This is a genomic window from Salmonella sp. SSDFZ54, from assembly GCF_004010735.1.
GTDB classification, from domain to species: Bacteria; Pseudomonadota; Gammaproteobacteria; order Enterobacterales; family Enterobacteriaceae; genus Salmonella; species Salmonella enterica.
In genome coordinates this window covers 1899875-2130560 of record NZ_CP034819.1, presented here as the reverse complement: position 1 = coordinate 2130560, position 230686 = coordinate 1899875, and the positions used below count along the sequence as shown (strand labels likewise).

General features: G+C 53.0%; 204 protein-coding genes, 9 tRNA genes, 6 rRNA genes, 4 pseudogenes and 1 other annotated feature (2 of these 224 cut by a window edge). Of the genes and pseudogenes, 104 read left to right on the top strand and 119 right to left on the bottom strand.

Features of this window, described 5'->3' with window-relative positions:
• From yihT to EOS97_RS10580, 13 genes are all read left to right on the top strand, one after another.
• Positions 1–801, top strand: the 3' portion of a protein-coding gene (gene yihT / locus EOS97_RS10640) for a sulfofructosephosphate aldolase (protein ID WP_001067413.1). It extends 78 nt beyond the left edge of the window; only the last 801 of its 879 coding nucleotides appear in the window; its start codon lies beyond the left edge, outside the window; the stop codon is at positions 799–801.
• Between the two features lie 15 nt (positions 802–816).
• Positions 817–2058 carry a sulfoquinovose isomerase gene (yihS, locus tag EOS97_RS10635; protein ID WP_000870942.1) on the top strand — a complete coding sequence of 414 codons (1242 nt, stop codon included), beginning with the start codon at positions 817–819 and terminating at the stop codon, positions 2056–2058.
• Positions 2059–2061: 3 nt separating this feature from the next.
• On the top strand, positions 2062–2919 hold the full coding sequence (locus EOS97_RS10630; protein ID WP_023166960.1) for an aldose-1-epimerase: 858 nt from the start codon (positions 2062–2064) through the stop codon (positions 2917–2919).
• Between the two features lie 43 nt (positions 2920–2962).
• Complete coding sequence (locus tag EOS97_RS10625) at positions 2963–4999, top strand: alpha-glucosidase (protein WP_001087043.1); 2037 nt, start codon at positions 2963–2965, stop codon at positions 4997–4999.
• A gap of 45 nt (positions 5000–5044) precedes the next feature.
• Entirely contained in the window at positions 5045–6427 is a 1383-nt protein-coding gene (locus EOS97_RS10620; RefSeq protein WP_000084250.1) for an MFS transporter, read from the top strand.
• A 45-nt stretch (positions 6428–6472) separates the two neighbouring features.
• Positions 6473–7894, top strand: coding sequence for an MFS transporter (locus EOS97_RS10615; RefSeq protein ID WP_000064891.1), 1422 nt, complete (start codon positions 6473–6475; stop codon positions 7892–7894).
• Positions 7895–7961: 67 nt separating this feature from the next.
• Complete coding sequence (gene ompL / locus EOS97_RS10610; RefSeq protein ID WP_000838828.1) at positions 7962–8654, top strand: porin OmpL; 693 nt, start codon at positions 7962–7964, stop codon at positions 8652–8654.
• A gap of 156 nt (positions 8655–8810) precedes the next feature.
• On the top strand, positions 8811–9659 hold the full coding sequence (locus tag EOS97_RS10605; RefSeq protein WP_001042081.1) for an STM4015 family protein: 849 nt from the start codon (positions 8811–8813) through the stop codon (positions 9657–9659).
• A gap of 12 nt (positions 9660–9671) precedes the next feature.
• Positions 9672–10697: an STM4014 family protein gene (locus tag EOS97_RS10600; RefSeq protein WP_077906536.1), complete on the top strand. Its 1026-nt coding sequence runs from the start codon at positions 9672–9674 to the stop codon at positions 10695–10697.
• On the top strand, positions 10690–11565 hold the full coding sequence (locus tag EOS97_RS10595) for an STM4013/SEN3800 family hydrolase (RefSeq protein WP_000282793.1): 876 nt from the start codon (positions 10690–10692) through the stop codon (positions 11563–11565). Before EOS97_RS10600 ends, EOS97_RS10595 begins: the two co-directional genes overlap by 8 nt.
• A 1-nt stretch (position 11566) precedes the next feature.
• Positions 11567–12808 (top strand): STM4012 family radical SAM protein, encoded by a 1242-nt coding sequence (locus EOS97_RS10590; protein ID WP_127836145.1) that lies wholly within the window; start codon positions 11567–11569, stop codon positions 12806–12808.
• The gene (locus EOS97_RS10585; protein WP_001534602.1) at positions 12805–13683 is read left to right on the top strand and encodes an STM4011 family radical SAM protein; all 879 of its coding nucleotides are present in this window, start codon (positions 12805–12807) and stop codon (positions 13681–13683) included. Before EOS97_RS10590 ends, EOS97_RS10585 begins: the two co-directional genes overlap by 4 nt.
• Complete coding sequence (locus EOS97_RS10580; RefSeq protein ID WP_001270600.1) at positions 13668–14402, top strand: Cof-type HAD-IIB family hydrolase; 735 nt, start codon at positions 13668–13670, stop codon at positions 14400–14402. Before EOS97_RS10585 ends, EOS97_RS10580 begins: the two co-directional genes overlap by 16 nt.
• Before the next feature lie 54 nt (positions 14403–14456).
• Here the strand turns inward: EOS97_RS10580 and typA are convergent, their stop codons facing one another.
• A complete protein-coding gene (typA, locus tag EOS97_RS10575) occupies positions 14457–16280 on the bottom strand; it encodes a ribosome-dependent GTPase TypA (protein WP_000572060.1) in 1824 nt (607 codons plus the stop codon).
• A gap of 375 nt (positions 16281–16655) precedes the next feature.
• Here typA and glnA point away from each other — a divergent pair, with 375 nt between their 5' ends.
• The 4 genes from glnA (at position 16656) to EOS97_RS10550 (ending at position 21030) form a co-directional block, all read left to right on the top strand.
• Positions 16656–18065 (top strand): glutamate--ammonia ligase, encoded by a 1410-nt coding sequence (gene glnA / locus EOS97_RS10570; protein WP_001271699.1) that lies wholly within the window; start codon positions 16656–16658, stop codon positions 18063–18065.
• Positions 18066–18339: 274 nt separating this feature from the next.
• A complete protein-coding gene (gene glnL / locus EOS97_RS10560; protein ID WP_000146194.1) occupies positions 18340–19389 on the top strand; it encodes a nitrogen regulation protein NR(II) in 1050 nt (349 codons plus the stop codon).
• Between the two features lie 8 nt (positions 19390–19397).
• Positions 19398–20807, top strand: a complete 1410-nt coding sequence (gene glnG, locus EOS97_RS10555; protein ID WP_001805209.1) for a nitrogen regulation protein NR(I) — start codon at positions 19398–19400, stop codon at positions 20805–20807.
• Between the two features lie 112 nt (positions 20808–20919).
• Positions 20920–21030: a YshB family small membrane protein gene (locus EOS97_RS10550; RefSeq protein ID WP_001578131.1), complete on the top strand. Its 111-nt coding sequence runs from the start codon at positions 20920–20922 to the stop codon at positions 21028–21030.
• Positions 21031–21119: 89 nt separating this feature from the next.
• On the opposite strand, the gene hemN is transcribed toward EOS97_RS10550, so the two are convergent.
• The 3 genes from hemN to EOS97_RS10535 form a co-directional block, all read right to left on the bottom strand.
• Positions 21120–22493, bottom strand: a complete 1374-nt coding sequence (hemN, locus tag EOS97_RS10545) for an oxygen-independent coproporphyrinogen III oxidase (RefSeq protein WP_000003520.1) — start codon at positions 22491–22493, stop codon at positions 21120–21122.
• Between the two features lie 188 nt (positions 22494–22681).
• Positions 22682–23197, bottom strand: coding sequence for a Der GTPase-activating protein YihI (yihI, locus tag EOS97_RS10540; RefSeq protein WP_000743298.1), 516 nt, complete (start codon positions 23195–23197; stop codon positions 22682–22684).
• A 118-nt stretch (positions 23198–23315) separates the two neighbouring features.
• Positions 23316–23540: a hypothetical protein gene (locus EOS97_RS10535; RefSeq protein WP_001541209.1), complete on the bottom strand. Its 225-nt coding sequence runs from the start codon at positions 23538–23540 to the stop codon at positions 23316–23318.
• A 239-nt stretch (positions 23541–23779) separates the two neighbouring features.
• Here EOS97_RS10535 and yihA point away from each other — a divergent pair, with 239 nt between their 5' ends.
• On the top strand, positions 23780–24412 hold the full coding sequence (yihA, locus tag EOS97_RS10530) for a ribosome biogenesis GTP-binding protein YihA/YsxC (RefSeq protein WP_000183327.1): 633 nt from the start codon (positions 23780–23782) through the stop codon (positions 24410–24412).
• A gap of 334 nt (positions 24413–24746) precedes the next feature.
• Here yihA and polA read toward each other — a convergent pair whose 3' ends face one another.
• Positions 24747–27533, bottom strand: coding sequence for a DNA polymerase I (gene polA, locus EOS97_RS10525; RefSeq protein WP_000249962.1), 2787 nt, complete (start codon positions 27531–27533; stop codon positions 24747–24749).
• A gap of 387 nt (positions 27534–27920) precedes the next feature.
• Between polA and EOS97_RS10515 the strand changes: the two genes are divergently transcribed.
• Positions 27921–28829 (top strand): acyltransferase, encoded by a 909-nt coding sequence (locus EOS97_RS10515; protein WP_000196902.1) that lies wholly within the window; start codon positions 27921–27923, stop codon positions 28827–28829.
• A 12-nt stretch (positions 28830–28841) separates the two neighbouring features.
• Here the strand turns inward: EOS97_RS10515 and dsbA are convergent, their stop codons facing one another.
• From dsbA to EOS97_RS10500, 3 genes are all read right to left on the bottom strand, one after another.
• Positions 28842–29465, bottom strand: a complete 624-nt coding sequence (gene dsbA, locus EOS97_RS10510; RefSeq protein WP_000725364.1) for a thiol:disulfide interchange protein DsbA — start codon at positions 29463–29465, stop codon at positions 28842–28844.
• A gap of 16 nt (positions 29466–29481) precedes the next feature.
• Positions 29482–30468, bottom strand: a complete 987-nt coding sequence (locus tag EOS97_RS10505) for a serine/threonine protein kinase (protein WP_000999266.1) — start codon at positions 30466–30468, stop codon at positions 29482–29484.
• A gap of 76 nt (positions 30469–30544) precedes the next feature.
• Positions 30545–30814, bottom strand: coding sequence for a YihD family protein (locus EOS97_RS10500; RefSeq protein ID WP_000649858.1), 270 nt, complete (start codon positions 30812–30814; stop codon positions 30545–30547).
• 69 nt (positions 30815–30883) lie between these two features.
• Between EOS97_RS10500 and mobA the strand changes: the two genes are divergently transcribed.
• Together mobA and mobB are read left to right on the top strand one after the other, a co-directional pair.
• Positions 30884–31468, top strand: a complete 585-nt coding sequence (gene mobA / locus EOS97_RS10495; protein ID WP_001046877.1) for a molybdenum cofactor guanylyltransferase MobA — start codon at positions 30884–30886, stop codon at positions 31466–31468.
• Entirely contained in the window at positions 31465–31980 is a 516-nt protein-coding gene (gene mobB, locus EOS97_RS10490; protein ID WP_001805210.1) for a molybdopterin-guanine dinucleotide biosynthesis protein MobB, read from the top strand. Before mobA ends, mobB begins: the two co-directional genes overlap by 4 nt.
• 302 nt (positions 31981–32282) lie before the next feature.
• Here the strand turns inward: mobB and rrf (EOS97_RS10480) are convergent.
• The 9 genes from rrf (EOS97_RS10480) to pepQ all read right to left on the bottom strand — a co-directional run bounded on the left by rrf (EOS97_RS10480) (position 32283) and on the right by pepQ (position 41923).
• Positions 32283–32398: ribosomal RNA gene (rrf, locus tag EOS97_RS10480) — 5S ribosomal RNA — on the bottom strand.
• 197 nt (positions 32399–32595) lie between these two features.
• Positions 32596–35498: ribosomal RNA gene (locus tag EOS97_RS10475) — 23S ribosomal RNA — on the bottom strand.
• 182 nt (positions 35499–35680) lie between these two features.
• Positions 35681–35756, bottom strand: a tRNA-Ala gene (locus tag EOS97_RS10470).
• 109 nt (positions 35757–35865) lie between these two features.
• Positions 35866–35942: transfer RNA gene (locus tag EOS97_RS10465), tRNA-Ile, on the bottom strand.
• A gap of 69 nt (positions 35943–36011) precedes the next feature.
• Positions 36012–37553: ribosomal RNA gene (locus EOS97_RS10460) — 16S ribosomal RNA — on the bottom strand.
• The 16S, 23S and 5S rRNA genes sit together here with 2 tRNA genes alongside, the layout of an rRNA operon.
• Before the next feature lie 377 nt (positions 37554–37930).
• Positions 37931–38476 (bottom strand): menaquinone-dependent protoporphyrinogen IX dehydrogenase, encoded by a 546-nt coding sequence (hemG, locus tag EOS97_RS10455; RefSeq protein WP_000853982.1) that lies wholly within the window; start codon positions 38474–38476, stop codon positions 37931–37933.
• An 11-nt stretch (positions 38477–38487) separates the two neighbouring features.
• Positions 38488–39939: a Trk system potassium transporter TrkH gene (gene trkH, locus EOS97_RS10450; protein WP_000545688.1), complete on the bottom strand. Its 1452-nt coding sequence runs from the start codon at positions 39937–39939 to the stop codon at positions 38488–38490.
• A gap of 38 nt (positions 39940–39977) precedes the next feature.
• Complete coding sequence (locus EOS97_RS10445; RefSeq protein ID WP_000378904.1) at positions 39978–40592, bottom strand: IMPACT family protein; 615 nt, start codon at positions 40590–40592, stop codon at positions 39978–39980.
• The gene (gene pepQ / locus EOS97_RS10440; protein WP_127836144.1) at positions 40592–41923 is read right to left on the bottom strand and encodes a Xaa-Pro dipeptidase; all 1332 of its coding nucleotides are present in this window, start codon (positions 41921–41923) and stop codon (positions 40592–40594) included. The genes EOS97_RS10445 and pepQ overlap by 1 nt, the downstream gene beginning before the upstream one ends.
• 189 nt (positions 41924–42112) lie before the next feature.
• Here pepQ and fadB point away from each other — a divergent pair, with 189 nt between their 5' ends.
• Together fadB and fadA are read left to right on the top strand one after the other, a co-directional pair.
• Positions 42113–44302: a fatty acid oxidation complex subunit alpha FadB gene (gene fadB / locus EOS97_RS10435; RefSeq protein WP_127836143.1), complete on the top strand. Its 2190-nt coding sequence runs from the start codon at positions 42113–42115 to the stop codon at positions 44300–44302.
• Positions 44303–44311: 9 nt separating this feature from the next.
• A complete protein-coding gene (gene fadA, locus EOS97_RS10430; protein WP_000438778.1) occupies positions 44312–45475 on the top strand; it encodes an acetyl-CoA C-acyltransferase FadA in 1164 nt (387 codons plus the stop codon).
• Between the two features lie 196 nt (positions 45476–45671).
• On the opposite strand, the pseudogene EOS97_RS10425 reads toward fadA, so the two are convergent.
• From EOS97_RS10425 to ubiD, 3 genes and pseudogenes are all read right to left on the bottom strand, one after another.
• Positions 45672–47495, bottom strand: a pseudogene (locus EOS97_RS10425) (aryl-sulfate sulfotransferase).
• Between the two features lie 253 nt (positions 47496–47748).
• Positions 47749–48450, bottom strand: a complete 702-nt coding sequence (fre, locus tag EOS97_RS10420; RefSeq protein WP_000209832.1) for an NAD(P)H-flavin reductase — start codon at positions 48448–48450, stop codon at positions 47749–47751.
• A gap of 85 nt (positions 48451–48535) precedes the next feature.
• Positions 48536–50014, bottom strand: coding sequence for a 4-hydroxy-3-polyprenylbenzoate decarboxylase (ubiD, locus tag EOS97_RS10415; RefSeq protein WP_000339760.1), 1479 nt, complete (start codon positions 50012–50014; stop codon positions 48536–48538).
• Between the two features lie 185 nt (positions 50015–50199).
• Here ubiD and rfaH point away from each other — a divergent pair, with 185 nt between their 5' ends.
• Entirely contained in the window at positions 50200–50688 is a 489-nt protein-coding gene (rfaH, locus tag EOS97_RS10410) for a transcription/translation regulatory transformer protein RfaH (RefSeq protein ID WP_001192410.1), read from the top strand.
• A gap of 7 nt (positions 50689–50695) precedes the next feature.
• Here rfaH and tatD read toward each other — a convergent pair whose 3' ends face one another.
• The 9 genes from tatD to udp all read right to left on the bottom strand — a co-directional run bounded on the left by tatD (position 50696) and on the right by udp (position 58748).
• The gene (gene tatD / locus EOS97_RS10405) at positions 50696–51478 is read right to left on the bottom strand and encodes a 3'-5' ssDNA/RNA exonuclease TatD (protein ID WP_000459637.1); all 783 of its coding nucleotides are present in this window, start codon (positions 51476–51478) and stop codon (positions 50696–50698) included.
• A 41-nt stretch (positions 51479–51519) separates the two neighbouring features.
• Positions 51520–52299, bottom strand: coding sequence for a Sec-independent protein translocase subunit TatC (gene tatC, locus EOS97_RS10400; protein ID WP_000257554.1), 780 nt, complete (start codon positions 52297–52299; stop codon positions 51520–51522).
• A gap of 2 nt (positions 52300–52301) precedes the next feature.
• Entirely contained in the window at positions 52302–52850 is a 549-nt protein-coding gene (tatB, locus tag EOS97_RS10395; protein WP_000459612.1) for a Sec-independent protein translocase protein TatB, read from the bottom strand.
• Positions 52851–52853: 3 nt separating this feature from the next.
• Positions 52854–53108 carry a Sec-independent protein translocase subunit TatA gene (gene tatA, locus EOS97_RS10390; RefSeq protein WP_000508972.1) on the bottom strand — a complete coding sequence of 85 codons (255 nt, stop codon included), beginning with the start codon at positions 53106–53108 and terminating at the stop codon, positions 52854–52856.
• A gap of 205 nt (positions 53109–53313) precedes the next feature.
• The gene (gene ubiB, locus EOS97_RS10385) at positions 53314–54954 is read right to left on the bottom strand and encodes a ubiquinone biosynthesis regulatory protein kinase UbiB (RefSeq protein WP_000187559.1); all 1641 of its coding nucleotides are present in this window, start codon (positions 54952–54954) and stop codon (positions 53314–53316) included.
• Complete coding sequence (ubiJ, locus tag EOS97_RS10380; protein WP_001116085.1) at positions 54951–55556, bottom strand: ubiquinone biosynthesis protein UbiJ; 606 nt, start codon at positions 55554–55556, stop codon at positions 54951–54953. Before ubiJ ends, ubiB begins: the two co-directional genes overlap by 4 nt.
• Positions 55557–55565: 9 nt before the next feature.
• Positions 55566–56321, bottom strand: a complete 756-nt coding sequence (gene ubiE, locus EOS97_RS10375; protein ID WP_000229009.1) for a bifunctional demethylmenaquinone methyltransferase/2-methoxy-6-polyprenyl-1,4-benzoquinol methylase UbiE — start codon at positions 56319–56321, stop codon at positions 55566–55568.
• 95 nt (positions 56322–56416) lie between these two features.
• Positions 56417–57847 carry a DNA recombination protein RmuC gene (gene rmuC, locus EOS97_RS10370; RefSeq protein WP_000355567.1) on the bottom strand — a complete coding sequence of 477 codons (1431 nt, stop codon included), beginning with the start codon at positions 57845–57847 and terminating at the stop codon, positions 56417–56419.
• A 139-nt stretch (positions 57848–57986) separates the two neighbouring features.
• Positions 57987–58748, bottom strand: coding sequence for a uridine phosphorylase (gene udp, locus EOS97_RS10365; RefSeq protein WP_000045169.1), 762 nt, complete (start codon positions 58746–58748; stop codon positions 57987–57989).
• 258 nt (positions 58749–59006) lie between these two features.
• Here udp and EOS97_RS10360 point away from each other — a divergent pair, with 258 nt between their 5' ends.
• Positions 59007–59819: a dienelactone hydrolase family protein gene (locus tag EOS97_RS10360; RefSeq protein ID WP_000213958.1), complete on the top strand. Its 813-nt coding sequence runs from the start codon at positions 59007–59009 to the stop codon at positions 59817–59819.
• A 79-nt stretch (positions 59820–59898) separates the two neighbouring features.
• Here the strand turns inward: EOS97_RS10360 and EOS97_RS10355 are convergent, their stop codons facing one another.
• Positions 59899–61242, bottom strand: a complete 1344-nt coding sequence (locus tag EOS97_RS10355) for an anaerobic sulfatase maturase (RefSeq protein WP_000017947.1) — start codon at positions 61240–61242, stop codon at positions 59899–59901.
• Between the two features lie 334 nt (positions 61243–61576).
• Positions 61577–63841: a 5-methyltetrahydropteroyltriglutamate--homocysteine S-methyltransferase gene (gene metE, locus EOS97_RS10345; protein ID WP_000154190.1), complete on the bottom strand. Its 2265-nt coding sequence runs from the start codon at positions 63839–63841 to the stop codon at positions 61577–61579.
• A 235-nt stretch (positions 63842–64076) separates the two neighbouring features.
• Here metE and metR point away from each other — a divergent pair, with 235 nt between their 5' ends.
• The gene (gene metR / locus EOS97_RS10340; protein WP_000569786.1) at positions 64077–65030 is read left to right on the top strand and encodes an HTH-type transcriptional regulator MetR; all 954 of its coding nucleotides are present in this window, start codon (positions 64077–64079) and stop codon (positions 65028–65030) included.
• On the opposite strand, the gene EOS97_RS10335 is transcribed toward metR, so the two are convergent.
• The 3 genes from EOS97_RS10335 to pldB all read right to left on the bottom strand — a co-directional run bounded on the left by EOS97_RS10335 (position 64918) and on the right by pldB (position 67730).
• On the bottom strand, positions 64918–65817 hold the full coding sequence (locus EOS97_RS10335; protein ID WP_001196254.1) for a carboxylate/amino acid/amine transporter: 900 nt from the start codon (positions 65815–65817) through the stop codon (positions 64918–64920). The genes metR and EOS97_RS10335 overlap by 113 nt on opposite strands.
• An 80-nt stretch (positions 65818–65897) precedes the next feature.
• Complete coding sequence (yigL, locus tag EOS97_RS10330) at positions 65898–66698, bottom strand: sugar/pyridoxal phosphate phosphatase YigL (protein ID WP_000285338.1); 801 nt, start codon at positions 66696–66698, stop codon at positions 65898–65900.
• A gap of 15 nt (positions 66699–66713) precedes the next feature.
• Entirely contained in the window at positions 66714–67730 is a 1017-nt protein-coding gene (gene pldB, locus EOS97_RS10325) for a lysophospholipase L2 (protein WP_000487685.1), read from the bottom strand.
• 110 nt (positions 67731–67840) lie between these two features.
• Between pldB and rhtB the strand changes: the two genes are divergently transcribed.
• Positions 67841–68461 (top strand): homoserine/homoserine lactone efflux protein, encoded by a 621-nt coding sequence (gene rhtB / locus EOS97_RS10320; protein WP_000142524.1) that lies wholly within the window; start codon positions 67841–67843, stop codon positions 68459–68461.
• Between the two features lie 39 nt (positions 68462–68500).
• Here rhtB and rhtC read toward each other — a convergent pair whose 3' ends face one another.
• The 3 genes from rhtC to pldA form a co-directional block, all read right to left on the bottom strand.
• Positions 68501–69121 (bottom strand): threonine export protein RhtC, encoded by a 621-nt coding sequence (gene rhtC / locus EOS97_RS10315; protein ID WP_000928815.1) that lies wholly within the window; start codon positions 69119–69121, stop codon positions 68501–68503.
• 63 nt (positions 69122–69184) lie between these two features.
• Positions 69185–71014, bottom strand: a complete 1830-nt coding sequence (recQ, locus tag EOS97_RS10310; RefSeq protein WP_001533487.1) for an ATP-dependent DNA helicase RecQ — start codon at positions 71012–71014, stop codon at positions 69185–69187.
• 83 nt (positions 71015–71097) lie between these two features.
• Positions 71098–71967 carry a phospholipase A gene (gene pldA / locus EOS97_RS10305; protein WP_001201692.1) on the bottom strand — a complete coding sequence of 290 codons (870 nt, stop codon included), beginning with the start codon at positions 71965–71967 and terminating at the stop codon, positions 71098–71100.
• A 164-nt stretch (positions 71968–72131) separates the two neighbouring features.
• On the opposite strand from pldA, the gene yigI reads away from it, so the two are divergent.
• Genes yigI through EOS97_RS10285 form a run of 4 tightly spaced genes read left to right on the top strand, consistent with a single transcriptional unit; the run spans position 72132 to position 74416 of the window.
• Positions 72132–72599, top strand: coding sequence for an acyl-CoA thioesterase YigI (gene yigI, locus EOS97_RS10300; RefSeq protein ID WP_001277136.1), 468 nt, complete (start codon positions 72132–72134; stop codon positions 72597–72599).
• A 43-nt stretch (positions 72600–72642) separates the two neighbouring features.
• Complete coding sequence (rarD, locus tag EOS97_RS10295) at positions 72643–73527, top strand: EamA family transporter RarD (RefSeq protein ID WP_000339080.1); 885 nt, start codon at positions 72643–72645, stop codon at positions 73525–73527.
• 34 nt (positions 73528–73561) lie between these two features.
• On the top strand, positions 73562–74020 hold the full coding sequence (locus EOS97_RS10290; RefSeq protein ID WP_001738611.1) for a membrane protein: 459 nt from the start codon (positions 73562–73564) through the stop codon (positions 74018–74020).
• 15 nt (positions 74021–74035) lie between these two features.
• The gene (locus tag EOS97_RS10285) at positions 74036–74416 is read left to right on the top strand and encodes a DUF2628 domain-containing protein (protein ID WP_000356594.1); all 381 of its coding nucleotides are present in this window, start codon (positions 74036–74038) and stop codon (positions 74414–74416) included.
• Positions 74417–74464: 48 nt separating this feature from the next.
• On the opposite strand, the gene corA is transcribed toward EOS97_RS10285, so the two are convergent.
• The 8 genes from corA to EOS97_RS10245 all read right to left on the bottom strand — a co-directional run bounded on the left by corA (position 74465) and on the right by EOS97_RS10245 (position 81567).
• Complete coding sequence (gene corA, locus EOS97_RS10280; RefSeq protein ID WP_000947139.1) at positions 74465–75415, bottom strand: magnesium/cobalt transporter CorA; 951 nt, start codon at positions 75413–75415, stop codon at positions 74465–74467.
• A 155-nt stretch (positions 75416–75570) separates the two neighbouring features.
• Positions 75571–75627 (bottom strand): YsgD/CorL family protein, encoded by a 57-nt coding sequence (gene ysgD, locus EOS97_RS27195; RefSeq protein WP_212723238.1) that lies wholly within the window; start codon positions 75625–75627, stop codon positions 75571–75573.
• 259 nt (positions 75628–75886) lie between these two features.
• Positions 75887–78049 carry a DNA helicase II gene (gene uvrD / locus EOS97_RS10270; protein WP_000383436.1) on the bottom strand — a complete coding sequence of 721 codons (2163 nt, stop codon included), beginning with the start codon at positions 78047–78049 and terminating at the stop codon, positions 75887–75889.
• Between the two features lie 134 nt (positions 78050–78183).
• Entirely contained in the window at positions 78184–78900 is a 717-nt protein-coding gene (yigB, locus tag EOS97_RS10265) for a 5-amino-6-(5-phospho-D-ribitylamino)uracil phosphatase YigB (RefSeq protein WP_001213560.1), read from the bottom strand.
• Positions 78900–79802 carry a tyrosine recombinase XerC gene (xerC, locus tag EOS97_RS10260; RefSeq protein WP_000132877.1) on the bottom strand — a complete coding sequence of 301 codons (903 nt, stop codon included), beginning with the start codon at positions 79800–79802 and terminating at the stop codon, positions 78900–78902. The genes yigB and xerC overlap by 1 nt, the downstream gene beginning before the upstream one ends.
• A complete protein-coding gene (locus EOS97_RS10255; RefSeq protein WP_000812763.1) occupies positions 79799–80506 on the bottom strand; it encodes a DUF484 domain-containing protein in 708 nt (235 codons plus the stop codon). Before EOS97_RS10255 ends, xerC begins: the two co-directional genes overlap by 4 nt.
• Positions 80503–81327: a diaminopimelate epimerase gene (gene dapF / locus EOS97_RS10250; protein WP_001160671.1), complete on the bottom strand. Its 825-nt coding sequence runs from the start codon at positions 81325–81327 to the stop codon at positions 80503–80505. The genes EOS97_RS10255 and dapF overlap by 4 nt, the downstream gene beginning before the upstream one ends.
• Before the next feature lie 36 nt (positions 81328–81363).
• Positions 81364–81567, bottom strand: a complete 204-nt coding sequence (locus tag EOS97_RS10245) for a lipoprotein (protein ID WP_000799903.1) — start codon at positions 81565–81567, stop codon at positions 81364–81366.
• A 185-nt stretch (positions 81568–81752) separates the two neighbouring features.
• On the opposite strand from EOS97_RS10245, the gene EOS97_RS26770 reads away from it, so the two are divergent.
• The 4 genes and pseudogenes from EOS97_RS26770 to cyaY all read left to right on the top strand — a co-directional run bounded on the left by EOS97_RS26770 (position 81753) and on the right by cyaY (position 83042).
• Positions 81753–82004: a hypothetical protein gene (locus EOS97_RS26770; protein ID WP_001621231.1), complete on the top strand. Its 252-nt coding sequence runs from the start codon at positions 81753–81755 to the stop codon at positions 82002–82004.
• A pseudogene (locus EOS97_RS10240) lies at positions 81914–82275 on the top strand (hypothetical protein); the annotation flags it as partial. The gene EOS97_RS26770 and the pseudogene EOS97_RS10240, both read left to right, overlap by 91 nt.
• Positions 82263–82652, top strand: coding sequence for a DUF3021 family protein (locus EOS97_RS10235; RefSeq protein ID WP_001125562.1), 390 nt, complete (start codon positions 82263–82265; stop codon positions 82650–82652). The pseudogene EOS97_RS10240 and the gene EOS97_RS10235, both read left to right, overlap by 13 nt.
• A 69-nt stretch (positions 82653–82721) precedes the next feature.
• On the top strand, positions 82722–83042 hold the full coding sequence (cyaY, locus tag EOS97_RS10230) for an iron donor protein CyaY (protein ID WP_000999925.1): 321 nt from the start codon (positions 82722–82724) through the stop codon (positions 83040–83042).
• A gap of 70 nt (positions 83043–83112) precedes the next feature.
• Here cyaY and EOS97_RS10225 read toward each other — a convergent pair whose 3' ends face one another.
• The 4 genes from EOS97_RS10225 to cyaA all read right to left on the bottom strand — a co-directional run bounded on the left by EOS97_RS10225 (position 83113) and on the right by cyaA (position 87225).
• On the bottom strand, positions 83113–83475 hold the full coding sequence (locus EOS97_RS10225) for a hypothetical protein (protein WP_010989084.1): 363 nt from the start codon (positions 83473–83475) through the stop codon (positions 83113–83115).
• Positions 83476–83486: 11 nt separating this feature from the next.
• Complete coding sequence (locus EOS97_RS10220) at positions 83487–84029, bottom strand: STM3941 family protein (RefSeq protein WP_001747560.1); 543 nt, start codon at positions 84027–84029, stop codon at positions 83487–83489.
• Between the two features lie 185 nt (positions 84030–84214).
• A complete protein-coding gene (locus EOS97_RS10215) occupies positions 84215–84571 on the bottom strand; it encodes a hypothetical protein (protein ID WP_000752580.1) in 357 nt (118 codons plus the stop codon).
• 107 nt (positions 84572–84678) lie between these two features.
• Positions 84679–87225 (bottom strand): class I adenylate cyclase, encoded by a 2547-nt coding sequence (gene cyaA, locus EOS97_RS10210; protein ID WP_000281718.1) that lies wholly within the window; start codon positions 87223–87225, stop codon positions 84679–84681.
• Positions 87226–87601: 376 nt separating this feature from the next.
• Here cyaA and hemC point away from each other — a divergent pair, with 376 nt between their 5' ends.
• The 4 genes from hemC to hemY are packed head-to-tail and all read left to right on the top strand — an operon-like array spanning position 87602 to position 91670.
• Positions 87602–88543 carry a hydroxymethylbilane synthase gene (gene hemC / locus EOS97_RS10205; protein WP_001521319.1) on the top strand — a complete coding sequence of 314 codons (942 nt, stop codon included), beginning with the start codon at positions 87602–87604 and terminating at the stop codon, positions 88541–88543.
• On the top strand, positions 88540–89280 hold the full coding sequence (gene hemD, locus EOS97_RS10200) for a uroporphyrinogen-III synthase (RefSeq protein WP_000025494.1): 741 nt from the start codon (positions 88540–88542) through the stop codon (positions 89278–89280). Before hemC ends, hemD begins: the two co-directional genes overlap by 4 nt.
• Positions 89281–89301: 21 nt before the next feature.
• Complete coding sequence (hemX, locus tag EOS97_RS10195) at positions 89302–90471, top strand: uroporphyrinogen-III C-methyltransferase (RefSeq protein WP_000138955.1); 1170 nt, start codon at positions 89302–89304, stop codon at positions 90469–90471.
• A gap of 2 nt (positions 90472–90473) precedes the next feature.
• Positions 90474–91670 carry a protoheme IX biogenesis protein HemY gene (hemY, locus tag EOS97_RS10190; RefSeq protein ID WP_001546072.1) on the top strand — a complete coding sequence of 399 codons (1197 nt, stop codon included), beginning with the start codon at positions 90474–90476 and terminating at the stop codon, positions 91668–91670.
• Positions 91671–92251: 581 nt separating this feature from the next.
• Here hemY and EOS97_RS10185 read toward each other — a convergent pair.
• The 20 genes and pseudogenes from EOS97_RS10185 to trxA all read right to left on the bottom strand — a co-directional run bounded on the left by EOS97_RS10185 (position 92252) and on the right by trxA (position 108756).
• Positions 92252–92328 (bottom strand) — tRNA-Pro (locus tag EOS97_RS10185).
• 42 nt (positions 92329–92370) lie between these two features.
• Positions 92371–92457 (bottom strand) — tRNA-Leu (locus EOS97_RS10180).
• Positions 92458–92477: 20 nt separating this feature from the next.
• A tRNA-His gene (locus EOS97_RS10175) sits at positions 92478–92553 on the bottom strand.
• 54 nt (positions 92554–92607) lie between these two features.
• Positions 92608–92684, bottom strand: a tRNA-Arg gene (locus tag EOS97_RS10170).
• Between the two features lie 102 nt (positions 92685–92786).
• On the bottom strand, positions 92787–94172 hold the full coding sequence (locus tag EOS97_RS10165; protein WP_000818382.1) for an amino acid permease: 1386 nt from the start codon (positions 94170–94172) through the stop codon (positions 92787–92789).
• A gap of 206 nt (positions 94173–94378) precedes the next feature.
• Positions 94379–95119 (bottom strand): lipopolysaccharide N-acetylmannosaminouronosyltransferase, encoded by a 741-nt coding sequence (gene wecG / locus EOS97_RS10160; RefSeq protein WP_000183621.1) that lies wholly within the window; start codon positions 95117–95119, stop codon positions 94379–94381.
• Entirely contained in the window at positions 95116–96474 is a 1359-nt protein-coding gene (wzyE, locus tag EOS97_RS10155; protein WP_000055605.1) for an ECA oligosaccharide polymerase, read from the bottom strand. The genes wecG and wzyE overlap by 4 nt, the downstream gene beginning before the upstream one ends.
• Positions 96471–97550 carry a TDP-N-acetylfucosamine:lipid II N-acetylfucosaminyltransferase gene (locus tag EOS97_RS10150; protein ID WP_000217182.1) on the bottom strand — a complete coding sequence of 360 codons (1080 nt, stop codon included), beginning with the start codon at positions 97548–97550 and terminating at the stop codon, positions 96471–96473. The genes wzyE and EOS97_RS10150 overlap by 4 nt, the downstream gene beginning before the upstream one ends.
• Positions 97547–98797 (bottom strand): lipid III flippase WzxE, encoded by a 1251-nt coding sequence (gene wzxE / locus EOS97_RS10145; RefSeq protein WP_000050289.1) that lies wholly within the window; start codon positions 98795–98797, stop codon positions 97547–97549. The genes EOS97_RS10150 and wzxE overlap by 4 nt, the downstream gene beginning before the upstream one ends.
• 1 nt (position 98798) lies before the next feature.
• On the bottom strand, positions 98799–99929 hold the full coding sequence (gene rffA, locus EOS97_RS10140; RefSeq protein WP_000612080.1) for a dTDP-4-amino-4,6-dideoxygalactose transaminase: 1131 nt from the start codon (positions 99927–99929) through the stop codon (positions 98799–98801).
• A 4-nt stretch (positions 99930–99933) separates the two neighbouring features.
• Entirely contained in the window at positions 99934–100611 is a 678-nt protein-coding gene (rffC, locus tag EOS97_RS10135) for a dTDP-4-amino-4,6-dideoxy-D-galactose acyltransferase (RefSeq protein ID WP_001145160.1), read from the bottom strand.
• Positions 100589–100747 (bottom strand): annotated as a pseudogene (locus EOS97_RS27370) (glucose-1-phosphate thymidylyltransferase); the annotation flags it as partial. The pseudogene EOS97_RS27370 and the gene rffC, both read right to left, overlap by 23 nt.
• Positions 100748–100845: 98 nt before the next feature.
• Positions 100846–101913 (bottom strand): dTDP-glucose 4,6-dehydratase, encoded by a 1068-nt coding sequence (gene rffG / locus EOS97_RS10125; protein ID WP_000822138.1) that lies wholly within the window; start codon positions 101911–101913, stop codon positions 100846–100848.
• Positions 101913–103175 (bottom strand): UDP-N-acetyl-D-mannosamine dehydrogenase, encoded by a 1263-nt coding sequence (gene wecC / locus EOS97_RS10120; RefSeq protein WP_000011235.1) that lies wholly within the window; start codon positions 103173–103175, stop codon positions 101913–101915. Before wecC ends, rffG begins: the two co-directional genes overlap by 1 nt.
• On the bottom strand, positions 103172–104302 hold the full coding sequence (wecB, locus tag EOS97_RS10115; RefSeq protein ID WP_000866685.1) for a non-hydrolyzing UDP-N-acetylglucosamine 2-epimerase: 1131 nt from the start codon (positions 104300–104302) through the stop codon (positions 103172–103174). Before wecB ends, wecC begins: the two co-directional genes overlap by 4 nt.
• 55 nt (positions 104303–104357) lie before the next feature.
• A complete protein-coding gene (gene wzzE, locus EOS97_RS10110; RefSeq protein WP_000193413.1) occupies positions 104358–105404 on the bottom strand; it encodes an ECA polysaccharide chain length modulation protein in 1047 nt (348 codons plus the stop codon).
• Between the two features lie 11 nt (positions 105405–105415).
• The gene (gene wecA / locus EOS97_RS10105; protein WP_000771937.1) at positions 105416–106519 is read right to left on the bottom strand and encodes a UDP-N-acetylglucosamine--undecaprenyl-phosphate N-acetylglucosaminephosphotransferase; all 1104 of its coding nucleotides are present in this window, start codon (positions 106517–106519) and stop codon (positions 105416–105418) included.
• A gap of 229 nt (positions 106520–106748) precedes the next feature.
• Entirely contained in the window at positions 106749–108008 is a 1260-nt protein-coding gene (rho, locus tag EOS97_RS10100; RefSeq protein ID WP_001054532.1) for a transcription termination factor Rho, read from the bottom strand.
• A gap of 87 nt (positions 108009–108095) precedes the next feature.
• Complete coding sequence (locus tag EOS97_RS27190; protein WP_134820045.1) at positions 108096–108179, bottom strand: rho operon leader peptide; 84 nt, start codon at positions 108177–108179, stop codon at positions 108096–108098.
• A gap of 247 nt (positions 108180–108426) precedes the next feature.
• Positions 108427–108756, bottom strand: coding sequence for a thioredoxin TrxA (gene trxA, locus EOS97_RS10090; RefSeq protein ID WP_001280776.1), 330 nt, complete (start codon positions 108754–108756; stop codon positions 108427–108429).
• Positions 108757–108899: 143 nt separating this feature from the next.
• Between trxA and rhlB the strand changes: the two genes are divergently transcribed.
• Both rhlB and gppA read left to right on the top strand, forming a co-directional pair.
• Positions 108900–110165 carry an ATP-dependent RNA helicase RhlB gene (rhlB, locus tag EOS97_RS10085; RefSeq protein ID WP_000047525.1) on the top strand — a complete coding sequence of 422 codons (1266 nt, stop codon included), beginning with the start codon at positions 108900–108902 and terminating at the stop codon, positions 110163–110165.
• A 118-nt stretch (positions 110166–110283) separates the two neighbouring features.
• Positions 110284–111765, top strand: coding sequence for a guanosine-5'-triphosphate,3'-diphosphate diphosphatase (gppA, locus tag EOS97_RS10080; RefSeq protein ID WP_001089447.1), 1482 nt, complete (start codon positions 110284–110286; stop codon positions 111763–111765).
• Positions 111766–111804: 39 nt separating this feature from the next.
• Here gppA and rep read toward each other — a convergent pair whose 3' ends face one another.
• The 4 genes from rep to EOS97_RS10060 form a co-directional block, all read right to left on the bottom strand.
• Positions 111805–113829: a DNA helicase Rep gene (gene rep / locus EOS97_RS10075; protein WP_001238842.1), complete on the bottom strand. Its 2025-nt coding sequence runs from the start codon at positions 113827–113829 to the stop codon at positions 111805–111807.
• 99 nt (positions 113830–113928) lie between these two features.
• A complete protein-coding gene (pnuC, locus tag EOS97_RS10070) occupies positions 113929–114657 on the bottom strand; it encodes a nicotinamide riboside transporter PnuC (protein ID WP_001747468.1) in 729 nt (242 codons plus the stop codon).
• Positions 114657–115400, bottom strand: coding sequence for a nucleoside phosphorylase (locus tag EOS97_RS10065; RefSeq protein WP_001182428.1), 744 nt, complete (start codon positions 115398–115400; stop codon positions 114657–114659). Before EOS97_RS10065 ends, pnuC begins: the two co-directional genes overlap by 1 nt.
• A gap of 28 nt (positions 115401–115428) precedes the next feature.
• Complete coding sequence (locus tag EOS97_RS10060) at positions 115429–116130, bottom strand: Crp/Fnr family transcriptional regulator (RefSeq protein ID WP_001024340.1); 702 nt, start codon at positions 116128–116130, stop codon at positions 115429–115431.
• A gap of 193 nt (positions 116131–116323) precedes the next feature.
• Between EOS97_RS10060 and ppiC the strand changes: the two genes are divergently transcribed.
• Positions 116324–116605 (top strand): peptidylprolyl isomerase PpiC, encoded by a 282-nt coding sequence (ppiC, locus tag EOS97_RS10055; protein WP_001096806.1) that lies wholly within the window; start codon positions 116324–116326, stop codon positions 116603–116605.
• Positions 116606–116698: 93 nt separating this feature from the next.
• On the opposite strand, the gene ilvC is transcribed toward ppiC, so the two are convergent.
• On the bottom strand, positions 116699–118174 hold the full coding sequence (gene ilvC, locus EOS97_RS10050; protein ID WP_000024943.1) for a ketol-acid reductoisomerase: 1476 nt from the start codon (positions 118172–118174) through the stop codon (positions 116699–116701).
• Positions 118175–118338: 164 nt separating this feature from the next.
• Here ilvC and ilvY point away from each other — a divergent pair, with 164 nt between their 5' ends.
• A complete protein-coding gene (gene ilvY, locus EOS97_RS10045; RefSeq protein ID WP_001804655.1) occupies positions 118339–119226 on the top strand; it encodes an HTH-type transcriptional activator IlvY in 888 nt (295 codons plus the stop codon).
• A 1-nt stretch (position 119227) separates the two neighbouring features.
• On the opposite strand, the gene EOS97_RS10040 is transcribed toward ilvY, so the two are convergent.
• The 9 genes from EOS97_RS10040 to ilvL form a co-directional block, all read right to left on the bottom strand.
• Complete coding sequence (locus EOS97_RS10040; RefSeq protein WP_000560821.1) at positions 119228–119569, bottom strand: helix-turn-helix domain-containing protein; 342 nt, start codon at positions 119567–119569, stop codon at positions 119228–119230.
• Positions 119566–119883 (bottom strand): type II toxin-antitoxin system RelE/ParE family toxin, encoded by a 318-nt coding sequence (locus EOS97_RS10035; protein ID WP_162491925.1) that lies wholly within the window; start codon positions 119881–119883, stop codon positions 119566–119568. Before EOS97_RS10035 ends, EOS97_RS10040 begins: the two co-directional genes overlap by 4 nt.
• Before the next feature lie 282 nt (positions 119884–120165).
• The gene (ilvA, locus tag EOS97_RS10030) at positions 120166–121710 is read right to left on the bottom strand and encodes a threonine ammonia-lyase, biosynthetic (protein ID WP_001535023.1); all 1545 of its coding nucleotides are present in this window, start codon (positions 121708–121710) and stop codon (positions 120166–120168) included.
• A gap of 2 nt (positions 121711–121712) precedes the next feature.
• Positions 121713–123563 carry a dihydroxy-acid dehydratase gene (gene ilvD, locus EOS97_RS10025; protein ID WP_001127442.1) on the bottom strand — a complete coding sequence of 617 codons (1851 nt, stop codon included), beginning with the start codon at positions 123561–123563 and terminating at the stop codon, positions 121713–121715.
• A 159-nt stretch (positions 123564–123722) separates the two neighbouring features.
• Positions 123723–124652, bottom strand: coding sequence for a branched-chain-amino-acid transaminase (gene ilvE / locus EOS97_RS10020; RefSeq protein WP_000208532.1), 930 nt, complete (start codon positions 124650–124652; stop codon positions 123723–123725).
• A gap of 17 nt (positions 124653–124669) precedes the next feature.
• Complete coding sequence (gene ilvM / locus EOS97_RS10015; protein ID WP_000983260.1) at positions 124670–124933, bottom strand: acetolactate synthase 2 small subunit; 264 nt, start codon at positions 124931–124933, stop codon at positions 124670–124672.
• On the bottom strand, positions 124930–126576 hold the full coding sequence (gene ilvG, locus EOS97_RS10010; RefSeq protein ID WP_001012552.1) for an acetolactate synthase 2 catalytic subunit: 1647 nt from the start codon (positions 126574–126576) through the stop codon (positions 124930–124932). The genes ilvM and ilvG overlap by 4 nt, the downstream gene beginning before the upstream one ends.
• A gap of 2 nt (positions 126577–126578) precedes the next feature.
• Positions 126579–126629 carry a peptide IlvX gene (gene ilvX, locus EOS97_RS26920; RefSeq protein WP_192930503.1) on the bottom strand — a complete coding sequence of 17 codons (51 nt, stop codon included), beginning with the start codon at positions 126627–126629 and terminating at the stop codon, positions 126579–126581.
• An 86-nt stretch (positions 126630–126715) separates the two neighbouring features.
• Positions 126716–126814, bottom strand: a complete 99-nt coding sequence (gene ilvL / locus EOS97_RS10005) for an ilv operon leader peptide (protein WP_001311244.1) — start codon at positions 126812–126814, stop codon at positions 126716–126718.
• A 351-nt stretch (positions 126815–127165) separates the two neighbouring features.
• Here ilvL and EOS97_RS09995 point away from each other — a divergent pair, with 351 nt between their 5' ends.
• A complete protein-coding gene (locus EOS97_RS09995; protein WP_000050215.1) occupies positions 127166–128686 on the top strand; it encodes a YifB family Mg chelatase-like AAA ATPase in 1521 nt (506 codons plus the stop codon).
• Between the two features lie 24 nt (positions 128687–128710).
• Here the strand turns inward: EOS97_RS09995 and maoP are convergent, their stop codons facing one another.
• Positions 128711–129049, bottom strand: coding sequence for a macrodomain Ori organization protein MaoP (gene maoP / locus EOS97_RS09990; protein ID WP_000840996.1), 339 nt, complete (start codon positions 129047–129049; stop codon positions 128711–128713).
• 106 nt (positions 129050–129155) lie between these two features.
• On the opposite strand from maoP, the gene hdfR reads away from it, so the two are divergent.
• Positions 129156–130004: an HTH-type transcriptional regulator HdfR gene (hdfR, locus tag EOS97_RS09985; protein WP_001541181.1), complete on the top strand. Its 849-nt coding sequence runs from the start codon at positions 129156–129158 to the stop codon at positions 130002–130004.
• Between the two features lie 101 nt (positions 130005–130105).
• Here the strand turns inward: hdfR and EOS97_RS09980 are convergent.
• The 6 genes from EOS97_RS09980 to EOS97_RS09955 all read right to left on the bottom strand — a co-directional run bounded on the left by EOS97_RS09980 (position 130106) and on the right by EOS97_RS09955 (position 135434).
• Positions 130106–130181 (bottom strand) — tRNA-Trp (locus EOS97_RS09980).
• 8 nt (positions 130182–130189) lie between these two features.
• Positions 130190–130266 (bottom strand) — tRNA-Asp (locus EOS97_RS09975).
• Positions 130267–130320: 54 nt separating this feature from the next.
• Positions 130321–130436, bottom strand: a 5S ribosomal RNA gene (rrf, locus tag EOS97_RS09970).
• A 197-nt stretch (positions 130437–130633) separates the two neighbouring features.
• Positions 130634–133538: ribosomal RNA gene (locus EOS97_RS09965) — 23S ribosomal RNA — on the bottom strand.
• Between the two features lie 193 nt (positions 133539–133731).
• Positions 133732–133807: transfer RNA gene (locus EOS97_RS09960), tRNA-Glu, on the bottom strand.
• Between the two features lie 85 nt (positions 133808–133892).
• Positions 133893–135434: ribosomal RNA gene (locus tag EOS97_RS09955) — 16S ribosomal RNA — on the bottom strand.
• A gap of 480 nt (positions 135435–135914) precedes the next feature.
• Between EOS97_RS09955 and EOS97_RS09950 the strand changes: the two genes are divergently transcribed.
• Positions 135915–136619, top strand: coding sequence for a FadR/GntR family transcriptional regulator (locus EOS97_RS09950; RefSeq protein WP_001131145.1), 705 nt, complete (start codon positions 135915–135917; stop codon positions 136617–136619).
• 11 nt (positions 136620–136630) lie between these two features.
• Positions 136631–138058 carry a multidrug transporter subunit MdtD gene (gene mdtD, locus EOS97_RS09945; protein WP_000202071.1) on the top strand — a complete coding sequence of 476 codons (1428 nt, stop codon included), beginning with the start codon at positions 136631–136633 and terminating at the stop codon, positions 138056–138058.
• Here the strand turns inward: mdtD and rbsR are convergent.
• The 7 genes from rbsR to kup all read right to left on the bottom strand — a co-directional run bounded on the left by rbsR (position 138024) and on the right by kup (position 145991).
• Positions 138024–139022, bottom strand: a complete 999-nt coding sequence (gene rbsR, locus EOS97_RS09940; protein WP_000224487.1) for a ribose operon transcriptional repressor RbsR — start codon at positions 139020–139022, stop codon at positions 138024–138026. The two genes, mdtD and rbsR, sit on opposite strands and share 35 nt — an antisense overlap.
• A gap of 3 nt (positions 139023–139025) precedes the next feature.
• Positions 139026–139955: a ribokinase gene (rbsK, locus tag EOS97_RS09935; RefSeq protein ID WP_000844727.1), complete on the bottom strand. Its 930-nt coding sequence runs from the start codon at positions 139953–139955 to the stop codon at positions 139026–139028.
• A 132-nt stretch (positions 139956–140087) separates the two neighbouring features.
• Positions 140088–140978 (bottom strand): ribose ABC transporter substrate-binding protein RbsB, encoded by an 891-nt coding sequence (gene rbsB, locus EOS97_RS09930; protein ID WP_001056260.1) that lies wholly within the window; start codon positions 140976–140978, stop codon positions 140088–140090.
• 24 nt (positions 140979–141002) lie between these two features.
• Complete coding sequence (gene rbsC, locus EOS97_RS09925) at positions 141003–141968, bottom strand: ribose ABC transporter permease (RefSeq protein ID WP_000211345.1); 966 nt, start codon at positions 141966–141968, stop codon at positions 141003–141005.
• 5 nt (positions 141969–141973) lie between these two features.
• A complete protein-coding gene (rbsA, locus tag EOS97_RS09920; protein WP_000339372.1) occupies positions 141974–143479 on the bottom strand; it encodes a ribose ABC transporter ATP-binding protein RbsA in 1506 nt (501 codons plus the stop codon).
• Positions 143480–143486: 7 nt separating this feature from the next.
• Positions 143487–143906, bottom strand: coding sequence for a D-ribose pyranase (rbsD, locus tag EOS97_RS09915; protein WP_000715947.1), 420 nt, complete (start codon positions 143904–143906; stop codon positions 143487–143489).
• A 216-nt stretch (positions 143907–144122) separates the two neighbouring features.
• Positions 144123–145991 (bottom strand): low affinity potassium transporter Kup, encoded by a 1869-nt coding sequence (gene kup / locus EOS97_RS09910; protein ID WP_000102338.1) that lies wholly within the window; start codon positions 145989–145991, stop codon positions 144123–144125.
• 347 nt (positions 145992–146338) lie between these two features.
• On the opposite strand from kup, the gene ravA reads away from it, so the two are divergent.
• Both ravA and viaA read left to right on the top strand, forming a co-directional pair.
• Positions 146339–147835, top strand: coding sequence for an ATPase RavA (ravA, locus tag EOS97_RS09905; RefSeq protein WP_000940978.1), 1497 nt, complete (start codon positions 146339–146341; stop codon positions 147833–147835).
• Complete coding sequence (gene viaA / locus EOS97_RS09900) at positions 147829–149280, top strand: ATPase RavA stimulator ViaA (protein WP_000956585.1); 1452 nt, start codon at positions 147829–147831, stop codon at positions 149278–149280. The genes ravA and viaA overlap by 7 nt, the downstream gene beginning before the upstream one ends.
• 4 nt (positions 149281–149284) lie before the next feature.
• Here the strand turns inward: viaA and asnA are convergent, their stop codons facing one another.
• Complete coding sequence (gene asnA, locus EOS97_RS09895) at positions 149285–150277, bottom strand: aspartate--ammonia ligase (RefSeq protein WP_000845123.1); 993 nt, start codon at positions 150275–150277, stop codon at positions 149285–149287.
• Between the two features lie 150 nt (positions 150278–150427).
• Here asnA and asnC point away from each other — a divergent pair, with 150 nt between their 5' ends.
• The 16 genes from asnC to glmS all read left to right on the top strand — a co-directional run bounded on the left by asnC (position 150428) and on the right by glmS (position 166552).
• Positions 150428–150886, top strand: a complete 459-nt coding sequence (gene asnC, locus EOS97_RS09890) for a transcriptional regulator AsnC (protein ID WP_000433016.1) — start codon at positions 150428–150430, stop codon at positions 150884–150886.
• An 89-nt stretch (positions 150887–150975) separates the two neighbouring features.
• Positions 150976–151419, top strand: coding sequence for an FMN-binding protein MioC (gene mioC, locus EOS97_RS09885; protein WP_000763722.1), 444 nt, complete (start codon positions 150976–150978; stop codon positions 151417–151419).
• A gap of 378 nt (positions 151420–151797) precedes the next feature.
• Positions 151798–153687: a tRNA uridine-5-carboxymethylaminomethyl(34) synthesis enzyme MnmG gene (mnmG, locus tag EOS97_RS09875; protein WP_000499872.1), complete on the top strand. Its 1890-nt coding sequence runs from the start codon at positions 151798–151800 to the stop codon at positions 153685–153687.
• Positions 153688–153789: 102 nt separating this feature from the next.
• The gene (rsmG, locus tag EOS97_RS09870; RefSeq protein WP_001519938.1) at positions 153790–154413 is read left to right on the top strand and encodes a 16S rRNA (guanine(527)-N(7))-methyltransferase RsmG; all 624 of its coding nucleotides are present in this window, start codon (positions 153790–153792) and stop codon (positions 154411–154413) included.
• A gap of 616 nt (positions 154414–155029) precedes the next feature.
• The gene (gene atpI / locus EOS97_RS09865) at positions 155030–155410 is read left to right on the top strand and encodes a F0F1 ATP synthase subunit I (RefSeq protein ID WP_000116685.1); all 381 of its coding nucleotides are present in this window, start codon (positions 155030–155032) and stop codon (positions 155408–155410) included.
• 8 nt (positions 155411–155418) lie between these two features.
• Complete coding sequence (atpB, locus tag EOS97_RS09860; protein ID WP_000135632.1) at positions 155419–156234, top strand: F0F1 ATP synthase subunit A; 816 nt, start codon at positions 155419–155421, stop codon at positions 156232–156234.
• Positions 156235–156280: 46 nt separating this feature from the next.
• Positions 156281–156520: a F0F1 ATP synthase subunit C gene (gene atpE, locus EOS97_RS09855; RefSeq protein ID WP_000429386.1), complete on the top strand. Its 240-nt coding sequence runs from the start codon at positions 156281–156283 to the stop codon at positions 156518–156520.
• A gap of 59 nt (positions 156521–156579) precedes the next feature.
• The gene (gene atpF, locus EOS97_RS09850) at positions 156580–157050 is read left to right on the top strand and encodes a F0F1 ATP synthase subunit B (RefSeq protein ID WP_001052212.1); all 471 of its coding nucleotides are present in this window, start codon (positions 156580–156582) and stop codon (positions 157048–157050) included.
• Positions 157051–157064: 14 nt separating this feature from the next.
• A complete protein-coding gene (gene atpH / locus EOS97_RS09845) occupies positions 157065–157598 on the top strand; it encodes a F0F1 ATP synthase subunit delta (protein WP_001288957.1) in 534 nt (177 codons plus the stop codon).
• A gap of 12 nt (positions 157599–157610) precedes the next feature.
• Entirely contained in the window at positions 157611–159152 is a 1542-nt protein-coding gene (gene atpA, locus EOS97_RS09840) for a F0F1 ATP synthase subunit alpha (protein WP_001176751.1), read from the top strand.
• A 50-nt stretch (positions 159153–159202) separates the two neighbouring features.
• The gene (gene atpG / locus EOS97_RS09835) at positions 159203–160066 is read left to right on the top strand and encodes a F0F1 ATP synthase subunit gamma (RefSeq protein ID WP_000896506.1); all 864 of its coding nucleotides are present in this window, start codon (positions 159203–159205) and stop codon (positions 160064–160066) included.
• Between the two features lie 26 nt (positions 160067–160092).
• Positions 160093–161475 (top strand): F0F1 ATP synthase subunit beta, encoded by a 1383-nt coding sequence (gene atpD, locus EOS97_RS09830; protein WP_000190499.1) that lies wholly within the window; start codon positions 160093–160095, stop codon positions 161473–161475.
• Between the two features lie 20 nt (positions 161476–161495).
• Entirely contained in the window at positions 161496–161915 is a 420-nt protein-coding gene (locus EOS97_RS09825) for a F0F1 ATP synthase subunit epsilon (RefSeq protein WP_001251971.1), read from the top strand.
• A gap of 230 nt (positions 161916–162145) precedes the next feature.
• Positions 162146–162844 (top strand): Bax inhibitor-1 family protein, encoded by a 699-nt coding sequence (locus tag EOS97_RS09820; protein WP_000009904.1) that lies wholly within the window; start codon positions 162146–162148, stop codon positions 162842–162844.
• 319 nt (positions 162845–163163) lie between these two features.
• Positions 163164–164534 (top strand): bifunctional UDP-N-acetylglucosamine diphosphorylase/glucosamine-1-phosphate N-acetyltransferase GlmU, encoded by a 1371-nt coding sequence (glmU, locus tag EOS97_RS09810; protein ID WP_000934858.1) that lies wholly within the window; start codon positions 163164–163166, stop codon positions 164532–164534.
• A 188-nt stretch (positions 164535–164722) separates the two neighbouring features.
• On the top strand, positions 164723–166552 hold the full coding sequence (gene glmS, locus EOS97_RS09805) for a glutamine--fructose-6-phosphate transaminase (isomerizing) (protein ID WP_000334061.1): 1830 nt from the start codon (positions 164723–164725) through the stop codon (positions 166550–166552).
• Between the two features lie 149 nt (positions 166553–166701).
• On the opposite strand, the gene EOS97_RS09800 is transcribed toward glmS, so the two are convergent.
• The gene (locus tag EOS97_RS09800) at positions 166702–168459 is read right to left on the bottom strand and encodes an SgrR family transcriptional regulator (protein ID WP_023166008.1); all 1758 of its coding nucleotides are present in this window, start codon (positions 168457–168459) and stop codon (positions 166702–166704) included.
• A gap of 94 nt (positions 168460–168553) precedes the next feature.
• Between EOS97_RS09800 and EOS97_RS27185 the strand changes: the two genes are divergently transcribed.
• From EOS97_RS27185 to phoU, 7 genes are all read left to right on the top strand, one after another.
• Positions 168554–169372 (top strand): shikimate 5-dehydrogenase, encoded by an 819-nt coding sequence (locus EOS97_RS27185; protein ID WP_000166717.1) that lies wholly within the window; start codon positions 168554–168556, stop codon positions 169370–169372.
• A gap of 48 nt (positions 169373–169420) precedes the next feature.
• Positions 169421–170794: a fructose-specific PTS transporter subunit EIIC gene (locus EOS97_RS27180; protein ID WP_000162555.1), complete on the top strand. Its 1374-nt coding sequence runs from the start codon at positions 169421–169423 to the stop codon at positions 170792–170794.
• A gap of 166 nt (positions 170795–170960) precedes the next feature.
• A complete protein-coding gene (gene pstS, locus EOS97_RS09785; RefSeq protein ID WP_000867131.1) occupies positions 170961–172001 on the top strand; it encodes a phosphate ABC transporter substrate-binding protein PstS in 1041 nt (346 codons plus the stop codon).
• 135 nt (positions 172002–172136) lie between these two features.
• On the top strand, positions 172137–173096 hold the full coding sequence (pstC, locus tag EOS97_RS09780; RefSeq protein WP_000741630.1) for a phosphate ABC transporter permease PstC: 960 nt from the start codon (positions 172137–172139) through the stop codon (positions 173094–173096).
• Positions 173096–173986 carry a phosphate ABC transporter permease PstA gene (gene pstA / locus EOS97_RS09775; protein WP_000212197.1) on the top strand — a complete coding sequence of 297 codons (891 nt, stop codon included), beginning with the start codon at positions 173096–173098 and terminating at the stop codon, positions 173984–173986. Before pstC ends, pstA begins: the two co-directional genes overlap by 1 nt.
• A gap of 86 nt (positions 173987–174072) precedes the next feature.
• A complete protein-coding gene (pstB, locus tag EOS97_RS09770) occupies positions 174073–174846 on the top strand; it encodes a phosphate ABC transporter ATP-binding protein PstB (protein ID WP_000063118.1) in 774 nt (257 codons plus the stop codon).
• Between the two features lie 14 nt (positions 174847–174860).
• The gene (phoU, locus tag EOS97_RS09765; protein WP_000377800.1) at positions 174861–175586 is read left to right on the top strand and encodes a phosphate signaling complex protein PhoU; all 726 of its coding nucleotides are present in this window, start codon (positions 174861–174863) and stop codon (positions 175584–175586) included.
• A gap of 94 nt (positions 175587–175680) precedes the next feature.
• On the opposite strand, the gene yieH is transcribed toward phoU, so the two are convergent.
• Together yieH and EOS97_RS09755 are read right to left on the bottom strand one after the other, a co-directional pair.
• The gene (yieH, locus tag EOS97_RS09760) at positions 175681–176346 is read right to left on the bottom strand and encodes a 6-phosphogluconate phosphatase (protein WP_000061717.1); all 666 of its coding nucleotides are present in this window, start codon (positions 176344–176346) and stop codon (positions 175681–175683) included.
• A gap of 12 nt (positions 176347–176358) precedes the next feature.
• Entirely contained in the window at positions 176359–177168 is an 810-nt protein-coding gene (locus EOS97_RS09755; protein ID WP_001805485.1) for a WG repeat-containing protein, read from the bottom strand.
• A gap of 205 nt (positions 177169–177373) precedes the next feature.
• Here EOS97_RS09755 and adeP point away from each other — a divergent pair, with 205 nt between their 5' ends.
• Positions 177374–178711, top strand: a complete 1338-nt coding sequence (adeP, locus tag EOS97_RS09750; protein ID WP_164848157.1) for an adenine permease AdeP — start codon at positions 177374–177376, stop codon at positions 178709–178711.
• Positions 178712–178755: 44 nt separating this feature from the next.
• Here adeP and EOS97_RS09745 read toward each other — a convergent pair whose 3' ends face one another.
• The 12 genes and pseudogenes from EOS97_RS09745 to rpmH form a co-directional block, all read right to left on the bottom strand.
• Positions 178756–179340, bottom strand: a complete 585-nt coding sequence (locus tag EOS97_RS09745) for an NADPH-dependent FMN reductase (protein WP_001527038.1) — start codon at positions 179338–179340, stop codon at positions 178756–178758.
• A complete protein-coding gene (locus EOS97_RS09740) occupies positions 179340–180095 on the bottom strand; it encodes a 4'-phosphopantetheinyl transferase superfamily protein (RefSeq protein ID WP_000190678.1) in 756 nt (251 codons plus the stop codon). Before EOS97_RS09740 ends, EOS97_RS09745 begins: the two co-directional genes overlap by 1 nt.
• 157 nt (positions 180096–180252) lie before the next feature.
• Positions 180253–181212, bottom strand: coding sequence for an HTH-type transcriptional regulator YidZ (gene yidZ / locus EOS97_RS09735; RefSeq protein WP_000749365.1), 960 nt, complete (start codon positions 181210–181212; stop codon positions 180253–180255).
• A complete protein-coding gene (locus EOS97_RS09730; RefSeq protein WP_000819618.1) occupies positions 181181–182368 on the bottom strand; it encodes an MFS transporter in 1188 nt (395 codons plus the stop codon). Before EOS97_RS09730 ends, yidZ begins: the two co-directional genes overlap by 32 nt.
• 893 nt (positions 182369–183261) lie before the next feature.
• Positions 183262–184197: a retron St85 family RNA-directed DNA polymerase gene (locus EOS97_RS09725; RefSeq protein ID WP_000353754.1), complete on the bottom strand. Its 936-nt coding sequence runs from the start codon at positions 184195–184197 to the stop codon at positions 183262–183264.
• A complete protein-coding gene (locus tag EOS97_RS09720) occupies positions 184197–185159 on the bottom strand; it encodes a retron St85 family effector protein (RefSeq protein WP_023166007.1) in 963 nt (320 codons plus the stop codon). The genes EOS97_RS09725 and EOS97_RS09720 overlap by 1 nt, the downstream gene beginning before the upstream one ends.
• A 324-nt stretch (positions 185160–185483) precedes the next feature.
• Positions 185484–186332 (bottom strand): annotated as a pseudogene (locus EOS97_RS09715) (tyrosine-type recombinase/integrase).
• Between the two features lie 255 nt (positions 186333–186587).
• The gene (gene mnmE, locus EOS97_RS09710; protein ID WP_000019079.1) at positions 186588–187952 is read right to left on the bottom strand and encodes a tRNA uridine-5-carboxymethylaminomethyl(34) synthesis GTPase MnmE; all 1365 of its coding nucleotides are present in this window, start codon (positions 187950–187952) and stop codon (positions 186588–186590) included.
• Positions 187953–188092: 140 nt separating this feature from the next.
• Positions 188093–189739 carry a membrane protein insertase YidC gene (gene yidC / locus EOS97_RS09705; protein WP_000378278.1) on the bottom strand — a complete coding sequence of 549 codons (1647 nt, stop codon included), beginning with the start codon at positions 189737–189739 and terminating at the stop codon, positions 188093–188095.
• Between the two features lie 2 nt (positions 189740–189741).
• Positions 189742–189999: a membrane protein insertion efficiency factor YidD gene (yidD, locus tag EOS97_RS09700; RefSeq protein ID WP_001307474.1), complete on the bottom strand. Its 258-nt coding sequence runs from the start codon at positions 189997–189999 to the stop codon at positions 189742–189744.
• Entirely contained in the window at positions 189963–190322 is a 360-nt protein-coding gene (gene rnpA, locus EOS97_RS09695) for a ribonuclease P protein component (RefSeq protein WP_000239725.1), read from the bottom strand. Before rnpA ends, yidD begins: the two co-directional genes overlap by 37 nt.
• Positions 190323–190338: 16 nt before the next feature.
• Positions 190339–190479, bottom strand: coding sequence for a 50S ribosomal protein L34 (gene rpmH, locus EOS97_RS09690; protein ID WP_000831330.1), 141 nt, complete (start codon positions 190477–190479; stop codon positions 190339–190341).
• A gap of 660 nt (positions 190480–191139) precedes the next feature.
• On the opposite strand from rpmH, the gene dnaA reads away from it, so the two are divergent.
• From dnaA to gyrB, 4 genes are all read left to right on the top strand, one after another.
• Positions 191140–192540, top strand: a complete 1401-nt coding sequence (gene dnaA / locus EOS97_RS09685; RefSeq protein ID WP_000059093.1) for a chromosomal replication initiator protein DnaA — start codon at positions 191140–191142, stop codon at positions 192538–192540.
• 4 nt (positions 192541–192544) lie between these two features.
• Complete coding sequence (gene dnaN, locus EOS97_RS09680) at positions 192545–193645, top strand: DNA polymerase III subunit beta (RefSeq protein WP_000673474.1); 1101 nt, start codon at positions 192545–192547, stop codon at positions 193643–193645.
• Positions 193646–193842: 197 nt separating this feature from the next.
• A complete protein-coding gene (gene recF, locus EOS97_RS09675) occupies positions 193843–194916 on the top strand; it encodes a DNA replication/repair protein RecF (protein ID WP_000059373.1) in 1074 nt (357 codons plus the stop codon).
• Positions 194917–194944: 28 nt separating this feature from the next.
• Positions 194945–197359, top strand: a complete 2415-nt coding sequence (gyrB, locus tag EOS97_RS09670; protein ID WP_000072047.1) for a DNA topoisomerase (ATP-hydrolyzing) subunit B — start codon at positions 194945–194947, stop codon at positions 197357–197359.
• Positions 197360–197709: 350 nt separating this feature from the next.
• Here gyrB and EOS97_RS09665 read toward each other — a convergent pair whose 3' ends face one another.
• Positions 197710–198408, bottom strand: a complete 699-nt coding sequence (locus EOS97_RS09665) for a hypothetical protein (RefSeq protein WP_001805492.1) — start codon at positions 198406–198408, stop codon at positions 197710–197712.
• 440 nt (positions 198409–198848) lie between these two features.
• On the opposite strand from EOS97_RS09665, the gene yidA reads away from it, so the two are divergent.
• The 4 genes from yidA (at position 198849) to EOS97_RS09640 (ending at position 203145) form a co-directional block, all read left to right on the top strand.
• A complete protein-coding gene (gene yidA / locus EOS97_RS09655) occupies positions 198849–199661 on the top strand; it encodes a sugar-phosphatase (RefSeq protein ID WP_000985571.1) in 813 nt (270 codons plus the stop codon).
• 201 nt (positions 199662–199862) lie between these two features.
• Positions 199863–200885, top strand: a complete 1023-nt coding sequence (locus tag EOS97_RS09650) for a hypothetical protein (RefSeq protein WP_000747396.1) — start codon at positions 199863–199865, stop codon at positions 200883–200885.
• On the top strand, positions 200882–202021 hold the full coding sequence (locus EOS97_RS09645; RefSeq protein WP_001078025.1) for a BamA/TamA family outer membrane protein: 1140 nt from the start codon (positions 200882–200884) through the stop codon (positions 202019–202021). Before EOS97_RS09650 ends, EOS97_RS09645 begins: the two co-directional genes overlap by 4 nt.
• Positions 202018–203145 carry a DUF4056 domain-containing protein gene (locus EOS97_RS09640; protein ID WP_001258173.1) on the top strand — a complete coding sequence of 376 codons (1128 nt, stop codon included), beginning with the start codon at positions 202018–202020 and terminating at the stop codon, positions 203143–203145. Before EOS97_RS09645 ends, EOS97_RS09640 begins: the two co-directional genes overlap by 4 nt.
• Positions 203146–203249: 104 nt before the next feature.
• Here EOS97_RS09640 and torS read toward each other — a convergent pair whose 3' ends face one another.
• Complete coding sequence (torS, locus tag EOS97_RS09635; protein WP_000106947.1) at positions 203250–205985, bottom strand: TMAO reductase system sensor histidine kinase/response regulator TorS; 2736 nt, start codon at positions 205983–205985, stop codon at positions 203250–203252.
• A gap of 79 nt (positions 205986–206064) precedes the next feature.
• Between torS and torT the strand changes: the two genes are divergently transcribed.
• Positions 206065–207105, top strand: coding sequence for a TMAO reductase system periplasmic protein TorT (torT, locus tag EOS97_RS09630; protein ID WP_001202041.1), 1041 nt, complete (start codon positions 206065–206067; stop codon positions 207103–207105).
• On the opposite strand, the gene torR is transcribed toward torT, so the two are convergent.
• Positions 207078–207770 carry a two-component system response regulator TorR gene (torR, locus tag EOS97_RS09625; RefSeq protein ID WP_001562512.1) on the bottom strand — a complete coding sequence of 231 codons (693 nt, stop codon included), beginning with the start codon at positions 207768–207770 and terminating at the stop codon, positions 207078–207080. The genes torT and torR overlap by 28 nt on opposite strands.
• Positions 207771–207899: 129 nt before the next feature.
• Between torR and torC the strand changes: the two genes are divergently transcribed.
• From torC to EOS97_RS09560, 13 genes are all read left to right on the top strand, one after another.
• Complete coding sequence (gene torC / locus EOS97_RS09620) at positions 207900–209084, top strand: pentaheme c-type cytochrome TorC (protein ID WP_001230254.1); 1185 nt, start codon at positions 207900–207902, stop codon at positions 209082–209084.
• On the top strand, positions 209074–211626 hold the full coding sequence (gene torA, locus EOS97_RS09615) for a trimethylamine-N-oxide reductase TorA (protein ID WP_000790666.1): 2553 nt from the start codon (positions 209074–209076) through the stop codon (positions 211624–211626). The genes torC and torA overlap by 11 nt, the downstream gene beginning before the upstream one ends.
• A complete protein-coding gene (gene torD / locus EOS97_RS09610; RefSeq protein ID WP_000595415.1) occupies positions 211619–212251 on the top strand; it encodes a molecular chaperone TorD in 633 nt (210 codons plus the stop codon). Before torA ends, torD begins: the two co-directional genes overlap by 8 nt.
• A 189-nt stretch (positions 212252–212440) precedes the next feature.
• Complete coding sequence (locus EOS97_RS09605) at positions 212441–213841, top strand: cytochrome-c peroxidase (RefSeq protein ID WP_000724473.1); 1401 nt, start codon at positions 212441–212443, stop codon at positions 213839–213841.
• Positions 213842–213846: 5 nt separating this feature from the next.
• Complete coding sequence (gene ccmA, locus EOS97_RS09600; protein WP_023225949.1) at positions 213847–214464, top strand: cytochrome c biogenesis heme-transporting ATPase CcmA; 618 nt, start codon at positions 213847–213849, stop codon at positions 214462–214464.
• Positions 214461–215120 (top strand): heme exporter protein CcmB, encoded by a 660-nt coding sequence (gene ccmB, locus EOS97_RS09595; RefSeq protein ID WP_000990028.1) that lies wholly within the window; start codon positions 214461–214463, stop codon positions 215118–215120. The genes ccmA and ccmB overlap by 4 nt, the downstream gene beginning before the upstream one ends.
• A 51-nt stretch (positions 215121–215171) precedes the next feature.
• Positions 215172–215909, top strand: a complete 738-nt coding sequence (locus EOS97_RS09590) for a heme ABC transporter permease (protein ID WP_000265996.1) — start codon at positions 215172–215174, stop codon at positions 215907–215909.
• Positions 215906–216118, top strand: a complete 213-nt coding sequence (gene ccmD / locus EOS97_RS09585; protein ID WP_000074110.1) for a heme exporter protein CcmD — start codon at positions 215906–215908, stop codon at positions 216116–216118. The genes EOS97_RS09590 and ccmD overlap by 4 nt, the downstream gene beginning before the upstream one ends.
• Positions 216115–216594 (top strand): cytochrome c maturation protein CcmE, encoded by a 480-nt coding sequence (gene ccmE, locus EOS97_RS09580; RefSeq protein WP_001053618.1) that lies wholly within the window; start codon positions 216115–216117, stop codon positions 216592–216594. Before ccmD ends, ccmE begins: the two co-directional genes overlap by 4 nt.
• A complete protein-coding gene (locus EOS97_RS09575; RefSeq protein ID WP_023165928.1) occupies positions 216591–218522 on the top strand; it encodes a heme lyase CcmF/NrfE family subunit in 1932 nt (643 codons plus the stop codon). Before ccmE ends, EOS97_RS09575 begins: the two co-directional genes overlap by 4 nt.
• Positions 218519–219076 (top strand): thiol:disulfide interchange protein DsbE, encoded by a 558-nt coding sequence (dsbE, locus tag EOS97_RS09570; protein ID WP_023165929.1) that lies wholly within the window; start codon positions 218519–218521, stop codon positions 219074–219076. Before EOS97_RS09575 ends, dsbE begins: the two co-directional genes overlap by 4 nt.
• Positions 219073–220116, top strand: coding sequence for a cytochrome c-type biogenesis protein CcmH (locus tag EOS97_RS09565; RefSeq protein ID WP_039497832.1), 1044 nt, complete (start codon positions 219073–219075; stop codon positions 220114–220116). Before dsbE ends, EOS97_RS09565 begins: the two co-directional genes overlap by 4 nt.
• A 121-nt stretch (positions 220117–220237) precedes the next feature.
• Positions 220238–221464 carry a DUF3748 domain-containing protein gene (locus tag EOS97_RS09560; RefSeq protein ID WP_023165876.1) on the top strand — a complete coding sequence of 409 codons (1227 nt, stop codon included), beginning with the start codon at positions 220238–220240 and terminating at the stop codon, positions 221462–221464.
• Position 221465: 1 nt separating this feature from the next.
• On the opposite strand, the gene EOS97_RS09555 is transcribed toward EOS97_RS09560, so the two are convergent.
• Positions 221466–221798 (bottom strand): YceK/YidQ family lipoprotein, encoded by a 333-nt coding sequence (locus EOS97_RS09555; RefSeq protein ID WP_001675643.1) that lies wholly within the window; start codon positions 221796–221798, stop codon positions 221466–221468.
• Positions 221799–222040: 242 nt separating this feature from the next.
• Positions 222041–222114, top strand: a sequence feature (ROSE (Repression Of Heat Shock gene Expression) occurs in the 5'-region of heat shock genes and acts as an RNA thermometer to modulate expression.).
• On the opposite strand from EOS97_RS09555, the gene ibpA reads away from it, so the two are divergent.
• The 7 genes from ibpA to EOS97_RS09525 all read left to right on the top strand — a co-directional run bounded on the left by ibpA (position 222108) and on the right by EOS97_RS09525 (position 226579).
• Positions 222108–222521 carry a small heat shock chaperone IbpA gene (gene ibpA / locus EOS97_RS09550; RefSeq protein ID WP_001532742.1) on the top strand — a complete coding sequence of 138 codons (414 nt, stop codon included), beginning with the start codon at positions 222108–222110 and terminating at the stop codon, positions 222519–222521. It overlaps the preceding feature by 7 nt.
• A 109-nt stretch (positions 222522–222630) precedes the next feature.
• Positions 222631–223059 carry a small heat shock chaperone IbpB gene (gene ibpB / locus EOS97_RS09545; protein WP_001246919.1) on the top strand — a complete coding sequence of 143 codons (429 nt, stop codon included), beginning with the start codon at positions 222631–222633 and terminating at the stop codon, positions 223057–223059.
• A 188-nt stretch (positions 223060–223247) separates the two neighbouring features.
• A complete protein-coding gene (locus EOS97_RS09540; RefSeq protein ID WP_001279793.1) occupies positions 223248–224909 on the top strand; it encodes a putative transporter in 1662 nt (553 codons plus the stop codon).
• 6 nt (positions 224910–224915) lie between these two features.
• Entirely contained in the window at positions 224916–225233 is a 318-nt protein-coding gene (locus EOS97_RS26765; RefSeq protein ID WP_136164402.1) for a hypothetical protein, read from the top strand.
• A 119-nt stretch (positions 225234–225352) separates the two neighbouring features.
• A complete protein-coding gene (locus tag EOS97_RS09535; protein WP_000703964.1) occupies positions 225353–225700 on the top strand; it encodes a YidH family protein in 348 nt (115 codons plus the stop codon).
• Positions 225690–226052, top strand: coding sequence for a DUF202 domain-containing protein (locus EOS97_RS09530; RefSeq protein WP_001113454.1), 363 nt, complete (start codon positions 225690–225692; stop codon positions 226050–226052). The genes EOS97_RS09535 and EOS97_RS09530 overlap by 11 nt, the downstream gene beginning before the upstream one ends.
• Entirely contained in the window at positions 226049–226579 is a 531-nt protein-coding gene (locus EOS97_RS09525) for a radical SAM protein (RefSeq protein WP_000147830.1), read from the top strand. The genes EOS97_RS09530 and EOS97_RS09525 overlap by 4 nt, the downstream gene beginning before the upstream one ends.
• Positions 226580–226660: 81 nt before the next feature.
• Here the strand turns inward: EOS97_RS09525 and dsdA are convergent, their stop codons facing one another.
• On the bottom strand, positions 226661–227983 hold the full coding sequence (gene dsdA / locus EOS97_RS09520) for a D-serine ammonia-lyase (RefSeq protein ID WP_000427991.1): 1323 nt from the start codon (positions 227981–227983) through the stop codon (positions 226661–226663).
• A 17-nt stretch (positions 227984–228000) separates the two neighbouring features.
• Positions 228001–229338: a D-serine transporter DsdX gene (dsdX, locus tag EOS97_RS09515; RefSeq protein WP_000543317.1), complete on the bottom strand. Its 1338-nt coding sequence runs from the start codon at positions 229336–229338 to the stop codon at positions 228001–228003.
• Between the two features lie 225 nt (positions 229339–229563).
• Between dsdX and dsdC the strand changes: the two genes are divergently transcribed.
• A complete protein-coding gene (gene dsdC / locus EOS97_RS09510) occupies positions 229564–230487 on the top strand; it encodes a DNA-binding transcriptional regulator DsdC (RefSeq protein ID WP_127836214.1) in 924 nt (307 codons plus the stop codon).
• A gap of 63 nt (positions 230488–230550) precedes the next feature.
• Positions 230551–230686, top strand: partial view of a cellulase family glycosylhydrolase gene (locus EOS97_RS09505; protein ID WP_000238925.1) — the beginning only. Its footprint extends 950 nt past the window's final position; 136 of the gene's 1086 nt are visible here — the first part of the coding sequence; its start codon is at positions 230551–230553; its stop codon lies beyond the right edge, outside the window.

Sequence of the window (230686 nt, the reverse complement as noted above, 5' to 3'; positions counted from 1 at the left end):
ATGCGTTTAATGTTTGCTGCTGCTGGTGCGAAAACACCCGTTGCCGATAGCGTGCTGACGGATTTCAAAGTGAATGCGGCGAAAATTCTTTCCCCGTATGCCTCTGCCGTTCTGCTGGATCAGCAGTTCTGTTATCGCCAGGCCGTAGAACAAAACGCGGTCGCTAAAAGCTGCGCCATGATCGTCGCGGCGGATGATTTCATCCCGGGCAACGGTATTCCCGTTGATAACGTGGTCATTGATAAAAAAATTAATGCGCAGGCGGTAAAACGGGATGGCGCGAAAGCCTTAAAACTGTTGGTGCTGTGGCGCAGCGATGAAGACGCGCAGCAGCGTCTGGATATGGTCAAAGAATTCAATGAATTATGTCACTCCAATGGTTTGCTGAGCATTATCGAACCGGTTGTTCGTCCGCCGCGCTGCGGCGACAAGTTCGATCGCGAGCAGGCGATTATCGATGCGGCCAAAGAGCTGGGCGACAGCGGCGCCGATCTTTACAAAGTTGAAATGCCGCTCTACGGCAAAGGCGCGCGTTCCGATCTTCTTACCGCCTCACAACGCCTGAATGGGCATATCAATATGCCGTGGGTCATCCTCTCTTCCGGTGTGGACGAAAAACTGTTCCCTCGCGCGGTCAGGGTCGCCATGGAAGCTGGCGCATCCGGGTTCCTGGCGGGACGCGCGGTCTGGTCATCAGTGATTGGTTTACCGGATACCGAGCTGATGCTACGTGATGTTTCCGCGCCTAAGTTGCAACGTCTGGGCGAGATCGTCGATGAAATGATGGCGAAACGTCGTTAATACGAGGATGAAAGAATGAAATGGTTTAACACGTTGAGCCACAACCGCTGGCTGGAGCAGGAAACCGACCGCATCTTTAATTTCGGTAAAAACGCCGTGGTGCCGACAGGCTTCGGCTGGCTGGGAAATAAAGGGCAAATTAAAGAAGAGATGGGCACCCATCTTTGGATCACGGCGCGTATGTTGCACGTTTATTCCGTGGCGGCGTCGATGGGCCGACCGGGCGCTTATGATCTGGTCGATCATGGCATCAAAGCCATGAACGGCGCGCTGCGCGATAAAAAATACGGCGGCTGGTATGCCTGCGTTAACGATCAGGGCGTGGTAGATGCCTCTAAACAGGGTTATCAACACTTCTTCGCCTTGCTGGGCGCGGCCAGCGCCGTCACGACCGGGCACCCTGAAGCCAGGAAATTGCTGGATTACACCATAGAAGTGATTGAGAAATACTTCTGGAGTGAAGAAGAGCAGATGTGCCTGGAGTCCTGGGATGAAGCCTTCAGCAAAACCGAAGACTACCGTGGCGGCAACGCCAATATGCACGCCGTCGAAGCGTTCCTGATTGTTTATGACGTTACCCATGACAAAAAATGGCTGGATCGCGCGCTGCGTATCGCGTCGGTAATTATTCATGATGTGGCGCGCAACGGTGATTACCGCGTCAATGAACACTTCGATTCACAGTGGAACCCTATCCGCGACTACAACAAAGATAATCCTGCCCACCGTTTTCGCGCCTACGGCGGTACGCCAGGTCACTGGATTGAGTGGGGCCGTCTGATGCTCCATCTCCATGCTGCGCTGGAGGCCCGCTTCGAAACGCCGCCCGCCTGGCTGCTGGAAGACGCGAAAGGTCTGTTCCATGCCACTATCCGCGACGCCTGGGCGCCAGATGGCGCAGACGGCTTTGTCTACTCAGTCGACTGGGACGGTAAACCTATCGTACGTGAACGCGTGCGCTGGCCGATTGTGGAAGCGATGGGTACGGCCTACGCCCTCTACACCCTGACGGGCGATAGCCAGTATGAAGAGTGGTATCAGAAATGGTGGGACTACTGCATTAAGTACCTGATGGACTATGAAAATGGTTCCTGGTGGCAAGAGCTGGACGCCGATAACAAAGTGACCACCAAAGTGTGGGACGGTAAGCAAGATATTTACCATCTGCTGCACTGTCTGGTCATTCCTCGTCTGCCATTGGCGCCGGGCCTGGCTCCAGCGGTCGCGGCGGGTCTCCTGGATATCAACGCGAAATAGGTCATGAGGATGGCAGCCATGCACAGCGGTGGAAAAACTATTCAGCTTAATGCGGGCCATTACCAGGCGAAAATCGTCACGGTTGGCGCAGGTCTGGCGGAACTGACCCATCATGGACGCCATGTGGTCATCCCGCATAAACCGGAAGAAATACCCATGGCGCATCTGGGGAAAGTATTGATTCCCTGGCCCAATCGCGTGACAAATGGCTGCTACTCCTATAACGGCAAGGTTTTCCAGCTTGCCGTTAACGACCCGGTTTCGCAGACCGCCATTCACGGTCTGTTAGCCTGGCGAGACTGGCAGATTAATTATCAGTCGGCGACGGAAGCGTCGCTAACGATTTTTCTGCCGCCCTCTTACGGCTATCCCTTTGCGTTGATATCGGAAGTGATTTATCGGTTAGATGCCGCCAGTGGGCTGCACGTATTTATTCGTACGCAAAACATTGGCGATGAATCAGCCCCTTATGGCGCGGGCGCACATCCTTATTTGACTTGTAATCTGCAAAGCATCGATAGCTGTGTATTAACACTGCCTGCAAGCGAGGAATTGCCCGCAGGCAGGGATTTTTCCGCATCATGCCTGCTCGGCGAAACGCGCCTTGATCATGCGGTTAAGACCGAGACTACCCCGGCTGAGTGGGAGGTCAGACTTACCAGCCCAACGCAGAACATGTCTACATTTTTACGCAGCAATCAACCCTGGCTACAGATCTATACCGGCGAAAAACTCAGCCGAAAAGGTCTCGCGGTAGAGCCTATGAGCTGCCCGCCCGATGCATTTAATTCCGGGATCGCACTGATTCATCTTGCCCCAAAAGCGATCCATCAACTGCATTTTTCCATCGGCTGCGACTAGCCCAAATGGATTACCGAATTACCCTACATTCACGGAGATTACAATGAATTCTCTACCACAACGGTCAACCGATTTTGAACTGACAACATCACAGGATGGTTTTGCGCTTAGCTGGCAACAGCGCCTGATTTTACGTCACAGCACCGAAAATCCCTGTCTGTGGATTGGCGCGGGCGTTGCCGACATTGACATGTTTCGCGGCAACTTTAGCATCAAAGACAAACTTAACGAAAAGATTGCATTAACGGAGGCCACCGTCAGCGAGCTACCTGACGGCTGGCTGGTACAATTCAGCCGTGGCGCAACAATTAGCGCCACCCTTCGCATCTCCACCGATGAGGCGGGACGCCTGAAGCTGGATCTGCAAAACGACGACCTGCACCATAACCGTATCTGGTTACGCCTCGCAGCTAATCCAGATGACCATATCTACGGCTGCGGCGAACAGTTCTCTTATTTCGATTTGCGCGGCAAGCCGTTCCCGCTGTGGACCAGCGAACAGGGCGTTGGCCGTAATAAAACCAGCTATGTCACCTGGCAGGCAGACTGTAAAGAGAACGCCGGCGGCGACTATTACTGGACCTTCTTCCCGCAACCGACCTTTGTCAGCACGCAGAAGTATTACTGCCACGTCGATAATAGCTGCTATATGAATTTCGACTTCAGCGCGCCGGAGTATCACGAACTGGCGCTGTGGGAAGATAAAACTACGCTGCGTTTTGAGTGTGCCGACACCTACATCGCCCTGCTGGAAAAACTGACTGCGCTGTTAGGCCGCCAGCCGGAGCTGCCGGACTGGGTTTATGACGGCGTCACGCTAGGCATTCAGGGCGGTACGGAAGTTTGCCAGCAAAAACTGGATACCATGCGCAACGCAGGCGTAAAAGTGAACGGTATTTGGGCGCAGGACTGGTCCGGTATCCGCATGACCTCCTTTGGCAAGCGCGTGATGTGGAACTGGAAGTGGAATAGCGACAACTATCCACAGCTGGATAGCCGTATCAAACAGTGGAAAGAAGAAGGCGTCCAGTTCCTCTCTTATATCAACCCATACGTCGCCAGTGATAAAGACCTCTGCGCTGAGGCGGCGAAACACGGCTATCTGGCGAAAGACGCCACGGGCGGCGACTATCTGGTCGAGTTTGGCGAATTCTATGGCGGCGTGGTCGATCTGACCAATCCTGAAGCTTACGACTGGTTCAAAGACGTCATCAAAAAGAACATGATCGCGCTCGGCTGCAGCGGCTGGATGGCGGATTTCGGCGAATATCTGCCGACCGACACGTATCTGCACAACGGCGTCAGCGCCGAGATCATGCATAACGCCTGGCCTGCGCTGTGGGCGAAATGTAACTACGAAGCGCTACAGGAGACCGGCAAGCTCGGCGAGATCCTGTTCTTTATGCGTGCGGGTTACACCGGCAGTCAGAAATATTCCACCATGATGTGGGCAGGCGACCAGAACGTTGACTGGAGCCTTGATGATGGTCTGGCCTCTGTAGTGCCTGCGGCATTGTCGCTGGCGATGACCGGCCATGGTCTGCATCACAGCGATATCGGCGGCTACACCACCCTGTTTGACATGAAACGCAGCAAAGAGTTGCTGCTGCGCTGGTGCGATTTCAGCGCCTTTACGCCGATGATGCGCACCCATGAAGGCAACCGCCCCGGCGATAACTGGCAGTTCGACGGCGACGCGGAAACTATTGCCCACTTTGCCCGCATGACCACCGTCTTTACCACGCTGAAACCGTATCTCAAGCAGGCGGTGGCGCAAAACGCGGCTACCGGTCTGCCGGTCATGCGTCCGCTATTCCTGCACTACGAGAACGATGCCACAACCTACACCCTGAAATATCAATATCTGCTCGGTCAGGATCTGCTGGTCGCGCCGGTTCACGAGCAGGGGCGTTGCGACTGGACGCTGTACCTGCCGGAAGATCACTGGGTGAATATCTGGACCGGCGAAGCTCACCACGGCGGTGAAATTACCGTGGATGCGCCGATTGGCAAGCCGCCGGTCTTCTATCGCGCGAAGAGCGAGTGGGTTTCACTTTTTGCTTCTTTACGGAATATCTAATACGGCTCGCCCGCAGGGAAACCTGCGGGCAGATGGAGAAGAATAATGAGTCAAACATCATCGAATCCGGCAACCCTACGCTTGCCGTTTAAAGAAAAACTTGCCTATGGACTGGGGGATTTAGGTTCCAATATCCTGTTAGATATCGGGACCCTCTATTTACTCAAATTTTATACCGATGTGCTGGGTTTACCAGGGACTTACGGCGGGATCATTTTCCTGATCGCCAAATTTTTTACCGCATTTACCGATATGGGTACCGGCATTATGCTCGACTCGCGGCGTAAAATTGGTCCGAAGGGCAAATTCCGCCCGTTCGTGCTTTACGCGGCATTTCCGGTAACGCTACTGGCGATTGCTAACTTTGTCGGCACACCGTTTGAGGTGACGGGAAAAACCGTCGTCGCAACGATGCTGTTTATGCTGTACGGGCTGGTTTTCAGCATGATGAACTGCTCGTATGGCGCGATGGTGCCCGCGATTACCAAGAACCCGGATGAACGCGCCTCGCTTGCCGCCTGGCGTCAGGGCGGCGCCACTCTCGGCCTGCTGCTGTGTACCGTTGGCTTTGTGCCGGTCATGAACCTGATCGAAGGCAATGCCCAACTCAGCTATATTTTCGCCGCCACGCTATTTTCATTGTTTGGCCTGCTATTTATGTGGCTGTGCTACGCCGGCGTTAAAGAGCGCTACGTCGAAGTGAAACCTGTCGATAACGCGCAAAAGCCCGGATTATTGCAGTCGTTCCGCGCCATCGCCGGTAACCGTCCGCTGTTTATTCTGTGTATCGCCAACCTTTGTACTCTCGGCGCCTTCAACGTCAAACTGGCGATTCAGGTTTATTACACACAGTACGTTCTTAACGACCCGATCCTCCTCTCCTGGATGGGCTTCTTTAGCATGGGCTGTATTTTTATCGGCGTCTTTTTGATGCCCGGCGCAGTCAGGCGTTTTGGCAAGAAGAAAGTCTATATCGGCGGGCTGTTAATATGGGTGGCGGGCGATCTGCTCAACTACTTCTTTGGCGGCGGCTCGGTCAGTTTTGTCGCCTTCTCCTGCCTGGCGTTCTTCGGTTCCGCCTTCGTCAACAGCCTGAACTGGGCGCTGGTTTCCGACACGGTGGAGTACGGTGAATGGCGCACCGGCGTCCGCTCGGAAGGGACGGTTTACACCGGCTTCACGTTCTTCCGTAAGGTCTCCCAGGCGCTGGCAGGGTTCTTCCCCGGCTGGATGCTGACGCAAATCGGTTATATCCCGAATGTGGTGCAATCGGCAGGCACCGTCGAAGGCCTACGCCAGTTGATCTTTATTTATCCTTGCGTGCTGGCGGTCATCACCATTATTGCGATGGGCTGTTTCTACAACCTCAACGAGAAGATGTACGTGCGAATTGTGGAAGAGATTGAGGCCCGGAAACATACGGTTTAACAACAATAAAATATAACGCCCTGCGGGGCGTTTTGAGAGGCGATTATGTCTAATCATGATCCGCTAACGCTAAAGTTGAGCCTGCGGGAAAAATGCGCCTATGGCGTGGGCGATTTCGGCTCAAATCTGATGCTGTGTATCGGTACGCTGTATCTACTGAAGTTTTATACCGATGAACTCGGGATGCCTGCATATTACGGTGGAATTATCTTTCTGGTGGCGAAATTCTTCACTGCTTTTACCGATATGCTCACCGGCGTATTGCTGGATTCACGCCGTAATATTGGCGCAAAAGGAAAGTTTCGGCCTTTTATTCTGTATGCGTCATTTCCGGTGGCTCTGGTTGCTACTGCGCAATTCTTTGCCACTCACTTTACTTTACCCGTTAAAACAGCCTTCGCGACGGTGCTGTTTATGTTGTTCGGTCTGTTCTACAGCCTGATGAACTGCTCATACGGCGCGATGGTACCCGCTATTACCAAAAATCCGCATGAGCGGGCCCAGCTCGCCGCATGGCGACAAGGCGGCGCTACCATTGGCCTTCTTCTTTGTACCGTAGGTTTTATGCCCATTCAGGCGCTGTTTACCCGTTCCCCTTCGCTGGGTTATCTGATTGCAGCAGTCATTTTTTCGGTCTGCGGGCTGTTCAGCATGTGGTGGTGCTTTAGCGGGGTGAAAGAACGGTATATCGAAACCGTACCTGACACGCATAAACCCAGCATATTGAAGTCCTTCTGCGCGATTTTTCGTAATCCGCCGCTGCTGGTGCTCTGCGTTGCCAATTTGTGCACGCTGGCCGCCTTTAATATCAAGCTGGCCATTCAGGTTTATTACACTCAATACGTGCTGAACGATATTCATTTGTTGTCATGGATGGGTTTTTTCAGCATGGGCTGTATCCTGATTGGTGTTTTATTAGTACCTGCTGTGGTAAAACGCTTCGGGAAAAAACAGGTTTATCTTGGTGGTCTGATATTGTGGGCCGTTGGCGATATCCTGAATTTTATCTGGGGTGGAACGTCATTCCTGTTTGTTATTTTCTCTTGTATCGCCTTCTTCGGTACCGCTTTCGTCAACAGCCTGAACTGGGCGCTGGTTCCGGATACGGTTGACTACGGCGAATGGAAAACGGGTATTCGCGCTGAAGGCTCGGTGTATACGGGTTATACCTTTTCCCGCAAAATTTCCGCTGCGCTTGCTGGCTTTTTGCCAGGTATTATGCTGACGCAAATCGGTTATATCCCCAACATAGCTCAAAGTGACACCACGTTGCTTGGTTTGCGTCAGCTCATTTTTTTATGGCCTTGCGGTCTTGCCATTATCGCAGCACTAACGATGGGCTTTTTTTATAAGCTCAATGAACAACGTTTCGCTTTTATTATCGAGGAAATTGCCCAACGAAAGAAAACAGGTAATCAAATTGTCGCGACTAATAATAAACAAAGTATTTCTACTGTAAATAATTAAACGACGCTTGCCGCTTTATCCATCCCGATGGATGGCGGCTTCCCTATATTTGAAAAATGGATTTATTATGAAATCTCTGAATACTCTAGTGATATTAACTTCAGTAATATCCACCTCTGTTTTTGCTGGCGCTTATGTAGAAAACCGTGAGGCCTATAACCTGGCGTCTGACCAAATGGAGTTTATGCTGCGCGTCGGCTATAACTCCGATATGGGGGCCGGAATTATGTTGACCAATACCTATACGCTACAGCGTGATGATGAATTAAAGCACGGTTATAATGAGATTGAGGGCTGGTATCCGTTATTTAAACCTACAGATAAATTAACCATCCAGCCAGGCGGCTTAATAAACGACAAAAGCATTGGTTCCGGCGGCGCCGTCTATCTGGATGTTAACTATAAATTTACCCCGTGGTTTAATCTTACGGTACGTAACCGATATAATCACAATAATTATAGTTCAACCGATTTGAATGGCGAACTGGATAATAATGACAGCTATGAAATCGGTAACTATTGGAATTTTATCATTACCGATAAATTTTCTTATACCTTTGAACCACACTATTTTTATAACGTTAATGATTTTAATAGTAGTAATGGTACGAAGCATCATTGGGAAATCACTAATACCTTCCGGTATCGTATCAATGAACACTGGTTGCCCTACTTTGAATTACGCTGGTTAGATCGTAACGTGGGTCCCTACCATAGAGAGCAAAACCAGATTCGTATCGGGGCGAAGTATTTCTTCTGATATTATCGCCTCTATTTTTCGAATCTGCATCACAGCGGGTAGTTGTTCTGCCCGCTCATTCATCCTGAATCAGACTCCCGATATCCCGTCTCTAAGCGCCATGATAATATTCGCAAAGCGTTTTACCATATTCATGCTTATAGAGAAGGGAAACAAATGAATAAGCGATTTAATATTGATTGGGACAATGAATTAACCCAGGAACAGCTCATTAATTTGATTTTAACCGATGAAGATCTGCCAAAGCTTCGCTCACTGACCATTGGTAACTGGGGTGATTGTTGGGAAGACGAAACCTGCCAGCCTATTATTGATATGATTGTGGAGAACGCCCCCCGCTTTTCTCACCTGGAATCACTGTTTATCGGTGATATGGAGAGCGAAGACTGCGAGATCTCCTGGATTAAACAAGGTGACTATTCCAGGCTCTATGCGGCGTTACCCAATCTGAAAGAACTGATTATTAAAGGCGCGTCGGATCTGCGACTGGGCGCTATACATCATGAGAAACTGGAGCACCTGGAAATCATTTCCGGCGGCATCCCTTCTAACGTACTTGCCGAACTACAAAATGCGCAGCTCCCTGCATTAAAAACGCTAAAGCTCTTCCTGGGCGTAGAGGGATACGGTTTTGACGGTTCGCTGGATGACGTGATGGCGCTGGCATCAAAAGATCTTTTCCCTCAGCTCACCCATCTGGGGTTGATGAACAGCGAAGAGCAGGATGATATCGCCCGCCGGGTGCTGGAAAGTAATATCCTGCCGCAGCTTAACGTGCTGGAACTCTCATGCGGTACCTTAACGGACAACGGCGCAGAGGCGCTGCTGGAGCATAAAGACCGAATTGCGCATCTGGAAACACTCGATCTCCACCACCACTATTTGACGCCGGAGATGCAGGAAAAGCTAAAAGCCGCGCTGCCGATACCGCTGAATCTTTCAGAAGCTCTGGAGCCTGATGATTACGATGGCGATATTTATATGAATGCGATGTACACCGAGTGATTGTTTAGGGGAATGTGCACATTCCCCTACTCAACGATAAAGGGATTTATTGTGATTACGCTCATTGGCCCCCATCAGAGCAAGCGCACGCATTATTTTATGCGGGCTGCCGCCGTACTTGGGGAACCCGTCACGGCGCTGACTCATCCGCAAGCGCTGGACGCTTCGCTGACCTCTGGCATCGTTAAAATCGACCCGCCAGTACACAGTGAAACAGACATCCGCAAAATAAACGCGATCGGTCTGGACTATATCCATTTTTTGCAGAACATGGCGGCGCGTCCTGGCGTCACCTGGCTTAACCATCCGGCGGGCCTCATTCACCTGTTGGATAAAAAACGCTGCAAGCGGCGCTTACTGGAACACGGCATCCCCACGCCGCCGTTGGTAGCGGAAGACGTAAAAAGTTTTGCACAGCTCACCGCCATCATGGAGGAAAAAAGGGTCGCCAGCGTGTTCATTAAGCCCTCGCTGGGTTCTGGCGCGGCGGGCGTTATCGCTTTGCGCCGCCACCCCGATGGCATAAAGCAGGTGCTTTACAGCGCGATTGCCATATCAGGGCAACAGCTATTTAACAGCAAAAAAATCCAACAGTATCGTCAGAAAGAAGATATCCAGCTCATTATTGATGGCGTTCTTCAGCAGGAAAACCTCGTCGAACAGTGGCTGCCCAAAGCCAGCGTAAAGCATAAAACCTATGATTTACGCATCGTCTGCCTGGATGGCGAAATTATCTGGCGAGTGGTCAGAACCTCCTCGCAGCCCATTACTAACTTACATCTGCAAAACCAGGCTTACTGCTTCGAAAGTCTGGAGTTATCTGCCGCAAAAGTGACTGAGATCGATACGCTCTGTCAAAATGCCATGCGACTTTTCCCTGGCATTCGCTTAGCGGGTATTGATGTTTTACTTACCACCAGCCTGACGCCGTATATTATTGAAATTAATGGCCAGGGTGATTTGATTTATCAGGATGCGCAGCAGAATAATCTAATTTATCAGGCGCAAATCCGGGCCATGAGGAAGCAAAATGTATAATTCAATGGATGAAGTCCCCGTCTCGCTGCACGCGTCGATTGACACAGGCGATGGCGAATTCGATATGAATGCGCTAATTAGTAATAACGCTCATATTCTTTTTATTGTGCTGGACTCGTTACGCTACGACATTGCGCTTCAGGAACAAACCGCCGGAAATACGCCCAACCTTAATCATTATGGACAATGGACGAAATGCGAAGCGGCCGGTAATTTTACCTGGCCTTCGCATCACGCCATGTTTTCAGGTTTTATGCCAAAACCTATTGATGATACCGTTAATCAGACCATGCTGTTTTTCCCAAAAGATATCGGACTTGGTCGTAAAGGGCCGAAAAATGCATTTGCCTTTGATGACGCAACATGGATAAAAAGTCTGGAAAATAAAGGCTACCAGACCATCTGTATTGGCGGCGTCTCTTTCTTTAATAACCGCTCCGGCATGGGAAAAGTGTTCCCGTCGATGTTTAAAGAGAGTTACTGGCATCCACGCTTTGCCTGTACGGTTAAAGAAAGTATGGATAACCAGATCCATTATATCCAGAAAATCATGGCCGAGCGTGCTGGCAGCCAACCGGTCATGATGTATATCAATATCGACACGATTCATTACCCTAACCATTTTTACGTTGAGGGCGCGGCCCCTGGCGATACCGTTGAGACCCATGCCGCCGCGCTACGCTATATCGACGCCCGCATCGACGGATTACTGAACATTTTCCGCCAAACCGGCGGCGAAACGTTCGTTATTATCTGTTCCGATCACGGTACCTGCTATGGCGAAGACGGGAAATATTTCCATAGTTTTAATCATCCGATCGTTAATACCGTTCCCTATATGCATTTCTTGCTGAGCTGTAATCATTAATATGAATAACAATGATATTTATCGTCAGTATATGTACAGTTATCCGCATAAGACGGCTTATCGGGAGCTGGAGAACGTCAGCTTTAGCGAAGTAAAACCGCGGATTTACGAGCACGACACACATCTGTATGTTCATATGCCGTTTTGTCAAAGTCGCTGCGGGTTCTGTAATTTATTTACCTGCACTGGCGCAGAGAATACGTTCATTGATAGCTATATCGACGCGATTATTACCCAGGGCCAACAAATGGCGCTGGCGCCCGTCCACTGGGCAAGCTTTACCGTAGGCGGCGGCACACCTCTGCTATTAAACATTGCGCAATTAGAGAAGTTATTTTTTTCCGTCTTTGATGTGCTCAATGTTGACTGGAATATTTATAAAACAATTGAAACTTCCCCTACGGATACCACGGCAGAAAAAGTAGCGCTATTAAACGCCTTTTCCGTTAATCGCGTCAGTATTGGCGTACAAAGTTTTCATGATAGCGAGTTACATACGCTGCATCGCCGCCACAATGCCGCCAGCGCGCACCAGGCGCTGGAATGGCTAAAGGCGGGTCATTTTCCATCACTCAATATTGATATTATTTACGGCATTCCCGGCCAGACTCACGCAAGCCTGACGGAATCGTTACATCAGGCGCTCGTTTATCAACCGGAAGAGCTGTTTCTTTATCCGCTTTATAATATGCCTCGCCAGGAAAATATGCATAGCTACTACGTTTTAGCCCGCGATCTTTTACGCAACGCGGGCTATACCCAAACGTCCATGCGCCGTTTCGTCCTTAATCCAGCGCCATCCGCCGCGGCGGAAAGCTGCGGATTTGAAAACTCACTGGCGCTCGGCGCGGGCGGCAGAAGTTATCTTGGCAATCTGCATTACTGTTCGCCGTGGTCGTCGAACCTGCAAACATCACGAAAAATCATTCAGGCGTTTATCGACAGCCCGGATAAAACCGTCATTCATCACGGTTATCTGCTCCCCCCTGATGAAATGAAACGCCGCTTTATCATTAAAAATCTATTTTTCTGGCAGGGACTTTCTCTTAGCGATTATCAGCAATATTTTGCCATCGATGCGCTAAGGGATTTCCCCGACCTGGAACGCTTTATACAGCAAGGTTACTGTTATCAGAATGGCAGTCGCCTCCGGCTAACGGAGACCGGTATGGCATTATCCGATTGCCTTGCTCCTGTGTTCGTTTCGCCTGAGGTGATGCTACGGGAGAATCGGCAGAGATGAGCGCCCCCGCCCTGCGCGATATTCACACGCTGTTTTATCGCGGCTATCTTAAATCGTGTAATTATCATTGCGGCTATTGCCCGTTCCATAAACACGCCCGTAACGATAAAAAACGGGACGAAGCCGCGCTATGGCGCATGGTTGACCATTTGCCTCTTCTAGGTACGCCGTTGAATGTGATGATTACGCCTTATGGCGAGGCGCTACGCTTGCGTTATTACATGGCGGCGCTGGCAGAAATTAGCCGCTATCCTCATGTTCAGGCGGTCGGCATACAAACTAACGCCTCTTTTTCGTTAATGTCATTGCTGGAGTCATTTCGTGCCGGCAGCGGAGATATCTCAAAGCTTCGGTTATGGTGTTCTTTTCATCCCTCACAAATTACCGCTGAGCGCTTTCTCCAGCAGTGTTTAGCGCTCTCTGCCGCCGGAATAACCTGGTGCGCGGGGGCTGTCGCCAGTATGAAAGATATCGACCAGTTTCGTTGGCTACGCCAGCGGTTGCCTGACCAGAATTATTTTTGGTTTAACGCCAACGAGTGTGCCAATACCCGGCATACCGTTGAGGAAACCATCGCCTTCAGCGAACTCGATCCGCTGTATGTGGTTGAAACGCAGCAGTGGCCAGCGCAGCTGGATATCTGTACCGCAGGAAGAAAAAGTATTTTTATGAATGCAGAAGGCGATCTTTTTGCTTGTCATATCAGCAAAATTAAAATGGGTAATTTATATCAGCAACGGCTTAATTCTCCCGCCTGCCAGGCAAAACAATGCCACTGTTTTCTCGCTTATCAGCACCGTCTCGATATTCCATTGCTGAATCACCTGGATACCTCACGCTGTTTTAGGATCGGGCGCTCATGCGATATCGTTTAATCGCTTTTGATCTTGATGGAACGCTGCTAAACCGTAATAAACAAATTCTGCCAGAGTCGCTAACCGCCATCCGTCAGATGCAGGACATGGGCTGCCGAATAATGCTTGTCACCGGTCGCTCTCATCGTGAAGCCTATGCGTATTATCAAACGCTGGCGCTCACCGAACCGATGATCTGTTGTAACGGAAGTTATATTTATCAACCGGCTCAACAGCAGGTCCTTCACCCGCTGCCGCTGACGCACTTACAAACGGAAAAAATACTGGCGCGGGTATATCCGCTTAAACCGACAATTCGTGCTGATGATAAAATAATCTTTCAGGCTGATGAGCTAAGCAGTAGGGAGAATATTTGGCAAATCAGCGTCGTTCATCGGCACATAAAACAACTACAAAATATTGCTGAGTTTATACAGCATGAATTACAGCTAAGCTGTACCTGGTCCTGGCATCATCAACTGGATATTCTTCAGAAGGGATGTAGCAAAGGACAAAGCCTCGCCAGATATGCACAGCAACAGCATATCGCAATGCGCGAAGTGATGGCGTTTGGCGATAATGATAACGATGCGGAAATGCTACGTTTAGCCGGATTGGGCGTCGCGATGGGGAATGCCAGCGCTCGGGCAAAGATGTATGCGGATAGCGTCATTGGTCGGCATAATACGCCAGCGATTGCTGATTTTTTGACAACCTTATCCCTTTATCAATGTGAATAAAAAAACCCCGCCGAGCTTTCATTTCGGCAGGGTTTTTATCCGTAAGAACGTTAATTACTCTTCTTTCTGACCACGGTTCGCACGGCGGCGATCGTTTTCCGTCAGGTGACGTTTACGGATACGGATAGAGGTTGGGGTGACTTCTACCAGTTCGTCGTCATCAATGAACTCCAGCGCTTGCTCAAGGCTCATTTTAATTGGCGGAACCAGAATCACCGCTTCATCCGTACCAGACGCACGCATGTTGGTCAGTTTCTTACCGGTCAGGCAGTTTACCGTCAGGTCATTGGAGCGACTGTGAATACCAATAATCTGGCCTTCATAAACTTCCGCGCCGTGACCCAGGAACAGCTTACCGCGATCCTGCAAACCGAACAGCGCAAACGCCACCGCTTTACCCTGACCGTTGGAGATCAGTACGCCGTTCTGACGCTGACCCACTTCACCCGGACGAATATCGTCGTAATGGCTGAAGGTGGAGTACAGCAGACCCGTACCGGAAGTCATGGTCATGAATTCTGAACGGAAACCAATCAGCCCACGGCTTGGGATCACGTAGTCGAGACGTACGCGGCCTTTACCGTCCGGATTCATGTTTTTCAGGTCGCCTTTACGCTCGCCCAGCGCCTGCATGACAGACCCCTGGTGCTGCTCTTCGACGTCCAGCGTCACGTTTTCGTACGGCTCTTGTTTACGACCGTCGATTTCACGGAAGATAACTTTCGGACGGGAAACCGCCAGTTCGAAACCTTCACGACGCATATTTTCAATCAGCACGGACAGGTGCAGTTCGCCACGACCGGATACACGGAACGCATCCGCATCTTCGGTTTCTTCAACGCGCAGCGCCACGTTATGCACCAGCTCTTTGTTCAGACGGTCAAGAATCTGACGAGAAGTCACAAACTTACCTTCTTTACCGCAGAACGGCGAGGTGTTAACGCAGAAGAACATAGACACGGTCGGCTCATCAACGGACAGCGCCGGCAGCGCTTCAACGTTCTGCGGGTCGCAGATGGTGTCGGAAATGTTCAGCTCGCCCAGACCGGTGATCGCAATGATATCGCCCGCTTCGGCGATATCGCTGTCGATACGCTCCAGCCCCAGATGCGTCAGCACTTTACCTACTTTCGCGTTACGGGTTTTCCCTTCACTATCGATGATAGTGACCTGCTGGTTCGGCTTCACTTTGCCGCGTTTGATACGGCCGATGCCGATAACGCCAACGTAGTTGTTGTAGTCCAGCTGGGAGATCTGCATCTGCAACGGACCATCGAGGTCAACGTCCGGCGCCGGAACATGATCAATGATCGCCTGATACAGCGGGGTCATGTCTTCCGCCATATCTTCGTGGTCCAGACCCGCGATACCGTTCAGCGCCGAAGCGTAGATGATCGGGAAGTCCAGCTGTTCGTCGGTCGCGTCGAGGTTAACAAACAGGTCGAATACCTGGTCAACAACCCAGTCAGGGCGCGCGCCAGGACGGTCAACCTTGTTGATAACCACAATAGGTTTCAGGCCATGAGCAAAGGCTTTTTTGGTCACGAAGCGCGTTTGCGGCATCGGGCCGTCAAATGCGTCAACCACCAGCAGCACAGAGTCAACCATGGACATGACGCGCTCTACTTCACCACCGAAGTCAGCGTGCCCGGGAGTATCAACGATGTTGATACGGTAATCATTCCATTTAATAGCGGTGTTTTTAGCGAGGATAGTAATACCACGCTCTTTCTCCAAATCGTTGGAGTCCATCACTCGCTCTTGAGTTTCGGCACGCGCGTCGAACGTACCGGATTGCTGGAGCAGCTTATCAACCAGGGTAGTTTTACCATGGTCAACGTGCGCGATGATGGCGATGTTACGCAAATTTTCGATCACAACTTTGCCTCAGGCATTAGAAATAGCGCGTTATTGTACACGGATTAATCGCACTACAAAACAGGATCACAAACATCCTCCGCAAACAAGTATTGCAGAGTCTCTTTGTGATCGCTTTCACGGAGCGTTAAAAGGGTGGCTTGCGTTCTATTGCACCAATGTGGTGCTCAATGTTCACATTAAAGCACTATTTTGGTGCAACATAGTCACCGTGGTGCAGCCCTTTTGCACGATGGTACGCATGATAACGCCTTTTGGGGGCAATGTGAAAGTTGGCACAGATTTCGCTTTATATTTTTACGGCGACACGGCCAGCAGAATTGAAGATCTCGTTACCACGACGACCGACCATGACCAATCCGGGAGAGTACAAGTATGTCCGCTGAACACGTTTTGACGATGCTGAACGAGCACGAAGTGAAGTTTGTCGATCTGCGCTTCACCGATACCAAAGGCAAAGAACAGCACGTCACGATTCCTGCTCATCAGGTAAATGCCGAATTCTTTGAAGAAGGCAAAATGTTTGACGGCTCCTCTATCGGCGGCTGGAAAGGCATTAACGAATCCGACATGGTGCTGATGCCAGACGCATCCACCGCAGTGATTGACCCGTTCTTCGCGGACTCTACCCTGATTATCCGTTGCGACATCCTGGAGCCTGGCACTCTGCAAGGTTATGACCGTGACCCACGTTCCATCGCAAAACGTGCGGAAGACTACCTGCGCGCGACCGGTATCGCCGATACCGTCCTGTTTGGGCCGGAACCTGAATTCTTCCTGTTCGACGACATCCGCTTCGGCGCATCTATCTCCGGCTCACATGTGGCGATTGACGATATTGAAGGCGCCTGGAACTCCTCTACCAAGTACGAAGGCGGCAACAAAGGCCATCGTCCGGGCGTGAAAGGCGGTTATTTCCCGGTTCCGCCAGTTGACTCCGCGCAGGATATCCGTTCTGAAATGTGTCTGGTCATGGAGCAGATGGGCCTGGTCGTTGAAGCGCACCACCACGAAGTAGCGACCGCAGGTCAGAACGAAGTGGCGACCCGCTTTAACACCATGACCAAAAAAGCCGACGAAATTCAGATTTACAAATATGTCGTACATAACGTGGCTCACCGCTTCGGTAAGACCGCGACCTTTATGCCAAAACCGATGTTCGGCGATAACGGTTCCGGTATGCACTGCCACATGTCGCTGGCGAAGAACGGCACCAACCTGTTCTCTGGCGACAAATATGCCGGCCTGTCTGAACAAGCGCTGTACTACATCGGCGGCGTCATCAAACACGCCAAAGCCATCAACGCCCTGGCGAACCCGACCACCAACTCCTACAAGCGTCTGGTCCCGGGTTACGAAGCGCCGGTGATGCTGGCCTACTCCGCCCGTAACCGTTCCGCCTCCATCCGTATTCCGGTGGTGGCGTCTCCGAAAGCGCGCCGTATCGAAGTTCGCTTCCCGGACCCGGCGGCTAACCCGTATCTGTGCTTTGCCGCCCTGCTGATGGCCGGTCTGGACGGGATTAAGAATAAGATTCACCCGGGCGAAGCCATGGACAAAAACCTGTATGACCTGCCGCCGGAAGAAGCGAAAGAGATCCCACAGGTAGCGGGTTCTCTGGAAGAAGCGCTGAACGCGCTGGATCTGGACCGCGAGTTCCTGAAAGCAGGCGGCGTGTTCACGGATGAAGCGATCGATGCGTATATTGCGCTGCGTCGCGAAGAAGATGACCGCGTGCGTATGACCCCGCACCCGGTAGAGTTTGAGCTGTACTACAGCGTTTAATCGTATATTAAAAATCCGACAAATTTCGCGTTGCTGCAAGGCAGCAACTGAGCACATCCCCAGGAGCATAGATAGCGATGTGACTGGGGTAAGCGAAGGCAGCCAACGCAGCAGCAGCGTGAAAGGCGTCAGGAGTTTTTGAGTTGCCGTGGAAACTTTCAGCCCATCCCAGGATGGGCTTTTTTCTCCACCAACAATCTGATCTCACGCGCTTTTTAGTGGTAAAAAGCTATAATGCACTAAAATGGTGCAACCTTTTCCAGGAGACTGCTGAATGGCAAGCGGCATACAGCCCGATGCTGGGCAGATCCTCAATTCGTTAATCAACAGCGTGCTGGTGGTCGACGACGCGCTGGCAATCCATTACGCCAATCCTGCCGCGCAGCAGTTGCTCGCGCAAAGCTCACGCAAACTGTTCGGGACGCCGTTACCTGAACTGTTGAGCTATTTTTCGTTAAACATTGACCTGATGCGCGAAAGTTTAGCGGCAGGGCAAGGCTTTACCGATAACGAAGTGACGCTGGTGATTGATAGTCGCTCGCATATTCTCTCTTTGACCGCCCAACGTCTGCCCGACGATTTTATACTGCTCGAAATGGCGCCGATGGATAACCAGCGTCGTCTGAGTCAGGAGCAGTTGCAGCACGCGCAGCAAATCGCCGCCCGCGATCTGGTGCGCGGTCTGGCGCACGAAATCAAAAATCCGCTCGGCGGCCTGCGCGGCGCGGCGCAGCTACTCAGCAAGGCGCTGCCCGACCCGGCGCTAACGGAATATACCAAAGTCATCATTGAACAGGCCGACAGGCTACGCAACCTTGTCGATCGTTTGCTGGGGCCGCAGCACCCGGGAATGCACATTACCGAGAGCATACATAAAGTCGCAGAGCGCGTGGTGGCGCTGGTGTCGATGGAACTGCCGGATAATGTCCGGCTTATCCGCGATTACGACCCCAGTCTGCCAGAACTGCCGCACGATCCGGAACAAATTGAGCAAGTACTGCTGAATATTGTCCGCAATGCCTTGCAGGCGCTGGGGCCGGAAGGCGGCGAAATTACGCTGCGTACCCGTACCGCCTTCCAGTTAACGCTGCATGGCGAACGCTATCGCCTGGCGGCGCGTATAGACGTTGAAGACAATGGGCCGGGCATTCCTCCCCATTTACAGGATACGCTGTTCTACCCGATGGTCAGCGGTCGCGAAGGCGGCACCGGGCTTGGGTTATCTATCGCCCGCAATCTTATCGATCAACACGCCGGCAAAATTGAATTTACCAGTTGGCCGGGGCATACCGAGTTTTCGGTTTACCTGCCGATTCGGAAATAGAGGTGTTTATGCAACGAGGAATAGTCTGGGTCGTCGATGATGATAGTTCCATCCGTTGGGTGCTTGAGCGTGCTCTCGCCGGGGCAGGGTTGACCTGTACCACCTTTGAGAATGGTAATGAAGTACTGGCTGCGCTGGCCAGTAAAACGCCGGACGTCTTGCTGTCGGATATCCGAATGCCGGGAATGGACGGGCTGGCGCTATTAAAGCAGATTAAACAGCGTCACCCGATGCTTCCGGTCATCATTATGACCGCGCATTCCGATTTAGATGCCGCCGTGAGCGCTTATCAGCAGGGGGCGTTTGATTATCTACCTAAACCGTTTGATATTGATGAAGCCGTCGCTCTGGTCGAGCGCGCGATTAGCCACTATCAGGAGCAGCAGCAGCCGCGTAATATCGAGGTTAACGGCCCGACAACAGACATGATAGGCGAAGCGCCCGCCATGCAGGATGTGTTTCGCATTATTGGTCGGCTGTCGCGTTCTTCGATTAGCGTGCTGATTAACGGCGAATCAGGGACCGGTAAAGAACTGGTCGCCCATGCGCTTCACCGCCATAGCCCACGCGCCAAATCGCCGTTTATCGCGCTCAATATGGCGGCCATCCCGAAAGATTTGATTGAATCCGAACTGTTTGGCCATGAGAAAGGCGCTTTTACCGGGGCGAATACCATCCGGCAGGGCCGTTTCGAGCAGGCTGACGGCGGCACGCTGTTTCTGGACGAAATTGGCGATATGCCGCTGGATGTCCAGACTCGTCTGTTACGCGTGCTGGCTGACGGACAGTTCTACCGCGTGGGCGGGTACGCGCCGGTAAAAGTGGATGTGCGCATTATCGCCGCCACCCACCAGAACCTCGAACGACGCGTTCAGGAAGGGAAATTCCGCGAAGACCTGTTCCACCGCCTGAACGTGATTCGTATCCATCTTCCGCCGTTGCGCGAGCGCCGTGAGGATATTCCGCGCCTGGCGCGCCATTTTTTGCAGGTCGCCGCCCGTGAATTAGGTGTGGAAGCCAAATTATTACATCCGGAAACCGAAACGGCGTTAACGCGCCTGGCATGGCCTGGTAACGTGCGTCAGTTAGAAAATACCTGCCGCTGGCTCACCGTCATGGCCGCCGGACAGGAGGTATTGATCCAGGATTTACCGGGCGAACTGTTTGAAGCCTCGACGCCGGATAGCCCGTCCCACCTGCCGCCGGATAGCTGGGCTACATTACTGGCACAATGGGCGGACCGCGCCTTGCGATCCGGTCATCAAAACCTGCTTTCTGAAGCGCAGCCAGAACTGGAGAGAACGCTACTGACCACGGCATTACGCCATACGCAGGGTCATAAACAGGAAGCCGCCAGGCTGCTCGGTTGGGGGCGAAACACCCTAACGCGGAAGTTGAAAGAGCTGGGAATGGAGTAAACATTACCCGCGAGTGTAAAGATTAATAATTGAGCGCAAAACGCTGCTATTTTGCGCTTTACTGTTCCGATGAGTTCAGTATGATCATGCCCGGCAAACGGGGGGATTCATTATGTTAGAATCTATTATTAATCTGGTATCGAGTGGAGCGGTCGACAGCCACACGCCACAAACTGCGCTAGCCGCCGTGTTGTGTGCCGCGCTGGTAGGACTGTTCAGCTGACAATGTGCCGGATGGCGCTAATGCTTATCCGGCCTACAGGTTGTCGCAACGTGTAGGCCCGGTAAGCGCAGCGCCACCGGGCAACCCGGCTAAATGACGCGCGAGAACTGCTGCATCCGCGCTTTCTGGCGCAGATACGCGTCAAAGCACATGCAGATATTGCGGATCAGCAAACGACCTTTCGCCGTCACCTGAATTCCCTTCTCGCTAATATCCACCAGCCCATCTTTCGCCAGCGGCGACAGTAACTGCAAATCTTCGGCAAAATACTCAGCGAAATGCAAACCCCACTGCTGTTCGACAGCGTTAAAATCCAGGCGGAAGTTACAAATCAGCGCCTTGATAACATCGCGACGAATGCAATCATCACGGGTCAGCGTAATACCACGCCATAGCGCATTGCCCCGCTCATCCACTTGCTGGTAATAACGCTTCAGCTCTTTCTGGTTCTGCATGTAGCCATCGCCAATCATGCTGATAGCAGAAACCCCCATCCCCAGCAGATCGGTATCGCCCTGGGTCGTATAGCCCTGAAAATTACGGTGCAGCACGCCTTCGCGCTGCGCGACGGCCAGTTCGTCGTCCGGACGGGCAAAATGGTCCATCCCGATAAACTGATAACCGGCCTGAGTAAGCGATACGATGGTCTCCTGCAAAATATCCAGTTTCTGCTGCGCGCTGGGTAAATCGGCATCTTTAATTTTACGCTGGGCGGCAAAAAGCGTTGGCAGATGCGCATAGTTAAAGACGCTCAAACGATCGGGGTTCAGTTCCGTCACACGCTTCAGCGTGAAAGCGAAGCTTTCCGGCGTCTGTTTCGGTAGACCGTAGATCAAGTCGATATTGGTCGAGGTAAAGCCGATATCGCGGGCGTGATTAAGCAACGCAAAGATGAATTCTTCATCCTGCTCGCGGTTAACCAGGCGCTGCACCTCTTTATTAAAGTCCTGCACGCCCATACTCAGGCGGTTAAAACCTTCCGCACGTAAATGATCGAGCACATCCAGCTCAATTTCACGGGGATCGACTTCGATCGAGATTTCCGCGTCGGTATTAAAGTGGAAATTTTCACGCAACAGCGTCATTAAGCGGCTGATTTGCGCTTTATTCAGGTAAGTAGGCGTACCGCCGCCCCAGTGAAGCTGGCTGACATGACGGTCTGCAAACAGCGGCGCGCGATGGCGAATTTCCTGCTCAAGCGCGTCAAGATACTGGTCAGCTTTATGCTGTTGGCGGGTGACAATCTTGTTGCAGCCGCAGAAATAACACAACTTGTGACAAAACGGGATATGCACATACAGCGAGAGCGGACGTTCAGGATAACGCGCCACAGCCTGCAAGAATGCGGCGTCCTCGAAGTCTTCAGAAAACTCCAGCGCGGTTGGGTACGAGGTATATCGTGGCCCGGAATAGTTATATTTCTGGATCAGGGCCAGATCCCAGTCTATTTGCTGTTCAGACATGCTCACTCCTTCCGATGGCGCCTCTGGCGGGTACGGCGTACCGGCTTCACGCCATGACGGGCGGCAAGCCGGCTGCGCAGCCATTTCTGTCGCCGCGACAATCGCTGTAGTTTAACGAATAACCACACCAGATAACATATAACCGGAAGGGTTATAAGCAGGACGGGCAAGCCCACGGTGTAAACCCGTTAGTTGCCGCCTCTTAGCAGGCGCATCATATCTTCCTGCTTCTCGTCCTCTTCGTCGTCTTCTTCGTCGTCATCGTAAGACAGACCAAGCTTCTGCATCAGTTCATCAATACGATCCAGTTTGGCATCTACCCAGGCTTGATCTTCCGCACTCAGGGTTTCGCCCGCTTCCAGACGTTCTAACAGCGCATCCAGGCGCTCATCCGTTTCCAGTAAATCCAACTCCGCCTGCGGTGAAAGCATAGGTTTCTCACTTTTCGGTTTATGCTGTTGGGTCACTTTTTCAGTCACGCCCAATGGAACAGGTGTTTTACTGCCAATACGTGGATCTTTTTGTTGATTCTGATTGCCGCCGCCCGAAGCGGAATTGCCGCCCGTCGCGCGACTTCCCGGCGCATGACCGCGATGTTTTTTCAGGCGTTTACGGTCGCGCGCCTCCTGGTTTAACTCTTCACGCGTTTTACGACGCTGTTTGCCAAAGGCTTTACTGCGCGGTGCAGAGGTTGGTTTTTTCATGATGTCAGATCTTTAAGCCGTTTTATTCAGTATAGAATTGAGGCGGAATCTAGCAGAAAGCAAGCAAAGAAAAAAGGCGACAGAGTAATCTGCCGCCTTTTTTCTTGACTCACGACCCTTAACGGGTTCCACCATCCCTGTTGGCTATCAACACGCCCTGTTTTTCCCTTAGCCTGGAACATTCCATGTTGTTTCCATTTCCTTTTACTAACGTCTCCGGACGTTTGTCTTCCTGACAATCCTGTGTCTTCGCCTCCTGGCGCTCCTGACCCTCATCCTGAGTCGTTGATCCTGTTAGCGTCCTCGCTATGTGCATTACTTTACTCTTTTGGGGTAAACTCACAAGATACCGACACGGCAAATCCCTTTTTTTCAGACAATTACCTTTCTATAAATTCATGATTTAACTATATTAACTGGCTTTGAGCCTGACAACGACTCTGTCATGTCGCATAAGTGCAATGGTCAATGTCTCACAAAGCGTATGGCTTTTACTTACAGCACCGCCGCGCCGAAAAATCCGTCTTTTGCTGGCGTTCAGGTATAATCGCCACAATGCTTTGACTGACGGAGACGACCGCTTTGACTAACCTGAATTATCAACAGACGCATTTTGTGATGAGTGCGCCTGATATTCGCCATTTACCTTCCGATTGCGGAATTGAAGTGGCTTTTGCTGGCCGTTCCAATGCAGGCAAATCCAGCGCCCTGAACACGTTGACCAACCAAAAAAGCCTGGCGCGTACCTCTAAAACGCCGGGCCGTACCCAATTGATTAACCTGTTTGAAGTCGTAGATGGCAAACGGTTGGTCGACCTGCCGGGCTATGGCTACGCGGAAGTCCCGGAAGAGATGAAACGCAAGTGGCAACGCGCGCTGGGGGAATATCTGGAGAAACGTCAAAGCCTACAGGGCTTAGTCGTTTTAATGGATATCCGCCATCCGTTGAAAGACCTCGACCAACAGATGATCCAGTGGGCTGTAGAGAGCAATATCCAGGTTCTGGTTCTGCTGACCAAAGCGGACAAACTGGCCAGCGGCGCGCGCAAGGCGCAGTTGAATATGGTACGTGAAGCCGTGCTGGCTTTTAATGGCGATGTGCAGGTAGAAGCGTTTTCCTCGCTGAAAAAGCAGGGCGTGGATAAGTTACGTCAGAAACTGGATAGCTGGTTTAGTGAACTGGCACCGGTCGAAGAGATTCAGGACGGGGAATAATCACCCGCTATGCCGGATAGCGCCGCTGCGCGTCTTATCCGGCCTACGGTGTGAGCGAAACTTTTCTTGCGCACAATAAAAAACGCCCCAGTCATAAACTGACTGGGGCGGCTAAAATATTCAGCCAAATCCGATTACGTGAAGTAAAAGGTCTGAAAGATAGAACATCTTACCTCTGTACCCTACGTGAATAACTTTACTCTTTTTTGAGCAACACAGAAAGACCTTTTCGTAATTTTTTTTCATTCTTTACATAGGGAATTCTAATACCCATCACAAAACCCCCGTGCTTATGTTGCTTAATTACGAAAAAAGCGCGTTATTCCTTAAATGCTTAGTGCGCTTGATCCCAATTTTCTCCGCTACCGACTTCCACCAGCAACGGCACATCAATACGCGTGCAGTTTTCCATCAACTGATGGATACGTTTTGCTACCGCATCTAAGTCGTCTTTATGCACCTCGAACACTAATTCATCGTGTACCTGCATAATCATCCGCACACGTGGCTGCTCGGCCTGTAGCCAGGCATCGACGGCAATCATGGCGCGCTTGATGATATCGGCAGCCGTTCCTTGCATGGGAGCATTGATCGCCGCGCGTTCCGCCCCCGCGCGCCGCGCCGCGTTGCTGGATTTAATATCCGGCAGGTAAAGGCGGCGTCCCTCCAGCGTTTCCACATAGCCTTGTTCTTTTGCCTGAGCGCGGGTGCGCTCCATATATTCCAGCACGCCAGGGTAGCGTTCGAAGTAGAGATCCATATACTTCTGCGCCTCTTTACGCGGAATATTAAGCTGGCGAGAAAGACCGAAGGCGCTCATCCCGTAAATCAGGCCAAAGTTAATGGCTTTCGCACTTCGGCGCTGTTCCCCGGTCACGCTATCCAGCGGCAAGCCAAAGACTTCCGCCGCCGTTGTACGGTGAATATCTTTCCCTTCGGCGAACGCCGTGAGCAGTCCTTTATCACGGGAAAGATGCGCCATAATACGCAGCTCAATCTGTGAATAGTCCGCAGACACGATGAGATAATCCTCAGGCGCAATAAATGCCTGACGAATGCGGCGGCCTTCTTCATTGCGCACCGGAATATTTTGCAGGTTCGGATCGGTGGACGATAAACGTCCCGTCGCCGTTACCGCCTGATGATAGGACGTATGGACGCGCCCGGTTTTCGGGTTAATCATCAGCGGCAGCTTATCGGTATAGGTGGATTTTAGCTTCGCCAGACCACGATACTCCAGAATCACTTTCGGCAGCGGATAGTCCAGCGCCAGCTCTTCCAGCACCTCTTCCGACGTTGACGGCGCGCCGCCAGGCGTTTTCTTCAGCGGCTTAATACCCTGCTTTTCAAACAGGATGGTCTGCAACTGCTTCGTCGAGGACAGGTTGAACGCCTCGCCCGCAATGTCATGCGCTTTCTTTTCCAGTTCCGCCAGACGTAGTGTGATTTCTTCCGAATGTTTGTGCAGGACGGCAGGATCGATTTTTACGCCATTGCGCTCAACGCGTGACAGTACCGGCACCAGCGGCATTTCGATGTTTTCGAAAACATTCAGCGGGCCTTTGTGCTGCTGGAGCTCAGGCCACATTTTGAGATGCAACTGTAACGTGACATCCGCATCTTCTGCCGCATAGCGCCCCGCTTCCTCCAGTGCGATCTGGTTAAAGGTGAGCTGGTTTTTACCTTTACCGGCAATGTCTTCAAAGGTGATAGTTTTGTGCTTCAGCCAACGATCGGACAAACTGTCCATATCATGGCGTCCGGCGACGCTGTTCAGAATGTAAGACTCAAGCATGGTATCGAAGGCGATACCGCGCAGCTCAATACCGTAATTTTGCAAGACGCCGCGATCGTACTTGAGGTTTTGCCCCACTTTGCGCACTTTTTCATCTTCCAGCAGCGGCTTCAGCAGTTCCAGAGCACGCTGGCGGGAGATTTGATCCGGAGCGTCCAAATAATCATGCGCGACAGGTACATACGCGGCAACGCCAGGTTCGATAGCAAACGAGAGGCCCACCAGGTTGGCGGCGATATTATCCAGACTGTCGGTCTCCGTGTCGAAAGCAAAAACTGGCGCTTTTTTCAGCTTTTCAATCCAGCTTTCCAGCGTAACGTCGTCCAGAATCGTGACATAATTTTCATAAGAGAGCGCCGCTGCCGGTTCGCTGGGCGATTCATCAATAACGACCGTTTCCTGCGGTTTGGCCGCCGGTTTCGCGCCCTTTGCCTGTAGCCACTTGCCTGACTCAACGTCCGCCGTCCAGCGCTTAAACTCATATTTTTTAAACAGGCCCAGCAGTTCATCCGCAATCGGCTGCTGCACTTCAAGCTGTTCGCAGGTCAGCTCCAGTTCAACATCCGTTTTAATGGTGGCGAGTTTATAAGACAGGTACGCTACGTCTTTATTCTGCGCTAATTTAGCGGCCATCGTTTTGGCGCCGCGGAAAGTGAGACCTGCAATTTTTTCCGGCTCGGCGTACAGCGTATCCAGGCCGCCCAATCCCTGAAGCAAGGCTTGCGCCGTCTTCTCACCCACGCCTGGTACGCCTGGAATATTATCCGAGGAGTCCCCCATCAGCGCCAGAAAGTCGATAATCAGCTCAGGCGGCACACCGTACTTATTAACGACTTCATCCGGGCCGAGGATGGTGTTAGTCATGGTGTTGATCAGCGTAATATTCGGCGTCACCAACTGTGCCATATCTTTATCGCCGGTGCTGATTAATACCGGACGCCCCACCTTCTCCGCTTCTCGCGCCAGTGTACCGATAACGTCATCCGCTTCTACGCCAGAGACCGCCAGCAGAGGTAACCCCATGGCTTTAACCATGGCATGTAACGGCTCTATTTGCGCACGCAGATCATCCGGCATCGGAGGACGATGCGATTTGTAGTGTTCAAAGAGCTCGTCACGGAAGGTTTTTCCTTTGGCGTCAAACACCACCGCAGCATGCGTCGGCTGATACTGCATGATCAGGCTGCGCAACATGTTGAGGACACCATACATTGCGCCCGTAGGTTCTCCCGCGCTGTTGGTTAACGGCGGAAACGCATGATAGGCGCGATAGAGATAGGATGAGCCATCTACGAGAATAAGTGGGTTTTCTGGGATCTGAACCATAATGTCCGTGCCTGTTTAACAGATTATGGTTAAAGGATGCCACATACAGGAGGAAAACTTGAGTTTTTCGCCGCATTTGCGGAAAAGTTTTGTCGATCTTCAGGATCGCTCGCAAAACAACCTGTGGATAACTTTGTGTGTAAATTCTTACCATTACTTTAAAATCAGCGCGATAGCCTTCTCATCTTAATAATTACCCATTATTTTCAATTAGTTGTTAACATCACGTTTTTCTGATTATCTGATTCATGCCGTTATCATAATGTGGATAGTTGTTACGAGTGTTTCTATTTCACTCAGCGCCATCATTAGCATCGTTTTCTGATAGAATCAGCCTCTTGCGCCCTTTTCGCGCACCGTTTATGGCTAACTTTTGAATAATTTATTATGACGAGAATACTCGCGGCTATCACGCTCCCATTGAGTATCGTATTGACCATCCTGGTCACTATTGTTTGCTCAGTACCGATCATCGTTGCCGGTATGGTAAAGCTTCTTTTGCCTGTTCCCGGTATCTGGCGCAAGGTCTCCATTTTCTGCAATTTCATGATGTATTGCTGGTGTGCTGGTCTTGCAGCGCTGTTACGCCTTAATCCGCACTTGCAATGGGATGTAGAAGGGTTAGAAGGGCTGAGCAAGAAAAATTGGTATTTACTGATTTGTAATCATCGCAGCTGGGCCGATATCGTTGTGCTTTGCGTTCTGTTCCGCAAGCATATCCCAATGAATAAGTACTTTCTTAAACAGCAATTGGCCTGGGTGCCGTTCATCGGCCTGGCGTGCTGGGCATTAGATATGCCGTTTATGAAGCGCTACTCCCGTAGCTACCTGCTCCGACACCCCGATCGACGCGGCAAAGATGTTGAAACAACTCGTCGCTCTTGCGAAAAGTTTCGTCGGTATCCCACCACTATCGTTAACTTTGTTGAAGGCTCGCGATTTACGCATGAGAAACGTCAGCAAACGCATTCACCTTATCAACATCTGTTGCCGCCAAAAGCAGCCGGTATTGCAATGGCGATTAATGTTTTAGGCTCACAGTTCGATAAGCTGCTTAATATTACGTTGTGTTACCCAAACAACGATCGCCACCCTTTCTACGATATGCTAAGCGGTAGGCTGACGCGTATTGTTGTTCGGGTGCAACTGGAACCCATAAATGAAGAACTGCACGGCGATTACGTGAACGACAAAACATTCAAACGCCGTTTTCAACGTTGGCTTAATACGCTGTGGGATAAGAAAGATATACAGATAGAAGAGATTAAAACATCTTATAAAAACGCCGGTCAGTGACCGGCGTTCTTTTTATTTTTTATCAACCAAATATTTCACAGTATCAGCATACTGCTGAACAAAAACATCCATGCTGCTGGTATCCATGCCTTGTGGGTTAATCTGGTATTTGCCATTGACGAACATCGCCGGAACGCCCTGCAGTTGCAGGTCAGCCGCGGCTTTCTCCTGTTGCGCAACCAGTGATTTCACCACGAAGCTGTTCCATGCCGCATCGTAATCTTCGCCTTTGACGCCCGCATCAACGAACACTTTACGGATATCCGCGGCAGATTGTACTGTCTGGGTTTTCTGTACGGCTTCAAACAGCGGGACCGTGACTTTATCTTCTACACCCAACGCCATCGCCACCGCCCATGCCTGGGTGAGCTCCTTGCCCAACGGCCCCAGGAACTCAACGTGGTACTTGGTCATTTTGGTGCCTTCCGGCAGCTTTTTCTTCACATTGTCAGACACATGAAGCACTTCTTCAAACTGATAACAATGTGGGCAGTAGAAGGAGAAAAACTCCAGTACCTGGGGTTCGCCAGCGACCGGTTTATCCAGCGTGATATACTGTTTACCGTCGCTGATCTGTGCTGCCGAGGCGCTAAAAGCTAAAACCATACCAGCCAGCGCCAGCCAAATCTTTTTCATGATCAACTCTCTCCGATTAATACATTGGCGTTAATTGTAAAGGGGGTTCGTGCAAAATTTTAGTCTGCTCAATAAAAGTCGTTGTCTGTCGCTGCCAGTAATCTTCCCCTGTTAACCAGGGAAAGTTTTTTGGAAACGCAGGATCGCCCCAACGACGAATCAACCAGGCAAGATAATAAACTAAACGCATGGCGCGTAAAGGTTCAATGAGACCAATTTCAGCCGTATCGAACTCACTAACTTCTTCATAAGCTTCAATAATGGTTTCAAGCTGCATTCGCTGTTCGGCTTTGTCGCCGTTCAGCAGCATCCATAAATCCTGTATCGCCGGGCCGTTACGGGCATCATCTAAATCGACAAACAGCGGTCCATCACGCCATAGAATGTTGCCGGCATGACAATCGCCGTGCAATCGCAGCGTGGCGAAATCGGTGCGCCAGCATTCGGTAACTGCAGACAGTAGAGTATCAGTGGCTTTCAGGAAAGCCACTTTTTGCCCGGAGGGAATCAGTGCGGCATCTTCGAATACCTGGCGAGGTTCAAAAAGATACTCTGCAAGCCCAATGTCAGGCCGGAAAGTGAAAGGACGTTTTCGCCCCGTCTGATGCAATCGACCAAGATAACGCCCTACCGCCTCCATCTGATCGATATTATCTGCTTCAAACTGACGACCGCCTACGCTGGGGAAAATGGCATAATGATAGCCCTGATGCGCTAACAGTGTCTGGCCATTAAACGCGAGCGGAGCAGCAACCGGAACCTCATCCTTCACCAGTTCAAGCGCGAATTGGTGTTCTTCCCGAATTTGATCAACAGACCAGCGTTCAGGACGATAAAACTTAACGACAAAACGTCGACGGTCTTCATCCTGAAACTGATAGACGCGGTTTTCATAACTGTTTAGTGGAGTCAGCCCGGAATCCACCCTGATCCCCTGTTCAAACAGCGCATCCATGATGGTTTCCGGGTGTAGCGTCTGGAAAGTAAAAGCGTTGTCGTTCATCCCATCATCCGGAAAATACTACGAATGATTCAGGATATCATTTCGTGACGATTTCGGTGGCGCCGCTTACAAGGTTTTACTCTTTAATAACGCCGCGGGCGCGTAAAAGCGCCGTTTTAAAGTCCTCTTCATAGTCTTTTTGAATCCCTGGAATGGCGGCGTCTTTGGCGGAATCGCGCATTTTCAGATGGTAGATTAGGATATCATCAGTTAAATCTTCCAGTTTGCCGTCAAAACCTGACTCTTTCGCCAGTTTCTGCAAAAATTGCGTCAAATTAAGATCAGGCTCTTTCTGCCAGGCTGGCTGGAGGAGTTCAATGACTTCATTCAGGCGTTTACATTTCATAGCTGTGCTCCTTATTCTTGATACAGACACGGTAGCAGGGTCAATCCCACAATAAAAGAGGCGATATCGGTGAATCTGGATGAAGTAATAACCGGCGTGGTGCTGGCAGGCGGTAAAGCCCGGCGGATGGGAGGTGCGGATAAAGGTCTGCTTGAACTGGACGGGAAACCGCTCTGGCGGCACGTTGCCGATGCGCTCGCGCCGCAACTGGCTACGGTCGTCATTAGTGCTAATCGCCATCTGGATATCTACCAGGCCAGCGGCCTGAAAGTCATTCCGGATTCAATCGCTGACTTTCCCGGTCCGCTGGCGGGTATGCTTTCCGTTTTTCAGCAGGTAGCAGGCGACTGGTTTCTGTTTTGCCCCTGTGACAATCCCTGTATCCCCCACAACCTGGTCGATCGTTTAGCAGCGCAGCGTCATGGCGCACCCGTGGTTTGGGTTCATGATGGAGAACGCGATCATCCAACGATCGCGTTGATTAATCGTGCCGTTGAGCCCCAGTTGACAGCTTATTTGCAAGCAGGCGAGCGGCGGGTAATGATTTTTATTCGCCAGGTAGGCGGACACGCCGTTGATTTCAGCGATTGTAAGGAGGCATTTGTGAACGTCAACACGCCGGAGGAACTCGCGCAATGGCAAAAGAGACCATGATACCGCTACTCGCCATTGCCGCGTGGAGCGGCACGGGAAAAACAACACTGCTGAAAAAGCTGATCCCAGCACTTTGTGCGCACGGTATTCGGCCAGGGCTGATTAAGCATACCCATCATGATATGGATGTTGATAAACCGGGTAAAGATAGCTACGAATTACGTAAGGCCGGGGCGGCACAAACGCTGGTTGCCAGTCAGCAGCGCTGGGCGTTAATGACTGAAACGCCGGGGCAAGAAGAGTTGGATCTGGCATGGCTGGTGAGCCGGATGGATGCATCAAAGCTGGATATGGTGCTGGTAGAAGGGTTTAAACACGAGGCAGTTGCGAAGATCTTACTTTTTCGTCAGGGATGTGGGCACAGCGAGGAAGAATTAATTCTTGATGAGTATGTTATTGCGGTTGCCAGTGATATTCCACTTGCCGTAGCGGTACCCGTTTTGGATCTTAATGATGTATCGCAGATTTCTGTCTTCATTTTGCGGTGGTTAGAGAAAGCACATTCCTTGTAGGCCGGATAAGGCGGAGCCGCCATCCGGCGGTGCCGGTTGCCTGATGGCGCTGCGCTTATCAGGCCTACATTTTTACAGTTACCACACACGCAAAAAAGCCCATCCTGACGGATGGGCTTCTTCACTAAATTGATGCCTGGCAGTTTATGGCGGGCGTCCTGTCCGCCACCCTCCGGGCCGTTGCTGCGCAACGTTCAAATCCGCTCCCGGCGGATTTGTCCTCCTCAGGAGAGCGCTCACCGGCAAACTACAGATAAAACAAAAGGCCCAGTCTTTCGACTGAGCCTTTTGCTTAATTTGATGCCTGGCAGTTCCCTACTCTCGCATGGGGAGACCCCACACTACCATCGGCGCTACGGCGTTTCACTTCTGAGTTCGGCATGGGGTCAGGTGGGACCACCGCGCTAGTGCCGCCAGGCAAATTCTTTTGTGCTCTGTACGCAATTCTTTATCGCATCAGCGGCGTTGCCCGCGCTCGTAAAGTCAGTCACATACTTCTGTATGCTCCTTCCTTTCCTTCGCTTGCCGCCTTGCTGCTGCGCAAATTATTGCGTACTCAACTCTGAATCAGTGCTGAAAATCATCTCTCATCCGCCAAAACATCTTTGGCGTTGTAAGGTTAAGCCTCACGGTTCATTAGTACCGGTTAGCTCAACGCATCGCTGCGCTTACACACCCGGCCTATCAACGTCGTCGTCTTCAACGTTCCTTCAGGAGACTCTAAGTCTCAGGGAGAACTCATCTCGGGGCAAGTTTCGTGCTTAGATGCTTTCAGCACTTATCTCTTCCGCATTTAGCTACCGGGCAGTGCCATTGGCATGACAACCCGAACACCAGTGATGCGTCCACTCCGGTCCTCTCGTACTAGGAGCAGCCCCCCTCAGTTCTCCAGCGCCCACGGCAGATAGGGACCGAACTGTCTCACGACGTTCTAAACCCAGCTCGCGTACCACTTTAAATGGCGAACAGCCATACCCTTGGGACCTACTTCAGCCCCAGGATGTGATGAGCCGACATCGAGGTGCCAAACACCGCCGTCGATATGAACTCTTGGGCGGTATCAGCCTGTTATCCCCGGAGTACCTTTTATCCGTTGAGCGATGGCCCTTCCATTCAGAACCACCGGATCACTATGACCTGCTTTCGCACCTGCTCGCGCCGTCACGCTCGCAGTCAAGCTGGCTTATGCCATTGCACTAACCTCCTGATGTCCGACCAGGATTAGCCAACCTTCGTGCTCCTCCGTTACTCTTTAGGAGGAGACCGCCCCAGTCAAACTACCCACCAGACACTGTCCGCAACCCGGATTACGGGTCCACGTTAGAACATCAAACATTAAAGGGTGGTATTTCAAGGTCGGCTCCATGCAGACTGGCGTCCACACTTCAAAGCCTCCCACCTATCCTACACATCAAGGCTCAATGTTCAGTGTCAAGCTATAGTAAAGGTTCACGGGGTCTTTCCGTCTTGCCGCGGGTACACTGCATCTTCACAGCGAGTTCAATTTCACTGAGTCTCGGGTGGAGACAGCCTGGCCATCATTACGCCATTCGTGCAGGTCGGAACTTACCCGACAAGGAATTTCGCTACCTTAGGACCGTTATAGTTACGGCCGCCGTTTACCGGGGCTTCGATCAGGAGCTTCGCTTGCGCTGACCCCATCAATTAACCTTCCGGCACCGGGCAGGCGTCACACCGTATACGTCCACTTTCGTGTTTGCACAGTGCTGTGTTTTTAATAAACAGTTGCAGCCAGCTGGTATCTTCGACTGACTTCAGCTCCATGAGTAAATCACTTCACCTACGTGTCAGCGTGCCTTCTCCCGAAGTTACGGCACCATTTTGCCTAGTTCCTTCACCCGAGTTCTCTCAAGCGCCTTGGTATTCTCTACCTGACCACCTGTGTCGGTTTGGGGTACGATTTCGTGTTACCTGATGCTTAGAGGCTTTTCCTGGAAGCAGGGCATTTGTTGCTTCAGCACCGTAGTGCCTCGTCGTCACGCCTCAGCCTTGATTTTCCGGATTTGCCTGGAAAACCAGCCTACACGCTTAAACCGGGACAACCGTCGCCCGGCCAACATAGCCTTCTCCGTCCCCCCTTCGCAGTAACACCAAGTACGGGAATATTAACCCGTTTCCCATCGACTACGCCTTTCGGCCTCGCCTTAGGGGTCGACTCACCCTGCCCCGATTAACGTTGGACAGGAACCCTTGGTCTTCCGGCGAGCGGGCTTTTCACCCGCTTTATCGTTACTTATGTCAGCATTCGCACTTCTGATACCTCCAGCAACCCTCACAGGCCACCTTCACAGGCTTACAGAACGCTCCCCTACCCAACAACACACAGTGTCGCTGCCGCAGCTTCGGTGCATGGTTTAGCCCCGTTACATCTTCCGCGCAGGCCGACTCGACCAGTGAGCTATTACGCTTTCTTTAAATGATGGCTGCTTCTAAGCCAACATCCTGGCTGTCTGGGCCTTCCCACATCGTTTCCCACTTAACCATGACTTTGGGACCTTAGCTGGCGGTCTGGGTTGTTTCCCTCTTCACGACGGACGTTAGCACCCGCCGTGTGTCTCCCGTGATAACATTCTCCGGTATTCGCAGTTTGCATCGGGTTGGTAAGCCGGGATGGCCCCCTAGCCGAAACAGTGCTCTACCCCCGGAGATGAGTTCACGAGGCGCTACCTAAATAGCTTTCGGGGAGAACCAGCTATCTCCCGGTTTGATTGGCCTTTCACCCCCAGCCACAGATCATCCGCTAATTTTTCAACATTAGTCGGTTCGGTCCTCCAGTTAGTGTTACCCAACCTTCAACCTGCCCATGGCTAGATCACCGGGTTTCGGGTCTATACCCTGCAACTTAACGCCCGGTTAAGACTCGGTTTCCCTGCGGCTCCCCTATACGGTTAACCTTGCTACAGAATATAAGTCGCTGACCCATTATACAAAAGGTACGCAGTCACACCCCAAAGGGTGCTCCCACTGCTTGTACGTACACGGTTTCAGGTTCTTTTTCACTCCCCTCGCCGGGGTTCTTTTCGCCTTTCCCTCACGGTACTGGTTCACTATCGGTCAGTCAGGAGTATTTAGCCTTGGAGGATGGTCCCCCCATATTCAGACAGGATACCACGTGTCCCGCCCTACTCATCGAGCTCACAGCACATGCGCTTTTGTGTACGGGGCTGTCACCCTGTATCGCGCGCCTTTCCAGACGCTTCCACTAACACACATGCTGATTCAGGCTCTGGGCTCCTCCCCGTTCGCTCGCCGCTACTGGGGGAATCTCGGTTGATTTCTTTTCCTCGGGGTACTTAGATGTTTCAGTTCCCCCGGTTCGCCTCATTAACCTATGGATTCAGTTAATGATAGTGTGACGAGTCACACTGGGTTTCCCCATTCGGAAATCGCCGGTTATAACGGTTCATATCACCTTACCGGCGCTTATCGCAGATTAGCACGTCCTTCATCGCCTCTGACTGCCAGGGCATCCACCGTGTACGCTTAGTCGCTTAACCTCACAACCCGAAGATGTTTCTTACGATTCATCATCGTGTTGCGAAAATTTGAGAGACTCACGAACAACTTTCGTTGTTCTGTGTTTCAATTTTCAGCTTGATCCAGATTTTTAAAGAGCAAAACTTCGCAGTGAACCCTTTCAGGTACACTCTGAAGTATTTTTTCGTAAACACTCACGAGATGGTGGAGCTATGCGGGATCGAACCGCAGACCTCCTGCGTGCAAAGCAGGCGCTCTCCCAGCTGAGCTATAGCCCCATCGTGTAGTCAGAACCTCTTACCTTTGATTCGTTTCCGGGCGCGGCGTGGTGAAGCGAAGCATACTGAAGTATGCGAGCTTTGCCACAACAAAGCACGGGAGCGAATCTGGTAGGCCTGAGTGGACTTGAACCACCGACCTCACCCTTATCAGGGGTGCGCTCTAACCACCTGAGCTACAAGCCTGTAGAGGTTTTACTGCTCGTTTTTCATCAGACAATCTGTGTGAGCACTGCAAAGTACGCTTCTTTCAGGTAAGGAGGTGATCCAACCGCAGGTTCCCCTACGGTTACCTTGTTACGACTTCACCCCAGTCATGAATCACAAAGTGGTAAGCGCCCTCCCGAAGGTTAAGCTACCTACTTCTTTTGCAACCCACTCCCATGGTGTGACGGGCGGTGTGTACAAGGCCCGGGAACGTATTCACCGTGGCATTCTGATCCACGATTACTAGCGATTCCGACTTCATGGAGTCGAGTTGCAGACTCCAATCCGGACTACGACGCACTTTATGAGGTCCGCTTGCTCTCGCGAGGTCGCTTCTCTTTGTATGCGCCATTGTAGCACGTGTGTAGCCCTGGTCGTAAGGGCCATGATGACTTGACGTCATCCCCACCTTCCTCCAGTTTATCACTGGCAGTCTCCTTTGAGTTCCCGACCTAATCGCTGGCAACAAAGGATAAGGGTTGCGCTCGTTGCGGGACTTAACCCAACATTTCACAACACGAGCTGACGACAGCCATGCAGCACCTGTCTCACGGTTCCCGAAGGCACAAATCCATCTCTGGATTCTTCCGTGGATGTCAAGACCAGGTAAGGTTCTTCGCGTTGCATCGAATTAAACCACATGCTCCACCGCTTGTGCGGGCCCCCGTCAATTCATTTGAGTTTTAACCTTGCGGCCGTACTCCCCAGGCGGTCTACTTAACGCGTTAGCTCCGGAAGCCACGCCTCAAGGGCACAACCTCCAAGTAGACATCGTTTACGGCGTGGACTACCAGGGTATCTAATCCTGTTTGCTCCCCACGCTTTCGCACCTGAGCGTCAGTCTTTGTCCAGGGGGCCGCCTTCGCCACCGGTATTCCTCCAGATCTCTACGCATTTCACCGCTACACCTGGAATTCTACCCCCCTCTACAAGACTCAAGCCTGCCAGTTTCGAATGCAGTTCCCAGGTTGAGCCCGGGGATTTCACATCCGACTTGACAGACCGCCTGCGTGCGCTTTACGCCCAGTAATTCCGATTAACGCTTGCACCCTCCGTATTACCGCGGCTGCTGGCACGGAGTTAGCCGGTGCTTCTTCTGCGGGTAACGTCAATTGCTGCGGTTATTAACCACAACACCTTCCTCCCCGCTGAAAGTACTTTACAACCCGAAGGCCTTCTTCATACACGCGGCATGGCTGCATCAGGCTTGCGCCCATTGTGCAATATTCCCCACTGCTGCCTCCCGTAGGAGTCTGGACCGTGTCTCAGTTCCAGTGTGGCTGGTCATCCTCTCAGACCAGCTAGGGATCGTCGCCTTGGTGAGCCGTTACCTCACCAACCAGCTAATCCCATCTGGGCACATCTGATGGCAAGAGGCCCGAAGGTCCCCCTCTTTGGTCTTGCGACGTTATGCGGTATTAGCCACCGTTTCCAGTAGTTATCCCCCTCCATCAGGCAGTTTCCCAGACATTACTCACCCGTCCGCCACTCGTCAGCGAAGCAGCAAGCTGCTTCCTGTTACCGTTCGACTTGCATGTGTTAGGCCTGCCGCCAGCGTTCAATCTGAGCCATGATCAAACTCTTCAATTTAAAAGTTTGATGCTCAATGAATTAAACTTCGTAATGAATTACGTGTTCACTCTTGAGACTTGGTATTCATTTTTCGTCTTGCGACGTCAAGAATCCGTATCTTCGAGTGCCCACACAGATTGTCTGATAAATTGTTAAAGAGCAGTGCCGCTTCGCTTTTTCTCAGCGGCGCGGGGTGTGCATATTACGCTTTCCCGCTTCAGAGTCAAGCGTTTATTTTCGCTTTTCTCCGTGAGGTTCTGGTCTGAACCCCGCTGACCCGGCGGCCTGTGTGCCGTTGTTCCGTGTCAGTGGTGGCGCATTATAGGGAGTTATTTCTGCCTGACAAGAGGAAATTTAAAATAATTTTCTGAGTGCGCACTTTTTATTCTTTGCGTTTATTTTGCCGACGATTTGTTGGTTAAATGGGCTATTTCACGGGCAAAGTGCGCAACCTGCTCCCAGTCGGTGTACACCACTTCTTTACTGGTATCCGTTTCGCCGCCCGACATCTTCATAATAAGTTTGATCATCAGACGGTCATACCAGCGATAGCGGGGATAGCGAAGCGCGCCTGCAATGACGGCACAGTAGTCAGGTCGCCACGGAGAGCTCATTAAAAACTTCCGCGCGTAGCTGTTAGTCTGCGGCGTCCGTTTTTCAGCTTTACGCGCCACCAGGTTAACGGAATAAAAGGCGCTCGGCATTCCGTTCAACCGCGTGGCGTATTTCTTAACGAACTCCTGAAAGGCGCTGTGGTAATGGCCATAACGAATAGACGCGCCAATCACTACGCGATCATAGCTATCCCAGTCCGGTTCTTCTGCGCGATGCAGATTAACGACATCGGCCCAGATCCCCATCTCTTTGAGTTCAGAAGCCAGATAAGAGGCAATTTCGCGCGTTTGTCCGTCCCGGGTAGAGAAAAGAATCAATGTTTTCACGTGTTACTCCATTATTCACGCCAGAAAGTCGGGGTAAAAAGTACCAGCAAAGTGAATACTTCCAGACGACCAAATAGCATGTTGGCGATGAGTATCCATTTCGCAACCGGATTCATACTGGCGAAGTTATCAGCAACCACCCCCAGCCCCGGTCCAAGGTTATTAAGCGTAGCCACTACCGAGGCGAAAGCCGAGAAATCATCTACGCCTGTAGCGATAATGGCCAGCATACTGACGATAAATACCAGCGCGTAGGCAGAAAAGAATCCCCAGACGGCTTCCAGAATACGCTCTGGCAGCGCCCGGTTCCCCAGCTTAATACTGTAAACGGCATTCGGATGCACCAGACGTTTGAGTTCGCGGTTCCCCTGTTTAAACAACAACAGAATACGGATGACCTTTAACCCCCCGCCCGTTGACCCGGCGCAACCGCCAATAAACGCGGAACATAGCAGCAAGACGGGCAAAAACAGCGGCCAGCGCGCAATGCTGTCCGTGGTAAACCCTGCCGTTGTCGCCATCGACACAACCTGGAAGAATGCCTGATTTAGCGTTGTCAGCGCCGAGTCGTAGATATTATGGAACCACAGTACCAGCGTGCAGATCACCACCAGCGTCAACTGTACGCCGATGAACATGCGGAATTCCGGATCGCGCCAGTATACTTTCAGGCTACGCCCGCTTAATAAAGAGAAATGCAGGCCATAGTTACAACCGGAGATCAGCAGGAAAATAGCGATGATGGTATTAATAGTGGGACTATCAAAATAGCCTACGCTGGCGTCATGCGTTGAGAAGCCGCCGATAGCGATAGTGGAGAAGCTGTGTCCGATAGCGTCAAACGCGGGCATCCCTGCAAACCATAGCGCCAGCGCGCAGGCTACCGTTAGCAAGACATAGATAAGCCACAGCGTTTTCGCCGTCTCGGCAATACGCGGGCGCATTTTGTTATCTTTGAGCGGCCCCGGCATTTCCGCCCGATAGAGCTGCATCCCCCCGACGCCGAGGATAGGGAGAATCGCCACCGCCAGCACAATGATCCCCATACCGCCAAACCATTGCAGCATCTGACGATAAAAGAGAATGGCGTGCGGTAATGAATCCAGCCCCACCAGCGTAGTGGCGCCCGTGGTGGTTAACCCGGAGAACGATTCAAAAAAAGCATCGGTAATGGTGAGGTTTGGGCTTTCCGAGAAAATAAACGGCAGCGCACCCACGCTGCCCAGCACGGTCCAGAACAGCACCACGATAAGAAATCCTTCGCGGGATTTCAGCTCGCCCTTTTCCCTACGGTTTGGCCACCACAGTATGGAACCGATCGCCAGCGCGACAAAAAAAGTCTGCGTGAACGCTCTTCCTGCGCCATCACGATATATTAGCGCTACCAGTCCCGGGAGAATCATTGTCCCCGAAAATAAGATAACCAGTAGTCCAACGATTCGGGTAATGGCGCGAAAATGCATCTCTGCCGCTTCCTTTATTCTTAAAAATGAGGTGGGGATTATTCTTCAATCGCTAACAATTGCAATGAACCACGGCTAAAATCCGCCAGTTTTGTGGAAAATGCATTCACATGAGCAAAAGGAAGCGCCACCCTGAGCCGAACAGACGCCTGATAATCGCTGGAAACGATCTTCCCGGCAAACTGTCCTAATAATGCTTCGATTCCGGCCAACTGACCGTACTCACACTGCAAAGTATATTCGGTTAATGGCGTCTTGCGTTGTGTGGCAAGCTGACGTAATGCCTGATTCACACCGCCGCCATAGGCTTTTACCAGCCCGCCCGTACCCAGCAGAATACCACCATAGTAGCGCACGACGACGGCAGTAATTTCTCCGACGCCGCTGCCCATCAATTGCGCAAGCATCGGCTTGCCTGCCGTTCCCGCCGGTTCGCCGTCGTCTGAAAAGCCCAGTTGCTGTGAGTCGTCCGGCGCACCCGCCACCCACGCCACACAATAGTGGCGCGCATCAGGGTGCTCAGCTCTGACTGACTCAACAAACGCTTTCGCCGCGTCTACGCCATCGGTATGCGCCAATAGCGTAATAAAGCGGCTTTTTTTGATCTCTTCAACAACGGTGACCGGCGCTGCAGGGATTAACCAACTGTCCATTACGCCAGTTTTAAATCCCGCGTCATGTTTTCCACGCCGTTTTCGTGGATGACCACGTTATCTTCAATGCGAATACCGCCGAAAGGCTTGAGCGCTTCAATTTTCTGCCAGTTGAAGTGCTTGCTGAACGGCCCTTCGCGCCACGGCGCTAACAGCGATTCGATGAAGTAAATCCCCGGTTCGATGGTCAACACCATTCGCGGCTGTAACACACGCGTGCAGCGCAGATACGGGTATTTGGACGGCGCGGCGAGATGCGTACCGGAATCATCCTGCATAAACCCGGCCACATCGTGTACCTGCAGACCCAACGGATGACCAATACCGTGCGGCATAAACGGCCCGGTGAGATCATTTTCCACCATCGCCTCTTCACTCATGTCGGTAATGATTTGATGCTTACGCAGCAGCTTCGCGATGCGCTGATGGAACTGAATATGATAATCCACATAGCTGACGCCCGCCTTCATGGTAGCGATCAGCGCCAACTGTTCGTCGTTAACATCTTTCACCAGGTGGGCGTAGTCGTTATCGCTTTTCGCCGACCAGGTCCGCGTCAGATCCGCCGCGTAGCCGTTGTATTCCGCGCCCGCATCCAGCAGGAAACTGCGCATTTCAGACGGTGCCTGATGATCCAGTTTCGTGTAATGCAGCACGGCGGCATGTTCGTTCAGCGCCACAATGTTGCTGTATGGAACATCAGTATCGCGATGTCCCGTGGCGGTCAGGTATGCCAGGTTGATGTCGAACTCACTCATGCCGGAACGGAAGACCTCTTCCGCCGCACGATGACCGCTCACCGCCATTTTCTGCGCTTCGCGCATACAGGCCAGTTCATAATCCGTTTTATAGGCGCGGTAGTAATGCAGATAGTCGATAACACCTTTCGGGTTGATGTTGCTGGCGGCGATATCCAATTGTAGCGCGCGCTCAGGAACCGGGCCGATATAGCCGATATTGCCACGCGCGGCAGGCAGCTGGCTGCCGATGCCATCCGCTTTCGGTAAGGCGACGACCTCGACTTCTTCCGTCCAGAAGGATGTTGGCAGCGGTTCAACGTTATGCCAGTAATCGACCGGCAGATAAAACCACAATTTGGGTTTGTTGACGCCATCGACCAGCAGCCAGCAATTTGGAACCTGAGTTACCGGCACCCACGCTTTAAACTGCGGATTGACCTTAAACGGATAAGGGTGATCGTCGAGAAAGACGTTGAAAAGCTCGCCGGAATGAATAAGTAACGCATCCAGCTTAAAGCGCGCCAGAACATCGCGCGTCCGTTCTTGTAAGGTAACAATATGATTTTTATAGAGCGCGGCCAGTGATTCCATTTTTTACCCTTCTGTTTTTTTGACCTCAAGTTCCCGCATCTTAGCACATCGCCCCACGAGAGCGTGATCTCTGCCGAGCGTGATCACATCGGCATTTCTTTAATCATTTATTTGCATTTTATTAACACAAAATACACACTTCGCTTCATCTGGTACGACCAGATCACCTTGTGGATTCAGGAGACTGACATGCTTTATAAAGGCGACACCCTGTACCTCGACTGGCTGGAAGATGGCATCGCCGAACTGGTGTTCGATGCTCCAGGCTCGGTCAATAAACTCGACACCGCAACCGTCGCCAGCCTCGGCCAGGCGCTTGAGGTGCTGGAAAAGCAACACGATTTAAAAGGGCTGCTGCTGCGCTCGAATAAAGCGGCCTTTATTGTCGGCGCGGACATCACCGAATTTCTTTCACTGTTCCTCGTCCCCGAAGAGCAGTTAAGCCAATGGCTGCATTTCGCTAATAGCGTCTTTAACCGTCTGGAAGATTTACCCGTACCGACCCTTGCCGCCGTAAACGGCTATGCGCTGGGCGGCGGGTGCGAATGCGTGCTGGCCACCGATTACCGTCTGGCGACGCCAGACCTCCGTATCGGTCTGCCGGAAACTAAACTGGGCATCATGCCGGGTTTCGGCGGCTCCGTTCGTCTGCCGCGTATGCTGGGCGCAGACAGCGCGCTGGAGATCATCGCGGCAGGTAAAGATGTCGGTGCTGAGCACGCGCTGAAAATCGGCCTTGTGGACGGCGTGGTCAAACAAGAGAAGCTAATTGAAGGCGCGATAGCGGTGTTACGCCAGGCCATTACCGACGATCTCGACTGGAGAGCTAAACGCCAGCCGAAACTGGAACCGTTGAAACTCAGCAAAATTGAAGCGGCGATGAGCTTTACCATCGCTAAAGGCATGGTCGCACAAACGGCGGGTAAACATTATCCGGCGCCGATGACCGCAGTGAAAACCATTGAAGCCGCCGCGCGTTTTGGTCGTGAAGAAGCGCTGAATCTGGAAAATAAAAGCTTTGTTCCGCTGGCGCATACCAATGAGGCTCGTGCGCTGGTCGGTATCTTCCTCAACGATCAATATGTAAAAGGTAAAGCCAAAAAGCTGACCAAAGATATTGAGACGCCGAAACAGGCAGCCGTACTGGGCGCGGGCATTATGGGCGGCGGTATCGCTTACCAGTCGGCCTGGAAAGGCGTACCGGTCATCATGAAAGATATCAACGATAAATCGTTGAACCTCGGCATGACCGAAGCGGCCAAGCTGCTGAACAAACAGCTGGAGCGCGGCAAGATCGGCGGTTTGAAGCTGGCGGGCATCATTTCGACCATCCACCCGACTCTCGATTATGCCGGTTTCGATCGCGTAGATGTTGTTGTCGAAGCGGTAGTCGAAAATCCGAAAGTCAAAAAAGCGGTACTGGCGGAAACCGAGCAGAAAGTGCGCCCGGAAACCGTGCTGGCCTCAAATACCTCCACCATCCCAATTGGCGAACTGGCAAGCGCCCTGGAACGTCCGGAAAACTTTTGCGGAATGCACTTCTTCAACCCGGTACACCGGATGCCGCTGGTTGAAATCATTCGCGGCGAGAAGAGTTCAGACGAAACCATTGCCAAAGTCGTCGCCTGGGCCAGCAAAATGGGCAAGACACCGATTGTAGTCAACGACTGCCCCGGCTTCTTTGTTAACCGCGTGCTGTTCCCCTATTTCGCCGGTTTCAGTCAACTGCTGCGCGACGGCGCGGATTTCCGCAAAGTCGATAAAGTGATGGAAAAACAGTTCGGCTGGCCGATGGGCCCGGCCTATCTGCTCGACGTGGTGGGTATTGATACCGCCCACCACGCGCAGGCGGTAATGGCGGCAGGCTTCCCGCAACGGATGCAGAAAGAGTATCGCGACGCGATCGACGCATTGTTTGACGCCAGCCGTTTTGGGCAAAAAAACGGTCTGGGCTTCTGGCGCTATAAAGAAGACAGCAAGGGTAAGCCGAAGAAAGAAGAAGATGCCGCGGTGGATGACCTGCTGGCAAGCGTCAGTCAGCCGAAACGCGACTTCAGCGACGACGAGATAATCGCCCGTATGATGATCCCGATGATTAACGAAGTGGTTCGCTGTCTGGAAGAAGGCATTATCGCAAGCCCGGCGGAAGCCGATATGGCGCTGGTCTACGGCCTGGGCTTCCCTCCGTTCCACGGCGGCGCATTCCGCTGGCTGGATACACAGGGCAGCGCGAAATATCTTGATATGGCGCAGCAGTATCAACACCTCGGCCCGCTGTATGAAGTGCCGGAAGGGCTGCGTAATAAAGCGCGCCATAACGAACCGTATTATCCCCCGGTTGAACCAGCCCGTCCGGTTGGTTCTCTGAAAACGGCTTAAGGAGTCACAATGGAACAGGTTGTCATTGTCGATGCTATTCGCACCCCGATGGGCCGTTCGAAGGGCGGCGCGTTTCGCAACGTGCGGGCAGAAGATCTCTCCGCCCACTTAATGCGTAGCCTGCTGGCGCGTAATCCGTCGCTTACAGCGGCGACCCTCGATGATATTTACTGGGGCTGCGTACAACAAACGCTGGAGCAAGGCTTCAACATTGCCCGTAACGCCGCGCTGCTGGCAGAAATTCCCCATTCGGTACCGGCGGTCACCGTCAACCGTCTGTGTGGTTCCTCGATGCAGGCGTTACACGATGCAGCGCGAATGATCATGACCGGCGATGCGCAGGTTTGTCTGGTTGGCGGCGTGGAGCATATGGGGCACGTGCCGATGAGCCACGGCGTGGATTTTCACCCGGGTCTGAGTCGCAACGTCGCCAAAGCGGCAGGGATGATGGGGCTAACGGCGGAAATGCTCTCCCGCCTGCACGGCATTAGCCGGGAAATGCAGGACCAGTTCGCCGCGCGTTCTCACGCTCGCGCCTGGGCCGCCACGCAGTCTGGCGCATTCAAAACGGAGATTATCCCGACTGGCGGTCATGATGCAGACGGCGTGTTGAAGCAGTTTAACTACGATGAAGTGATCCGCCCGGAAACCACGGTCGAAGCGCTATCAACGCTGCGTCCGGCATTTGATCCGGTTAGTGGCACGGTCACGGCGGGCACCTCATCCGCGCTTTCCGATGGCGCAGCCGCCATGCTGGTAATGAGCGAAAGTCGTGCCCGTGAGCTGGGCCTGAAACCTCGCGCCCGTATTCGCTCAATGGCAGTGGTGGGTTGTGATCCGTCAATTATGGGTTACGGGCCGGTTCCGGCGTCAAAACTGGCGTTGAAAAAAGCGGGACTGTCAGCCAGCGATATCGATGTGTTTGAGATGAACGAAGCGTTTGCCGCACAGATCCTGCCATGCATTAAGGATCTGGGATTGATGGAGCAGATAGACGAGAAGATCAACCTCAACGGCGGCGCGATCGCGCTTGGTCATCCGCTCGGCTGCTCCGGAGCACGTATCAGCACCACGCTTATCAACCTGATGGAGCGCAAAGACGCGCAGTTTGGTCTGGCGACGATGTGTATTGGTCTGGGTCAGGGCATCGCCACGGTGTTTGAGCGGGTTTAATCAAAGATAATATCCCCTAAATAACTCGCATTGCAGCGCAGCGGCAACTGAGCGAATCCCCGGGCACATAGATAACTATGTGCCCGGGGTGAGCAAAGGCAGCCAACAAAGAGGCTGCGCGAATTATGACGGGAAACAGTTTAGTTGCCGTTTTTCCCGCCCGTCAGGGGCGGGTTTTTTCACCGTATGGCCCGTTCTACTCAGTAAGCGCTTTGGTCAGGCTAAATGGCATAGCCTGATATCCACGCGCACCATGTATTTGCATTTCGACCGCAGGCTCTTTTTCTCCCCATTTGAACTCTTCCAGATACGGATTAGGCAAGCTGGTAAATGCGCCTACCGACAAATCAAACGCACCACCTGCTGTTGCGGAATACACGAACACAGAATTCTTGTCAGTCTGGTACTCGGTGATAGAGGTTACCGGGCTAAACCACTCGTTCCCGCGCTCTTTACCGTATTGCCAGATCTGTTGGACTGTCTTGTTTTTCTGGTCGATTTTGTAAATCACGGAGCGGCTGTATTTCATACTCTGCATAGCAGGCTGTTCTAAGCCGCGGCCATCGCCATTGTCGAAAGCGGAAAGGTATAAGATATCGCCTTTACTCTTACTATCAATTTTAAAGGCCGTATGTTGCGTCCATGTCTAGTCGAAGTCACCCTCGCAGCCACTGTCCTGGCAGGCGATTTTTTGGCCTTTGCTATCCACAGGCGTCAGAATTGCGGCATTAAATGGCGCTTTCCAGCCAGCAGGCGTACCCAGTATCCACTTCACTTTCTTATCGCGGCCGATTTTGATAATCGCACTCTGGTGGCGGGAGCTGATGATGATGGAATCATCTTCACTGTCATAGTCGACGCTGTTGACATGCGCCCAGTTGCGGCCAGCCCCACTACCCACGATATCCCCGAATTTGTCGGAGGAGTCCAGCGCCGCCAGATCTTCTTCGCTCAACGTATGACCGGACTGGCTGGCGTCGATATTCAGGCACACAGCGCCCTGATCGAGGGTTTTCATTATCACATCACGATAAGGATCGAGGATATCAAACAGACGCCATTCATCCACTACCACGCCGTTCTGATCAACTTCGGCAATCACATCACGCACGGTACGAACATTTTTCCCATCAGGACGTTTATAGTTAGAGCTGGCTACACGCAGGAAGTAGTGACCGTTGGCCGCGTTATCCATTGAGTGTGAAAAATCGTTATAATTATCCGGCAGACGGCGGTTAAAGATTTCACGCCCCATGATATCGTATTTCACATAACGCTGACCGTAGCCCCACGATAGTGCGCCATCCTGGTTTTGTTTAAAGCCCATCATAACGCCAGCACGATAAATTGACTTTAAATCATAAATTGAACTTGGATTCATAAACCAACGAATATCACCGGAGGTGTCGATAATAGCGTTAGCTGTAGTGAAGTTCCATTCTAATGCACCCCCAGTAGGGTTGTTCCAGACAGTACGCGTTCCATTCCCAGACTTATCTTTCGTATTATTCAAAAGATACAAGCGATCTTTAAATTCTGGGGAAACCTTTTTAACATCGATAGTAAAGAGTGCTGATTGTTCTTCTTTTGTACCCGATGATTCAATATAGGCAGGCGGTGCATACATTTTATAGCTTTCTTTTATATTTTCGGTTTTACTACCCTGGATCCTTGTATATTCAACTTCAACGGTATTGACATAATCTGGGTAAAGACCAAAGACGGGGATACCGCCATACGTTAAAAGGTATTTATTATTAACTTTATACGCGATCTCCTGGCCATTTTCTTTGGGGACAATCCGTACATGCACGTCACGTAACTGGTAACCGCCATTACGAATAACGGCGGTTAGCGGCGCGATATCATAGGGGTTCATAACAACTTCGCCAATTTTTCCCTGGACCTGATAGTCCACTTTAGCGCCGCTGGCGCCGCCGATGGCGAAAGCAGTAGAAGGTACTGATGACAAAATTGCAACAGATAATGCGAGAGAAGTTAAAGCATATTTAAATTTCATAACACTCTCCATCTTATAAATAAATAACTAACTTTCCATTTTATGTTTCTTTTATAAAAATAAATGAAGCATATATAATTAACTATTTTTATTGATAGCCTCAGGACATAATATTACTTAATTTATTACACGCAATACAAAGCCTGTAGATATTCAATATCATAAGGTTTTATAGTTGACGATTAATTAATATTTAAGAGGACTTTTAGGTAGGCTAACGTAAAAAGGGACGCTACTGCGTCCCATAAAATAGTTAAATAAATGCGAACGCATCGCCAAACAGACGATCTTCCCGCGCGTTACGCTCATGACAGAACAGATCGCGGGCGATTTTCGCCATCTCAAAACGTCCGGCAATATAAATATCGTGCCCCGCCAGCGTACCATAATCCTGCAATACCGCCGTAAGTACCGTTCCTGTACGTCCACGCCAGCCTTCTTCCGGCTGCTCGACAACAGGTTCAATACGCAAATTCGGATGGTTAACAGAGAGTGCTTCCAGCTCAGAGAGATCATAGAGGTGCTTTTCTTCGCGACCACCCCAGTAAATGGTAACATCGCGGTTCGGGTTGCGCGCTAACGCCGTCAACAGGATGGAGCGCACATAAGAAAAGCCCGTACCGCCCGCGATCAGAATCAACGGACGCTCTTCATCGTCACGTAGCCAGGCGTCGCCATGCGGAATATCGACGACGATTTCCCGGTCTTTCAGAATCCGATCCATGACCGCCATCGCATACAGATTGAGCTCGGAGGCGCCAATGTGTAATTCAATAAACCCTTTCTCGTCCGGCGTTGAGGCCATCGAAAACGGGCGTTTGTCACGCTCGTCCATTACGACCATCAAATACTGACCAGCGCGGAATGAAAACGCCGCGTCCGGCACTAAACGAACCCGATATACGGTATCGGTGATAGCTTCTACCGAGGTCACTTTACAGCTTAAGGTTGTCATGCGCTCCCTCTGTCGGGTGTCGGGTCAATACCGACATTTTTCAAGCCGAGTCGCCACAGCCTGAAATGTCGATGTCCGCTTTCAGTTATTTAAAGATAGCCAGCTCATCCCAAATCGCATCAATACGCGCGGTAACTTCAGGATCTTTAACAATAGGACGACCCCACTCGCGTTGGGTTTCGCCCGGCCATTTGTTTGTGGCATCCAGCCCCATTTTTGAACCCAGCCCGGAGACCGGCGAGGCAAAATCCAGGTAGTCAATCGGCGTATTTTCAACCAGCACCGTATCCCGCGCAGGGTCCATACGGGTGGTAATCGCCCAGATCACATCATTCCAGTCGCGTGCGTTAACGTCATCATCGCAAACGATAACAAATTTCGTATACATAAACTGGCGCAAAAACGACCAGACGCCCATCATGACGCGTTTCGCATGACCAGCGTACTGCTTTTTCATCGTCACTACCGCCAGGCGGTAAGAACACCCTTCCGGCGGCAGATAAAAGTCGACGATTTCCGGAAACTGTTTTTGCAGAATAGGCACGAAGACTTCATTGAGCGCCACCCCTAATACCGCAGGCTCATCGGGCGGACGCCCGGTATAGGTGGAGTGATAGATGGCATCCTCACGCTGCGTAATATGCGTGACGGTAAAGACCGGAAAGTTATCCACTTCATTATAATAGCCCGTATGATCGCCATACGGTCCTTCCGGCGCCATCTCTCCCGGCTCAATGTAACCTTCAAGGATAATCTCGGCGCTGGCAGGCACTTCCAGATCGTTAGAAAGGCATTTAACCACTTCAGTTTTCGTGCCGCGCAGCAGGCCCGCAAAGGCATACTCCGACAGAGTATCGGGAACAGGAGTCACGGCGCCAAGTATCGTCGCCGGATCGGCGCCCAATGCGACGGAGACCGGGAAACGTTCACCCGGACGCGCGGCTAACCACTCCTGAAAATCCAGCGCGCCGCCTCGGTGAGACAGCCAGCGCATAATCAGCTTATTTTTACCTATCAACTGCTGACGATAAATGCCCAGGTTTTGCCGTTCTTTGTGCGGGCCACGCGTTACCGTCAGTCCCCAGGTAATCAGCGGCGCGGCGTCGTCCGGCCAACAGGTCATGACAGGAAGACGCGTTAAATCGACATCATCGCCAGACGCGATTTTCTGCTGGCAAGGCGCGCCGCGTAACCGTTTCGTCGGCATATTCAGCACTTGCTTAAACTGCGGCAGCTTGTCAAACAGATCGCGAAAGCCTTTCGGCGGCTCAGGTTCTTTCAGAAACGCTAATAATTTACCCACTTCCCGTAATGCGGAAACATCATCCTGCCCCATGCCCATCGCCACGCGTTTTGGCGTGCCAAAAAGGTTGCACAGCACCGGCATGGCGTAACCTTTAGGATTTTCAAACAGCAACGCCGGTCCACCCGCACGCAGCGTGCGGTCAGCGATTTCCGTGATTTCCAGATGAGGATCCACAGGTAGCGTGATGCGTTTTAGTTCCCCCTGCTGCTCAAGTAGCGTCAGGAAGTCGCGTAAATCGTGATATTTCATGGCGTCCATTGTAGCCTCTTGGTAAGCGCATCATTATACGGCGTTCATCATCGGGATGCTGTATTTTTGTTAAATTAGCGTGAACTCTGGCAACCAACGCTAATCCAGATACGGCTTAAAGGATGAAGTGTATAATTAACTTCGCGCATGGCTTTTGCTATGCTTGCGCCCCGAACAAGCGGATAAGAGTCATTATGCAATCCTGGTATTTACTGTACTGCAAACGCGGGCAACTTCAGCGTGCTCAGGAACACCTCGAAAGACAAGCGGTAAGTTGCCTGACACCGATGATCACCCTGGAAAAAATGGTACGCGGAAAACGTACCTCCGTCAGCGAACCGCTCTTTCCTAATTATCTGTTCGTTGAATTTGATCCGGAAGTGATACATACCACTACAATCAACGCCACGCGCGGCGTCAGCCATTTTGTGCGCTTTGGCGCGCATCCTGCGATCGTGCCTTCCAGCGTTATTCATCAGCTTTCTATCTACAAGCCCGAAGGCGTTGTCGATCCTGAAACCCCCTATCCCGGCGATAGCGTCATCATCACGGAAGGCGCATTTGAAGGGCTGAAAGCGATTTTTACCGAACCGGATGGCGAAACGCGTTCGATGTTACTGCTTAATTTACTCAATAAAGAAGTGAAGCAGAGCGTAAAAAACACCGGTTTTCGCAAGATTTAGCGATCGTTCAGAATACAACCTCAAATAAGGTTCTGGCGTTGGCATCTGTCATCGCCGCTAACCATTGCGGATCTTCACCACGCCATAGCGCTATGCGCTCCAGGATGTGAGGCAGATACGCGGGCTCGTTGCGTCGTGACGTTGGTTTCGGCGTAAGATCGCGGGGCAACAGATACGGCGCGTCGGTTTCTATCAGTAGCTTTTCCGCTGGAATAAACGGTAAGAGTTCACGTAGCTCAAGCCCGCGTCGTTCGTCGCAAACCCACCCGGTAATACCGATATAGAGCCCTCTGTCCACACAGGCCTGCATTTGCTGGCGTGAACCGGTAAAGCAGTGCAGTATTGCACCAGGAAGACTATCCAGCCAGGGATCAAGCAATGCCAGAAATCGCTCATGCGCGTCCCGGCAGTGCATAAAGATTGGCATCTGCAATTCGGCGGCAATTTGTAGCTGCGCCTGAAAGGCACGCTCCTGCTCCTGCGGCGTGGAAAAATTGCGATTGAAATCCAGCCCGCACTCACCGATAGCGACGACTTCCGGCTGGTTCGCCAGCGCAATAATGGCGTCTTCAGACGCGGGTGACCACTGACTGCTGTCATGGGGATGGACGCCAGCCGTCGACCAACAATGGGGGTAGCGCCGCGCCAGTTTTAACGCCTGCTGACTTTCATGGATGTTCGTTCCGGTCAGTAGCATACCTTTTACTCCCGCCGCAAACGCACGGGCGACCACATCATCACGATCTTTTGCAAACTGGCTACTGGTTAAATTAACGCCAATATCAAACATGCTTGCCCCCATATGACAACCGCCCTGGCGGGCGGTTGTGTTTAGTCTTCAGTGTGCTCGGCCTTTTCGGTTTCGGCCTCGTTATCTTCGTCGCGCGTCCGTCGCTTACCGACATAAAAGCGTGAGCAGAAAACGCCAATTTCAAACAGGCAGTACATCGGTATCGCCAGCAACGTTTGCGAGAAAACATCTGGCGGCGTAAGCAGCATTCCCACAATGAATGCCCCGACCAGGATATAAGGCCGTTTTTTACGCAAATCTTCTGGCGTGGTGATGCCCATCCAGCACAGCAACACAATCGCCACCGGCACTTCAAAGGCTACGCCAAAGGCCATAAAAAGCGCCATGACAAAGCTAAGATAGCTGGCGATATCTGTCGAAACCTGTACCCCTTCCGGCGCCGTATGTGTCAGAAAACCAAAGGCCAAAGGGAATACGACAAAATAGGCGAAGGCCATACCAATGTAGAAAAGCAGCGAGCTGGATACCAGCAACGGTACGACCAGACGACGCTCATGCTTATACAGCGCCGGGGCGATAAAGGCCCAAACCTGGTACAAAATGACAGGCGCGGATAAGATCAAAGACACCATGAAGGTGAGTTTGATAGGCGTAAAAAACGGCGACGCCACATCCGTCGCAATCATTGTCGCCCCTTGCGGCATCTGTTTAATCAGCGGTGCGGCGACTAAATGATAAATATCATTGGCGAAATAAATTAACGCCAGAAAAATCAGAAGCACTGCGACGATGCAGTTTAGCAGGCGCTTACGCAACTCGATCAGATGCGTGATAAGCGGTTGAGTATCTTCTACAGCCATGTTTACGGTTTATCACTCGACGAGGGGGAAGATTCGACAACAGGCGCAGCGGATTTCTTCTCGGCGTCTATCGTGGCTACGGAAGCGGTTTCCGTCGACTCAGGCACGTTAGCTTTAACGGGCTCCGGCTTTTGTTCCGGCGCGCTCGCCTGTGTTTCAGCGGCGGCAGGGGTGACGCCCTCATGCTGCGTTTCGTTCCCTTTTACCACCGGATTATGGATGGTATGCGCTTCATCGCTCGCTTGTTCGGGATCGTTAGCGCTGTAGGTGCGTTTCATCGACTCCGCGGCCTGACGCAGTTCATCCATAGATGCTTTCAGTTCGGGTGTCAGATTTTCCAGGCTCGCCTTTTCGACTTTTTTCAGACTGTCCTGGAACTCCTGAAGTTTCAGTTCCTGAGTCAGTTCATTCTGAACCGTTGTCGCAAGGGACCGCAACGCGCGAATCCAGCCCGCTACCGTTTTTACCGCTACTGGCAATCGTTGCGGCCCCAACACAATGAGGCCGATAACGAACACTAACAGCAGTTCGCTAAAACCGATATCAAACACGGATTATACCTGCTCTTTATCTTGGCTTTTAGCGTCTTCCTTTTTCGCTTCGCCTTGCTTATCCGCGATAGATTTAGCGGTAAAATCAGCGTCCTGACTGGTTTTATCCTGTTTGGCATCATCATCGCTCATGGCCTTTTTAAAGCCTTTGATAGACGCGCCAAGATCGGAACCGATGGAACCGAGTTTTTTGGTGCCGAACAGCAGTACGACGATAACGGCAACAATCAACAACTGCCAAATACTGATACCACCCATACATGTTCCTCTGTGATAGATGATGAATTAATAGGGCCGCATTATACACATTATCCTTCGCGCTGCCTCTTTGTTAGCCGCTTTCGCCCGCCCTATTCACATACTTTTACATACGACCGGGACGACATTGACTTGCGGCCTGAGTACTGCCTCGAGTGATAATATGTACCTGCGTGACACAACCGGCGTTGAGCGATAAAAAATCTCAACGAGTTTTACGCCAGCCAACCAGCCAGACCACTACGCCGCCGACCATGAGCCAGCCAGGCATCAATCCCCATTCAGGGCGGTTGACGAGTAAGAATGACCCGCTCAGTAACAGCGTTGCGCCAATTCCCAATAAATAACGAGACTGACTTTGGCGCACATGGTTTACCTGTAACTCGCGCGCAATCTTATCAACACTGTGCTGTAAATATTTGCCCTGGCGCAAACTGTCGTACACCAGTTCAGGTATTTCTGGCATTTTTTCGACCCAGAACGGCGCTTTTTCTTTAAGAGCCCGCGTGAGAGCCGGAATACCCACCTGATCTTTGATCCAGGACTCAAGAAACGGCTTCGCCGTTTTCCACAAATCAAGCTGAGGATAAAGTTGCCGCCCAACCCCTTCAACATACAATAATGTTTTCTGCAACAACACCAGTTGCGGCTGGACTTCCATGTTAAATCGACGCGCTGTATTGAAAAGGTTTAACAACACATGACCAAACGAGATTTCCGCGAGCGGCTTTTCAAAGATAGGTTCACAGACGGTGCGGATGGCAAACTCAAAATCTTCAACGTTGGTATCTGGCGGAACCCAGCCTGAATCGACATGCAGCTCCGCCACCTTTCGGTAATCGCGATTAAAAAACGCGATAAAGTTTTCAGCCAGATAACGCTTATCTTCTTTGTTTAGCGACCCAACGATACCGCAGTCAATGCCGATATATTGCGGATTTTCAGGGTGTTCATGGCTGACAAAAATATTTCCCGGATGCATGTCCGCATGGAAAAAGCTGTCGCGGAAAACCTGGGTGAAGAAAACTTTAACCCCGCGTTCCGCCAGCAGTTTCATGTTGGTGCCGTTCTTTTCCAGCGCCGCCACATCCGAAACCGGAATGCCGTATATCCGCTCCATCACCATCATGTTCTGGCTACAGTAATCGGAGTACACCTCCGGGATATACAGCATGGGACTATTTTCAAAATTGCGGCGTAACTGAATCGCGTTGGCCGATTCCCGTAGCAGATTCAGCTCATCGATCAGCGTTTTCTCATACTCACGCACCACTTCCGTCGGGCGCAGACGACGCCCATCCGGCAACAGGCGTGGTACCCAGCGAGCAAGGCGATAAATCAGTTTCAGGTCTGCCTGAATTACCGGCAAAATATCCGGGCGAATGACCTTAATAACCACTTCTTTACCGTTTGATTTCAATCGCGCGGTATGTACCTGGGCGATTGACGCCGACGCTAAAGGCTGGATATCAAAGTCGTCAAACCAGGCTTCGACTGGTAGCCCCCCCATCGCCTCTTCAATCTGGGCTTTCGCCAGCCGACCATCGAATGGCGCGACTTTATCCTGGAGCAAAGCGAGCTGATCGGCGATTTGCGGCGGGAACAGGTCACGGCGCGTGGAGAGCATCTGACCAAATTTGATCCAGACCGGTCCCAGCTCTTGCAACGCCAGTCTTAATCGTTCACCCAGCAATTTATCTTTATGCCGGTTTGGCATCCAGAACAGCGAATAGCGCCATAATCGGAGTGGCAGTGTAAGACGCATTCGGGGGATGAGTTCATCAAGGCCGTAGCTTAGAAACGTGCGGATGATGAAATATAGGCGCCGTACTTCACCTGGCGTCATTTGGCCTCCAGTTTTTCCAGCCGTGTGGTCAGAGAATCTACGGCGCGCTCAACAGCCGCGGTTTCTTCGGCAAACCATGCGACTTCCAGCGGGCCAGGCGCCATACGCCACTCTTCAGTGATCGCTTCAGCGGCATAACGCTGCTGGCGTTGAAACCCGTGGCGCAGGAATTTAGCCCCGCCACGCACGACCTTACCGATACTTTCCGCCGCAATATCACCCGTGTATGGCGCCAACAGCTCCGCAGGATCGAATTCGGCGAGATCGGCGAGCGCCACAAAATTTTGCACGACCTGAATATCGCCCTGCACTTCCAGTTCGCCGCTGCGAATAAGCGCGGCCAACTGCTGACGATCGCGTAGTTTTGGCAAAACGCTAGCTTGAGTGATTACCGTACAGTCCGCTTCGCCTTCCCATGCCCCCAGCACATCAACCTGGCGTTCACTGAATACCAGGACTAATGGCATCGAAAATCCCTTTAGTTTCACACACAGTACTTTTCCCTGTAAGCGCGTTCTGGCTGATTTCAGCGCTGGCGAACGATACAGAAACGTATTGAGGAGACCTTCAATTCCTGCGGTCACTAAGGGTTTAAAAGGCATTCCACCCTCCTAGAATTTATAACCACGGTGCAATGCCACAACGCCCGCCGTCAGATTGTAATAATCCACGCTCTCAAATCCGGCGTCCTGCATCATGGCTTTTAAGGTATCCTGATCGGGATGCATACGGATGGATTCCGCGAGATACCGATAGCTATCCGCATCGTTTGCGACCATCGAGCCAATACGCGGTAAAATATGGAAAGAATAGGCGTCATACGCTTTACTCAGCGGCTCAATGATAGGCTTGGAAAATTCAAGCACCAGTAAACGTCCGCCGGGTTTCAACACACGGAACATTGACCGCAGCGCTTTTTCTTTTTCCGTTACATTGCGCAAACCAAACGAAATGGTAATGCAATCAAACGTATTATCAGGGAAAGGCAGAGCTTCGGCATTCGCCTGCACATACTCTACGTTGCCGATCACGCCGATATTACGCAGCTTCTCACGCCCCATTTTGAGCATGGAATCATTAATATCCGCCAGGATAACTTTGCCAGTTTCCCCGACCATACGTGAAAATTTCGCGGTAAGATCGCCCGTACCACCCGCTAAATCGAGAACGGTTTGTCCACGACGCACGCCACTGCAATCAATGGTGAAGCGCTTCCACAAACGATGAATGCCAAATGACATTAAGTCATTCATCACATCGTACTTTGACGCCACAGAATGAAAAACGTGGGCCACCATGTCAGCTTTCTGCTCTTTAGCGACGGTCTGAAAGCCAAAGTGCGTCGTTTCTTGTGAATCTTCCACCATCTCAGTGCCTGCTTATCGATAAAAATGTTCAAGAAGTGTAACAGATTGGGCCAATTTGCCCTACTCTGCGCCAGGACTAAACTACTCCGTATGGGTTAACTTAACTGCTGCTTCACCCGTTCATCATTGGGATAATGTTCATCCTGCCGCCCTTCAGGGATCGATCGTAAACGATATTCTTCATCTTGCGTAACGGCCTGTTCCGCTAAATCCGGATTAATCTCGCGTTTGATTTCCACGCCTAGCCCCCGGAAGGCCTCCGCCTGCGCCAAAACGTTGCCACGCCCCGACGCAAGTTTTTTCATCGCCTGGCGGTAGTTATCCTGCGCTTTATCCAGACTCTGACCGATCGCTGACATATCATCAACGAACAACCGCATTTTATCGTAGAGCTTACTGGCTCTGTCTGCGATGTGCTGCGCATTGCGGCTCTGGTGTTCATAGCGCCACAGGTTGGCGATTGTCCGTAACGCCACCAGCAGCGTCGTGGGGCTTACCAGCATAATGTTATTTTTCAGCGCCTCGGTTATCAGTTCGGGCTGTTTATCTAACGCCAGCAGGAAAGCGGGTTCTACGGGGATAAACATCAGAACATAGTCCAGCGAGCGGAGGCCGGGAAGCTGCTGGTAGTCTTTACGCCCCAGTAAGCGAATATGATTGCGCACCGAGGCGATGTGCTCTTGTAAAGCGGCCTCGCGCGTGTAGTCATCTTCAGCGTTAAAGTAACGCTCGTAGGCGACCAACGTCATTTTAGCATCGATGACCACATCTTTGCCCTGCGGCAAGCGGACGATGACATCCGGCTGCATCCGCGAGCGCGCATCGTTCTCAATGCTGACCTGGGTTTCGTATTCGTAGCCTTCACGCAGTCCGGATGCCTCCAGTACCCGCGCCAGCACAACTTCGCCCCAGTTTCCTTGCGCCTTATTGTCCCCTTTCAGGGCGCGCGTCAGGTTGATCGCTTCCTGCGCCATTTGCGCGTTAAGCTGCTGCAAATTACGAATTTCGTGCGCCAGCGTATGCCGCTCCTGCGCTTCTTTGCCAAAACTCTCCTGAACCTGGCGGCGAAAACCGTCCAGTTGCTCACGCAGCGGCGTCAGCAGGCTATTCAGGCTTTGTCGGTTTTGTTCGTCTACGCGACGATTACTGTGTTCAAAGATACGGTTCGCCAGATTTTCAAACTGCTCGCTTAAACGCTGTTCGCTGTTGATCATCTGACGGATTTTGTCTTCCGCGTGTTGTTGAGTCGCTTCCAGACGGGTCGTGACTTCACGCAGATCGGCTTCCAGAGAGGTATTGATACTGTGCAGGCTACGCAGTTCGTTATTAAGTAACTCGCATTCACTGCGCCAGTGCGCTTCTTGCGCTAATTGCTGCCGGGCCGCGCTAAGTTCGATATCCAGCTCACGCCGTTCTTCGATAAGATCGGCGCGGATTTGATCGGCGTGCGCTTTCGTCGCCAGCCAGCCAATCACCACCCCAGCCGCCAGCGCCACGACGGCGCTTATCATAAGAGTAATATCCACAACACCTCTCCTGGAACCACACTGTCCTGCACAAAATAGAATTGTGCTGTATAAACGTCCAGTTTAAAAGGGATTTCCTGCGAGGCGCCACGCAAAAAGAAAAGGCCGAACGCGTCGGCCTTTGCAAAAGAGAGGAGAATTACAGCAGACGACGGGCCGCTTCCACGACGATTTTCACCGCGTGGCTTTCAGTTTGTTTCATCGTTTCCGCATTCGGAATCTCTTGTTGGGTACGGTTGACGATAACGCCCGCCACCATACCTGCGCGTAACCCCTGGCTTGCGCACATGGTTAACAGCGTAGCGGATTCCATTTCGTAGTTCATTACGCCCATCGCCTGCCACTCTTCCATAGAGCCTTTGAAGCGACGAACAACGCGGCCAGAATAGGTGTCATAACGTTCCTGACCCGGATAGAAAGTGTCGGAAGAGGCGGTTACGCCAACGTGAGTCGTGGCGCCAATCGATTTCGCGGCTTCAACCAGCGCAGTGGTGCAGGCAAAGTCGGCAACCGCCGGGAATTCCATCGGCGCAAAATGCAGGCTCGCCCCATCCAGACGTACGGATGCGGTCGTTACCAGAACGTCGCCGACGTTAATGTGCGGCTGAATAGCCCCCGTGGTGCCGATACGCAAGAAGGTACGAATACCCAGTTGCGCCAGTTCTTCCACGGCAATAGAGGTAGACGGGCCGCCGATACCGGTAGAGCAAACGATAACTGCTTTGCCATCCAGCTCAGCGCGCCAGGAGGTGAATTCGCGGTGAGATGCCAGCTTAACCGGCTTATCCATCAGCGCGGCGATCTTTTCCACACGCTCAGGATCGCCAGGGACGATGGCGAGCTGGGCCCCTTGTAAATCGTTTTTGGTGAGGCCGAGATGAAAAACATCAGACTTGGACATATAAAACTCCTCTGTGAATCGGGTTTGTCAGAAGAAGCAAAAAGACACTTTACCTAAGGCATAAAGATATTTTCGTGACAGCCATCACTATGGCGTAAAACAATTGCACTCGATTACCATTAAAAAGTGATGCGCATCACAATAAATAATCAATATCGCCAGGCATTGCACAAAAGATAGCCGCTTTAAGGCAATGTGGTTTGTTACACACTGTCTATAGTTAAGATTGCGCTATTTTTTAAGGGTACGGAGAATACCATGACAACGACACATCCATCCGGCTTTGCACCTGCAGCTTCCCCACTTGCCCCTACGATGATTCATACGCCTGATGGGGCCATTAGCGCGGGGATAACGTCGATTCCCTCTCAGGGCGACGATATGCCAGCCTATTACGCCAGACCAAAAGCGAGCGACGGCGCGCTGCCTGTGGTCATTGTGGTACAGGAAATTTTTGGCGTACATGAACACATTCGCGATATTTGCCGACGACTGGCGCTGGAAGGCTATCTCGCTATCGCGCCGGAACTCTATTTCCGCGAAGGCGACCCCAATGATTTCGCCGATATACCCACATTATTGAGCGGGCTGGTGGCTAAAGTACCCGATTCGCAAGTCCTTGCCGACCTGGATCACGTCGCCAGTTGGGCTTCGCGCAACGGCGGGGACGCGCATCGGCTGATGATCACCGGTTTTTGTTGGGGAGGCCGGATTACCTGGCTGTACGCCGCGCACAACCCACAGTTAAAAGCGGCGGTAGCGTGGTACGGCAAGCTGGTGGGCGACACGTCACTCAATTCGCCGAAGCATCCCGTTGATATCGCCACCGATCTTAACGCGCCGGTACTGGGTTTATACGGCGGGCAGGATACCAGTATTCCACAGGAGAGCGTGGAAACCATGCGTCAGGCGCTACGCGCCGCTAATGCGAAGGCGGATATCGTGGTCTATCCCGATGCAGGGCACGCGTTTAATGCCGATTATCGTCCGGGCTACCACGAAGCCTCGGCGAAAGACGGCTGGCAAAGAATGCTGGAATGGTTCGCGCAGTACGGCGGGAAAAAAGGCTAACCACAGCGCATTACGATGTTTGTTGGGCCTACGAGACCGGAGTCGGTGTAGGCTCAACAAAGCGTCATCGCCACGTTAGCTATGCTTTACCACAGCATTTTTTATATTTTTTGCCGCTGCCGCAGGGACAGAGATGGTTACGACTGACGGCTCCTGTGTCTTTACGCGCGTCCTGCGCCAGCCAGCGCATGATCGATGCCATTGGATAGCCTTGCGCCAGCAGCTCCCGCCAGACATTCATATACGGCGTAACGTGCTGGAAAAAATGCTTATAGCCCGCACACAAGTAATTATGCGCAGGATGACCGGACGGCGAGACGGCAAAGCGATGCTTCGGACAGCCGCCATGACACGCAAAGCGGTAGTCACAGCGACGACAATCGGCGGTCAGGGTCTCCCGCTTGGCCTCGCCAAACGCAATAGCCCGCTCGCTATTATTTAAGGCTTTGATGCTGTGCTGGTGGATATTTCCCAGCAGATGCTCCGGGTAGACAAAGTGGTCGCAGTTGTAGAGATCGCCGTTCGACTCCAACGCGAAGGCATGTCCACAAGTCTCGGAATGTACACACAGTACCGGCTGCTGCGCCGTCCAGGCGGCTAACGCCACGTCAAACATCTGCACATAGACGCGGTCTACGTCGCGACGAACCCAGATATCAAAGATCTGGTTGAGAAATTCGCCATATTGCCACGACGGTACCGTCCATGGCGCCAGCGTCGCCGCGCTTTCGCCGGGCATCACCAGATTAAGTACCGATGAGTTATCGGTGCTCATTCGCTCTACCAGCGGGATAAACTGAATAAAACGCGATCCCGCCGCCAGAAGAAATTCGTAGACGTCTGCTGCATGACCGACGTTATGTTTTCCCACGACGGTTAAGGTATTAAAGTCGACATGGTGCGCTTTAAGCCGCGCCATTGCTGCGACGACCTGTTCATGAGTTCCTTTTCCAGCGCGATTAAGCCGATAGTGGTTGTGTAACGACGCCGGGCCGTCGATAGAGAGACCGATGAGAAAATGCTGTTCAGCGAAAAAGCGCGCCCACTCGTCATTCACCAGGATGCCGTTCGTCTGCAACGCATGAGTGATTTTTCGCCCATCGCCGTACTTTTCACATAATGCGACAACCCGGCGGAAAAACGGTAGCCCCATCATGGTCGGTTCGCCGCCCTGCCAGGCAAAGTCAATGCGGTCGCCACTCTGCGCGGCAATATGCTGGCGTATAAACTGTTCCAGCGTCTCGTCCGACATTCGCCAGTTTTTATTGCGTTCCGGGTACAGCGCCTCTTTTTCAAGATAGAAGCAATATGTGCAATCAATATTGCAGATCGCGCCGCCGGGTTTGGCCATTACGTGACAACCTGCTACCGCCATGTCAGACATCTCCGTTAAAAAATAAGGTTCACCTGCGCCATGAGACAATGCGACGTTTATCGTCGCCAGGGAACATAACAGAATGGAAAACCTCGTTTTGTGCTATGAGAGCGCTGGGCGATCATGACAGGAAAAACGATCTGCGAGGCAATAAAATCCGCCGCGCTGCTTCCAGGGACGCTATCCGCCTGGTTGTCATTCATACGGAGAACCTTTTTATTATCAAGATCGCCAAATAGCCAGATCCTGAAAAAGACAGCGCGGAAAATAAGAAAAAGGGAAATGAGAAGAAAGAGGCGCTGTTAATCAGGTCAGACACGGGCGCTACCCGTCAAAGGGTAGCGCCGCATTGCTGCCGGATAAACGCAGCGGTCAGGATGGGCTATTTCGCCTGACGCAGATTATGCGCCGCTTTGACCATGTTCGCTAACGCCGCGCGGGTTTCCGGCCAACCGCGAGTTTTCAGACCGCAGTCCGGATTCACCCACAGGCGTTGTGCCGGAATACGCTGTGCCGCCTTCTTCAGCAGGGCTTCAATCCACTCGACGCTCGGCACGTTCGGCGAGTGAATATCGTACACGCCCGGCCCGATTTCGTTCGGGTAGTCGAACGCTTCGAACGACTCCAGCAACTCCATATCCGAGCGGGAGGTCTCAATGGTGATCACATCCGCATCCAGCGCGGCGATCGAATCCATAATGTCGTTGAACTCGCAGTAACACATGTGGGTGTGGATCTGGGTTTCATCCTTCGCCACCGCCGCGTTGATGCGGAAGGCTTCCACACCCCATTCCAGATAGGCGTCCCAGTCGCTGCGACGCAGCGGTAGACCTTCGCGCAGCGCCGGTTCGTCGATCTGAATAATCCCAATCCCCGCCGCCTCCAGATCCGCGACTTCATCACGCAGCGCCAGCGCAATCTGTTTCGCAATCGTTTCGCGGGTCACGTCTTCGCGGGGGAATGACCAGCAAAGAATAGTCACCGGGCCGGTCAACATCCCTTTTACCGGCTTGTCGGTCAGCGACTGGGCATATTTCGCCCACTCCACGGTAATCGATGCCGGACGGCTGATATCGCCAATCACTACCGGCGGTTTCACACAGCGGGAGCCATAGCTTTGCACCCAACCATTCTGGGTAAAGACGAAGCCGTCCAGATGCTCGCCGAAGTATTCCACCATGTCGTTTCGCTCGGCTTCGCCGTGTACCAGCACATCCAGCCCTAAACGCTCCTGCTCGATGATAGCCTGTTTGATATGTTCGGCGATGCCGGTGCGGTAGTTATTCGCGTCGAGGTTGCCCTTTTTGAAGTCCAGACGCAGGCCGCGAATTTCCGTGGTTTGCGGAAACGAACCGATAGTCGTCGTCGGCCAGGCGGGAAGTTTAAAGCGGGCGCGTTGCGCTTCAGCGCGCACCTCATACGGATTCTCACGCTGGCTGTCCTGCGCGGTGATCGCCGCCAGGCGTTTTTCTACCGCGGCATTATGTACGCGACGGGAGTGACGACGAGCCTGAATCGGTGCGCTCCATTCCTCAAGCGCCGCCGTTTCGCCGCTGTTCAGCGCATCGCGCAGCAACGCCAGTTCACCGCATTTTTGCAGCGCAAAGGCAAACCAGCTTTTAACTTCCGTATCCAGACGCGTTTCGACGCTGAGATCGATCGGGCTGTGCAGCAAAGAGCAGGAGGATGCTACCCACAGCGCGCGTTTGCCCACAAGGGCGTTAATCTGCGCGTATTTTTCGGTCAAATCGGCGCGCCAGACATTACGCCCGTTAATCAAGCCTGCGGAGAGCAGCCAGTCGACCGGCAGACGTTGATGCAGTTCCGCTACATCATCTTTGCCATGAATGAGGTCAACATGTAACCCCTGTACCGGTAGCGCGATAATAGTGTCCAGGTTTGGCGTCACGCCTTCAAAATAGGTCGTCAGCAACAGCTTCACCTGGCCGGCGAGCGCGTCGTAAGCCGGTTTGAAGGCATCCAGCCACGCCTGCGGCAGTTCCAGCACCAGTGCTGGCTCATCAATTTGGACCCACTCAATACCACGTTTTGCCAGTTCAGCCAGTACGTGCTGATACACCGGCAAAATGTCTTTCAGCAACGTCAGGCGGTCAAACGGCTCGCCTTTCACTTTACCCAGCCACAGATACGTGACAGGCCCCAGCAGTACGGGTTTGATCTTATGCCCCAGCGCCAGCGCTTCGTCCACTTCCTCCAGCAACTGTGTCCAGGTGAGTCTGAACTGCTGGCCTTTGCTGAACTCCGGTACTATGTAGTGATAGTTAGTATTAAACCATTTGGTCATTTCCGCTGCCGCCGCCGGTTCGCCGGTTGGCGCGCGACCGCGGCCAATGCGGAACAGAGTGTCGATGTCCACGGAACCGTCGTTGTTCTGATGACGAGCCGGCACATTGCCTAACAGCAGGCTGGTGGTCAGAACATGGTCGTACCAGGCAAAGTCGCCTACCGGTAACAGGTCAATACCCGCTTGTTTCTGCTGCTCCCAGTGACGCGCGCGCAGTTCGTGCCCCACCGCCAGTAACGCTTCACGCGTTGTGTTCCCCGCCCAGTAGCTCTCTTGCGCTTTTTTCAACTCGCGACGCAGGCCAACGCGAGGAAAACCGAGGGTATGAGTCAATATTGTCATTTTACTTCCTCTAATTATATGTAAATCCTAAGTATTTTAAATTCAGGGAAGGCGGCAAGTTTGCTCATCCCCGGGAGCTTACATCAGTAAGTGACCGGGGTGAGGAAACGCAGCCAACGCACCATCAATTTAAAAGACGACGGATTTTGGACGTCTGGATGTTTACACATCCATAATGTAAAGGTACTGTATATTCCTCAAGCGCAATTTGTTCATGGCGAAGTGAAGGACTTTCATGATCGAAATTAAACATCTGAAAACACTCCAGGCATTGCGGAATAGTGGATCGCTGGCTGCTGCTGCTGCGGTGCTGCACCAGACCCAATCCGCTCTGTCTCATCAGTTCAGCGATCTGGAACAACGCCTTGGCTTCCGCCTGTTCGTGCGTAAAAGCCAGCCGCTGCGCTTTACGCCGCAGGGGGAAGTTCTGCTGCAACTGGCAAACCAGGTGCTGCCGCAAATCAGCCGTGCGCTGCAGGCGTGCAACGAACCGCAGCAAACTCGTCTGCGCATCGCTATTGAATGTCATAGCTGTATTCAGTGGCTGACCCCGGCGCTGGAAAACTTCCGTGCAAGCTGGCCGCAGGTAGAAATGGATTTCACATCCGGCGTCACTTTTGATCCGCAACCGGCCTTGCAACAAGGCGAGCTGGATTTGGTGATGACATCGGATATTTTGCCGCGCAGCGGGCTGCATTATTCGCCGATGTTTGATTTTGAAGTCCGACTGGTGCTGGCGCCCGACCATCCGCTGGCCAGCAAAACGCAGATTACGCCGGAAGATTTAGCCAGCGAAACGCTGTTGATTTACCCGGTGCAGCGCAGCCGACTGGATGTCTGGCGACATTTCCTGCAACCGGCGGGTATCAGTCCGCTGCTGAAAAGCGTGGATAATACGCTACTGCTGATTCAGATGGTGGCGGCCAGAATGGGCATTGCCGCCCTGCCGCACTGGGTGGTGGAAAGCGTTGAGCGCCAGGGTCTGGTGGTGACCAAAACCCTGGGTGATGGTCTGTGGAGCCGCCTGTATGCCGCCGTGCGCGACGGCGACCAGCGTCAGGCGGTGACCGAGGCGTTTATTCGCTCGACGCGGGATCACGCCTGCGATCATCTGCCGTTTGTGCGGAGCGCGGAGCGACCCATTTTCGATGCACCCACAGCGAAGCCAGGATCACAGCCGCGCCTGTAATAAAGCTTGGCCAGTGGGGCTGCTGATGCCAGATGGCAAGATTAACCAGTAGTCCTGCAGGAACATGCATATTATTCATGATACCCAGAGTCCCGGCGTCTACCTGGGTAGCGCCATAGTTCCACATAAAGTAGCCAATGCCGGACGCCACCACGCCGAGAAACACCAGAATGCTCCATTGCAGCGTGGTTTCCGGCAGCTTTTGCGCGTTCCCCAACAGCGACCACGCCACCGCCGCCACCAAAAACGCCCCCAGATAGAACCATGCAAAGGCGTTGTGCTGCGGCATGGGACGGGTCTCCATCAGACGTTTATACCCCACCATTCCGATAGCGAAACTGATATTAGAAAGCTGCACCAGGAGCAAACCGACCCAAAAATGGTCGGTCACGCGATCGTAGCGAATAATCCCGGCGCCAATCACCGCCAGCAACGCGCTAAATGCATAGCCCCAGCGCAAACGACGCTGACTCATCACATCGTAAATCAGCGTGATATAGAGCGGCGTCAGAACGGTAAACAGCAGCAGTTCGGATACGGTCAGGTAGAGGTAAGCATGGAAGCTCAACATATACATGATGCCAAGCTGCATCGCCCCCACCAGCATATACAGGCTGATGGTTTTTAGGTTGTGCCCGCGAGAACGCAAAAACGGCAGAAAAACGAGCGCCGCCAGCCCAACGCGTATCAGCACCGCGAAATAGCTATCGACATGCCCGGCAAGATACTCGCCAAATAGACTAAAGGAGAAAGCCCACAGGATAGTGGTAATGATGAGTAGCGCCACAATGGATGTCTCTTAAAACAGGAAACACCCATTGTAGCGGAGAGTGAAGTTGACAACTGGTCAACTAACAAACAATCACATCAGCGTAAGAAAAGATCGCGCAGGTAATGCGGCACGGCGTTATCCGCGTTGATGCCGATCACCTCAAGTTCGGGATACAGGTCTTTCAGACGCTGGTGCGCATTGCCCATGATGCAGCCTTTGCCCGCCATCGTGAGCATTTCAGCGTCGTTCATTCCGTCGCCAAAGGCGATACACTCTTTCAGACTGTACCCCATCGCCTGAGCGACCGCTTCCAGCGCATGACCTTTCGACACTCCGCCCGCCATCACTTCCAGACAGGTTAGCGTAGAGAAGCTCACGTTTACCCGATCGCCCCAGCGCGCGTTAATCGCCTGCTCCAGCGGCAACAACTTTTCATGAGTGTCGCTGGTGAAAAACACTTTGCTGACGCCCTCCGGCTCCAGCAGCGCAGGTTCAAACAACGAGTAGTTAAATACCGCCTCTTTGAAAAAACGCATTTCATCGGGGCGATGACGATTCATAAACCATTCGTCGTCGCGATAAACGTTAGTCACGATGTCCGGATTCGCATTCACCACCCCGAACAGGTCGCTGGCAATGTCGCTGTCCAGATTATGCGTAAAAACCAAATTCCCGTCGGTATCGTGCACTCGCGCGCCGTTGGAGGTGATCATATAAGACTTGATTTCAAGATTATCGCGGATTTGCCCTACATCGACATGATGACGACCAGTGGCAAAGACAAAATGGATGCCGCGTGCGGTCAACAGCTTCAGAGTCTCTTTGGCATAAGGGGACAACGTATGGTCGGGGGAGAGCAGCGTGCCATCTAAATCAGACGCAACAACCTGATACATAATAAAATTTAACCTCTAAGCAAAGCGATTTCCGCTGGATAAATTAGGCTTGTTGAAAAATTCAACAATGGCGTTAAGCGCGACTGAGCGCATGGCGTCCTTTTCAAAAAGGATCTCATGGTACGCGCCTTTGATAACCAGCGGTTTTCCCCCTTCACAAGGGTATCCCGCCGCGGCGCGAATTTCACAAAAACGATCGTGGGTGCGGTTATCCACTACCCGCTCTTCTTCCGCCTGAATCAGTAGCGTAGGCGTCGTGTCATCGCTCGCCCCAGCCAGAACCTGCTCACCCGCCAGAATGCCTTCGCGTACCCAATGCCAGGTGGGGCCGCCAACGCGCAGCTGCGGCTCGTCGGCATAAAATCGTAAGTTGCGCTGATAACGCTGGCGGCTGTGGGTCAGCGCATTCATCCCAAACGGCAACGCCCGCCACTGACCGGTACCAATAGCGTAATCTTCACGGATACGCTGGTGCCCCTCGGCCCAGTCGAGAATATGGCGCACCATAAAGGAAGGCAAGCGTATCACAATACCAAACATCGGCGCGGTGAGCGCAATAGCATCGCACCGCACACGATGGCGTTGCAGGAACAGGGTGGCTATCGCGCCCCCCATTGAGTGCGCCAGGATATAACGCTTACGCCACGGCCCCGGCTCAATTTCCTGCTGCCAGAACGCCGCTAAGTCCTCAACATAATCGTTAAAATGATCAACGTGACCCCGATGCGGGTCCGATAACATCCGCCCGGAGCGCCCTTGACCACGGTGGTCGATGATGAAGATATCAAAACCGAGATGAAAAAGGTCATACGCCAGTTCAGCGTATTTTACATAACTCTCAATGCGGCCAGGACAAATGACGATCGTCCGATCGTTGGAATCATTTCGAAAACGGACAAAGCGCACCGGAATGTTACCCACGCCGATAAACTCCGCCTCTTCCCGCTGACGCCAGAAATCGGTCAGCGGCCCCATAGCAAAAGCGGCAAACGCATTTTCTCTTGTTTCCCAGTCATTTTGCTGCTGAAACATCGGGTTTTCGGCCTCGTTTACCAGGTAAAATCGTTTTTTGCGTCGTGCCTGACACAACACAGCGGCAGTAGCGTATTGTGGCACAAAAACAGACAACCAGGGAGTTTCGCATGACCTTTGAATGGTGGTTCGCCTATCTACTGACCTCAACTCTGCTGAGTCTTTCTCCGGGTTCAGGCGCCATCAATACCATGACGACGTCTATCAACCATGGATATCGTGGCGCAGCGGCTTCTATCGCCGGACTCCAGACCGGGCTGGGGATACATATCGTACTGGTGGGCGTCGGACTGGGTACGCTCTTTTCGCGCTCGCTCCTCGCTTTTGAAATTCTGAAATGGGCTGGCGCGGCTTATCTTATCTGGCTGGGTATCCAGCAATGGCGCGCCGCAGGCGCTATCGATCTGCATACTCTCGCCCAGACGCAATCGCGGGGTCGACTGTTCAAACGCGCGGTCTTTGTCAATCTAACCAATCCCAAAAGTATTGTCTTTCTTGCCGCCCTGTTTCCGCAATTCATCATGCCGCAGCAACCGCAACTGGCGCAGTACCTCATTCTCGGCGTCACTACGATTGTGGTGGATATGATTGTGATGACCGGTTACGCCACGCTGGCGCAGCGCATTGCCGCCTGGATTAAAGGACCAAAGCAGATGAAGGCGCTGAATAAAGCGTTTGGTTCGTTGTTTATGCTGGTAGGCGCGCTCCTGGCGTCGGCAAGACACGCGTGATAGTCGTGCCGGATGATGTTTATCCGGCCCGGAGGTAAATTAGCGCGAAATAATCAGGTGAATACCAAAGCCCGCAAACAGAGCGCCGGCAAAACCATCAATCCATTTCGCCAGACGCTGATAGCCGCGGCGCATTTTCGGCAGCGCGAACAGGCTGGCGACTACGGTAAACCAGGCCAGCGTTTCCAGGGTAATTAACGCGAAAATACCCCAGCGCGCCGCAGCGCCGACGTTATCGCTGACAAACAGTGAAAAAACGGAACCAAAATAGATAATCGCTTTAGGATTCGACAGATTGGTCAACAGCCCTTTGAGAAAACTGCGCCCGCTCTGCGCCAGTTCAATGTGCGGAGAAGACGCCGCCGCATCCTGTTTTTTCAGCGCGCCGCGCAGCATCTGATAGCCCATCCAGCACAGGTACAGGCCGCCACCTACCATAATGATCGTATGCAGCCAGGCCATTTTTTCGATGATGAGATGCAGGCCAAGCAGCGCCACGCCCGCCCATACCATCACGCCGCAGGTAATGCCCAGTACGCCCATCATCGCTTCTTTACGCGAACGGCTGACAGCAGTTTGAGACACGAAGAAAAAGTCGGGGCCGGGGCTCATTAGCGCAACGATGTGCACCATTGCCACGGTGAAAAATAGCATCAACATAAAAATGGCTCGCGGGGAAATAGTTCAGTGAGTCACCATCCTGGCACTTTTTTGCCGGGCTGACTACTCTTCGTCATCACCATCGACATGCGCGCGGATGAGCGCCATGAATTCTTTCCCGAAGCGCTCCAGTTTGCGCATCCCAACCCCGTTAACGCTTAACATCTCGCTGGCGGAAACTGGCATCTGTTCCGCCATTTCTATCAGCGTGGCGTCGTTAAAGACCACATACGGCGGGATATTCTCTTCATCAGCGATAGCTTTACGCAGCTTGCGCAACTTAGCGAACAATTTGCGATCGTAATTACCGCCGAACGATTTCTGCATCACGCGGGGTTTGAGGGCGACAATGCGCGGCACCGCAAGCTTTAGCGGAACGTCTCCACGGAGTACCGGACGCGCGGCATCCGTCAACTGTAATGCGGAGTGCTGCGCAATATTTTGCATTACCAGCCCCAGATGAATGAGCTGGCGAATCACGCTCACCCAGTGCTCATGGCTCTTTTCGCGTCCCATGCCATAAACCTTGAGTTTGTCATGACCGAAATCGCGGATGCGTTGGTTATTCGCGCCGCGGATCACCTCGACAACGTAGCCCATGCCAAAACGCTGGTTAACCCGACCAATGGTAGAAAGCGCAATCTGGGCATCGTTTAAGCCATCATATTGTTTGGGCGGATCGAGACAGATATCGCAGTTGCCGCACGGTTCTTGTCGGCCTTCGCCAAAGTAATTAAGCAATACCAGGCGACGGCAGGTTTGCGCTTCGGCAAAAGCGCCCATCGCATTCAGTTTATGCCGTTCAATATCCTGAAGCTGTCCGGCTGGTTTCTCTTCCAGACAACGACGTAGCCAGGCCATGTCAGCCGGATCGTAAAATAGCATGGCTTCCGCAGGCAGTCCGTCGCGCCCGGCGCGGCCCGTTTCCTGATAGTAGGATTCAATATTGCGCGGGATATCGAAATGCACGACGAAACGTACGTTAGGTTTGTTTATGCCCATTCCAAAAGCGACGGTCGCCACCACGATTTGCAGATCGTCGCGCTGAAATTTTTCCTGCACATCGGCGCGAATAGCGTTTTCCAGCCCCGCATGATAGGCCGCCGCGCTAATGCCGCGACTTTGCAAGCGCGCAGCGGTATCTTCCACTTTCGCCCGGCTGTTACAGTAGATGATACCCGATTTGCCGCGTTGCTCCTGAACATAGCGCATTAGCTGGTCGAGCGGCTTAAACTTCTCCATCAGCATGTAGCGGATATTCGGTCGGTCAAAGCTACTGATCTGGATTAACGGATCGTTAAGCCCAAGCAGACGAATAATATCCTGGCGCGTGGTGTCGTCGGCGGTGGCGGTCAATGCCATAAACGGCAAAGCGGGAAAACGCTGGCGAAGCTGACCGAGAGCCGCATATTCCGGACGGAAATCATGACCCCACTGCGAGATACAGTGCGCTTCATCCACCGCCAGCAATACCGGATTCCAGTGCGCCAGATGATCAAGAAAGTTGTCCAGCATCAGGCGTTCCGGCGCAATATACAGCAGACGAATCTGTCCGGTACGGCACCCCGCCATCACCTCAAGCTGCTGCTCGCGGCTTTGAGTGGAGTTCAGACAGGCCGCCGCCACCCCGTTCGCCAGTAGCTGATCGACCTGGTCTTTCATCAACGAGATCAGGGGCGAAACGACGACGGTCAATCCGTCCAGCAACAGCGCGGGGATTTGATAGCACAGAGATTTGCCGCCGCCGGTGGGCATGACGACCAGACAGTCGCGACCGGAGAGCGCAGTATCAATAATCGCTTCCTGGCCCGGGCGAAACTGTTGGTAGCCAAAGGTTTCCTGCAAAACCTGTTTGGCCCCTGATTCCAGATTCAACACTTCCGCCTGCGCCACATTAACCCCGTTCACCATAAATCAAAACAGGCGCTATTTTCAGCGCCTGCGAGAGAAACTGCAATGTTTAAAACACGATCCAATCAGAAGATATCGTTAAGCATCACGCCGACGCCGACACGTGTCTGATTAAAATTATAGTCGATCAGCGATTCGCCATAGCCGCTGTACACCTGGGTATAAAGCCGGACATGTTTAGTGACCGGATAGCTTAATCCAACTTCCGCGCCGCCGTAGCCTGTATTCCAGTTGTACTGGCCTTTGGCGCTTAATACCGCCTCGCCCAGGTGATAACCGATTTTAAGCTGGTAATAACCCATATATTTGGTGATGTCCGGATTATCATCGGTACTGCCAATCACGTACCACGGTTTAACCTCTACCAGCCAGTTACCGTTTTCGGCCATCAGACGGGTATACAGACGGTTCCAGCTACGCGAGGTGGGGTCCGAACGTCCGTTAGAGTCATGGTTGTAGCCCATCTCTACGTCGCGCAGCGTCCAGCCGGCAAAGCGATAATCGGTAGCAAAACCAAGAAAAAGCTGCGGTTCGTAGTTGGTTTCGCGAAACGGCGAAGACTCTTTACTGTTGGAAAGCTGCCACCAGGATTTCTGCGTATAGGAAGCGCCCAGTACCGAGTTCGGCCCCAGTATTCCGCGCCACAGCGGAAACGCCAGGCTCAACTGAAATTTCACTTCATCTTTACGTGCGTTTTCAGACCAGTTGTAGGTACTTATGGCCTCTTTGTTCAGATCGCTGGTGTTCGTGTAGATCAAGTAGTTCGTGTCATAAGGGTAAAGCGTAAAAGGGTTATCATGCTCCTGTAGCATGTTAGCGATGATACTTCCCCGTACTGCAGGCGCATCATGAACCTCTTTTATCGTAGCTTCTTGTGCATATGCCGCTAATGGCAGTAGCGTGGCTGGCAACAACCCTCTCAAAATCGCCCGCATTCTTGACGTTCTCCTGACGAAGTATTTTCAGCTTGAATCATTCTCTGCCAACCATTTTTACATATTTACACACATAGCCGTTAGTTATCCCTTCTTAAAGTAGAAAACAACAATTAAGAAGCATAATATCAACATTTCATTAACCAATGAGGTGTCAGGAATCTATGTCCGCTGTACTTACCGCTGAACAAGCTCTGAAATTAGTGGGTGAAATGTTTGTCTACCACATGCCGTTTAATCGGGCGTTAGGGCTGGAGCTGGAACGCTATGAAAAAGCGTTCGCCCAACTGGCCTTCAACAACCAGCCGATGATGGTCGGCAACTGGGCGCAAAGCATTTTACACGGCGGCGTGATCGCCTCTGCGCTGGATGTCGCCGCCGGACTGGTATGCGTCGGCAGCACGCTAACTCGCCACGAAACCATCAGCGAAGATGAACTACGCCAGCGCCTGTCGCGGATGGGAACGATTGACCTGCGCGTCGATTACCTGCGTCCGGGCAGAGGCAACCGCTTTACGGCCACCAGTAGCCTGCTGCGCGCAGGGAATAAAGTGGCCGTCGCCCGCGTGGAATTACACAATGAAGATCAGCTGTACATCGCCAGCGCCACCGCTACTTATATGGTGGGATAAAAGCAGGTAAACTGTTGTTACACTTCAGATACGAGTTTTCCGGATGGACGCAAAACAAACACGGCAGGGCGTATTACTCGCTCTTGCCGCCTATTTTATTTGGGGGATCGCCCCCGCATATTTCAAGCTGATCTATTACGTTCCCGCAGATGAGATCCTGACGCACCGCGTGATTTGGTCATTTTTCTTTATGGTGGCGCTGCTTAGCGTCAGCCGGCAGTGGCGACAGGTTAAGCGTTTACTGAAAACGCCAAAGAAGATTTTCCTGCTGGCCCTGTCCGCCGTACTGGTCGGCGGTAACTGGCTATTATTCATTTGGGCGGTAAATAATCACCATATGCTGGAGGCCAGCCTGGGTTATTTCATTAATCCACTGGTTAACATCTTGCTGGGGATGATTTTTCTTGGCGAACGCTTCCGTCGAATGCAGTGGCTGGCGGTGATTCTGGCGGTGTGCGGCGTGCTGGTGCAACTGTGGACGTTTGGTTCACTGCCGATTATCGCGCTGGGGCTGGCGTTTAGTTTTGCGTTTTACGGCCTGGTGCGTAAGAAGATCGCCGTTGAAGCGCAGACGGGTATGCTGGTCGAAACGCTATGGCTGTTGCCGGTCGCCGCGATTTATCTGTTTGGCATCGCCGATAGCCCTACCAGCCATATGGGGCAAAACGCACTATCGTTGAACTTGCTGTTAATGGCGGCAGGTGTGGTCACTACGATTCCGCTGCTGTGCTTCACCGGAGCGGCTACGCGTCTGCGTCTCTCTACACTGGGCTTTTTCCAGTATATCGGCCCAACGCTGATGTTTTTACTGGCGGTGACGTTTTATGGCGAAGTGCCGGGCGCGGATAAGATGGTGACATTTGCGTTTATCTGGGTCGCGCTGGCGATTTTCGTGATGGATGCGATTTATACGCAGCGTAAAAAATAACGCGACTATTATTCTAAATATAATCTGAAAAAATATGCCTCCCCTTGTAAGGGGGGTAGCATATTGTCATGCTAACGACGTAACCCAACATATGGATGTGAAATTAATGTTAAGTGTTTTTATTCCTTCATCTGAGAGATGTGTTTCCAGATGTCGTTATTTATTATCATTCGCGCTAATAAATATAATATTTTCCATTTTGGTTGGGGTTTTATTATATTTAAGCTTTGTGATACTGGCAATTTTATTCACAATTTTACTACATTATCTCGTCATTAATTTAAACTGTCAGCGATTCAGAGACAGTGGCTTTGAATATATAAAATTCTATGTATGGGGTACGCTTGTAATCTATATTGCCTCCTTCGTGATAATGGTTGCTGAAGATTTCGCTTGCGATGGCTTTGGTATGCCTCTTTTTCTAATCTGGTATTTTGCAACCTTTTCTCTGCTACTTCTGGCCCCCCCGGATTCGAATTCACTCAACAAGTAATTTAATGGAGTTTACATGGACAAGGATTATATTAATGATGGTTCGCTATCTGAAAAATGGAAATACCGTTTTTCATTTTACGATCAACATGGTTTCCCTGGATTTTGGAAAGTAAGCCCAGAATATAAACAGGCATTTAAAGCATTAAAGCCCCGACAACGGTTGACTATTCAAATAAACTTTATTGCCTTTTTCTTCTCATGGATTTATTTGTTTGTACTGGGTCTGTGGAAAAAAGCAATTATAGTTATTTTATTAGGGATCGTTGCAATATTTATTGGAGCATTAATCGGCGTTAACATACTTGGACTTGTTGTCGCAGCTTATGTCGGCGTCAATACAAATAAGTGGTTCTATGAAAAAGAGGTTAAAGGTATCAATACCTGGAGCCTGTAACTTTTCAGGGTGGTTCAGCCGCAGCTGAATCACCCTGTCCTTAATGTCTTACAGCCAGTTCTTGCGCTTAAAGTACAGATACGGCGCAAGCCCCGCCAGAATCATAAAGATAATCGCGCCTGGATAACCAAAGCTCCACTTCAGTTCCGGCATAAACTCGAAGTTCATCCCATAGCTGGAAGCGACCAGCGTCGGCGGCAGGAACACCACGGAAACCACCGAGAAGATTTTGATAATGCGGTTCTGCTCAATGTTGATGAAACCCATCGCCGCCTGCATCAGGAAGTTCACCTTCTGGAACAGCGATTCATTGTGCGGCAGCAGAGATTCGATATCGCGCAGGATCTCACGCGCCTGCTCCAGCTGTCCGCCCGGTAAGCGCGCCTTGCGCACCAGGAAGTTCAGCGCGCGTTGGGTATCCATCAGACACAGGCGTACCTTCCAGCCGATATCTTCCAGTTCCGCCAGCGTGGAGAGCGCTTCGTCGTATTCATCGCCCTGATGCCCTTCCATAATGACGCGGCTCAGTTTTTCCAGATCGCTGTAGATGTTTTCGATTTCATCCGCCAACTGTTCAATTTTGGTTTCGAACAGATCGAGCAGTAGTTCATAAGCATTACCGTCGACCATCGCCTGGCTGCGGGCGCGCATACGATACAAACGGAAGGCGGGCAGTTCGCGTTCACGCAGCGTAAACAGACGGCCATCGCGAATAGTGAATGCCACCGTAGAGTTACCGGCATGATCTTCCGCATCTTCGAAGAAGAAGAAGGAGTGGATATGCAGTCCGTCTTCGTCTTCAAAGAAGCGCGCGGATGCTTCGATATCTTCCAGTTCAGGACGCGTCGCCAGACTCTGGCCCAGCTCAGATTGTACGCGCAATCGCTCGTCGTCGTCCGGTTCGACCAAATCGACCCATACGGCATCAATCAGGCTTTGTGACTCCTCGACTTCCAGCCGGGTCAGTCGGTTTTTTTCCAGTTGAAATGCGCTCAGCATGACCGGGACTCCCAATGCGTAAAAATATCGGACAGTTCAGATGGGCACACAGAAACAAATTGGGTTTCAGACCATTAAACAGCCTGACTCAACGCGACGGGAAAAAATGAAAGGTCGCTGACAACCGCTAAGGCTATCAGCAAAAAGGGATAGCCTTAGGAGTTGATCCTGGATGACAGGATAATGAGCCAGTATCTACTGGGTGTGTCCAAGGCGAATGTCCTCTTAGCGTAATCGTGGGCGCATGTTACGCCAGCAAAAATTTGCCGTCAACACGCAACGAAACGCGAAAAAGCAATAATTTCCCCTTATGCAGAAAGGTTAGCAGAGTGAGAGTATTTATCTATGATTTCAGAATATTAACATCAATATATCGCCGGATGGCGGCTTCGCCTTATCCGGCCTACAAATCAAAATGTTAGCCAGCGCGTAGGCCGGATAAGAGGCGTCATCCGGCAATATGAGAGTCGGTCAAACCGTTTCCAGCTTCGCATATGCGGCAACCAGCCATTTGATCCCTTGCCCCTGAAAAGCCACCTGCAACCGGCTATGTTCGCCGCTGCCCTCCAGGTTGACAATAGTTCCCTCGCCGAACTTCGCATGGCGCACGCGTTGGCCGAGTTTGTAGCCTGTGTCGTTTTCCGCCAGCGGCGTTCCCATTCGTTGATGGCTCACCGGACGACTGACGGTGGCGCGCAGACGGACCTCTTCCACGCACTCTTCCGGCAACTCGCCGATAAAACGCGACGGGCGATGATAAACCTCTTTACCATACAGACGGCGAGTTTCGGCATAGGTTAGCGTCAGTTTCTGCATGGCACGGGTAACGCCGACGTAGGCCAGACGACGCTCCTCTTCCAAACGCCCGCCCTCATCCAGCGACATCTGGCTGGGGAACATGCCCTCTTCCATGCCGACAATAAACACCTGTGGAAACTCCAGCCCTTTGGCCGAGTGCAGCGTCATCAACTGCACCGCATCCTGCCAGGTATCCGCCTGCCCCTCGCCCGCTTCCAGCGCCGCGTGAGAGAGGAAGGCCTGCAACGGCATCAAATCTTCATCTTCGTCGTTGTAGCTGAACTGCCGCGTCGCCGTCACCAGTTCCTCTAAGTTTTCGATGCGCGTCTGGCCTTTCTCGCCTTTTTCTTGCTCATACATGGTGCGCAGGCCGGAATCTTTGATCACCCGGTCAGTCTGCACATGCAGCGGCATGTCGGCAGTTTCCTGCGCCAGAGCGTCGATCAGTTCCATAAAGCGTTGTAGCGCGCTGGCCGCACGCCCGGCCAGGGCTTTTTCTTGTAACAATTCACGGCACGCCTGCCACAATGTTAGCTGGCGATCGCGCGAGGTCTGGCGCACCACGTCCAGCGTACGGTCGCCGATGCCGCGCGTTGGGGTATTCACCACGCGTTCAAAGGCGGCATCATCGTTGCGATTGGCAATCAAACGCAGATAAGAGAGCGCATCTTTGATCTCCTGGCGTTCGAAGAAGCGCATCCCGCCGTAAATGCGGTACGGCATACTGGCCTGTAATAACGCTTCTTCCAGCACGCGCGACTGGGCGTTGCTGCGATAAAGGATGGCGCATTGCGCAAGCGCGCCGCCGTTGTCCTGCCAGGTTTTGATACGATTAACCACAAAGCGCGCTTCATCCAGTTCGTTGAAAGCGCAGTACAGAGATATCGGTTCGCCATCAACGCCGTCAGTCCACAGCTTTTTACCCAAACGCCCGTTGTTATTCTCAATCAGAGCGTTCGCCGCGCTAAGGATGTTGCTGGTCGAGCGGTAATTCTGCTCCAGACGAATGGTCTGCGCGCCGGGGAAATCATTGAGGAAGCGCTGGATGTTCTCTACCTGGGCCCCGCGCCAGCCGTAGATCGACTGGTCATCGTCGCCGACAATCATCACCTTACCAGTATCGCCCGCCAGCAGACGAACCCAGGCGTACTGAATGTTGTTGGTATCCTGGAATTCGTCCACCAGGATGTTAGTAAACCGCTCGCGATAGTGTTGCAGGATGTGCGGCTTGTTCAGCCATAGTTCATGAGCGCGCAGCAGTAGCTCGGCAAAATCCACCAGACCAGCGCGATCGCACGCTTCCTGATAGGCCTGATACACCTTCTGCCAGGTCTGCTCCACCGGGTTGCCATAGCTTTGGATATGGTGCGGGCGTAGCCCTTCGTCTTTCTGGCTATTGATGTACCACATCGCCTGACGCGGCGGCCACTGCTTCTCATCAAGATTCATCGCCTTAATCAGGCGCTTAAGCAAACGCATCTGATCTTCGCTGTCGAGAATCTGGAAATCCTGCGGCAAATTAGCGTCCATATGATGCGCGCGCAGCAGGCGGTGCGCCAGACCGTGGAACGTCCCTACCCACATTCCGCCCTGGCTGGTCCCCATCAACTGGCCAATACGATGGCGCATTTCCGCCGCCGCTTTATTGGTAAAGGTCACCGCCATGATGGAATATGGCGAGTTGTTTTCTACGCTCAGTAACCAGGCGATACGGTGCACCAGCACGCGGGTTTTCCCGCTTCCCGCGCCCGCCAACACCAGCATGTTGCTACGTGGCGCGGCCACCGCTTCGCGCTGTTTATCATTAAGGCTGTCGAGCAGGTAAGAAACGTCCATTGGCACCGCCGCGTAAAAACATGAAAACTAAAAACGCCCGGGGCGCTTCGCTTACCGGGGCTACTTATCGTAGGGCGGATAAGCATAGCGCCATCCACCAGAATAACTGGGAATTTATACAGAACTACTGGTGATTATATCAGCGAGGTGAGAGATGCCAACCGCGAAATTTCGATATGCGGCAGTAAACGGCTGTCCTGCGTCCGCATCAGGTCGGCATTTTCAGGTTTAATCCAGCAGGCCTGCATCCCACAGCGAATAGCGCCAGCCACATCGGTAGTCAGATCGTCGCCGACATGCAGGATCTCGCCGATCGGCACATGCAGTTTTTCCGCCGCCAGGAAATACATGTCGCTAAACGGCTTGGAACGTCCATCCGGGCCGGCGCGCAGTACAAACTTAAAGTAATCGCCGAGGCCAAACAGTTCCGGCTGGGCATTGCCGTTAGTGATCGCCACCAGCGGCCATTTTTTCGCAAGCTGCTGTAATGTCTCATGGGTAGCCTGCGGAACCTCAATCTGGCTGCGCCATTTGGCAAAATGCATCATCGCCGCATTCGCGCCGGCAATGGCCTCCTGCGCCGATAATCCCGCATCCCGCATAGCCTGCTCTATCGCGCGATGGCGCCAGCGGGTAACGTCATGATAGATTTCCGGCTCCGCTTCACGCACCGCCTGCCGTATCCGCTGTAAATCGACGTTTTGAAACGAACGTAGCGACGGGTGATAATTTTGCATAAAAGCGAGCGCTTCCTGCTCAGTACGCAAAATCACCGGACGGTTATCATAAAGGGTATCATCCAGGTCAAAGGTGAGCGCGGCAATACGCCCCAAAGGCCGGTAAAAACGCATTATTTCCCCCGTTTAGCGCGCGGATGCGCCGCGTCGTACACTGAAGCAAGATGTTGAAAATCAAGATGAGTATAAATTTGGGTGGTGGAAAGGTTGGCATGACCCAGCAGCTCTTGCACGCCGCGCAGATCGCCGCTCGATTCCAGCATATGGGTCGCGAACGAATGGCGCAGCTTATGTGGATGCACGTGGCTGTTTAGCCCCTGCTTTATGCCCCATTCGGCGAACCGTTTTTGGACATTGCGCGCGGAGATACGCTTGCCGAGCTTCGACAGGAATAACGCCTCTTCGTCGCTGGCGAACAGGCCGCGCAGATCCAACCAGTGCTCAATCCACGTCACCGCGTTACGGCCAATCGGCAGGCGTCGCTCTTTGCTGCCTTTACCCATTACCCACACTTCGCCGGTATCAAGATCGAGGTGCTTTATATCCAGGCCAACCAGTTCGGATAAACGCAGTCCCGCGCCGTACATGACCTCCAGCATCGCCCGATCACGTACGGCGAGCGGATCGTTAAGATCGATGTCCAGCAGGCGGTTAACGTCGTCGACATCAATATTTTTCGGCAGATGACGCGGCGCTTTCGGTGCGGAGACGCCCTTCGCCGGGTTAGCTTTCAATTCGCCCTGACTGACTAACCAGTCAAAAAAGCTTCGCAATGCCGAGAGACGTAGCGCCAGACTGGCAGGGCCAAGCCCTTTGCGCCGACTGCGCACCGCAAAACTGCGCACAATCGCAGCGTCACATTGTTGCCAGCTTTTCAGCCCGGTTTCTCCGGCTAAAGCGATAATGGCATCAAGCTGACGCTGGTAGTTCTGCAGGGTAATAGGGCTAAGCTGGCGCTCCACGCCTAAATAGCGCAGGAACCGCGAGACGTCCTGAGAAAGCGCGACATCCGTCATACGCGTTTAATCCAGCGTTCCAGCAGTTCCGGCAGCATCAGCGCGATCTCCTGTAAAAGCTGCGTCCCCTGCCCCGGCTGATAGTGGTGCGGGTCACGGCTGCTGAAGAGAATCACCCCGAGGTCGCCATCGCTGCCCATCATCGACATGGCTACCGACCCTACAGCCTTCGCCTCCGGCAAGACCACCAGCAGTTCCGGGCCGTTTAGCGGGCCAAGATAATGCTGCGACTGTCCCAGTCGTTGAATACGCAGCGGCTCGAAGGCCTGACGGTTTAAAGCCAGATGCGTATAGCGCGATGGCGCGCCAAGACGCCACCGATCCGGGAACAAACGCAGCGTCGCGCCGGCAAGCCCCAAATCGCGCGCCCAGCGGTGAAACCGCACCAGCATCTCATCCAGACTATCCGCGGCGACCAGACGGCTTTGCAGATGCAGCAAGCGATAAAACAGGCTTTCATTGGCATGAGCCTGTTCCATCAGCAGCGTCATATTTTCTTCAAGCACATTGATGTGATTACGCGCGCGGGCCATATGCCACTCAACGAGCGAAACCGTTCCCCGCACGGGATGTGGAACACGCATCGCTTCCACGGCATGGGCGTTACGGATAAAAAACTCAGGGTGATGGCGCAGGTAATCGACGACCGCTCGATCGTCCAGTTCCGTGAGCGTTTCCTGTAGTTCTTCCTCTGGTTGCTTCATAAATGGATAAATCCGTCGTAGATATGTGCCGCCGGACCAGTCATGTATAACGGATGACCCGGACCTTTCCAGGCGATATCCAGCCGACCGCCCGGTAATTCCACGCGTACTTCTTCAGCCAGCAGCCCCTGCTGAATCCCCACGGCAACGGCAGCGCACGCGCCGCTGCCGCACGCGCGGGTCTCCCCTGCGCCGCGTTCATAGACTCGCAGCCGGATATGCTCACGTCTTACAACCTGCATAAAACCAATGTTGGCGCGTTCCGGAAAACGCTCATGGCTTTCCAGAACCGGCCCCAGTGTTTCAACGGCCGCCGTGTCGACGTTATCAACCTGAATGACACAGTGCGGATTACCCATTGAAACCACGCCGCACAATATGGTCTGTTCCGCCGCTCGCATAATATACGTCTTTTCCGCTTTGTTGGCGCGAAAAGGCACCTGCGCGGGTTCAAAGTTTGGTTCCCCCATATTCACCCGCACCAGTTCATCTTCCGTGACGCTCAGTACCATCCGGCCATTCGCGGTACTGACCCGAATGTCGCGTTTATTGGTTAGCCCTTTCAGGCGAACAAATCGCGCGAAACAGCGCGCGCCATTGCCGCACTGCGAGACTTCACTGCCGTCGGCGTTGAAGATGCGGTAATGAAAGTCCAACTCAGGATCATAGGGCGGCTCAACCACCAGCAGCTGATCGAACCCTACGCCCAGGTGTCTGTCGGATAGCCGACGAATCAGTTCCGGCGAAAAAAAGACATTCTGCGTTACCGCGTCGACGACCATAAAATCGTTGCCAAGGCCATGCATTTTAGAGAATTGCATCATTCACTCCGTTCACGCGGGGACAGAAAACTATCCTCAGTAATTGACCTGGGACGGGCCATCTCCCGTTGCGCGATCGTTCTTATCGGGCATCGTGGACTGCGTTTGCGAATCGACTTTTTTCGTCGGCGGCGGCGCATTTTTATCGGCTGGCGGGAAATAAAGCGGCCCTTTCAAACCGCAGCCCGTCAGGCTGAACAGAGTCAGAAGTACAGCGAGTGTCTTAAACACGTTTTTCATTATGGATTGCCTGTAAGTTCATGCTTTCTATTTTCTATCATCGCAGGAGAAGGCGTAAAAGCAAGCGTTTAGGGGCTCTTTATAAAATCTGAAAAGCGGCGCGTTGCCATGATTATTGCGCATTTACATCAGGAAACATGCTTTGCTAATCACTTTAGGTTTACGTACCACGTCCGGATGACCTTATGCAATATCGTAATTTGTTTTGCCTTTTTTCGCTTTCACTTCTGCTGCCTCCCGCCTGGGGATGCCGACTAAGTGAATCTCCGCACAATGTTTATCAACGGCAAGGCAGCGGCGTGGTTTATCTCCAGCCAGAAGAGGAGAACAATCTTTCGTTGCCGGAGGTGAATTTCAAACGCCTGCGTCGGTTACCCAATTCATTGATTAACCCGGCAACTCAGGGCTGGAACTGGATAGCACAGCCCCCTTCCTGAACCAGAAAATTAACGCCGGAAAAGAGCATGGCTATTTTATGCGTGATAGCCAGCAAGGTCAGGGTATTCATGTCTTTAGCATCAATGGGCCGCTAAAAGTCACCGAGCGTTTTGCGTATGACAACCGCTAGTTTATACGTGGATTGGCAGCCAGCTTTACCGAACAGCATCCCCCTGCCCGGATAAGACGCATACTCTGAATAGGAACGTCATGTACACCAACAATAAAGACATCATCATCATAACGCAGGCACCGGAATGCCAAAAATGACGCCGCTAAACCGTTTTGCGCGTTTGAATAAACATCTGAAAAACGCCCTTCGGGGCGTGGGGATCGGTTCATGCATTTACGTCATTATTGAAAGCATTATGCACGGCACGATAAACGGTGTTGAAGCTGCCGGAGTCCTGACGATAAGCGCGGTACTCGGTCTGCTTAGCGCTCTTTTGGATATCAAAGCAAAGCCGCGCGCCCCCTTAATCCTGTTGCATTTTCTCCTCTGCGGCGGCTGCGTCGCGCTGATGGTGGCAATGCTGTCGGCTCTGAACCATTTCCCGGTTAACGCGTCCGTCATACTTATCACCAGTGCGCTATTTATCGTCATTTATCTACCGCTGGGTTTTATCCTTTACCGCTCACAACGGTAATTCGTATCAGTTCCAGAAGCTGACGCTTCCCCTTATACTGGCGATATCACTCAATAGCAGGATAAAACAATGAACGACAGTGAATTTCATCGCCTGGCTGATGCCCTGTGGCTCACCATTGAAGAACGTCTCGATAACTGGGACGGCGACAGCGATATCGACTGCGAAATCAACGGCGGCGTGCTGACCCTCAGCTTTGAGAACGGCAGTAAGATCATTATTAACCGTCAGGAGCCGTTGCACCAGGTGTGGCTGGCAACCAAACAGGGCGGCTATCACTTTGACCTAAAAGGTGACGAGTGGGTTTGCGATCGCAGCGGCGAAACCTTCTGGGATCTGCTGGAGCAGGCGGCAACGCAGCAGGCGGGTGAAAAGGTGAGTTTTCGCTAAGTTTTAATTCCGCAGGAGAGCCAGAAGAATAGCGCTTTCCTGCGTATATTTAACGAGATATGCGGTCGTATTACCAACCCCGAAATGTGAAATACAGCCAGGTTGCCAGAAACAGCGCGGGCCATACACTCAACCAACCAACCCAAAAACCGTAGCGTTGCCAAAAGGTTAGGTTAAATAGTGGCTTCTGCTCGGTAAAAAGTTGACGTAACGCTGGTGACCAACGTTTTTCCTTGATTTCATTGCTGCAATGATTGCATATCGCTAAACCAAACTTATCTCTTTTTCTCGCCTGAGACAGACCACATGTACGGGTCCTTTTTTGGCGAATAATCAACCATACATCCTGATTATTACAATAAGGGCATGTTTCATGTGTGGGTAGGGTTGCCAGAGGCAGCACATCAATATGGTGAGTAATAACAAAAAACATATATCTCTACCCTATTGTTCCAGGTTTCTGGCAACAGCCATTTTAAAAATATCCTGTAACTCATCTGAATCATAATCGAGATCGTTTAGAGAGATATTCATCACGCGATTACTTCCATGCTTATTTAATAATGACAGAAAATTATTACGCATTTTCTCATTAGTAATTCGCTGACAATAAAGCTCAACATCTTTGACAAAAACGGCCAGCACAGGCGTATTATCGCTAACACGCTCACCAACATAGTCGATTTCATGCCAGTAAACTATTGGTAGCCTGGTTGTGTGTAATGTTACTCCCTCCTGGTTCAACGTTAGCTGTGGCTTTCCTGAAAAGGCGGAGTACCAGTAAGCACTTGCGCCTGCTATCATGAGGAGTATTAAAAAAACACACACCATCTTTAGCATAATACTATAATTTAGAAAGAGGCTCATCATAAGAGCTATAGCTACCACTGAATAAAACAGAGCTAATTTTATTTGTCGTTTCTTATTCACGTAAATAAGAATAGGGTTGTTTATTGACATATAATATCCTTTTATAAAAACATCCATAAGAAACCATTAAAGAGCTTTTGTTTCTAATATGGTTTTTCAAAACATATTTACGAAAACAATGAAAGACGCGATAGCGTTTTGAACGGTCTGGATATTACTACATAAATTGTATAAGAAAAAATATTGTCTAAACCTTGTTCCGCTCAATGAGCATTCTTCGAATGTAGGCTGGATAAGGCGTGTTAGCGCCGCCATCCGGCACAGTATCGCTCTAAAGCCATAATCATATTGATAAGAATAATGGCCGCACATGTGAGCATTAACGCGGTAAAGAACAAAAAGGCGATACCGTACAATTCCCATCCCAAGTCATAGAGAAAATGGTAATTGTCGCAGGAGATGATCACATCCTCCAGACCGGGACATACTTTTCCCCATCGCCCCCAGTAAGACGCATCCCAGAGTTGAAAACTGGCCATGCTGGCGCATAGCGAGAGCAGGCACCCAGCGGATATAAAACAGAATAACTTATTTATAAGAATGAAGCCGAGGCTGACCATCGCCATGACTATCCCTAACAAAATGAACGCATCTGCCACCTCAAACCTCCTCCTGTAAACCAAATGCGGAGGTCACGGTAACGAAGTTGGGTGAAGTTAATGTGAAGCGGTGAACGCCGGCCGGGCAGCTTTGCCCGGCGCAGCACTTACGAAAAATACTGCTGCAATAGCGGTGCGTCATGATCCTGGTTTGCTGGCGGCACGGTGTTGATAGGCTGCGTACGGAATGGGATCACCTGCGCGCGGCCATCGGTTTTCACTATCTGGTAGAACTGCGGCAGGTTAAAGTTGATAAAACTGGAGCCATACGTGAAGCGATCGTGCGATGACGAATAGAAGCGACTGACGTCGCGCACCAGTTCTTCCTTGCTACCTTCGCAGTGGTGATACACTTCCGCCCGGTTACTTTCATCCAGAATATAAATATTAAAGCCTTTCTCATCGCCCGTTTCTTCAAAGAAGAACTGGATAATCCCTTCGCTGGCGAAGCCATCCACCACTGACGGCAATTTCACCTGGTTGGTTTCCACCTGTACCGACAGCCCGTGCAGCTTGTTATGCGAAATCGCACCGTAGAATTCGATAGCGTTCTCCAGCTTCTGCACCGAGACATTCAAGCGTTCGAAGAATAGTCCCCACGTCTGCCCGGAAACCCGCAGCGCCTTGAATCGACCGGTCTCCTGACGGGTGCTGGAAAGACGTAGCTCGATACATTCGGAGACCAGTTGCTGCACGCGGGTGCGAATCAGACCGCGAAGATGCTGACTGTAGCAGAACACTTCGACGCTATCCGGCGGCGCGGCATCCTGGTGCATTTTCCCCAGAATCGTTTTCAGCGCTTCGATCATCGCCTGCTCGCCGTTAAAGTGCAGAGTACGCACTTCGTTCCACGAGTTGCGATATAACAAGTCGATACTGCCTATCAGACAGTTTTGCTCTTCGCCAAAGCTGAAAACGTCCAGCTTACGGAAGTCAAAATGGACCACTTTATTGCGAAACGCCGCCGTCGGGTCATATTCGAGGTTAACGATAATCGCCAGATGGCGAATTTCACAGGGGCTGTAGAGCGCTTTCGGCGTTGGAGCAGGCAAGCGCAGCGGGAAATGGTGCGAAACATCGGCGACCATCTCCTGCAACTTAGGCAGGTCGACAATACCGTTGCCCTTAATAAACAGATGCGTTCGCGACGTCAGCAGGCCGTTGAACCACGCCCACGCGACCAGCTTATTAAGATAACGGTTATATTCCAGCGGCTGATGGCTGATGATGGAATCCATGTTCGGCGCGCGGTTGTAGAGATACCAGCCTGAACGGTTGGCGCGTCCCGGCGGCACATGGATAAAGGTTAAATTCGGCTCGGACAGATCCGGCGATATCTGCGGGTTCACCAGCGTGACTTTACCCGGCAACGCTTCAAAAGCGGCGTACAGCTTACGCGTCAGTACGCCGATATCCTGCGGGCTGGCACTCACGCTGAGGTTGTTGCGCCGCGCAAAGCGAATCAGGTTACGATAGCTTTGCATCATTGCGTCGAGCAATTCGTTGTGGGCTTCGCGCACCTGATCGATTTTCCAGTTTGCGCGATTATCGAGCATGGTCAGACGCGCGTCGTCCCATCCCCACTCGCTGACTAACTGGCTTAATACTTCCCGACGCCAGCCTACGCAGGCGCGCTCGCGACTTAATTTCTCGCACACTTTCAGGTAAAAGCAGCGGCGGACTAAATCCAGCCGCGTCGGATCTTCAATCGCCGTCAGGTATTCAGTGACCCGTTCCAGCATCATGCAGTAGGGATCGAGTCCAAACGATACGATTTCACCGTCATGCAGACGTTGTTTAATATCTTTCGCCAGCAGACGTGGGTTGGGATATTCCCATGAGTAGGCTTCCAGCAGCAGCGTTTTCAGCACCGCTTTGTACGGCGAGTCAATACTCTTGTATAGCTGCCACAGGCTGGCGCCAAAGTACTCTTCGGCGGAGAGCGAGCTTAAGCCTCCCAGATCCAGCCATTCGTTTGGCGTTAATACGCCCTGCGCGTAGAGCGTCATGACATAGTCGTCGTAATGCTCTTCTTCGTCGCACGGCACCATACTCCACAGGATACGCTTCCCGGCCAGGCGCACAGCGGTACGATAAAACTCATCAAGCAACAGGATATGCTGCGTAGAACCACAGTCTTCCCCGCCCAGACTGCCGCTTTCGTTATGGCGGAAACGGTTCTCGTCGATCAGGAAGAAGCTCACCTCAACGCCAAGCGAGGCGGCCCAGCTTTCCAGCAGGCTACACTTACGTTGCAGCAACTGACGCTCTTCGCCGTCGAGCCAGGACTGATGGCACACCCAGATATCCAGGTCGGACGAGCAGCTCTGCCCGACCGAGGAGGTGCTGCCCATGGTGTAAACACCGGTAATCGGCAGCTCGCCCTTCGGCGGGTCCTGCGGCGTCATACCGCGGTACAGCTCAAGTTCGTTCAGATAGTGGCGTTGGGTTTCATCAGGCGTGTAGAAGCAAATACCGCTGGGAACGTTACCATCAAGGTAACCCGGCATCAGTGGATGGTGATAGTGCAATAATGTCGGCAGAAGACTGTAAACCTGCTGAAAAGCGGGTCCCATGGCAGCAAGCGCGCGATCCACACGCAGTTGATTTATGGCATCCAGTCTCTGTTTCAGAGTCTCAATATAGAGGTACAAGACGTATCGCCTGATGTTGCTACCCGTCATGGTGCAGGTCAGTACTTGACCGTCGCCATTCGGGATAAACCGTATGTCAAAAATAACCGTTACCCTTTCTCGTCTGCATATTTTTATCTAATACCGACGAAAAAATGGTCTAAAACGTGATCAATTTAACACCTTGCTCATTGACCGTAAAGAAAGATGCGCTACATACAAGTGTAGCACCGTTCGCTGCGTGTAAATTCTTAAATACGGGCTGGCGGTTTCTCGTCATTATTCACTGTCATTGACGACACTGCGCCTTATCCTCTCACTCACGGTGACCGGAAAACTAACATACTCTCTATAAGGATGTTAGGATGGTCAATGATTGATAATGACGGTAACAAGCATGTTAGACAATGTTTTAAGAATTGCCACACGCCAAAGTCCCCTTGCGCTTTGGCAGGCACATTATGTCAAAGACGCATTGATGGCAACCCATCCGGGACTGACGGTAGAACTGGTGCCGATGGTCACACGCGGCGACGTGATTCTCGATACTCCCCTGGCGAAAGTGGGCGGTAAAGGACTGTTTGTTAAAGAGCTTGAAATCGCGCTGCTGGAAAAGCGCGCTGATATCGCCGTGCACTCTATGAAAGACGTTCCGGTGGCCTTCCCGGACGGTCTCGGTCTGGTGACCATTTGCGAGCGCGAAGATCCGCGCGACGCGTTTGTCTCGAATAAATATCACAGTCTGGACGATCTGCCCGCGGGTAGTATCGTCGGGACGTCCAGTTTGCGTCGCCAGTGTCAACTGGCGGAACGCCGTCCGGACCTCATTATCCGTTCGTTGCGCGGCAACGTCGGCACACGTCTCGGCAAGCTGGACAACGGCGACTATGACGCCATTATCCTGGCCGTGGCCGGTCTGAAACGCTTAGGTCTGGAGTCGCGCATTCGTACAGCCTTGCCGCCCGACGTTTCGCTTCCTGCCGTAGGCCAGGGCGCCGTCGGGATTGAGTGTCGTCTTGACGACGCGCGAACGCAGGCGCTGCTCGCACCGTTGAATCACTCGCAAACCGCGCTGCGCGTAACGGCGGAACGCGCTATGAACACCCGCCTGGAAGGCGGTTGTCAGGTGCCGATTGGCAGCTATGCAGAAATCATCAACGGTGAAATTTGGTTACGCGCGCTGGTTGGCGCGCCGGACGGTTCGGTGATGGTGCGCGGCGAACGTCGTGGTTCTCCCGAGCAGGCGGAGCAAATGGGCATCTCGCTTGCAGAGGAACTGCTGGAAAACGGCGCGCGCGCGATTCTGACGGAAGTTTATAACGGCGAGACGCCCGCATGAGTATTCTGATCACCCGCCCCTCTCCCGCAGGGGAAGCATTAGTGAGCCGTCTGCGCGCACTGGGGCAGGTGGCCTGGAGTTTTCCACTGATTGAATTTGTCGCCGGCCGGGAGCTACCCACCCTGGCCGACCGCCTGGCGACGCTGACGGAAAACGATCTGGTTTTTGCCCTTTCACAGCACGCCGTCGCCTTTGCTCACGCCCAGCTCCAGCGGGATGGCCGAAACTGGCCTGCGTCGCCGCGCTATTTCGCGATTGGCCGCACCACGGCGCTCGCCCTTCATACCGTTAGCGGGTTCGATATTCGTTATCCATTGGATCGGGAAATCAGCGAAGCCTTGCTACAATTACCTGAATTACAAAATATTGCGGGCAAACGCGCGCTGATTTTGCGTGGCAATGGCGGCCGCGAACTGCTGGGCGAAACCCTGACAGCTCGCGGAGCCGAAGTCAGTTTTTGTGAATGTTATCAACGATGTGCGAAACATTACGATGGCGCGGAAGAAGCGATGCGCTGGCATACTCGCGGCGTAACAACGCTTGTTGTTACCAGCGGCGAGATGTTGCAACGGCTCTGGTCGCTGACTCCCGAGTGGTATCGTGAGCACTGGTTACTACGCTGTCGGCTATTGGTCGTCAGTGAACGTCTGGCGCACCTTGCCCGGGAGCTGGGCTGGCAAGATATTAAGGTCGCTGATAACGCCGACAACGATGCGCTGTTGCGCGCATTACAATAACTCTCATAATGGGATGCCATAATGACGGAACAAGAAAAATCCTCCGCCGTGGTTGATGAGACCAGGGAGAGCGTGGAAACCACGCCACAGCCAGTTAATACCGAGAAAAAAAGTAAGAACGGCGCCGCGCTGGTATTAAGCGCGGTGGCGATCGCGATTGCCCTGGCGGCAGGTATTGGGCTTTATGGCTGGGGGAAACAGCAAGCAACCGCGCAAACGGAAACCAGCGATGCGCTGGCGACGCAACTGACCGCCTTGCAAAAGGCTCAGGAGAGCCAAAAAGCGGAGCTGGAAGAGATTATCAAAAAACAAGCGGCGCAGTTAGAAGACGCGAATCGCCAACAGGCGGCGCTGGCGAAACAGCTTGATGAAGTACAACAAAAAGTCGCCACCATTTCCGGCAGCGATGCTAAAACCTGGCTGCTGGCGCAGGCTGATTTCCTGGTGAAACTCGCCGGACGCAAGCTGTGGAGCGATCAGGACGTCACTACCGCCGCTGCGCTGCTCAAAAGCGCTGACGCCAGTCTGGCGGACATGAACGACCCCAGCCTGATTACCGCACGACGCGCGATTACTGACGATATCGCCAGCCTGTCATCCGTTGCGCAGATCGACTATGACGGCATTATTCTCAAGCTCAATCAGCTCTCTAACCAAATCGATAACCTGCGTCTGGCGGATAACGATACCGATGGTTCGCCGATGGATTCAGACAGCAGCGAGCTGTCCAGCTCGCTAAGCGAATGGCGCGTTAACCTGCAAAAAAGCTGGCAGAACTTTATGGACAGCTTTATTACCATTCGCCGCCGCGATGATACTGCCGTACCGCTGTTGGCGCCCAACCAGGACGTCTATTTACGCGAAAATATTCGCTCCCGCCTGTTAGTCGCCGCGCAGGCCGTGCCACGCCATCAGGAAGAAACATACCGTCAGGCGCTGGATAACGTTTCGACCTGGGTTCGCGCTTATTACGATACTGACGACGCCGCGACAAAAGCCTTCCTGGAGGAGGTCGATAAATTAAGCCAGCAAAATATTACGATGGATCTGCCGGAAACCCTGGGAAGCCAGGCGATTCTTGAAAAACTGATGCAAACCCGCGTGCGTAATCTGCTGGCGCAACCGACAGTCTCTACGGCAGCGCCTGCCACGCAGACAGACGCTCCGGCAGCCGCGCCGCAAGGAGAATAATGATGCTAAAAGTATTATTGCTCTTTGTGTTGTTGCTCGCGGGTATCGTGGTCGGCCCGATGATAGCCGGTCACCAGGGCTATGTGTTAATCCAGACCGATAACTACAACATTGAAACCAGCGTCACCGGACTGGCGATCATTCTCATCGTCGCTATGGTGGTGCTATTCGCCATTGAGTGGTTGCTACGCCGTCTGTTTCGTACCGGCGCGCACACCCGCGGTTGGTTTGCCGGCCGTAAACGCCGTCGCGCCCGCAAGCAGACCGAACAGGCGCTGCTGAAGCTGGCGGAGGGCGACTATCAGCAGGTTGAAAAGCTGATGTCAAAAAACGCCGACCATGCTGAACAACCGGTGGTAAATTATCTGCTGGCGGCAGAAGCGGCGCAGCAGCGCGGCGATGAAGCGCGCGCTAATCAGCACCTTGAACGTGCGGCAGAGCTGGCGGGGAACGACACCATCCCGGTCGAGATCACGCGCGTGCGCTTACAGCTGGCGCGCAATGAAAATCACGCAGCGCGTCACGGCGTGGACAAACTGCTGGAGGTCACGCCGCGTCACCCGGAAGTTCTGCGTCTGGCGGAGCAGGCCTACATTCGCACCAGCGCATGGAGTTCGTTACTGGATATCATCCCATCCATGGCGAAAGCGCACGTCGGCGATGAAGCGCATCGCGCCATGCTCGAACAACAGGCGTGGATAGGACTCATGGATCAGGCGCGCGCCGAGCAGGGCAGCGAAGGATTACGCACCTGGTGGAAAAACCAAAGCCGTAAAACCCGCCATCAGGTGGCGCTGCAGGTCGCGATGGCCGAGCATCTAATCGAGTGTGACGATCATGATATGGCGCAGCAGATTATCATTGACGGTCTGAAACGCCAGTATGACGATCGGCTGGTGCTGCCCATTCCTCGCCTCAGAACCAATAATCCGGAACAACTGGAGAAAGTGCTGCGCCAGCAAATCAAGACGGTAGGCGATCGCCCGCTGTTATGGAGCACGCTCGGCCAGTCGCTAATGAAACACGGTGAATGGCAGGAGGCGACCCTGGCTTTCCGCGCCGCGCTAAAACAACGCCCGGACGCGTATGATTATGCCTGGCTTGCCGATGCGCTTGATCGACTGCATCAACCGGAAGAGGCCGCCGCCATGCGGCGCGATGGCCTGATGCTGACATTACAGAACAATCCCCCGCAGTAATTCCCTCTTGCCCGGTGGCGCTTCGCTTACCGGGCTTACCGCCTACGCAAAATCATTCGGAATGCATAAAAAAACGCCTGCCCGGTTAAGGGGCAGGCGTCAAAACAGGTCTGTATGACAACATAAAGGGGTGCTTCACTCAACGTTGTGTCCAGGGTGTTTGATGAGGCGTAAGCGACATCTGTCAGTGGACGATAAGCACCGTAAACGGCTCTGCATCATTCCTGAGTTTATGAGGCCAGAAGGCGAACATAAGAGATGGAATGAGCATCTACCCGTACATTATTGCACATAACGTGCCATCTTTGCATCGCTAAAAAACAGGCGCAGGCGTTAAAAAAACGTAGACAATTCACGCGATTGACATCCCCCCGCCGCTGGCGAGGTTTTAGCGTGTCGCCCGGCGGAGACAGAACAGGATGCTTTTTATAAAGTGATTATAAATCAATAGATTATTCGTCACCGAATAGCGACAAATAAAGTCTGGGATATCGCCAATAAACCATAATGGCAACACGTGCGGGATAAGTAGTTGAAAATGAACAGAAAACAAAAAACCCCGCCGAAGCGGGGTTCAAAATTGGTCGGCGAGAGAGGATTCGAACCTCCGACCCACTGGTCCCAAACCAGTTGCGCTACCAAGCTGCGCTACTCGCCGATATACTGCTTTTTTGAATTTTTAGTTCAATTCATTGAGTCGTGGTGCGAGGGGGGGGACTTGAACCCCCACGTCCGTAAGGACACTAACACCTGAAGCTAGCGCGTCTACCAATTCCGCCACCTTCGCGTTTCACAACTCTATATTAATGGGGTGGCTAATGGGATTCGAACCCACGACAACTGGAATCACAATCCAGGGCTCTACCAACTGAGCTATAGCCACCACTGAAACTTTTTACGCGGTATTAAACCACCGCAGCTCAAGCACCTAAATAAATGGTACGCCCGACAGGATTCGAACCTGAGACCTCTGCCTCCGGAGGGCAGCGCTCTATCCAGCTGAGCTACGGGCGCTTAGCGCCGTTGCGGGGGTGGATAATACGGACTTCACACCCCGCTGTCCAGTGCCTTTTTAAATAAAATGCGCGTTTGGTTATGCTTTGCGCATTTTGGCGCTTATTCCCCCACCTTGTGGGCGGTTCCGTGACGATTCAGACCGAAAACTTTGTAGACCAGCGTGACGGCCAGCAGGAAGATGACGCCGACAAACAGCGACATGCGCGTATCTTCATTAAAGTACATGCCGATTAAAACGCAAACCAGAAACGCCATCGTCAAATAGTTCGCCCACGGGAACATAATGGAACGAAAAGGATGATCCGCAATCGCTTCTTTATGCGCCCGACGAAAGCGCAGTTGGCTAATCAGAATGACAAACCATGGCACCATCCCCGGCAGTACGCTGGCGCTATAAACGTAAACAAAGACGCGCTGCGGATTGGGGATGATGTAGTTCAGGCAAGAACCTACCAGCAAAATCAAAATAGAGAGCGCCACGCCCGCGACCGGCACGCCGTGGCGAGAGACTTTCGCGACTGCCGCCGGCAGTTGACGGTTTTTCGCCAGCGCGTAAAGCATACGCCCACAGCTATACATTCCGCTGTTACAGCCGGAGAGCGCCGCCGTCAGCACGACAAAGTTGATAATGCCCGCCGCGGCGGTGATGCCGATTTTCGCGAAGGTGAGCACAAAGGGACTGCCGTTGCTGCCAATCTCATTCCACGGGAAAATGGTGACGATCACGAAAATCGCGCCAACATAAAAAATCAGGATACGCCACAGCACTTTACCCACCGCGCTACGCAACGTCACCTGCGGATTCTTCGCTTCACCGGCGGTAATACCGATCAACTCAACCCCCTGATAAGAGGCCACCACGATACATAATGCGGTCAGAAAGCCTTTCCAGCTGCCAGCAAAAAAGCCGCCATGCTCGGTCAGATTACCAAAGCCAATCGCCTGGCCGCCGTTACCAAAACCGAAGAAAATCACCCCCAGACCGATGATGATCATCACAATAATCGTGGTGACTTTGATCATCGCAAACCAGAATTCGATTTCACCATACAGGCGCACCGCAGCCAGATTCGCCAACGCGACCAGTCCGACGGCAATCAGCGCCGGTATCCACTGCGCCATCTCCGGAAACCAGAACTGGACGTAGACCCCAATGGCGGTAATTTCCGAGATCCCGACCGCCATCCACATAAACCAGTATGACCAGGCGGTAAGATAGCCAAAAAAAGGACTCATATACCGGTGGGCGTACACGGCAAAGGAGCCGGTAACAGGTTCCAGAAAGAGCATCTCCCCCATCGAACGCATGATGAAAAAGACGAACAATCCGGCGATGATATACGCCAGCAGCACTGACGGGCCCGCCCATTTCAGCGTACTGGCGGCGCCCATAAAGAGTCCGACGCCGATGGTGCCCCCGAGGGCAATCAATTCAATATGACGAGCTTCCAGCCCACGCTGTAGCTCCGGTTTTTTCTCTGCCATAAATCCTCATGTCGTGTTTGCAACGGTTCCGGTAGTACCGGTTATTGTTATGGGTACATCGATTGTTGCGAATATTTTCTTAAATTTGGACAAATGGCAAATGGAGCATTAAAAAAATGCACTTATTGTGTAAGAAATCATCGATTATGTTGTAAATGAGCAGCGCCATAAGCACAAGCCGCTGCTCAAGTCATCAGAAGGGAGAATTAGAGATCGCCAGTATAGTGCCAGCGAAGGTAGCGCAGCAGGCGCATCTGGCGGGTAATACGCCTCGGTTGCGAAAGCAGACGATACAACCACTCCAGTCCCAGGTTCTGCCATATTTTTGGGGCGCGTTTGACGTGACCGGTAAACACATCATAGGTACCGCCCACCCCCATATATAGCGCATGGGGATGCACTTCCCGACAATCGCGCATGAGTAATTCCTGTTTTGGCGATCCCATCGCGACGGTGACAATTTTCGCGCCGCTGGCATGGATACGCGCAAATAGCGCCTGACGCTGCTCCGGCGTAAAGTAACCGTCCTGGCTACCCACAATATTGACGTTCCACTGCGTCCGCAGTTTTGCTTCCGTCTGCGCCAGCACCTCAGGCTTGCCGCCGACAAGAAATACCGGCGTGCCTTCTTTACCCGCGCGCGCCATTAACGCTTCCCAAAGGTCAGCGCCAGCCACACGAGAAACCTGCGCCTGCGGAAATTTTTTACGTATTGAACGCACCACGCTGATGCCATCGGCATATTTAAATTCCGCCGCCGCTATCAACGCGCGGACTTCCGGATTGTCTTCCGCCGTCAGCAGCTTTTCGGCGTTGATCGCCACCAACGTGCCTTGCTTCAGTTGACCATCGGCAAACAGATAATTCAGCGCGTGTGACATGTCGCGCCAGCCAATCAGAGGTAACCCGCGCAGCGAGTAAAGGGGCGCAGCGGCATTATTGGTCATAGTTTTCCTTCCACCTGTGCCTGAGGGAGCGAAGTTGTACGTTTATGAATCAGTCCGGCGCTATCAAATAACCAGAACAGAAGCTTAGCGACCAGCAGGCTGGCGCCAAAAACCACCAGGAAGAAAACCACGCGCGAAACAAACGAATCCAGCCCTTCTCGCGCCAGCACAATCATATTAAAGATGGCGCCAAAGCAGAAACTGTGCAGAATCGCCGCCTTATAGCGATTGGGCTCCCGGTTACCCAGTTCATATAGCCAGTCGAACCATTTGATAATCAGCCCGACGACGATCGCGCCGAGCGGAATAAACAGCGCCCCGCCCATGACCACCAGCGATCCGATAAGCGTTGGCGATATCGCCAGGCCAGAATGGTTGTTCAGGACTTCCCAGGTGAAGTAATTCGCAGAATTCAGCACGATACTGGGTCGTCCCGGCCATAACCAGGTGGGAATAAAGACGTAGAAATCACGCACGATAGGGGCCAGCCCCTGAAAATCGATATTGTGGTAATTTTGCAACAGCAGCGCCAGATTCTCCCACGGCGAAAAGGTATCGCGCGTCAGATAAAGAAACGTATAGAACGCCTCATCGCCGCTCACATTTAATCCGTAGCGTTTGAGCGCCAGCCAGAACATACCGACAATCCCCAGCACGCCCGCCGCTGCCAGCATCCACAGGCTGATCCAGCCCCGAATAATGCCGATAAACAGGAAGATAGCAAACGCAATAATGATGTTAGCGCGCGTGCCGCCGACAATCATGTAGGTCAACAGACCAAACGCGACGGTGCTCACCAGAAAGAACAGCCACGCTTTGCTGTCCTGGCGCAGGAAATAGACCACCAGCATCGCCGGAATGAAGAAATAGAAGAACCGTTTTAACGCCACGCCGGAGACTTCGCTGGAAAAGATCTGGCTGTAGGAGTGCAGCCGGAACAGCAAAAAGCCGTTATGCATAAAGAAAATCGCCACGCTCACCAGCGCGATGCCCATCAGGATCACCCAGGTAAGGTGGGTTTCCACCCGGTTCATGGTAAATAGCGGCTTGCGTGGTACATCCACAACGCGTTTGCGTAAACGCGTTTTATAGGTCACGTAATACACGCCGTAGAAACAGGCGGCGGATAATAGAGCCTGCAATAAGATTTCCGGCGGCGCGACGCCAACGTCGAAACGAAATACCAGCACGCTGGTTAGCGGAAAACCAAAAAAGAAGGTCAACAAAAACAGCAACGAAAAGAAAACGTTGAAGTTAAAACGCACGCGGCGGAATTCAAACCAGGTCAGCGTGGCGATAAACAGCGTAGAGAGCAGCCAGACCACCAGCAGCCCGCTGAATTGCATTAAACTCATTCGGCTTCTCCTGCGGCGATTCTCAACGCATTATGCCACGGTTGCAGGTAGTTGGGGCTAAAGAAGGTAATGCCGCTTTTATCTACCGATGCGAGCTGACGCTGCGCCTCGCGCACGACCTGCTCATTAAGATCGTCCGTGGTAAACAGGACGGGCAGATGCTGTTCCGCCATATCCTGCCAGAAAGGATTGTCGCGATTCAGTACGCACGGGATATCGGCCTGAATTAGCAGACATAACGTCCCGATCCCCTGTTGGCGGGCAAAAATAAAATAACCGAGGTCGCACTGGCGCAACAGCGCAAGATAGGCATCAAATTCCATTTTTTCGCTAAGAATTTGTAGATTTTCGGCGCTAAATAGCGCCAGGCCGGCCTGACGAACCTCATCAATATAGGCCTGGTTATTGGCCGGATAGCCCATCGGCACCACCACGTTTACCGTGTCGCCAAACTGCTGATACACCGCCCGTAACGCCGCAATATGTTGGTTACTGCGATCGCCGGAGTTCCCTACCAAAATGGTCAATTTCCCCGCACGTTGGCGCTCTTTTGCCATAGCATTCAGGGAAGGATCCATGCGCGTCGGGAAATAGAGCAACTCGCCGCGTACGCCCGGGTGCTGGCGCGCAAAATAGCTGAGATCGCCGCGCGTCGCGAATACGCACCCTACTCGCTCCTGCGCGATACGACGAAGCGGGTAGAAAAGGCGGAATTTCAGCCCGTGGGACACTTCGTAGAGATCCGCGCCCCAGATATGCCAGTAAAACTGAGCTGGCTTAATACCGCCGCTTAACAGCGCCAGCCACAGGCTGGTGTTGAACTGACCGTGAAAGAAGAATCTCTGTCGACGATTTGCTTTCGCTTTGGCGATGACCGCCTGCGCCAGCGCTTTCTTACTGCCATAAAAACGAAGCGAGAGCGCCGGGCAGCTTTCCGTGAAGCCGTTATCTTCGCCGGCAACCATAAATTCGCGCGCGTGCTCGCTTGTGGCGGCCAGCGTATCATTGAAAAACCGCAGCACGGTGTGGTTATGGTGAGGGATATCCGATCCCAGGACGTGAATCAGTACAGTCATGCTCGCCTACGCCAGAGTAAAAATACGCCGCAACAAAGTGAAAAATAGACAATATAGGTGGCCATATAAGCCTGTGCCGCACCCAGCGCGCCGTGAGCGGGAATCAGCCAGTGAGCGAACGCCGTTAACAGAATGAACTGACTAATTTCGGCCAGAATGTAAAATCGCAACGACGCTTTGGCAATCACCAGATAACCGAAAACATAGGCGCCGACTTTCAGCACGTCGCCCACTAACTGCCAGGCGAACAGATCGCGCATCGCGGTGAATTTGGCGGAAAAAAGCAGCCAGATAGCAAAATCGCGCAGTAGCCAGACGGTAAAACTCGCCGCCGCGACCGCCGGTAAAACAAATTTCAGCGCTTTTACCACTTCACGCGTAATGTCCTGTTTTTCCGTCAGGCGTGAGAGCGTAGGTAACAGGTAAACGCTGAAGGAGGCGGTGATAAATTGCAGATAGGCATCAGAAATACTGCTCACGCCCTGCCAGATCCCGACATCGCTCCAGCTATAGTGCGCGGCCAGTTGGTTTCGCATCATCACATAGGCGACCGGCATCGTAACGGAGGTAATCAGCGCCATCAGGGTAAATTTACTAAGCTGCCCTGCCAGACCGTTGTCCCAGGAGGGCTTGAGATAGCGTAGCGGGACGGTGCCGCGCTTAATCAGTATCATACCGGCTGGCACTACCACCAGCGCCGGCACCAGCGCCAGGCCAAGCAGAGCGCCTTCATAGCCGCCGACACGGTAGCAGAGATACCAGGCGGCGACACCCAAAAAGCTGCCGACAATTAACGATAAGGCATTACCCGACGCGTCACGAAAGCCCTTCATTAGCGCCAGCAGCAGGTTCGCCCAGGCGATCCCCATTTGTACCAGCGCAACCAGACGCACCAACCCTTGATAGTCCGTATGACCGAACAGTCCCTGGCTAATCGGCGCCGCCGCCAGCAGGAAGACCAGCGCCAGCAGCGTAGAGAACCCCAATACCATCGCGGAGGAGGTTCCTACCACAGTACGTAACTGCGCCGGGTCATCATGATGTTGTGCGACGAGTTTGGTAACGCCGTTAAATATCCCGGCGCCAGCCAATACGCCCAGCACGGTGATCATCTGGCGGAAGTTACCCGCTTGTCCGACGCCCGCTGGACCAAAAGAGACGGCCAGTAGTTTCACCACCAGCAGTCCGGCGCCAATTTTTACCAGCGTACTGACCGCCGTCCACAGGGAGGCTTTAGCAAGCGACATATCAGGAGAAATAATTTAGCAAGGTAGTAATCACCGTTCGTTGATCGACGGGCGCAAGGTTATAAAACAGCGGCAGACGCAACAAACGTTCGCTCTCTTTTGTGGTGTAGACATCGTCCCCGATAAACTCGCCGAATTTATCGCCCGCCGGACAATCATGCAGCGGAATGTAATGGAATACCGCCATGATTTCCGCCTCTTTCAGGAAATTAATCAGCGCGCTGCGATCGGCGATATCCCGCAGTTTGATGTAAAACATGTGGGCATTATGCCCGCAGTTTTCCGGAATAGAAGGCAGCTCGATACGCCCGGCGCGCGCCAGCGGCGTTAACGCATCGTAGTAAGTCTGCCACAGCGACAGACGCTGTTGATTGATACGATCGGCGGCCTCCAGTTGCGCCCACAGGTAGGCAGCCTGCAGATCGGACATCAAATAACTGGAGCCGATATCCCGCCAGGTGTATTTATCCACCTGACCACGGAAAAACTGGCTACGGTTGGTGCCTTTTTCGCGGATGATCTCCGCGCGTTCAATCAGCGTACGATCGTTGATCAGCGTCGCGCCGCCTTCGCCGCCAGCGGTGTAATTTTTGGTTTCATGGAAGCTAAAACAGCCGATGTGACCGATCGTCCCTAATGCGCGCCCTTTGTACGTGGACATCACACCCTGGGCGGCATCCTCGACAACGAACAGATTATACTTATCCGCCAGCGCCATGATGACGTCCATTTCACAAGCGACGCCAGCGTAGTGTACCGGCACGATAGCACGGGTTTTATCAGTAATCGCCGCCTCAATCAGCGTTTCGTCAATATTCATCGTATCCGGACGAATATCGACAAACACAATTTTCGCGCCGCGCAGGACAAAAGCGTTAGCGGTGGAGACAAACGTAAAGCTCGGCATGATCACTTCATCGCCGGGCTGAATATCCAACAACAGAGCCGCCATCTCCAGCGACGCGGTACAGGAAGGCGTCAGCAACACCTTCGCGCTGCCGAAATGTTGCTCCAGCCACTGCTGGCAACGACGCGTAAAGCCGCCGTCGCCGCACAGTTTGCCGCTGCTCATTGCAGACTGCATGTATTCGAGTTCGGTTCCCACCACCGGCGGCGCATTAAAAGGAATCATGTTGTCACCTGTATAACCAGTACGCAGTGCTTTCGATGTTGGCACCGCTTTGTATGTAACGTTTAAGCGCGGCGGTGTTGCCCAACTGGGTCGCCACCCGCAATGTTGCTTTGCCGCGACTCTGCGCCCAACAGATCGCCGCCTGCATAAGTTCCGCTCCCGCGCCGCGTCCGGCCAACAGACCGATGCGCGCGTCGGTATCATTCAATTCCCGCAGCGAGACGTAACCGCGGATAGCGCCTGTCTCCGTGCGAAGCACCAGGCATTGGTGATCAAACGTGCCGCGTACCGCATTCTCAATCCACTGGGCGTAAAAACGGGCGCTGGCATCGGGCGCATACCACGGCGCGCGAAAACGACTCTGCGTAAACGCCTCTCCGGCCAACTGACGCAAAGCAGGGATGTCCGTAAGGTGTGCAATTTCCGCGCCATGCTGGCCGCTATGCCCTTTTACCGGCAACGCAAAATCCACCTCGCCTTCAACCAAAGAGAATCCCAGCGATTGCAACGCCGACAGCCAGGCGATGTTTTCAGCCGGCACTTTTACCTGCACGCGTTGCCACGCCTGCAGCGCTTCTGGCGTTAATTCGGGCGCTGAGGCATCGATACGCACAATGCCGCTATTCACGCCAAAGAACGTATTTTCCCAGAGTAACGGTTCAATACTGGCGCGGACGGGCACGGAGCAACTCCAGTAAATATTGGCCATAGCCGGTTTTTTCAAGCTGACTGGCGGCGCGTTTCAAACCATCATCATCCAGCCAGCCGTTGCGCCAGGCAATCTCCTCCAGACAGGCAATTTTGAAGCCCTGGCGCTTTGATACGCCGCGCGTAATGGGATGCAACCGGGTACCGGAACCTCCCGCCAGAATGATGCCTTTCATTCGTTTCTCCTCCAGGAGTAAGAACCTGCCGTTTAGCGTTTCAGACCTAAGCGTTCGCCCTGATAACTGCCATCCTGTACGGGTTTCCACCAGGCCTCATTGGCGAGATACCACTGAACGGTTTTTCGCATCCCACTTTCGAAGGTTTCCTGCGGCGTCCAGCCCAGCTCGCGGGCGATTTTCGACGCGTCGATGGCATAGCGTAAGTCATGGCCGGGTCGATCGTCGACGAAGGTAATCAGATCGTGATAATTCGCTACACCCTGCGGTTTTTGCGGGGCCAGTTCCTCCAACAGAGCGCAGATCGTCCTGACCACATCCAGATTTTTACGTTCGTTATGACCGCCGATATTATACATTTCGCCCACAGCGCCGTTCGTCACCACGTGATACAACGCACGGGCATGATCTTCCACATACAGCCAGTCGCGAATTTGCTGACCGTTGCCATAGACCGGCAATGGTTTACCCGCCAGCGCATTCAGAATCATCAGTGGGATCAGTTTTTCCGGGAAATGGTAGGGCCCGTAGTTATTAGAGCAGTTGGTGACAAGCGTAGGCAGACCGTAGGTACGTAACCAGGCGCGTACCAGATGGTCGCTGCTGGCTTTGGAGGCGGAATAAGGGCTGCTTGGCGCATATGGCGTGGTTTCGGTGAAGAAATCGTCTGCAGTATGCAGATCGCCATACACTTCATCGGTGGAGATATGGTGGAAGCGGAACGCCGCTTTAGCGTCCGCGTCAAGCGCGGACCAGTAAGCGCGGGCGGCTTCCAGCAAGGTGTAAGTACCAACGATATTCGTTTCAATAAACGCCGCCGGGCCGTCGATGGAACGGTCTACATGGCTTTCCGCCGCCAGGTGCATCACGCTATCGGGCTGATACTGCTGGAAAACTCGATCCAGTGATGCCCGATCGCAGATATCCACCTTCTCAAAGGCGAAACGGTCGCTTTGCGCCACCGACGCCAGAGACATCAGGTTGCCCGCATAGGTGAGTTTATCCACCACCACCACCGCGTCTGCCGTTTCATGGATGATATGCCGCACCACCGCAGATCCGATAAAGCCTGCGCCGCCGGTCACCAGAATGCGTTTCATCAGCGCCAGACTCCTTTGGTATCAACCACATAACATTGATGAACCGCATCGCCGGGAATCGCTTTAAATTCGTCGTGATCGACCAGCATCACCAGCACATCGGCGGCGGCCAGCGCCGCGTCCAGTTTCGCCAGCGTGCAAAGTCCGTCCAATTTTTTCGGCAACTGACGGATATTCGGTTCGACGACCAGGGTTTCGCCGCTGTGCCAGCGGGCGATACTTTGCGCGATCCCCATCGCCGGGCTTTCGCGCAGATCGTCGATATTCGGCTTAAAGGCCAGCCCAAAACAGGCGATTTTCACTTCGCTGGCGCGTTTATCGGTGGCCGCCAGGCAATCTGCGACCGCGGCTTTTACCTGATCGACCACCCAGTGCGGTTTGCCGTCGTTCACTTCACGCGCGGTGCGAATCAGTCTCGCCTGCTGCGGATTTTGCGCCACAATAAACCACGGATCGACCGCAATGCAGTGCCCGCCAACGCCTGGGCCCGGCTGCAAAATATTGACGCGCGGATGGCGGTTCGCCAGGCGGATCAATTCCCAGACGTTAATCCCTTGTTCGGCGCAAATCAGCGACAATTCATTCGCAAAGGCGATATTCACATCACGGAAGCTATTTTCCGTCAGCTTGCACATCTCTGCGGTGCGCGAGTTGGTGACAACGCATTCACCCTCAAGGAAAATTTTGTACAGCGCGCTGGCGCGAGCCGAACATACTGGCGTCATACCGCCAATCACGCGGTCATTTTTAATGAGTTCCACCATCACCTGACCCGGCAGCACACGCTCCGGACAATAGGCGATATTCACGTCGGCCTGCTCGCCCGCCTGCTGGGGAAAGGTCAGATCCGGGCGCATCCCGGCCAGCCAGCCGGCCATTTGCTCCGTTGCGCCGACCGGCGATGTTGATTCCAGAATCACCAGTGCCCCTTTTTTTAATACCGGCGCAATGGATTTCGCCGCGGCTTCCACATAGGCCATATCAGGGTCGTGATCGCCTTTGAATGGCGTCGGCACGGCAATCAGGTACGCATCGGCCTCGACAGGTGTCGTCGTCGCACGCAGAAAGCCGCCTTCCACCGCCATCTTCACCACATTGCCCAACGCCGGCTCCACGATGTGAATTTCACCGCGATTTATGGTGTCTACCGCATGTTGGTTGATATCCACGCCGATAACCTGCTTCTGGCGGGAAGCAAAAGCGGCCGCAGTCGGTAATCCGATATACCCCAGCCCAATAACAGAAATGGTCGTAAAACTCATAACGATACCCGATAACTTTTTAACGCCTGTAAAATGCGCGCGCATGATTGCCCGTCACCATAAGGATTATGGGCGCGGCTCATGGTTTGATATTCATTTTCGTCGTGCAGCAGACGCATAACTTCCGCCACAATGCGCCGGGAGTCCGTGCCGATCAGTCTTACCGTACCAGCGGTAATGGCTTCCGGACGCTCTGTGGTTTCACGCATGACCAATACCGGCTTACCTAATGACGGCGCTTCTTCCTGAATACCGCCGGAATCGGTCAGAATGAGCCAGGCGTGATTCATCAGCCAGACAAAAGGTAAGTAGTCCTGCGGCTCAATCAGTACCACGTTTTCAACATGGCCGAGGATACGGTTGACAGGTTCGCTGACGTTGGGATTGAGATGCACCGGATAGACAATTTGCACATTCTGGTTCGCGGCGGCGATTTCCGCCAGCGCCTGGCAGATATGCTCAAAGCCCTGACCAAAGCTTTCACGCCGATGACCGGTCACCAAAATCATCTTCTTATTCGCGTTGAGGAAAGGATACTGCTCGGCCAGTTCAGCCTGTAATGTATCGCTCGTCAGAACGCGATCGCGTACCCAGATCAGCGCGTCGATAACGGTATTGCCAGTGACAAAAATGCGCTCATCCGGAATGTTCTCCCGCAACAGATTCTGCCGCGAGTTTTCCGTCGGCGCAAAGTGGTACATCGCCAGATGTCCGGTCAGCGTGCGGTTTGCCTCTTCCGGCCAGGGGGAATAGAGATCGCCGGTTCGCAACCCGGCTTCTACGTGCCCTACCGGAATTCGTTGATAGAAAGCCGCCAGGCTGGTAGCAATCGTAGTGGTGGTATCTCCATGAACCAGCACCACATCAGGTTTAAAATCTGCCAGGATCGGCTTTAATCCCTCCAGAATTCGGCAGGTAATTTCCGTCAACCCCTGTCCCGGCTGCATAATGTTGAGATCGTAATCAGGCACAATAGAAAAAAGAGTTAATACCTGATCAAGCATCTCCCGATGCTGCGCAGTAACGCATACTTTAGCCTCGAAATGAGGATCTTTTTCCAGCGCATGGACCAGAGGCGCCATCTTAATGGCCTCCGGTCGTGTACCAAATACAGTCAGTACTTTCACATCGATTCTCTTCGAATAGACAGTAGGGGCCCAGCCCCCTACTGCAGAGGTGTTGCTAAATCGTGCGGCGACGGGTTAAGGCAACGCCCGCACCGATTAGCGCCCCAACGATACCCCACATAATCATCAGGAAGGCTCGGCGTGGGCTATCACGTTTTACCGGTTCTTCCGGCGTACGCAAATAACGATAGGTCTGAAAACGAGGGTCCAGGGTCGGCCCCACATTAAGCGTATTCAACATTGCCCGATTTTGAAAGTAGTCCAAATCGAATGCAGGGCCAACCGCTTGCAGATTTTCAAGACGCGCCTGCAACATAGGGCGACCGAGTAAAAAAAGCTCTGAGTCCGGTAATTCATCTGCCGGGACATCCGTCGCGCTACGAGAAATATTATGTTGTTCCGCAATTTTGAGCGCCTGCTCAATACTGTTTACACGACGCGAATAGATCGCTTTCGCAACCTCCTCCTGCCGTTTGACCTGGGCTTTCATCTGCACGGTACGCGCAGCCCAGGCACCTTTTAATTCATCATTCAGATGGCTCGCCGCCCGCTGGCTGGCGAATGCGACATACTGACGCAGCAGATTATTGGCGTCCGGCGCAGTTTCAGCAATCAGCTTCACATTGTCGTTGATGGCGCGTGTAAAATCGCCGGGCGTAAACTGTATGTTATTGATCAGTTCATCAAGCATCGCCGCATCAGCTTTGCTATTCCCGACCATTCGCTGCTTGTAATAGTCCGTCTGTAACCAGAAATCGCGACGCGTATCCCAGGAGGCAAGTTGCATGATGAACTCTTTATACGCTTCATCCATCACCGAGGGTTTATCGGAAGAAGCAGGATCGGTCTTAATATCCAGGTTGCGCAGAAACTGCTGCTGGGAGTAATAACCGCCCAACATATTTACGGTTGGGCGATCGGTGATCGCCGTCGCACTCCACTCCTGACGAGCAAAAAAGGTATAGGCTAACGCGATAAGGGCAAATAGCAGGCCAATGCCGATAATCCAGAATTTGCCAGCCCATAAAGTACGAAACAACCCGCGAATATCCAGTTCATTTTCAGCGCTCACCGCGCGTGCCCCCGGTAATGGTTGTGTCATCGTATCCTCATTTACTTGGTTAAGTTTGGCCGGTTCTCACGTTGCCTGCGCAGGCGACGCTTCACACGCTTAATAAATCTCGCCACCTTCCAGGCCCGCTTAATGCAGTAGCCATAGAGGAAGAATGCTAGCAAAAAGAGCACCAACATAACCCATTCAGGAACAAAATGAGAGTATTCTGCCGTTACGCCTACTCCCGCCAGAATCGCCGCTGCGAGCGTAATAAGAACAAATGCCTGGCGGGAAGTAAACCCTGCTCGCATAACCAAATGATGAATATGTTGGCGATCAGGGGAAAAGGGGCTCATCCCTTTACGCAGACGGCGATACATAATCGCCACCATATCCATCAATGGAATAGCGATAATCCATAGCGCGGTAACCGGGCTGATAGAGTGAGTTTTCCCCTGCGTCGTTTCCAGTAAAAGCCAGATGACGGTAAAGCCAATCAGTGTACTACCGGCATCGCCCATAAAGACTTTATAACGCCGCCCCAAAATACCGAGATTAAGCATAATGTAAGGCAGAATCGCGGCGATCATGGCAAAGCACCACATTGCCAGACTAGTCTGACCATCAAACCATAAAATCAGCCCCATCGCCGCAAATGAGACGCTGGATAACCCACCCAGCAGGCCGTCAATACCGTCCACCATATTGAAAGCGTTGATCGCCGCCCATACCGCAAACAGGGTAAGGAAATAGCCAAAGGGGCCAAGCACTAACTCCCAAGGCCCAAAGATGTAACCAAGGCTACCTAAGTGAAGTTTTGCGATAACCATCATTACAACCGCAATAACAGCCTGAACCACAGCACGAATTTTTACACTGATATCAAAACGGTCATCCATCGCACCAACAAAAACCAATACACCAGCGCAAATAAGATATAGCGATAAGTGCGGTATGTAGTAATCCGAGAGGCCAAACATAAAGCAGATTCCTGCAAACACAGAAATCCCGCCGACTAATGGGATAACACCCTGATGTCGTTTACGAAAGTTTGGTTTATCCACTAAACCAATTTTTATGGCTACTTTTCGCGCAAGAAAAATAAAAATGGTCGTGAATAAAAAAATACTGATTAGCTCAGATAAAGCGGTGAGTAACTTCACAGTGTATGTGCTCTCAGCATATATCATTTCCTTAAAGTATAATGCGTTACGCCAGCTCCTAGAAGAGACCTGTTAGAACATTACACTTTTTACCGCAAACAATGTGTATTGTGCATGGTGTTACTCTGTAGCGCATATCCCGATGACCAGTTTATATGACATGACGCTAAGATGAATCGCAAAACAAAAACGCCACGTAAAAACGTGGCGTTTTCAGGTAAAGACCAGGTTATGAGCGCTTCATCATCTCGAAAAAGTCGTCATTAGTTTTGGTCATCGCCAGTTTGTTAATGAGGAATTCCATCGCGTCAATTTCACCCATCGGATGGATGATTTTACGCAGGATCCACATTTTCTGCAGCTCTTCCTGAGTGGTGAGCAGCTCTTCTTTACGGGTACCGGAACGGTTGTAGTCGATAGCCGGGAAGACACGTTTTTCAGCGATCTTACGCGAGAGGTGCAGCTCCATGTTACCGGTGCCTTTAAACTCTTCGTAGATAACTTCGTCCATCTTGGAACCGGTATCGATTAGCGCCGTCGCGATGATAGTCAGGCTACCGCCCTCTTCCACGTTACGCGCCGCGCCGAAGAAACGCTTCGGACGATGCAGGGCGTTAGCGTCCACACCACCGGTCAATACTTTACCGGAAGCCGGCACCACGGTGTTGTAGGCACGCGCCAGACGGGTGATGGAGTCGAGCAGGATGATAACGTCTTTCTTGTGTTCAACCAGACGTTTCGCCTTCTCGATAACCATTTCGGCAACCTGAACGTGGCGGGATGCAGGTTCGTCAAAAGTAGACGCAACCACTTCGCCTTTCACCAGACGCTGCATCTCGGTTACTTCTTCCGGACGTTCGTCAATCAGCAGCACCATCAGCACGCAGTCTGGGTGGTTATACGCGATGCTCTGCGCGATGTTCTGCAGCAGCATGGTTTTACCCGCCTTCGGCGGCGCGACAATCAGACCGCGCTGGCCGCGACCGATCGGCGAAGCCAGATCCAGAACGCGCGCCGTCAAGTCTTCGGTAGAACCGTTACCACGCTCCATACGCAGACGAGAGTTTGCGTGCAGCGGGGTTAAGTTCTCAAAGAGGATTTTGTTACGGGCGTTTTCCGGTTTGTCGTAGTTAACTTCGTTAACTTTCAACAGCGCAAAATAGCGTTCACCTTCTTTCGGCGGGCGAATCTTACCAGAAATGGTATCACCAGTGCGGAGGTTGAAACGGCGGATTTGGCTGGGGGAAACGTAGATATCATCAGGACCGGCGAGGTAGGAGCTGTCTGCAGAACGGAGGAAACCAAATCCATCCTGCAATATCTCCAGCACACCGTCGCCAAAGATATCTTCGCCACTCTTTGCGTGCTGCTTCAGGATGGCAAAAATAATGTCCTGCTTGCGCATACGGGCCAGATTTTCCAGCCCCATACTTTCGCCGAGAGTGATCAGCTCAGAAACCGGCGTATTCTTTAATTCGGTAAGATTCATAATGGTGTGAGTTCTTAAACTTGGGGTAAATCTCGAACTTAATGTTGTGAATGGTATGGCAGGGTCATCCATGCCTGTTTACGGCTATCAACTCATGTCTGTTCGCTGTCTGGTCACAGGAAAGTACGCAGAACTGAAACGACAAGACGGAATGAGCGAAGAGCCAGGAATCTTTCCACTTCTCGTGCGAGAAAAAACGGGAAGTGACGGATAAAACCAGATTCAAACTTAATAAGGTATGTTTAATTCGAAGTCAATACTAACTTAGCACGACTCAGACCGGGCGTCCAGAGATCCTGACAATTTAAGAATAACGTAAGGACAACAGACGCCACGAAACTGCCTGATACCTTAATCATTCGTCGAATGACAGACGCCTGACTATACAGCGCCTTTGTCATTCGACGTATAAAAGGTATTACGCCAGATTGGCGTCGAGAAACTCTTTCAACTGACCTTTAGACAGTGCGCCTACTTTGGTTGCCGCCACTTCGCCGTTTTTAAACAGCAGCAGAGTCGGAATACCGCGGATGCCATATTTAGGCGCAGTACCTGGGTTCTGGTCAATGTTCAGTTTGGCAACGGTCAATTTGCCCTGATATTCGTCAGCGATTTCATCCAGAATCGGAGCGATCATTTTACACGGCCCGCACCACTCTGCCCAGAAATCAACGAGGATAGCCCCGTCCGCTTTGAGTACATCCGTGTCAAAACTGTCGTCAGTCAGGTGAATAATTTTATCGCTCATATATAACTCCACAGGAATAAGCCTGGCGTGTTGGTGTAGCATTAACCAACGAGGTGCTGATGTTAACTTCGCCAACAAAGGTTGACTTTATTTCACCGGATACGCTTTCGTAAAGCAATAGTAAGCTGATATTCTACCACACTATGAGCAAAACACATTTAACAGAACAGAAGTTTTCCGACTTCGCCCTGCACCCACAGGTGGTTGAAGCCCTTGAAAAAAAAGGGTTTTATAATTGTACGCCCATTCAGGCACTGGCCCTTCCGCTAACGCTGGCGGGTCGTGACGTTGCAGGGCAGGCGCAAACCGGTACCGGGAAAACGATGGCGTTTCTGACGTCAACGTTTCATTATTTACTTTCTCATCCCGCGATCGACGATCGCAAGGTGAACCAGCCGCGCGCGCTGATCATGGCGCCGACGCGTGAATTAGCCGTACAAATTCACGCAGACGCGGAGCCGTTGGCGCAAGCGACAGGCTTAAAATTAGGCCTGGCTTACGGCGGCGATGGTTACGACAAGCAGCTTAAAGTGCTGGAAAGCGGCGTTGATATTCTTATTGGTACGACGGGCCGACTGATCGACTACGCCAAACAAAACCACATTAACCTCGGCGCCATTCAGGTCGTCGTACTCGATGAAGCCGATCGCATGTACGATTTGGGCTTTATTAAAGATATCCGCTGGCTGTTCCGTCGTATGCCGCCGGCTGCGCAGCGTCTGAACATGTTGTTCTCCGCCACCCTGTCTTATCGGGTTCGCGAGCTGGCGTTTGAACAGATGAACAACGCCGAATATGTTGAAGTGGAACCGGAGCAAAAGACCGGCCACCGCATTAAAGAAGAGCTTTTCTACCCCTCTAATGAAGAGAAAATGCGTTTACTGCAAACGCTGATCGAAGAAGAGTGGCCGGATCGCGCCATTATTTTCGCCAACACCAAGCATCGTTGCGAAGATATCTGGGGACATCTGGCGGCAGATGGCCATCGTGTTGGTCTGCTGACCGGCGACGTCGCGCAGAAAAAGCGCCTGCGGATTCTGGATGAGTTCACCCGCGGCGATCTGGATATTCTTGTGGCGACCGATGTCGCGGCGCGCGGGTTGCATATCCCCGCCGTAACGCACGTCTTTAACTACGATCTGCCAGACGATTGTGAAGACTATGTTCACCGTATCGGTCGTACCGGTCGCGCTGGCGCCAGCGGGCATTCCATCAGCCTGGCTTGCGAAGAGTATGCGCTGAATCTGCCCGCCATTGAGAGCTATATCGGCCACTCGATTCCGGTCAGCAAATACAATCCGGAAGCGCTCATGAACGATCTGCCCAAGCCGTTGCGTCTGACGCGTTCGCGTCCTGGCAATGGTCCGCGCCGCGCTGGCGCTCCGCGTAATCGTCGTCGTTCAGGTTAAGAAAAGTTATGCCATACACAAAATCATTTAGCCTGTATCAAGGCGGCAAGAAAACAAATCCCGATGAGCTTAGGAAGAGTACGCAGCCAACACGGATACAGGTTGAAGGATGAAGTGTATGAATTCCACCTCGTTGTATGCCGCCATTGATCTCGGTTCCAATAGTTTTCATATGCTGGTCGTGCGCGAGGCGGCGGGAAGCATCCAGACGCTGACCCGAATAAAACGCAAGGTGCGTCTGGCCGCGGGTCTGAACAACGACAACCACCTTTCAGCCGAAGCGATGGAACGCGGCTGGCAATGCCTGCGTCTGTTTGCTGAACGTTTGCAGGATATCCCGCAGCCACAAATCCGCGTGGTTGCCACCGCAACATTGCGTCTCGCTGTCAATGCGGGTGAATTTATCGCGAAAGCGCAGACTATCCTTGGTTGTCCGGTGCAGGTTATCAGCGGCGAAGAAGAGGCGCGGCTGATTTATCAGGGGGTCGCTCATACCACCGGCGGCGCAGATCAGCGACTGGTGGTGGATATCGGCGGCGCCAGCACTGAACTGGTTACCGGCACTGGCGCGCAAACCACGTCGCTGTTTAGCCTGTCGATGGGCTGCGTAACGTGGCTTGAACGCTATTTTAGCGATCGTAATCTGGCGCAAGAAAATTTTGATGACGCGGAGAAAGCCGCGCGCGATGTGCTGCGTCCGGTCGCCGATGAACTGCGTTTTCATGGCTGGAAGGTCTGCGTGGGTGCCTCCGGCACCGTACAGGCATTGCAGGAAATCATGATGGCGCAGGGGATGGACGAGCGCATTACGCTCGCCAAACTGCAGCAGCTAAAACAACGCGCGATACAGTGCGGGCGTCTGGAAGAGCTGGAAATCGAAGGCCTGACGCTGGAGCGCGCGCTGGTTTTCCCAAGCGGGCTGGCTATTCTGATCGCAATATTTACCGAGCTGAACATCCAGAGCATGACGCTGGCAGGCGGCGCGTTACGCGAAGGGCTGGTGTATGGGATGTTGCATCTGGCGGTAGATCAGGATATCCGCAGCCGCACGCTGCGAAACATTCAGCGTCGGTTTATCGTCGATACCGATCAGGCGAATCGCGTGGCGAAGCTGGCAGACAACTTCCTCAAACAGGTAGAAAATGCCTGGCATATTGAGCCTATCAGTCGTGAACTGTTGCTTAGCGCTTGCCAGTTGCATGAGATCGGTCTGAGCGTTGATTTTAAACAGGCGCCCTATCATGCCGCCTATTTAGTACGCCATTTGGATCTGCCTGGCTATACGCCCGCGCAGAAAAAATTGCTCGCCACCCTCTTACTGAATCAGACCAATCCGGTCGATCTCTCTTCGCTTCATCAGCAAAACGCGGTACCGCCCCGTGTTGCGGAACAGCTATGCCGTTTGCTGCGACTGGCGATTCTCTTTGCCGGTCGCCGTCGTGACGATCTGGTACCAGAAATTACGCTACAGGCGCTAAATGAAAATCTGACGTTAACCTTGCCTGGCGACTGGCTGGCGCATCACCCGCTGGGTAAAGAGTTGATTGATCAGGAAAGCCAGTGGCAAAGCTATGTACACTGGCCGCTGGACGTTCGCTAACCGTAGTCTGATTGCCGGATGACGCTTCGCTTATCCGGCCTACGATTTCGCTCGCTTTGCCGCCATCATGGCTTTCAGATTAGCCAGGTGACTTTGCCCTTTTTGCATTCGCTCCTCAGCGCTTACCACTTTGCGCTCCTGCTCCCAGATTAAATCATCCTGCGGTAGTTCTAACAGGAAGCGGCTGGGTTCCGGGCGCACCAGTTCCCCATACTGACGGCGCTCTTTACATAATGTAAAGGTGAGCTCTTTCTGCGCGCGAGTGATCCCGACATAGGCCAGCCGACGCTCTTCCTCAATATTATCTTCGTCAATGCTGCTTTGATGCGGCAAAAATCCTTCTTCCATTCCCACCATATAGACATACGGGAATTCCAGTCCTTTCGACGCATGAAGCGTCATCAACTGTACCTGATCCAGCTCTTCTTCGCTCTCGCCACGCTCCATCATATCGCGCAGCGTAAAGCGTGTAACCACCTGGGTGAGCGTCATCGGCTCATCGAGTTCGTTGCCTTCCAGCATCTCAGTCATCCAGCTAAAGAGCTGGTTAACGTTTTTCATACGCATTTCCGCCGCTTTGGGGCTCGGCGAGGTTTCGTACAACCAGGATTCATAGTCAATACCGTGGATGAGATCGCGCACGGCGGCGACAGGCTCGCGTTCGGCCAGACGCTGTATTTCCCCCAGCCAGTGGGTAAAACGCGTCAATGAATCGTAACCACGTCCGGTCAGCTTTTGGCTAAGTCCCATATCAAAGCTGGCGGTAAACAGGCTTTTATTACGCGTCATTGCCCATTCACCCAGCTTTTGCAGCGTGGCCGGACCGATTTCGCGTTTTGGCGTATTCACGATGCGCAGGAAAGCGCTGTCATCATCCGGGTTGGTCAACACCCGCAGATAGGCCAGCAAGTCTTTAATCTCCGGACGGGAGAAAAATGAGGTGCCGCCGGAAATTTTGTACGGAATGCGGTTCTGCATGAGGAATTTTTCAAATACCCGCGACTGATGATTCCCGCGATACAGAATGGCGTAATCCTTGTACTGGGTCTTGTTCACAAAGTGATGGGCAATCAGTTCGCCGGTAACGCGCTCAGCCTCATGCTCTTCATTGTTTGCGCTTAACACTTTGAGTTCCGCGCCGTAACCGAGCTCGGAAAAGAGGCGCTTTTCAAAGACGTGCGGATTATTGGCGATGAGAATATTCGCCGCTTTCAGGATGCGGCCCGAAGAACGATAGTTTTGCTCCAGCTTAATCACCTGCAGCGCAGGAAAATCCTGGCTCAGTAACACCAGGTTTTGCGGACGCGCCCCGCGCCAGGAGTAGATAGACTGATCGTCATCGCCTACGACCGTAAAGCGCGCGCGTTGCCCAACCAGCAGCTTAACCAACTCATACTGGCTGGTGTTAGTATCCTGATATTCATCCACCAGTAGATAACGAATTTTATTCTGCCAGCGCTCGCGCACCTCGTCATTGCGTTGCAGCAGCAGCGTCGGCAGCAAAATCAAATCATCAAAATCGAGAACGTTGCATGCCTTCATATGGGCGTCGTAAAGCCCGTAGCAGTGGGCAAAAATACGATCGCGTTCACCTTTCGCCCCCGCCGCTGCCTGTGCAGGCGTTTTGAGATCGTTTTTCCAGTTGGAGATCGTGGAGATCAGCTGTTGCAACAGAACCTTGTCGTCTTCGATCAGGCCTTCGGTCAGCTCTTTGAGCAAGGCGACCTGGTCGGTATCGTCAAACAATGAAAAGTTCGATTTCATCCCCAGCGCAGCGTACTCGCGCTTAATAATATCCAGCCCTAGCGTATGAAAGGTGGAGATCATCAAACCGCGCGCTTCCTTACGGCCGAGCGTCTGCCCGACGCGTTCTTTCATCTCACGCGCTGCCTTGTTGGTAAACGTCACCGCCGCAATATGCCGGGCCTGATAGCCGCATCCGCGGATCAGGTGGGCGATTTTATTGGTAATTACGCGAGTTTTACCAGAACCCGCTCCTGCCAGCACCAGGCAGGGTCCGGTGACGAATTCGACAGCATGTTGTTGGCCGGGATTTAAACGCATGGGAATAGTGCTCAATCTTCGAACGGGGGAGGGATTGTAGCAGAAAGCGAGGCCCAGAGAAGACCAGGCTGCTTTTTCAGGCAGCCTGGAAAAGGTCAATCAGCAGGCTCTGGCGGCAAGCGGCGTATAGCCATTACGCTGTGCGCTCTTGATCCAACTGTAAGAACCCATTAGCGCGATCGCCGTCAGCAGAACATACTCAAGCGACATCGCATAAACGCCCTGTACTGCATAGATCACGACGCTAATTACATCAATAATCACCCACAGCAGCCAGTTTTCCACGTACTTGCGGGTCATCAGCACCATCGCCGCAATCGACAACACCAGCATGGTGGAATCCCAGAACGGGAACGCGTCCGGCTGGAGTTCAGGCATCGCCACCTGCATACCTACCGTTTGCAGCAGAGCGAGCATAACGCGGGTCAACATAGCGAAAACCGGATCGATAAACCACGTCATCAGCAGAATGGCGATAATACATATGCCCCCCAACCTCCATGTTTGTTGACGAGAAAGCCAGCGTACTTTCAGAGCGGCTTCCCGGGCGTCATTCTGCCGGCTCCATGCGTACCAGCCGTAAATATTCGCCGCAAAGAAAAACACCTGAAGTAGCAAGCTGGCATACAGTTGAATCTGAAAAAAGATGGCGGCAAACAGAGTGACGTTAATCAAACCAAACAGGTAATTAACGATTTTTTCCCGGCTGGCGCACCAGATGCACAATAAGCCAAAGACGGTGCCGATAGCCTCAATCCACGACAGCGCATACCCACCCTCGCCGAGAGGAATGTTGACCATTACATTGTTAATGCTGAAAAAGTCCATCATTGCTCTCCTTGCAAACTATCGAAATAAATGGCCTGAAGCGCCAGAGAAATTTGGCGCTCTTCACCTTGCTGGCACAAGGTTTCCTGCTGAACATAATGGTTAATGCTGCTCTCCAGACAACCACTATGCGCGACGACCACGTTTAGCAACGACGCGGTACGCAGCCCTCGTAACGCCCCCACCACCATCAGCGCGGCGGTTTCCATATCCGCGCCGAGAACTCCCCTGGCCGACCATTCGGCATCCAGTTCAGCTTCACGATCGGTATAAAAACTGTCATGGCTGCGCACCAGCCCGCAAACGGCAGAGATGTTCATCTGTTTCGCCTGCTGTATCAGCGTGGCGGTAAGATACGGGTCCGCACAGGCCGGATAACTGGCGGGCGCATAGGTTTTGCTGGCGCCGTCGTCAGCCACCGCGCCGTGGGCGATGATCACATCGCCCAACGCCAGCGAGTCCTGCAACGCACCGCAACTACCGATACGGATTAGCGTGTTGACGCCAACCTGGCGTAACTCCTCAATGGCGATAGCGGTTGACGGTCCGCCGATTCCCGTGGAGAGCACGACTATTTCAACCCCCTGGTACCAACCGCGCGCCGCGCGAAACTCCCGGTTTTGCCCCAGAATCTCAGCCTTATCAAGAAAACGGGCGATTCTATCCACCCGCCCGGGATCGCCGGGCAAAAGCGCATATTTCGCGCGGGTCATGCTTGTGTTAAGCCGAATATGGGGTTGCATCTCCCGTCTCCTTATTGTTCTGAGAGGTTCAGATTTCCGCCTCCTGTTTGAGTTTTTCAGGAGCCAGTAAAATGATCCGCTCACCGTCGGTATCGATAATGTTCAGCGATTTCAGATCGTGCAGTATCCGGTTGATACTGCGCGTCGTCGCCGCAAATTCCTGACCAAGATTCTGCTTATCAAGCAAAATAGTGGTTGATTCATATTGTTGATAACGCAGCCATAATGCCTGGCATACGCGCTGATGCAGCGAGTACAAATTGTCGCTACTGGCCTTTTTCGACAACTGGTAATACTGTTGGCTGAAAAACCGCAGCATTCGCTGGTTAAAGTGGTTATCCAGCGTCAGCCAGCGGCAAAAATGCGCTTGCGGCAGGCTGAGTAGCTGTACATTGCCGACGGCTACGACAGAACAGATGTAATGCCGCGACTCAAATATCTCTAGCTCGCCCAGCATATCTCCTTTGCCATAACGCGCCTGCCGGTAACGGCGTCCATCTTCAGCTTCGTAAAAAACATCCACTTCGCCGGCCACAATGAGTGAAAATTGCTGGCATATTTCCCCCTGGCGGCAGATAAGCGCGCCACGGGAAATGTCGTCAAATCGCCAGCACTGCATGATTTCCAACGGGCAGTATTTAAGTAATTCATAGAGCACTGGGTCGCGTACGACCTGGCGTAACCCTAAAAGCCAGTCGTCTGGAAATTCTGCGTTTTTCATTATGTTCATGGTATCTCGCCCCTTGTCAGAAAGGACAGGACCGCCGTCCCGCACATCCGAAATACGCCTGCTAAAAATGCCGCTTATCTCCCGGTTCATTAAATCAGGCGGGACATCTGTCCTGTAATGGCGAAGAGTATATGTCTGACGGCCTAAGGAGTGATAAAGTGACGGCCAATCTTTGCGACGTGAGAACACAATAATGGCAAAAATGGCAGCAGCACTGCATATCCTTGTAAAAGAAGAGAAACTGGCATTGGATCTTCTGGAGCAAATTAAAAACGGCGGCGATTTTGAGAAGCTGGCGAAGAAGCATTCTATCTGCCCATCCGGTAAAAAAGGCGGTCATTTAGGCGAATTTCGTCAGGGCCAGATGGTTCCGGCATTCGATAAAGTAGTCTTTTCCTGCCCGGTACTGGAGCCAACCGGCCCATTGCACACCCAGTTCGGTTATCACATCATTAAGGTATTGTATCGCAAATAAAAAGCCGGGTGGCGGCTACGCCTTACCCGGCCTACATCGTCTGCTTGATTTTGTAGGTCGGGTAAGCGCTAGCGCCACCCGACACTGCCTACATTAACCCGCTACCGCAATGCGTTTCATATCCGTCATATAGCCGCGCAGTTTCTTACCTACCTGCTCAATCGCATGGCTACGAATCGCGTCGTTCACGTCGCGAAGCTGTGCGTTGTCTACCGCGCCTTCCGGGATAGCACTACCCAGATCGCCCGGTTGCAATTCCGCCATAAACGGTTTCAGCAGCGGTACGCAAGCGTAAGAGAACAGGTAGTTACCGTATTCTGCGGTATCAGAGATAACCACGTTCATTTCATACAGACGCTTACGGGCGATGGTGTTGGCGATCAGCGGCAGCTCGTGCAGTGATTCGTAGTAAGCGGATTCTTCGATGATGCCGGAATCGACCATGGTTTCGAACGCCAGCTCAACGCCCGCTTTCACCATCGCAATCATCAGCACGCCTTTATCGAAGTACTCCTGCTCGCCGATTTTACCTTCAAACTGCGGCGCGGTTTCGAACGCGGTTTTGCCGGTCTCTTCACGCCAGGTCAGCAGTTTCTTATCGTCGTTAGCCCAGTCAGCCATCATGCCGGAAGAGAATTCGCCGGAGATGATGTCATCCATGTGTTTCTGGAACAGCGGTGCCATGATCTCTTTCAATTGCTCGGACAGCGCGTAAGCACGCAGTTTCGCCGGGTTAGACAGACGGTCCATCATCAGAGTGATGCCGCCCTGCTTCAGCGCTTCGGTGATGGTTTCCCAGCCGAACTGAATCAGTTTTTCCGCGTATGCCGGGTCGGTGCCTTCTGCCACCAGCTTGTCGAAGCACAGCAGAGAACCGGCCTGCAACATACCGCACAGGATGGTCTGCTCGCCCATCAGGTCAGATTTCACTTCTGCAACGAAAGAAGATTCCAGTACGCCCGCACGGTGACCACCGGTGGCCGCCGCCCAGGCTTTAGCAATCGCCATGCCTTCGCCTTTCGGGTCGTTTTCCGGGTGAACGGCGATCAGCGTCGGCACGCCGAAACCACGTTTGTACTCTTCGCGCACTTCGGTGCCCGGACACTTCGGCGCTACCATCACCACGGTGATGTCTTTACGGATCTGCTCGCCCACTTCCACGATGTTGAAGCCGTGGGAGTAGCCCAGCGCCGCACCGTCTTTCATCAACGGCTGTACAGAACGTACCACGTCGGAGTGCTGTTTGTCCGGCGTCAGGTTAACCACCAGGTCCGCCTGCGGGATCAGCTCTTCGTAGGTGCCTACTTTGAAGCCGTTTTCGGTCGCTTTACGCCAGGAGGCACGCTTCTCAGCAATGGCTTCTTTACGCAGGGCATAGGAAATATCCAGACCGGAGTCACGCATGTTCAGGCCCTGGTTCAGCCCCTGAGCGCCACAGCCGACGATGACCACTTTTTTACCCTGCAGGTAGCTCGCGCCGTCGGCGAATTCGTCGCGGCCCATAAAGCGGCATTTACCCAGCTGCGCCAGCTGCTGGCGCAGATTCAGTGTATTAAAGTAGTTAGCCATGATGGTGTACTCCGTGATGTTGTGTTGTCGCGCTTATTGTTCGGTTTACAGATTGCTATCTGTGCGAATGAACCCACATTACAACAGGAAATTTATTGCGGAAATTGATATATTCACAACGTTATGTTGCGGTTTATGCAACGTCAAAAACCGGAGGTCTGTCTGTGGATTTACGCGATCTAAAAACCTTCCTGCATCTGGCGGAAAGCCGCCACTTTGGCCGCAGCGCGCGAGCGATGCACGTCAGCCCCTCCACGCTTTCCCGGCAGATTCAGCGGCTGGAAGAAGATCTCGGCCAGCCGCTGTTTGTGCGCGATAACCGCACGGTCACGCTGACCGAAGCGGGTGAAGAGCTGCGAGTGTTTGCCCAACAGACGCTTTTGCAATATCAGCAGTTGCGCCATACCCTCGATCAGCAGGGGCCGTCCCTTTCCGGCGAACTCCATATCTTCTGTTCAGTGACCGCGGCATACAGTCATCTGCCGCCGATCCTCGACCGTTTTCGCGCCGAACACCCTTCTGTTGAAATCAAATTGACGACCGGAGATGCTGCCGATGCGATGGAAAAGGTGGTAACGGGAGAAGCGGACCTGGCAATCGCCGGCAAACCAGAAACGCTGCCCGGCGCGGTGGCGTTTTCGATGCTGGAAAATCTGGCGGTGGTGCTGATCGCCCCGGCGCTGCCCTGCCCGGTGCGCAATCAGGTGTCGGTCGATAAGCCCGACTGGTCGACGGTGCCGTTTATCATGGCCGATCAGGGGCCGGTACGCCGCCGCATTGAGCTGTGGTTCCGTCGCCACAAAATCAGTAACCCGTCAATTTACGCGACAGTGGGCGGCCATGAAGCAATGGTATCGATGGTGGCGCTGGGCTGCGGCGTGGCGCTGCTGCCGGAAGTGGTGCTGGAAAACAGCCCGGAGCCGGTGCGCAATCGGGTGATGATTTTAGAGCGCAGCGACGAAAAAACGCCGTTTGAACTGGGCGTCTGCGCGCAAAAAAAGCGGCTGCATGAGCCGCTAATTGATGCGTTCTGGAAGATTTTACCGAATTAGTTTACGGCCCTACCATTACCCGAACAGGCTTCCCAATACGGCTAAGCATATTCACCAAAGCATCAATGGTGAATTTGCTGCATTTCTTGTTGACGACATCCGAAACGCGCGGTCGGGATATATGCAAAACTTTAGCAACCTCGGCTTGCTTCATCTGGTTTCGCGTAATCCAGAGGGTAATTTCTTCCATGAGCTGTTCTTTAATGGCTAACGTGTTTTCGATTTCACTCAGGGAATCAGCGTAAAACTTTTCTGCGTCCTGCTTATCAAACCCCAAATCAGCAAAAACATTACCGCCAGATGGCGTCACATGGCGAATATCACTATCAGTTTTGGCAATCACAAGCTGTTTCTCCGTTGTTGCACCACCCGGTTATAACGCGTTCTGGCGATGTTTTTATCGTGCTGACTGGTTTGTTGCGTCTGTTTTTGGAAACTATGCAAAACGTAGAGTGCTTCTTCAAACTTAGCGACATACATAGCGCGATAGATACCATTGTTGTCACGAATCCGAATTTCATTTACCCCAGCCCCAATTTCTGAAAACGGTTTCCAGTCATCGGGTTCAATTCCATATTGAATTTTATGAGGCTGATAACCGACTGCTTTACGTACCGTTATGGGAAAAACCAGGAGATCCTCCAGAGAAGATCCCACCCATCGAATTTCTTTTTCATTGGAGAAAGCTCGGGTGAGTAACATAACACCCTTGTGTATAAAATTTTATACATTGTTTTTAGCAGGTGCAAGTGATAGCGGTGCTAACGATATGGTGAGCCGAGTTTCACCACAAGCAGATTGGGCGCCTTCTGGAAAACGTCTCGCAAAATTAAATGAGTGGATGCTCCGGGCTGGCAGAAAAGCCCAATAACTGAGGGAAGATAATATCTTGATATCAGGCCCACTTTACTTTGTGGGCCCGAAAAACTAAACGCTGAATTAACCCGCCAGAAAGAACCGAAACGCCGGGTTATTGCTCTCATCATGGCATTCATAGCCCAGCTCATGCAGCCGGGTTTCGAAATCCGGCTCATGATCGCCTAACTCGAACGCCGCCAGCACGCGGCCATAATCGGTACCGTGGCTGCGGTAATGGAATAGCGAAATATTCCAGTGCGTGCCAAGCGTATGCAGGAATTTGAGCAACGCGCCGGGCGACTCCGGAAATTCGAAACTATACAAACGCTCCTGTAATGGCTTGGAGGGGCGTCCGCCGACCATATAGCGCACATGCAGCTTCGCCATTTCATCGTCGGAGAGATCCACTACGCTATAACCGCCGTCGCACAGTTGGGTGATAATCTCTTTTCGCTCCTCCAGCCCCTGACTGACGCGTACGCCGACAAAAATACAGGCATTTTTCGCGTCGGCAAAACGGTAGTTAAATTCGGTGACCATACGCCCACCAAGCAACTGGCAGAATTTGAGGAAGCTCCCCTTTTCTTCCGGAATGGTCACCGCCAGTAACGCTTCGCGCTGTTCCCCCAGCTCGCAGCGTTCAGACACATAGCGCAAGCCGTGGAAGTTGACGTTGGCGCCGGAAAGGACGTGCGCCAGGCGTTCGCCGCGAATATTGTGCTGGGCGATATATTTTTTCATCCCCGCCAGCGCCAGCGCGCCGGACGGCTCCGCCACCGCACGCACATCTTCAAACAGATCTTTCATCGCCGCGCAGATAGCGTCGCTATCGACTGTAATAATGTCGTCGAGATATTCCTGGCACAGGCGGAAGGTTTCGTCGCCGATGCGTTTTACCGCCACGCCTTCAGCAAATAACCCAACGCGCGGGAGATCCACTGGATGACCGGCTTCCAACGCCGCTTTCAGGCAGGCGGAATCCTCCGCTTCGACGGCAATCACTTTGATTTGCGGCATCAATTGTTTGATCAGTACCGCTACGCCCGCCGCCAGGCCGCCGCCGCCAACCGGCACAAAGACACGATCGAGATGCGAATCCTGCTGAAGCAGTTCCAGCGCCAGCGTGCCCTGCCCGGCGATCACCATTGGGTGATCAAACGGCGGCACCCAGGTAAAACCCTGCTGCTGCGCCAGCTCAATAGCTTTCGCTTTCGCTTCATCAAAATTAGCGCCGTGCAACAGCACTTCGCCGCCAAAACCGCGTACCGCATCGACTTTAATATCCGCCGTTGCTTTTGGCATGACGATCAGCGACTTCACGCCAAGCCGCGCGGAGGAAAACGCCACGCCCTGTGCATGGTTCCCCGCCGACGCGGTAATCACGCCGTGGGCTTTTTGTTCTTCGGTCAATCCGGCCATCATCGCGTAAGCGCCGCGCAGCTTAAAGCTATGTACCGGCTGCCGGTCTTCGCGTTTGACGAGAACAACGTTATCCAGACGTGACGAGAGCTTTTCCATTTTTTGCAGCGGCGTCACCTGCGCCGCTTCGTATACTGGCGCGCGTAGCACCGCGCGCAGATACTCCGCCCCTTCCGGCGCGACTGACAGAGGTTGAGATTCCGCCATCATCAACCTCCCAGTTTCGATTTATCGCGCACCGCGCCTTTATCGGCGCTGGTCGCCAGGCTGGCGTAGGCACGCAGGGCAAACGAAACCTGACGCTGACGATTTTTCGGCGTCCAGGCTTTATCGCCGCGAGCTTCCTGCGCCTCGCGGCGTGCGGCGATTTCAGCCTCGCTCAACTGCAACTGAATGCTGCGGTTCGGGATATCAATCGCAATGGTGTCGCCATCTTCAATCAGTGCAATAGTGCCGCCGCTGGCCGCTTCCGGCGAAACGTGGCCAATAGAGAGACCGGAAGTCCCGCCGGAAAAACGCCCATCGGTGATGAGCGCGCAGGCTTTGCCCAGCCCCATCGACTTCAGGAAACTGGTCGGGTAGAGCATCTCCTGCATTCCCGGCCCGCCTTTCGGCCCTTCGTAGCGGATCACGACTACATCGCCTTCCACTACTTTGCCGCCAAGAATCGCCTCTACCGCGTCGTCCTGGCTTTCATACACTTTCGCCGGGCCGGTGAATTTAAGGATGCTGTCATCCACGCCCGCGGTTTTAACGATGCAGCCGTTTTCGGCGAAGTTGCCATATAGCACCGCCAGACCGCCGTCTTTGCTATAGGCATATTCCAGCGAGCGGATGCAACCCGCTGCGCGGTCGTCATCCAGCGAATCCCAGCGACAATCCTGCGAGAACGCCTGAGTAGTACGGATACCGGCAGGGCCAGCACGGAACATTTTTTTAACCGCTTCGTCCTGCGTAACCGTGATGTCGTACTGTTCCAGCGTTTGCGGCAGCGTCAGGCCTAATACGTTTTTCACGTTGCGGTTCAGCAGCCCGGCGCGATCCAGCTCGCCTAAAATACCCAGCACACCGCCGGCACGGTGAACGTCTTCCATATGGTATTTCTGGGTACTTGGCGCCACTTTACACAACTGCGGCACCTTGCGGGACAGCTTGTCGATATCACTCATGGTGAAGTCGATTTCCGCTTCCTGCGCCGCCGCCAGTAGATGCAGAACGGTATTGGTCGAACCGCCCATCGCAATATCCAGCGTCATGGCGTTTTCAAACGCGGCTTTGCTGGCGATGTTACGCGGCAGTGCACTTTCGTCATCCTGCTCGTAATAGCGTTTAGTCAGTTCAACAATCCGCTTACCGGCATTGAGGAACAACTGCTTCCGGTCAGCGTGGGTTGCCAGCAGTGAGCCGTTGCCCGGCTGCGACAGGCCCAGCGCTTCGGTCAGGCAGTTCATGGAATTAGCGGTAAACATGCCGGAGCAGGAGCCGCAGGTTGGACAGGCGGAGCGTTCAACCTGGTTACTTTGATCGTCAGAGACTTTCGGGTCCGCGCCCTGAATCATGGCATCAACCAGATCGAGCTTGATGATCTGATCGGACAGTTTGGTTTTCCCGGCTTCCATCGGTCCGCCGGAGACAAAGATCACCGGAATATTCAGGCGCAGCGAGGCCATGAGCATCCCTGGGGTGATTTTGTCGCAGTTGGAGATACACACCATCGCGTCAGCGCAGTGAGCGTTCACCATGTACTCAACAGAGTCGGCGATCAGCTCGCGAGACGGCAGTGAATAGAGCATACCCCCGTGCCCCATGGCGATCCCGTCATCCACGGCAATAGTGTTGAACTCTTTCGCCACCCCGCCGGAAGCTTCAATCTGTTCGGCGACCAGCTTACCGAGATCGCGCAGATGAACGTGACCCGGCACAAACTGAGTGAATGAGTTCACCACGGCGATAATCGGTTTGCCAAAATCACTGTCGGTCATTCCGGTGGCGCGCCACAGCGCGCGGGCACCCGCCATATTACGACCATGGGTGGTGGTGGCGGAACGGTACTTAGGCATGCTTTATTTACTCCCCATCTTTTCCCTTCATACTTCACGCCACAGGTGCGTTGGCTGCCTCACTCACCCCAGTCACTTACTACAGTAAGCCCTGGGGATTCGCTGCGTTGCCGCCTTCCTGTGACGCAAATTATTTTGGGAAAATATTAATTTTATTTATTATGAATTTACCGGATCCAACCAGCCCCATTTATCCTCGGTTTCTCCAGTGAAGAGACCAAAGAAGGCTTGTTGAATACGCTTGGTAACAGGGCCGCAGCGGCCTTCGCCTACCTGGATACCATCAACGCTGCGTACCGGAGTAATTTCTGCCGCGGTTCCGGACATAAACACTTCGTCGGCCAGATACAGCGATTCACGGGACAGCACCTGCTCGCGCACTTCAATACCCAGCTCTTTCGCCAGTTTGATGATCGCGTCGCGAGTAATGCCTGGCAGCGCGGAAGAGGTAAACGGCGGAGTAAACAGCACGCCATCTTTTACCTCAAACAGGTTTTCGCCTGCGCCTTCGGAGATATAGCCGTTTACATCCAGGGCGATGCCTTCCTGATAGCCGTGGCGGCGCGCTTCGCTACCCACCAGCAGTGAGGAGAGGTAGTTACCGCCCGCTTTCGCAGCGGTTGGAATGGTGTTCGGCGCAGCGCGATTCCAGGAAGAAACCATCGCATCGATCCCCTGATCCAGCGCTTCGGCGCCCAGGTATGCCCCCCACGGGAACGCGGCGATGATGACGTCAGTGGTGTATCCCGGGGGCGGGTTAACGCCCATACCGACATCGCCGACAAATACCAACGGACGGATATAGGCGCTGGTCAGGTTGTTTTTGCGGATCACTTCGCGGCAGGCTTCCATCAGCTCATCAATACTCTGGGAAACCGGAAAACGATAAATTTTTGCTGAGTCGCGCAGGCGCTGCATATGTTCACGATGACGAAACACTACCGGGCCTTTGTGAGAGTCGTAGCACCGAATCCCTTCAAATACCGACGTACCGTAGTGCAGCGCGTGAGACATTACGTGAACCTTCGCGTCTTCCCAGCGCACCATCTCGCCATTGAACCAAATATAATCAGCTTTTTTCGTCGTCATTTTTCTTCCTTTTGCGCTCAGGCGCGGATTTGTTGTGATGTGGCAGCGCTCTGGCAGATTGCGACATGCGCAACATCTACCAGTTTACTTAACTGACTAAACAGTAAGTCGACCGACCGGGGACTGGCAACGGTCAATTCAATATTTATATTCTGCGCATCGGTCGCGGCTTCCATATTCATGGAGCACACCTGAAAACCACGATGGCGCACCACGCGTAAAACACGTTCTAAAGTTTCTGGATTAAAGCGTGCCGATACATTGACCTGATGTTGCATCATGATAATTTCTCCAGCATTTCAGAGTTACTGGCGCCAGGCGGCACCAACGGCCAGACATTTTCAAGTTCGTCGATTGAGACGTGAAGCAGGTACGGCCCTTCGCTTGCCAACATAGTGTCGAGTGCCGCTTCAACCTGGTCTTTACGAGTAATGTGCTGGCCTGGAATGCCGAAGGCGCTGGCCAGCATGAGGAAATCGGGGTTATCGGTCAGGGTGGTTTCGCTATATCGCTCCTGGAAAAACAGTTGCTGCCATTGTCGAACCATCCCTAACCGCTGGTTGTCGAGTAAGACTATCTTCAACGGTAACTGCTTGCGTTTTACGGTGCCCAACTCCTGAACATTCATCATGAAGGAGCCGTCACCGGAGATACAGATAACGGTATCATTCGGTCGCGCTACCTGCGCGCCAACGGCCGCCGGTAAGCCGAATCCCATCGTCCCCAGACCGCTGGAGGTGATGAAGTTCTCCGGGCGGGTGTAAGTCATATGCTGGGCTGACCACATCTGATGCTGCCCCACATCCGTCGTCACCACGCTGTCTGCGGGTTTGCGTTCCGACAATTGCTTCAACAACAACGGCGCATAGATAGTCTCGCCAGGATGGTCATAGCGCCAGGCGTGTTCTGCGCGCAGCTCTGCACAGGACTGACGCCATGCGTCGATCTTCAGCGGTTGCTGTAATGCCGGCAACAGCGAATTTAAATCGCCCTGCAACGCGACGTGTGCCTGACGCAGTTTGTTCATTTCCGCCGGGTCGATATCCATATGGATTACGCTGGCGTTCGGCGCAAACGTATTCAGCTTACCGGTCACCCGGTCATCAAAACGTGCACCCACTGCGATCAGTAAATCACACTCTTGCACCGCGAAATTAGCCGCTTTAGTACCGTGCATTCCCAGCATGCCCAGATAGTACGGATAATCAGCTTCAACAGACCCCAGCCCTTTCAGCGTGCAGGTAACTGGCATTTGCGTTACCGCGATAAATTTACGCAGCGCCGGAACTGCCTGCGCCATACCAACACCACCGCCGACGTACAGCATGGGTTTTTTCGCCTGTTCCAGCATCTGGCGCGCCTGTTCAACATCAGCCTGCGGGAAGGTCGCTTCGTTATCAACGGTAGTAAACCAGGGTTCCAGCTCACCGCTGGCCAACTGGATATCTTTCGGGATATCCACCAGAACCGGGCCAGGACGGCCAGCGTTGGCAATTTCAAAAGCCTCTGCCATGATACGAGGCAGCTCTGCCAGCGACTGCACCAGGAAGCTGTGTTTGGTACAGGCCAGCGACAGGCCTAACACATCCACCTCCTGGAACGCATCAGTGCCGATGAACGGGGCGGAAACCTGACCCGTGATCGCGACGACGGGGACCGAATCTAACAACGCATCCGCCAGGCCAGTGATCAGGTTAGTGGCGCCAGGACCGGAGGTGGCGATACAAACACCGGTTTTGCCGGTAGAACGGGCATAACCGATTGCCGCCATTGCCGCACCCTGTTCGTGTCGGCACAACAAATGCTCCACACCACCGTCATACAACGCGTCGTAAACCGGCATAATTGCGCCGCCAGGATAACCAAATACGGTTTTCACCCCCTGCGCTCGCAAAGCATGTACCACCCACTGTGCCCCGTTCATAGTTACATCCCCGTCGTAAATCTTGAGAAACAGAATTTTATGCTGTTATTCACGCTCTGCTCCTCGCTTAAGTTTTTCAGGCCAAAAAAAACCCCCGGACCTTTCGGTGCGGGGGTCTTAGTTCGTTAAGGCTTGATTTCTAAGCCTTTCCTCGTCCAAGTGCAGCCCCGCACGGTGGGATAATAATCACCACCACGCTAATCACGACCAGGCTAATCACTCGTAGAAGGGCTGTCATTTTTGTCTATTCTTGCATCTTGTTCGAAGGAATACCTAAAGAGTTACCATAGGTTTTGCCAATAGCACAAGATATTTTTTTAACCACGTTTCAGATAATGCAGGTGAATGCCTAAAAGTGCTTTGTTTTTTATAAGAAAAATTAGCAACTGAAAAATTTTCACGTTTTCCTCCCCCTTTTGGCGCACTCTACACCCTGTTTTCCTTCTTTTCGCTTCTGCGAGCGCTCTTCCAGTTTGATGTTTCTTACCTGAAAATGACGCCAAAATTCAGGAAGCAGCCGCTAAAAAACAAAAAGTCAGTAATTCGATTTTCTCTTCTATTCCGCATAATCCACGTAACAGGAGGGATTATGTCACTGGCGATTGTTCATACCCGCGCCGCACTTGGCGTCAATGCGCCGCCTATCACTATAGAGGTGCATATCAGTAATGGATTACCGGGATTAACCATGGTTGGCCTACCGGAAACCACGGTAAAAGAGGCGCGTGACCGGGTACGTAGTGCGATTATTAATAGCGGATATGAATTTCCGGCTAAAAAAATAACCATTAACCTTGCTCCAGCCGATCTACCGAAAGAGGGCGGAAGGTATGACCTGCCTATTGCTGTTGCGCTTCTGGCCGCATCTGAGCAGCTTACAGCGTCGAATCTTGAGGCATATGAGCTGGTGGGTGAGTTAGCGCTTACAGGCGCATTACGCGGCGTTCCTGGCGCAATATCAAGTGCAACGGAAGCCATCAGGGCCGGCAGAAATATTATCGTCGCAACAGAGAACGCGGCGGAGGTTGGGCTTATCAGCAAAGAAGGATGTTTTATCGCCGATCATCTACAAACCGTCTGCGCCTTTCTGGAAGGGAAACACGCCCTGGAAAGACCTTTAGCTCAGGATATGGCATCGCCTACCGCAACTGCCGATCTTCGCGATGTGATCGGTCAGGAGCAGGGTAAACGCGGCCTGGAGATTACAGCGGCAGGGGGACATAATCTGCTATTGATCGGCCCGCCGGGTACGGGTAAAACCATGCTGGCCAGTCGACTGAGCGGGATTCTTCCACCATTAAGCAATGAAGAGGCGTTGGAAAGCGCCGCGATCCTCAGTCTGGTTAATGCCGATACGGTACAAAAACGATGGCAGCAACGCCCCTTTCGCTCACCTCATCATAGCGCCTCACTTACTGCTATGGTCGGCGGCGGCGCAATACCCGCCCCGGGAGAGATATCGCTGGCGCACAACGGAATTTTGTTCCTTGATGAATTGCCTGAATTTGAACGACGCACACTGGATGCGCTACGTGAACCTATAGAATCCGGTCAAATTCATTTATCCCGTACCAGAGCGAAAATAACGTACCCTGCCAGGTTCCAGTTAATCGCCGCAATGAATCCCAGCCCGACCGGACATTATCAGGGAAACCATAATCGCTGCACGCCAGAACAGACACTACGTTACCTTAATCGGTTGTCAGGCCCGTTTCTTGATCGTTTTGACCTTTCGCTTGAGATACCGCTTCCACCGCCCGGGATTCTTAGCCAACACGCCTCAAAGGGTGAGAGCAGCGCTACGGTAAAAAAGCGGGTCATCGCCGCCCATGAACGGCAGTACCGACGCCAGAAGAAGTTAAACGCGCGTCTGGAGGGTCGCGAAATCCAAAAATATTGTGTTTTACATCACGATGACGCCCGCTGGCTTGAAGACACGCTGGTGCATCTTGGATTATCCATTCGCGCCTGGCAGCGTTTACTAAAAGTTGCCAGAACCATTGCCGACATAGAACTGGCTGACCAGATCTCGCGTCAGCATTTGCAGGAGGCGGTAAGCTATCGGGCGATAGACAGGTTGTTAATTCATTTGCAAAAGCTGTTGGCGTAAAAAAAGGGCATTACGCCCTTTTTATTAATCATCAGCTTCGGTGTAGTCTTCTGCGCCTTCAACTTGCGGCTTGCCGCCAGACAAGGTGTGGAAGCGTTTTGGACGCTTGATACGCGTCATATACTTGGACCAGACGCGTTCTGCATCCGTTACCGGCTCGCGTTCACCGCGACATACCGCTACAAACAGCTTCTCTTCTTCAGTCACAGGCTCACGCTTGCCAAGATCCAGATCATTAAAGGCATGACCATGACGCTCAAGCAGTTGTGCCTCTTTAATCGTGAAATCACCGTGACGAGAGAATCCACGTGGATAATGTTTATTGTCAAAATATCGATTAGTCGTCGTAAAGCTTTCCGCCATCCTGCACGCTCCTAATTCTTTGTCTGAGCTATTTATGGCGCGGAGTATTAGTTACGCTTGACAGAGTGTAAAACAAAACATTTAAATCATAACGACAAATAATTTTGTGGAGAGCACAGTGGATACGGAATTGTTAAAAACTTTCCTGGAAGTTAGCCGGACACGCCATTTCGGGCGGGCCGCAGAAGCACTTTACCTGACGCAATCCGCGGTGAGCTTTCGTATCAGGCAACTGGAGAATCAACTGGGCGTAAACCTTTTTACGCGGCACAGAAACAATATCCGTTTAACCACGGCTGGCGAAAAACTTTTACCGTATGCGGAAACGCTGATGAATACGTGGCAGGCGGCACGTAAAGAGGTGGCGCATACCTCACGCCATAACGAGTTTTCCATCGGCGCCAGCGCGTCTTTATGGGAGTGTATGCTTAACGCCTGGCTGGGTCGACTGTACCAACTACAGGAGCCGCAAAGCGGCCTGCAATTCGAAGCCAGAATCGCTCAACGGCAATCGCTTGTGAAGCAACTTCATGAACGCCAGCTTGATCTCCTCATTACTACCGAAGCACCCAAAATGGATGAGTTCAGCAGTCAACTGTTAGGGCACTTCACTTTGGCGTTATATTGCAGCAGCCCTGCCCGTAAGAAATCAGAACTCAATTATCTGCGGCTGGAGTGGGGACCAGACTTCCAACAGCATGAAACAGGGCTGATCGCAGCAGATGAAGTGCCGGTATTAACAACCAGCTCAGCCGAACTCGCCCGACAGCAGCTTAGCGCATTAAATGGCTGTAGCTGGCTTCCTGTAAACTGGGCAAATGAAAAGGGCGGATTACATACCGTTGCCGACAGCGCAACGCTTTCACGGCCGCTATACGCCATTTGGCTGCAAAATAGCGATAAATACTCGCTGATCTGCGATCTGTTAAAAACGGATGTGCTGGATGAACAATGAAAATGATGAAAAGAAAAAGAAGGGAACTTACGATTACCTGATCAGATAATCAGGTAATTTTAGGCAAAAAAAAATCCTTAGCAGATGCTAAGGATTATTTCTGGCAGGGGCGGAGAGACTCGAACTCCCAACACCCGGTTTTGGAGACCGGTGCTCTACCAATTGAACTACGCCCCTAATTAGGGTGGCGGAACGGACGGGACTCGAACCCGCGACCCCCTGCGTGACAGGCAGGTATTCTAACCAACTGAACTACCGCTCCACCGAATTCTTTTACAACCACTGATTTTTACATCAGTTTACTGCTTAATTTGATGCCTGGCAGTTCCCTACTCTCGCATGGGGAGACCCCACACTACCATCGGCGCTACGGCGTTTCACTTCTGAGTTCGGCATGGGGTCAGGTGGGACCACCGCGCTAGTGCCGCCAGGCAAATTCTTTTGTGCTCAGTACGCAATTCTTTATCGCATCAGCGGCGTTGCCTGCGCTCGTAAACTCAGTCACATACTTCTGTATGCTCCTTCCTTTCCTTCGCTTGCCGCCTTGCTGCTGCGCAAATTATTGCGTACTCAACTCTGAATCAGTGCTGAAAATCTTCTCTCAACCGCCAAAACATCTTCGGCGTTGTAAGGTTAAGCCTCACGGTTCATTAGTACCGGTTAGCTCAACGCATCGCTGCGCTTACACACCCGGCCTATCAACGTCGTCGTCTTCAACGTTCCTTCAGGAGACTTTAAGTCTCAGGGAGAACTCATCTCGGGGCAAGTTTCGTGCTTAGATGCTTTCAGCACTTATCTCTTCCGCATTTAGCTACCGGGCAGTGCCATTGGCATGACAACCCGAACACCAGTGATGCGTCCACTCCGGTCCTCTCGTACTAGGAGCAGCCCCCCTCAGTTCTCCAGCGCCCACGGCAGATAGGGACCGAACTGTCTCACGACGTTCTAAACCCAGCTCGCGTACCACTTTAAATGGCGAACAGCCATACCCTTGGGACCTACTTCAGCCCCAGGATGTGATGAGCCGACATCGAGGTGCCAAACACCGCCGTCGATATGAACTCTTGGGCGGTATCAGCCTGTTATCCCCGGAGTACCTTTTATCCGTTGAGCGATGGCCCTTCCATTCAGAACCACCGGATCACTATGACCTGCTTTCGCACCTGCTCGCGCCGTCACGCTCGCAGTCAAGCTGGCTTATGCCATTGCACTAACCTCCTGATGTCCGACCAGGATTAGCCAACCTTCGTGCTCCTCCGTTACTCTTTAGGAGGAGACCGCCCCAGTCAAACTACCCACCAGACACTGTCCGCAACCCGGATTACGGGTCCACGTTAGAACATCAAACATTAAAGGGTGGTATTTCAAGGTTGGCTCCACGCAGACTGGCGTCCACGCTTCAAAGCCTCCCACCTATCCTACACATCAAGGCTCAATGTTCAGTGTCAAGCTATAGTAAAGGTTCACGGGGTCTTTCCGTCTTGCCGCGGGTACACTGCATCTTCACAGCGAGTTCAATTTCACTGAGTCTCGGGTGGAGACAGCCTGGCCATCATTACGCCATTCGTGCAGGTCGGAACTTACCCGACAAGGAATTTCGCTACCTTAGGACCGTTATAGTTACGGCCGCCGTTTACCGGGGCTTCGATCAGGAGCTTCGCTTGCGCTGACCCCATCAATTAACCTTCCGGCACCGGGCAGGCGTCACACCGTATACGTCCACTTTCGTGTTTGCACAGTGCTGTGTTTTTAATAAACAGTTGCAGCCAGCTGGTATCTTCGACTGACTTCAGCTCCATGAGTAAATCACTTCACCTACGTGTCAGCGTGCCTTCTCCCGAAGTTACGGCACCATTTTGCCTAGTTCCTTCACCCGAGTTCTCTCAAGCGCCTTGGTATTCTCTACCTGACCACCTGTGTCGGTTTGGGGTACGATTTGATGTTACCTGATGCTTAGAGGCTTTTCCTGGAAGCAGGGCATTTGTTGCTTCAGCACCGTAGTGCCTCGTCGTCACGCCTCAGTGTTAAAGTGAACCGGATTTACCTGGAACACACACCTACACGCTTAAACCGGGACAACCGTCGCCCGGCCAACATAGCCTTCTCCGTCCCCCCTTCGCAGTAACACCAAGTACGGGAATATTAACCCGTTTCCCATCGACTACGCCTTTCGGCCTCGCCTTAGGGGTCGACTCACCCTGCCCCGATTAACGTTGGACAGGAACCCTTGGTCTTCCGGCGAGCGGGCTTTTCACCCGCTTTATCGTTACTTATGTCAGCATTCGCACTTCTGATACCTCCAGCATGCCTCACGACACACCTTCACAGGCTTACAGAACGCTCCCCTACCCAACAACACACAGTGTCGCTGCCGCAGCTTCGGTGCATGGTTTAGCCCCGTTACATCTTCCGCGCAGGCCGACTCGACCAGTGAGCTATTACGCTTTCTTTAAATGATGGCTGCTTCTAAGCCAACATCCTGGCTGTCTGGGCCTTCCCACATCGTTTCCCACTTAACCATGACTTTGGGACCTTAGCTGGCGGTCTGGGTTGTTTCCCTCTTCACGACGGACGTTAGCACCCGCCGTGTGTCTCCCGTGATAACATTCTCCGGTATTCGCAGTTTGCATCGGGTTGGTAAGCCGGGATGGCCCCCTAGCCGAAACAGTGCTCTACCCCCGGAGATGAATTCACGAGGCGCTACCTAAATAGCTTTCGGGGAGAACCAGCTATCTCCCGGTTTGATTGGCCTTTCACCCCCAGCCACAGGTCATCCGCTAATTTTTCAACATTAGTCGGTTCGGTCCTCCAGTTAGTGTTACCCAACCTTCAACCTGCCCATGGCTAGATCACCGGGTTTCGGGTCTATACCCTGCAACTTAACGCCCGGTTAAGACTCGGTTTCCCTCCGGCTCCCCTATACGGTTAACCTTGCTACAGAATATAAGTCGCTGACCCATTATACAAAAGGTACGCAGTCACACCCCAAAGGGTGCTCCCACTGCTTGTACGTACACGGTTTCAGGTTCTTTTTCACTCCCCTCGCCGGGGTTCTTTTCGCCTTTCCCTCACGGTACTGGTTCACTATCGGTCAGTCAGGAGTATTTAGCCTTGGAGGATGGTCCCCCCATATTCAGACAGGATACCACGTGTCCCGCCCTACTCATCGAGCTCACAGCATGTGCGCTTTTGTGTACGGGGCTGTCACCCTGTATCGCGCGCCTTTCCAGACGCTTCCACTAACACACATGCTGATTCAGGCTCTGGGCTCCTCCCCGTTCGCTCGCCGCTACTGGGGGAATCTCGGTTGATTTCTTTTCCTCGGGGTACTTAGATGTTTCAGTTCCCCCGGTTCGCCTCATTAACCTATGGATTCAGTTAATGATAGTGTGACGAATCACACTGGGTTTCCCCATTCGGAAATCGCCGGTTATAACGGTTCATATCACCTTACCGGCGCTTATCGCAGATTAGCACGTCCTTCATCGCCTCTGACTGCCAGGGCATCCACCGTGTACGCTTAGTCGCTTAACCTCACAACCCGAAGATGTTTCTTACGATTCATCATCGTGTTGCGAAAATTTGAGAGACTCACGAACAACTTTCGTTGTTCTGTGTTTCAATTTTCAGCTTGATCCAGATTTTTAAAGAGCAAATATCTCAAACGTGACTCGTAAGTCAGTTTTGAGATATTAAGGCAGGTGACTTTCACTCACAAACCAGCAAGTGGCGTCCCCTAGGGGATTCGAACCCCTGTTACCGCCGTGAAAGGGCGGTGTCCTGGGCCTCTAGACGAAGGGGACACTGAAGTCTCAATCGCAAGACGCCTTGCTATTCACTTTTCATCAGACAATCTGTGTGAGCACTGCAAAGTACGCTTCTTTAAGGTAAGGAGGTGATCCAACCGCAGGTTCCCCTACGGTTACCTTGTTACGACTTCACCCCAGTCATGAATCACAAAGTGGTAAGCGCCCTCCCGAAGGTTAAGCTACCTACTTCTTTTGCAACCCACTCCCATGGTGTGACGGGCGGTGTGTACAAGGCCCGGGAACGTATTCACCGTGGCATTCTGATCCACGATTACTAGCGATTCCGACTTCATGGAGTCGAGTTGCAGACTCCAATCCGGACTACGACGCACTTTATGAGGTCCGCTTGCTCTCGCGAGGTCGCTTCTCTTTGTATGCGCCATTGTAGCACGTGTGTAGCCCTGGTCGTAAGGGCCATGATGACTTGACGTCATCCCCACCTTCCTCCAGTTTATCACTGGCAGTCTCCTTTGAGTTCCCGGCCGGACCGCTGGCAACAAAGGATAAGGGTTGCGCTCGTTGCGGGACTTAACCCAACATTTCACAACACGAGCTGACGACAGCCATGCAGCACCTGTCTCACGGTTCCCGAAGGCACAAATCCATCTCTGAATTCTTCCGTGGATGTCAAGACCAGGTAAGGTTCTTCGCGTTGCATCGAATTAAACCACATGCTCCACCGCTTGTGCGGGCCCCCGTCAATTCATTTGAGTTTTAACCTTGCGGCCGTACTCCCCAGGCGGTCTACTTAACGCGTTAGCTCCGGAAGCCACGCCTCAAGGGCACAACCTCCAAGTAGACATCGTTTACGGCGTGGACTACCAGGGTATCTAATCCTGTTTGCTCCCCACGCTTTCGCACCTGAGCGTCAGTCTTTGTCCAGGGGGCCGCCTTCGCCACCGGTATTCCTCCAGATCTCTACGCATTTCACCGCTACACCTGGAATTCTACCCCCCTCTACAAGACTCAAGCCTGCCAGTTTCGAATGCAGTTCCCAGGTTGAGCCCGGGGATTTCACATCCGACTTGACAGACCGCCTGCGTGCGCTTTACGCCCAGTAATTCCGATTAACGCTTGCACCCTCCGTATTACCGCGGCTGCTGGCACGGAGTTAGCCGGTGCTTCTTCTGCGGGTAACGTCAATTGCTGTGGTTATTAACGACAACACCTTCCTCCCCGCTGAAAGTACTTTACAACCCGAAGGCCTTCTTCATACACGCGGCATGGCTGCATCAGGCTTGCGCCCATTGTGCAATATTCCCCACTGCTGCCTCCCGTAGGAGTCTGGACCGTGTCTCAGTTCCAGTGTGGCTGGTCATCCTCTCAGACCAGCTAGGGATCGTCGCCTTGGTGAGCCGTTACCTCACCAACAAGCTAATCCCATCTGGGCACATCTGATGGCAAGAGGCCCGAAGGTCCCCCTCTTTGGTCTTGCGACGTTATGCGGTATTAGCCACCGTTTCCAGTAGTTATCCCCCTCCATCAGGCAGTTTCCCAGACATTACTCACCCGTCCGCCACTCGTCAGCAAAGCAGCAAGCTGCTTCCTGTTACCGTTCGACTTGCATGTGTTAGGCCTGCCGCCAGCGTTCAATCTGAGCCATGATCAAACTCTTCAATTTAAAAGTTTGATGCTCAAAGAATTAAACTTCGTAATGAATTACGTGTTCACTCTTGAGACTTGGTATTCATTTTTCGTCCGGGGACGTCAAGAATCCGTATCTTCGAGTGCCCACACAGATTGTCTGATAAATTGTTAAAGAGCAGTGCCGCTTCGCTTTTTCTCAGCGGCGCGGGGTGTGCATATTACGCTTTCCCGCTTCAGAGTCAAGCGTTTATTTTCGCTTTTCTCCGTGAGGTTCTGGTCTGAACCCCGCTGACCCGGCGGCCTGTATGCCGTTGTTCCGTGTCAGTGGTGGCGCATTATAGGGAGTTATTTCTGCCTGACAAGAGGAAATTTAAAATAATTTTCTGAGTGTCTCTTTTTTCATCAACAGCGGGCTTAACGTGCCATAAAATAAGCAAATTGCCGTTATTGCAACTGCAATCACACTTCCAGGTGGCATACTAATAACCAAACGAAAGAGAAAGGAAGAACATTCATGCCTTTAAGCGCACAACAATTAGCCGCACAGAAAAATCTATCCTATGTTCTGGCTGAAAAGCTGGCGCAGCGGATATTAAAGGGTGACTACGCCCCCGGTACGATTCTTCCCGGCGAAATAGAACTGGGCGAGCAGTACGGCGTAAGTCGAACGGCAGTTCGCGAAGCGGTGAAAACGTTGACGGCTAAAGGTATGGTGCTACCCCGTCCGCGCATTGGTACGCGGGTGATGCCGCAGGGAAACTGGAACTTTCTGGATCAAGAGCTGCTGACCTGGTGGATGACGGAAGAAAATTTTCATCAGGTGGTAGATCATTTTCTGGTGATGCGTATTAGCCTGGAGCCGCAAGCCTGCCTGCTGGCGGCGACTCTTGGCACACCGGAGCAGAAAGCGCGGCTTAATGCCTTGATGGAAGAGATGGTCGCGCTGAAAAAGCATTTTAAGCGTGAACGCTGGATTGAAGTGGATATGGCGTGGCACGAGCATATCTACGAAATGAGCGCCAATCCCTTTCTAATCTCTTTTGCTACGCTATTTCATTCGGTTTATCACACTTACTTTACCTCAATCACCTATAACGAGGTGGTAAAGCTGGATTTGCACCAGGCCATTGTTGATGCCATCGCTGATAGCGACGGCGAACGCGCTTTCCAGGCCTGTCAGGCGTTGTTAATAGCGCCCAATGAGAGACCAGATAATTAACAGGATATTGAATGACCAGCAAAAAAGCGCGCAGTATGGCTGGCCTGCCGTGGATCGCGGCGATGGCCTTCTTTATGCAGGCGCTAGACGCCACCATTTTGAATACCGCTTTACCGGCTATTGCGCATAGTCTTAACCGTTCCCCACTCGCCATGCAGTCCGCTATTATCAGTTATACCCTGACAGTAGCTATGTTAATTCCGGTAAGCGGCTGGTTGGCTGACCGCTTCGGTACGCGTCGCGTCTTTATGGTTGCCGTAAGTCTGTTTACGTTAGGCTCGCTGGCCTGCGCGCTCTCCAGTTCACTATCTGAATTGGTTATTTTTCGCGTCGTACAAGGCGTCGGCGGAGCGATGATGATGCCAGTGGCGCGACTGGCGTTATTGCGAGCCTATCCGCGTAGTGAGCTGCTGCCCGTTCTTAACTTTGTCACTATGCCGGGGCTGGTAGGTCCGATTCTGGGGCCGGTATTAGGCGGCGTACTGGTGACCTGGGCAAGCTGGCACTGGATCTTCCTGATTAATATTCCCATTGGTGTTGCAGGCATTCTGTATGCCCGCAAATATATGCCCAACTTCACCACGCCGCGTCGCAAGTTTGACATGACCGGCTTCTTTCTTTTTGGGTTAAGTCTGGTTTTATTTTCCAGCGGAATGGAACTGTTTGGCGAAAAGATTGTGGCGACATGGATCGCATCCGCCATTATTTTTTGCAGTATCGTTCTACTATTGGCCTATATCCGCCACGCCCGCCGTCATCCGACACCGTTAATATCACTATCGCTGTTTAAGACACGCACATTTTCCGTCGGTATTGCCGGCAACCTCGCCACGCGTCTGGGGACAGGCTGCGTACCTTTTTTGATGCCGTTAATGCTACAGGTTGGTTTTGGCTACCCGGCTCTGATCGCCGGCTGCATGATGGCGCCGACAGCTTTGGGTTCTATTATCGCGAAATCGACCGTAACGCAGGTTTTACGACGTTTGGGATACCGGAAGACTCTGGTCGGCATTACGGTATTTATCGGTCTGATGATTGCCCAGTTTTCGTTTCAATCTCCCGCCATGCCGATCTGGATGCTCGTACTGCCGCTATTCATTCTTGGAATGGCGATGTCCACTCAATTTACGGCAATGAATACGATTACTCTTGCGGATCTGACGGACGATAACGCCAGCAGCGGCAACAGCGTTCTGGCGGTTACGCAGCAATTGTCTATCAGTTTAGGCGTGGCGATCAGCGCGGCGGTGTTACGTATTTATGAAGGTTTTGCGGGCACCAGTACCGTGGAACAGTTCCACTATACCTTTATCACGATGGGGGCGATCACTATCGTGTCCGCGCTGATGTTTATGCTGCTAAGAGCCAAAGACGGCAACAATCTGATTAAAGAACGGCATAAATCTAAACCGACCCACGCACCGTCAAAACCGGAGTAAGCTGAAGTCGCTGTTGTTGCAAGGCGGGCTGCGCCATCCGATGAATCAACACATCAATAGCCAGCTCGCCCAATTCATCTTTCGGCTGATGGATAGTCGTCAGCGGCGGCGTCATATAGCGCGCCAGCTCAATATCATCATAGCCAATGACTGCCATATCCTGCGGAATACGAAGCCCCGCCTGATATAGCGCCTGATAGGCGCCGACAGCCATCGCATCGTTTCCGGTAAAAACCGCTTGCGGTCGCTGTTGATGGGCGAGTAACGCCTGCATGGCGTCAAAGCCGCCGCCAAATTCAAAATCGCCGGTGATCTCATAGCCTTGCGGAATAGCCAGCCCTGCGCGTTTCATCGCCGCCCGATACCCTTCCAGCCGTAAACGCGCTGGCGTTTTGTCCAGCGGGCCGGTAATACAGGCTATTCGGGTAAATCCTTTATCGATAAGGTGTTGGGTGGCAAGATCGCCGCCTAACAACGAATTATCCTGAATGAGATCGCTATCGCCCTCGCCATCAAACGGCGACCAGTCCATCATGACGGTAGGAATAGACGGATAACGCTCCATGATTTCACGAGAAGGCTGATGCGTTTCGGTACACAGCAGCAGTAAACCGTCTACCCGTTTTTGCATCAGCGTCTCCAGGTTGCGGTTCATCCGTTGCTCGTCGCCTTCGGTATTGCACAGCACCAGACTATAACCGCGCTCAAAACAGCTTCGCTCAACGCCGCGCACCAGTTCGGAATAAAAAGGGTTGGTACTGGCGGTAATCAGCATACCAATCGTGCGGGTCTGGTTTAACTTGAGGCTTCGCGCCAGCGCAGAAGGCGCATAGTTAAGTGATTTAATCGCCGCTTCAACTTTTTCGGTTATCGTCTCACTCACAAAGCGATCTTTGTTAATAACGTGAGAGACCGTCGATGTAGAGACTCCCGCCAGGCGGGCAACATCTTTCATAGTAGCCAAGCGTTACCCCTGCTGATGTAAAAACGCTTCTATCTCTTCGCGCCACGGAACGGAAGGTTGCGCGCCTTTACGCGTTACGGCAATCGCGGCGGCGGCATGGGCAAAGCGAATCGCTTCCGGCAACGGCGTCTCCTCCAGTATCGCGGTGATAAAGGCGCCGTTAAACGTATCTCCGGCGGCAATGGTATCGACAGCCTCAACGCTAAATCCAGGAACGCGGCGGCCCTCGCCGTTTACGCTGGCCCAGACGCCACGGCTTCCTAAGGTAATTAATACGGTTCGAATGCCTTTATCATGCAAAATCTGCGCAGCTTTCGCGGCATCGTCGTCATTTTCCACACGCACGCCCGTCAGCTTTTCAGCTTCCGTTTCATTTGGCGTGATGATGTCCACCAGCGCCAGCAGTTCATCCGGTAGCTCACGGGCAGGCGCCGGGTTAAGCGCAACAGTAGTATGATGTTGATGGGCGATTTTCGCCGCCGCCAGTACGCTTTCCAGCGGCGATTCCAGCTGCATCAGTAACGCATCCGCCTGCGCGATACGTTCACGTTGCGCATCAACCAACGCCGGCGATAACGCGGCATTCGCTCCGGCATGAATACCGATGACGTTCTCGCCTTCGCCGTTAACGAAAATCAGCGCCACCCCGGTAGACTCGCCTTTAATAACGCTAACTGGCGCGATATCAATACGATCGCTGACTAATTGTTTACGAATACTGTCGCCAATATCGTCATCGCCCGTGCAGGCGATAAACGCAATATTTGCCCCGCTACGTCCCGCAGCAACCGCCTGATTCGCGCCTTTCCCGCCAAACGCGACCTGATAATGGCTACCGGTTACCGTTTCACCCGGGGTAGGGAAGGACTCAAGATTAAGGATATGATCGGCATTAATGCTGCCAAGGACGATGAGATTACCTGCGGTTTTCATATTCGGGGTTCCACGTCAAAGTGCGCCACCGGTTAGGGTGGCGCGTGCCCTGCTTTTCTTTTTTTACGTTCACCTCAGCGGAGGCTCGCGTATTTCTGTCGCCATCAGGCCATAGTTGACCCGTGTCGTTTATTACTGCTTGATGACCAGTTTCAGGTCAACCGGATATTTGGCCTGAACTTTTTCGCCTTTCAGCACCTTATCCGCCACTTCAACGCCTTTGGCGCCGATTTGATCCGGTAACTGAGCGATAGTCGCTGCCAGTTTGCCATCTTTTACGGCCTTTTCGCCATCCGGCGTACCGTCAAATCCAACCACCATCACATCTGCTTTACCGGCAGTTTGCAGCGCGCGCAGTGCGCCCAGCGCCATTTCATCGTTCTGGGCGAAGACAGCCTGAACATCCGGATGCGCGGTCAACAGGTTCTGCATGACGTTCAGACCCTTAGTACGGTCGAAATCGGCAGGCTGGCTGGCCAGGACATTAAATTTGTGAGCGGCTACCGCCTGCTGGAAACCTTCGCCACGCTCACGCGCCGCAGATGTTCCGGCAATGCCTTGCAACTCAATCACTTTAGCGCCTTCGCCAGCTTTTTTCGCGATATAGTCGCCAGCGATCTTACCGCCCAGCACGTTATCAGACGCGATATGGCTGACGACATCGCCTTTGGTTGCCTGGCGGTCAAGCGTGATAACCGGAATCTTCGCCTGGTTCGCCATCTTCACCGCGTTACCCACCGCATCGGAGTCAGTCGGGTTGATCAGCAGAATTTTGGTCCCGCGAACGGTTAAATCCTGCACGTTCGCCAGCTCTTTGGCAGGGTTGTTCTGGGAGTCCAGCACCACCAGGTTATAACCCAGTTTATCCGCCTCTTTTTGCGCCCCGTCTTTTAACGACACGAAGAAGGGGTTATTGAGGGTAGAGATCACCAGCGCAATGGTGTCTTTCGCCATTGCATTCGCGCTCACGGTGGCGCTCAGCGCAACAGCAGATACCAGGGTAGCCAGTTTTTTCATGTTCATATTTCAGATGTCCTGTAGTCGTTGTTACTGCTTTTTGTTGTCTACCAGTACCGCCAGCAAAATCACCACCGCTTTGACGATCATCTGGTAATAGGAGGAAACACCTAACAAATTCAAACCATTATTAAGGAAGCCGAGAATCAATGCGCCGATCAATGTCCCAACAATGCGTCCTTTACCGCCAGCAAGGCTGGTGCCGCCCAGCACCACGGCGGCAATAGCATCCAGCTCATAGCCGGTACCCGCCGTCGGCTGCGCGGAAGAGAGGCGCGCCACTTCAATGATGCCCGCCAGCGATGCTGTCAGGCCGCAAAGTGAATAGACGATAATTTTCACTTTGCTCACGCTAATGCCAGACAGGCGCGTCGCCGCTTCGTTACCGCCCAGCGCGTAGATATAGCGTCCCAGACGGGTGTGATGCAGCATATACCAGGCGGCGATAAAGACGATAGCCATGATCCAGACCGGCGTAGGAACGCCCAGCGGACGGCCGATACCGAACCAGCCAAACAGATCGGCGTTATCGGTAAAGCCGGTGTTGACCGGGCTACCGTCGGTGTAAACCATCGTCACGCCGCGCAGTAGCAGCATCATCACCAGCGTAGCGATAAACGCCTGTACGCGGCCTTTCGCGACGATAACGCCAGTAACAGCGCCAATCGCAGCGCCCAGCGCCAGCGCGGCGGCAACCGCGACCAGCGCATTCACTTCAACGCCAACGATTGAAGCGGCAACCGCGCCAGTGAGCGCCAGCAGGGAACCGACGGACAGATCGATCCCCGATGTCAGAATCACCAACGTCATCCCCACCGCCATAATGGCGTTGACGGAGGTCTGTTGAAGAATATTGAACAGATTATTAACGGTAAAAAAGTTGGGGCTCAACGTCGAAACAATCGCGATCAGCACCAGCAGGGCAATGAGCGACTTCTGCTCAAGAAGCCACGCTTTAGTGAAATAACGGCGACCAGAAACAGCCTGGGTTGTCATCTTTTTTACTCCTGATTCACGCGATTAAGCTTGCCCACTGCGGCAGCCATTAACACTTCCTGGGTGGCCTGCTCGCGAGTAAATTCACCGCTGAGATGCCCTTCATGCATGACGATGATGCGATCGCTCATGCCTAATACTTCTGGCATCTCAGATGAGACCAGAATGATGCTCAGGCCGTCGGCCTTAAACTGGTTGATAAGCTGGTAAATCTCTTTCTTGGCGCCGACGTCCACGCCGCGGGTCGGCTCGTCGAGAATGAGCACTTTCGGGCGCGTCATCAACCCGCGGGCAATCGCCACTTTTTGCTGATTACCGCCAGAAAGCAGGCCTATCGCCTGTTCCATTGACGGTGTCTTGACGTTGAACAGACGGATAAAATCCCCCACCGCCTGTTGCTCATCTTTGTGTTTCAGGCTTCCGCCAGCGCGGCTGAAATAGTCCAGCGCCGTCAGCGACATATTCTCTTTAACTGACATGCCGAGCACCAGTCCATCGCGCTTACGGTCTTCAGAGATATAAACGATGCCATTGGCCAGTCCGTCCTGCGGAGAGCGCGTCACCACTTCGTGTCCATCAAGCGTCACGTAACCGCTGGTTCGCGGCATCGCGCCGTACAATACTTTCATCAGCTCGGTGCGACCGGCGCCCATCAGGCCGGAAATGCCAAGAATCTCGCCTTTTCGCAGCACAAAAGAGACATCATTCACGCCCGGTCCGCACAGATTATCGACCTTCAGGCGAATCTCACCCGGCGCGTTATCCAGATGTGGGTACTGATCTTCCAGCTTACGTCCCACCATCATTTCGATAAGAGAATCTTCGGTCAACGTGGCCACTTCACGCTCGGCGATAAATTGCCCATCGCGGAAGACCGTCACGTCATCGCAAATTTCGAAGATCTCTTTCATACGGTGAGAGATATAGACAATGCCGCGCCCCTGCGATTTTAATTCGCGGATAACGCGGAACAGAGATTCGGTTTCAGTGTCGGTCAGCGCATCGGTCGGTTCATCCATAATGATGACTTTGGATTCGAAGCTCAGCACTTTGGCGATTTCCACCATTTGCTGATCGCCGATAGAGAGTTCGCCCACCAGCTTATCGCTCTTAAAGCGCAGATTGAGTTTGGCTAAGAGGTGGTCGGCTTCGGCATACATCTTTTTCCAGTCGATTTTGCCAAAGCGATTCACAAACTCACGGCCCAGGAAGATATTTTCCGCAATGGTCAACTGCGGGATCAGGTTCAGTTCCTGATGAATAATGCCGATCCCGGCTTCCTGAGACGATTTAGGCCCGTTAAAGGTGGTCTCTTTACCCAGCCATAACAACGATCCCACATCTCGCGTATAGATGCCGGTTAATACTTTCATCATGGTGGATTTTCCGGCGCCGTTTTCCCCCACCAGCGCCATAACGCGGCCAGGATAAACGTTTAACGCGGCGCCGGAGAGAGCCTTCACGCCGGGGAACGCTTTATCGATCCCTTTGAGTTGCAGTAATGCGTCCATAGCGGCCTCAGAAAGTGACGCCAGCGCAAAGAATGACGTTCGCATACGGGGAACACTCCCCGCTGCGAATCACCGCCTGACTGTCTGCAGTCAATTTTTTGAATTGTTCGTGTGTCGTATAACTAATTTTTATGGTGTTTCCCTGGTGTTGCTGCAGTTGCTCAAGGTGAGTGAGCAACGTTTCGTGGAGCTGCGGATTCTGTTGTTTGATTTCCGTTGCAAGAATCGCCACCTCAACCTGCATTTCCCGGGTCACGACATCCACCACCTGCATAAAAGAAGGTACGCCCTGGGTTAGTGCCATATCGATACGCGCGGTGCTATTCGGGATGGGTAAACCCGCATCACAGACCACCAGAGTATCAGTATGCCCCAGACGGGAAATGACCGACGAGATTTCAGAGTTGAGTACGGTGCCTTTCTTCATTTTTCTGCTCCACTAGCGAAACGTTTCGCTGGCCGCAGTGTAACCCTGGATGTGTTCATAAAACCATCATGACGTAACAGAATTGTGATCGCCGTCGAAACGTTTCGCTAGCGGAAATCAGGTGAAGATAATCGCCCAATGGCGATTATCTTGTGGGAATCTACGGATTGGCCAGGCCGGGTAAGCCAATGCGGCCCCCGGCATGTTGATGAGAGGTTAAATCTCGACCTGCGTACCTAACTCAATCACGCGGTTAGGCGGGATCTCGAACTGATCCGGCGCGCGCAGGGCGTTGCGTTGCAACAACAAATACAGCTTGCCGCGCAGACGCAAATACCACGGGCGTTTGCCGACAATCAACGACTCGTGCGACATAAAGAACGACGTTTCCATCATCCGACAGCTAAGGCCTTCCAGACCGCAGCGGTGGAACACCTCTTCAACGTTTGGCGTTTCGCGCCAGCCGTAGCTGGCCACCACGCGCCAGAATGTCGGAGACAACTGCTCAATCTGCACCCGGCGAACGTTATGCACATAAGGCGCATCTTCCGTACGCAACGTCAGTAAGATTACGCGCTCATGCAACACTTTGTTGTGCTTCAGGTTATGCAATAAAGCAAAAGGGATCACACTGAGCGCGCGCGACATGTATACGGCAGTACCCGGCACCCGAACCGGCGGTGACTTCTCCAGTGAAGCAATCATCGCTTCCAGCGAATTACCGTGTTCATGCATACGACGCAACAGGCGGAAACGCTCGCTCTTCCATGTGGTCATGATCGTGAACATGATCAGGCCCAGGCTCAGCGGCAGCCAACCACCGGACAACAATTTATCGAGGTTAGCCGAGAACAGCGGGATATCCACGCACAGGAACGCGATGAGGATCAGCGCGACAAAATATTTGTTCCAGTGCCAGTTCTTACGCGCCACGGTCGTAGAAAGAATAGACGTCAGCACCATCGTGCCGGTCACGGCGATACCATAGGCCGCCGCCAGGTTGCTGGAATGCTCAAAGCTAACAATAACAACCACGACCGCGAAATAAAGTAGCCAGTTAACGAAAGGGATATAGATCTGACCGGACTCCATCTCGGAGGTATGGATAATGCGCATTGGCGACAAATAGCCAAGACGCACGGCCTGACGCGTCAGCGAAAAGACGCCGGAAATGACCGCCTGAGAGGCGATCACCGTCGCCAGCGCGGCCAGAATCAGCAGCGGAATTAACGCCCAGTCCGGCGCCAACAGGAAGAAGGGATTTTTAATCGCTTCCGGATGTTTAAGTAGCAATGCGCCCTGACCAAAGTAGTTCAGTACTAACGACGGCAATACCACGGTAAACCACGCCAGGCGAATCGGGAACTTACCGAAGTGTCCCATATCGGCGTACAACGCCTCTACGCCGGTAATCGACAGCACCACCGCGCCCAACGCAATAAACGATACGGTTTTATATTCAAGGAAAAAACGTACCGCCCAGACAGGATTCAGCGCATGTAACACTTCGGGATTGGCGATAATACTGCGCAGGCCAAGTACCGCCAGGATTAAAAACCAGGTCAGCATAATCGGCGCAAAGAGTTTTCCTACCATTCCCGTACCGTGCTTCTGAATCATAAACAACAGAGTCAGCACAATAATGGAAAGCGGGACAATCCAGGTATCCAGCTGCGGCGCGACAATCTCCAGGCCTTCAATCGCCGACATCACCGAAATCGCCGGCGTAATCACCACTTCGCCATAAAAAAAGCTGCCGCCTATCAGTCCCATGATAACTAACATGGATGTGGTGCGCGCCGAGGTATTACGCCCGGCAAGCGACATCAGCGTCAAAATTCCACCTTCACCCGCGTTATCGGCGCGCATCACGAAGGTGAGATATTTGATGGAAACCACAAAGATGAGTAGCCAGAAGATCAGCGACAGAAAACCAAACACGGCATCTCGTTCAACGCCAAAACCAAACTGACCGGACAAACATTCACGAAGCGTATAAAGCGGGCTGGTACCAATATCACCGTAGACAACCCCAATAGCTGCGAGGGTAATCGCAGGCAACGATTGCTTATTATCAGTGCTCATAGACTCATCTTTCGTTTATACACGTCACCCTTCACGCTACCTCCTTGTCGGCTGCATTCGCTTACCCCAGTCACACGTTTAAGTCAGTGCCAGGGGATTCACTCCTTTGCCGCCTTGATGTAGTTTGAATGAATGAGTGTATAGATATGAAATGTGTGCTTAGTCCCTTGGCCCACAAAAAAGCGCACAGTATGCACGATTAATCATAAAATCGTACCCCTAAATGAAGCCAGATTAACCTGGCTCAAAGAAAAATAAACAGCGCGTCAGACGATTACAGCCCCGGTGGTGAAACGTCTATACTCGCAATTAGCATGATCCATTTGTCGAAAGGACGCCTCTTTATTATGGCTCACCCACATTTATTAGCGGAAAGAATTTCCCGTCTGAGCAGCGCCCTTGAGAAGGGACTGTATGAACGTAGTCATGCCATACGCCTTTGCCTACTGGCGGCGTTAAGCGGTGAGAGCGTCTTTTTGTTGGGCCCGCCCGGTATCGCCAAGAGTCTGATTGCCCGCCGCCTGAAGTTTGCTTTCCAGCGCGCCCGCGCTTTTGAATATCTGATGACACGCTTTTCCACGCCGGAAGAGGTGTTTGGCCCGCTCTCTATTCAGGCGCTGAAAGATGAAGGTCGCTATGAACGCTTAACGACCGGCTATCTTCCCGAAGCCGAAATCGTTTTTCTGGATGAAATCTGGAAAGCCGGGCCCGCTATCCTGAACACATTGCTGACCGCCATTAACGAACGCCATTTCCGCAACGGCGCATTTGAGGAAAAAATTCCGATGCGGCTGCTGGTGGCGGCCTCTAACGAACTGCCCGAAGCGGACAGCAGCCTGGAAGCCTTGTACGACCGAATGTTGATTCGCCTGTGGCTGGATAAAGTTCAGGATAAAGCCAATTTCCGCTCCATGCTGATTAGTCAGCAGGATGAGAGCGATAACCCGGTCCCCGCCTCGTTACAGGTTAGCGACGAAGAATATCAACAGTGGCAAAAAGATATCGGCGCGATTTCACTGCCTGATCCGGTCTTTGAGCTGATATTTACTCTGCGCCAACAGCTGGATAATTTGCCGAATGCGCCTTATGTCTCCGACCGTCGCTGGAAGAAAGCCATCCGCCTGTTACAGGCCAGCGCCTTCTTTAGCGGACGCGACGCGGTTGCGCCGATTGACCTTATCCTGCTAAAAGATTGCTTGTGGTATGACGCGCAGAGTCTGAATCTCATGCAACAGCAACTGGAAATATTGATGACCGGACACGCCTGGCAGCAGCAGGCCATGCTGACTCGCCTCGGCGGTATTGTCCAGCGCCGCCTCCAGTTGCAGCAACAGCAAAGCGATAAAACCGCCTTCACCGTCATTAAAGAAGGCGGTATGTTCAGCCGCCGCCCGCATTACACTTTACCGCCGGAAGCCAGTGCGTCAACGTTGACGTTATTGCTACAAAAACCGCTAAAACTGCATGATATGGAAGTGATCCATATTACCTTTGACCGCAGCGCGCTGGAACTTTGGCTGACCAAAGGCGGCGAGATCCGCGGCAAACTGAACGGGATCGGCTTTGCCCAAACGCTGAATATGGAAGTCGATAACGCTCAACATTTGGTGGTGCGCGACATCAGTCTACAAGGTACCCGTCTGGCGTTACCGGGAACGGCTGAAGACAGTATGCCTGCGGAGATCAAACAGCAGCTGGAAACGTTAGAAAACGACTGGCGCCAGCAGCATACCCGCTTCAGCGAGCAGCAACATTGCCTGTTTATTCACAGCGACTGGTTAGGGCGCATTGAGGCCAGCCTGCAGGATGTAGGAGAACAGATCCGCCAGGCGCAACAATGCTGACGCTGGATACGCTAAATACCATGCTGGCCGTCAGCGAAGAGGGAATGGTCGAAGAGATGATCCTCGCGCTACTGGCTTCCCCACAGCTGGTCATTTTCTTTGAAAAGTTTCCGCGTTTAAAAAACGCCGTGACCGCCGATCTCCCACGCTGGCGAGAAGCGCTACGCAGCCGTCTTAAAGACGCTCGCGTTCCGCCGGAACTCATGGAAGAGGTCATGTGTTACCAGCAAAGCCAACTTCTCTCTACCCCACAGTTCATCGTGCAACTGCCGCAAATACTGGCGTTGCTTCACCGCCTGCATTCACCGTATGCCGCGCAGGCGAAGCAGTTGACGGAGAGCAACAGTACCTTTACCCCTGCGCTACACACGCTTTTTTTGCAACGCTGGCGGTTAAGTCTGGTCGTGCAGGCCACCACGTTAAACCAACAACTACTGGAAGAAGAGCGCGAGCAGTTGCTGAGTGACGTTCAGGAACGGATGACGCTGAGCGGGCAACTGGAACCGACGCTGGCGGAAAATGATAATGCCGCAGGCCGCCTCTGGGATATGAGCGCGGGCCAGCTTAAACGTGGTGATTATCAACTGATCGTAAAATACGGCGAATTTCTCGCCGCCCAGCCGGAGCTAATGCAACTGGCGGAACAACTGGGACGTTCGCGGGAAGCCAAATCGGTACCGAAAAAAGACGCGCCGATGGAAACCTTTCGTACACTGGTACGCGAACCCGCTACGGTGCCGGAGCAGGTTGACGGTATTCAGCAAGGCGATGATATTCTGCGCCTGTTGCCGCCAGAGCTGGCGACGCTCGGCATCACCGAGCTGGAATATGAATTTTACCGCCGGTTAGTGGAAAAACAGCTCCTCACCTATCGCCTGCATGGCGAAGCGTGGCGTGAGAAAGTGACCGAACGGCCGGTAGTACACCAGGATGTCGACGAGCAGCCGCGCGGACCGTTTATTGTCTGCGTCGATACTTCAGGCTCGATGGGAGGATTTAACGAGCAGTGCGCAAAAGCGTTCTGCCTGGCGTTGATGCGCGTTGCGCTGGCGGATAACCGCCGCTGCTTTATTATGCTGTTTTCCACTGACGTTGTGCGTTATGAACTCTCCGGCCCGGAAGGTATTGAGCAGGCCATCCGCTTTTTAAGTCAACGTTTTCGCGGCGGCACGGATATCGCCAGCTGTTTTCGCGCCATTATTGAAAGAATGCAGGGACGGGAATGGTTTGATGCCGATGCGGTGGTCATTTCGGATTTTATCGCCCAGCGCTTGCCGGATGACGTGGTGAGCAAAGTGGGAGAGTTGCAGCGTCTTCATCAGCATCGATTCCATGCGGTGGCGATGTCGGCGCACGGCAAACCCGGCATCATGCGCATTTTCGATCATATCTGGCGCTTTGACACCGGGATGCGAAGCCGCCTGCTGAGACGCTGGCGGCGCTAACGGCTTATAAAATAGCAGGAATGCTTTCGCGAACCTGCGCGGGCCATACGCCGCACTGCACCTGACCAATATGCGGCAATTGCAGCAGCAACATCGTCAGACGAGACTGCCCAATCCCGCCGCCGATGGTCTGCGGCATTTCGCCGCGCAGCAGCGCCTGATGCCACTCCAGTTGTAGGCGATCTTCATCACCGGTCAACGCCAGCTGGCGCATCAGCGTATCGGCATCTACGCGGATACCCATAGAGGAAAGCTCAAACGCATCTTCCAGCACCGGGTTCCACACCAGGATATCGCCGTTCAGACCGGCGTAGCCCAGCTCAGATGCGGAGCTCCAGTCATCATAATCCGGCGCGCGTACATCATGGCGGTGGCCATCGCTCAGTTTACCGCCGATCCCCACCAGGAAAACGGCGCCAAGTTCTTTGGCGATCGCGCGTTCGCGCCCTTTCGCATCCAGATCCGGATAGCGAGACAACAGCTCCTGGCTGTGAACAAACTGAATTTGCTCTGGCAGGAACGGCGCCAGACCAAACTGTTTATGCACTTCCGCTTCCGTCGCCTTAATACCTGCCCATATAGCCTCTACTGTGCTTTTCAGGGTGGAAAATTGGCGCTCGCCATCGCCCATGACACGCTCCCAGTCCCACTGATCCACATAGACCGAGTGGAGCGGAGAGAGTCGGTCTTCATCGGGGCGAAGGGCTTTCATGTGCGTGTACAGCCCTTCGCCCGCGCTGAAGTCATGCTGCCCCAGGGTTTGACGTTTCCACTTCGCCAGTGAATGCACCACTTCGAACTGGGCGTCAGGCAATGCTTTCACTTTTACCTGCACCGCTTTTTCACAGCCGGACAAATTATCCTGCGTACCATCTCCTACGCGACTCAGGATCGGCGCCTGGACCTCAATCAGACCCAGACGCTCCTCCAGCTGGCGAGAGAAATGTGATTTCACGAAGCTAATTTGACGTTGTTTGGCAATGTAAGCGGTTTTCATTTTTTTACTCCTGCGTCCTGTTGCCTATGATTAAGCAACAAAACGAGAGCACTATTCAATAATCAACAGATAAAAAGCTAACTTCGGTTTTGATTCGTTAAAAATAATGGCTAAAATAGAGATAATCATTAATCTGCATAAGAAAAAGCGATGGAAAATTATCAGATCGACAATCTGGACCGCGGCATACTTGACGCCTTAATGGAAAATGCCCGCACCGCCTACGCCGAACTGGCCAAACAATTTGGCGTTAGCCCTGGAACCATTCACGTTCGCGTCGAGAAAATGAAGCAGGCCGGGATCATTACGGGCGCACGGATTGACGTCAGCCCTAAACAACTGGGCTACGATGTGGGCTGCTTTATTGGCATCATCCTCAAAAGCGCCAAAGACTATCCCTCCGCACTGGCCCGGCTGGAAAGCCTGGATGAGGTGACGGAAGCGTATTACACCACCGGTCACTACAGCATCTTTATAAAAGTGATGTGCAAATCAATCGACGCGCTTCAGCACGTACTTATCAACAAGATCCAAACAATTGATGAAATTCAGTCCACTGAGACACTGATCGTCTTGCAGAACCCGATCATGCGCACCATCAAGCCATGATCGGCTTTTTTAATCCCACATTTTTCCACAGGTAGATCCCAGCTCGTTCACAGAGTACAATGCAGCCTCTTTACCTGAGCGAGCGATCAATGGCAGACATTACTCTTATCAGCGGCAGCACCCTGGGCGGCGCCGAATACGTCGCGGAACATCTGGCGGAAAAGCTGGAAGCTGCCGGTTTTTCAACCGAAACGGTGCACGGTCCGTTATTAGAGGATCTGTCAACTTCCGGGATCTGGCTGATAATCAGCTCAACGCACGGCGCCGGAGACATTCCGGACAACCTGACCCCTTTCTATGAAGACCTTCAGACGCAGAAACCCGATCTTTCCGCGGTACGTTTCGGCGCAATTGGCATTGGTAGTCGAGAATACGACACGTTTTGCGGCGCGATTGAGAAAATAGAAGCGGAACTGAAAGGCGCTGGCGCAAAACAGGTTGGGGAAACACTGAAGATCAACATCCTTGAACATGAGATTCCGGAAGATCCAGCGGAGATTTGGCTCGGATCCTGGATTAATTTACTCAAATAAGTGTAAAGATCGTGCGATCCATTGTGGATAAATCTGGTGGAAAGCTTGGATCAACCGGTAGTTATCCAAAGAATAACCGTTGTTCACTTTTTGAGTTGTGTATAAGTACCCGTTTTGATCCCAGCTTATACGGGCCACGATCACCGATCATTCACAGCTAGTGATCCTTTCCAACGCATTGATCTTTATTACAGGATCCGGGTTATCCACAGCCTGGTGCGATCCTAATAAGAGATCACAATAGAACAGATCTCTAAATAAAAAGATCTTCTTTTTAATAGCCCGGATCCCGGGGCTTTCTCCATCGGCTAAAGTTGAGTAGAATCCACCGCCCGGGCTTCAATCCATTTTCACACCGCGTTATGCGAGGCAATTACCATGTTTTATCAGGATCCTTTTGACGTCATTATTATTGGCGGGGGTCATGCAGGCACTGAGGCCGCGATGGCCGCAGCGCGTATGGGTCAACAGACTCTGCTTTTGACACACAATATTGACACGTTGGGACAGATGAGCTGCAACCCGGCGATCGGCGGTATTGGAAAGGGACATCTGGTAAAAGAGGTGGATGCGCTCGGCGGTCTGATGGCGAAAGCGATCGATCAGGCAGGTATTCAGTTTAGGATACTAAACGCCAGCAAAGGTCCGGCCGTTCGCGCTACCCGGGCTCAGGCGGATCGAGTCTTATACCGCCAGGCGGTGCGTACCGCGCTGGAGAATCAGCCGAATCTGATGATCTTCCAGCAAGCGGTTGAAGATCTGATTGTCGAAAACGATCGCGTTGTCGGCGCTGTGACCCAAATGGGGCTCAAATTCCGTGCGAAAGCGGTGGTGCTGACCGTCGGAACCTTCCTGGACGGCAAAATTCATATTGGTCTGGATAACTACAGCGGCGGTCGTGCTGGCGATCCGCCATCCATCCCGCTGTCTCGCCGTCTGCGTGAGCTTCCGCTACGCGTCAGCCGCCTGAAAACCGGCACACCGCCGCGTATTGATGCGCGTACTATCGATTTCAGCGTGTTGGCTCAACAGCATGGCGATAACCCGATGCCGGTTTTCTCGTTTATGGGGAATGCTTCTCAGCATCCGCAACAGGTGCCGTGTTACATCACGCATACCAATGAGAAAACCCATGACGTGATTCGTAATAACCTCGATCGTAGCCCAATGTACGCTGGCGTGATCGAAGGGATCGGCCCACGCTACTGTCCTTCGATCGAAGACAAGGTGATGCGTTTTGCCGATCGTAACCAGCATCAGATCTTCCTTGAGCCGGAAGGACTGACCTCTAACGAGATTTACCCTAACGGTATCTCCACCAGCCTGCCGTTCGATGTACAGATGCAGATTGTCCGTTCCATGCAGGGCATGGAGAACGCGAAGATCGTTCGCCCTGGTTACGCGATTGAGTATGATTTCTTCGACCCGCGCGACCTGAAACCGACTCTGGAAAGTAAATTTATTCACGGCCTGTTCTTTGCTGGTCAAATCAACGGTACTACCGGCTATGAAGAGGCTGCGGCGCAGGGCTTGCTCGCTGGTCTGAATGCCGCGCGTCTTTCCGCCGACAAAGAGGGCTGGGCGCCTGCGCGTTCTCAGGCTTATCTCGGCGTGCTGGTGGACGATCTCTGTACGCTGGGCACCAAAGAGCCGTATCGCATGTTTACCTCCCGCGCCGAATATCGCCTGATGCTGCGTGAGGACAACGCCGATCTGCGTCTGACCGAAATGGGCCGCGAGCTGGGTCTGGTGGATGATGAACGCTGGGCGCGATTCAACGAGAAGCTGGAAAATATCGAACGCGAACGTCAGCGGCTGAAATCGACATGGGTAACGCCGTCTGCGGAATCCGCCGATGAAGTGAATGCGCATTTGACCACGCCTCTCTCCCGTGAGGCCAGCGGCGAAGATCTGTTGCGTCGTCCGGAAATGACCTACGCGCAGCTCACTTCGCTTGCCGCATTCGCGCCTGCGCTTGAAGATGAGCAAGCCGCTGAGCAGGTGGAAATCCAGGTCAAATACGAAGGCTATATCGCTCGCCAGCAGGATGAGATTGAAAAACAACTACGTAACGAGAATACGTTGCTGCCTGCCACGCTGGATTATCGTCAGGTTTCCGGTCTGTCGAACGAAGTTATCGCCAAGCTGAACGATCATAAACCGGCGTCTATCGGCCAGGCATCGCGTATCTCCGGCGTTACGCCAGCGGCAATCTCCATTCTGCTGGTATGGCTGAAAAAACAAGGTATGCTGCGTCGTAGCGCTTGATAACACTAATTTGGCGGGGGCGCTTCGCTTGCCCGCCCTACAAATTTGTAGGCCCGATAAGCGAAAGCGCATCGGGCATTTGATTATTAACAGGTAATGACCGTGCTCAACAAACTCTCTCGTCTGCTGGCTGATGCCGGTATTTCTCTTACCGATCACCAGAAAACGCTGCTGGTCGCCTACGTTGATATGCTGCACAAATGGAACAAAGCATACAACCTGACGTCAGTGCGGGATCCCAACGAAATGTTGGTACGCCATATTCTCGACAGCATAGTCGTTGCGCCGTATCTTCAGGGACAGCGTTTTATCGACGTAGGAACAGGACCGGGGCTGCCGGGCATCCCGCTGGCTATTGTTCTCCCTGACGCGCATTTCACCTTACTCGACAGCCTGGGCAAGCGGGTACGTTTTCTGCGTCAGGTCCAGCACGAACTGAAACTGGAAAACATCACGCCGGTTCAAAGCCGCGTTGAAGCCTATCCCTCAGAACCACCGTTTGATGGCGTTATCAGCCGCGCTTTCGCATCGTTGAATGATATGGTGAGCTGGTGTCACCATCTGCCGGGAGAGAAAGGGCGTTTTTATGCCTTAAAAGGGCAATTGCCAGGGGATGAAATTGCCTCACTACCTGACAATTTTAGCGTCGAATCTGTTGAAAAATTACGCGTTCCGCAACTGGAAGGCGAGCGGCATCTGGTGATTATTAAGTCAAACAAAGTTTAATTTTTATCAAAAAAAATAGAAAAAAAAACGACGCGGCTTGTGTTAAAAATCGACAGGTATAACGCATTTCAGCGTTGTTACATTTAACTCTGGATTTACGGTTTCGTTTCAACATGACAACGTCGCTTCTTTTGTTAAAACAGAGAGTAATCAACTTTGTAAATATCAGTCTGCTAAAAATCGAATCGAAAAATCACTTTTGCTTGTTAAATTTTTATTATAAATGTCAATGGGGCGTTTTTAAGGTGTAAGCTGGTATTTTTAAAACAGTACCTGGTTTTACGCTTAAATATCAAAAAGATGAAAAGGCATGAATTGACACGTAAATGAATTGCGTAAGCATGAATATGTTTAATGTGTGATCTGGTGCACGCTTTATCGCCAGTGTTTTCGCGCTATTTGCAGTTTTGTACGATCGTTCACACTTTGGCTAAAAGTTAAAAATGCGGGCCAGAGAAAAATATTTAAACATTTATTCACCTTTTGGCTACTTATTGTTTGAAATCACGGGGGCGCACCGTATAATTTGACCGCTTTTTGATGCTTGACTCTAAGTCTTAAAGAACGTTTTATACGACACGCGGCATACCTCGAAGTGAGCAGGAGTAAAAACGTGATGTCTGTGTCGCTCGTGAGTCGAAACGTTGCTCGTAAGCTTCTGTTCATTCAGTTTCTGGCGGTAATAGCAAGTGGATTGCTGTTTTGCCTCAAAGACCCCTTCTGGGGCATCTCCGCAGTATGTGGGGGATTGGCAGTGGCACTGCCTAATATGTTGTTTATGATATTTGCCTGGCGTCACCAGGCGCATACACCTGCTAAGGGCCGCGTGTCCTGGACTTTCGCCTTCGGTGAAGCCTTCAAGGTGTTAGCGATGCTGGTTTTACTGGTGGTGGCGTTGGCGGTTTTAAAGGCGGTGTTTTTGCCGCTGATCGTTACGTGGGTTTTGGTGCTGGTGGTTCAGATACTGGCGCCGGCTGTAATTAACAACAAAGGGTAAAAGGCATCATGGCTTCAGAAAATATGACGCCGCAGGAATACATAGGACACCATCTGAATAACCTTCAGCTGGACCTGCGTACTTTCTCGCTGGTGGATCCGCAGAACCCCCCAGCCACCTTCTGGACGCTCAATATTGACTCCATGTTCTTCTCGGTGGTGCTGGGTCTGTTGTTTCTGGTGATGTTCCGTAGCGTTGCTAAAAAAGCGACCAGCGGCGTGCCAGGCAAGTTTCAGACCGCGATTGAGCTGATAGTCGGCTTTGTGCATGGCAGCGTCAAAGACATGTACCATGGCAAAAGCAAGCTGATTGCGCCGCTGGCCCTGACGATTTTCGTCTGGGTATTCCTTATGAACCTGATGGACTTACTGCCTATCGACCTGCTGCCGTATATCGCTGAGCATTGGCTGGGTCTGCCGGCAACGCGCGTGGTGCCGTCTGCTGACGTCAACATCACCCTGTCGATGGCGCTGGGCGTATTCATCCTTATTCTGTTCTACAGCATCAAAATGAAAGGCATCGGCGGCTTCGCAAAAGAGTTGACGCTGCAGCCGTTCAATCACTGGGCGTTCATTCCTGTCAACTTAATCCTTGAAGGGGTAAGTCTGCTGTCCAAACCGGTTTCTCTCGGTCTGCGACTGTTCGGCAACATGTATGCCGGTGAGCTGATTTTCATTCTGATTGCTGGTCTGTTGCCGTGGTGGTCACAGTGGATTCTGAATGTGCCGTGGGCCATTTTCCACATCCTGATTATTACGCTGCAAGCCTTCATTTTCATGGTTCTGACGATTGTCTATCTGTCGATGGCGTCCGAAGAGCATTAATTTACCAACACTACTACGTTTTAACTGAAACAAACTGGAGACTGTCATGGAAAACCTGAATATGGATCTGCTGTACATGGCTGCCGCTGTGATGATGGGTCTGGCGGCAATCGGTGCTGCGATCGGTATCGGCATCCTCGGGGGTAAATTCCTGGAAGGCGCGGCGCGTCAACCTGATCTGATTCCTCTGCTGCGTACTCAGTTCTTTATCGTTATGGGTCTGGTGGATGCTATCCCGATGATCGCTGTAGGTCTGGGTCTGTACGTGATGTTCGCTGTCGCGTAGTAAGCGTTGCTTGAATTAAGAGCAATATCAGAAGGTTAACTAGATAGAGGCATTGTGCTGTGAATCTTAACGCAACAATCCTCGGCCAGGCCATCGCGTTTATTCTCTTTGTCTGGTTTTGCATGAAGTACGTATGGCCGCCGTTAATGGCAGCCATCGAGAAACGTCAGAAAGAAATTGCTGACGGTCTCGCTTCTGCTGAACGAGCACATAAGGATCTTGACCTTGCAAAGGCCAGCGCGACCGACCAGCTGAAAAAAGCGAAAGCGGAAGCTCAGGTAATCATTGAGCAGGCAAATAAACGCCGCGCTCAGATCCTGGACGAAGCCAAAACTGAAGCAGAGCAGGAACGTACTAAAATCGTGGCGCAGGCGCAGGCGGAAATTGAAGCCGAGCGTAAACGCGCCCGTGAAGAGCTGCGTAAGCAAGTTGCTATCCTGGCTGTTGCTGGCGCCGAGAAGATCATCGAACGTTCCGTGGATGAAGCTGCTAACAGCGACATCGTGGATAAACTTGTCGCTGAACTGTAAGGAGGGAGGGGCTGATGTCTGAATTTGTTACGGTAGCTCGCCCCTACGCCAAAGCAGCTTTTGACTTTGCCGTTGAACACCAAAGTGTAGAGCGCTGGCAGGATATGCTGGCGTTTGCCGCCGAGGTAACCAAGAACGAACAAATGGCAGAGCTTCTCTCTGGCGCGCTGGCGCCGGAAACGCTCGCTGAGTCGTTTATCGCAGTCTGCGGTGAGCAGTTAGACGAAAACGGTCAGAACCTGATTCGGGTGATGGCTGAAAATAATCGTCTGAACGCGCTCCCGGATGTTCTGGAGCAGTTTATTCATCTGCGTGCCGCCAGTGAAGCTACCTCCGAGGTAGAAGTTACGTCGGCAACCGCATTGAGTGAAGAGCAGCTTTCGAAAATCAGCGCCGCGATGGAAAAACGTCTGTCACGCAAAGTGAAGCTGAATTGCAAAATCGATAAGTCTGTAATGGCAGGCGTTATCATCCGGGCGGGTGATATGGTCATTGATGGCAGCGTACGCGGCCGTCTTGAGCGCCTTGCAGACGTCTTGCAGTCTTAAGGGGACTGGAGCATGCAACTGAATTCCACCGAAATCAGCGAACTGATCAAGCAGCGCATTGCTCAGTTCAATGTGGTGAGCGAAGCTCACAACGAAGGTACTATTGTTTCTGTCAGTGACGGTGTTATCCGCATTCACGGCCTGGCCGATTGTATGCAGGGTGAAATGATCTCCCTGCCGGGTAACCGTTACGCTATCGCACTGAACCTGGAGCGCGACTCCGTGGGTGCGGTAGTCATGGGTCCATACGCTGACCTTGCCGAAGGCATGAAGGTTAAATGTACGGGTCGTATCCTGGAAGTTCCGGTTGGCCGCGGTCTGCTGGGACGTGTGGTGAACACCCTGGGTGCGCCAATTGACGGTAAAGGTCCGGTTGATAATGACGGCTTCTCTGCCGTTGAAGCGATTGCGCCGGGCGTTATCGATCGTCAGTCTGTCGATCAGCCGGTGCAGACCGGCTATAAAGCCGTTGACTCCATGATCCCAATCGGTCGTGGTCAGCGTGAACTGATCATCGGTGACCGTCAGACCGGTAAAACCGCACTGGCTATCGATGCCATCATCAACCAGCGCGACTCCGGCATCAAATGTATCTATGTCGCTATCGGCCAGAAAGCGTCCACCATCTCTAACGTGGTGCGTAAACTGGAAGAACACGGCGCGCTGGCTAACACCATTGTTGTGGTGGCGACCGCGTCCGAATCCGCTGCGCTGCAATATCTGGCGCCGTATGCCGGTTGCGCAATGGGCGAATATTTCCGTGACCGCGGTGAAGATGCGCTGATCATTTACGATGACCTGTCTAAACAGGCTGTTGCTTACCGTCAGATCTCCCTGCTGCTCCGTCGTCCGCCAGGACGTGAAGCATTCCCGGGCGACGTATTCTACCTCCACTCTCGTCTGCTGGAGCGTGCTGCGCGTGTTAACGCCGACTACGTCGAAGCCTTCACCAAAGGTGAAGTGAAAGGGAAAACCGGCTCTCTGACCGCGCTGCCGATTATCGAAACGCAGGCAGGTGACGTTTCCGCGTTCGTTCCGACCAACGTAATTTCGATTACCGATGGTCAGATCTTCCTGGAATCTAACCTGTTTAACGCCGGTATTCGTCCTGCGGTTAACCCGGGTATCTCGGTATCCCGTGTAGGTGGCGCAGCCCAGACCAAGATCATGAAAAAACTGTCCGGTGGTATTCGTACCGCGCTGGCGCAGTATCGTGAACTGGCGGCGTTCTCTCAGTTTGCATCCGACCTTGACGATGCCACCCGTAAACAGCTTGACCACGGTCAGAAAGTGACCGAACTGCTGAAACAGAAACAGTATGCGCCGATGTCCGTCGCGCAGCAGTCTCTGGTTCTGTTCGCAGCAGAACGTGGTTATCTGGCGGATGTCGAACTGGCGAAAATCGGTAGCTTCGAAGCCGCACTGCTGGCTTACGTCGACCGTGATCACGCTCCGCTGATGCAAGAGATCAACCAGTCCGGTGGCTATAACGACGAAATCGAAGGCAAGCTGAAAGGCATCCTCGATTCCTTCAAAGCAACCCAGTCCTGGTAACGTCTGGCGGCTTGCCTTAGGGCAGGCCGTAAGGCATTGAGGAGAAGCTCATGGCCGGCGCAAAAGAGATACGTAGTAAGATCGCAAGCGTCCAGAACACGCAAAAGATCACTAAAGCGATGGAGATGGTCGCCGCTTCCAAAATGCGTAAATCGCAGGATCGCATGGCGGCCAGCCGTCCTTATGCAGAGACCATGCGCAAAGTGATTGGTCACCTTGCGAACGGTAATCTGGAATATAAGCACCCCTACCTGGAAGAGCGCGACGTTAAACGCGTGGGCTACCTGGTAGTGTCGACCGACCGTGGTTTGTGCGGTGGCTTGAACATTAACCTGTTCAAAAAGCTGCTGGCGGATATGAAGGCATGGTCCGATAAAGGCGTTCAGTGCGAACTCGCAATGATCGGCTCTAAGGGCGTGTCATTCTTTAATTCCGTAGGCGGCAACGTTGTCGCTCAGGTGACAGGTATGGGGGATAACCCTTCTCTGTCCGAACTGATCGGTCCGGTTAAAGTGATGTTGCAGGCCTACGACGAAGGCCGTCTGGACAAGCTTTACATTGTCAGCAACAAATTTATTAACACCATGTCTCAGGTGCCGACGATCACTCAACTGCTGCCGCTGCCGGCGTCAGAAGATGATGATCTGAAGCGTAAAGCCTGGGATTACCTGTATGAACCAGACCCGAAAGCGCTGCTGGATACTCTCCTGCGTCGTTATGTGGAGTCTCAGGTTTATCAGGGCGTGGTAGAAAACCTGGCCAGCGAGCAGGCCGCACGAATGGTGGCGATGAAAGCCGCAACCGATAATGGCGGCAGCCTGATTAAAGAGCTGCAGTTGGTATACAACAAAGCTCGTCAGGCCAGCATTACTCAGGAACTCACCGAGATCGTCTCGGGGGCCGCCGCGGTTTAACCAGGTTATTTCGTAGAGGATTTAAGATGGCTACTGGAAAGATTGTCCAGGTAATCGGCGCCGTGGTCGACGTCGAGTTCCCTCAGGATGCCGTACCACGCGTGTACGATGCTCTTGAGGTGCAGAATGGTAATGAGAAGCTGGTGCTGGAAGTTCAGCAGCAGCTTGGCGGCGGTATCGTGCGTACCATCGCGATGGGGTCTTCTGACGGTCTGCGTCGCGGTCTGGATGTAAAAGATCTCGAACACCCGATCGAAGTCCCGGTAGGTAAAGCCACGCTGGGTCGTATCATGAACGTCCTGGGCGAACCGGTTGACATGAAAGGCGAGATCGGCGAAGAAGAACGTTGGGCGATTCACCGCGCAGCGCCTTCCTACGAAGAGTTGTCAAACTCTCAGGAACTGCTGGAAACCGGTATCAAAGTTATCGACCTGATGTGTCCGTTCGCGAAGGGCGGTAAAGTCGGTCTGTTCGGTGGTGCGGGTGTAGGTAAAACCGTAAACATGATGGAGCTTATCCGTAACATCGCGATCGAGCACTCCGGTTACTCTGTGTTTGCGGGCGTAGGTGAACGTACTCGTGAGGGTAACGACTTCTACCACGAAATGACCGACTCCAACGTTATCGATAAAGTATCCCTGGTGTATGGCCAGATGAACGAGCCGCCGGGAAACCGTCTGCGCGTTGCATTGACCGGTCTGACCATGGCGGAGAAATTCCGTGACGAAGGTCGTGACGTACTGCTGTTCGTCGATAACATCTATCGTTACACCCTGGCCGGTACGGAAGTATCCGCACTGCTGGGCCGTATGCCTTCAGCGGTAGGTTACCAGCCGACTCTGGCGGAAGAGATGGGCGTTCTGCAGGAACGTATCACCTCCACCAAGACTGGTTCTATCACCTCCGTACAGGCGGTATACGTACCTGCGGATGACTTAACTGACCCATCCCCAGCAACGACCTTTGCTCACTTAGATGCAACCGTAGTACTGAGCCGTCAGATCGCATCCCTGGGTATCTACCCGGCCGTTGACCCGCTGGACTCCACCAGCCGTCAGCTGGATCCGCTGGTTGTTGGTCAGGAACACTACGACACCGCGCGTGGCGTTCAGTCCATCCTGCAGCGTTATCAGGAACTGAAAGACATCATCGCCATCCTCGGTATGGATGAACTGTCTGAAGAAGATAAACTGGTGGTAGCACGCGCGCGTAAAATTCAGCGCTTCCTGTCCCAGCCGTTCTTCGTGGCGGAAGTATTTACCGGTTCTCCGGGCAAATACGTCTCCCTGAAAGACACCATCCGTGGCTTTAAAGGCATCATGGAAGGCGAATACGATCACCTGCCGGAGCAGGCGTTCTACATGGTCGGTTCCATCGACGAAGCCGTGGAAAAAGCCAAAAAACTTTAACGCCTTAATCGGAGGGTGATATGGCAATGACTTACCACCTGGATGTCGTCAGCGCGGAGCAACAAATGTTCTCCGGTCTGGTCGAGAAAATCCAGGTTACGGGTAGCGAAGGCGAACTGGGGATTTACCCGGGGCACGCGCCGCTACTCACCGCCATTAAGCCTGGTATGATTCGCATCGTTAAGCAGCACGGTCATGAAGAGTTTATCTATCTGTCCGGCGGCATTCTGGAAGTGCAGCCTGGCAGCGTGACCGTTCTGGCGGATACCGCGATTCGCGGTCAGGATCTCGACGAAGCGCGAGCCCTGGAAGCGAAGCGTAAAGCCGAAGAGCACATTAAGAGCTCGCACGGTGACGTGGATTACGCTCAGGCGTCTGCGGAACTGGCCAAAGCGATCGCTAAACTGCGCGTTATCGAGTTGACCAAAAAAGCGATGTAACACCGGCTTGAAAGCATAAAACCAGTCTGATTGCGGACTGGTTTTTTTTTTATCCTCTCAATTTTTATTCGATAAACTAGCAACGACAAAAACAAGCGGCTGAAGGCGACGCGTTTTCAGCGACAGCGCTGTTTTCATTAAATCCTTCTTTCTGTCATTGGCATCTGCACATTGTGCGAAGAAGGGAGGAATGGATGCGTTTTTATTGCATAAAATGAGGGATTATTACTATGTCATTTCAGCCATCCTTTGCGGGTCCACAACCCGACTCAAGGATTGATCGTACTACCTTTATTCGTCGTGCTTATCTTCATCTCGCCGTCGCCATCGTCGGTTTTATCGTATTGAGCGCGGCGTGGAGTTTTATAGGGGTCGGGGAGTATGCGCTTGATGTGCTGCTGGCTGGTGGAAGATATAGCTGGTTGGTTGTTCTCGGCGCTTTTATGCTGGTGGGAATGCTGGCGACCCGTCTGGCGGATAATGCGGGGAATAATCAAACGCAACTTATCGGGCTGGGGATTTATGTGTTGGCAGAATCCCTGATTTTTGCCCCCCTGTTAACGGTGGCGGCGTATATTAACCCGTCGAGCATTGGCGCGGCGGCAATAACGACTCTGTTGCTGGTCGGCGGCCTGACGTTTACCGCTTTTTCTATAAAAAAAGACTTTTCTTTTCTGCGCTCGTTTCTGACTATGGCTGGGTTCATTGCTTTTGGCGCGATTATTGCCAGCGTCATCTGCGGCTTCTCGCTGGGCGTCTGGTTTTCTGCGCTGATGGTACTGCTGTGCGCCGGGTTTATACTTTACGATACTTCTAACATTATTCACCATTACCCTACCGATCGCCCTGCTGGCGCGGCATTACATCTGTTTGCTTCTATCGCGACCATGTTCTGGTATATTTTGCGGATTTTTATGTCGCGTAATTAAGTAAAAAATACGCGCAACGGAAAACCAGCGGCCTCTGTCGCTGGTTTTTGCTTTTCTGACTTCCCTGCGCTTTATTTCGTTATCTTCTTTATTTATGGAGTAAAAAAACAGCAAAAACATCGGACTACATTGCCAATACGCGGGTGTTTTTACTTTTCAGGAGACAAGAGGCGCGGTAATGAACGAAAATGATTCATTAGCAGGCGGGGATTTTATCCCGGTGAGCGTTTTATCCTTCTTCCATTTTACGATGAAAAAAATGTAGTATTTTCAACGTGAAACAGTATAAATTCGTTCTCAAATTACAGTCAGGACGCGTATGTTAAATAGTGCTATGAGCGTAGTGATCCTTGCCGCAGGTAAAGGCACGCGCATGTATTCCGATATTCCTAAAGTGCTGCACACGCTGGCGGGTAAACCCATGGTGCAGCATGTCATTGATGCAGCTACTAAATTAGGGGCCGCACAGGTTCATCTGGTCTATGGCCACGGTGGCGAGTTGTTAAAACAGACCCTGAAAGATGACAAGCTGAACTGGGTGCTTCAGGCGGAACAGTTGGGAACAGGTCACGCAATGCAGCAGGCCGCGCCCTTCTTTAGCGACGATGAAGATATTTTAATGCTTTACGGCGACGTGCCGCTGATTTCGGTTGAAACCTTACAGCGCCTGCGCGATGTCAAACCGCAGGGTGGTATTGGGTTATTAACCGTGAAGCTGGACGATCCGAGCGGCTATGGCCGTATTACGCGTGAAAACGGTAAAGTGACCGGCATCGTTGAACATAAAGACGCCACTGATGAACAGCGTCAGATCCAGGAAATTAACACCGGTATTCTGATCGCCAACGGCGCGGACCTGAAACGCTGGTTGTCTAAGCTGACTAACAATAATGCGCAGGGTGAATATTACATCACAGATATCATCGCGCTGGCTTATCAGGAAGGACGGGAAATCGCCGCGGTGCATCCGGCTCGCATCAGCGAAACGGACGGCGTGAATAACCGTCTACAGCTTTCTCGTCTGGAGCGTATTTACCAGGCCGAACAGGCGGAGAAACTGCTGTTATCCGGCGTTATGTTGCGCGATCCGGCACGTTTTGATCTTCGCGGCACCCTTCATTGTGGAATGGATGTGGAAATTGACGCTAACGTTATCATCGAAGGTTATGTAACGCTCGGTCACCGCGTGAAGATCGGCGCGGGCTGCATTATTAAAAACAGCGTTATTGGCGATGACTGCGAAATTAGCCCATACAGCGTGGTGGAAGATGCGCATCTGGAAGCGGCCTGCACCATCGGCCCGTTTGCTCGCCTGCGTCCCGGCGCGGAGCTGTTAGCGGGCGCTCACGTCGGCAATTTCGTTGAAATGAAAAAAGCGCGTCTCGGTAAAGGTTCTAAAGCCGGCCATCTGACCTACCTGGGCGATGCGGAAATTGGCGACAACGTGAATATCGGCGCGGGGACCATCACCTGTAACTATGATGGTGCGAACAAATTCAAAACGGTTATTGGCGACGATGTGTTTGTCGGCTCCGATACCCAACTGGTGGCGCCGGTTACTGTTGGTAAAGGGGCCACCATCGCCGCAGGGACTACCGTCACCCGTAATGTAGCCGACAATGAACTGGTATTAAGCCGCGTGCCGCAGGTGCATAAGCAAGGCTGGCAGCGTCCGGTGAAGAAAAAGTGATTTTGTAAGCCGGATAAGCGTCAGCGCCATCCGGCAGACCGGAGATGAGAGGATAAAATAATCCTCCGCTCCATGAGCAGTACTTATAAAAATAACCCCACTCTCTACAAGGCTCGGGGCGCCCGCAACGACGGGCATACAGGTCAGCGACAACGCATGGCGTAATGCCATAATCAGGAAATAAAACTATGTGTGGAATTGTTGGCGCTATCGCGCAGCGTGATGTAGCTGAAATCCTTCTCGAAGGTTTACGTCGTCTGGAATACCGCGGATATGACTCTGCCGGTCTGGCCGTGGTTGATGCAGAAGGTCATATGACCCGCCTGCGTCGCCTCGGTAAAGTCCAGATGCTGGCTCAGGCAGCGGAAGAACATCCTCTGCATGGCGGCACCGGTATTGCTCACACTCGTTGGGCGACGCACGGTGAACCTTCAGAAGCTAACGCGCATCCGCATGTTTCTGAACACATTGTGGTGGTGCATAACGGTATCATCGAAAACCATGAACCGCTGCGTGAAGCGTTAAAAGCGCGTGGCTATACCTTCGTTTCTGAAACCGACACCGAAGTGATTGCACACCTGGTAAACTGGGAACTGAAACAGGGCGGTACTCTGCGTGAGGCTGTTCTGCGTGCTATCCCGCAACTGCGTGGTGCGTACGGTACAGTGATCATGGATACCCGTCACCCGGATACCCTACTGGCGGCACGTTCTGGTAGCCCGCTGGTGATTGGCCTGGGTATGGGCGAAAACTTTATCGCTTCTGACCAACTGGCGCTGTTGCCAGTGACTCGTCGCTTTATCTTCCTTGAAGAGGGCGATATCGCTGAAATCACTCGCCGTTCGGTAAATATCTTCGATAACACCGGCGCGGAAGTAAAACGTCAGGATATCGAATCCAATCTGCAATATGACGCGGGCGATAAAGGTATTTACCGCCACTACATGCAGAAAGAGATCTACGAACAGCCGAACGCGATTAAAAACACCCTTACCGGGCGCATCAGCCACGGTCAGGTGGATTTAAGCGAGCTGGGACCGAACGCCGATGAACTGCTGTCGAAGGTTGAGCATATTCAGATCCTCGCCTGCGGTACGTCTTACAACTCCGGTATGGTTTCCCGTTACTGGTTTGAATCGCTGGCAGGTATTCCGTGCGACGTTGAAATCGCCTCTGAATTCCGTTATCGCAAATCTGCCGTGCGCCGTAACAGCCTGATGATCACCCTGTCACAGTCTGGCGAAACCGCAGATACCCTGGCTGGCCTGCGTCTGTCGAAAGAGCTGGGATATTTGGGCTCTCTGGCCATTTGTAACGTGCCGGGATCTTCGCTGGTGCGTGAATCCGATCTGGCGCTGATGACCAACGCGGGTACGGAAATTGGCGTAGCATCTACCAAAGCCTTCACCACCCAGTTAACCGTGCTGTTGATGCTGGTGGCGAAACTGGCGCGTCTGAAAGGTCTGGATGCGTCCATTGAGCATGATATCGTGCATGGCCTACAGGCGCTGCCGAGCCGTATTGAGCAGATGCTGTCGCAGGACAAACGCATCGAGCTGCTTGCAGAAGATTTCTCCGACAAGCATCACGCGCTGTTCCTGGGGCGTGGCGATCAATATCCGATTGCGCTCGAAGGCGCGCTGAAGCTGAAAGAGATCTCTTACATTCACGCGGAAGCCTATGCTGCAGGCGAGCTGAAACACGGTCCGCTGGCGCTGATTGACGCCGACATGCCGGTGATTGTGGTGGCACCGAACAACGAACTGCTGGAGAAACTGAAATCCAATATCGAAGAAGTTCGCGCGCGTGGCGGTCAGTTGTACGTCTTCGCCGATCAGGATGCGGGTTTTGTGAGCAGTGACAACATGCACATCATCGAGATGCCGCATGTGGAAGAAGTGATCGCGCCTATCTTCTACACCGTTCCGCTGCAACTGCTGGCGTATCACGTGGCTCTGATTAAAGGCACCGACGTTGACCAGCCGCGTAACCTGGCGAAATCAGTGACGGTAGAGTAAGTCAAATGTAGTACCAGGCAGAAGGCCGTCGACAGACGGCCTTTTTTTGTGTGCTGTGACAGGCGCTGTTCTTTCTCTATGGTGGCTGAAGAGCGACTAAGAGGTGCTACGCCTGCCTGCGCTACGGGCACCCGGTCACATTCTCTTCTTTAAGGCCCTGGCTCAATCCAGGTGGATCGGAAATCAAACCATCCCAGGTTATTCAGGTGGATCCCCCTGGCCCGGTCGGGGCTTTTGAGTCGCATCCAGTGGTGAAAAAGCGGTTGTAGCCAGCCTGAACGGGTGGTTTCCCTGACCAGTTGTTCCGCGCTGATTGTTTCGGCATGCCACTGGGTTTCCCATTGGGCCAGCAGCGCATCATCCCCACCGCTGATGGCGTGGCGCAGTAAAGGGGAGCCCAGTAGCCATGTACCGACGTTCCACTCTTCGGGAATGGGGAAATTGACCGTCCCCAGCCAGAGATCCACATTGGCTTTGCCATTCGCCCAGTCATCATAATTCAGCTCAACGCCCTCAAGTAAAATGCCCTGCTGGCGCATGATCTCTTGCATGATATCCAGGAGCATTGGAAATTCAGGGTGCTGATCGTGATAGGCCAGACGCAGTTTCGCGTAGGGCGACGACGAGATAAAAGGTGAACAGGCCGGGCCCGCCTCAATAGTATGAAACCAGGAGGACAGCAGGCTGCCGCCCGGTACCCAGAAGGGGCGAATTGCCTCACTCAGATGCTGGAGTATGGCGTAAGGGCTGAGTGTTTCCCGTAGCCAGCGGCGATGTTCGGCGGTATGCCAGTGCGGGGAGCGGCTGTCGCATAATAAAAAATATCCTCCACGCTCAAGAAACATCTCGCGCAGGCTGTCAGAAGGTTTGCCTGATACCTGGCTAAGCCGTCCGGAAACGTAATCCTCATCGCTCAGGCTGGAGCTGAGCCAGGCTGCCGTGTCGTTATCCGACAGCGATTCCGCCAGATTGTCTGTCTCCGTTAAATTCGGCCAGATAAAGACCTCCACTTCATCCAGCAGCCCGCGCAGACCAAAGTAGTGGTCAAAGGCCTTCATTTGCAGATGAAAGCCATTGTTTTCCACCACCTCATAAGGGCCAGTCCCCACAGGATGTGCAGGGAAATCAGCGCGTTGTGTATGGTCAGGCGGTAGGATCATGGCATCAATATGGCTGAGCAGCAGCGGCAGTCGGTTATCCGGGTGCGCCAGCGTAATTTCAAGGCTCAGCGGCCCGGTGGCCTGAATGGTCTGCAAGTGCGAGAACAACGGCAGCTTAGCGCTGCGGGTCAGTGAAGCGATAACCGCGTCGATCGTCAGCTCCTGACCATCATGCCAGAGGACGGCGGGGCGCAGATAAAAACGCCAGCGCAGTGGATCAATCTGCCGCCAGTGGTGGGCAAGATCGGCTTCGACTTCACCTTTTTCCTCATTTATGCGCGTCAGGCCGCTAAAAATCTGCCTGACCAGATGCTGTTCAGAGCGGCGCAACGGCGTGCCGGGGCACAGCGACGGCATTGTCCGGTAATAGGGGATGCACAGCCGCTGATAGTCTGCCCGCACGCTATAGCCCAGTTTTGAGCGCAGCAGTTGCGCCACCTGGTGCTTATTTTTACCCAGCAGCTGAATGGCCTGATCAACATGACCAGACTCCAGTAACTGCTCCGCCTTTTCGCTTAACAGCTGTTCTGGTTTATAGCGCAGGTGAAGCCGGGCGCGATGCCCACGTCCGGCCTGTGATTGCCAGATGAGCCACTTTGCCTCCTGCATCTGAAGCAACAGATTACGCATATGCCGCCGGGTGCAGAACAACACATCCGCCAGCTCCTGTAGCGTCACGCTAACGGGCTTATCGCCATAGTGCTGGAGTAGCTTTAAGTATTTTTGTTCAGTGTGCCGGGTTGTCATAAAAGGTGAAATTTCCCGAACGGGAATGAGCAATTTTTAATATCCCCTTTTTAGCCGATGATTTTCTCTATCGCAACTTCTATGAGGATTCATCATGACAAAGCGCATTAATAAAGACACTCAGGTCTGCATGTCCCTGGCGGCACGCCCAAGTAACTTCGGTACACGCTTTCACAACTATCTGTACGAAGCGCTGGATCTCAATTATCTCTACAAAGCTTTCTCGCCGACCGATCTTACGCAGGCCATTAGCGGCGTGCGCGGTCTGGGGATCCGTGGGTGCGCGATCTCTATGCCGTTTAAAGAAGCCTGCATTCCGCTGGTGGATGAACTGGATGCTTCTGCTCAGGCCATTCACTCAGTTAATACCATTGTGAATACCAATGGCCATCTGAAGGCGTACAACACCGATTACATTGCAATAGCTCGCTTGCTGGCGAGTTACAAGGTCTCTCCCGACCTGGTGTTTGCTTTGCGTGGCAGCGGTGGTATGGCAAAGGCGGTGGCCTGCGCGCTGAAGGATGCGGGGTTTACCCGTGGTTATATTGTCGCGATTGATGAAGCGTCAGGTAAACAACTGGCCGAACTCTATGGCTATGAATGGCGCCCGGATACCGAGGGTATTGAAGCCGATTTGTTAATTAACGCCACGCCTATCGGAATGGCTGGCGGTAATGATGCCGACAAACTCTCTTATTCCGAACAGGAAGTGGATAAGGCGAGCGTTATCTTTGATGTGGTGGCGCTACCGCCCGTCACGCCGCTAATCCGCTACGCCCGTGAACGCGGTAAAACCGTGATTACCGGTTCCGAAGTGTTTGCTATTCAGGCCGTGGAGCAATTTGTCCTTTATACCGGGATTCGCCCGGATGACGCGCTGTTCCAGAAAGCCGCGGCCAGGTCACGTCTGTAACATTTTTTCCCGCTTTTTCTTTAAATTAAAAGAACAGGGTACCCTACTATGACTAAAAAAATTGTTGCTGTGACGGCCTGTCCGACGGGCGTCGCCCATACCTTTATGGCGGCAGAAGCGTTGGAAATTGAAGCCCGCAAGCGTGGTGACTGGATCAAGGTTGAAACCCGCGGTTCCGTCGGGGCGAAGAACACGCTGACCGCGGAAGAGATAGCGCAAGCGGATGTGGTGATTATCGCGGCGGATATTGAGCTGGATCTGTCAGGCTTTGTTGGCAAAAGACTCTATCGCACCAGTACCGGCGCGGCGCTAAAAAAGAGTGCACAGGAAATGGATAATGCTTTCAATAGCGCCGAGGTCTATCAGGGGAGCACCGGGCGCTCTTCTTCAGCTGGTAAAACAGAGCTACCTGGCGTTTATAAGCATTTAATGACCGGCGTATCCCATATGCTTCCTTTGGTGGTGGCGGGAGGATTGTGTATCGCGCTCTCTTTTGTCTTCGGTATCCAGGCCTTCAACGAGCCGGGCACGCTGGCGGCTGCGCTATTTCAAATTGGTGGTAAGGCGGCCTTTGCGCTGATGGTGCCGGTACTGGCTGGGTTTATTGCCTTCTCAATTGCCGATCGTCCGGGTCTGGCCCCGGGGCTTATTGGCGGGATGTTGGCCAGCCTGTGCGGCGCTGGTTTCCTGGGAGGGATTGTGGCCGGTTTTCTGGCCGGTTACAGCGTACGGTTTCTGGCGCAAAATATTAAGCTGCCAGCGTCAATGGAAGCGCTTAAGCCTGTGCTGGTTTTGCCGCTACTGTCTACGCTGATTACCGGCCTAATCATGATTTACGTGGTGGGTGGCCCCGTTTCTGCGGTGATGGAAGGGCTGACGACGTTCCTGGGGAATATGACCTCTACGAATGCTATTTTGCTGGGAATGTTGCTGGGCGCAATGCAAGGTTTTGACCTTGGTGGGCCGGTGAATAAAGCTGCGTATACCTTCGGCGTCGGTTTACTGGCTTCTCATTCTTATATGCCAATGGCGGCCATTATGGCGGCAGGGATGGTACCGGCATTAGGAATGGGCGTCGCAACCTGGGCGGCCAGAGCGAAATTCAATGCCGCTGAGCATGAAGCGGGTAATGCATCTTTTATCCTGGGGCTGTGCTTTATCTCTGAAGGGGCGATTCCCTTCGCCGCGCGTGACCCGATGCGCGTCATCCCTTCTACGATGGTCGGTGGCGCAATCGCCGGGGGACTATCCATGTATTTCGGTTGTACACTGATGGCGCCACACGGTGGCCTCTTTGTCCTGGCGATCCCGCATGCGGTAGAACATGTGATGCAATATCTGCTCTCGATTGCCCTGGGCACGATTGTCTGCGGCCTGATGTATGCGCTGTTGAAACCGTCTGCGGTTGCGCAAACAGTCTAATTCATCTCCCTCTGCAGGCTGGTCTGGTGTCTCCCCGGGCCAGCTTTTTTTATTTCCATTGTCATCAAACCGTCATAATCAAGACATATAACTGTCATCAATTTGTCCTATTTTGCTCATCGTAGCAACTCAAACAACGATTTACCGAAACCGTGCAGGAGACATTATGAAAGTTATGCGTACCACTGTCGCAACTGTTGTCGCCGCGACCTTATCGATGAGCGCGTTCTCTGCCTTTGCAGCAGCAAGCCTGACAGGTGCCGGTGCAACGTTTCCTGCGCCGGTGTATGCCAAATGGGCGGATACCTACCAGAAAGAAACCGGTAACAAAGTCAATTACCAGGGGATAGGCTCTTCCGGCGGCGTGAAACAAATCACCGCGAATACCGTTGATTTTGGCGCTTCCGATGCGCCGCTGTCTGACGAAAAACTGAATCAGGAAGGACTGTTCCAGTTCCCGACGGTGATCGGCGGCGTGGTGCTGGCGGTGAATATTCCAGGCCTCAAATCCGGCGAACTGGTGCTGGATGGTAAAACGCTGGGTGACATCTACCTCGGTAAAATCAAGAAGTGGGATGATGAAGCCATCACCAAACTGAACCCAGGCGTGAAGCTGCCTTCTCAGAACATCGCTGTGGTGCGTCGCGCTGACGGTTCCGGTACCTCCTTCGTGTTCACCAGTTACCTGGCGAAAGTCAACGACGAGTGGAAATCGAAAGTGGGCGCGGGTTCTACCGTGAACTGGCCAACCGGCCTGGGCGGTAAAGGTAACGACGGCATCGCGGCATTTGTACAGCGTCTGCCAGGCGCTATTGGCTACGTTGAATACGCTTACGCTAAGCAGAACAACCTGGCCTACACCAAACTGGTTTCTGCCGACGGCAAACCGGTAAGCCCGACGGAAGAGAGCTTCTCTAATGCGGCGAAAGGCGCTGACTGGAGCAAAACCTTCGCGCAGGATCTGACCAACCAGAAAGGTGACGATGTGTGGCCAATCACCTCCACCACCTTTATCCTGGTCCACAAAGCGCAGAAGAAACCTGAGCAGGGTGCTGAAGTGTTGAAGTTCTTCGACTGGGCCTACAAAAATGGCGCTAAGCAGGCGAATGATCTGGACTACGCCAGCCTGCCGGATAACGTTGTTGAGCAGGTTCGTACCGCCTGGAAGACCAGTATAAAAGACAGCAACGGTAAGGCGCTGTATTAATTAACGAATTGGCGGATGGCGCTACGCTTATCCGCCCTACGGTTTCGACCGCAGGCCCACGTTGTAGGCCGGATAAGCGTAGCGCCATCCGGCAGGGGCAACGTCGTAAAACGCGTTTAATGGAAAGAGTAATTTATGGCTGCAACCAAGCCTGCTTTTAACCCGCCGGGTAAAAAAGGCGACATGATTTTCAGCGCGCTGGTAAAACTGGCTGCGCTGATTGTGCTATTGATGTTGGGCGGTATTATCGTCTCATTGATCATCTCCTCCTGGCCAAGTATTCAGAAATTTGGTTTCTCATTTCTTTGGACTAAGGAATGGGACGCGCCAAACGATATCTACGGCGCGCTGGTGCCCATTTACGGCACGCTGGTGACCTCCTTTATCGCACTGCTGATCGCTGTTCCGGTCAGTTTCGGCATTGCCCTGTTTTTAACCGAGCTGGCGCCAGGCTGGCTAAAGCGTCCGCTCGGCATCGCCATTGAGCTGCTGGCGGCGATCCCCAGTATCGTGTACGGCATGTGGGGGCTGTTTATCTTCGCGCCGCTGTTTGCGACGTACTTCCAGGAGCCGGTCGGCAATATTCTTTCCAACATTCCGTTTGTCGGCGCGCTGTTCTCCGGCCCGGCGTTTGGTATCGGCATTCTGGCGGCGGGCGTCATCCTCGCCATCATGATCATCCCCTACATTGCGGCGGTTATGCGCGACGTCTTCGAGCAAACGCCGGTAATGATGAAAGAGTCCGCTTACGGTATAGGCTGTACTACCTGGGAAGTTATCTGGCGCATCGTGCTACCGTTCACCAAAAATGGCGTGATCGGCGGCATTATGCTGGGGCTGGGCCGTGCTCTGGGTGAAACGATGGCGGTCACTTTTATCATCGGCAATACCTACCAGCTCGACAGCGCGTCGCTGTATATGCCGGGCAACAGCATCACTTCCGCGCTGGCGAACGAATTCGCTGAGGCGGAATCGGGTCTGCACGTGGCAGCGTTGATGGAACTGGGGCTGATCCTGTTTGTGATCACCTTTATCGTCCTGGCGGCGTCTAAGTTCATGATTATGCGTCTGGCGAAGAACGAGGGAGCACGTTAATGGCTACGCTTGATATGCAGAACACCGCGCAGCTCGCGGAATCCCGTCGCAAGATGCAGGCGCGTCGCCGCATGAAGAACCGTATCGCACTAACGCTCTCAATGGCGACGATGGCATTTGGCCTGTTCTGGCTGATCTGGATTTTGATGTCCACCATCACGCGTGGTATCGACGGGATGTCGCTGGCGCTGTTTACCGAAATGACGCCGCCGCCGAACACGGCGGGCGGCGGGCTGGCGAACGCCCTGGCGGGGAGTGGATTATTGATTCTCTGGGCTACCGTATTGGGTACGCCGCTGGGGATTATGGCCGGGATCTATCTGGCGGAATATGGCCGTAAATCCTGGCTGGCGGAAATCATTCGCTTTATTAACGACATTCTGCTTTCCGCGCCGTCAATTGTTGTGGGGCTGTTTGTTTACACCATCGTGGTGGCGCAGATGCAGCACTTCTCCGGTTGGGCAGGGGTAATTGCGCTGGCGCTGTTGCAGGTACCGATCGTTATCCGTACCACTGAAAACATGCTCAAATTGGTGCCGGATAGCCTGCGTGAAGCCGCCTACGCGCTGGGTACGCCGAAGTGGAAGATGATCTCCGCGATTACGCTAAAAGCCTCTATCTCCGGCATTATGACCGGTATTCTGCTGGCCATTGCCCGTATCGCCGGCGAAACGGCGCCATTGTTGTTTACCGCGCTCTCGAACCAGTTCTGGAGCACCGACATGATGCAGCCGATCGCCAACCTGCCGGTGACCATCTTTAAATTCGCGATGAGCCCATTTGCCGAATGGCAACAATTAGCCTGGGCGGGCGTGCTGATTATTACCCTGTGCGTACTGCTGCTGAATATTCTGGCGCGTGTTGTTTTCGCGAAGAAAAAACACGGTTAAAGACATTGTAGGCCTGATAAGCGTAGCGCCATCAGGCATTATTTTACGGCGTGGCGGATGCGGCGCTGGATGAGGAAAAGAGTGAAATGAGTATGGTTGAAACTGCCCCGAGTAAGATTCAGGTTCGTGATTTGAACTTCTACTACGGCAAATTCCATGCCCTGAAGAACATTAATCTGGATATCGCGAAGAATCAGGTAACGGCATTTATCGGGCCATCCGGCTGCGGTAAATCAACGCTACTGCGTACCTTCAATAAAATGTATTCGCTTTATCCGGAGCAGCGCGCGGAAGGTGAAATTCTGCTGGATGGCGACAATATTCTCACCAACACCCAGGATATCGCGCTACTGCGCGCAAAAGTGGGGATGGTATTCCAGAAGCCGACGCCGTTCCCGATGTCCATCTATGACAATATCGCCTTTGGCGTGCGTCTGTTTGAGAAGCTGTCTCGCGCCGATATGGACGAGCGCGTGCAGTGGGCGTTGACCAAAGCCGCATTATGGAACGAAACCAAAGATAAATTGCACCAGAGCGGGTACTCTCTCTCCGGTGGTCAGCAGCAGCGCCTGTGCATTGCGCGCGGTATCGCCATTCGCCCGGAAGTGCTGCTGTTGGATGAGCCATGCTCAGCTCTGGACCCGATCTCTACCGGGCGTATTGAAGAGCTGATCACCGAGCTGAAACAGGATTACACCGTGGTGATCGTGACCCACAACATGCAGCAGGCGGCACGTTGTTCCGATCATACGGCGTTTATGTACCTGGGCGAGTTGATTGAGTTCAGCAACACGGACGATCTGTTCACCAAGCCCGCGAAGAAACAAACAGAAGACTATATCACCGGTCGTTACGGTTAATTCAGGAGTGCGTAATGGACAGTCTGAACCTTAATAAACATATTTCCGGCCAGTTCAACGCCGAACTGGAAAGCATCCGCACTCAGGTAATGACCATGGGCGGCATGGTGGAGCAGCAGCTTTCTGACGCTATCACCGCCATGCACAACCAGGACAGCGAGCTGGCGAAGCGCGTGGTAGAAGGCGATCATCAGGTTAATATGATGGAAGTCGCCATCGATGAAGCCTGTGTGCGTATTATCGCCAAGCGCCAGCCGACGGCGAGCGATCTGCGTCTGGTAATGGCGATTATCAAAACCATCGCCGAACTGGAGCGCATTGGCGACGTGGCGGATAAAATCTGCCGTACCGCGCTGGAGAAATTCTCCCAGCAGCACCAGCCGCTGTTGGTGAGTCTGGAGTCGCTGGGCCGCCACACCGTGCAGATGCTGCACGACGTGCTGGATGCGTTCGCGCGCATGGATCTCGACGAAGCGGTGCGTATCTACCGTGAAGATAAGAAAGTTGACCAGGAATATGAAGGCATTGTGCGTCAGCTGATGACCTACATGATGGAAGACTCGCGCACCATTCCCAGCGTGCTGACCGCGCTGTTCTGCGCGCGCTCTATCGAGCGTATCGGTGACCGTTGCCAGAATATCTGCGAATACATCTTCTACTTCGTGAAGGGGCAGGATTTCCGTCACGTGGGCGGCGATGAGCTGGATAAGCTGCTGGCGGGGAAAGATCCGAAAGAGTAAATCTCATTCTTTTGCCCGGTGGCGCTGCGCTTACCGGGCCTACAGGTACAGATGCTGTAGGCCGGATAAGCGTCAGCGCCATCCGGCATTTCAGTTAACGCGTAATCTCCCACCCGCGCGCTTTCCACAATCCCGGCAACTGCGCCAAATCGGTAAAAGTCGTCACGTTAGGGTGATCGATCGGCTTGTTATGCGGATCGGCGCAGAAATAAAACACTTCCATTCCCGCCGCAATTCCTGACTGCGCGCCTGCGCTGGAATCATCCACCAGAATACACTTCTCAACATTGACCTTCATGGCGTTCGCCGCGTGGAGCATCAGCGCCGGATCGGGCTTCCAGCGTTGAATATCGTAACCGCTAAACAGCAAATCGGGAAAATAATGCAACATGCCCAGTTTACCCAGCGAATGCTGCATCTTACTGACCGGTCCGTTGGATACCACGCACATAGGCGTCTTAATGCTCTCCAGCAGGGTATTTGCGCCCGCGATCGCTTCCAGTTCGGTATCGAACAGACGCGCCACTTCCGCGCGGTACACCGGCTCCAGAACGTCGCGTCTTAGTGTAACACCGTACTCCTTGCTGATAGTTTCGATAATTTCGTAGAGTTTTACGCCCTTAAAGCGTTTAAATACCGTTTCGAGATCGAGCGTGATGCCAAATTCCTGAAACATTGCGACATAGGCACGCGAGCAAATCACTTCACTATCGACCAGCGTACCGTCGCAATCGAAAAATACCGCTTCTATCATGGACATGATGTTTCCTGTTTAGTCGCCAAACCGTGGACGCGCGCCGCGTTGCGTTAACCATTTTTCTGTGTCATCCCGGCTGTAGCGCAGCGGCCTGACCAGGTTGCCTGTTTTATCGATCACTCCCCAGCGCCCGTTTTTAGCAACGGCGATGAAGTTGATATTGTACCGATAATCTGTATTAGAGACAGTATCGTAGCGAAAGGGAATAATGATGTTTCCTGAAAAATCAAGAAGGCCGTATAAAATCTTGTCGTTCATCCGCTTTCCCGCGACAAACGCATCGGGTCGCTGGTTTATCATCTGTATCGACGAAAATTGCGGCGCAATAATCACATTGCCGTAAGCATCGCCCATGCCGCTTAGCTGAGCGCTATTCTGGTAAGTCGAGAGAAAAACTATGGCGCTGCTTTCGGCTAACTCAATGCTGGAATAGACGGGCGGGTAGATAAATTGCTGCTGGCGGGCGCTATACAAACCGGTATGGTTACCGGTGAACGATGTTGAGACGTAAAACAGATCTGTTTCGCTGTCATAATGCTCAATATAGATTTTTTGCCACGGAATGATTGCCTGCCCAGCGGCGTTGTAGAGTCCACAAAACTCATCCTGACAGATGACGTAAAAGCGCGTTACTGGCAGTCTTAAGCCGTCGGCGCTAAAAGAAACGTCAGATATTTCTACCTGGTCAGGTTTTAGCGGTAACGGTACAGGTGCGTTCAGATAAGTTTTTGGTTGAATGGTGTTGATAAGACTCAGAATGGATGAGCCTGCCGCCCCGGATGTTGAAGAAACCAACGCGAGTAAGAAAAACAGACGGGTAAACATAAAAATCCTTTTCATATCCTGGTCGCTGCCTCAGTATTTCCTGTCTCATATCGCTAGTTTAACGTTTACGTAATGCTGAATGAGGGGACGCAATCGTTGCCGTACTAACAAATTGAGTGAAAAAAATTACCACACAACTGCGCCAGGTGTCGCATTTTGGTATAGGATAACGGCGAATTTTCCCTCCTTTCTCCGGAAATTGATAATGAGTCAACAACACACCACCCAGGCTTCTGGTCAGGGTATGCTGGAACGCGTGTTTAAACTGCGCGAACATGGCACGACGGCACGAACCGAAGTGATCGCCGGTTTTACCACTTTCCTGACGATGGTTTATATCGTTTTTGTTAACCCGCAAATTCTGGGCGTAGCTGGCATGGACACCAGCGCCGTCTTTGTGACCACCTGTCTGATTGCGGCCTTTGGCAGTATTCTGATGGGCCTGTTCGCTAACCTGCCGGTGGCGCTGGCGCCCGCGATGGGGCTGAACGCGTTCTTTGCCTTCGTGGTTGTGCAGGCAATGGGACTGCCGTGGCAGGTAGGCATGGGCGCCATTTTCTGGGGCGCTGTTGGTCTTTTATTGCTGACTATCTTCCGCGTGCGTTACTGGATGATCGCCAACATTCCGGTCAGCCTGCGCGTGGGCATCACCAGCGGCATCGGCCTGTTTATCGGCATGATGGGGCTGAAAAACGCCGGCGTGATCGTCGCTAACCCGGAAACGCTGGTCAGCATCGGCAACCTGACCTCGCACAGCGTGCTGCTGGGGGTTCTCGGATTCTTTATTATTGCGATTCTCGCTTCGCGCAACATTCATGCGGCGGTGCTGGTGTCCATCATCGTCACGACGCTGCTTGGCTGGATGATGGGCGATGTGCACTACAACGGCATTGTCTCCGCGCCGCCAAGCGTCACCAGCGTGGTAGGGCATGTCGATTTGGCAGGCTCGTTCAATCTTGGCCTGGCGGGGGTTATTTTCTCCTTCATGTTGGTCAACCTGTTTGACTCCTCCGGTACGCTGATTGGCGTGACCGATAAAGCCGGGCTGGCGGATGAGAAAGGCAAATTCCCGCGCATGAAGCAGGCGCTGTTTGCTGATAGTATCTCTTCCGTCACTGGCGCATTTGTCGGAACGTCTTCTGTGACCGCTTATATTGAGTCCTCTTCCGGCGTTTCGGTGGGCGGTCGCACCGGTTTGACGGCGGTGGTGGTCGGTATTTTGTTCCTGCTGGTTATCTTCCTCTCGCCGCTGGCGGGCATGGTGCCGCCTTACGCGGCGGCGGGCGCGCTGATTTACGTCGGCGTGCTGATGACCTCCAGCCTGGCGCGGGTAAACTGGCAGGATTTAACCGAATCGGTCCCGGCGTTTATTACGGCGGTAATGATGCCGTTTAGCTTCTCGATCACCGAAGGTATCGCGCTGGGCTTTATCTCTTACTGCGTGATGAAAATCGGTACCGGTCGCCTGCGCGACCTTAGCCCGTGCGTAGTGATTGTCGCGCTGTTATTTGTGCTGAAGATTGTGTTTATTGACGCACACTGATGAAATGAACCCTCGCCCCATCGGGGGGAGGGTTTTTAACGAACTTACGCTTTAACGCGCTGAATAAACTCGCCAAATGCGGTCAACTGACCGGTCAAATGATCTAACGTTCCCTGATCCACCACTTCTCCAGTCTGCGGGTCGACTTTATTCTGAATCACGCCGCCCATAAACTCCGGTTTGTTCATCACCATTGCATCAAGGAACACCAGAATCTGGCGCAGATGATACTGGCAGCGCGCGCCGCCAATCGCCCCCATTGAACTGGTCTGGATAAGAACGGGCTTACCCGCCAGCGGCTGCTCAGGCAGACGGGATAGCCAGTCGATGGCATTCTTCAGGCCGCCGGGAACGGAATAGTTATATTCCGGCGTCACAATGACGACGCCGTCGGCGTTGCGAATCTGCTCCGCCAGCGCCTCTACGCTGGCTGGAAATCCCTCTTCCTGCTGGATATCGGCGTCATACAGCGGAATATCCCCGATCGAAGGCAGCGGCGATACCGTCATTCCTGCCGGCGCGACTTTAGGCAGCGTACGCGCCACCATCCCGTTAAAGGAACCTTTGCGTAAACTTCCCAGCAATGTAACCACATTCAGCGTTTCAGACATACGTGCCCCTTTTTTCATTATGAACGATTAAGCGTATACGATTTGGCGGCGGGGAGTTGGGCGAATCGCATCAGACGGCCGGTTGGCTCATTGGCGCGCGTCTGGATATCGGGCAGGCTTTTCCAGCCCAGTTTGCCATCGAACTCCCACACTTTTAATTTTTCTATCGCTGGCGTAACGGTTACGGACCATACCAGCACATCTTCCGCATCGCACACGGCTTCAAGCTGCGTGACATGCGCGCACTTCAGGCGTCCGGCCACGGGTAAAAGTTGCAGCTCCCGCGGATCGTCATTCATGACATCGCCGGTGAGTTTTAACACGCTCTGGCGCAATGTAATGAGTTGCGCTCGCGCTTCGTTGGGATCGTTTTGATTGGCTACCCATAAGTTTTCATTACGGGAGAAAGGGTGGCGTTCGAGCGAATGCGGATGGTGAAAGCCGCGGGAGGTGCGCTGTAATTCCATATCCAGCCCGCACTCTCCTTCGGTGGTCAACGCCACGCCAACCATATTTCCGGCGTAGGAGATAGAAAAACCTGGCAGATTTTTGTCACGAAACGCGGGTTTACCTTTCGCCTGAATAATGATTTCCGGCAGCTCGCTAATTCCGTACAGCATAAACATCAGTTCGGCAAGAAGGCCTCTGGAGGCGAGAAAACGCGTTCGTCGGTGAGCAGGCAGGTTTCTGGCTTCAATATGGCAAGACGAAGAGAGACGAATTGAAACCAACTGTCCCTCCGTAAGTATCCCTCTGGCAAAGTGAGTCGCCATTTTTCGCTCCGTGATTAATGGGCCGTGATAATGACGAGAGTAACATTAACGTAAATTATGGACAGGTTTTACGCTCTAAAAATTCAATTTCAGAAGGTTCTTTAATCAGACGGTGACATTTCTGGTAAGAGGAAGGTTAATTTATCAACGCAGGTGGTCAGATAAGGCGACGGCAGAGCGTGTTGATAGCCTGTCGTAGCCACACAATCTTGGGATTATGACTATTACGTTTGTGCCATAATAGGGTAAACGGCACCATCAGCTTTTCCCGCTGTTGCGCATCAAAAGGCAGGGGGCGCGCCACTAACGGTAGCTGGTGGAGCTGATTGTAGTGCTGGCAATAGCGCGGCGCGGTTGCTATCAGGGTGTGATCCGGCTGGGCGGCCATAAAGAGCGACTGCTCGAACCCCGGCAGGCTCAACGCAATATGGCGTTTGCGTCCCATTTCTTGCAGGACATCATCCAGCGCCCAGGTATCGCTTTGCTCCCAGCAAATACTGATATGCGGGTAGCGTAGAAAAGTGTCCAGATCCCACGCTTCGCGCAGCGCCGGATGATCTTCCCGCAGCCAGACCCACGGCAAATCGCTAAACAACACCTCAAAATCAATCGCGAGCGGCAACAGACTGAGCAATTCTCGCGAGCGGGGATGGCTTTCGCGTCCGGTAAATCCGATATCGACTTCCCCGCGCGTAATCGCCTCCAGCGAGTCATAATCCCAGTTGCGAACCTTAATGGTAGCCTGCGGATAGCGCTGATAAATCTGCTGCGACAGTGAATTAAACATAATCATCATCAGCGGCGACTCTGCTGCCAACTCAAATTTTAAACCGCGCGGCGTTTGATGATGCGGCTTATCAAGCAGTTGATTCCCCATCTGCATCCAGTCCGCCAGACTTTGCTCCATACTGACCATCAGCGGCGTCGGCGCCAGGCCCAGCGGCGTATTGACGAACAGCGGATCGTCAAACCATGCCCGGAGTTTCGCCAGCGATTTGCTGACCGCCGAGGGCGTTACGTTCATCCGTTTTGCAGCTTTAGTGACGCTGCGCTCCTGCATGAGTAACTGTAGGCATAACAGCAGATTAAGATCGAGATTGGTAAGGGATTTCTTCATGCTCGGCTACGGACCTGTTGGGCGTGACGGAGAAGATCAGCAGAATACTCACTATGCTACAACCAATCAGAATCCCGATCAGCATATTCATCGCGCTGATACCGAGTATTGCCGCCAGCCAAATCCACAGTGATGAACCGCAAACCTGCGCGATACCGAGCGTGGAACTGGCCACTCCGGCGCGCAGCGAAAATGGCCCCAGCGCCTGGCTCATCGCGACGCCAAAACCAACCGAGAATCCGGCGCAGATAAGCGTCAGGCCAAAGAGTGTGACGGTATTGGTATGAGCAAGGCTTAACGTCACGCCAGCCGTCAAAAACAGCCCCTGTGAGACGAGCATTAAGGTTCGCGGCTTAAATAACCCAAGCGCAAAAGGGGTAGAAAAAGAGACGACCATGCTGACGCCTGCGGTGAGCGCCATGGTAATGGCATAGTCGCCACGGCTAAATCCCATCACCTCCATCAGCAGCACTGGAGAGGCATTGACGAAGGTCAGGATCACCGACACGCTAAGGGTGGTGATCGCCAGTCGACTGACGAAAAAACGGTTAACCAGCGACTCGGCGGCGGGCGACGATCGTGATAAATCGCGTGGAGCCCGCCTTGCCGGGCGCGTCTCGCGCAGGATAAACAGTGATAACAGGCCCACAATAATGCCCATCGCGGACATCGTATAGAACAGACTTTGCCAGGGGAAACGAAGCATAATCAAATGCCCCACCACCGGGGCGAGTACCGGCACAATACAGGTAATCCCATTCAATAATGACAGCACTTTCGCCCGGCGATGCTCGTCGAGCGTGTCGCGCAGAATGGCGAACGCCACCACATAGCAGCCGCCTGCGCCTACTCCCTGAAGAAAACGCCCACTCAGAAATAGCGAGCCTTCCGACGCCCGTGAACAAAGCAGTGAGGCCATCATAAAGACGAGCGCGCCGACGATCGCGACCGGCTTGCGGCCTGACTGGTCGGCTATCTTCCCGGCAAACAGCATGGCCGTCGCCATTCCGGCCAGGTAAACGGAGAAGGCGATATGCAACTGCGCCTCGCTGGCGTTCAGATCGGCGGCTATACGCGGTAAACCGACCAGATACATATCAATACCGGCAGGATAGAGTAAAACCAGGGCAAAACTACACAGTAGAAAACGTTTCATAACGGCCTCACGAAAAGTGTGGCGCTAAGAATACGGGGCGACGTTGCGCGAGACGAGTTGCCATTTGGACAACAGTGATTTCCTATGAGGCAATGAGATATCACCCCGGCAGTGACGTAAGCCGGATGGCGTCACCCGACACCAATACAGAAACTGGAAAATCTAGATAATTCGTTGATATATAATCTATAATTTGCCTTGAAAACATGGCTATGGGCACATTAAAGGACACAAAAACCAAGTAGCTGGTGAAACTGTAAATAGACCCGTTTTAGTTCCATGCATTTTTTGAGATCCCGGCCAGATTGACCCTGGTAAGTGAATTTCTGACATCTGTTTGAGTGTCAGCCTGTTTGTTGCAGTGGATTTGCAGGCAGTAGCTGGGTTGAAGCTGATCTGCGCGCTGGCGTCACTTTCACTCGCTTACGCTCTTAAAAGTGACGCCGCGTTTTGCACATTCAGTAGGAAGTACGGACGCAAAGCCTTCGGCAATGCCGTCCGACTTCTCTACAGCGTTCTGTCTGTCGCTACGCTTGCAACAGGGTAGCGATATAGGGTGTGGTCACCTGTATCGAGACAGGAGGTCAGTTTCAGACCACGCTTCGTTCCCTGGTTGACCGGGGGGCTGACCGCCAAAGGCGCTTCTTACAGGTCGCAGTTCGTCTTAGAACAGGAAGCTTTTAGGGGTACTGCTATGAGTTGGGGATAGGGTAGAGCGGGGGGCGTAGGGAAGCTGTGGGGAATTGTTTATGGGATTTGAAAAATTTATTTTTCTGGAAAATCTATGATTAAGTTAGGCCAAGCGTATAATGTAATACGCTTAGGAAAACTTATTCCAAGTTGTTCTGGGCATAATCAACAAAACACTGGTGTCTATAAAAGTGCAGCAGAAATTATTTGTCTTTTTGTTTTTGTAATTTATAAATATTATCAGATCCATATTTAATGACCATGCTTTTATAAAACGAAGGCTCAATATTTTTAGCAAATGCAAGTAGCCCGACTAATTTATTGCATTCGTCAGTAGATAATTTCCCATTTATAAAATGATGGATCATGGCAGAGATTTTTCTTTTCCTTTCTCTACCTATGGATAATTTGTTATCGTTTGTTAGAGTTATACCAGTAACGTGACGGTTATGTCCTTTTGAAGAAAACACTGTTTTTTCATGATTGATTCTAATCCTACCTAAAGAATATTTAGGCAGTACGTTTTCAAGCATGTCAGGTATATCAAACAAAACATCTTTATTATTTGTTGAAAAGGTTAAATCATCAGCATAACGAGTATAGTTAACGCCTATTTTAGAGCATATCTCTTGAACCTCAATATCCCAAAAGTACATCACAAAATTTGATATTAAAGGTGAGCTTGGTGCTCCAATACTTAATCTTAAATTACTATTTCTCTTGGATTTGAAGAATAATATATTCTCAAGTAATACTTTATCATCTGCAGTTAAATCAATATTTGCAAGTCGTAACTTTGAGAAAAATAGACGTGGTGTTATGCTAGGGAAAAAATTCTCAAAATCCATCTTCAACAAGTATTTTGTATGAAGATGAACTTGAGCGTTGGTCTTAATGCTACTGCCCTTTTTATATGCAAATGCGCATTCATGAACGGGTAATTTATCGGTTAAATACTCAGTAATTTCACGTTGTATAAATTTTAGTTCTTTCGAAGGATGAGCAATAGTTCTCTTCTTATCTGAGTTTCTTTTTGCAATTTTATATATTTTATAGCGATAAGGTGCCGTCAATGAAAAGGAAATGATTTCACTTTTCTTGGTTAATAGTAAATCTGAAATATGCTGTAATATGTCCATTAATTAATCTCCTCAGCCATTTCTTTTTTTGCTATTATTTGACGCAGTGCTGTAATTCTTCGTTTTGATAATGGATCGGTTAATGTTACAAAAGATTGTCTAACCTTCATTTTTAATTGTTGATTATCTATGAGTTTATTATCTTTAGTTTTACCAAATTTTACCCATTTACGCTCTTTTAATGGAAAGTAATATTTGTTTGAGCTATATGATAAAACGTCTATAAAACCAACTTTCTGAAGTAAATAAATTGATCTGTTAATAATTTTTGTTGAAATATTAATCCCTAATGAGTTTAGGGCTGATTCTATTTCGCTAAGTTGTATTGGGGCGCAAAGAGATATAATTTCAGTAATTAGAAGTGCTATATGTCCAGAATTATCCTTACTGAATTGTTCTGTTTTTGGGATTGATGAAAGTTTTTCTTTTATATTTACACATAAATCATCAAGAAAATCATTATCGTATTTTAAGACTTCAGGATCCGGCCAAGGATAGATTACAACAGAGGATGAGACTTTCTTCTTAATATACTCTAGTGGGCCTAAATAAATGAATGAGTCCTCACCGGATACTTCTTCCGCTGAAGCAACAATCAGTATTTTTTTAAACAGTTCTGATTTGTTGCAAAATATACCTAACTCAACTAATGATCCTGGACTTTCTAAAAAAATGATAATAAGAGATGAAATACTGGCTATATCATCTTCAAACACCAGAAGGTCCGGATAGGCATTCTCTTTAAAATAATCCTTGAATGTCTCAGCTAGAATGAAATGTTCGTGAAGTTCAGAGGCATGTTTTGCTGTGTAAGTGAGTAGTCTATCCCTAAAACTGGGGGGAATTGGTGCACGTACATCGACTTTGCCTCCACACACGAAAAGGAGACGATGAGATATATCAACATTGAAGTTACTTATGTCTAACAATTCAAATTGTTTTTTAATAGTTTCTTCAAACATTGATTTAAACGTTATGTATTTTTGATTTGTCTTCCGTTGATGAAAAAAACGAGCAATGTTTTTTGCTCGTTTTTTACTCTTTACTAGAGGAGGCGCTAGAAAGTTTTCTACCGATCCTAGAGACTTCTAGGATCGGTAGAAAACTTTCTAGCGCAACCCTAAAAGTACTCAATAAGTTAGTGTCTGGCGAAACGCTCGACAAGGCTATAAATCAAAGCCTAACGCTAAAGAGTGATGTTATTATGGTTGAGAAGTGCATCTTTTTCAACCGGTTAGATAGTATATTCTAATCAGAAACTATTATTGTTATATTTTCCATATTATTCATACGGTTACATTGTAAGACTTCCCGAATTGTCCAATGGTAACCTTCCTTCCAGTCTCAATCTGCGCATCAACAAAATCAGCCCAGGACTGAAGCATCTCCCGGCGCTGATTCAGGTACTCCGCACGGTTGTAGATGCCGCGAACGCCGCCGATCTTATGCGCCAGGCATTTCTCTACCCAGTCGGAGTTGTAGCCCTGCTCATGGAGCAAAGTGCTGGCAGTACGCCGGAAGTCATAAATAACAAAATCCCTGACGTTTAGATCCAGCGTACGCACCGCGCAGTTCAGCGTTGTTTTGGAGATCGGGCGTCGGTGGTCGTTTGGGGAAGACGTATGGAGAATCTCCGGCCAGAAATTTTAGCTCTTCGAACATCGCCAGCGCCTGCTTTGACAGCGGAACAATATGCGGGTTATCCATCTTCATTCTTTCGCCGGGGATACGCCATTCCAGCGCGTTGAAGTTAACTTCACTCCATGTCGCTTCAATCATCTCCGATTTACGCACCATGCAGATGATTAGCAGGTGCAGAGCCAGCGTTTGGCGAATGTTTTGACTGTCGTTGGGTCTTTCTGTTTAAGCTTTACTTCCTGCTTTTTCTGCGCGGGATTGATGTCATGGGCAACCATTGATCGGCACTTTTCACGCCAAAGCCGCGCTTCTGCAAGTGAGAAAGCTGGGTATTCGCCCAGCGTGATCTGTTGCGATTTGTTGTCAAAGCGGTAGCGGAAACGCCAGATTTTTCGTCCGGTGGGAAGAACTTCAATCACCAACCCGTCATGATCGGCAAGTTGTCAGGGGCGGTTTCTGGGAGCAAGTGTGCGTAGTTTGGTATCTGAAAGTGCCATATCTCACCTCTACAGCGTGTCCATGAGAAGGGATATTTGAGCGTTTTTTATACCGTTTTTTGTGTTCATTTGATGTAATTTTTAGATCAAAAAGTAAACAATGGTACACGAGGGATTTAAAGATGGGGACAATTCAGGACACAAAAATCGCGGATGAACCCGCACGACTATGGACGAGTATGGAAAGTAAAAACCCGCGTTAACAGGCAGTTAATGCGGGTTAGTGAACGTTCACGGACGAGGATGGACTAAAACTTACTTACCAATACAGAAGCTGGAGAAAATCCGTCCCAGCAGGTCGTCGGAGGTAAACTCGCCGGTAATCTCGCTTAAGCTTTGCTGCGCCAGGCGCAACTCTTCCGCCAGCAGTTCCCCCGCCCATGCGCCTAATAGCTGCGCTTTGCCCTGTTCAAGATGGTCAGCGGCTTCCGCCAGCGCCTGTAGGTGACGGCGGCGGGCCAGGAAGCCGCCTTCCATATTGGTATCAAACCCCATGCTCTGCTTGAGGTGGTTACGCAACACGTCGACGCCTTCGCCGGTACGCGCCGAGAGGCGAACCAGTGAGTGACCGTTTACTTCACTAATACCCAACGTTTCGCCGGTGATATCCGCCTTGTTACGTACCACGGTAATCGGTAGATTTTTGGGCAGACGGGCGATAAAGTCCGGCCAGATGTCGGCAGGGTCAACGGCGTCCGTCGTGGTGCCATCCACCATAAACAGCACGCGATCGGCCTGTTCAATCTCCTGCCAGGCGCGTTCGATGCCGATACGCTCAACTTCGTCGCTGGCGTCGCGCAGTCCGGCGGTATCGATGATATGCAGCGGCATCCCGTCGATATGAATATGCTCGCGCAACACGTCGCGCGTGGTACCGGCGATATCGGTAACAATGGCCGCTTCACGGCCTGCCAGCGCATTCAGCAGGCTGGATTTCCCGGCATTCGGGCGTCCGGCAATCACTACCTTCATCCCTTCGCGCAGCAGGCTGCCCTGGCGCGCTTCGGTGCGCACGGCGTCAAGATCGGCGATGACGCCATTGAGCTGCGCTTCAATTTTGCCGTCAGAGAGAAAGTCGATCTCCTCATCCGGAAAATCGATAGCCGCTTCGACGTAGATTCGCAGGTGAGTAAGTGCTTCCACAAGGTGGTTAACGCGGGCGGAAAATGCCCCCTGTAACGAGTTTAGCGCCGAACGCGCCGCCTGTTCGGAACTGGCATCGATCAGGTCGGCAATGGCTTCTGCCTGGGCTAAATCGAGCTTATCGTTGAGGAACGCTCGCTCGGAGAACTCGCCCGGTCGGGCAATGCGCACGCCTGGAAGCGTCAGGATACGTTTTAACAGCAGGTCCAGGATCACCGGACCGCCGTGCCCTTGTAGCTCCAGCACATCTTCACCGGTGAAGGAGTTTGGGCCGGGGAACCACAGCGCAATACCCTGATCCAGCGCGCTGCCGTCAACGTCTTTAAACGGCAGGTAGTCGGCATAGCGCGGCTTCGGCAGCTTGCCCAGCACCTCTTGCGCAACGTCACGCGCCTTCAGACCAGAGATACGCAGGATACCCACGCCACCGCGTCCCGGTGGGGTTGCCTGGGCGACGATAGTGTCGTTATGGCTCATGGTTAGTCTCAACTTTGTTGCAATAAAAAAGGCGGTCATATGACCGCCTTTTGATTGTAGGCCTGATAAGCGTTAGCGCCATCAGGCTGACCGGCGCGCCTTGCCGGATGGCGGCTTCGCCTTATCCGGCCTACACCGAATCAGGATTTTTTCTTCTCGCGGCTATGCAGGCCACGCTTCTCCAGACCACGGTAAATCAGCTGCTGCTGAATGATGGTGACCAGGTTGCTGACGATATAGTACAGCACCAGACCTGACGGGAACCACAGGAAGAACACCGTAAAGATGACCGGCATAAAGGTCATGATCTTCTGCTGCATCGGGTCGGTCACGGTGGTCGGCGACATCTTCTGAATGAAGAACATCGTTACGCCCATCAGGATCGGCAGAATGTAGTACGGGTCCTGTGCGGACAGGTCATGAATCCACAGCGCGAACGGCGCATGACGCAGTTCAATGGAACCCATCAGCATGTAGTACAACGCCAGGAAGATAGGCATCTGGATGATCAGCGGGAAGCAGCCGCCCAGCGGGTTAACCTTCTCCGCTTTGTACAGGGCCATCATCTCCTGGCTTTGGCGCTGTTTATCATCGCCAAGACGTTCGCGCATCGCCTGAATTTTCGGCTGCAGCATACGCATCTTCGCCATTGACGTGTACTGCGCTTTGGTCAGCGGGTACATGATACCGCGAACGATAAAGGTAATGATGATAATGGAGAAGCCCCAGTTGCCCACAAAGCTGTGGATCCACTTCAGCAACTTGAACAGCGGCTGAGAGATGAACCACAACCAGCCGTAGTCCACGGTCAAATCCAGGTGCGGTGCAACAGCCGCCATTTTATCCTGAATTTCCGGGCCGACCCACAGGGTGCTGGTCATCGCGCCAGTCTGGCCTGGCTGTACCAGTACCGGCTGCGCTTTATAGCCGATAGCGACAATGCCGTTACCCAGATTGGCGGTGTAGAAATTGTTGGTGCCGTCGTTACGCGGAATCCATGCGGTAGCGAAATACTGCTGCAACATTGCCACCCAACCGCCTTTGGAGCTGACGTTGAGGTTTTCGTTATCGGCAATAGTGTCGAATTTGTATTTCTCATACTTCTCATCCGGCGTGGAGTACGCTGCGCCGCGGAACGTATGCAGCGCAAAGTTGCTGCTGCCGGTATCGCGATGAGGAGGCAGGTTGACGGATTGTTTTAACTGACCAAAGGTGGAGACTTCCAGCGGTTTTTCGCCGGTGTTCTGCACGCTATAGTTCACGTTAACCGCATAATCGCCACGCTTAAAGACAAACGTTTTGGTAAACGTGTTGCCTGCGGCGTCAGTATAAGTCATCGGAACCTGCAGTTCGTTCTGACCGTCGGCCAGTACAAACGCATCTTTCTCGACGTTGTACAGCGGACGCGGGCCGTTCGCCGGGTTATCCGGGCCGTCGCGGCCTGTCAGGCCGCTTTGCGCCTGATAGATAAACTGCGGGGTGGTTTCCAGCAGCTGGAACGGTTCGTTGGAACCCAGTTCTTTCGGGTAAGCCGGGAGCAAGGCCTGCTCGACATCACCACCACGGGTGTTGATAGTCAAATCAAGCACATCGGTTTTCACCGTAATCATTTTCCCCTGGCCACTGGCTGGTACGCCCTGGTCGGCGGCGCTACCCGCTGCGGTGGTCGTTGTCTGCGTGGTCTGTTGAGTCTGAGGTTGCGGATTTTTATCCTGCTCCCAGGCTTGCCAGATCATGAAAGACACGAACAGCAAAGCGATGACTAAAAGATTGCGTTGCGAATCCATCGTTAGTGTTCTCTGGTATCAAATGGTCCGGGCGGGACGGGATCGTCACCACCAGGGTGTAAAGGGTGGCATTTTAATACGCGTTTCACCGTCAACCAACTGCCTTTTATCACTCCAAACCTGCGCAATGCCTCAATTCCGTAGCTTGAGCACGTTGGCGTGAAACGACAATGCGGCCCAAGCAGCGGACTGATCAGGCGTTGATAGACCCGAATAAGGGCTATCAGGACCCGCGAGCCAGGCGACAGTGGCGGCGCCATAATTTTTCCAACGCTTCCGAGAGAGCACGGTTATCGAGGTCGGCAACCCCTTTTTTCGCCACCACCACGAAATCCATTGCAGGAAGTTCATGCTGGCGCAGACGGAAGCTTTCACGCGTCAGACGTTTAATCCGGTTGCGTTCATGCGCACGTCGAACATTTTTCTTGGCGACGGTAAGACCGATACGGGGATGCCCCAGCGAATTCAGGCGGCCGAGGATGGTGATTTGCGGCGTGCCAGCCCGTTGAGGTTGCTGGAAGACGAATGTGAAATGAGCGGGAGTTAACAAACGTAACTCCCTGGGAAATGCGAGCTTAACCACTCAGGGGTTAGCTTTATTACTTGGAAACGGTCAGACGAGCGCGGCCTTTAGCACGACGACGTGCCAGAACCTGACGACCATTTTTAGTAGCCATACGAGCACGGAAGCCGTGAGAACGGTTGCGCTTCAGTACAGACGGTTGAAAAGTGCGTTTCATGGCGATTTCTACCTAAACTTGAATAAATTCACTGACTTTTGCGTATACCCGAACAAACTTTGAACGACTTACGCCACAGTGTGGGTGATTAAAGAGGCCGGATTGTAATAATTGTACACTCCGGAGTCAATTCTCTTTCCTTATTTTCCCGCGATTTTCCACGCCTTTTTGTGCGGAAAATAAGCAGCGTTGACGCCATATGACGGGCATTGCGCGACGGGTGGAGAATTATACGGACTGCCAGGTAAAGCGCAAGGATCGCCCTGGATCTTTATGCGATCTTTTAGGCGTCTGCTCACCTTTACCTATTAATTTTTTCAATATGCGCGCGAAAGCGTACAGGAGTTCCCCAGGATCGATTACACTTATCCTTTCCTGGAAAGTCCTGTGGATAAATAGGGAAGAATCTGTGAGAAACAGAAGATCTCTTGCTCAGTTTAGGCTATGATCCGCGGTCCTGATCGTTTCAAACGATCCTGGTCAGGCATGAACACGAAATCTTTCAGACTGCGTGAAGTCGCGATCGTTTGAAAGATCCGTGAAAACCGCAGACAGCGGTTCGTGCGTCACCCTTCATGCAGGGTCTTATCGACGTGCGCCAACAATCATTAATGTATCAGCCTTTGTCATTTATCGACTTTTGTTCGAGTGGAGTCCGCCGTGTCACTTTCGCTTTGGCAGCAGTGTCTTGCCCGATTGCAGGATGAGTTACCAGCCACAGAATTCAGTATGTGGATACGCCCGTTGCAGGCGGAACTGAGCGATAACACGCTGGCTTTGTATGCGCCAAACCGTTTTGTGCTCGATTGGGTAAGAGATAAGTACCTCAACAATATCAATGGATTACTCAACACATTCTGCGGCGCGGATGCCCCACAACTGCGTTTTGAAGTGGGAACAAAGCCCGTTACGCAAACGCTAAAAACGCCTGTGCATAACGTTGTCGCGCCTGCGCAGACAACAACGGCGCAGCCGCAGCGCGTAGCGCCTGCGGCCCGTTCGGGCTGGGATAACGTACCAGCGCCGGCGGAGCCGACCTACCGCTCCAACGTCAATGTAAAACATACATTTGATAACTTCGTCGAAGGTAAATCCAACCAACTGGCGCGCGCGGCGGCACGTCAGGTGGCGGATAATCCTGGCGGCGCTTATAACCCGTTATTCCTCTATGGCGGCACCGGTCTGGGTAAAACTCACCTGCTGCACGCGGTGGGTAACGGCATTATGGCGCGCAAACCCAACGCGAAAGTCGTGTATATGCACTCCGAGCGCTTTGTGCAGGACATGGTAAAAGCCCTGCAAAATAACGCCATCGAAGAGTTTAAACGCTACTACCGCTCCGTTGACGCATTGCTGATCGACGATATTCAATTCTTCGCCAATAAAGAACGATCCCAGGAAGAGTTTTTCCACACCTTTAACGCTCTGCTGGAAGGCAATCAGCAGATCATTTTGACGTCGGATCGCTATCCGAAAGAGATCAACGGCGTTGAGGATCGTCTCAAGTCCCGCTTTGGTTGGGGGCTAACAGTGGCGATCGAACCACCAGAGCTGGAAACCCGCGTGGCGATCCTGATGAAAAAAGCGGACGAAAATGATATTCGTCTGCCAGGCGAGGTCGCGTTCTTTATCGCCAAGCGTCTACGCTCTAACGTACGTGAACTGGAAGGCGCGCTGAACCGGGTGATCGCCAATGCCAACTTTACCGGCCGGGCGATTACTATCGACTTTGTGCGCGAAGCGCTGCGCGATTTACTGGCGTTGCAGGAAAAACTGGTCACCATCGACAATATTCAGAAGACGGTGGCCGAGTATTACAAAATCAAAATTGCGGATCTGCTTTCTAAGCGTCGATCTCGCTCGGTAGCACGTCCGCGCCAGATGGCTATGGCGCTGGCAAAAGAGCTCACCAACCACAGTCTGCCGGAAATCGGCGATGCGTTTGGCGGGCGCGACCACACTACCGTACTTCATGCCTGTCGTAAAATTGAGCAACTGCGTGAAGAAAGCCACGATATCAAAGAAGATTTTTCGAATTTAATCAGAACATTGTCGTCGTGATCCTATGAAATTTACCGTTGAACGTGAACATTTATTAAAACCGCTTCAGCAGGTCAGCGGCCCGCTGGGCGGTCGTCCTACGCTGCCGATTCTCGGTAACCTGCTCCTCCAGGTAGCGGACGGTACGCTTTCTCTGACCGGCACCGATCTTGAAATGGAGATGGTCGCGCGCGTTACGCTTTCTCAGCCGCATGAGCCAGGCGCCACTACCGTGCCGGCGCGGAAATTCTTTGATATCTGCCGCGGCCTGCCGGAGGGCGCGGAGATTGCCGTTCAGTTGGAAGGCGATCGGATGCTGGTGCGTTCTGGCCGTAGCCGCTTCTCGCTGTCTACGCTGCCTGCCGCCGATTTCCCGAATCTTGACGACTGGCAAAGCGAAGTTGAATTTACGCTGCCGCAGGCCACGATGAAGCGCCTGATTGAAGCGACCCAGTTTTCGATGGCCCATCAGGATGTGCGCTACTACTTAAACGGTATGCTGTTTGAAACGGAAGGTAGCGAACTGCGTACTGTCGCGACCGACGGCCACCGCCTGGCGGTGTGCTCAATGCCGCTGGAAGCGTCTTTACCCAGCCACTCGGTGATTGTGCCGCGTAAAGGCGTGATTGAACTGATGCGTATGCTCGACGGCGGCGAAAACCCGCTGCGCGTGCAGATCGGCAGTAATAATATCCGCGCGCACGTCGGCGACTTTATCTTTACCTCGAAGCTGGTGGATGGTCGCTTCCCGGATTACCGTCGCGTTCTGCCGAAGAATCCGGATAAACATCTGGAAGCGGGCTGCGATATCCTCAAGCAGGCGTTTGCCCGCGCGGCAATCCTCTCGAATGAGAAATTCCGCGGCGTGCGTCTGTACGTCAGTGAGAATCAGCTCAAAATCACCGCCAATAACCCGGAACAGGAAGAAGCGGAAGAGATTCTGGACGTGAGCTACGGCGGGACGGAGATGGAAATCGGCTTTAACGTCAGTTACGTGCTGGACGTGCTCAATGCGCTGAAGTGCGAAACCGTGCGCATTATGCTGACGGATTCCGTATCCAGCGTACAGATTGAGGATGCGGCGTCACAGTCGGCTGCCTATGTTGTTATGCCAATGCGCTTGTAAAGAATATCGGGCTATCTTACTTGTTATTCTGGCTCCGGGCAGTGCTCGCACAAAATACGAAGTATTTTGGACGTCTTATGGACGGCCCGAAGGGCGAGCGCAGCGAGCAATCCTCACGTACTCCAGTACGCTCCGGTTGCTGTGCGCTGGCCGTAACCAGACTAACTGCGCCGATAACGCCCTGGTTATGAGTTGATATGTCGCTATCCAGACTGCTAATCAAAGACTTCCGCAACATAGAAAATGCGGATCTCGCTTTATCCCCCGGCTTTAACTTCCTGGTTGGCGCCAACGGCAGCGGCAAAACCAGCGTGCTGGAAGCTATCTATACGCTTGGCCACGGTCGGGCGTTTCGCAGTTTGCAGCCTGGCCGCGTGATTCGTCATGAGCAGGAAGCGTTTGTTCTTCACGGGCGATTACAGGGCGAAGAGCGTGAGACGTCGATTGGTTTAACCAAAGATAAGCAGGGCGACAGCAAAGTCCGTATCGATGGTACCGACGGTCACAAGATCGCGGAGCTGGCGCATTTAATGCCGATGCAGTTGATTACGCCGGAGGGGTTTACTTTACTCAACGGCGGCCCCAAATACAGAAGAGCGTTCCTTGACTGGGGATGCTTTCACAACGAAGCCGGATTCTTCACCGCCTGGAGCAACCTGAAACGATTGCTGAAACAGCGTAATGCCGCGCTGCGCCAGGTGAGTCGTTATGAGCAATTGCGCCCGTGGGATAAAGAGTTGATCCCGTTGGCGGAACAAATTAGTACCTGGCGGGCGGAGTACAGTAGCGCTATCGCACAGGACATGGCGGATACCTGTCAGCAGTTTTTACCTGAATTTTCCCTGACGTTCTCTTTCCAGCGCGGCTGGGAGAAAGAGACAGACTATGCGGACGTGCTGGAGCGAAGCTTTGAGCGTGACCGTATGTTGACCTACACCGCGCACGGGCCGCATAAAGCGGACTTTCGCATTCGCGCTGACGGCGCGCCGGTGGAAGATACCCTGTCGCGCGGGCAGCTAAAGTTATTGATGTGCGCCTTACGTCTGGCGCAGGGCGAGTTCCTCACCCGCGAAAGCGGGCGGCGCTGCCTGTACCTGATAGATGATTTTGCCTCTGAACTTGACGATGCGCGTCGCGGACTGCTGGCCAGCCGCTTAAAAGCCACGCAATCGCAGGTCTTTGTCAGCGCAATTAGCGCTGAACACGTTATAGACATGTCGGATGAAAATTCGAAGATGTTTACCGTGGAAAAGGGTAAAATAACGGATTAACCCAAGATTAAATGAGCGAGAAACGTTGATGTCGAATTCTTATGACTCCTCCAGTATCAAAGTCCTGAAAGGGCTGGATGCGGTGCGTAAGCGCCCGGGTATGTATATCGGCGACACGGATGACGGCACCGGTCTGCACCACATGGTATTCGAGGTGGTAGATAACGCTATCGACGAAGCGCTCGCGGGTCACTGTAAAGATATCGTCGTGACTATTCACGCCGATAACTCCGTGTCCGTAACGGATGATGGCCGTGGCATTCCGACCGGTATTCACCCGGAAGAAGGCGTCTCGGCGGCGGAAGTGATCATGACCGTTCTGCACGCGGGCGGTAAATTTGACGATAACTCCTATAAAGTCTCCGGCGGTCTGCACGGCGTGGGCGTCTCGGTAGTCAACGCTCTGTCGCAAAAACTGGAACTGGTTATCCAGCGAGATGGCAAAATTCACCGTCAGATCTACGAGCACGGCGTGCCGCAGGCACCCCTGGCCGTCACTGGCGATACCGATAAAACCGGCACGATGGTACGTTTCTGGCCGAGCCACGAAACCTTCACCAACGTCACTGAATTTGAATATGAGATCCTGGCGAAACGCCTGCGTGAACTGTCATTCCTGAACTCTGGCGTTTCCATCCGCCTGCGCGACAAGCGCGATGGTAAAGAAGATCATTTCCACTACGAAGGCGGCATCAAGGCGTTTGTTGAATATCTCAACAAGAATAAAACGCCGATCCACCCGAATATCTTCTACTTCTCCACCGAAAAAGACGGTATCGGTGTGGAAGTAGCGCTACAGTGGAACGACGGTTTCCAGGAAAACATCTACTGCTTTACCAACAACATTCCGCAGCGCGACGGCGGTACCCACCTGGCAGGCTTCCGTGCGGCGATGACCCGTACGCTGAACGCCTACATGGACAAAGAAGGCTACAGCAAAAAAGCTAAAGTCAGCGCCACCGGCGATGATGCCCGTGAAGGTCTGATTGCGGTGGTTTCCGTGAAGGTGCCGGACCCGAAATTCTCCTCGCAGACCAAAGATAAGCTGGTCTCTTCCGAGGTGAAATCGGCGGTAGAACAGCAGATGAACGAACTGCTGAGCGAATACCTGCTGGAAAACCCATCTGACGCGAAAATCGTCGTCGGCAAAATTATCGACGCCGCGCGTGCGCGTGAAGCGGCGCGTCGCGCCCGTGAAATGACCCGTCGTAAAGGCGCGCTGGATTTAGCCGGTCTGCCGGGCAAACTGGCGGACTGCCAGGAACGCGACCCGGCGCTGTCCGAACTGTACCTGGTGGAAGGGGACTCCGCGGGCGGCTCTGCGAAGCAGGGCCGTAACCGCAAGAACCAGGCGATTCTGCCGCTGAAAGGTAAAATCCTCAACGTCGAGAAAGCGCGCTTCGACAAGATGCTCTCCTCTCAGGAAGTGGCGACGCTGATTACCGCGCTGGGCTGCGGTATCGGTCGCGACGAGTACAACCCGGACAAGCTGCGTTATCACAGCATCATCATCATGACCGATGCGGACGTCGACGGCTCGCACATCCGTACGCTGCTGTTGACCTTCTTCTATCGTCAGATGCCGGAAATCGTCGAGCGCGGCCACGTCTACATTGCCCAGCCGCCGCTGTACAAAGTGAAGAAAGGCAAGCAGGAACAGTACATTAAAGACGACGAAGCGATGGATCAGTACCAGATTTCCATCGCGCTTGACGGTGCGACTCTGCACGCGAACGCTCATGCGCCGGCGCTATCCGGCGAAGCGTTAGAAAAACTGGTCTCTGAATATAACGCCACGCAGAAAATGATTGGTCGTATGGAGCGTCGCTTCCCGAAAGCGCTGCTCAAAGAGCTGGTATATCAGCCAACTCTGACCGAAGCCGATCTTTCTGATGAGCAGACTGTAACGCGCTGGGTGAATGCGCTGATTACCGAGCTGAATGAGAAAGAGCAGCACGGCAGTCAGTGGAAGTTCGATGTTCATACTAATACGGAACAGAATCTGTTCGAGCCTATCGTTCGCGTGCGTACGCATGGTGTGGATACCGATTATCCGTTGGATCACGAGTTTGTGACCGGCGCGGAATATCGTCGTATCTGCACGCTGGGCGAGAAGCTGCGCGGTCTGATTGAAGAGGACGCGTTTATCGAACGCGGCGAGCGTCGCCAGCCGGTAACCAGCTTCGAGCAGGCGCTGGAGTGGCTGGTGAAAGAATCACGTCGCGGTCTGGCTATCCAGCGTTATAAAGGTCTGGGTGAAATGAACCCGGATCAGCTGTGGGAAACCACCATGGACCCGGAAAGCCGCCGTATGCTGCGTGTGACCGTCAAAGATGCGATTGCTGCCGACCAGCTGTTCACCACGCTGATGGGTGATGCCGTTGAGCCGCGTCGTGCCTTTATCGAAGAGAACGCCCTGAAAGCGGCGAATATCGATATTTAATATTCCCGCGTAATCTCTCCCTTATATAAGGGAGAGATTTAGTCTGTAGGTTGAGGGGAGCGAATCCCAACATTTAACAGCGCCTGGAAGGTTTGTCAGCAGTCTGAGATTTAGTAACGCATTGGGGGTAGTGAGTGCAATACAATGACATATCCAATATAAAGAATTATAGCCACTACAAGTATTGTTAAAATTAATATTTCTAATAATTTGTTCATAATATATCCTTGATGTATTTTCCATTGTTTAGCATTAAAGATACTTTGCTGGTTGGATAGAGTATTTACTCCGCCATCCGACAAGGTAAGGCTGACATAGAATGCCTGAATACATTCAGGCATTCTTTATTATTAGTAGCGCATCGCCGGTAAAGAATTCATGATAATAATATAGCCAATTGCCTGGAAGGGCGCAGTGACAACATCGCCAATAATAGAGAATGGCATTAATAAAACCTTAGCCGAGAAATGCTTCTTATCACGTGTGAAATTTATTTTATGGGAAGATTTTAGTAATATTTCATTTTCATTTTCATTATCGGCATCTTTGGGTTGGATTTTTCCTGCTAACGTAAAATAAAAAGGACTGCCAGGATCGTTTTCATGTACATAAAATGCCTCTCTGACTTTTGATTTTTCTTCTTCCGTCAAAGACTTATAGCTGTAGCTAATATCTGAAGGGCGGACGCAATGAAACTCATTTTGTTTGTTCCCTTTTTTACTATCGGTAGAACAGTAAAGCTGTTTGGAAAATTCGATAATTCTTTTATCGATATGAGGATTATTCAGTAAAGTGACGAAATTTCTGGTTGTTGTGTTGATATTATCATCTTTTATATCAAGTTGATAATTATTGTCTTCACCAACAAATGTCCACGTTTTCTCTCCGCTTGTGGTCGTTGATGGTTTGATACTTTTTATTTCATCTGTTTTCCAGACTTCTGTCGTGGGTGCGCTTTCCGTTTTTATAGTATCGAGTAAAGATGACGTCATACAACCGCTTAAAAAATAACTCATGGCAATGGCTGATATTATTTTAATTATTTTCATGAATGTATTCCTTACATGTCATATTCGTTATTATTACCACGCCGCTAATTTTATTGCTATTTTTTCTATCTGCGCTTTCTTACCGGTGTGCCGTTTAATCGAAAGCTGTGTTATTTTTATTTTTTTTCAGATAGTACCAACGGTAATTGTCATCAAATTATTCATTCCTCAAATGGTTTAACGGGACACTCAGTCTCTTTTTCTTCTATAGACGGTGAGTTTCCCAATAACCTCCTTTATTTTTCTATATGTTATTGCCTGATAAATCGGTCAATGCACAATAGAAGCAACCATTGTAAAGACCGTTAAACTCCTCATCATGTCGGACAAAAGAGGAATCCTTTTTCCAGAGTTTATCCCCCTTTATCCCTGACTCTTTTGCTGTTTTTTGAGCGGAATCGCGTTAGCATGAGTCAGGACTCATTTAATGCGGGGATTTCATGGCTATCAAACTTATTGCTATCGACATGGATGGCACCCTTCTGCTGCCCGATCACACCATTTCTCCGGCGGTTAAAAACGCGATTGCCGCTGCGCGTGAAAAAGGGGTAAATGTGGTGCTGACCACAGGCCGTCCGTATGCGGGTGTGCACAGTTACCTGAAAGAACTTCACATGGAACAGCCCGGCGATTATTGCATCACCTATAACGGGGCGCTGGTGCAGAAAGCAGGGGACGGCAGTACGGTTGCGCAAACGGCGCTCAGCTATGATGACTACCGTTACCTGGAAAAACTGTCCCGTGAGGTGGGTTCTCACTTCCACGCATTAGACCGAAATACGCTTTATACCGCTAACCGCGATATCAGCTACTACACGGTGCATGAGTCGTATGTAGCGACCATTCCGCTGGTATTTTGTGAAGCAGAGAAGATGGACCCGAACACCCAGTTCCTGAAAGTTATGATGATCGATGAGCCTGCCGTTCTCGACCGGGCGATTGCGCGTATACCGGCAGAGGTGAAGGAAAAGTACACCGTGCTGAAAAGTGCGCCGTACTTCCTTGAAATCCTCGATAAACGGGTTAATAAAGGCACCGGCGTAAAATCACTGGCCGAGGCGCTGGGTATTAAGCCAGAGGAGGTGATGGCGATTGGCGATCAGGAAAACGACATTGCGATGATCGAATACGCCGGTATGGGCGTGGCAATGGACAACGCCATTCCGTCGGTCAAAGAGGTGGCTAACTTTGTGACTAAATCGAACCTTGAAGATGGTGTTGCCTGGGCGATTGAACAACATGTTCTGTCCTGATTCACTCCGGCCCGATCGCCGTCGGGCCGATAGTTCCACTCATGAAGCTAATGTGTTGCAACAAAGACGTTGTAGAAAATAGTTTTTTATTTCAAAAGATTAATTCGCACAGAAATCCCGCCCACCAGGCGACGATTACTATATTCTCCCTCCTCCTTTCGATCCGGCGGCGCTTCTCGCCAGAATAAACGCTTCATCATTATGAAAAAACGCTCCCTTTTGCTGTTGGCGCTGCCCGCTATGGCTTTTTCTACCTGGGCGGCTACCAGCCCCCCGGCGAACCTGTCGCCTGTTTATAGCTATCAGGATGACGTCCCATCTGCTGCCATACCGCCAGTCGCGACAACGCCGGTGGCAAAGCCTGCCAGTACATCAGTGTTGCCTTTTCTGGGTGATGAAGCCCGAAAGCGTGGCTATGAGCTTCCCGAGCCATTTGGCCTCAATATTAACTACATGAATATTGGGCAGAATATTAACGTTGATAGCATCAACTTTAATGGCCTGGCTTTAGGTCCCAACGGGGGAATTCCATTAGATAACGCATTTAAAATTAACGTCGGTCATACCCGTGAAAAGAGCAAGACCGAAACGGTCAAGCTGGATGCCTGGCTGCTGCCATTTATGAATGTGTACGGCCTGGTGGGCTATACCGATGGTCATTCCATTTCGCAAATTGGTGTTGGGTTGATGACGAAAAATGGCCACGTTTTTCATCCCGCCGATCTGCAAAACCTCAAGTTTAAACTCGACTTTAAAGGCACTACCTATGGCATCGGCACCACGCTGGTCGGCGGCGTAGGTAACTGGTTTACCGCTGTTGATGCTAACTACACCCAGACACAGTTCGATATCCTTGATGGCAGCATCGATGCCTTTACCGTCTCACCTCGCGTTGGTTACCGTTTTACCACCCCGGGTATAGATAAGATGCATCTGCCGTCGGGCAAGCTAAACGTCTGGGTCGGCAGCATGTATCAGGATGTGCAGCAGGAGTTTAAAGGCAGCCTCGACGACCTGACCATGCCGTCAGCGACGCTACAAAGGCTGGTGAGTATGGCTAACTATAACAATAACGGCCGCTTTGACGTCAAACAGCATCTACAATCACCGTGGAACATGCTGCTGGGCGCTCAGTATGAAATAACCCGCCATTTCAACGTTACCACCGAGTTTGGCTTTGCCGAGCGCAATAGCTTCTTTGTGGCCGGTGAGTACCGCTTTTGAACCGCTGCCATTGCCGACTGTTGCTTTGCGTCGCCGGTGTGCTGTCCGGCGTGGCGCAGGCGGCGCTGCCCAGCCGCAGTCAGGTGGACGGCTGGCTACAACAAATGGGGGATAGCGATACTTACGATGCCGCCAAAGGCGTCAACTGGGGAGTAATGCCCGGGCCATTTTATACCCCTGAACTGGGGCTGGGCATCGGCACCGCTATCGTCGGTATGTATCGCCCCGATCCTGCCGATAAGGTTAGCCAGGTATCCACGCTGTCGCTGAGCGGCTATTTCAGCTCCACAGGCGCTTTTGGCGTAAGCCTGCAAAATTACGCTTTTTTCGCGCAAGATCGCTGGCGTTTCTTCCTCACTGGCGCATTGAGCGACACGCCCACTTACTATTGGGGACAGGGTTTTGCCGCCGGTGATAAAGACAGCCATAAGCAGGCCTATACTGCGCAGGTGCTGGATCTGCAACCCATGCTGTATCGTCGGCTGGTCAACAATATCTATCTTGGCGTTGGCTGGACGCTGGATATACAGCACGCCGCGCAAATTGATGAGACCGATCCGCCCAAAATTCAAAGTACAGCGCAGGGCTGTTCTTCACTGAGTAACGGCGGTAGCGTTGAGATTAGCTGGGATGATCGTGATTTTATACCTAACCCACGCAAAGGGCAGTATGCCACCCTTCGCTATACCCACTTCGCACCGGACGTCGGTAGCGATACGCGGTTTGATGAATACCAACTGCACTATAGTCGTTACCATGCCCTCAATGATAAAGATGTGCTGGCCTGGGAAACGGACGGCGCTTTTACTCAGGGTGATGTGCCGTGGAATATGCTGCCGCTGCTGGGCAGTAACCATCGTATGCGCGGCTATTATGAAGGGCGCTATCGCGATAAAAATGCTATCAGCGGTCAGCTGGAATATCGCCATAAGCTGAGCTGGCGGCATGGCGTTGTCGGTTGGGTGGGCGCGGGCACCATGGGATCGTCTTTGCACCATCTGGATGACGGGCGATGGCTGCCTTCTGCGGGCGTGGGCTATCGCTTTGAGTTCAAGCCGCGCGTCAACGTGCGGCTGGATTACGGCGTGGGCAAAGCTAGCAGCGGTTTTTATTTTCAGGTAGGAGAAGCATTTTGAGGTCCGTCGTTCGGGTTATCTTTCTGGCGCTGCTGTTTCTGGCGGGGAGCGCCCGCGCCGCCTTACCACTGTCGCTCTATCTGTCCACTCACCCAATGCCTGCTGCCAGTGAAGCCTGGCCGACGATGCCGCCGCAGCCGCTGCCAAAGGGGTTGCGGCCGTGTTGCGCTTTTGGTTACGACCTGCATGCCGAGCTGCTGGGACTGCCGGTTCCGTTCTATCAGTTAAATAACATCGTGACGGTGGACTCGCTGGGGCATCATCAGTACAACGACCATCTGTACTCGGGCGTGGCAAACCTGATTGGCCTTAGCGGTGAGAATAACGGTATTGTGTATACCTTGCGTGGCGGATTCATCGACACCGCACATGTGCGGGATACCGCTGATATGACAGTGTATATCTTCAGCCAACTACTACCAAAGCTGGGGCAGGCTTTTACGCTGAATCTGGGCGAGGAGCTGGCCGAACGGCGTCTGGTTTTTACTGCTTTTACCCCTCCGGTCGATGCACGCGAGCGTTACACGCTGGCCGCCTGGCTGTCGGCGCATCTGGCGTTCCAGGTGGCGGAGTGGCACGAAATCGCCCAATGGTACGGTTTCGAGTCTGTTCGCGGATTTTCTGAGGGAGTATCGGCCTTTTCGCCGGAAGATCTCTATTCTAACCTCGCGGGTGCCCGTCTGGCGGCGTCTTTAATTGTCGGCGGCCAGACGAAAACGCAAGAGATGTACAACACGGCGATGGAAACTGCGCTGCGGCAAGCGCTGACGCAGCTGGCAGCGCAGCCGACGCAGATCACCCGTTTTCAGTTTGATATGCTTGATGGCCGTTGGTGGAACAGCCAGCGGCGGGTACCGGAAAAATATCTGGTGCTGCATCGTAATTATCAGATGGGCGATGACCGCCTGCCGACCGCCATTCCTGGCGAGATAATGCCGCTATTGCCGCTGAGCTTGCCCCATCGCTGGCGCGGTATCCAGCTTAGCACGCTGGCGCAACTACAATTGTGGCCCAGCGAGGATATGGCGCAGCTACCGCCTCCCGCGCACTATTACAGCGAAAAAGATTTTGCCGCCCTGGCGGAGCAGGCACGGCTACAGGACGAAAAAACACAGAATCATTAAACAGGCAGTAGCCGTAGGCTAGTTCCCTCTTATACCCTCGGCGTACTGTTTTATGTCCTGATAACTGGTGATGTGAAACGCGTCGTTTGGCGAGCCGGAAGCTATTATGGCGAAGGATGATCGGCTATCCATGCGTCGAGCGCCGTCACTCCCTGCGTCACGATAGTTTTAATATCTATATCGCTAAGCGGTTGCAATTCCAGCTCCCGACAGGCTTCGGTTGCCTGCGTCATCCCCAAGCTGGCGCAGCCGCTTTTTAATTTATGCGCCAGCCGCTTAATGTTAACGTCGTCATTCATGGCGCGCGCCGCCTCGATCTCCTCGACTAAAGGCAGCGCGCTGTCTTTGAATAACGCGACCCATTGCCGGAGTTTTTCCGGGCCGACAGACGCCATATCGCCGGCAAGCTGATGTTCATTCAGCATCGCCCGCGCGTTGTGAGATTTGCCCTGTAAATAGTGCGCTATCATGCGGTAAAGCTCCTCGCGGGGAACGGGCTTTTGAATAATCCCGCAGAAAAGACCGGCGGTACGCTGACGAAGATTATCGTCTATCACATGCGCACTAAAACCAATGCGTTTCATGGCGGGATACTGACTCATCAACTGCTGCGCCAGGGTTAAGCCGTCATAATCCGGTAAATCAAAATCCACCAGCGCCACATCAAAGGACTCGCCTTCAGCTAAACAGCGTAGCGCGTCATTCGCGCTTTCAGCTACTGAGACCTTCACCCCTTTGCCCATGAGCATTTCAGCGGTAATACGCTGCGTCAGCATATTATCTTCAATCAGCAACAGGCGTAGTCCGTTAAGATTTACCGGTTCCCTGAACGCATTTTTGCTTGCGGGTTTGGGGTGGCGAACCGGCAGTTGTAAACGAAAACAACTGCCAACATGAAGCGTACTGGTGACGGTTAGCGTCCCGCCCATCGCTTCTGCCAGGCTGGCGCTGATAGCCAGCCCCAGGCCCGTCCCGCCCCGGCGTCCTGTCGCCTGCACAAACGGTTTGAAAATAGCCGTCAGCTTCGCTTCAGGGATACCGCACCCGGTATCTTCAACCTCAATAAACCAGCTCTGATCGTCGCAAAACGTGCGCAGCACTATGCTGCCGCGATCGGTAAATTTCGCCGCATTACTTAAAAGATTAATCACAATTTGACGTATCCGACGCGGATCGCCTTGTAGCGTGGAGGGGAGTTGCTCGCTAAAGTCGGCGATGAGCGCCACCTGCACGCGGCTGTGCATTAAATGCAGCGCGCTATTCAACAATTGTCGCGGTTCAAACGGCTCCTCGCTAATAGAAACGTTGGTGCCGCCTACTTCAATCGCCGAGTAATCAAGAATATCGTTAAGAATCGCCAGTAGCGATTCGCCTGAATCATTAATGGCCTGTAAGTCGTCGCGGTAGTTTGCCATGAGCGGTTTATCGGCCAGCAATTGTACCGTACCGAGAATGCCGTAAAGCGGCGTGCGAATTTCATGGCTCATGGCGGCAAGGAACGTCGATTTCGCCTCGTTGGCCTTTTCCGCTTCGGCGCGCGCCTGCCGGTGTTCCAGCACCAGCGCATGAAGCTCCGCCGTTTGCGATCGCACCTGTTCCGCCAAATCCTCACGATGGCGGTTCAATTTGCGCACGTTGGCGCGAAACGCTTCCATCAGACGGCTGATGGTATCCAGTTCGCTGACGCCAGCCGCCTCCGGAAACGGCGAATCAATATCGCCCTCCAGTAACCGCTGTAAGGCCTGCGTTTGTTGCGCCAGCGGGCGGGATACGGAACGGTAAACCACTCGCCAAAGAATAAAACTTAATGAGCACAGCGCCAGGATACCTAAGATCACTAACCCTATTTGCCCACGCTGACTGGCGTGTGTAAGACGCGCTAACCCAGCCTCGTTTCGTTTTTCGATGGCGTTCACCAACTGCGACACTTCCGTACTGAAGCGGGTAAACTGAAAGAGGTTATTGGCCATAAGCGTTTGAAGCTGGTCGCGGATGGCGTTTTCCTTACGAAACAGGGTAACTAGTGTGGTGTACTGGTTTATTTTCTCCAGCGCGTCGGCGATTTGGGCGCGAACGGTAGGATCTTCTATACGCTGCTGGCGGCGGGATAAAATTTTAACCAACTGATTAAGTTTTTCATCGGTGTCCTCGGCATCGCTCAGCCCTTGCGCGTCTTTTAAGGTCACAATGAGTTGCTTAAACCGCAGGGCATTGACCCGCAACTCATTCATCTGATTCACATACTCAAGGTCGATATCAATCAATCGGTCAAGCGCGCGTTCAGCCTGGTCCCCTTTACCGCTTTCGATAAGATCGTAAATACCGGCCTGGGTGGCGCCCGCAGATGTCGCTGCATTATTGGCCTGACCGTGAGCCTGGGCGGCAATGCTTTCCGCCGCCTCCGCAATCTGGCGGCTTAACTGCTGTTGCTGTGCGCGCAGCGTGAGAATTTCACCGACCAGCGTTCCCTGTTGCCCAAGCGTTTGTGCAATCTCTTTTTCTTGCCGGGCGATGGCCGAGGTATTAAATCCCTGCTCGCTTAATGCCTGCAAAAGATGGTTAATTTTAAGGCTTTGCGCTTTCAGCATCTTCCCCTGCGCCAGCCAAACGCCCTCGCTGTCGGCATTGGTCAGATTTTGCGCGGAAAAGAGCTCGTAAGCGCTGGCTTCGCTTAACTGCCTGGCCATATTCATCGTGGGGAGCAGCGCTTGCGTATTGGTTTGCTCCACCTGACTAATGACGCGCAGGCTTATCCAGCCGATCACGGTGCTGAGCAGGGTGAGTGCCGCCATCAGGGCGAAGGCCAGCCATAATCTGCGGGTCAGTGAAGGCGTTGACATTTATGCGCCGCGGGTGAAATGGGTTGAGTTGCCGCCGGAAAAACCATTAGGATAAAACCTTGTTGCTGGTGGGGCTATCATGCGCGCGCTTATTTCGTTCTTTTTTTTGATAATCATCGTCTCGAATGTAGAAACGGCGTCAGCCGAAACCGGACTGCTACACTGGACGCGCGCCGATCGGGCGATTCCCTGGCGGCAAACGTCAGTCAATGCGAGTAAACCCTGGAAACTGTGCGCATTATACCCCAGCCTGAAAGATTCTTACTGGTTGTCCGTCAACTACGGGATGCAAAAAGCGGCCAAATTGTATGGCGTTGATTTAAAAGTGCTGGAAGCGAATGGCTATCGGCAACTGGCGACGCAACAACAGCAAATGATGCAGTGCCGGGAGTGGGGCGCCGACGCTATTCTGCTTGGCAGCAGTACCATTCGTTTCCCGGAACTGGAACGGTATGCCGGTAATGTGCCGGTTATTGAAGTGGCGAACGTGATACGCGACGCCAGCGTGGCAACTCACGTCGGTCTGCCGTGGTTTCAGATGGGTTATCTGCCGGGACGTTTCCTGGTGCAGTGGAGCAAAGGAAAAACGCTTAACGTTTTACTCTTCCCGGGGCCGGAGGAAGCTGGCGGCAGTCAGGAGATGGTGGCGGGTTTTCGTCAGGCAATTAAAGGCAGCGCCATCAACATTGTGGATATCGCCTGGGGCGATAACGACATTGAAGTGCAGCGAAACTTACTCCAGGAAATGCTGGAGCGTCATCCGGACGCCAATGTGGTCGCCGGGTCGGCGATAGCGGCGGAGGCGGCGATGGGCGAAGGGCGAAATTTGACGACTCCGCTCACGATCGTCTCATTTTATCTGACGCATCAGGTTTATCGCGGTTTAAAACGCGGCCATATCCTGATGGCGCTCAGCGATCAGATGGCCTGGCAGGGAGAATTAGCGATAACGCAGTCGATTAAGGTCTTACAGGGGCAACCGGTGCCTGAAAATATCAGCCCGCCGGTGCTTATTTTGACGCATAACAACGCCGACAGCGCGCGCGTTCGTCGTTCGCTATCGCCTCCGGGATTTCGGCCCGTCTATTTGTATCAATACACCTCCGAGGCTAAAAAGTAGCCTTCGCCATGCTGTGTGACCAGCAGCTCCGGCGTAATTTTATGGCGTAAGCGGCGAACCAGGACATCAATCGTGCGGAGATCCGGAGTCTCTACGCGGCGGGCGGAAAGCATTCGCAGCAGACGTTCGCGATGCAGCACTTTGCCTGGGTTGGTCACAAAGGCCAGCAGCAGCTCGTACTCCGCGCGCGTAAGCTTAATGGCTTCACCGTTGTGCTCCAGCGTGTGATTCATCACGTTCAGGCAGTAGCCGGAAAACATATAGCAGTTTTCACTGGCATTTTGCGGCGTGGGGCGGGCCAGATCGATGCGCCACAAAAGATTTTTTACCCGCACTACCAGCTCGCGCAGTTCCAGCGGCTTGGTGACGTAGTCGTCCGCGCCCATCTCCAGCCCGACGATGCGGTCGATTTGGTCGCAACGCCCCGTCACCAGAATAATGCCCACCGTGGAACGTTCGCGTAGCGCCCTGGTCAGCATCAACCCGTTTTCATCGGGGAGGTTGATATCCAGCAGGATCAGCGAAACGTGCTCATGCTCCATGATGTCGCGCAGGCCCGCGCCGCTGTCGGTCACCGAAACGCGATATCCCTCCTGCTCAAAATAGGCCTGTAATCTGGCCTGAGTAACAGGTTCATCCTCAACAATAACAATGTGATGTGACATCCTGCGCGCGGTCTCTTTCTGTTCATATCTGTTCATATATTGCCGTATCCCGTTCATCCTGACCAGTGACGCTGTTCATATTTGCGGAATAAGATCTGCGCATTAAACCATATAATTACAGGGGCTATTATGCGAAAACTCTGGAGAGCGCTACTCAGGCCAAGCGCCCGTTGGTCGATACTGGCGCTGGTCATTGTCGGGATTGTGATCGGTGTTGCGCTGATCGTGTTACCTCACGTCGGTATCAAACTGACCAGTACGACAGAGTTTTGCGTCAGCTGCCATAGTATGCAGCCGGTGTATCAGGAATATAAACAGTCCGTACATTTCCAGAATGCTTCCGGCGTACGCGCGGAATGCCACGATTGCCATATCCCCCCTGATATTCCAGGCATGGTGAAACGTAAGCTGGAAGCCAGCAACGATCTTTACCAGACATTTATCGCCCACTCGATTGATACCCCGGAAAAATTTGAAGCCAAACGCGCCGAGCTTGCCGAGCGTGAATGGGCGCGCATGAAAGAGAATAACTCCGCGACCTGTCGTTCCTGCCATAACTACGATGCGATGGATCACGCGAAACAGAACCCGGAAGCGGCGCGGCAAATGAAAATCGCCGCGAAAGAAAATCAGTCCTGTATCGACTGTCATAAAGGGATTGCCCACCAGCTACCGGATATGAGCAGCGGTTTCCGCAAACAGTTTGATGAACTGCGCGCCAGCGCCAGTACGCATAATGACGGCGATACGCTCTATTCGCTGGATATCAAGCCGATTTACGCCGCTAAAGGCGATAAAGAACCGGCAGGTTCGCTGTTACCTGCTTCTGAAGTGAAAGTCCTTAAACGGGACGGTGACTGGCTGCAAGTGCAAATCGAAGGCTGGACGGAGACGGACGGTCGCCAGCGCGTGCTGACGCAGTTGCCCGGTAAACGTATTTTTGTCGCCTCGATTCGCGGCGATGTGCAACAGCATGTGAAAACGCTGGAAGAGACCACCGTCGCGGCGACCAATACTCAGTGGAGCAAATTACAGGCAACCGCGTGGATGCAAAAAGGCGACATGGTAAATGACATTAAACCGATTTGGGCCTATGCCGACTCCCTCTATAACGGCACCTGTAATCAGTGTCACGGCGCGCCGGACAAAGCGCACTTTGACGCTAACGGCTGGATCGGCACGCTCAACGGCATGATCGGTTTCACCAGTCTGGATAAGCGTGAAGAACGTACCTTGTTGAAATATCTCCAGATGAATGCGTCTGATACCACCAACACGCCGCACAGCGATAAGGGAGAACACAATGAAAAATAAGGACTCGTTACACGTCTCTCGTCGACGTTTTCTGGCGCAGCTTGGCGGTTTGACGGTGGCAGGAATGCTGGGGCCGTCACTGCTGACGCCCCGTAGCGCCCGCGCAGCGGATGCCGTTGCGCCAGGCGCCGCGACGAAAGAGGGTATCCTTACCGGTTCTCACTGGGGGGCGATTCGCGCCACGGTGGTTGACGGTCGATTTGTGGCGGCAAAACCGTTTGAACAGGATAAATACCCGTCCAAAATGATCGCCGGCCTGCCCGATCACGTCCACAACGCGGCGCGTATTCGCTATCCGATGGTGCGCGTCGACTGGATGCGCAAAGGTCATCAAAGCGACACCTCGCAGCGCGGCGATAATCGTTTTGTGCGCGTCTCCTGGGATGAGGCGCTGGATCTGTTCTATCAGGAACTGGAGCGGGTGCAAAAAACTTACGGGCCGAGCGCGCTACTGACGGCGAGCGGCTGGCAATCTACCGGCATGTTCCATAACGCCTCCGGGATGCTGGCGCGCGCGATTGCGCTACATGGCAATAGCGTTAGCACGGGAGGGGACTATTCGACCGGCGCGGCGCAGGTGATTCTGCCGCGCGTGGTGGGTTCAATGGAAGTGTACGAGCAGCAAACGTCATGGCCTCTGGTTTTACAGAACAGTAAAACGATTGTGCTATGGGGTTCTGATATGGTGAAAAACCAGCAGGCAAACTGGTGGTGCCCGGATCACGATGTCTATCAGTACTATGAACAATTAAAAGAGAAGGTTGCCAGCGGCGCTATCTCGGTCATCAGCATCGACCCGGTCGTCACCTCCACGCACGATTATCTGGGGCGCGATAAGGTCAAACATATCGCCATTAACCCGCAGACGGATGTCCCGTTACAACTGGCGCTGGCGCATACCCTGTACAGCGAGAAACTGTACGATAAAAATTTCCTCGATAACTATTGCGTCGGTTTTGACCAGTTCCTCCCCTATTTGCTGGGCGAGAAAGATGGACAGCCTAAAGATGCCGCCTGGGCGGAAAAACTGTGCGGTATTGACGCCGACACCATCCGCGCGTTGGCGCGGCAGATGGCGGGCGACAGAACGCAAATCATCGCTGGCTGGTGCGTACAACGTATGCAGCATGGCGAACAGTGGTCATGGATGGTCGTCGTGCTGGCGGCAATGCTGGGACAGATTGGTTTACCGGGCGGCGGCTTTGGTTTTGGCTGGCACTACAACGGCGCCGGGACGCCTGGTCGTAAAGGGATCATTTTAAGCGGCTTTTCCGGTTCGACGACCGTTCCGCCAGTACACGACAGCACGGATTACAAAGGCTACAGCAGCACCATTCCTATTGCGCGTTTTATGGATGCCATTCTTGAACCGGGCAAGATCATTAACTGGAACGGCAAATCGGTTAAATTACCGCCGCTGAAGATGTGCGTGTTCGCCGGGACTAACCCGTTCCACCGACACCAACAAATTAACCGCATAATTGAAGGCTGGCGCAAGCTGGAAACGGTCATCGCTATTGATAACCAGTGGACGTCGACCTGCCGCTTTGCGGATATCGTTTTGCCGGCTACCACCCAATTTGAGCGTAACGACCTCGATCAGTTCGGCAATCACTCTAACCGCGGGATTATCGCCATGAAACAGGTGGTGTCGCCGCAGTTTGAAGCGCGTAACGACTTTGATATTTTCCGCGATCTCTGCCGACGCTTTAACCGTGAAGCGGCATTTACGGAAGGCCTTGATGAAATGGGCTGGCTGAAACGCATCTGGCAGGAAGGGAGCCAGCAGGGAAAAGGTCGCGGTATCCACTTACCGACTTTCGAGGTGTTCTGGAATCAACAGGAGTACATCGAGTTTGATCATCCGCAGATGTTTGTGCGCCATCAGGCTTTCCGTGAAGATCCGGACCTGGAGCCGTTGGGCACGCCAAGCGGTTTGATCGAGATTTACTCCAAAACGATCGCCGACATGCAATACGACGATTGTCAGGGCCATCCCATGTGGTTCGAAAAAATCGAACGCTCGCATGGCGGGCCGGGATCGCAGCGCTGGCCGTTGCACTTACAATCCGTCCACCCTGATTTCCGTCTGCATTCCCAACTGTGCGAGTCGGAAACGCTGCGTCAGCAATATGCCGTTGGCGGCAAGGAGCCGGTCTTTATTAACCCACAGGATGCCAGCGCGCGCGGGATCCGCAACGGTGACATCGTGCGGGTATTCAATGCACGCGGGCAGGTACTGGCGGGGGCGGTAGTTTCCGATCGCTATGCGCCGGGCGTGGCGCGAATTCATGAAGGCGCCTGGTACGATCCTGATAAAGGCGGCGATCTCAACGCGTTATGTAAGTACGGCAACCCTAACGTATTAACGCTGGATATCGGTACATCACAGCTCGCGCAGGCGACCAGCGCGCATACGACGCTGGTGGAAATTGAAAAATATACCGGCCCTATTGATAACGTCACGGCGTTTAACGGTCCGCTCGAGATGGTCGCGCAGTGTGAATATGTACCCGCATCGCAGGGGAATCCGCATGATTAAGCAGCCAGCGCTTGCTCAGGAACAGTACGCCTGCGTATATGCATGGCTGGCGTTACTCTTTTTCCGGGAAGTGGATGATGAAGGGTTAATACAATTACAGTCCGCGGAGATCGCGGACTGGCTGGCGCTGTTAAAGCGTCAGCCTGCGCTGGCGGCGTCGGTGGCGTTACTCGAACAAAAAATTGCCGCGCTTAGCCTGCGCCAGGATGCGCAGTTGGAGCTGGCCGCAGATTTTTGCGGATTGTTCCTGATGACGGATAAAAAATCGGCCTTGCCCTACGCCTCGCAATACCCGCAGCAGGAACCCGGCATGATTAAACATTTATTGCTTGAAGCCGGGATGGAAGTCAACGACGATTTTAAAGAGCCGGCCGACCACCTGGCGATTTATCTGGAATTACTCAGCCATTTACATTTTTCATTGGGTGAATCGTTCCAACAACGGAGAATGAATAAATTACGCCAGAAAACATTGTCGTCATTACTGGAATGGCTTCCGGAATTTACAAATAATTGCCTTAAGCATGATCCCTATGGTTTTTATGCTGCGTTAAGTCAATTATTGTTGGCTATCGTTCGTTTTGATGACGGAAAAGAGGATTTATCCATTGTTGCGGCTGAATAAACCCTGTGACGGGCATCGCAAAATAAATCTTACGATAGTCGGGGGTTATCATATCTATAGGTTTAGCCAATTGTAATTATTGATACCAATCAATATCCATGATGGGTTTGTATTTAGTATTGACGGGCCTCATGAGTAAAAAAATAAAATTTAATTAATCATGCCGCAATACCCCATAAGGATAGTGATATGAAAAAAATTACCCTCTATGCGACAACGGTTATCACCGTTGGGCTGTTATGTTATTTAGGTTTGTCCGGGTATGTATGGTATTACGACAAACAGCGCAGTAAAAAAAGCGATGTGCAGGCCTCGGTTGTGGGTGAAAATAATAAAATACTGGGTTATTTCAGGGAGAAAGGATGTGATTATTGTCATACGCCTTCCGCTGAATTACCTTTTTATTCCTCTTTTCCGGTGGCAAAGCAGCTAATGGATTACGATATCCAGCTTGGCTACAAATCGTTTAACCTGGAGGCGGTACGGGCCGCCCTGATTGCGGATACGCCGGTGCCGCAAAGCGAACTGAATAAAATTGAATGGGTTATGCAACATCAGACTATGCCGCCAACCCGCTATGTCGCGCTGCACTGGGCGGGGGGCGTTAGCGATAAAGAGCGTACTGACATCCTGAACTGGATAGCCGATCAGCGTGAGCGCAACTATGCCAGCGCCGATACCGACCCCGCGCACCGGAATGAACCCGTTCAGCCTATTCCGCGCAATATTCCCGTCGATGCGAAAAAAGTCGACCTAGGTTTCCGTCTTTATCATGATGAACGTTTATCCGGCGACAGCACAATATCCTGTGCGCATTGTCACGCGATAAATGCGGGCGGTGTCGATGGCAGAAAAACCTCAATTGGCGTTGGCGGTGCGGTAGGACCAATAAATGCGCCGACGGTATTCAACTCCGTATTTAATATCGAACAATTTTGGGATGGTCGTGCTGCAACCCTGCAGGAGCAAGCAGGCGGACCGCCGTTAAATCCTATTGAAATGGCCTCTAAATCCTGGGATGAAATTATTAGCAAGCTTGATAAAGATACTGTCCTGAAAAAAGATTTCCAGGCGGTTTATCCGCAAGGATTTACCGGGGAAAATATTACTGATGCGATCGCCGAATTCGAAAAAACGTTGATAACGCCGGACTCCGCCTTTGATAAATGGCTACGTGGAGATGAAAATGCGCTGACCGCGCAACAGAAACACGGTTATCAATTATTTAAAGAAAATAAATGTGCAACCTGTCACGGCGGTATCATTTTAGGCGGGCGCTCTTTTGAACCATTGGGATTAAAGCGAGACTTTAATTTTGGCGAAATTACCGCAGCGGATATTGGTCGTATGAACGTCACCAAAGAGGTTCGCGATAAATTACGGCAAAAAGTCCCGGGCTTACGCAACGTCGCGTTAACGGCGCCTTATTTCCATCGGGGCGACGTACCGACGCTGGATGGCGCGGTAAAACTGATGCTGCGTTACCAGGTTGGCACCGATCTGCCGCAAAACGATATTGACGATATCGTCGCCTTCCTGGAAAGCCTGACCGGTGTTTATACGCCATATCAACCTGAATATGCGCAATGACAATGATGCTTGAAGCCAGAGATCTGTACTGCGAGCGGGACGAGAGGACGCTGTTTCGCGGGCTGTCGTTCACCGTGGACGCCGGGGAGTGGGTGCAGGTCACCGGCGGCAACGGCGCCGGAAAAACCACCCTGCTGCGCCTGCTGACCGGGCTGGCGCGCCCGGACGGCGGCGAGGTGTACTGGCAGGGCGAGCCCCTGCGCCGCGTGCGCGACAGCTTCCATTCCGGCCTGCTGTGGATAGGGCACCAGCCGGGGATAAAAACCCGCCTGACGGCGCGGGAGAACCTGCACTTCTTCCACCCCGGCGACGGCGCGCGCCTCCCGGAGGCGCTGGCGCAGGCCGGGCTGGCGGGATTTGAGGACGTGCCGGTCGCCCGGCTCTCGGCCGGGCAGCAGCGCCGGGTGGCGCTGGCCCGCCTGTGGCTGACCCGCGCCGCGCTGTGGGTACTCGACGAGCCGTTCACCGCCATTGACGTTAACGGCGTGGCGCGCCTCACCCGGCGGATGGCGGCGCACACGGCGCAGGGCGGGATGGTCATTCTCACCACCCACCAGCCGCTGCCGGGGGCCGCGGACACCGTCCGCCGCCTGGCGCTGACCGGCGGGGGGGCCGGGCTGTGATGTGGCGTGTCTTCTGTCTCGAGCTGCGCGTGGCGTTCCGCCACGGCGCGGACATCGCCGGCCCGCTGTGGTTCTTCCTGATGGTCATCACCCTGTTTCCGTTAAGCGTCGGGCCGCAGCCGCAGCTGCTGGCGCGTATCGCGCCGGGCATCATCCAGGTGGCGGCGCTGCTGGCCTCGCTGCTGGCGCTGGAGCGGCTGTTTCGCGACGACCTTCAGGACGGCAGCCTGGAGCAGCTGATGCTGCTGCCGGTGCCGCTGCCGGCGGTGGTGCTGGCGAAGGTGCTGGCCCACTGGGCGGTGACCGGCCTGCCGCTGATTATGCTCTCCCCGCTGGTGGCGCTGCTGCTGGGGATGGACGTGTACGGCTGGAAAATCATGGCGCTGACGCTGCTGCTCGGCACGCCGGCGCTGGGGTTTCTCGCCGCGCCGGGCGTCGCGCTGACGGCCGGCCTGCGGCGCGGCGGCGTCCTGCTGGGCATTCTGGTGCTGCCGCTGAGTGTCCCGGTGCTGATTTTCGCCGCTGCGGCGATGGACGCGGCATCGATGCATTTACCCGCTGACGGCTATCTGGCGGTGCTGGGGGCGCTGCTGGCGGGCAGCGCGACGTTAAGCCCGTTCGCCACCGCGGCGGCGCTGCGCCTCAGCGTGCAGTAGCGCCCCGGCACGACGGACATTTTACTGGTTTCAGGAGGTCAGGTGACGACTATGTGGAAAACCCTTCATCAGCTGGCGGCGCCGCCCCGGCTGTATCAGATTTGCGGCAGGCTCGTGCCGTGGCTGGCGGCGGCCGGCATCATCGCGCTGGCCACCGGCTGGGTCCGGGGCTTTGGTTTCGCCCCGGCGGACTACCAGCAGGGGGAGGGCTACCGCATTATGTACCTGCATGTCCCGGCGGCCATCTGGTCAATGGGTATCTATGCGGCGATGGCGGTGGCGGCGTTTACCGGGCTGGTCTGGCAGATGAAAATGGCCAGCCTTGCCGTCGCGGCGATGGCGCCGGTGGGGGCGGTGTACACCTTCATCGCGCTGGTCACCGGCGCGGCGTGGGGCAAACCGATGTGGGGCACCTGGTGGGTGTGGGACGCGCGCCTGACCTCGGAGCTGGTGCTGCTGTTTCTCTACGCCGGGGTCATCGCCCTGTGGCACGCCTTTGACGACCGTAAAATGGCCGGGCGCGCGGCGGGCATTCTGGTGCTGGTCGGCGTGGTGAACCTGCCGGTTATCCACTATTCCGTCGAGTGGTGGAACACCCTGCACCAGGGCTCGACGCGGATGCAGCAGAGTATCGACCCGGCGATGCGCTCGCCGCTGCGCTGGGCCATCGCCGGCTACCTGCTGCTCTTTATGACGCTGGCGCTGATGCGGATGCGCAACCTGATTTTACTGATGGAAAAACGCCGCCCGTGGGTGAGCGAACTGATACTGAAAAGGGGGCACCGGTGAGTCCGGCATTTTCATCGTGGAGCGATTTTTTCGCCATGGGCGGGTACGCCTTTTTTGTCTGGCTGGCGGTGGCGATGACCGTGGCGCCGCTGGCGCTGCTGGCGCTGCACACGGTGCTGCAGCGCCGGGCCATTCTGCGCGGCGTGGCGCAGCAGCGGGCGCGCGAGGCGCGGATGCGCGCCGCACAGGCGCAACAGGAGGCGGCGTGAACCTGCGACGTAAAAACCGGCTATGGGTGGTCTGCGCGGTGCTGGCGGGCCTGGGGCTGACCACCGCCCTGGTCCTGTACGCGCTGCGCGCGAATATCGACCTGTTCTATACCCCCGGCGAAATCCTCTACGGCAAGCGCGAGACGCAGCAGCTGCCGGCGGCGGGCCAGCGCCTGCGCGTCGGCGGGATGGTGATGCCCGGCAGCGTCAGGCGCGACCCGGACTCGCTGAAGGTGAACTTCAGCCTCTACGACGCCGAAGGGTCGGTGACGGTGAGCTATGAGGGGATACTGCCGGACCTGTTCCGCGAGGGGCAGGGGGTGGTGGTGCAGGGCACCCTGGAGAAGGGCAACCACGTCCTGGCGCACGAGGTGCTGGCCAAGCATGACGAGAACTACACCCCGCCGGAAGTGGAAAAGGCGATGCAGGAAAACCACCGCCGCCCGCAACGCGCTGATAAGGACACCTCATCATGATGCCTGAATACGGCCACGCGCTGCTGTGCCTGGCGCTCGGCGTGGCGCTGCTGCTGTCCGTTTACCCGCTGTGGGGCGTGGCGCGCGGCGACGCGCGGATGATGGCGTCGGCCGGGGTGTTCGCCTGGCTGCTGTTTATCTGCGTGGCGGGCGCGTTTTTCGTGCTGGTGCACGCCTTTGTGGTTAACGACTTCACCGTGGCCTATGTCGCCGGCAACTCGAACACGCAGCTGCCGGTGTGGTACCGGGTGGCCGCCACCTGGGGGGCGCACGAGGGCTCGCTGCTGCTGTGGGTGCTGCTGATGAGCGGCTGGACCCTGGCGGTGGCGGTGTTCAGCCGGCCGGTGCCGGCGGATATCGTCGCCCGGGTGCTGGCGGTGATGGGGATGGTCTGCGCCGGTTTTCTGGCGTTCATCCTGTTCACTTCCGGCCCGTTCGCCCGCACGCTGCCGGCCTTTCCGGTGGAGGGGCGCGACCTGAACCCGCTGCTGCAGGACCCGGGGCTGATTTTCCACCCGCCGCTGCTGTACATGGGCTATGTCGGCTTCTCGGTGGCCTTCGCCTTCGCCATCGCCGCGCTGCTGAGCGGGCGTCTGGACAGCGCGTTCACCCGTTTTGCCCGCCCGTGGACGCTGGCGGCGTGGGTGTTCCTGACGCTGGGCATCGTGCTCGGCTCGGCGTGGGCCTACTACGAGCTGGGCTGGGGCGGCTGGTGGTTCTGGGACCCGGTGGAGAACGCCTCCTTTATGCCGTGGCTGGCGGGCACCGCCCTGCTGCACTCGCTGGCGGTCACGGAACAGCGCGCCGGCTTCAAGGCGTGGACGCTGCTGCTGTCCATCTGCGCCTTCTCGCTGTGCCTGCTGGGCACCTTCCTGGTGCGCTCCGGGGTGCTGGTGTCGGTGCACGCCTTCGCCTCCGACCCGGCGCGCGGAATGTTTATCCTCGCCTTTATGGTGCTGGTCACCGGCGGCTCGCTGCTGCTGTTCGCGGTGCGCGGGCACAGGGTGCGTTCGCGGGTGAACAACACGCTGTGGTCGCGCGAGTCGCTGCTGCTCGGCAACAACGTCCTGCTGATGGCCGCCATGCTGGTGGTGCTGCTGGGCACCCTGCTGCCGCTGGTGCACAAACAGCTGGGGCTGGGCAGCATTTCGGTGGGGGAGCCGTTCTTTAACACCATGTTCACCTGGCTGATGGTCCCCTTTGCCCTGCTGCTGGGGGTGGGGCCTTTAGTGCGCTGGGGCCGGGACCGGCCGCGTAACATCAGGAAACTGCTGTGGGCTGCCGCTGTCACCACCCTGGTGCTGTCGGTACTTTTGCCATGGCTGCTGGAAGATAAAATCATCGCCATGACGGCGGTGGGGATGGCGATGGCCTGCTGGATTGCGGTGCTGGCGGTGGCCGAAGCCGTACAGCGCGTGTCCCGCGGCACGAAAACCTCTCTCAGCTACTGGGGAATGGTGGCGGCGCACCTCGGGCTGGCGGTGACGATTACCGGCATCGCCTTCAGCCAGAATTACAGCGTGGAGCGTGACGTGCGGATGCGGGCGGGCGACAGCGTGACCATTCACGACTACCGCTTCACCTTCCGGGAGGTGCGGGACATCACCGGCCCCAACTACCGCGGCGGGGTGGCCCTCATCGGGGTGACGCGCCACGGCGAGCCGGAGGCGGTGCTGCACGCGGAGAAACGGCTCTACAACACCAGCCGGATGGTGATGACCGAGGCGGCGATTGACGGCGGGCTGACCCGAGACCTGTACGCTGCGCTCGGGGAGGAGCTGGACAACGGCGCGTGGGCCGTGCGCCTGTACTACAAACCGTTTGTCCGCTGGATATGGGCCGGGGGGCTGCTGATGGCGCTGGGCGGACTGCTGTGCCTGGCGGACCCGCGCTACCGCCGCCGTAAACCATTGCCGGAGGCCGGATGAAACGCAACGTACTGTTATTACCGCTGCTGATTTTTCTGCTGATTGCCGCGGCGCTGCTGTGGCAGCTGGCGCGCAACGCGCAGGGCGATGACCCGACGAATCTCGAATCGGCACTGACCGGAAAGCCGGTGCCGGCGTTCCGCCTGGAATCGCTGGAGACGCCGGGTCAGTACTATGAGGCGGAGGTGCTGACGCAGGGGAAACCGGTGCTGCTTAACGTCTGGGCCACCTGGTGCCCGACCTGCCGCGCCGAACATCAGTACCTGAACCGGCTGGCCGCGCAGGGTATCCGGGTGGTCGGGCTGAACTATAAGGACGACCGGGCGAAGGCGGTGGCCTGGTTAAAGGAACTGGGCAACCCGTATGCGCTGAGTTTATCGGACAGCGACGGGATGCTGGGGCTGGACCTGGGCGTGTACGGCGCGCCGGAAACCTTCCTCATCGACGGCAACGGGATTATCCGCTACCGCCATGCGGGCGATTTGAATGCCCGGGTATGGGAAAGTGAACTGAAACCGCTGTGGGACAGATACAGCCGGGAGGCGGCGCAATGAGACTGTTACCGGGCATGGTGATGCTGATGCTGGCGCTGGTTATCGCCGGGTCAGCGCGGGCAACCACCGACGTGATGCCGTTTAAAGATGAAGCGCAGGAGCAGCAGTTCCGCCAGCTCACGGAGCAGCTGCGCTGCCCGAAATGCCAGAACAACAGCATTGCGGACTCGAACGCGATGATAGCCACCGACATGCGCCGCAGGGTGTATGACCTGATGCAGGAGGGGAAGAGCCGCCAGGAAATCATCGATTACATGGTGGCGCGCTACGGCAACTTCGTCACCTACGATCCGCCGCTGACCCCGCTGACGGTGCTGCTGTGGGTGCTGCCGCTGGCCGCCATCGTGGCGGGCGGGTGGATAATCGTCGCCCGCACGCGCCGGCGGGTGCGCCTGCGCCGGGAGCCGCTGCCGGCGGACACCCCGGTTTGCGGCGCGCGCGCCGGGTGGGGCGTTTACGTGCCGGGCGTGGTTATGGCGCTGGTCGTGGCCGCCATCAGTTACTCACAGACCGGCAGCTATCAGCAGGTGAGGGCCTGGCAGCAGGCGACGGCGCAGACGCCGGGGCTGCTGGCGCGGGCGCTGGACCCGCAGGCGCAGCCGCTGAATGAGGAGGAGATGGCGCGGCTGGCGCTGGGGCTGCGCACCCGCCTGCAGAATGATGCCGGCAATGTTGAGGGCTGGCTCATGCTGGGGCGCACCGGTATGGTACTGGGTAATGCCGGTACCGCCACCGGGGCGTATGCGAACGCCTACCGCCTGGACCCGAAAAACCGCGATGCGGCGCTGGGCTACGCGGAGGCGCTGACGCGCTCGTCCGACCCGGAGGATAACCGCCGCGGCGGGGAGCTGCTGCGCCGGCTGGTGAGCCGCGACCACACGGATATCCGGGTGTTAAGCCTGTATGCGTTCAGCGCCTTTGAGCAGCAGCGCTTTGGTGAGGCGGTGGCGGCCTGGGAGATGATGCTGAAACTGCTGCCGGCGGGTGACGCCAGGCGGGCGGTGATAGAGCGCAGTATCCGGCTGGCGCAGGAGAAATAAGACCCTGACGGCCCGGTGGCGTGGCGCCACCGGGCCTGGCTATCCCAATGATACGCTAAAGCCTGAAAGTAAAGCCCGTGTGAAGTATGATGGCGAGCATCGTCTCTTATCAGGACATCCCATGAAACAAATCACCTTTACGCCGCGCCATCACCAGCTTACCAACACCAATACCTGGACACCTGACAGCCAGTGGCTGGTCTTTGATGTACGGCCTTCAGGCGCGTCATTTACGGGCAAGACTATTGAGCGTGTCAATGTGCATACCGGCGACGTGGAGGTGATTTATCGCGCCGTGCAGGGCGCGCATGTCGGCGTGGTGACGGTGCATCCTGCCGACAATCACTATGTGTTTATTCATGGCCCTGAAAACCCTGATGAGACGTGGCATTACGATTTCCACCACCGCCGGGGCGTTATTGCAACGCCGGGGGGCGTGACTAACCTCGATGCGATGGATATTACTGCGCCGTATACTCCCGGCGCGCTGCGCGGCGGCAGTCACGTCCATGTATTTAGCCCGAACGGCGAGCTGGTGAGTTTTACCTATAATGACCACGTTCTGCATGAGCGAGATCCGGCGCTGGATCTACGTAATGTCGGCGTGGCCGTGCCGTATGGGCCGGTAACGGTGCCGGTTCAGCATGCGCGCGAATACAGCGGTAGCTACTGGTGCGTACTGGTTAGCCGCACGACGCCTGCGCCGAGACCTGGTAGCGATGACATTAACCGCGCCTATGAAGAGGGCTGGGTGGGCAACCGCCAGATCGCCTTTATTGGCGATACGCTGTCGCTGACGGGCAAAAAAGTCCCGGAGCTGTTTATTGTCGATTTACCGTGTCATGAAAACGGCTGGAAACAGGCAGGCGACACGCCGCTGACGGGAACCGAATCAACGATGCCATCGCCGCCGTTGGGCGTAGTTCAGCGGCGTCTTACCTTTACTCACCAGCGTGTTTATCCAGGACTCACTAACGAACCACGCCACTGGGTTCGCAGTAATCCGCAGGCGACGGCGATCGCCTTTTTGATGCGGGACGATAACGGCGTAGCGCAACTGTGGCTGATATCGCCGCAGGGAGGCGAGCCCCGGCAGTTAACGCATCATGCGACCGGCGTACAGTCAGCGTTTAACTGGCATCCGTCGGGTAAATGGCTGGGACTGGTGCTGGAAAATCGGATTGCCTGCTGCGACGCACAAAGTGGGAAGATCGACTTCTTAACCGCCAGGCACGACAACCCGCCTTCTGCGGACGCCGTCGTTTTTTCACCGGATGGGCGACACGTCGCATGGATGGAAGAGGTGAAAGGGTTCCGTCAGCTATGGGTGACGGAAACCGGGCGATAAATCAGGGAGGAGGCATCTTCGCCGGGGGGATGACGGCATTGGTCATTTTCGTCTCCTCCTCGCTTTTCTCGACGCGCGATCTTACCGAACTGTCTTTGCGGAAGATGTCCCACGGCAGAAGGATCGTATCCATCACGGCGGTAAACGGCATATCCAGGATGGCCAACGATTTGGTGCCCCAGTTTGTCTCATCGTTACCGATCATCGTAGCGCTGGCGCGCGTGCCAGGATAAGTACCCTCTTTACCGCCGGTGTGCGACATGACGCTTGAACAACCGCCTAATAAAAGCATCCCATTCCATATTATCAGCGTTAACCACACGTTTTTTATCATCACTCATTCATCTGTTGGTTGTCGTTATTTGCATGATGAGTTATAGCGATCCGTTGCTAAAAATAACATCACCAGTACGTGGCACTGTGGCGGTAATCGCACTTTAACAATCAGTGCTATCCCAACCAGTCTATGCAATAGCCAATAAACTGCAAAAAAAAGTCGGATTAAAATACTTGAAAAGTACGTATTCAGACCCATTTATAAGACGTAGTGAATAGAAGGGCACGCCTGATGGGTGTTCTGGCAATCCTGGCCTGTCCATGATGGAAGGTCTGACATTCTCGCTGATTTCAGGAGTTTATGATTATGCGTAACTTTGATTTATCCCCGCTGTACCGTTCTGCCATTGGTTTTGACCGTCTGTTTAACCTGCTTGAAAATAACCAAAGCCAAAGTAATGGCGGCTACCCTCCGTACAACGTTGAGCTGGTAGACGAAAACCACTACCGCATCGCCATTGCCGTTGCCGGTTTCGCGGAAAGCGAACTGGAGATTACTGCCCAGGATAATTTACTGGTGGTAAAAGGCGCTCATGCGGACGAGCAGAAAGAACGTACTTACCTGTATCAGGGCATTGCCGAGCGTAACTTTGAACGTAAGTTCCAGTTAGCGGAGAACATTCACGTTCGCGGCGCAAACCTGGTCAACGGGCTGCTGTATATCGAACTGGAGCGCGTGATTCCGGAAGCGAACAAACCGCGCCGTATCGAAATTAACTGATTCCGTCGGGTCGCGTTGCGCGGCCTGTCATCCCATGCTCGCCGTCAGGGAGCATATTCGCACGTAAAGTGTGAAGGTAAAAACTCGCTTCTTAGAAGGAGAAATGATTATGCGTAACTACGATTTATCCCCACTGCTGCGTCAATGGATCGGTTTTGACAAGCTGGCCAATGCGCTGCAAAACAGCGGCGAAAGCCAGAGCTTCCCGCCCTATAACATCGAAAAAAGCGACGATAACCATTATCGCATCACCTTAGCGTTAGCCGGTTTCCGTCAGGAAGATCTGGATATTCAACTGGAAGGCACGCGCCTGACGGTGAAAGGTACGCCGGAACAGCCGGAAAACGAGCCCAAATGGTTACATCAGGGCCTGGTCATGCAGCCTTTTAGCCTGAGCTTTACGCTGGCTGAGAATATGGAAGTTTCCGGCGCGACGTTTACCAACGGCCTGCTGCATATTGATTTAACCCGTAACGAGCCGGAAACCATTGCGCCGCAGCGTATCGCCATTAACGAACGCTCCGCATTAAATAGCTAATAAGCTCCTTGCCTTGCCCCGCCAGAGATGGCGGGGCTTTTTTGTGCCACGAAAAAGGGTAAGACGCTGCCGAAGTCAGGACGTCTGGGCGGTTTTGTAACATGAGAATGTGCGCCATGCTGTATATATGCCTTAACGGTTCAGTCATAATCCCTATAAATTGAAATGTTACTCACAGGGAAGAAAAGATGAGTGATATCGCATTGACGGTCAGCGTTCTGGCGTTGGTGGCGGTTGTCGGTTTATGGATCGGCAACATTAAAGTGCGCGGTGTCGGCTTTGGTATTGGCGGCGTTCTGTTCGGCGGTATTATCGTCGGCCACTTCGTCGATCAGGCTGGGGTGACGCTGAGCGGCGATATGCTGCACTTTATCCAGGAATTCGGCCTGATCCTTTTTGTTTATACCATCGGCATACAGGTGGGGCCGGGGTTTTTCGCCTCGCTGCGCGTTTCCGGGCTGCGTCTCAATCTGTTTGCTGTTCTGATTGTGATTATGGGCGGGTTGGTCACCGCGATTCTGCATAAAATTTTCGCTATTCCGCTGCCGGTGGTGCTGGGGATTTTCTCCGGCGCAGTCACCAATACGCCTGCGTTAGGGGCGGGTCAGCAAATCCTGCGCGATCTGGGAACGCCAGTGGATCTGGTGGATCAGATGGGGATGAGCTATGCGATGGCGTATCCGTTTGGCATCTGCGGTATTTTGCTCACCATGTGGCTGATGCGGCTGATTTTTCGCGTTAACGTCGAGGCGGAGGCGCAGAAGCACGAATCCTCTCTCGCTAACGGCCATTCATTAATTCAAACAATGAATATCCGTGTCGAGAATCCGAACCTCAATAATATGGCTATCCAGGATGTGCCGATCCTGAACAGCGATAAAATCATTTGCTCACGCCTGAAACGCGACGACACGCTGATGGTGCCGTCGCCGGGGACGATTATCCAGGCAGGCGACCTGCTGCACCTCGTCGGCCAATCTACCGACCTGCATAACGCGCAACTGGTGATCGGCAAGGAAGTGGACACCTCGTTGTCGACGCGCGGCACGGATTTACGTGTCGAGCGTGTGGTCGTCACCAACGAAAAAGTGCTCGGCAAACGTATCCGCGATTTGCACTTTAAAGAGCGTTATGACGTGGTTATCTCCCGTCTTAACCGCGCGGGCGTTGAGCTGGTCGCCAGCAGCGACGCCAGCCTGCAGTTTGGCGACATTCTCAATCTGGTGGGGCGTCCTGCCTCGATTGATGCGGTAGCCAATGTGGTCGGCAACGCGCAGCAAAAACTCCAGCAGGTGCAGATGCTGCCGGTGTTTATCGGCATCGGATTAGGGGTTCTGCTTGGGTCAATCCCGTTGTTTGTGCCGGGATTCCCGGTCGCGTTAAAACTGGGGCTGGCTGGCGGGCCGCTGATCATGGCGCTAATTTTGGGGCGTATCGGCAGCATCGGTAAGCTGTACTGGTTTATGCCGCCGAGCGCCAACCTCGCGCTGCGTGAGTTAGGCATCGTTTTGTTTCTGGCGGTCGTTGGGCTGAAATCCGGCGGCGATTTTGTCGATACGCTGACGCAGGGCGAAGGATTAAGCTGGATTGGCTATGGTATTTTCATCACCGCTATTCCGCTGATTACCGTCGGTTTGCTGGCGCGGATTTTTGCCAAAATGAACTATCTGACGCTGTGCGGGATGCTGGCCGGTTCGATGACCGATCCGCCAGCGCTGGCATTTGCCAACAATCTTCATGCCACCAGCGGCGCGGCGGCGCTCTCTTACGCGACCGTCTATCCGTTAGTGATGTTCCTGCGTATTATCACGCCACAACTGCTGGCGGTGATTTTTTGGGGAATGGGTTAGCGCCTGATGGCGCGTTGCTTATCCAGCCTACGCACTGTGTTAAATCCAGGCTGGATAACGCGCGCCGCACCGGTCACACTTCTGCTCTTCTTCTTATCTCCTTCCTCAATGAACGTGCTAATCAGCGTAATGGCAATGAGCATAATTCCATTTTATTTCAGTTGGTTATCAATCTTCATCGCCTTTTTTTTCGTCGCGACGGGTAGTTTTTCAGCTTTTAATTCGGCAATAATGCCTTTCCTGGCGGTGGCGTTGAAAAAGGTCGCAACTGAAATGAAAAATAGCGGGAATGAGCGCGGTTGCGCCGAAACGCGTCACCAGTGAACTACAGTTATTTTGCAATAAGATTCCCTTGCTGCGGGATAATGTGAAGCATATCAGCAACAACGTGAGTGGTATTCTGAAAACGAACGGGAATACATAAGAACGTAAAAGGAGTCGTCATGAAGATTTCCCGCCTCGGAGAAGCGCCGGATTATCGCTTCTCACTGGCAAATGAGCGCACCTTTCTGGCGTGGATTCGCACCTCGCTGGGATTTCTGGCGGCAGGCGTCGGTCTTGATCAGCTCGCCCCGGATTTTGCCACGCCGGTGATCCGTGAACTGCTGGCGCTACTGTTGTGTCTGTTTGCGGGCGGCCTGGCGATTTATGGCTATCTACGCTGGTTACGTAATGAAAAAGCGATGCGCCTGAAAGAGGATTTGCCTTATACCCATAGCCTGTTGATCATCAGCGTTATTTTGATGATTGTCGCGGTGATAGTGATGGGGCTGGTACTGTATGCCGGATAGTCGTAAAGCCCGTCGGCAGAACGATCCGGGACTGCAACCGGAGCGTACGTCGCTGGCCTGGTTTCGCACGCTGCTGGGATACGGGGCGTTAATGGCGTTAGCCGTCAGGCACCACTGGCATCAGGCGGGGTTCTTGTTCTGGGTGTCGATCAGCGTTCTGGCGATAGTGGCGGTGATTCTTTGGCGTTATACCCTGAGTCGTAATTTGATGGATGTCGCGCATAGCGATTTTTCCGAAACTCATGTCGTGCGTGACAAATTTTTGATCTCCCTCGCGGTGTTGTCGCTCGCAATCCTGTTTGCTGTTACCCATATTCGCCAACTTATTGCATTTATCGGGAATTTTATATGACAGGACGTCAGGACATTGTCGTGAGTGATGACCAGATTCAGGTCGTCGTAAATCGCCAGAATAGCCAGCGCCCTCAGCAACTGTACCGTAACTTACAACGGCTCGGCATTCGCAATGTCCATTTTATCCCATTGTTGGAACATGACCGGAACGGAATGTTGACCGAGGATTCATTGTGTTCAGCAGACTGGGGGCGGTTTTTAAATAGCGTATTTGATATTTGGGTACGTGAAGATATTCAGCGTATCTCGGTCCGCCTTTTTGATGAGACGCTACAGCAGTGGTGCGGCGGCAGGAATGGCGCTGAAGCGCCGGACAAGGCGCCGCTAAGCGCTGAATGTCAGAAGTGCTCTTTATTACGATTTTGCGGCGGCGGATGCCCTGAGCATCGGGATAGCCAGGGGAAAAATCAGCTTTGCGAGGGCTACCAGACCTTTTTTAACTACTCCTCGCCGCATATGCGGGTGATGCGGGATTTACTGAAGCAGCATCGCTCGCCGGAGGAGTTGATGGCGATGCTGCGTTAACGTCACAGGCCTGATAAGCGTAGCGCCATCAGGCGATGGCGTGCCGGATGGCGCAGCCGTCTTTCCGGCACTGAGCGAGTATTAGCGTCCTTTCGCCAGGTATTGTTCCATTTCATCCTCCGGCACCATGCCGCCCCCGGTTGCCCATACCAGATGCGTCGCGTTGCCGAGCTGCGTCTGACTGAATCCATGCCTTTGCTGATACGCGACGGAGGCGCAAATGCGCTGTGGCCCGGCCATCCCCGCCAGAGCTGATGGCTCCAGTCGAATTCCTTCCTCCTGCGCCAGCCAGCCCAGCATGTCATACATTGTTTGATCGTCTAAGGTATAGAGGCCGTCAAGCAGACGCTCCATTGCCCGACCAACAAAGCCCGAAGCGCGACCTACCGCCAGGCCGTCAGCCGCCGTCAGGTTATCAATACCGATATCTTGTACTGAGATGGCATCGTGCAGACCGGTATAAACGCCGAGTAACATGCAGGGTGAATGGGTCGGTTCGGCAAAGAAACAGTGGACGTTGTCGCCAAACGCCAGTTTCAGGCCAAAGGCGACGCCGCCAGGGCCGCCGCCAACGCCGCACGGTAGATAGACAAACAGTGGGTGACTGGCGTCAACGACGCGTCCCTGCTGCGCGAATTGCGCTTTCAGACGCTGACCCGCTACCGCATAGCCCAGAAATAGCGTGCGGGAGTTTTCATCATCGATAAAGAAACAGTTTGGATCGGATTGCGCTGCTTTACGGCCCTGCTCAACCGCCACGCCGTAATCATCTTCGTATTCTACGACCGTCACGCCGTGGCTACGCAGCTTCGCTTTTTTCCAGGCGCGGGCGTCGGCAGACATATGTACCGTCACTTTAAAACCGATGCAGGCGCTCATGATACCGATCGATAGCCCCAGATTGCCGGTTGAACCGACGGCGATACTGTACTGGCTGAAGAATTGTTTAAATTCCGGCGAAAGCAACACGCTATAGTCATCGTCGGTGGTTAACAGACCCGCCTCCAGCGCCAGTTTTTCCGCGTGCGTTAGCACCTCGTAGATGCCGCCGCGCGCTTTAATGGAACCAGAGATTGCCAGGTGACTGTCTTTTTTTAACAGCATTTCACCGTCGATCGTTTGCCCATACTCTTTTTCCAGCCGCTTTTGCATGGCCGGAATAGCGACCACGTCAGATTCGATCATGCCGCCAGCGGCAGCGGTTTGCGGAAACGCTTTCGCCAGATACGGCGCAAAGCGCGCCAGACGGTCATGGGCGGCGTTTACGTCCTGCTCCGTCAGGCCGACATACGGTAGACCTTGTGCAAGAGAGGTGGCGCCCGGGTTAAACCAGGTGGTTTCTTTGAGGGCGACCAGATCCTCGACCAAAGGATACCGGGCGATGAGCTTTTGTATGTTTTCCATAGTACGTCTCTTTACGATCAGATGATAAAGGAAAGCAGGAATGTGCCAGCCAGTGCAACGACCGATGCGATAAACGTGGCCGTCGTATAGTATTTAAACGTTTCATTCAGCGTAGCGCCGCAATACTGCTTGACCAGCCAGAACAGGGAATCGGTCACGATCGTGCAGCCAATGGCGCCGGAACCAATGGCAATCGCAATGATCTCAGGGCTGACGTCAGGATAGAGCGGCAGCATGGGCGCAACAATCGCGGTGGCGCCCATCATGGCTACCGTCGCAGAGCCGACCGCCGCGTGCAGAATCAGCGCTACCAGCCATGCCAGCAGAATCGGGTGCATATGCATATTTGAGAGGATCACCGCCAGCGTGTCCGCCAGCCCGCTACTTTTGAGAATGGCGTTGAACGCGCCGCCCGCGCCGATAATCAGCAGGATGTTCGCAATGGCGCCAAAGCCGTTTTCGGTGTGGGTAAGTAGCGCGCTCATACCCATATGCTGGCGCAGACCGAGTATGTAATACGCCACAAAGACAGCGATAAACATTGCGGTGATCGGATTACCGATAAACTCCAGCAGCGTATACAACGTGCCGTCTTTCGCCATATTCAGTTCAGCGACGGTTTTCACCAGCATCAGGCCAATCGGCAGCAGAACGGTAAACAGCGTTGCGCCCAGCGACGGCAGGGTGTTTTCGGCGCGCACTTCAAGATCCGCAAACTCTGTCGGTACGGGCTTGAACGGCAGACGATTACCCAGAAACTTTAAGAACAGCGGGCCGCCGACCAATGAGGCCATCAGCCCGACCAGCAGACCGTAGACAATCACCGAGCCGATATCCGCCCCCAGTTTATTTGCGACAAACAGCGCAGCCGGATGCGGCGGTACCACGCAATGGACGGCCATCAGCGCGGTACACAGCGGAATGGCCAGCTTCAGCAGCGAGGTATGGGTCTTTTTAGCGATAGAAAACGCCAGTGGGATGAGCAACACGACGCCCACTTCCACGAACAACGTGATACCGCAAATCAGCCCCACCAGTACCATGATCACGTCAGCAGAGAGCCAGCGGCAGCGCTGGAGCGTAAGCCCGATGCGTTCCGCCGCGCCGGAAACCTCCATCATTTTGCCGAGGATGGTGCCAAGACCGATAACGGCGGCCAGAAAACCGAGCGTACCGCCTATTCCGTTTTCTATCGCCGTGACCATCTCCAGCGGCCCCATGCCCATCATCGCGCCGACAAAGAAACTGGCGAGCAGTAACGCCAGGAAGGGGTGGAATTTAAACTTCACGATGGTCAATACGATTAACACGATGCTGATCAGCAGCGTGCTCACTACCCAGATTTGAGCGTGCATATCTCACCTACCCTGTGATTAATCTGTTCTTATTGGACAGAAAAACAGCACCCCCTGACAAACGATATAATTTGCCATTCACATGATGTAAATTGAATCAACTATGTGATTTCCATCTAATATTGCTTTTATTTTGCGATATGGTTCATTTTGCTTCATCTATGTGCGGATTTTTTCAGCGTGTTTTTTTACACTTCGGGAAATTAAAAGATGACTGAGGTTGCCATGGAACCCCTTCGCGATACCCGAAACCGCTTACTCAACGGCTGGCAGTTATCCAAACTCTATACTTTTGAAGTCGCGGCCAGACACCAGTCCTTTGCTCTGGCGGCAGATGAGCTGTCGTTAAGCCCAAGTGCGGTAAGCCATCGTATCAATCAACTGGAAGCCGAGTTGGGAATCCAGCTATTTGTCCGCTCTCACCGTAAAGTGGAGCTTACCCATGAAGGCAAACGGGTATTCTGGGCGCTGAAATCGTCGCTGGATACGTTGAATCAGGAAATTCTCGATATCAAAAATCAGGAACTGTCCGGCACGCTGACCGTGTATTCCCGTCCCTCTATCGCCCAGTGTTGGCTGGTGCCCGCGCTGGGGGACTTTACCCGTCGCTATCCGTCAATTTCTCTCACTATGCTGACCGGCAACGATAACGTTAACCTACAGCGTGCCGGCATTGACCTGGCTATCTATTTTGACGATGCGCCGTCGGCGCAGCTCACGCACCATTTTTTAATGGATGAGGCGATTTTGCCCGTTTGCAGCCCGGATTATGCCCGTCGTTTCGCCTTGCAGGACAACCTGAATAACCTGCTGCACTGTACGCTCTTACACGACAGACAGGCGTGGAGTAACGATTCTGGCACCGATGAGTGGCACAGTTGGGCGCAGCATTTTGCGGTAAATTTGCCGGATTCATCCGGCATTGGCTTCGATCGTTCTGATTTAGCGGTAATTGCCGCGATGAACCACATTGGCGTGGCGATGGGACGTAAACGGCTGGTGCAAAAGCGTCTCGACAGCGGAGAACTGATTGCGCCTTTTGGTGACATGAGGCTGAAATGTCATCAGCATTATTATGTCACCACTCTGCCTGGCAGGCAGTGGCCGAAAATCGAGGCATTTATTCGCTGGTTGCAGGAACAGGTGTGAAGATTTATTACGCTTTGTCGCTACACCTGCCGGGAGTGAATATGCTAAATACGTGCTATCACCGTGGTAAAAATTTTAGGGGGCGTCGTGTTTAAACCGCTTATTGCCTCTCTCATGCTGACCAGCGCGGTCGTCTATGCGAAACCGATGCCTTTGACGGCGGCGCGCTATGCGCAGCAGCTTGGCGTTGGGATGGATG

What these genes read in the sequence shown, in the direction of transcription:
- yihS (WP_000870942.1), top strand. Translation starts at nt 817, where the DNA reads ATGAAATGGTTTAACACGTTGAGCCACAACCGCTGGCTGGAGCAGGAA.
- EOS97_RS10630 (WP_023166960.1), top strand. Translation starts at nt 2,062, where the DNA reads ATGAGGATGGCAGCCATGCACAGCGGTGGAAAAACTATTCAGCTTAAT.
- EOS97_RS10625 (WP_001087043.1), top strand. Translation starts at nt 2,963, where the DNA reads ATGAATTCTCTACCACAACGGTCAACCGATTTTGAACTGACAACATCA.
- EOS97_RS10620 (WP_000084250.1), top strand. Translation starts at nt 5,045, where the DNA reads ATGAGTCAAACATCATCGAATCCGGCAACCCTACGCTTGCCGTTTAAA.
- EOS97_RS10615 (WP_000064891.1), top strand. Translation starts at nt 6,473, where the DNA reads ATGTCTAATCATGATCCGCTAACGCTAAAGTTGAGCCTGCGGGAAAAA.
- ompL (WP_000838828.1), top strand. Translation starts at nt 7,962, where the DNA reads ATGAAATCTCTGAATACTCTAGTGATATTAACTTCAGTAATATCCACC.
- EOS97_RS10605 (WP_001042081.1), top strand. Translation starts at nt 8,811, where the DNA reads ATGAATAAGCGATTTAATATTGATTGGGACAATGAATTAACCCAGGAA.
- EOS97_RS10600 (WP_077906536.1), top strand. Translation starts at nt 9,672, where the DNA reads ATGTGCACATTCCCCTACTCAACGATAAAGGGATTTATTGTGATTACG.
- EOS97_RS10595 (WP_000282793.1), top strand. Translation starts at nt 10,690, where the DNA reads ATGTATAATTCAATGGATGAAGTCCCCGTCTCGCTGCACGCGTCGATT.
- EOS97_RS10590 (WP_127836145.1), top strand. Translation starts at nt 11,567, where the DNA reads ATGAATAACAATGATATTTATCGTCAGTATATGTACAGTTATCCGCAT.
- EOS97_RS10585 (WP_001534602.1), top strand. Translation starts at nt 12,805, where the DNA reads ATGAGCGCCCCCGCCCTGCGCGATATTCACACGCTGTTTTATCGCGGC.
- EOS97_RS10580 (WP_001270600.1), top strand. Translation starts at nt 13,668, where the DNA reads ATGCGATATCGTTTAATCGCTTTTGATCTTGATGGAACGCTGCTAAAC.
- glnA (WP_001271699.1), top strand. Translation starts at nt 16,656, where the DNA reads ATGTCCGCTGAACACGTTTTGACGATGCTGAACGAGCACGAAGTGAAG.
- glnL (WP_000146194.1), top strand. Translation starts at nt 18,340, where the DNA reads ATGGCAAGCGGCATACAGCCCGATGCTGGGCAGATCCTCAATTCGTTA.
- glnG (WP_001805209.1), top strand. Translation starts at nt 19,398, where the DNA reads ATGCAACGAGGAATAGTCTGGGTCGTCGATGATGATAGTTCCATCCGT.
- EOS97_RS10550 (WP_001578131.1), top strand. Translation starts at nt 20,920, where the DNA reads ATGTTAGAATCTATTATTAATCTGGTATCGAGTGGAGCGGTCGACAGC.
- hemN (WP_000003520.1), bottom strand. Translation starts at nt 22,493, where the DNA reads ATGTCTGAACAGCAAATAGACTGGGATCTGGCCCTGATCCAGAAATAT.
- yihI (WP_000743298.1), bottom strand. Translation starts at nt 23,197, where the DNA reads ATGAAAAAACCAACCTCTGCACCGCGCAGTAAAGCCTTTGGCAAACAG.
- polA (WP_000249962.1), bottom strand. Translation starts at nt 27,533, where the DNA reads ATGGTTCAGATCCCAGAAAACCCACTTATTCTCGTAGATGGCTCATCC.
- EOS97_RS10515 (WP_000196902.1), top strand. Translation starts at nt 27,921, where the DNA reads ATGACGAGAATACTCGCGGCTATCACGCTCCCATTGAGTATCGTATTG.
- dsbA (WP_000725364.1), bottom strand. Translation starts at nt 29,465, where the DNA reads ATGAAAAAGATTTGGCTGGCGCTGGCTGGTATGGTTTTAGCTTTTAGC.
- EOS97_RS10505 (WP_000999266.1), bottom strand. Translation starts at nt 30,468, where the DNA reads ATGAACGACAACGCTTTTACTTTCCAGACGCTACACCCGGAAACCATC.
- EOS97_RS10500 (WP_000649858.1), bottom strand. Translation starts at nt 30,814, where the DNA reads ATGAAATGTAAACGCCTGAATGAAGTCATTGAACTCCTCCAGCCAGCC.
- mobB (WP_001805210.1), top strand. Translation starts at nt 31,465, where the DNA reads ATGATACCGCTACTCGCCATTGCCGCGTGGAGCGGCACGGGAAAAACA.
- trkH (WP_000545688.1), bottom strand. Translation starts at nt 39,939, where the DNA reads ATGCATTTTCGCGCCATTACCCGAATCGTTGGACTACTGGTTATCTTA.
- EOS97_RS10445 (WP_000378904.1), bottom strand. Translation starts at nt 40,592, where the DNA reads ATGGACAGTTGGTTAATCCCTGCAGCGCCGGTCACCGTTGTTGAAGAG.
- pepQ (WP_127836144.1), bottom strand. Translation starts at nt 41,923, where the DNA reads ATGGAATCACTGGCCGCGCTCTATAAAAATCATATTGTTACCTTACAA.
- fadB (WP_127836143.1), top strand. Translation starts at nt 42,113, where the DNA reads ATGCTTTATAAAGGCGACACCCTGTACCTCGACTGGCTGGAAGATGGC.
- fadA (WP_000438778.1), top strand. Translation starts at nt 44,312, where the DNA reads ATGGAACAGGTTGTCATTGTCGATGCTATTCGCACCCCGATGGGCCGT.
- fre (WP_000209832.1), bottom strand. Translation starts at nt 48,450, where the DNA reads ATGACAACCTTAAGCTGTAAAGTGACCTCGGTAGAAGCTATCACCGAT.
- ubiD (WP_000339760.1), bottom strand. Translation starts at nt 50,014, where the DNA reads ATGGACGCCATGAAATATCACGATTTACGCGACTTCCTGACGCTACTT.
- rfaH (WP_001192410.1), top strand. Translation starts at nt 50,200, where the DNA reads ATGCAATCCTGGTATTTACTGTACTGCAAACGCGGGCAACTTCAGCGT.
- tatD (WP_000459637.1), bottom strand. Translation starts at nt 51,478, where the DNA reads ATGTTTGATATTGGCGTTAATTTAACCAGTAGCCAGTTTGCAAAAGAT.
- tatC (WP_000257554.1), bottom strand. Translation starts at nt 52,299, where the DNA reads ATGGCTGTAGAAGATACTCAACCGCTTATCACGCATCTGATCGAGTTG.
- tatA (WP_000508972.1), bottom strand. Translation starts at nt 53,108, where the DNA reads ATGGGTGGTATCAGTATTTGGCAGTTGTTGATTGTTGCCGTTATCGTC.
- ubiB (WP_000187559.1), bottom strand. Translation starts at nt 54,954, where the DNA reads ATGACGCCAGGTGAAGTACGGCGCCTATATTTCATCATCCGCACGTTT.
- ubiJ (WP_001116085.1), bottom strand. Translation starts at nt 55,556, where the DNA reads ATGCCTTTTAAACCCTTAGTGACCGCAGGAATTGAAGGTCTCCTCAAT.
- ubiE (WP_000229009.1), bottom strand. Translation starts at nt 56,321, where the DNA reads ATGGTGGAAGATTCACAAGAAACGACGCACTTTGGCTTTCAGACCGTC.
- udp (WP_000045169.1), bottom strand. Translation starts at nt 58,748, where the DNA reads ATGTCCAAGTCTGATGTTTTTCATCTCGGCCTCACCAAAAACGATTTA.
- EOS97_RS10360 (WP_000213958.1), top strand. Translation starts at nt 59,007, where the DNA reads ATGACAACGACACATCCATCCGGCTTTGCACCTGCAGCTTCCCCACTT.
- metE (WP_000154190.1), bottom strand. Translation starts at nt 63,841, where the DNA reads ATGACAATATTGACTCATACCCTCGGTTTTCCTCGCGTTGGCCTGCGT.
- metR (WP_000569786.1), top strand. Translation starts at nt 64,077, where the DNA reads ATGATCGAAATTAAACATCTGAAAACACTCCAGGCATTGCGGAATAGT.
- yigL (WP_000285338.1), bottom strand. Translation starts at nt 66,698, where the DNA reads ATGTATCAGGTTGTTGCGTCTGATTTAGATGGCACGCTGCTCTCCCCC.
- pldB (WP_000487685.1), bottom strand. Translation starts at nt 67,730, where the DNA reads ATGTTTCAGCAGCAAAATGACTGGGAAACAAGAGAAAATGCGTTTGCC.
- rhtB (WP_000142524.1), top strand. Translation starts at nt 67,841, where the DNA reads ATGACCTTTGAATGGTGGTTCGCCTATCTACTGACCTCAACTCTGCTG.
- rhtC (WP_000928815.1), bottom strand. Translation starts at nt 69,121, where the DNA reads ATGTTGATGCTATTTTTCACCGTGGCAATGGTGCACATCGTTGCGCTA.
- pldA (WP_001201692.1), bottom strand. Translation starts at nt 71,967, where the DNA reads ATGCGGGCGATTTTGAGAGGGTTGTTGCCAGCCACGCTACTGCCATTA.
- yigI (WP_001277136.1), top strand. Translation starts at nt 72,132, where the DNA reads ATGTCCGCTGTACTTACCGCTGAACAAGCTCTGAAATTAGTGGGTGAA.
- rarD (WP_000339080.1), top strand. Translation starts at nt 72,643, where the DNA reads ATGGACGCAAAACAAACACGGCAGGGCGTATTACTCGCTCTTGCCGCC.
- EOS97_RS10290 (WP_001738611.1), top strand. Translation starts at nt 73,562, where the DNA reads ATGCCTCCCCTTGTAAGGGGGGTAGCATATTGTCATGCTAACGACGTA.
- EOS97_RS10285 (WP_000356594.1), top strand. Translation starts at nt 74,036, where the DNA reads ATGGACAAGGATTATATTAATGATGGTTCGCTATCTGAAAAATGGAAA.
- corA (WP_000947139.1), bottom strand. Translation starts at nt 75,415, where the DNA reads ATGCTGAGCGCATTTCAACTGGAAAAAAACCGACTGACCCGGCTGGAA.
- uvrD (WP_000383436.1), bottom strand. Translation starts at nt 78,049, where the DNA reads ATGGACGTTTCTTACCTGCTCGACAGCCTTAATGATAAACAGCGCGAA.
- yigB (WP_001213560.1), bottom strand. Translation starts at nt 78,900, where the DNA reads ATGCGTTTTTACCGGCCTTTGGGGCGTATTGCCGCGCTCACCTTTGAC.
- xerC (WP_000132877.1), bottom strand. Translation starts at nt 79,802, where the DNA reads ATGACGGATGTCGCGCTTTCTCAGGACGTCTCGCGGTTCCTGCGCTAT.
- EOS97_RS10255 (WP_000812763.1), bottom strand. Translation starts at nt 80,506, where the DNA reads ATGAAGCAACCAGAGGAAGAACTACAGGAAACGCTCACGGAACTGGAC.
- dapF (WP_001160671.1), bottom strand. Translation starts at nt 81,327, where the DNA reads ATGCAATTCTCTAAAATGCATGGCCTTGGCAACGATTTTATGGTCGTC.
- EOS97_RS10245 (WP_000799903.1), bottom strand. Translation starts at nt 81,567, where the DNA reads ATGAAAAACGTGTTTAAGACACTCGCTGTACTTCTGACTCTGTTCAGC.
- EOS97_RS26770 (WP_001621231.1), top strand. Translation starts at nt 81,753, where the DNA reads ATGCAATATCGTAATTTGTTTTGCCTTTTTTCGCTTTCACTTCTGCTG.
- EOS97_RS10235 (WP_001125562.1), top strand. Translation starts at nt 82,263, where the DNA reads ATGCCAAAAATGACGCCGCTAAACCGTTTTGCGCGTTTGAATAAACAT.
- cyaY (WP_000999925.1), top strand. Translation starts at nt 82,722, where the DNA reads ATGAACGACAGTGAATTTCATCGCCTGGCTGATGCCCTGTGGCTCACC.
- EOS97_RS10225 (WP_010989084.1), bottom strand. Translation starts at nt 83,475, where the DNA reads ATGTTTTTTGTTATTACTCACCATATTGATGTGCTGCCTCTGGCAACC.
- EOS97_RS10220 (WP_001747560.1), bottom strand. Translation starts at nt 84,029, where the DNA reads ATGGATGTTTTTATAAAAGGATATTATATGTCAATAAACAACCCTATT.
- hemC (WP_001521319.1), top strand. Translation starts at nt 87,602, where the DNA reads ATGTTAGACAATGTTTTAAGAATTGCCACACGCCAAAGTCCCCTTGCG.
- hemD (WP_000025494.1), top strand. Translation starts at nt 88,540, where the DNA reads ATGAGTATTCTGATCACCCGCCCCTCTCCCGCAGGGGAAGCATTAGTG.
- hemX (WP_000138955.1), top strand. Translation starts at nt 89,302, where the DNA reads ATGACGGAACAAGAAAAATCCTCCGCCGTGGTTGATGAGACCAGGGAG.
- hemY (WP_001546072.1), top strand. Translation starts at nt 90,474, where the DNA reads ATGCTAAAAGTATTATTGCTCTTTGTGTTGTTGCTCGCGGGTATCGTG.
- EOS97_RS10165 (WP_000818382.1), bottom strand. Translation starts at nt 94,172, where the DNA reads ATGGCAGAGAAAAAACCGGAGCTACAGCGTGGGCTGGAAGCTCGTCAT.
- wecG (WP_000183621.1), bottom strand. Translation starts at nt 95,119, where the DNA reads ATGACCAATAATGCCGCTGCGCCCCTTTACTCGCTGCGCGGGTTACCT.
- wzyE (WP_000055605.1), bottom strand. Translation starts at nt 96,474, where the DNA reads ATGAGTTTAATGCAATTCAGCGGGCTGCTGGTGGTCTGGCTGCTCTCT.
- EOS97_RS10150 (WP_000217182.1), bottom strand. Translation starts at nt 97,550, where the DNA reads ATGACTGTACTGATTCACGTCCTGGGATCGGATATCCCTCACCATAAC.
- wzxE (WP_000050289.1), bottom strand. Translation starts at nt 98,797, where the DNA reads ATGTCGCTTGCTAAAGCCTCCCTGTGGACGGCGGTCAGTACGCTGGTA.
- rffA (WP_000612080.1), bottom strand. Translation starts at nt 99,929, where the DNA reads ATGATTCCTTTTAATGCGCCGCCGGTGGTGGGAACCGAACTCGAATAC.
- rffG (WP_000822138.1), bottom strand. Translation starts at nt 101,913, where the DNA reads ATGAAACGCATTCTGGTGACCGGCGGCGCAGGCTTTATCGGATCTGCG.
- wecC (WP_000011235.1), bottom strand. Translation starts at nt 103,175, where the DNA reads ATGAGTTTTACGACCATTTCTGTTATTGGGCTGGGGTATATCGGATTA.
- wzzE (WP_000193413.1), bottom strand. Translation starts at nt 105,404, where the DNA reads ATGACACAACCATTACCGGGGGCACGCGCGGTGAGCGCTGAAAATGAA.
- rho (WP_001054532.1), bottom strand. Translation starts at nt 108,008, where the DNA reads ATGAATCTTACCGAATTAAAGAATACGCCGGTTTCTGAGCTGATCACT.
- trxA (WP_001280776.1), bottom strand. Translation starts at nt 108,756, where the DNA reads ATGAGCGATAAAATTATTCACCTGACTGACGACAGTTTTGACACGGAT.
- rhlB (WP_000047525.1), top strand. Translation starts at nt 108,900, where the DNA reads ATGAGCAAAACACATTTAACAGAACAGAAGTTTTCCGACTTCGCCCTG.
- gppA (WP_001089447.1), top strand. Translation starts at nt 110,284, where the DNA reads ATGAATTCCACCTCGTTGTATGCCGCCATTGATCTCGGTTCCAATAGT.
- rep (WP_001238842.1), bottom strand. Translation starts at nt 113,829, where the DNA reads ATGCGTTTAAATCCCGGCCAACAACATGCTGTCGAATTCGTCACCGGA.
- pnuC (WP_001747468.1), bottom strand. Translation starts at nt 114,657, where the DNA reads ATGGACTTTTTCAGCATTAACAATGTAATGGTCAACATTCCTCTCGGC.
- EOS97_RS10065 (WP_001182428.1), bottom strand. Translation starts at nt 115,400, where the DNA reads ATGCAACCCCATATTCGGCTTAACACAAGCATGACCCGCGCGAAATAT.
- EOS97_RS10060 (WP_001024340.1), bottom strand. Translation starts at nt 116,130, where the DNA reads ATGAACATAATGAAAAACGCAGAATTTCCAGACGACTGGCTTTTAGGG.
- ppiC (WP_001096806.1), top strand. Translation starts at nt 116,324, where the DNA reads ATGGCAAAAATGGCAGCAGCACTGCATATCCTTGTAAAAGAAGAGAAA.
- ilvC (WP_000024943.1), bottom strand. Translation starts at nt 118,174, where the DNA reads ATGGCTAACTACTTTAATACACTGAATCTGCGCCAGCAGCTGGCGCAG.
- ilvA (WP_001535023.1), bottom strand. Translation starts at nt 121,710, where the DNA reads ATGGCGGAATCTCAACCTCTGTCAGTCGCGCCGGAAGGGGCGGAGTAT.
- ilvD (WP_001127442.1), bottom strand. Translation starts at nt 123,563, where the DNA reads ATGCCTAAGTACCGTTCCGCCACCACCACCCATGGTCGTAATATGGCG.
- ilvE (WP_000208532.1), bottom strand. Translation starts at nt 124,652, where the DNA reads ATGACGACGAAAAAAGCTGATTATATTTGGTTCAATGGCGAGATGGTG.
- ilvM (WP_000983260.1), bottom strand. Translation starts at nt 124,933, where the DNA reads ATGATGCAACATCAGGTCAATGTATCGGCACGCTTTAATCCAGAAACT.
- ilvG (WP_001012552.1), bottom strand. Translation starts at nt 126,576, where the DNA reads ATGAACGGGGCACAGTGGGTGGTACATGCTTTGCGAGCGCAGGGGGTG.
- ilvL (WP_001311244.1), bottom strand. Translation starts at nt 126,814, where the DNA reads ATGACAGCCCTTCTACGAGTGATTAGCCTGGTCGTGATTAGCGTGGTG.
- EOS97_RS09995 (WP_000050215.1), top strand. Translation starts at nt 127,166, where the DNA reads ATGTCACTGGCGATTGTTCATACCCGCGCCGCACTTGGCGTCAATGCG.
- maoP (WP_000840996.1), bottom strand. Translation starts at nt 129,049, where the DNA reads ATGGCGGAAAGCTTTACGACGACTAATCGATATTTTGACAATAAACAT.
- EOS97_RS09950 (WP_001131145.1), top strand. Translation starts at nt 135,915, where the DNA reads ATGCCTTTAAGCGCACAACAATTAGCCGCACAGAAAAATCTATCCTAT.
- mdtD (WP_000202071.1), top strand. Translation starts at nt 136,631, where the DNA reads ATGACCAGCAAAAAAGCGCGCAGTATGGCTGGCCTGCCGTGGATCGCG.
- rbsK (WP_000844727.1), bottom strand. Translation starts at nt 139,955, where the DNA reads ATGAAAACCGCAGGTAATCTCATCGTCCTTGGCAGCATTAATGCCGAT.
- rbsB (WP_001056260.1), bottom strand. Translation starts at nt 140,978, where the DNA reads ATGAACATGAAAAAACTGGCTACCCTGGTATCTGCTGTTGCGCTGAGC.
- rbsC (WP_000211345.1), bottom strand. Translation starts at nt 141,968, where the DNA reads ATGACAACCCAGGCTGTTTCTGGTCGCCGTTATTTCACTAAAGCGTGG.
- rbsA (WP_000339372.1), bottom strand. Translation starts at nt 143,479, where the DNA reads ATGGACGCATTACTGCAACTCAAAGGGATCGATAAAGCGTTCCCCGGC.
- rbsD (WP_000715947.1), bottom strand. Translation starts at nt 143,906, where the DNA reads ATGAAGAAAGGCACCGTACTCAACTCTGAAATCTCGTCGGTCATTTCC.
- kup (WP_000102338.1), bottom strand. Translation starts at nt 145,991, where the DNA reads ATGAGCACTGATAATAAGCAATCGTTGCCTGCGATTACCCTCGCAGCT.
- ravA (WP_000940978.1), top strand. Translation starts at nt 146,339, where the DNA reads ATGGCTCACCCACATTTATTAGCGGAAAGAATTTCCCGTCTGAGCAGC.
- viaA (WP_000956585.1), top strand. Translation starts at nt 147,829, where the DNA reads ATGCTGACGCTGGATACGCTAAATACCATGCTGGCCGTCAGCGAAGAG.
- asnA (WP_000845123.1), bottom strand. Translation starts at nt 150,277, where the DNA reads ATGAAAACCGCTTACATTGCCAAACAACGTCAAATTAGCTTCGTGAAA.
- asnC (WP_000433016.1), top strand. Translation starts at nt 150,428, where the DNA reads ATGGAAAATTATCAGATCGACAATCTGGACCGCGGCATACTTGACGCC.
- mioC (WP_000763722.1), top strand. Translation starts at nt 150,976, where the DNA reads ATGGCAGACATTACTCTTATCAGCGGCAGCACCCTGGGCGGCGCCGAA.
- mnmG (WP_000499872.1), top strand. Translation starts at nt 151,798, where the DNA reads ATGTTTTATCAGGATCCTTTTGACGTCATTATTATTGGCGGGGGTCAT.
- atpI (WP_000116685.1), top strand. Translation starts at nt 155,030, where the DNA reads ATGTCTGTGTCGCTCGTGAGTCGAAACGTTGCTCGTAAGCTTCTGTTC.
- atpB (WP_000135632.1), top strand. Translation starts at nt 155,419, where the DNA reads ATGGCTTCAGAAAATATGACGCCGCAGGAATACATAGGACACCATCTG.
- atpE (WP_000429386.1), top strand. Translation starts at nt 156,281, where the DNA reads ATGGAAAACCTGAATATGGATCTGCTGTACATGGCTGCCGCTGTGATG.
- atpH (WP_001288957.1), top strand. Translation starts at nt 157,065, where the DNA reads ATGTCTGAATTTGTTACGGTAGCTCGCCCCTACGCCAAAGCAGCTTTT.
- atpA (WP_001176751.1), top strand. Translation starts at nt 157,611, where the DNA reads ATGCAACTGAATTCCACCGAAATCAGCGAACTGATCAAGCAGCGCATT.
- atpG (WP_000896506.1), top strand. Translation starts at nt 159,203, where the DNA reads ATGGCCGGCGCAAAAGAGATACGTAGTAAGATCGCAAGCGTCCAGAAC.
- atpD (WP_000190499.1), top strand. Translation starts at nt 160,093, where the DNA reads ATGGCTACTGGAAAGATTGTCCAGGTAATCGGCGCCGTGGTCGACGTC.
- EOS97_RS09825 (WP_001251971.1), top strand. Translation starts at nt 161,496, where the DNA reads ATGGCAATGACTTACCACCTGGATGTCGTCAGCGCGGAGCAACAAATG.
- EOS97_RS09820 (WP_000009904.1), top strand. Translation starts at nt 162,146, where the DNA reads ATGTCATTTCAGCCATCCTTTGCGGGTCCACAACCCGACTCAAGGATT.
- glmU (WP_000934858.1), top strand. Translation starts at nt 163,164, where the DNA reads ATGTTAAATAGTGCTATGAGCGTAGTGATCCTTGCCGCAGGTAAAGGC.
- glmS (WP_000334061.1), top strand. Translation starts at nt 164,723, where the DNA reads ATGTGTGGAATTGTTGGCGCTATCGCGCAGCGTGATGTAGCTGAAATC.
- EOS97_RS09800 (WP_023166008.1), bottom strand. Translation starts at nt 168,459, where the DNA reads ATGACAACCCGGCACACTGAACAAAAATACTTAAAGCTACTCCAGCAC.
- EOS97_RS27185 (WP_000166717.1), top strand. Translation starts at nt 168,554, where the DNA reads ATGACAAAGCGCATTAATAAAGACACTCAGGTCTGCATGTCCCTGGCG.
- EOS97_RS27180 (WP_000162555.1), top strand. Translation starts at nt 169,421, where the DNA reads ATGACTAAAAAAATTGTTGCTGTGACGGCCTGTCCGACGGGCGTCGCC.
- pstS (WP_000867131.1), top strand. Translation starts at nt 170,961, where the DNA reads ATGAAAGTTATGCGTACCACTGTCGCAACTGTTGTCGCCGCGACCTTA.
- pstC (WP_000741630.1), top strand. Translation starts at nt 172,137, where the DNA reads ATGGCTGCAACCAAGCCTGCTTTTAACCCGCCGGGTAAAAAAGGCGAC.
- pstA (WP_000212197.1), top strand. Translation starts at nt 173,096, where the DNA reads ATGGCTACGCTTGATATGCAGAACACCGCGCAGCTCGCGGAATCCCGT.
- pstB (WP_000063118.1), top strand. Translation starts at nt 174,073, where the DNA reads ATGAGTATGGTTGAAACTGCCCCGAGTAAGATTCAGGTTCGTGATTTG.
- phoU (WP_000377800.1), top strand. Translation starts at nt 174,861, where the DNA reads ATGGACAGTCTGAACCTTAATAAACATATTTCCGGCCAGTTCAACGCC.
- yieH (WP_000061717.1), bottom strand. Translation starts at nt 176,346, where the DNA reads ATGTCCATGATAGAAGCGGTATTTTTCGATTGCGACGGTACGCTGGTC.
- EOS97_RS09755 (WP_001805485.1), bottom strand. Translation starts at nt 177,168, where the DNA reads ATGTTTACCCGTCTGTTTTTCTTACTCGCGTTGGTTTCTTCAACATCC.
- adeP (WP_164848157.1), top strand. Translation starts at nt 177,374, where the DNA reads ATGAGTCAACAACACACCACCCAGGCTTCTGGTCAGGGTATGCTGGAA.
- EOS97_RS09745 (WP_001527038.1), bottom strand. Translation starts at nt 179,340, where the DNA reads ATGAAAAAAGGGGCACGTATGTCTGAAACGCTGAATGTGGTTACATTG.
- EOS97_RS09740 (WP_000190678.1), bottom strand. Translation starts at nt 180,095, where the DNA reads ATGGCGACTCACTTTGCCAGAGGGATACTTACGGAGGGACAGTTGGTT.
- yidZ (WP_000749365.1), bottom strand. Translation starts at nt 181,212, where the DNA reads ATGAAGAAATCCCTTACCAATCTCGATCTTAATCTGCTGTTATGCCTA.
- EOS97_RS09730 (WP_000819618.1), bottom strand. Translation starts at nt 182,368, where the DNA reads ATGAAACGTTTTCTACTGTGTAGTTTTGCCCTGGTTTTACTCTATCCT.
- EOS97_RS09725 (WP_000353754.1), bottom strand. Translation starts at nt 184,197, where the DNA reads ATGGACATATTACAGCATATTTCAGATTTACTATTAACCAAGAAAAGT.
- EOS97_RS09720 (WP_023166007.1), bottom strand. Translation starts at nt 185,159, where the DNA reads ATGTTTGAAGAAACTATTAAAAAACAATTTGAATTGTTAGACATAAGT.
- mnmE (WP_000019079.1), bottom strand. Translation starts at nt 187,952, where the DNA reads ATGAGCCATAACGACACTATCGTCGCCCAGGCAACCCCACCGGGACGC.
- yidC (WP_000378278.1), bottom strand. Translation starts at nt 189,739, where the DNA reads ATGGATTCGCAACGCAATCTTTTAGTCATCGCTTTGCTGTTCGTGTCT.
- yidD (WP_001307474.1), bottom strand. Translation starts at nt 189,999, where the DNA reads ATGGCGCCGCCACTGTCGCCTGGCTCGCGGGTCCTGATAGCCCTTATT.
- rpmH (WP_000831330.1), bottom strand. Translation starts at nt 190,479, where the DNA reads ATGAAACGCACTTTTCAACCGTCTGTACTGAAGCGCAACCGTTCTCAC.
- dnaN (WP_000673474.1), top strand. Translation starts at nt 192,545, where the DNA reads ATGAAATTTACCGTTGAACGTGAACATTTATTAAAACCGCTTCAGCAG.
- recF (WP_000059373.1), top strand. Translation starts at nt 193,843, where the DNA reads ATGTCGCTATCCAGACTGCTAATCAAAGACTTCCGCAACATAGAAAAT.
- gyrB (WP_000072047.1), top strand. Translation starts at nt 194,945, where the DNA reads ATGTCGAATTCTTATGACTCCTCCAGTATCAAAGTCCTGAAAGGGCTG.
- EOS97_RS09665 (WP_001805492.1), bottom strand. Translation starts at nt 198,408, where the DNA reads ATGAAAATAATTAAAATAATATCAGCCATTGCCATGAGTTATTTTTTA.
- yidA (WP_000985571.1), top strand. Translation starts at nt 198,849, where the DNA reads ATGGCTATCAAACTTATTGCTATCGACATGGATGGCACCCTTCTGCTG.
- EOS97_RS09650 (WP_000747396.1), top strand. Translation starts at nt 199,863, where the DNA reads ATGAAAAAACGCTCCCTTTTGCTGTTGGCGCTGCCCGCTATGGCTTTT.
- torS (WP_000106947.1), bottom strand. Translation starts at nt 205,985, where the DNA reads ATGTCAACGCCTTCACTGACCCGCAGATTATGGCTGGCCTTCGCCCTG.
- torT (WP_001202041.1), top strand. Translation starts at nt 206,065, where the DNA reads ATGCGCGCGCTTATTTCGTTCTTTTTTTTGATAATCATCGTCTCGAAT.
- torR (WP_001562512.1), bottom strand. Translation starts at nt 207,770, where the DNA reads ATGTCACATCACATTGTTATTGTTGAGGATGAACCTGTTACTCAGGCC.
- torC (WP_001230254.1), top strand. Translation starts at nt 207,900, where the DNA reads ATGCGAAAACTCTGGAGAGCGCTACTCAGGCCAAGCGCCCGTTGGTCG.
- torA (WP_000790666.1), top strand. Translation starts at nt 209,074, where the DNA reads ATGAAAAATAAGGACTCGTTACACGTCTCTCGTCGACGTTTTCTGGCG.
- torD (WP_000595415.1), top strand. Translation starts at nt 211,619, where the DNA reads ATGATTAAGCAGCCAGCGCTTGCTCAGGAACAGTACGCCTGCGTATAT.
- EOS97_RS09605 (WP_000724473.1), top strand. Translation starts at nt 212,441, where the DNA reads ATGAAAAAAATTACCCTCTATGCGACAACGGTTATCACCGTTGGGCTG.
- ccmA (WP_023225949.1), top strand. Translation starts at nt 213,847, where the DNA reads ATGCTTGAAGCCAGAGATCTGTACTGCGAGCGGGACGAGAGGACGCTG.
- EOS97_RS09590 (WP_000265996.1), top strand. Translation starts at nt 215,172, where the DNA reads ATGTGGAAAACCCTTCATCAGCTGGCGGCGCCGCCCCGGCTGTATCAG.
- EOS97_RS09575 (WP_023165928.1), top strand. Translation starts at nt 216,591, where the DNA reads ATGATGCCTGAATACGGCCACGCGCTGCTGTGCCTGGCGCTCGGCGTG.
- dsbE (WP_023165929.1), top strand. Translation starts at nt 218,519, where the DNA reads ATGAAACGCAACGTACTGTTATTACCGCTGCTGATTTTTCTGCTGATT.
- EOS97_RS09565 (WP_039497832.1), top strand. Translation starts at nt 219,073, where the DNA reads ATGAGACTGTTACCGGGCATGGTGATGCTGATGCTGGCGCTGGTTATC.
- EOS97_RS09560 (WP_023165876.1), top strand. Translation starts at nt 220,238, where the DNA reads ATGAAACAAATCACCTTTACGCCGCGCCATCACCAGCTTACCAACACC.
- EOS97_RS09555 (WP_001675643.1), bottom strand. Translation starts at nt 221,798, where the DNA reads ATGATAAAAAACGTGTGGTTAACGCTGATAATATGGAATGGGATGCTT.
- ibpA (WP_001532742.1), top strand. Translation starts at nt 222,108, where the DNA reads ATGCGTAACTTTGATTTATCCCCGCTGTACCGTTCTGCCATTGGTTTT.
- ibpB (WP_001246919.1), top strand. Translation starts at nt 222,631, where the DNA reads ATGCGTAACTACGATTTATCCCCACTGCTGCGTCAATGGATCGGTTTT.
- EOS97_RS09540 (WP_001279793.1), top strand. Translation starts at nt 223,248, where the DNA reads ATGAGTGATATCGCATTGACGGTCAGCGTTCTGGCGTTGGTGGCGGTT.
- EOS97_RS26765 (WP_136164402.1), top strand. Translation starts at nt 224,916, where the DNA reads ATGGCGCGTTGCTTATCCAGCCTACGCACTGTGTTAAATCCAGGCTGG.
- EOS97_RS09535 (WP_000703964.1), top strand. Translation starts at nt 225,353, where the DNA reads ATGAAGATTTCCCGCCTCGGAGAAGCGCCGGATTATCGCTTCTCACTG.
- EOS97_RS09530 (WP_001113454.1), top strand. Translation starts at nt 225,690, where the DNA reads ATGCCGGATAGTCGTAAAGCCCGTCGGCAGAACGATCCGGGACTGCAA.
- EOS97_RS09525 (WP_000147830.1), top strand. Translation starts at nt 226,049, where the DNA reads ATGACAGGACGTCAGGACATTGTCGTGAGTGATGACCAGATTCAGGTC.
- dsdA (WP_000427991.1), bottom strand. Translation starts at nt 227,983, where the DNA reads ATGGAAAACATACAAAAGCTCATCGCCCGGTATCCTTTGGTCGAGGAT.
- dsdX (WP_000543317.1), bottom strand. Translation starts at nt 229,338, where the DNA reads ATGCACGCTCAAATCTGGGTAGTGAGCACGCTGCTGATCAGCATCGTG.
- dsdC (WP_127836214.1), top strand. Translation starts at nt 229,564, where the DNA reads ATGGAACCCCTTCGCGATACCCGAAACCGCTTACTCAACGGCTGGCAG.